The organism is Acinetobacter sp. S-1 (assembly GCF_059579785.1).
In genome coordinates this window covers 3,630,321-3,822,199 of record NZ_CM184207.1, presented here as the reverse complement: position 1 = coordinate 3,822,199, position 191,879 = coordinate 3,630,321, and the positions used below count along the sequence as shown (strand labels likewise).

175 protein-coding genes, 4 tRNA genes, 3 rRNA genes and 3 pseudogenes (1 of these 185 only partly in view) are annotated in these 191,879 nt (G+C 39.1%); 116 read left to right on the top strand and 69 right to left on the bottom strand.

Features of this window, described 5'->3' with window-relative positions; all coding sequences use genetic code 11:
- Positions 1 to 682: 682 nt before the first annotated feature.
- The 5 genes from rpmH to mnmE all read left to right on the top strand — a co-directional run bounded on the left by rpmH (position 683) and on the right by mnmE (position 4,782).
- Positions 683 to 817 (top strand): 50S ribosomal protein L34, encoded by a 135-nt coding sequence (gene rpmH, locus AC52J8_RS18340; protein ID WP_000831329.1) that lies wholly within the window; start codon positions 683 to 685, stop codon positions 815 to 817.
- A 29-nt stretch (positions 818 to 846) separates the two neighbouring features.
- Positions 847 to 1,239 carry a ribonuclease P protein component gene (rnpA, locus tag AC52J8_RS18335; protein WP_005063921.1) on the top strand — a complete coding sequence of 131 codons (393 nt, stop codon included), beginning with the start codon at positions 847 to 849 and terminating at the stop codon, positions 1,237 to 1,239.
- Positions 1,240 to 1,249: 10 nt separating this feature from the next.
- Complete coding sequence (gene yidD / locus AC52J8_RS18330; RefSeq protein WP_003656027.1) at positions 1,250 to 1,570, top strand: membrane protein insertion efficiency factor YidD; 321 nt, start codon at positions 1,250 to 1,252, stop codon at positions 1,568 to 1,570.
- Between the two features lie 5 nt (positions 1,571 to 1,575).
- Positions 1,576 to 3,336 (top strand): membrane protein insertase YidC, encoded by a 1,761-nt coding sequence (gene yidC / locus AC52J8_RS18325; protein ID WP_086400372.1) that lies wholly within the window; start codon positions 1,576 to 1,578, stop codon positions 3,334 to 3,336.
- A gap of 90 nt (positions 3,337 to 3,426) precedes the next feature.
- Positions 3,427 to 4,782, top strand: coding sequence for a tRNA uridine-5-carboxymethylaminomethyl(34) synthesis GTPase MnmE (gene mnmE / locus AC52J8_RS18320; RefSeq protein WP_086400371.1), 1,356 nt, complete (start codon positions 3,427 to 3,429; stop codon positions 4,780 to 4,782).
- A 48-nt stretch (positions 4,783 to 4,830) separates the two neighbouring features.
- Here mnmE and AC52J8_RS18315 read toward each other — a convergent pair whose 3' ends face one another.
- Complete coding sequence (locus AC52J8_RS18315) at positions 4,831 to 5,094, bottom strand: metal/formaldehyde-sensitive transcriptional repressor (RefSeq protein ID WP_002115414.1); 264 nt, start codon at positions 5,092 to 5,094, stop codon at positions 4,831 to 4,833.
- Between the two features lie 57 nt (positions 5,095 to 5,151).
- Between AC52J8_RS18315 and dmeF the strand changes: the two genes are divergently transcribed.
- Together dmeF and AC52J8_RS18305 are read left to right on the top strand one after the other, a co-directional pair.
- Positions 5,152 to 6,132, top strand: a complete 981-nt coding sequence (gene dmeF / locus AC52J8_RS18310) for a CDF family Co(II)/Ni(II) efflux transporter DmeF (RefSeq protein WP_213034659.1) — start codon at positions 5,152 to 5,154, stop codon at positions 6,130 to 6,132.
- A gap of 95 nt (positions 6,133 to 6,227) precedes the next feature.
- Positions 6,228 to 6,926, top strand: a complete 699-nt coding sequence (locus AC52J8_RS18305) for a DsbC family protein (RefSeq protein WP_208753409.1) — start codon at positions 6,228 to 6,230, stop codon at positions 6,924 to 6,926.
- Positions 6,927 to 6,979: 53 nt separating this feature from the next.
- Here the strand turns inward: AC52J8_RS18305 and AC52J8_RS18300 are convergent, their stop codons facing one another.
- The 8 genes from AC52J8_RS18300 to AC52J8_RS18265 form a co-directional block, all read right to left on the bottom strand.
- Positions 6,980 to 7,231 carry a GlsB/YeaQ/YmgE family stress response membrane protein gene (locus tag AC52J8_RS18300; RefSeq protein ID WP_000269732.1) on the bottom strand — a complete coding sequence of 84 codons (252 nt, stop codon included), beginning with the start codon at positions 7,229 to 7,231 and terminating at the stop codon, positions 6,980 to 6,982.
- Positions 7,232 to 7,403: 172 nt separating this feature from the next.
- The gene (gene hpt, locus AC52J8_RS18295) at positions 7,404 to 7,931 is read right to left on the bottom strand and encodes a hypoxanthine phosphoribosyltransferase (protein WP_004795560.1); all 528 of its coding nucleotides are present in this window, start codon (positions 7,929 to 7,931) and stop codon (positions 7,404 to 7,406) included.
- 214 nt (positions 7,932 to 8,145) lie between these two features.
- A complete protein-coding gene (gene guaD / locus AC52J8_RS18290; RefSeq protein WP_208753408.1) occupies positions 8,146 to 9,471 on the bottom strand; it encodes a guanine deaminase in 1,326 nt (441 codons plus the stop codon).
- Positions 9,472 to 9,527: 56 nt separating this feature from the next.
- Positions 9,528 to 10,583 (bottom strand): Rieske 2Fe-2S domain-containing protein, encoded by a 1,056-nt coding sequence (locus tag AC52J8_RS18285; RefSeq protein WP_208753407.1) that lies wholly within the window; start codon positions 10,581 to 10,583, stop codon positions 9,528 to 9,530.
- Positions 10,584 to 10,873: 290 nt separating this feature from the next.
- Positions 10,874 to 12,034 carry a glutathionylspermidine synthase family protein gene (locus tag AC52J8_RS18280; RefSeq protein ID WP_086400367.1) on the bottom strand — a complete coding sequence of 387 codons (1,161 nt, stop codon included), beginning with the start codon at positions 12,032 to 12,034 and terminating at the stop codon, positions 10,874 to 10,876.
- 21 nt (positions 12,035 to 12,055) lie between these two features.
- Complete coding sequence (locus AC52J8_RS18275; protein ID WP_086400366.1) at positions 12,056 to 12,421, bottom strand: hypothetical protein; 366 nt, start codon at positions 12,419 to 12,421, stop codon at positions 12,056 to 12,058.
- A gap of 188 nt (positions 12,422 to 12,609) precedes the next feature.
- On the bottom strand, positions 12,610 to 13,566 hold the full coding sequence (locus AC52J8_RS18270) for a TerC family protein (protein WP_000447689.1): 957 nt from the start codon (positions 13,564 to 13,566) through the stop codon (positions 12,610 to 12,612).
- A 319-nt stretch (positions 13,567 to 13,885) separates the two neighbouring features.
- Positions 13,886 to 14,482 carry an undecaprenyl-diphosphatase gene (locus tag AC52J8_RS18265; protein ID WP_032053124.1) on the bottom strand — a complete coding sequence of 199 codons (597 nt, stop codon included), beginning with the start codon at positions 14,480 to 14,482 and terminating at the stop codon, positions 13,886 to 13,888.
- 135 nt (positions 14,483 to 14,617) lie between these two features.
- On the opposite strand from AC52J8_RS18265, the gene AC52J8_RS18260 reads away from it, so the two are divergent.
- Positions 14,618 to 15,868 carry a low temperature requirement protein A gene (locus AC52J8_RS18260; protein ID WP_086400365.1) on the top strand — a complete coding sequence of 417 codons (1,251 nt, stop codon included), beginning with the start codon at positions 14,618 to 14,620 and terminating at the stop codon, positions 15,866 to 15,868.
- Between the two features lie 68 nt (positions 15,869 to 15,936).
- Here AC52J8_RS18260 and mpl read toward each other — a convergent pair whose 3' ends face one another.
- Positions 15,937 to 17,310: a UDP-N-acetylmuramate:L-alanyl-gamma-D-glutamyl-meso-diaminopimelate ligase gene (mpl, locus tag AC52J8_RS18255; protein ID WP_086400364.1), complete on the bottom strand. Its 1,374-nt coding sequence runs from the start codon at positions 17,308 to 17,310 to the stop codon at positions 15,937 to 15,939.
- A 239-nt stretch (positions 17,311 to 17,549) separates the two neighbouring features.
- Between mpl and AC52J8_RS18250 the strand changes: the two genes are divergently transcribed.
- From AC52J8_RS18250 to AC52J8_RS18235, 4 genes are all read left to right on the top strand, one after another.
- The gene (locus AC52J8_RS18250) at positions 17,550 to 17,912 is read left to right on the top strand and encodes a DMT family protein (RefSeq protein WP_075384089.1); all 363 of its coding nucleotides are present in this window, start codon (positions 17,550 to 17,552) and stop codon (positions 17,910 to 17,912) included.
- Positions 17,913 to 18,195: 283 nt separating this feature from the next.
- Complete coding sequence (purE, locus tag AC52J8_RS18245) at positions 18,196 to 18,711, top strand: 5-(carboxyamino)imidazole ribonucleotide mutase (protein ID WP_002115451.1); 516 nt, start codon at positions 18,196 to 18,198, stop codon at positions 18,709 to 18,711.
- 9 nt (positions 18,712 to 18,720) lie between these two features.
- On the top strand, positions 18,721 to 19,842 hold the full coding sequence (locus tag AC52J8_RS18240; RefSeq protein ID WP_086400363.1) for a 5-(carboxyamino)imidazole ribonucleotide synthase: 1,122 nt from the start codon (positions 18,721 to 18,723) through the stop codon (positions 19,840 to 19,842).
- A gap of 688 nt (positions 19,843 to 20,530) precedes the next feature.
- Positions 20,531 to 21,823, top strand: a complete 1,293-nt coding sequence (locus AC52J8_RS18235) for a lytic murein transglycosylase (RefSeq protein WP_017402671.1) — start codon at positions 20,531 to 20,533, stop codon at positions 21,821 to 21,823.
- Positions 21,824 to 21,885: 62 nt separating this feature from the next.
- Here the strand turns inward: AC52J8_RS18235 and AC52J8_RS18230 are convergent, their stop codons facing one another.
- From AC52J8_RS18230 to AC52J8_RS18205, 6 genes and pseudogenes are all read right to left on the bottom strand, one after another.
- Complete coding sequence (locus tag AC52J8_RS18230) at positions 21,886 to 22,260, bottom strand: hypothetical protein (protein WP_014207668.1); 375 nt, start codon at positions 22,258 to 22,260, stop codon at positions 21,886 to 21,888.
- A gap of 101 nt (positions 22,261 to 22,361) precedes the next feature.
- Positions 22,362 to 23,330, bottom strand: a pseudogene (locus AC52J8_RS18225) (M57 family metalloprotease).
- 137 nt (positions 23,331 to 23,467) lie between these two features.
- On the bottom strand, positions 23,468 to 24,373 hold the full coding sequence (locus AC52J8_RS18220) for a matrixin family metalloprotease (RefSeq protein ID WP_140157927.1): 906 nt from the start codon (positions 24,371 to 24,373) through the stop codon (positions 23,468 to 23,470).
- Positions 24,374 to 24,702: 329 nt separating this feature from the next.
- Positions 24,703 to 26,640, bottom strand: a complete 1,938-nt coding sequence (gene dnaK / locus AC52J8_RS18215) for a molecular chaperone DnaK (protein WP_086400361.1) — start codon at positions 26,638 to 26,640, stop codon at positions 24,703 to 24,705.
- 118 nt (positions 26,641 to 26,758) lie between these two features.
- A complete protein-coding gene (gene grpE, locus AC52J8_RS18210; protein WP_002115470.1) occupies positions 26,759 to 27,313 on the bottom strand; it encodes a nucleotide exchange factor GrpE in 555 nt (184 codons plus the stop codon).
- A 162-nt stretch (positions 27,314 to 27,475) separates the two neighbouring features.
- Positions 27,476 to 28,369 (bottom strand): LysR family transcriptional regulator, encoded by an 894-nt coding sequence (locus AC52J8_RS18205; RefSeq protein ID WP_005804902.1) that lies wholly within the window; start codon positions 28,367 to 28,369, stop codon positions 27,476 to 27,478.
- 106 nt (positions 28,370 to 28,475) lie between these two features.
- Here AC52J8_RS18205 and AC52J8_RS18200 point away from each other — a divergent pair, with 106 nt between their 5' ends.
- Together AC52J8_RS18200 and AC52J8_RS18195 are read left to right on the top strand one after the other, a co-directional pair.
- Complete coding sequence (locus AC52J8_RS18200; protein WP_086400360.1) at positions 28,476 to 29,342, top strand: MBL fold metallo-hydrolase; 867 nt, start codon at positions 28,476 to 28,478, stop codon at positions 29,340 to 29,342.
- A 391-nt stretch (positions 29,343 to 29,733) separates the two neighbouring features.
- On the top strand, positions 29,734 to 29,964 hold the full coding sequence (locus AC52J8_RS18195; RefSeq protein ID WP_000733015.1) for a hypothetical protein: 231 nt from the start codon (positions 29,734 to 29,736) through the stop codon (positions 29,962 to 29,964).
- Between the two features lie 169 nt (positions 29,965 to 30,133).
- Here the strand turns inward: AC52J8_RS18195 and AC52J8_RS18190 are convergent, their stop codons facing one another.
- Positions 30,134 to 30,466: a hypothetical protein gene (locus tag AC52J8_RS18190; protein ID WP_208753406.1), complete on the bottom strand. Its 333-nt coding sequence runs from the start codon at positions 30,464 to 30,466 to the stop codon at positions 30,134 to 30,136.
- 210 nt (positions 30,467 to 30,676) lie between these two features.
- Between AC52J8_RS18190 and AC52J8_RS18185 the strand changes: the two genes are divergently transcribed.
- The 8 genes from AC52J8_RS18185 to AC52J8_RS18150 all read left to right on the top strand — a co-directional run bounded on the left by AC52J8_RS18185 (position 30,677) and on the right by AC52J8_RS18150 (position 38,665).
- The gene (locus AC52J8_RS18185; protein WP_197738954.1) at positions 30,677 to 31,747 is read left to right on the top strand and encodes an alpha/beta hydrolase; all 1,071 of its coding nucleotides are present in this window, start codon (positions 30,677 to 30,679) and stop codon (positions 31,745 to 31,747) included.
- Between the two features lie 157 nt (positions 31,748 to 31,904).
- A complete protein-coding gene (locus AC52J8_RS18180; RefSeq protein WP_063099633.1) occupies positions 31,905 to 32,462 on the top strand; it encodes a peptidylprolyl isomerase in 558 nt (185 codons plus the stop codon).
- Positions 32,463 to 32,853: 391 nt separating this feature from the next.
- Positions 32,854 to 34,391: ribosomal RNA gene (locus tag AC52J8_RS18175) — 16S ribosomal RNA — on the top strand.
- Positions 34,392 to 34,450: 59 nt separating this feature from the next.
- A tRNA-Ile gene (locus tag AC52J8_RS18170) sits at positions 34,451 to 34,527 on the top strand.
- A gap of 55 nt (positions 34,528 to 34,582) precedes the next feature.
- Positions 34,583 to 34,658 (top strand) — tRNA-Ala (locus AC52J8_RS18165).
- A 352-nt stretch (positions 34,659 to 35,010) separates the two neighbouring features.
- Positions 35,011 to 37,901, top strand: a 23S ribosomal RNA gene (locus AC52J8_RS18160).
- A 186-nt stretch (positions 37,902 to 38,087) separates the two neighbouring features.
- Positions 38,088 to 38,202 (top strand): 5S ribosomal RNA (gene rrf, locus AC52J8_RS18155).
- Together the 16S, 23S and 5S rRNA genes with 2 tRNA genes alongside form the textbook arrangement of a ribosomal RNA operon.
- 151 nt (positions 38,203 to 38,353) lie before the next feature.
- Positions 38,354 to 38,665: an ankyrin repeat domain-containing protein gene (locus AC52J8_RS18150; protein ID WP_002120691.1), complete on the top strand. Its 312-nt coding sequence runs from the start codon at positions 38,354 to 38,356 to the stop codon at positions 38,663 to 38,665.
- A 43-nt stretch (positions 38,666 to 38,708) separates the two neighbouring features.
- Here the strand turns inward: AC52J8_RS18150 and AC52J8_RS18145 are convergent, their stop codons facing one another.
- From AC52J8_RS18145 to ribF, 5 genes are all read right to left on the bottom strand, one after another.
- Positions 38,709 to 39,251, bottom strand: coding sequence for an NADPH-dependent FMN reductase (locus AC52J8_RS18145; protein ID WP_009387643.1), 543 nt, complete (start codon positions 39,249 to 39,251; stop codon positions 38,709 to 38,711).
- Between the two features lie 137 nt (positions 39,252 to 39,388).
- Positions 39,389 to 39,871: an FKBP-type peptidyl-prolyl cis-trans isomerase gene (locus AC52J8_RS18140; protein WP_014208021.1), complete on the bottom strand. Its 483-nt coding sequence runs from the start codon at positions 39,869 to 39,871 to the stop codon at positions 39,389 to 39,391.
- A 1-nt stretch (position 39,872) separates the two neighbouring features.
- Positions 39,873 to 40,403 carry a signal peptidase II gene (gene lspA, locus AC52J8_RS18135; RefSeq protein ID WP_086398858.1) on the bottom strand — a complete coding sequence of 177 codons (531 nt, stop codon included), beginning with the start codon at positions 40,401 to 40,403 and terminating at the stop codon, positions 39,873 to 39,875.
- A complete protein-coding gene (ileS, locus tag AC52J8_RS18130) occupies positions 40,396 to 43,233 on the bottom strand; it encodes an isoleucine--tRNA ligase (RefSeq protein ID WP_086398857.1) in 2,838 nt (945 codons plus the stop codon). Before ileS ends, lspA begins: the two co-directional genes overlap by 8 nt.
- 61 nt (positions 43,234 to 43,294) lie before the next feature.
- Positions 43,295 to 44,296 carry a bifunctional riboflavin kinase/FAD synthetase gene (ribF, locus tag AC52J8_RS18125; RefSeq protein WP_086398856.1) on the bottom strand — a complete coding sequence of 334 codons (1,002 nt, stop codon included), beginning with the start codon at positions 44,294 to 44,296 and terminating at the stop codon, positions 43,295 to 43,297.
- A gap of 207 nt (positions 44,297 to 44,503) precedes the next feature.
- Here ribF and AC52J8_RS18120 point away from each other — a divergent pair, with 207 nt between their 5' ends.
- Complete coding sequence (locus AC52J8_RS18120) at positions 44,504 to 45,637, top strand: TDT family transporter (RefSeq protein ID WP_086398855.1); 1,134 nt, start codon at positions 44,504 to 44,506, stop codon at positions 45,635 to 45,637.
- Between the two features lie 80 nt (positions 45,638 to 45,717).
- Positions 45,718 to 46,284 carry a 5'-methylthioadenosine/S-adenosylhomocysteine nucleosidase family protein gene (locus AC52J8_RS18115; protein WP_002120771.1) on the top strand — a complete coding sequence of 189 codons (567 nt, stop codon included), beginning with the start codon at positions 45,718 to 45,720 and terminating at the stop codon, positions 46,282 to 46,284.
- 36 nt (positions 46,285 to 46,320) lie between these two features.
- On the opposite strand, the gene AC52J8_RS18110 is transcribed toward AC52J8_RS18115, so the two are convergent.
- The 12 genes from AC52J8_RS18110 to ubiG form a co-directional block, all read right to left on the bottom strand.
- Positions 46,321 to 46,941 carry a TetR/AcrR family transcriptional regulator gene (locus tag AC52J8_RS18110; RefSeq protein WP_005071782.1) on the bottom strand — a complete coding sequence of 207 codons (621 nt, stop codon included), beginning with the start codon at positions 46,939 to 46,941 and terminating at the stop codon, positions 46,321 to 46,323.
- Between the two features lie 259 nt (positions 46,942 to 47,200).
- Positions 47,201 to 48,001 carry an ABC transporter ATP-binding protein gene (locus AC52J8_RS18105; RefSeq protein WP_046812444.1) on the bottom strand — a complete coding sequence of 267 codons (801 nt, stop codon included), beginning with the start codon at positions 47,999 to 48,001 and terminating at the stop codon, positions 47,201 to 47,203.
- Positions 48,002 to 48,014: 13 nt separating this feature from the next.
- Positions 48,015 to 48,812, bottom strand: coding sequence for an aliphatic sulfonate ABC transporter permease SsuC (ssuC, locus tag AC52J8_RS18100; protein WP_002120785.1), 798 nt, complete (start codon positions 48,810 to 48,812; stop codon positions 48,015 to 48,017).
- Positions 48,809 to 49,984: an FMNH2-dependent alkanesulfonate monooxygenase gene (ssuD, locus tag AC52J8_RS18095; RefSeq protein WP_086398854.1), complete on the bottom strand. Its 1,176-nt coding sequence runs from the start codon at positions 49,982 to 49,984 to the stop codon at positions 48,809 to 48,811. Before ssuD ends, ssuC begins: the two co-directional genes overlap by 4 nt.
- A gap of 26 nt (positions 49,985 to 50,010) precedes the next feature.
- Positions 50,011 to 50,994, bottom strand: coding sequence for a sulfonate ABC transporter substrate-binding protein (locus AC52J8_RS18090; protein ID WP_086398853.1), 984 nt, complete (start codon positions 50,992 to 50,994; stop codon positions 50,011 to 50,013).
- A gap of 72 nt (positions 50,995 to 51,066) precedes the next feature.
- Positions 51,067 to 52,035 (bottom strand): sulfonate ABC transporter substrate-binding protein, encoded by a 969-nt coding sequence (locus AC52J8_RS18085; RefSeq protein WP_086398852.1) that lies wholly within the window; start codon positions 52,033 to 52,035, stop codon positions 51,067 to 51,069.
- Between the two features lie 334 nt (positions 52,036 to 52,369).
- Positions 52,370 to 53,725, bottom strand: a complete 1,356-nt coding sequence (gene argA, locus AC52J8_RS18080; RefSeq protein ID WP_086398851.1) for an amino-acid N-acetyltransferase — start codon at positions 53,723 to 53,725, stop codon at positions 52,370 to 52,372.
- A 120-nt stretch (positions 53,726 to 53,845) separates the two neighbouring features.
- Positions 53,846 to 54,175: an RcnB family protein gene (locus AC52J8_RS18075; RefSeq protein ID WP_002120775.1), complete on the bottom strand. Its 330-nt coding sequence runs from the start codon at positions 54,173 to 54,175 to the stop codon at positions 53,846 to 53,848.
- A gap of 238 nt (positions 54,176 to 54,413) precedes the next feature.
- Positions 54,414 to 54,827: an RcnB family protein gene (locus AC52J8_RS18070; RefSeq protein ID WP_005071792.1), complete on the bottom strand. Its 414-nt coding sequence runs from the start codon at positions 54,825 to 54,827 to the stop codon at positions 54,414 to 54,416.
- A gap of 215 nt (positions 54,828 to 55,042) precedes the next feature.
- Positions 55,043 to 55,789: a YciK family oxidoreductase gene (locus AC52J8_RS18065; protein WP_002120710.1), complete on the bottom strand. Its 747-nt coding sequence runs from the start codon at positions 55,787 to 55,789 to the stop codon at positions 55,043 to 55,045.
- A gap of 68 nt (positions 55,790 to 55,857) precedes the next feature.
- Positions 55,858 to 56,559 carry an HAD family hydrolase gene (locus AC52J8_RS18060; RefSeq protein WP_086398850.1) on the bottom strand — a complete coding sequence of 234 codons (702 nt, stop codon included), beginning with the start codon at positions 56,557 to 56,559 and terminating at the stop codon, positions 55,858 to 55,860.
- Positions 56,556 to 57,269, bottom strand: coding sequence for a bifunctional 2-polyprenyl-6-hydroxyphenol methylase/3-demethylubiquinol 3-O-methyltransferase UbiG (gene ubiG / locus AC52J8_RS18055; protein WP_005804826.1), 714 nt, complete (start codon positions 57,267 to 57,269; stop codon positions 56,556 to 56,558). The genes AC52J8_RS18060 and ubiG overlap by 4 nt, the downstream gene beginning before the upstream one ends.
- Before the next feature lie 180 nt (positions 57,270 to 57,449).
- On the opposite strand from ubiG, the gene AC52J8_RS18050 reads away from it, so the two are divergent.
- On the top strand, positions 57,450 to 58,067 hold the full coding sequence (locus tag AC52J8_RS18050; protein WP_005804825.1) for a thiol:disulfide interchange protein DsbA/DsbL: 618 nt from the start codon (positions 57,450 to 57,452) through the stop codon (positions 58,065 to 58,067).
- Positions 58,068 to 58,154: 87 nt separating this feature from the next.
- Here AC52J8_RS18050 and AC52J8_RS18045 read toward each other — a convergent pair whose 3' ends face one another.
- Both AC52J8_RS18045 and AC52J8_RS18040 read right to left on the bottom strand, forming a co-directional pair.
- Positions 58,155 to 58,802, bottom strand: coding sequence for a TetR/AcrR family transcriptional regulator (locus AC52J8_RS18045; protein ID WP_025464204.1), 648 nt, complete (start codon positions 58,800 to 58,802; stop codon positions 58,155 to 58,157).
- 138 nt (positions 58,803 to 58,940) lie between these two features.
- On the bottom strand, positions 58,941 to 59,579 hold the full coding sequence (locus AC52J8_RS18040) for a TetR family transcriptional regulator (RefSeq protein ID WP_086611706.1): 639 nt from the start codon (positions 59,577 to 59,579) through the stop codon (positions 58,941 to 58,943).
- A 173-nt stretch (positions 59,580 to 59,752) separates the two neighbouring features.
- Here AC52J8_RS18040 and AC52J8_RS18035 point away from each other — a divergent pair, with 173 nt between their 5' ends.
- The 3 genes from AC52J8_RS18035 (at position 59,753) to rph (ending at position 62,827) form a co-directional block, all read left to right on the top strand.
- Positions 59,753 to 60,778 (top strand): ferredoxin reductase, encoded by a 1,026-nt coding sequence (locus AC52J8_RS18035; RefSeq protein WP_086398848.1) that lies wholly within the window; start codon positions 59,753 to 59,755, stop codon positions 60,776 to 60,778.
- A gap of 30 nt (positions 60,779 to 60,808) precedes the next feature.
- Positions 60,809 to 61,951, top strand: a complete 1,143-nt coding sequence (locus AC52J8_RS18030; protein ID WP_081309560.1) for a fatty acid desaturase family protein — start codon at positions 60,809 to 60,811, stop codon at positions 61,949 to 61,951.
- 159 nt (positions 61,952 to 62,110) lie between these two features.
- Positions 62,111 to 62,827, top strand: coding sequence for a ribonuclease PH (gene rph, locus AC52J8_RS18025; RefSeq protein ID WP_002120794.1), 717 nt, complete (start codon positions 62,111 to 62,113; stop codon positions 62,825 to 62,827).
- 110 nt (positions 62,828 to 62,937) lie between these two features.
- Here the strand turns inward: rph and AC52J8_RS18020 are convergent, their stop codons facing one another.
- Positions 62,938 to 63,075: a hypothetical protein gene (locus AC52J8_RS18020; RefSeq protein WP_017387462.1), complete on the bottom strand. Its 138-nt coding sequence runs from the start codon at positions 63,073 to 63,075 to the stop codon at positions 62,938 to 62,940.
- 40 nt (positions 63,076 to 63,115) lie between these two features.
- On the opposite strand from AC52J8_RS18020, the gene AC52J8_RS18015 reads away from it, so the two are divergent.
- Complete coding sequence (locus tag AC52J8_RS18015; RefSeq protein ID WP_086398847.1) at positions 63,116 to 65,284, top strand: phosphocholine-specific phospholipase C; 2,169 nt, start codon at positions 63,116 to 63,118, stop codon at positions 65,282 to 65,284.
- A 434-nt stretch (positions 65,285 to 65,718) separates the two neighbouring features.
- On the top strand, positions 65,719 to 65,886 hold the full coding sequence (locus AC52J8_RS18010) for an ABZJ_00068 family colistin stress protein (protein WP_000938939.1): 168 nt from the start codon (positions 65,719 to 65,721) through the stop codon (positions 65,884 to 65,886).
- Here AC52J8_RS18010 and nadC read toward each other — a convergent pair.
- Entirely contained in the window at positions 65,883 to 66,728 is an 846-nt protein-coding gene (gene nadC / locus AC52J8_RS18005) for a carboxylating nicotinate-nucleotide diphosphorylase (RefSeq protein WP_005804819.1), read from the bottom strand. The two genes, AC52J8_RS18010 and nadC, sit on opposite strands and share 4 nt — an antisense overlap.
- Before the next feature lie 171 nt (positions 66,729 to 66,899).
- On the opposite strand from nadC, the gene ampD reads away from it, so the two are divergent.
- Both ampD and murJ read left to right on the top strand, forming a co-directional pair.
- Positions 66,900 to 67,469, top strand: coding sequence for a 1,6-anhydro-N-acetylmuramyl-L-alanine amidase AmpD (gene ampD / locus AC52J8_RS18000; protein ID WP_086398846.1), 570 nt, complete (start codon positions 66,900 to 66,902; stop codon positions 67,467 to 67,469).
- A 72-nt stretch (positions 67,470 to 67,541) separates the two neighbouring features.
- Positions 67,542 to 69,092 carry a murein biosynthesis integral membrane protein MurJ gene (murJ, locus tag AC52J8_RS17995; RefSeq protein WP_005804817.1) on the top strand — a complete coding sequence of 517 codons (1,551 nt, stop codon included), beginning with the start codon at positions 67,542 to 67,544 and terminating at the stop codon, positions 69,090 to 69,092.
- 49 nt (positions 69,093 to 69,141) lie between these two features.
- Here the strand turns inward: murJ and bamJ (AC52J8_RS17990) are convergent, their stop codons facing one another.
- The 5 genes from bamJ (AC52J8_RS17990) to AC52J8_RS17970 form a co-directional block, all read right to left on the bottom strand.
- A complete protein-coding gene (gene bamJ / locus AC52J8_RS17990; protein ID WP_017387459.1) occupies positions 69,142 to 69,837 on the bottom strand; it encodes a BamJ family beta-barrel-assembly machinery protein in 696 nt (231 codons plus the stop codon).
- A 49-nt stretch (positions 69,838 to 69,886) separates the two neighbouring features.
- Complete coding sequence (gene bamJ, locus AC52J8_RS17985; RefSeq protein WP_086398845.1) at positions 69,887 to 70,612, bottom strand: BamJ family beta-barrel-assembly machinery protein; 726 nt, start codon at positions 70,610 to 70,612, stop codon at positions 69,887 to 69,889.
- A 195-nt stretch (positions 70,613 to 70,807) separates the two neighbouring features.
- Entirely contained in the window at positions 70,808 to 73,003 is a 2,196-nt protein-coding gene (locus AC52J8_RS17980) for a polysaccharide biosynthesis tyrosine autokinase (protein WP_141316567.1), read from the bottom strand.
- Between the two features lie 21 nt (positions 73,004 to 73,024).
- Complete coding sequence (locus tag AC52J8_RS17975) at positions 73,025 to 73,453, bottom strand: low molecular weight protein-tyrosine-phosphatase (protein WP_130119780.1); 429 nt, start codon at positions 73,451 to 73,453, stop codon at positions 73,025 to 73,027.
- 2 nt (positions 73,454 to 73,455) lie between these two features.
- A complete protein-coding gene (locus AC52J8_RS17970; RefSeq protein WP_141316565.1) occupies positions 73,456 to 74,550 on the bottom strand; it encodes a polysaccharide biosynthesis/export family protein in 1,095 nt (364 codons plus the stop codon).
- A gap of 204 nt (positions 74,551 to 74,754) precedes the next feature.
- Between AC52J8_RS17970 and tviB the strand changes: the two genes are divergently transcribed.
- The 17 genes from tviB (at position 74,755) to AC52J8_RS17885 (ending at position 94,066) form a co-directional block, all read left to right on the top strand.
- Positions 74,755 to 76,032: a Vi polysaccharide biosynthesis UDP-N-acetylglucosamine C-6 dehydrogenase TviB gene (gene tviB, locus AC52J8_RS17965; protein WP_141316563.1), complete on the top strand. Its 1,278-nt coding sequence runs from the start codon at positions 74,755 to 74,757 to the stop codon at positions 76,030 to 76,032.
- Between the two features lie 29 nt (positions 76,033 to 76,061).
- Positions 76,062 to 77,120 (top strand): dTDP-glucose 4,6-dehydratase, encoded by a 1,059-nt coding sequence (gene rfbB / locus AC52J8_RS17960; RefSeq protein WP_100192177.1) that lies wholly within the window; start codon positions 76,062 to 76,064, stop codon positions 77,118 to 77,120.
- Positions 77,120 to 77,992 (top strand): glucose-1-phosphate thymidylyltransferase RfbA, encoded by an 873-nt coding sequence (gene rfbA, locus AC52J8_RS17955; protein ID WP_086398840.1) that lies wholly within the window; start codon positions 77,120 to 77,122, stop codon positions 77,990 to 77,992. The genes rfbB and rfbA overlap by 1 nt, the downstream gene beginning before the upstream one ends.
- Before the next feature lies 1 nt (position 77,993).
- Positions 77,994 to 78,848, top strand: a complete 855-nt coding sequence (locus tag AC52J8_RS17950; protein ID WP_125523461.1) for a WxcM-like domain-containing protein — start codon at positions 77,994 to 77,996, stop codon at positions 78,846 to 78,848.
- Positions 78,848 to 79,963: a DegT/DnrJ/EryC1/StrS family aminotransferase gene (locus tag AC52J8_RS17945; RefSeq protein ID WP_100192176.1), complete on the top strand. Its 1,116-nt coding sequence runs from the start codon at positions 78,848 to 78,850 to the stop codon at positions 79,961 to 79,963. The genes AC52J8_RS17950 and AC52J8_RS17945 overlap by 1 nt, the downstream gene beginning before the upstream one ends.
- A 1-nt stretch (position 79,964) precedes the next feature.
- Positions 79,965 to 81,224 (top strand): O-antigen translocase, encoded by a 1,260-nt coding sequence (locus AC52J8_RS17940; RefSeq protein WP_208753423.1) that lies wholly within the window; start codon positions 79,965 to 79,967, stop codon positions 81,222 to 81,224.
- Entirely contained in the window at positions 81,221 to 82,102 is an 882-nt protein-coding gene (locus AC52J8_RS17935) for a glycosyltransferase family 2 protein (protein WP_208753424.1), read from the top strand. The genes AC52J8_RS17940 and AC52J8_RS17935 overlap by 4 nt, the downstream gene beginning before the upstream one ends.
- Positions 82,099 to 83,178: a glycosyltransferase family 4 protein gene (locus tag AC52J8_RS17930; protein WP_208753425.1), complete on the top strand. Its 1,080-nt coding sequence runs from the start codon at positions 82,099 to 82,101 to the stop codon at positions 83,176 to 83,178. The genes AC52J8_RS17935 and AC52J8_RS17930 overlap by 4 nt, the downstream gene beginning before the upstream one ends.
- Positions 83,179 to 83,196: 18 nt before the next feature.
- A complete protein-coding gene (locus AC52J8_RS17925; RefSeq protein WP_208753426.1) occupies positions 83,197 to 84,267 on the top strand; it encodes an EpsG family protein in 1,071 nt (356 codons plus the stop codon).
- Complete coding sequence (locus AC52J8_RS17920; RefSeq protein ID WP_141316553.1) at positions 84,267 to 85,373, top strand: glycosyltransferase; 1,107 nt, start codon at positions 84,267 to 84,269, stop codon at positions 85,371 to 85,373. Before AC52J8_RS17925 ends, AC52J8_RS17920 begins: the two co-directional genes overlap by 1 nt.
- Entirely contained in the window at positions 85,360 to 86,532 is a 1,173-nt protein-coding gene (locus AC52J8_RS17915) for a glycosyltransferase family 4 protein (protein ID WP_141316551.1), read from the top strand. The genes AC52J8_RS17920 and AC52J8_RS17915 overlap by 14 nt, the downstream gene beginning before the upstream one ends.
- The gene (locus AC52J8_RS17910; protein WP_100192169.1) at positions 86,516 to 87,130 is read left to right on the top strand and encodes a sugar transferase; all 615 of its coding nucleotides are present in this window, start codon (positions 86,516 to 86,518) and stop codon (positions 87,128 to 87,130) included. Before AC52J8_RS17915 ends, AC52J8_RS17910 begins: the two co-directional genes overlap by 17 nt.
- 25 nt (positions 87,131 to 87,155) lie before the next feature.
- Positions 87,156 to 88,031, top strand: coding sequence for a UTP--glucose-1-phosphate uridylyltransferase GalU (gene galU, locus AC52J8_RS17905; RefSeq protein ID WP_110981680.1), 876 nt, complete (start codon positions 87,156 to 87,158; stop codon positions 88,029 to 88,031).
- A gap of 114 nt (positions 88,032 to 88,145) precedes the next feature.
- Positions 88,146 to 89,408: a nucleotide sugar dehydrogenase gene (locus AC52J8_RS17900; protein ID WP_086398830.1), complete on the top strand. Its 1,263-nt coding sequence runs from the start codon at positions 88,146 to 88,148 to the stop codon at positions 89,406 to 89,408.
- Positions 89,405 to 91,075, top strand: a complete 1,671-nt coding sequence (pgi, locus tag AC52J8_RS17895) for a glucose-6-phosphate isomerase (RefSeq protein ID WP_044102385.1) — start codon at positions 89,405 to 89,407, stop codon at positions 91,073 to 91,075. Before AC52J8_RS17900 ends, pgi begins: the two co-directional genes overlap by 4 nt.
- Complete coding sequence (gene galE / locus AC52J8_RS17890; RefSeq protein ID WP_044102384.1) at positions 91,068 to 92,087, top strand: UDP-glucose 4-epimerase GalE; 1,020 nt, start codon at positions 91,068 to 91,070, stop codon at positions 92,085 to 92,087. Before pgi ends, galE begins: the two co-directional genes overlap by 8 nt.
- A 317-nt stretch (positions 92,088 to 92,404) precedes the next feature.
- The gene (locus AC52J8_RS17885) at positions 92,405 to 94,066 is read left to right on the top strand and encodes an LTA synthase family protein (RefSeq protein ID WP_086398865.1); all 1,662 of its coding nucleotides are present in this window, start codon (positions 92,405 to 92,407) and stop codon (positions 94,064 to 94,066) included.
- Positions 94,067 to 94,094: 28 nt separating this feature from the next.
- Here AC52J8_RS17885 and AC52J8_RS17880 read toward each other — a convergent pair whose 3' ends face one another.
- Positions 94,095 to 95,465, bottom strand: coding sequence for a phosphohexomutase domain-containing protein (locus AC52J8_RS17880; RefSeq protein WP_086398829.1), 1,371 nt, complete (start codon positions 95,463 to 95,465; stop codon positions 94,095 to 94,097).
- Positions 95,466 to 95,838: 373 nt separating this feature from the next.
- Here AC52J8_RS17880 and lldP point away from each other — a divergent pair, with 373 nt between their 5' ends.
- From lldP to dld, 4 genes are all read left to right on the top strand, one after another.
- Entirely contained in the window at positions 95,839 to 97,506 is a 1,668-nt protein-coding gene (gene lldP / locus AC52J8_RS17875) for an L-lactate permease (protein WP_171293757.1), read from the top strand.
- 37 nt (positions 97,507 to 97,543) lie between these two features.
- Positions 97,544 to 98,278, top strand: a complete 735-nt coding sequence (gene lldR / locus AC52J8_RS17870) for a transcriptional regulator LldR (protein ID WP_014208064.1) — start codon at positions 97,544 to 97,546, stop codon at positions 98,276 to 98,278.
- The gene (gene lldD, locus AC52J8_RS17865) at positions 98,275 to 99,420 is read left to right on the top strand and encodes an FMN-dependent L-lactate dehydrogenase LldD (protein ID WP_002050500.1); all 1,146 of its coding nucleotides are present in this window, start codon (positions 98,275 to 98,277) and stop codon (positions 99,418 to 99,420) included. Before lldR ends, lldD begins: the two co-directional genes overlap by 4 nt.
- Positions 99,421 to 99,712: 292 nt before the next feature.
- Positions 99,713 to 101,419: a D-lactate dehydrogenase gene (gene dld / locus AC52J8_RS17860; RefSeq protein ID WP_197738953.1), complete on the top strand. Its 1,707-nt coding sequence runs from the start codon at positions 99,713 to 99,715 to the stop codon at positions 101,417 to 101,419.
- A 47-nt stretch (positions 101,420 to 101,466) separates the two neighbouring features.
- On the opposite strand, the gene AC52J8_RS17855 is transcribed toward dld, so the two are convergent.
- Together AC52J8_RS17855 and AC52J8_RS17850 are read right to left on the bottom strand one after the other, a co-directional pair.
- Positions 101,467 to 102,681, bottom strand: a complete 1,215-nt coding sequence (locus AC52J8_RS17855) for an amino acid aminotransferase (RefSeq protein WP_005309021.1) — start codon at positions 102,679 to 102,681, stop codon at positions 101,467 to 101,469.
- Positions 102,682 to 103,016: 335 nt separating this feature from the next.
- Positions 103,017 to 103,151 (bottom strand): annotated as a pseudogene (locus AC52J8_RS17850) (hypothetical protein).
- Between the two features lie 45 nt (positions 103,152 to 103,196).
- On the opposite strand from AC52J8_RS17850, the gene AC52J8_RS17845 reads away from it, so the two are divergent.
- The 9 genes from AC52J8_RS17845 to AC52J8_RS17805 all read left to right on the top strand — a co-directional run bounded on the left by AC52J8_RS17845 (position 103,197) and on the right by AC52J8_RS17805 (position 112,552).
- Positions 103,197 to 103,907 carry a GntR family transcriptional regulator gene (locus AC52J8_RS17845; RefSeq protein WP_001153627.1) on the top strand — a complete coding sequence of 237 codons (711 nt, stop codon included), beginning with the start codon at positions 103,197 to 103,199 and terminating at the stop codon, positions 103,905 to 103,907.
- Positions 103,900 to 104,784 (top strand): methylisocitrate lyase, encoded by an 885-nt coding sequence (gene prpB, locus AC52J8_RS17840; protein ID WP_004706036.1) that lies wholly within the window; start codon positions 103,900 to 103,902, stop codon positions 104,782 to 104,784. The genes AC52J8_RS17845 and prpB overlap by 8 nt, the downstream gene beginning before the upstream one ends.
- Positions 104,785 to 105,053: 269 nt before the next feature.
- The gene (gene prpC / locus AC52J8_RS17835; protein WP_002120737.1) at positions 105,054 to 106,211 is read left to right on the top strand and encodes a bifunctional 2-methylcitrate synthase/citrate synthase; all 1,158 of its coding nucleotides are present in this window, start codon (positions 105,054 to 105,056) and stop codon (positions 106,209 to 106,211) included.
- Complete coding sequence (gene acnD / locus AC52J8_RS17830; protein ID WP_086611699.1) at positions 106,211 to 108,817, top strand: Fe/S-dependent 2-methylisocitrate dehydratase AcnD; 2,607 nt, start codon at positions 106,211 to 106,213, stop codon at positions 108,815 to 108,817. The genes prpC and acnD overlap by 1 nt, the downstream gene beginning before the upstream one ends.
- 114 nt (positions 108,818 to 108,931) lie before the next feature.
- The gene (locus AC52J8_RS17825; RefSeq protein WP_086611697.1) at positions 108,932 to 109,528 is read left to right on the top strand and encodes a hypothetical protein; all 597 of its coding nucleotides are present in this window, start codon (positions 108,932 to 108,934) and stop codon (positions 109,526 to 109,528) included.
- On the top strand, positions 109,515 to 110,597 hold the full coding sequence (locus AC52J8_RS17820; RefSeq protein ID WP_086611695.1) for a DUF262 domain-containing protein: 1,083 nt from the start codon (positions 109,515 to 109,517) through the stop codon (positions 110,595 to 110,597). The genes AC52J8_RS17825 and AC52J8_RS17820 overlap by 14 nt, the downstream gene beginning before the upstream one ends.
- Before the next feature lie 347 nt (positions 110,598 to 110,944).
- Positions 110,945 to 111,079, top strand: a complete 135-nt coding sequence (locus tag AC52J8_RS17815; protein WP_001983336.1) for a zinc ribbon-containing protein — start codon at positions 110,945 to 110,947, stop codon at positions 111,077 to 111,079.
- A 122-nt stretch (positions 111,080 to 111,201) separates the two neighbouring features.
- Positions 111,202 to 111,777, top strand: coding sequence for a DUF4126 domain-containing protein (locus AC52J8_RS17810; RefSeq protein WP_005079585.1), 576 nt, complete (start codon positions 111,202 to 111,204; stop codon positions 111,775 to 111,777).
- Between the two features lie 265 nt (positions 111,778 to 112,042).
- On the top strand, positions 112,043 to 112,552 hold the full coding sequence (locus tag AC52J8_RS17805; protein ID WP_086611694.1) for an NUDIX hydrolase: 510 nt from the start codon (positions 112,043 to 112,045) through the stop codon (positions 112,550 to 112,552).
- A 1,158-nt stretch (positions 112,553 to 113,710) separates the two neighbouring features.
- Here the strand turns inward: AC52J8_RS17805 and AC52J8_RS17800 are convergent.
- Positions 113,711 to 114,403: a tetratricopeptide repeat protein gene (locus tag AC52J8_RS17800; RefSeq protein WP_086611692.1), complete on the bottom strand. Its 693-nt coding sequence runs from the start codon at positions 114,401 to 114,403 to the stop codon at positions 113,711 to 113,713.
- A gap of 262 nt (positions 114,404 to 114,665) precedes the next feature.
- On the opposite strand from AC52J8_RS17800, the gene AC52J8_RS17795 reads away from it, so the two are divergent.
- The 3 genes from AC52J8_RS17795 to AC52J8_RS17785 are packed head-to-tail and all read left to right on the top strand — an operon-like array spanning position 114,666 to position 118,760.
- The gene (locus AC52J8_RS17795) at positions 114,666 to 117,440 is read left to right on the top strand and encodes a type VI secretion system Vgr family protein (protein ID WP_086611690.1); all 2,775 of its coding nucleotides are present in this window, start codon (positions 114,666 to 114,668) and stop codon (positions 117,438 to 117,440) included.
- On the top strand, positions 117,430 to 118,320 hold the full coding sequence (locus AC52J8_RS17790) for a triacylglycerol lipase (protein ID WP_228149127.1): 891 nt from the start codon (positions 117,430 to 117,432) through the stop codon (positions 118,318 to 118,320). Before AC52J8_RS17795 ends, AC52J8_RS17790 begins: the two co-directional genes overlap by 11 nt.
- Positions 118,317 to 118,760 carry a hypothetical protein gene (locus AC52J8_RS17785; RefSeq protein WP_086398818.1) on the top strand — a complete coding sequence of 148 codons (444 nt, stop codon included), beginning with the start codon at positions 118,317 to 118,319 and terminating at the stop codon, positions 118,758 to 118,760. The genes AC52J8_RS17790 and AC52J8_RS17785 overlap by 4 nt, the downstream gene beginning before the upstream one ends.
- 88 nt (positions 118,761 to 118,848) lie before the next feature.
- Here AC52J8_RS17785 and AC52J8_RS17780 read toward each other — a convergent pair.
- Positions 118,849 to 118,968, bottom strand: a pseudogene (locus tag AC52J8_RS17780) (4Fe-4S dicluster domain-containing protein); the annotation flags it as partial.
- Between the two features lie 15 nt (positions 118,969 to 118,983).
- On the opposite strand from AC52J8_RS17780, the gene AC52J8_RS17775 reads away from it, so the two are divergent.
- From AC52J8_RS17775 to AC52J8_RS17750, 6 genes are read left to right on the top strand one after another with little or no spacing between them, the layout of a single operon-like run.
- Entirely contained in the window at positions 118,984 to 119,346 is a 363-nt protein-coding gene (locus AC52J8_RS17775; RefSeq protein ID WP_086398817.1) for a hypothetical protein, read from the top strand.
- 6 nt (positions 119,347 to 119,352) lie between these two features.
- A complete protein-coding gene (locus AC52J8_RS17770) occupies positions 119,353 to 119,694 on the top strand; it encodes a hypothetical protein (protein ID WP_032005690.1) in 342 nt (113 codons plus the stop codon).
- A gap of 4 nt (positions 119,695 to 119,698) precedes the next feature.
- The gene (locus tag AC52J8_RS17765) at positions 119,699 to 120,187 is read left to right on the top strand and encodes a hypothetical protein (RefSeq protein WP_086398816.1); all 489 of its coding nucleotides are present in this window, start codon (positions 119,699 to 119,701) and stop codon (positions 120,185 to 120,187) included.
- Between the two features lie 8 nt (positions 120,188 to 120,195).
- Positions 120,196 to 120,606, top strand: coding sequence for a hypothetical protein (locus tag AC52J8_RS17760; RefSeq protein ID WP_086398815.1), 411 nt, complete (start codon positions 120,196 to 120,198; stop codon positions 120,604 to 120,606).
- Positions 120,560 to 120,979 (top strand): hypothetical protein, encoded by a 420-nt coding sequence (locus AC52J8_RS17755; RefSeq protein WP_086398814.1) that lies wholly within the window; start codon positions 120,560 to 120,562, stop codon positions 120,977 to 120,979. Before AC52J8_RS17760 ends, AC52J8_RS17755 begins: the two co-directional genes overlap by 47 nt.
- 28 nt (positions 120,980 to 121,007) lie before the next feature.
- A complete protein-coding gene (locus tag AC52J8_RS17750) occupies positions 121,008 to 121,469 on the top strand; it encodes a hypothetical protein (RefSeq protein WP_017387422.1) in 462 nt (153 codons plus the stop codon).
- A 74-nt stretch (positions 121,470 to 121,543) separates the two neighbouring features.
- Here the strand turns inward: AC52J8_RS17750 and AC52J8_RS17745 are convergent, their stop codons facing one another.
- The 5 genes from AC52J8_RS17745 to AC52J8_RS17725 form a co-directional block, all read right to left on the bottom strand.
- Entirely contained in the window at positions 121,544 to 122,611 is a 1,068-nt protein-coding gene (locus AC52J8_RS17745) for a zinc-binding alcohol dehydrogenase family protein (RefSeq protein ID WP_086398813.1), read from the bottom strand.
- A 5-nt stretch (positions 122,612 to 122,616) separates the two neighbouring features.
- Entirely contained in the window at positions 122,617 to 123,510 is an 894-nt protein-coding gene (locus AC52J8_RS17740) for an AvrD family protein (protein WP_086398812.1), read from the bottom strand.
- A gap of 54 nt (positions 123,511 to 123,564) precedes the next feature.
- Complete coding sequence (locus AC52J8_RS17735; RefSeq protein WP_017387419.1) at positions 123,565 to 124,242, bottom strand: AAA family ATPase; 678 nt, start codon at positions 124,240 to 124,242, stop codon at positions 123,565 to 123,567.
- Positions 124,243 to 124,325: 83 nt separating this feature from the next.
- Positions 124,326 to 124,943 carry an FMN-dependent NADH-azoreductase gene (locus AC52J8_RS17730; protein ID WP_496538854.1) on the bottom strand — a complete coding sequence of 206 codons (618 nt, stop codon included), beginning with the start codon at positions 124,941 to 124,943 and terminating at the stop codon, positions 124,326 to 124,328.
- Positions 124,944 to 125,034: 91 nt separating this feature from the next.
- Positions 125,035 to 125,736, bottom strand: a complete 702-nt coding sequence (locus AC52J8_RS17725; protein WP_086398811.1) for an SDR family NAD(P)-dependent oxidoreductase — start codon at positions 125,734 to 125,736, stop codon at positions 125,035 to 125,037.
- 81 nt (positions 125,737 to 125,817) lie between these two features.
- On the opposite strand from AC52J8_RS17725, the gene AC52J8_RS17720 reads away from it, so the two are divergent.
- From AC52J8_RS17720 to AC52J8_RS17685, 8 genes are all read left to right on the top strand, one after another.
- On the top strand, positions 125,818 to 126,405 hold the full coding sequence (locus tag AC52J8_RS17720) for a TetR family transcriptional regulator (protein ID WP_017387416.1): 588 nt from the start codon (positions 125,818 to 125,820) through the stop codon (positions 126,403 to 126,405).
- Positions 126,406 to 126,531: 126 nt separating this feature from the next.
- Complete coding sequence (locus tag AC52J8_RS17715) at positions 126,532 to 127,116, top strand: TetR/AcrR family transcriptional regulator (RefSeq protein WP_086398810.1); 585 nt, start codon at positions 126,532 to 126,534, stop codon at positions 127,114 to 127,116.
- Positions 127,117 to 127,313: 197 nt separating this feature from the next.
- Positions 127,314 to 128,513, top strand: a complete 1,200-nt coding sequence (locus tag AC52J8_RS17710; protein ID WP_208753427.1) for an MFS transporter — start codon at positions 127,314 to 127,316, stop codon at positions 128,511 to 128,513.
- Positions 128,514 to 128,996: 483 nt separating this feature from the next.
- Positions 128,997 to 129,500 (top strand): DUF2867 domain-containing protein, encoded by a 504-nt coding sequence (locus tag AC52J8_RS17705; RefSeq protein ID WP_032005678.1) that lies wholly within the window; start codon positions 128,997 to 128,999, stop codon positions 129,498 to 129,500.
- Positions 129,501 to 129,580: 80 nt separating this feature from the next.
- Complete coding sequence (locus AC52J8_RS17700) at positions 129,581 to 130,282, top strand: DUF1003 domain-containing protein (protein WP_032005675.1); 702 nt, start codon at positions 129,581 to 129,583, stop codon at positions 130,280 to 130,282.
- A 111-nt stretch (positions 130,283 to 130,393) separates the two neighbouring features.
- On the top strand, positions 130,394 to 131,059 hold the full coding sequence (locus AC52J8_RS17695; protein WP_086398808.1) for an RluA family pseudouridine synthase: 666 nt from the start codon (positions 130,394 to 130,396) through the stop codon (positions 131,057 to 131,059).
- Between the two features lie 128 nt (positions 131,060 to 131,187).
- Complete coding sequence (locus tag AC52J8_RS17690; RefSeq protein ID WP_069035888.1) at positions 131,188 to 131,565, top strand: ribonuclease E inhibitor RraB; 378 nt, start codon at positions 131,188 to 131,190, stop codon at positions 131,563 to 131,565.
- Positions 131,566 to 131,593: 28 nt separating this feature from the next.
- Positions 131,594 to 131,971: a nuclear transport factor 2 family protein gene (locus AC52J8_RS17685; protein ID WP_086398807.1), complete on the top strand. Its 378-nt coding sequence runs from the start codon at positions 131,594 to 131,596 to the stop codon at positions 131,969 to 131,971.
- A 43-nt stretch (positions 131,972 to 132,014) separates the two neighbouring features.
- Here AC52J8_RS17685 and AC52J8_RS17680 read toward each other — a convergent pair whose 3' ends face one another.
- Positions 132,015 to 134,105, bottom strand: coding sequence for a TonB-dependent receptor (locus AC52J8_RS17680; RefSeq protein ID WP_198912079.1), 2,091 nt, complete (start codon positions 134,103 to 134,105; stop codon positions 132,015 to 132,017).
- A gap of 74 nt (positions 134,106 to 134,179) precedes the next feature.
- Here AC52J8_RS17680 and AC52J8_RS17675 point away from each other — a divergent pair, with 74 nt between their 5' ends.
- Positions 134,180 to 135,325 carry an acetyltransferase domain-containing protein gene (locus AC52J8_RS17675; protein WP_031966913.1) on the top strand — a complete coding sequence of 382 codons (1,146 nt, stop codon included), beginning with the start codon at positions 134,180 to 134,182 and terminating at the stop codon, positions 135,323 to 135,325.
- A gap of 41 nt (positions 135,326 to 135,366) precedes the next feature.
- Here the strand turns inward: AC52J8_RS17675 and AC52J8_RS17670 are convergent, their stop codons facing one another.
- A complete protein-coding gene (locus tag AC52J8_RS17670; RefSeq protein WP_005804788.1) occupies positions 135,367 to 135,834 on the bottom strand; it encodes an Lrp/AsnC ligand binding domain-containing protein in 468 nt (155 codons plus the stop codon).
- A gap of 136 nt (positions 135,835 to 135,970) precedes the next feature.
- On the opposite strand from AC52J8_RS17670, the gene AC52J8_RS17665 reads away from it, so the two are divergent.
- From AC52J8_RS17665 to AC52J8_RS17645, 5 genes are all read left to right on the top strand, one after another.
- Positions 135,971 to 137,236 (top strand): D-amino acid dehydrogenase, encoded by a 1,266-nt coding sequence (locus AC52J8_RS17665; RefSeq protein WP_002118025.1) that lies wholly within the window; start codon positions 135,971 to 135,973, stop codon positions 137,234 to 137,236.
- A 20-nt stretch (positions 137,237 to 137,256) separates the two neighbouring features.
- Positions 137,257 to 138,360, top strand: a complete 1,104-nt coding sequence (gene alr, locus AC52J8_RS17660) for an alanine racemase (RefSeq protein ID WP_086398806.1) — start codon at positions 137,257 to 137,259, stop codon at positions 138,358 to 138,360.
- Between the two features lie 10 nt (positions 138,361 to 138,370).
- Positions 138,371 to 138,730, top strand: a complete 360-nt coding sequence (locus AC52J8_RS17655) for a RidA family protein (RefSeq protein ID WP_000071347.1) — start codon at positions 138,371 to 138,373, stop codon at positions 138,728 to 138,730.
- A gap of 161 nt (positions 138,731 to 138,891) precedes the next feature.
- Positions 138,892 to 140,331 (top strand): amino acid permease, encoded by a 1,440-nt coding sequence (locus AC52J8_RS17650; RefSeq protein WP_086398805.1) that lies wholly within the window; start codon positions 138,892 to 138,894, stop codon positions 140,329 to 140,331.
- A 370-nt stretch (positions 140,332 to 140,701) separates the two neighbouring features.
- Positions 140,702 to 142,132 (top strand): amino acid permease, encoded by a 1,431-nt coding sequence (locus AC52J8_RS17645; protein ID WP_171293755.1) that lies wholly within the window; start codon positions 140,702 to 140,704, stop codon positions 142,130 to 142,132.
- Positions 142,133 to 142,193: 61 nt separating this feature from the next.
- Here AC52J8_RS17645 and AC52J8_RS17640 read toward each other — a convergent pair whose 3' ends face one another.
- Positions 142,194 to 143,075, bottom strand: a complete 882-nt coding sequence (locus tag AC52J8_RS17640; RefSeq protein WP_005071920.1) for a LysR family transcriptional regulator — start codon at positions 143,073 to 143,075, stop codon at positions 142,194 to 142,196.
- 165 nt (positions 143,076 to 143,240) lie between these two features.
- Here AC52J8_RS17640 and AC52J8_RS17635 point away from each other — a divergent pair, with 165 nt between their 5' ends.
- From AC52J8_RS17635 to AC52J8_RS17605, 7 genes are all read left to right on the top strand, one after another.
- On the top strand, positions 143,241 to 144,758 hold the full coding sequence (locus AC52J8_RS17635; RefSeq protein WP_032063986.1) for a CoA-acylating methylmalonate-semialdehyde dehydrogenase: 1,518 nt from the start codon (positions 143,241 to 143,243) through the stop codon (positions 144,756 to 144,758).
- 11 nt (positions 144,759 to 144,769) lie between these two features.
- Complete coding sequence (gene mmsB / locus AC52J8_RS17630; protein WP_086398804.1) at positions 144,770 to 145,660, top strand: 3-hydroxyisobutyrate dehydrogenase; 891 nt, start codon at positions 144,770 to 144,772, stop codon at positions 145,658 to 145,660.
- A gap of 77 nt (positions 145,661 to 145,737) precedes the next feature.
- The gene (locus tag AC52J8_RS17625) at positions 145,738 to 147,387 is read left to right on the top strand and encodes an AMP-binding protein (RefSeq protein WP_086398803.1); all 1,650 of its coding nucleotides are present in this window, start codon (positions 145,738 to 145,740) and stop codon (positions 147,385 to 147,387) included.
- Between the two features lie 11 nt (positions 147,388 to 147,398).
- Positions 147,399 to 148,526: an acyl-CoA dehydrogenase family protein gene (locus tag AC52J8_RS17620; RefSeq protein ID WP_001160774.1), complete on the top strand. Its 1,128-nt coding sequence runs from the start codon at positions 147,399 to 147,401 to the stop codon at positions 148,524 to 148,526.
- Between the two features lie 21 nt (positions 148,527 to 148,547).
- Entirely contained in the window at positions 148,548 to 149,321 is a 774-nt protein-coding gene (locus AC52J8_RS17615) for an enoyl-CoA hydratase (protein ID WP_086398802.1), read from the top strand.
- Positions 149,322 to 149,333: 12 nt separating this feature from the next.
- The gene (locus AC52J8_RS17610) at positions 149,334 to 150,359 is read left to right on the top strand and encodes an enoyl-CoA hydratase/isomerase family protein (protein WP_086398801.1); all 1,026 of its coding nucleotides are present in this window, start codon (positions 149,334 to 149,336) and stop codon (positions 150,357 to 150,359) included.
- 120 nt (positions 150,360 to 150,479) lie between these two features.
- Complete coding sequence (locus tag AC52J8_RS17605; protein ID WP_086398862.1) at positions 150,480 to 151,832, top strand: MFS transporter; 1,353 nt, start codon at positions 150,480 to 150,482, stop codon at positions 151,830 to 151,832.
- An 89-nt stretch (positions 151,833 to 151,921) separates the two neighbouring features.
- Here the strand turns inward: AC52J8_RS17605 and abaI are convergent, their stop codons facing one another.
- A complete protein-coding gene (gene abaI, locus AC52J8_RS17600; RefSeq protein ID WP_086398800.1) occupies positions 151,922 to 152,488 on the bottom strand; it encodes an acyl-homoserine-lactone synthase AbaI in 567 nt (188 codons plus the stop codon).
- A gap of 84 nt (positions 152,489 to 152,572) precedes the next feature.
- Positions 152,573 to 152,968, bottom strand: coding sequence for a DUF4902 domain-containing protein (locus AC52J8_RS17595; protein WP_086376399.1), 396 nt, complete (start codon positions 152,966 to 152,968; stop codon positions 152,573 to 152,575).
- Positions 152,969 to 153,727: 759 nt separating this feature from the next.
- Between AC52J8_RS17595 and abaR the strand changes: the two genes are divergently transcribed.
- The 9 genes from abaR (at position 153,728) to AC52J8_RS17550 (ending at position 170,786) form a co-directional block, all read left to right on the top strand.
- Positions 153,728 to 154,444, top strand: a complete 717-nt coding sequence (gene abaR / locus AC52J8_RS17590) for a LuxR family transcriptional regulator AbaR (RefSeq protein WP_086398799.1) — start codon at positions 153,728 to 153,730, stop codon at positions 154,442 to 154,444.
- A gap of 697 nt (positions 154,445 to 155,141) precedes the next feature.
- Complete coding sequence (locus tag AC52J8_RS17585; RefSeq protein WP_496538853.1) at positions 155,142 to 157,031, top strand: fatty acyl-AMP ligase; 1,890 nt, start codon at positions 155,142 to 155,144, stop codon at positions 157,029 to 157,031.
- Positions 157,032 to 157,081: 50 nt separating this feature from the next.
- Entirely contained in the window at positions 157,082 to 158,857 is a 1,776-nt protein-coding gene (locus tag AC52J8_RS17580; RefSeq protein ID WP_086398861.1) for an acyl-CoA dehydrogenase family protein, read from the top strand.
- Positions 158,854 to 159,114, top strand: a complete 261-nt coding sequence (locus AC52J8_RS17575; RefSeq protein WP_002118032.1) for an acyl carrier protein — start codon at positions 158,854 to 158,856, stop codon at positions 159,112 to 159,114. The genes AC52J8_RS17580 and AC52J8_RS17575 overlap by 4 nt, the downstream gene beginning before the upstream one ends.
- The gene (locus AC52J8_RS17570; RefSeq protein ID WP_208753428.1) at positions 159,111 to 163,070 is read left to right on the top strand and encodes a non-ribosomal peptide synthetase; all 3,960 of its coding nucleotides are present in this window, start codon (positions 159,111 to 159,113) and stop codon (positions 163,068 to 163,070) included. Before AC52J8_RS17575 ends, AC52J8_RS17570 begins: the two co-directional genes overlap by 4 nt.
- 24 nt (positions 163,071 to 163,094) lie before the next feature.
- Positions 163,095 to 166,841, top strand: a complete 3,747-nt coding sequence (locus AC52J8_RS17565) for an outer membrane lipoprotein-sorting protein (protein WP_086398796.1) — start codon at positions 163,095 to 163,097, stop codon at positions 166,839 to 166,841.
- Positions 166,838 to 168,112 carry a porin gene (locus tag AC52J8_RS17560; RefSeq protein WP_086398795.1) on the top strand — a complete coding sequence of 425 codons (1,275 nt, stop codon included), beginning with the start codon at positions 166,838 to 166,840 and terminating at the stop codon, positions 168,110 to 168,112. Before AC52J8_RS17565 ends, AC52J8_RS17560 begins: the two co-directional genes overlap by 4 nt.
- Before the next feature lie 54 nt (positions 168,113 to 168,166).
- Complete coding sequence (locus AC52J8_RS17555; protein ID WP_086398794.1) at positions 168,167 to 170,032, top strand: alpha/beta fold hydrolase; 1,866 nt, start codon at positions 168,167 to 168,169, stop codon at positions 170,030 to 170,032.
- On the top strand, positions 170,025 to 170,786 hold the full coding sequence (locus AC52J8_RS17550; protein WP_197738952.1) for a 4'-phosphopantetheinyl transferase family protein: 762 nt from the start codon (positions 170,025 to 170,027) through the stop codon (positions 170,784 to 170,786). The genes AC52J8_RS17555 and AC52J8_RS17550 overlap by 8 nt, the downstream gene beginning before the upstream one ends.
- A 163-nt stretch (positions 170,787 to 170,949) precedes the next feature.
- Here AC52J8_RS17550 and AC52J8_RS17545 read toward each other — a convergent pair.
- A tRNA-Gly gene (locus tag AC52J8_RS17545) sits at positions 170,950 to 171,025 on the bottom strand.
- 45 nt (positions 171,026 to 171,070) lie between these two features.
- A tRNA-Gly gene (locus AC52J8_RS17540) sits at positions 171,071 to 171,146 on the bottom strand.
- A 230-nt stretch (positions 171,147 to 171,376) separates the two neighbouring features.
- Between AC52J8_RS17540 and AC52J8_RS17535 the strand changes: the two genes are divergently transcribed.
- The 5 genes from AC52J8_RS17535 to AC52J8_RS17515 all read left to right on the top strand — a co-directional run bounded on the left by AC52J8_RS17535 (position 171,377) and on the right by AC52J8_RS17515 (position 174,210).
- On the top strand, positions 171,377 to 171,685 hold the full coding sequence (locus tag AC52J8_RS17535; RefSeq protein WP_002114074.1) for a BolA family protein: 309 nt from the start codon (positions 171,377 to 171,379) through the stop codon (positions 171,683 to 171,685).
- An 11-nt stretch (positions 171,686 to 171,696) separates the two neighbouring features.
- Complete coding sequence (locus tag AC52J8_RS17530; protein ID WP_005071964.1) at positions 171,697 to 172,089, top strand: SirB2 family protein; 393 nt, start codon at positions 171,697 to 171,699, stop codon at positions 172,087 to 172,089.
- 76 nt (positions 172,090 to 172,165) lie between these two features.
- Positions 172,166 to 173,008, top strand: a complete 843-nt coding sequence (locus tag AC52J8_RS17525) for a ParA family protein (RefSeq protein ID WP_005071966.1) — start codon at positions 172,166 to 172,168, stop codon at positions 173,006 to 173,008.
- 10 nt (positions 173,009 to 173,018) lie between these two features.
- Positions 173,019 to 173,405 carry a hypothetical protein gene (locus AC52J8_RS17520; protein ID WP_002114091.1) on the top strand — a complete coding sequence of 129 codons (387 nt, stop codon included), beginning with the start codon at positions 173,019 to 173,021 and terminating at the stop codon, positions 173,403 to 173,405.
- A 214-nt stretch (positions 173,406 to 173,619) separates the two neighbouring features.
- Positions 173,620 to 174,210, top strand: coding sequence for a LysE family translocator (locus tag AC52J8_RS17515; protein ID WP_086398793.1), 591 nt, complete (start codon positions 173,620 to 173,622; stop codon positions 174,208 to 174,210).
- Between the two features lie 8 nt (positions 174,211 to 174,218).
- On the opposite strand, the gene AC52J8_RS17510 is transcribed toward AC52J8_RS17515, so the two are convergent.
- On the bottom strand, positions 174,219 to 174,860 hold the full coding sequence (locus AC52J8_RS17510) for a DedA family protein (RefSeq protein ID WP_033851005.1): 642 nt from the start codon (positions 174,858 to 174,860) through the stop codon (positions 174,219 to 174,221).
- Positions 174,861 to 175,054: 194 nt separating this feature from the next.
- Between AC52J8_RS17510 and AC52J8_RS17505 the strand changes: the two genes are divergently transcribed.
- Complete coding sequence (locus AC52J8_RS17505) at positions 175,055 to 175,492, top strand: DoxX family protein (RefSeq protein ID WP_002114126.1); 438 nt, start codon at positions 175,055 to 175,057, stop codon at positions 175,490 to 175,492.
- A 64-nt stretch (positions 175,493 to 175,556) separates the two neighbouring features.
- Here AC52J8_RS17505 and AC52J8_RS17500 read toward each other — a convergent pair whose 3' ends face one another.
- The gene (locus AC52J8_RS17500) at positions 175,557 to 176,774 is read right to left on the bottom strand and encodes a DUF445 domain-containing protein (RefSeq protein WP_014208114.1); all 1,218 of its coding nucleotides are present in this window, start codon (positions 176,772 to 176,774) and stop codon (positions 175,557 to 175,559) included.
- Between the two features lie 385 nt (positions 176,775 to 177,159).
- Between AC52J8_RS17500 and guaA the strand changes: the two genes are divergently transcribed.
- A complete protein-coding gene (guaA, locus tag AC52J8_RS17495; RefSeq protein ID WP_031947095.1) occupies positions 177,160 to 178,728 on the top strand; it encodes a glutamine-hydrolyzing GMP synthase in 1,569 nt (522 codons plus the stop codon).
- A gap of 18 nt (positions 178,729 to 178,746) precedes the next feature.
- Here the strand turns inward: guaA and AC52J8_RS17490 are convergent, their stop codons facing one another.
- Positions 178,747 to 179,256: a GNAT family N-acetyltransferase gene (locus AC52J8_RS17490; RefSeq protein ID WP_033851009.1), complete on the bottom strand. Its 510-nt coding sequence runs from the start codon at positions 179,254 to 179,256 to the stop codon at positions 178,747 to 178,749.
- A gap of 276 nt (positions 179,257 to 179,532) precedes the next feature.
- Here AC52J8_RS17490 and AC52J8_RS17485 point away from each other — a divergent pair, with 276 nt between their 5' ends.
- From AC52J8_RS17485 to AC52J8_RS17465, 5 genes are all read left to right on the top strand, one after another.
- On the top strand, positions 179,533 to 180,048 hold the full coding sequence (locus tag AC52J8_RS17485; protein ID WP_086398791.1) for a PadR family transcriptional regulator: 516 nt from the start codon (positions 179,533 to 179,535) through the stop codon (positions 180,046 to 180,048).
- A 60-nt stretch (positions 180,049 to 180,108) separates the two neighbouring features.
- Positions 180,109 to 180,414 carry a DUF3861 domain-containing protein gene (locus AC52J8_RS17480; RefSeq protein ID WP_002114086.1) on the top strand — a complete coding sequence of 102 codons (306 nt, stop codon included), beginning with the start codon at positions 180,109 to 180,111 and terminating at the stop codon, positions 180,412 to 180,414.
- 158 nt (positions 180,415 to 180,572) lie between these two features.
- A complete protein-coding gene (locus AC52J8_RS17475; protein WP_086398790.1) occupies positions 180,573 to 181,520 on the top strand; it encodes a pirin family protein in 948 nt (315 codons plus the stop codon).
- The gene (locus AC52J8_RS17470; protein ID WP_014208118.1) at positions 181,517 to 181,924 is read left to right on the top strand and encodes an OsmC family protein; all 408 of its coding nucleotides are present in this window, start codon (positions 181,517 to 181,519) and stop codon (positions 181,922 to 181,924) included. Before AC52J8_RS17475 ends, AC52J8_RS17470 begins: the two co-directional genes overlap by 4 nt.
- A gap of 113 nt (positions 181,925 to 182,037) precedes the next feature.
- Positions 182,038 to 182,706 (top strand): glutathione S-transferase, encoded by a 669-nt coding sequence (locus AC52J8_RS17465; protein WP_086398789.1) that lies wholly within the window; start codon positions 182,038 to 182,040, stop codon positions 182,704 to 182,706.
- A 40-nt stretch (positions 182,707 to 182,746) separates the two neighbouring features.
- Here the strand turns inward: AC52J8_RS17465 and AC52J8_RS17460 are convergent, their stop codons facing one another.
- A complete protein-coding gene (locus AC52J8_RS17460; protein WP_086398788.1) occupies positions 182,747 to 183,361 on the bottom strand; it encodes an SPOR domain-containing protein in 615 nt (204 codons plus the stop codon).
- 157 nt (positions 183,362 to 183,518) lie between these two features.
- Positions 183,519 to 185,309, bottom strand: a complete 1,791-nt coding sequence (gene argS, locus AC52J8_RS17455) for an arginine--tRNA ligase (RefSeq protein WP_086398787.1) — start codon at positions 185,307 to 185,309, stop codon at positions 183,519 to 183,521.
- Between the two features lie 494 nt (positions 185,310 to 185,803).
- On the opposite strand from argS, the gene AC52J8_RS17450 reads away from it, so the two are divergent.
- Positions 185,804 to 187,501, top strand: coding sequence for an NAD-dependent malic enzyme (locus AC52J8_RS17450; RefSeq protein WP_005079543.1), 1,698 nt, complete (start codon positions 185,804 to 185,806; stop codon positions 187,499 to 187,501).
- A 44-nt stretch (positions 187,502 to 187,545) separates the two neighbouring features.
- On the opposite strand, the gene AC52J8_RS17445 is transcribed toward AC52J8_RS17450, so the two are convergent.
- Positions 187,546 to 188,466: a Dyp-type peroxidase gene (locus AC52J8_RS17445; protein WP_014208122.1), complete on the bottom strand. Its 921-nt coding sequence runs from the start codon at positions 188,464 to 188,466 to the stop codon at positions 187,546 to 187,548.
- 158 nt (positions 188,467 to 188,624) lie between these two features.
- Between AC52J8_RS17445 and AC52J8_RS17440 the strand changes: the two genes are divergently transcribed.
- A complete protein-coding gene (locus AC52J8_RS17440; protein WP_005804759.1) occupies positions 188,625 to 189,251 on the top strand; it encodes a LysE family transporter in 627 nt (208 codons plus the stop codon).
- 1 nt (position 189,252) lies between these two features.
- Here AC52J8_RS17440 and znuB read toward each other — a convergent pair whose 3' ends face one another.
- Genes znuB through AC52J8_RS17425 form a run of 3 tightly spaced genes read right to left on the bottom strand, consistent with a single transcriptional unit; the run spans position 189,253 to position 191,324 of the window.
- Positions 189,253 to 190,062, bottom strand: coding sequence for a zinc ABC transporter permease subunit ZnuB (gene znuB / locus AC52J8_RS17435; protein WP_086398785.1), 810 nt, complete (start codon positions 190,060 to 190,062; stop codon positions 189,253 to 189,255).
- Positions 190,063 to 190,065: 3 nt separating this feature from the next.
- Positions 190,066 to 190,854 (bottom strand): zinc ABC transporter ATP-binding protein ZnuC, encoded by a 789-nt coding sequence (gene znuC, locus AC52J8_RS17430; protein WP_086398784.1) that lies wholly within the window; start codon positions 190,852 to 190,854, stop codon positions 190,066 to 190,068.
- Positions 190,827 to 191,324 carry a transcriptional repressor gene (locus tag AC52J8_RS17425; protein ID WP_002114130.1) on the bottom strand — a complete coding sequence of 166 codons (498 nt, stop codon included), beginning with the start codon at positions 191,322 to 191,324 and terminating at the stop codon, positions 190,827 to 190,829. The genes znuC and AC52J8_RS17425 overlap by 28 nt, the downstream gene beginning before the upstream one ends.
- 127 nt (positions 191,325 to 191,451) lie before the next feature.
- Here AC52J8_RS17425 and AC52J8_RS17420 point away from each other — a divergent pair, with 127 nt between their 5' ends.
- Positions 191,452 to 191,879 carry the 5' portion of a metal ABC transporter solute-binding protein, Zn/Mn family gene (locus tag AC52J8_RS17420; RefSeq protein ID WP_002114115.1) on the top strand. It continues 412 nt past the right edge of the window, so only the first 428 of its 840 coding nucleotides appear in the window; it begins with the start codon at positions 191,452 to 191,454; the stop codon falls past the right edge of the window.

The window sequence follows — 191,879 nt, the reverse complement described above, 5'->3', positions numbered from 1 at the left end:
GTGTATCCCCTATTTCTGCGTTTTTAAATTCAAATAATCTAAAGATTAACCCTTCCTGATGAGAAGGGGTCGCCATTCTAACCAAGTTATCCACATCTGTCATGACGATTTCAGTTGATTTTGTCTAAAAAGAAATCTCTTGTGAATAAATTTAAATTCAAAATGGCTTGTGTATAACTTTTTGCACAACCTGTGGATAAATTAACACATAAACTTATCCACAATCCATAAATATAGTAAAAACAGAGTTATCAACAACCCAAATATATGTTTTTTAAATTTAAAAGTGCGAAATCCACAGAAAAAGTTATCCCTAATAAGAATAAATTTAAATTTCTAACTTTGAATTTATTTAATAGGGCGGTGATCTTTTGTGGATAACTGCAAAATATGAATTTAAATTTAAATACAGCAAATCCAAACCAAGATGGTATCTTGTTTTGTTGATAAATATGTATATAAGGTGTGTATATATTAAAATTTCTAATAAAAATAGACAATTACTTTGTGTATAACTTTTAAAGCTATATATTGCACTGAATTATGACCGTGATAAAAAAGAAGAGAAGAGATTAAAAATTTGGGTTAAATACAAAACTTTCTTGGTTTTTCATTGACAGCGTAAACATTGCACAATAAAATCGCGGACCTTTATAGAAAGATCATTTTTGGGAGTTTCAATATGAAACGTACTTTCCAACCATCTGAATTAAAGCGTAAACGCGTTCATGGTTTCCGTGCTCGTATGGCAACTAAAGCTGGTCGTCAAGTATTAGCTCGTCGTCGTGCAAAAGGTCGTCATAGCTTAACTGTTTAATACTGTTACGCTGACCAGACTTGGGTGTGATGACACTTTACAGTTTTAGCACAGACGTGCGAATACGCTGTGCTGCAGATTATAAAAGTGTATTTGATGGTGCGCTTTTTAAAGTGCATCAACCCCATTTTTTATTTCTTGCAAAATTAACCGAACAGCCTAAAAGCCGTTTGGGTATTGTTGTTGCTAAGAAAAAAGTGCGCCGAGCGCATGAAAGAAATCGAATAAAACGTCTTGCTCGTGAGAGCTTTCGTCTACATCAGCCGAATTTTGGATCAGACATAGATGTTGTGGTGATGCCGAAAGTTGGTATAGAAACGATTACGAATGCTGAGCTATATCAACAATTAGACTTTGCTTGGCAAAAATTACAGCGCTTAGCAAAAAAACATTCTAAAGTTGGCACAACCTCGCAGAATTAAGAGATAGCCAATGGTCCGTTTTCTACGTTGGTTGATTCGACTGTATCAAATTGCGATTAGTCCGCTTCTTGGACCCCGTTGTCGTTATATCCCGACTTGTTCCCAATATGCGATAGAAGCATTGCAAACTCATGGTGCGATAAAAGGCGTTTGGTTATCTTCTAAACGGATATGTCGTTGTCATCCATGGGGAGGATCTGGATATGATCCGGTACCGCCAAAAGCAATTCGTTTTATTTCGTTTCATCAAATAGATTCTCAAACGCATCATGTTGCTGTACCCTTTCGTGATCGTTTACTGAAGCAAAATCTCTCTAACCATTTGGGGTAATAGATATGCAACAATGGGCCAGGTTTGCAATTCTCGGGGCCATGTTTGTCACCGCATATTTGCTCATTTTGGCTTGGCAAAAAGATTATGGAAATGCTGCAACTGCTCCGCAACAACAAGCGGCAGCTGTAAGTTCGCATGAAATATCTGCTGATTTGCCAAATGCTAAAAATGCAACAGTGGCTTCCGATGTGCCACAAGCAAATATTGCGCAGTCACAAACCACAGATGCAACTGCACCTGTGAATCAACAGCTTATTTCAGTACAAACTGACCTTTACCATATTTGGATCAATCCAAAAGGTGGTGATATTGTTCGTATTGAATTACTCTCACACGACAAAAGCAAAGACAGCGATCAACCTTTTGTTATGCTTGAAAATGATGCCAAGCGTACATATGTTGCTCAATCTGGCTTAATTGGTTTGAATGGACCAGATAGTAGTCGTGGTGGTCGTCCATTATATGCTGTTGAAAAGACATCATATACTTTGGCTGATGCTAAAGGTGTACAGGACCAAAAGGGTCAATCTGAAAAAGTTTTAAACGTTCCGATGGTATTTAAAACACCTGAAGGCGTTGAAATTATTAAAACTTTTACCTTTACTCAAGGTCAATATCCAATTGTTGTAAAACATCAAGTCATTAACCGTAGCCAACAAAGCTGGCAAGGTCAGATGTTTGGACAATTAAAGCGCGATAATTCTGAAGATCCAGGTAAATCTTCTCAAGGTATTTTCACTCTAGGAACTTTCTTAGGTGGAGCTTGGGGAACGCCTGATGCACATTACAACAAGCTTAAATTTGCTAATTTCTCAGAAGAAAAAGTAAATACTGAAGCGAAAGGTGGATGGGTTGCGATTGTTCAGCATTATTTTGTAAGTGCTTGGATTCCTGGAAACCTTAAGCTGACTCAAGCTAATGGTCAGCCTTATGTAGCTAAGCTTGAATCTCGTCAATCTGCTGATCACATGAATATCATTGGTTTTACCTCACCAGTGATTAATGTTCCGGCAGGCACTTCAATGGAAGTGGATGCAAAACTTTATTCAGGTCCGAAAGTACAATCTGAACTAAAAGATTTAGCAGTTGGTTTAAATCAGACTGTTGATTATGGTTGGTTATGGCCGATTGCTAAACTCTTGTTCTTAGGTCTTCAATTCTTCCATAGCATTGTGGGTAACTGGGGATGGTCAATCATCTTGCTTACCATTATGGTGAAGATGATCTTGTGGCCTTTATCTTCAAAAAGTTATCGTTCTATGGCGAAAATGCGTGTGATTGCACCAGAAATGCAACGCATGAAAGAAGAGTTCGGTGAAGACCGTATGCGCTTCTCGCAGGAAATGATGGCTTTATACAAGCGTGAACAAGTAAATCCACTTTCAGGTTGTTTACCATTGTTGCTACAAATGCCAATTTTCCTTGCTTTGTACTGGGTACTCATGGAAAGTGTGGAATTACGTCACGCACCATGGCTAGGTTGGATTCAAGACTTGTCAGCAATGGATCCTTGGTTCATCTTGCCGTTAATCATGGGTGCTACCATGTTTGCACAGCAAATGTTGAACCCGCAACCGGCTGATCCAATGCAGGCAAAAGTGTTCCGCATTATGCCGATTATGTTCACGGTATTTATGTTGTTCTTCCCTGCCGGTCTCGTACTGTACTGGATTGTGAACAACAGTATTACTATTTTACAGCAGTCGTTTATTAATAAGAGCGTTGAGAAAAGTCGTATCAATAAGACTGAATCAGTTTCTTAATCGTTGAACTTTTGCTGAATAAATCCGCTTAAGATGGTAATCTTAGGCGGATTTTTCTTTGGCTGGATTTTAGGTTTTTAGGTGAATAATATGCAAAGTCAAACCACGATTGCCGCAATTGCAACGCCACCTGGGCGTGGTGGTGTGGGCGTGATTCGCCTATCTGGACCTAAGGCTTATGAAATTGCTCAAAACCTGACACGAAAAAACTTGCCAGAAGCGCGTATGGCGGGTTTCCGTAAATTTTATGATGCTGATGGCATTATTATGGATGAAGGGATTGTTCTATGCTTTCCCAATCCTCACTCGTTTACAGGTGAAGATGTTGTAGAGCTACAAGGTCACGGCGGTCCAGTCATCCAAAATGCCTTGCTTGGACGTCTATTTGAGCTTGGTGCAATTGCTGCAAAAGCCGGCGAATTTTCCATGCGTGCTTTTGAAAATGGCAAGATGGACTTGGTACAAGCGGAAGCGATTGCCGACTTGATTGATGCGACTTCGCAAGCTGCGGCACGCTCTGCGGTTCGCTCTTTACAAGGCGCATTTTCAACAAAAATTAATACCGTTTTAGAAAAACTGATTCATTTACGCTTGCATGTTGAAGCAGCAATTGATTTTCCTGAAGAAGAAATCGATTTCTTGGCAGATGGCAAAATTTTAGCTTTACTTGAAGATGTTCAGCAGTCGGTACATGCCGTTCAAACCTCTGCACGACAAGGGCAATTACTCCGTGAAGGTTTGCAAGTCGTTATTGCGGGTAAACCAAATGCGGGTAAGTCGAGCTTGTTAAATGCACTTGCTGGTGTTGAGCGTGCAATTGTGACCGATATTGCAGGTACAACTCGAGATGTTTTACATGAAAAAATTAGCTTAAATGGTTTACCAATCACCTTAACAGATACTGCGGGTCTTCGTGAAACAGGTGACATCGTTGAAAAAGAAGGGATTCGTCGTGCAATCAAAGAAATTGAACAAGCTGATTTGTTATTGCTGGTTTATGATTTAAACCAAGGTGATGACCCATTAAAACTCGCTCAAGAGTATTTTGCGGAACATATTGAACCGCGTCGTTTAATGTTAATTGGTAATAAATGCGATTTAACTGGACAATTAGCTGAAATAAGCGATTTTCAAGGTTTCCGTCATATAACCGTTTCTGCAAAACAAGAGATGGGCGTACAAGGCCTCGTAGACGCGATTACAGCGCATGCAGGCTTCCACCCTGAGGAAGACACCTTCATTGCAAGAACACGTCATTTAGACGCAATGAAGCGCACACAGCTCTATCTTTCAGAAGCACGCGAGCAACTTGTTGTGTTTAACGCAGGTGAACTGGTTGCTGAGTCACTACGTCTTGCCCAAAATGCTTTAGGTGAAATTACTGGTGACTTTAGTGCCGATGACTTATTAGGCAAGATTTTTGGTTCATTCTGTATTGGAAAATAATTACAAAATTCTGAATGATGCACATCGCTGTGTCATTCAGTCACCTCGTTAACCGTATCTTTTTAGAACCTTTAAAAACTCATCTAGCTCATTTTGATCAACTTGTGCATCTTTGAGCACGTGATGATGTAAATGCTGTTCCATTAATTCACTCATCAAACCGTTTATTGCCCCTTTAATTGCAGCAACTTGTTGTAGTATTTCTATGCATGAAATATCTGGCTGTTCAACAGCATGCTCAATGCTGTTGATTTGTCCTTTTAGTCGTTTTACACGATTAAGTATTTTTTTATCCTGACCAATGTGACTCATCTGTGTTCTCTTGTATAATTCAATATACTGGTAGGGAGTATATTGGGTTTAAATATTATGCAGGATCATAGTGTATCACGTCATCATCAACATCAGTTTGATGAAGGAAATCCACTTGCACAAAAACGTATTTTGATTGCAACGATTTTAACGGCATCAATGATGGTATTAGAAATATTCGGTGGATGGTTTTTCAATTCAATGGCACTTTTGGCTGATGGTTGGCATATGAGTTCCCATATGTTGGCTCTCGGTTTAGCCTATTTTGCCTATCGTGCGGCTCGTCATTATTCCAAAGATCGTCGGTTTAGTTTCGGAACGTGGAAAATCGAGATTTTAGCGGGTTATAGCAGTGCAATTTTGTTGATGGTTGTCGCCATTTTTATGGCGTTTCAGTCGATACAACGTTTATTTAATCCAGTTGAAATTTTTTATAATGAAGCGATTCCGATTGCAATTTTAGGTTTGGTCATTAACTTGATTTGCGCATGGTTACTTCACGATGATGGGCACCATCACCATCACCATCACCATCACCATCACCATCACCATCACGAGCATGACCATGGGCATCATCACCACGATTTAAACCAAAAAGCTGCATTTTTACATGTAGTTGCAGATGCAGTAACTTCTGTTTTTGCAATTATTGCGCTTTTCGCAGGTAAGTATTTCGGATGGGATTTTTTAGATGCACTTTTAGGAATTTTAGGTGCTATTTTGGTTGCAAAATGGTCTCTGGGATTAATGAAAGAGACAGGAAAAACCCTTTTAGACGCAGAAATGGATCATCCTGTGGTTGAAGAGATCCGTGAAGTCATTGCTGAGTTTCCTAAACATATTGAAATTACGGATATTCATGTCTGGAAAGTCGCGAAAGGTAAGTTTTCTTGTATTCTGGCACTCGAAACTGATGATATTTCTTTAACCGCAGATCAGATTCGTCATGCTTTGTCCATTCATGATGAAATCGTGCATATATCTGTAGAAATTAATACTCTAAAACCTATTTATGTTCCACGTGAAACATTGGCATAAATGAGTGGAAGTTTGGTTATAACTCGGTAATCAGTTCTGTTTTAAAAAGCTGAACTGATTAAAATGATCTCCTCTCCTACCTATGAGTCAGTTTTATGCTTAAAAAATTAGGAATATTGGCGTTATTTAGCCTAACTACAAGTGTGAGTTTCGCTAATGTAGATACTGTTAGGGAAAATATTAAAAAACAATATCCTAATTTGAAAATTAGCAATATTCAGAAAACTGAAATGCCCGGGCTATATAGCGCTAATCTTGATCAGCAAATCATTTATGTTGGTGAAGATGGGCAACATATGTTTGTAGGCTCTATGATTCGGTTAAAAGACCAAAAGAACTTAACCAAAGATCTAGTTTTAGGACAGAACTCAATTGATTGGAAACAACTGCCTTTAAAAGATGCGATTAAAACAGTCAAAGGTAATGGCCAGCATGTTTTAGCAGTATTTTCTGATCCAAATTGTCCTTATTGTAAGCAGCTTGAACCTGAACTCGATAAGCTTAAAGACGTGACTATTTACACGTTCATCTATCCTTTAAAACCACAGTCTATTGTTGTTTCTAGACAAGTTTGGTGTGCACCAAATCAATCTTACTCATGGAAAAAACTGATTCAGCAAGGCGTTAAACCAACGGTTACGAACTGTCCAAACCCCATTGACCGTAATTTGGAACTAGGAAAAAAACTAGGCTTTAATGGGACTCCTACCCTGATTTTTGCAAATGGCTTTAAACTGGTGGGTGCACGATCTGCTGAAGAAATTCAGGCCGTATGGAAAGAGTTAGGTCTTTAAAATAAATTTAAAAAAAGCACCATAAGGTGCTTTTTTTATAAATGAATTAAAGTTTAGCTTTTTCGTGCAATCAAGTTGTAGATAAAAAGAATAATGACTGCACCAATCACGGATGCGATAAAGCCAGCAGCTGAGTTTTCGCCGTAAAGTCCAAGTAAGCGACCACCATAAGTGGCTAAAAGTGAACCTGCAATACCAATCAAGGTTGTTACGATGAAACCTGCTTTATCATCCCCAGGATGCAAAGCACGAGCGATTAAGCCAGCAAAGAAACCAACTACAATAGCGACAATAAGTGACCACATATTTGTTCTCCAGTTGTTTTTTTGATGAAGTTAATGATTTTGCTTCATATTCTATCGTGCGGTAGAGCTGTCTATTTTGTCTGTAGCAGATTGCGACTTTTTGTGTCCTTTTTGTTCAAATCTAAAGTTTTATATAAAAAAATAGCACCTTACGGTGCTATTTCTCTGAAATTTATAAACCAATTTCACCAATAAACGGTAAATGGCGATATTTCTGGTCATAGTCTAAACCGTAACCTACAATAAACTTGTCTTCAACTTCAAAACCTAAAAATTTCACTTCTAGATCAATTTCACGGCGAGATGGTTTACTCACCAATGTGCAGAGTTGAATTGAATTTGGCTCGCGAGTTTGCAACATTTCCATCACTTTGCTTAAGGTATTACCTGAGTCGATAATATCTTCAACAACCAATACATCTTTACCGCGAATTTCACCATCAAGATCTTTCAAGATTTTAACATCTCGACTTGAAGTCGTACCGCCGCCGTAACTAGACACTGTCATGAAGTCGAGTTCATGCGGTTTGGTAATTGTACGGCACAAGTCTGCCATGAAAATAACAGAACCACGAAGTAGTCCAATAAGGACCAATTCTTTATCACTATTTGCATAGTGAGCGTTAATTTGCTCGCCGAGCTCTTTGACTTTTGCTTGAATTTCTTCGGTTGAAATCATGATGCTCATTGCAACAGTCATGGCAGATTCCTACAAGATATAAAAGAAAAAATAAAAAAGGTGTTGACCTGCAACACCTCGAAAATCTGAGTTAATGGTAAAATTTTAAAGCAAAATGACGTTTCATGCACCCTTTGATGGCGGTGAAATTTTATCATTTTGCGGATTATGTCGATCATGCTTTAATGCAAGAGCACATATTCCAAATAATAACAAAAACTTAACAATGCCTTTTTTATTTGGCTGTTTCTTTTTGATAAGCACGGTTTCCATAAATATAAGTCGCCTCAATATTACGGTCATCACCTAAAGTGAATAATGCAAACAGTGAATCTTCAACAGATTTGGATTTAGACTGGCGAAGTTCCTGTAATGCTGTTGGCTTAAGATTCAGTACCACAAAGTCTGCTTCTTTACCGACGTTGAAGTTGCCTAACTGATCTTGCAAATCAAGCGCTTTTGCTCCGCCTAGGGTTGCATGATAAAGCGCTTCATAAGCTGAAAGTTTATCACCTTGTAACTGCTGAACCTTATAAGCTTCGTTAACGGTTTGCAGTAAACTAAGTGATGTACCAGCACCGATATCTGTACCCAAGCCCACTTTCACTTGTTTTTCCCATGTTTTTTTCAATGGGAAGAAACCACTGCCTAAGAACAGGTTTGATGTTGGACAAAATGCGATAGCCGATTGTGTATCATGCATACATTGCCATTCTTGATCTTCTAAGTGAACGCAATGAGCAAATACAGAACGTTTACCAGTCAGGCCATAATGTTGATAAACATCTAAATAACCAGCTTGTTCTGGAAATAAAGATTTCACCCAAGCGATTTCATCTTTGTTTTCACTTAAATGGGTATGGACATACACATCTGGAAATTCTTGTTTTAACTGCCCTGCTCTTTCTAGCTGTTCAGGTGTAGACGTTGGTGCAAAACGTGGAGTAATCGCATAGAGCGCACGGCCTTTACCATGCCATTTTTCAATGAGTGCTTTGGTGTCGCTGTAAGCCGTTTCTGGCGTGTCACAAAGCGCTTCAGGGGCATTGCGGTCCATGAGTACCTTACCGGCAATTAAACGCATCTGAACGCGTTCTGCGGCTTCAAATAAGGCATCAACAGACTCGGGATGAACTGTACAGAAAACGAGGGCTGTAGTTGTACCGTGTTTCAGTAGCTCTTGAACAAAGAACTGGGCAATTTCACTTGCATATGCTTTGTCATGAAACTGGATTTCAGTTGGGAAAGTATAAGTATTAAGCCAACTTAAAAGTTGTTCACCATATGCTCCAACCATTTCTGTTTGCGGGAAATGAATATGGGTATCAATAAAGCCGGGTACAATCAATTGTTCTGGGTAATGTTGAACCTCAACTCCAGTAGGAAGATGCTGTTGAGCTTCTTCCCATGCACCAAACCATTTGATTTTTCCATGTTCACTAATCAGTACACCATCTTCTAAATAACGCACTTGATTTGGAATATCAGTTGACTCAGAGACAGTTTGCTGGATATCTAAAAAACGACCACGCACAACGGTGGTATTTGCGATCAATGACATGGAAAGCCTTTATATTTTCACTTTTTTCGATTGATTGTACCCCAGTTAGCCAATATTTAAATGGTATAACGTTTACTTAGTCCCCATTCAGCCAAAATCCGTCGATAAGTTGTTGATGAACGGTCTGCTTCAAAATGTGCTTCCATTATTAAATCAAGCGGCAGTTCTTCTGGTTTTTGTGATTCGACCATCTCTTGGTCTTCGGCAAAAATTTGCGCATTAAATGCATATACTTTTTCTAAATCGCCTGTTTGGTCAAAGTTACGGGTGAGTGGAACAAATAAACGGGTTTTATTGCTTGAAATAGGGCAACAGGCATTCAAGATTTTTAAGACCCCGCCTTCTGGAAAATCGACCATGAGCACGGCTGAAAAAGGTGGATAAACCTCAAAAGTACGCTTCCATAAAAAACCTTCTGGTTCGAGATGTTTTAGTTCATGCGGATAATTACTGACATTGCTGATATAGACCGTTTTTAAACCATAGTCGGTACGTTCAGTGTGATATTTAGGGACGATGGGATTATCGCGATTTGCAAAGGCATTGTGATGTACCCACGCAAAATGAGCGACATCGATAAATCCTTCGAGTTGACGTCCGCTAGACCCCCCAATATCGACAAAAGGCGGTAAAATTGATTGATGCTCTGCATAGTCCCAAGTATCTAATACAGGAATATTGGCTTGAGTAACATCACGACCATGAATACTGGTCCAAATCAGACCATATCGTTCAACAACAGGAAATTTGGTCAGAGAAAAACGATCCGAAATTTTAGTTAACTCGGGTTGAGCTGGTATTTGGGTACATTTCCCTTCGGTGTTATAGCGTAGACCATGATAAGGACACACAATTTCTTCACCATCGACCCAACCTTTGGTTAAAGGCACGCCACGATGCGGGCAAATATCTCGAACTAGATGAATTTCGCCACTTTCTGTTTTATATAACGCCATATTGACGTCTAGTAGCGTGACGCGTTGAGGCGCTGTAGAGACATCTTGAATGCGCGCAACCGGATACCAGTAACTTGATAAAATTTCCCAATCTTTTGCTTCAAAACTGCTGTTACACGGCATGGCAAGTGGTGTTAAAGTTGGAATAGCATTCATGGCATCACTCCTTAAAAAAATCAGGGCTCTCGCGAGCCCTTAAAATCTAGGCTTTTTTCTTTTTAGGAGATGCAAAGAGCTTGCCAATATTGATTTTTAATAAAGAAATTAATGAAAAATTATTAAAATACATAAATTTATATTATTGTGTTTTTGAATTTTTGTTCTAATTTAACTTTAAAAATGAAAGCTCATTATTGGCTGTTTACTTAAAATGCACTAATTGATCGCAAGTAAGACCCCAATAAAAAAGCACTTAAAAAGTGCTTTTTTATATATCGATGCGCTTATCACTCGACAAAATAATGTGCTGCAAAGTGAGCATCATTACCAATAATATCGTAGCAATCTTCACGAATAGACATGCCTGCACATTGAGGTCCAACCATCCATAAACCGAGTGTAGGCAGTTGCCCTGAAAATAATGGGGTATCTACCCATTTCTGTACGACATAACCATATTTGTCATAGTCATCAAAATGAAAGCTACCAGAAGCCGCGCCTTGGTCATGGCCGTCTTGTAAAACTCGAATATTGGCCCCTTCCCTTGCCAAAATCGGCTTTTTCACCCATTTGCCAGACAAAGCTTGTTGCGGGTCATAGGTATGGGTTTCAATCAACAATGGATGGTTTGGGTAACGCTTCCAAAGCTCAACCAAAATCGCTTTATTTGAAAGTAACATTTTCCAGCAGGGTTCAATCCACTGTGTTTGTGGGTGGATATATTGAGAAAATGCTTCTTCCCAGATCCATTCCCATGGGTAGAGCTTAAATATGTTTTGAATGGGCTGATTATGAAGATCGACAAAATCTTGCCCGTTCCAGCCTATATTCTCCATAGAAAGCTCGGAAACTTGTAGATGAGCTTGATAAGCGGTATCCATTAAGTACTCTAAATTACCCCAGTCTTCCCTTCCGGCTTCCTGACAGGCAGCAAAATGTACATGGCTACCACGCGGTAAAATTGTTTTCCAGCGTTTAATCAGGTCTTCATGAATGCTATTGAATTGATCTCGGTTTGCAATGCCTGAGACTTGTTCTATCCACAGCCACTGCGCGACAGAGGCTTCGAGTAAGCCAGTCGGCGTATCGGCGTTATATTCCAGCATTTTGATATTTCGCCCATCGTAAGCGAAATCAAAACGGCCATACAGCATAGGGGCATTTTGTTTCCATGAATGTTCAATATGGTTTATGGCAACTTCAGGAATTTGAAAACAAGCAGGATAGTTTCCCCGTTGAATGAGGTCTTCTACTACTGCTAAACACATCTGATGCAGTTCATTTGCTGCATCTTCAAGTTGTTCAATCTCCTTAAGGGTAAACTCATAAGCAACTCCTTCAGACCAGTAAATTGAGCCATCAAGAGAAGGTAAATTAAAATAATCAAAACCAATATTTTGATGCTCCACTTGCCAGTCTGGTCGTGGAGTAAATATTTTTCTTTTCATATTAAGTGAATGCCTAAAGACTTAGCCGCCGAAAGAAAAACCGCTACGGCCAAAACCACCACGAATTGGGGATGAAAAAGACGAACTTTTCGCTGTGCTTGAAATAATTGGTCGGCCTACACTCAAATTGCTGTAAGGATGTAAGGTATTGCCGCGAAAAGAAACTTCCCGATTATTTCGATAATACGCAGGACCTAAATAGCGGCTACCAGCATAGCTAGAACCATGTCCACTTGAACTATTTTCTTGTTTACAAGTTTCATTATTCCAGTCGCGAGCACAGTCATATTGGTTGTTATATACATCTTGTACTAAAGGACCATCATTATGGCTACATGCCGTGAGTAATAGAGGGACCACGACAAGATTAATTTTTTTAGAACGCATGAGACTCCACACATTTTAATAAGTATGTTCGGCATAAAATACCGAATAGCTATTATCTATTATGTTTCTGATTAGGAAAGATAAATTTTAAGTTGGCATATAATATTAATCTGTTTTTTTAAAGTACAGTCTATTTTGAAAATTTAGATAACAAGGCATCTCACGTGTAGATGCCTTGTTGTGATGAATTAAGACTGCAATTGCTTTTTGTTGTGTCGTAAAGAGAGGTAAGCAGTGATTGCTAACACTATTACGATAAAGCTTAACGAGATCCAGATTGGCATGTGGAATACATCAAGTAACAACATTTTCGCACCAATGAACAATAAAATGATGCCTAAGCCGTATGGCAAGTAATGCAATTTAGTTGCAGCGCCAGCAAGTAAGAAGAACATTGCGCGTAAACCTAAAATTGCCATTAAGTTCGCCGTTAAAACAATAAACGGGTCGCTAGTTACCGCGAAAATAGCAGGAATAGAGTCTACTGCGAAAATCACGTCTGAAGCTTCAACCAAAATCAAAACTAGAAATAACGGCGTTGCCCACAATAAACCGTTTTGACGTACAAAGAATTTGTCACCTTCAAGCTGTGGTGTAATACGCATATGGTTACGTAACCATTTTAAGAGCTTGATATCTTCAATATTGGTTTCTTCATCTTGGCCTTTTAAGAACTTAAAGCCTGTATATACCAAGAACGCACCGAAGATATAAAGTACCCAAGAAAACTCTTGAACGAACCATGCACCAATAAAAATAAAGAGGGTACGCAGTACGATGGCACCTAATACGCCGTAGAGCAAAATTTTACGTTGTAGTGCAGCTGGAATAGCAAACGCTGCGAAAATCATTAACCAGACGAAAACGTTGTCAATTGCGAGGGACTTTTCGAGTAAGTAACCCGCAAAGTATTCCATGGTTTTTTGGTTTGCTAAGGTCACCCCAACTGTTTGTTGTAGGTAAAGCCATAAACCACCACCAAATAAGGCTGCGACGCTTACCCACGCCACACTCCAGTAAGCAGCTTGCTTAATTGAGACATCCTGACCTTGCTTTTGCTTAAAACCTAAAAAGTCAATCAGGAGCATGACAATGACTATGCCAAAGAATGCTATGTACAGCCATAAATTGCCGATTGTTTCCATAAATCCTCCATACATCCGGCAATTGGGCATAAAAAAACCTCGACCAGTTGCCAGATGAATTAAACATCTGTATCAACATGATCAAGGTCTTGCCTACATCATGAATTTCACGATGCTCAGATACCGACTTTTTAATAAAAGCGTATTGACGATATCTGACACATAACACTGCTGTTATGTTTGGAGGAGGCTACTCCCCTTGTCAAACTAAATTCTGTTTTGGATAAAACATATCCAAGTCGACATAGAATGGCAGATTTTTTTGTATTACGCAACTGAACTTAATGTCGTGGTTTGAATGCAAAAAAAGATCTATAGGTTATTTAATCAAACCGCGGTCTAAAAGTGGTTTGCAGATAATCTGATAAATATGAATACAGAATGCCGTCAAACTTGTACCGTAAGCATTCCAGAAGTAATAACCTGCTGTATTGACTAGTAGTGCGACAATAAAAGCCCCTAACATGTCTAAAGGGAAATGCACACCTAAATAAATACGTGACCACGCCACTACAAATGATAAAAATAAAAGAATAATTCCAATTATTTTGCGCTGAGCAAACAAATAAGATAAAGCAATGGTGCTAAAAATCAGCATATGATTACTTGGAAAAGATGCCGTTGGTGCATGTTCAATAAAAGTCGTACCCACACCCATGACAAACGGTCTTGCGTGATGGTAAAACAAAGAAATAACGTAACCGACTAAAAGTGATACGCAGGTTAAAAAGACAGATTTAATGACCCTATTTTTTAAATCTTGATCGCCATAAAACCATAAAAATGTAAGGATGAATAAGAGAATATAGAGGAGATCATTAGCAAAAAAGATAGCAAGACGAATGATAAATTGACTCGCATCCTGAGCCCCATTAATCACATGGAATAAGCTAAGGTTGAGTGTTTCTAAAGACATTCATATTCCAAACAAGAACAAAAACGTGAGCTATGATAAAGAATTAAGCTTAAGGTCTTGATAAAGAATTGTCACAAAAATGAAATATAGTTTGTTTGTGAGTAAAGATTAAACAGCAGGTCTAGATAATTTTTAATGCGTGTTCTGGACGTTAATATTAAAGTGTTAACGTGTTGGCACTTTATTCGAGAACGTTATTTTATGACTACTCAAGAAAAACAGAAAAAATTAAGCTTGAGGCCCCTATCCCCAAGAGATCCTGATCAGCAGCATAGAGCAGCGACTCCACTTGAATTATTGTTCGATTTAATTTTTGTGGTCGCGATTGCAACAGCGGGTCAGCAGTTACATCATGCAATTATTGAAAATCACCTCTGGCATGCATTACCAAGCTACTTGATGGTATTTTTTGCGCTGTGGTGGGCATGGATGAATTTTTCATGGTTTGCTTCGGCTTACGATAACGATGATGCATTGTATCGATGCCTTACCTTTGTACAGATTGTAGGGTCATTGGTGATGGCAGCGGGTATCCCTGATGTATTTCGTAGTCAGGATTTTGATGTAATCATTATCGGTTATGTGATCATGCGCATGGCCTTAGTGACTCAGTGGCTCAGAGCAGCAAAACATGATCCTGAACGGCGAGTTACGGCTTATCGCTATGCAATAGGTATAGTCTTAGTACAAATTGGCTGGCTTGTCGCTAACTTTGCTCATGTACTTTCAATAACTCTATTTTTATTTCTGGTTGTAGTGGAATTATTTGTTCCAATCTATGCAGAAAAATATTCACCAACGCCGTGGCATCCTCATCATATTGTAGAACGTTATGCCCTACTCACAATTATTGTGTTGGGTGAGTCGATTGTCGGTAGTTTTAATGCCATACGTGATGCTTTAGCCGCTCAGTCAATGAATATCCCTGCTATTTTCTTAATGGTCGGTGGATTGATGTTAATGTTTGCGATGTGGTGGGCTTATTTTGACCGTAGCGAACAACACCATCATGTGAAAGGTGTACGCCCATTTGTTTGGGGATACGGTCATTATTTTGTTTTTGTCAGTATTGCTGCGGTAGGTGCTGCGCTTGCTGCTGCCGTGGATGTTACAACCCATCATGCGCATATTTCTGATTTATATATGGGAATAGTTGTTGCGGTGAGTGTAGTGCTTTATACCACCTGTATTTGGGTACTTTATGAGTTCCAATGCTTATCTGGAATCACGAAATGGTTTTACCCAATCACAGCGCTCATTATTTTATGTATTCCCTTTATTTGTAATAACGTGGGATATAGCGTTTTTGCGATGGGCATTGTCTATAGTTTACGTTTAATGGTTTCTAATAAATTTATGGCCAATATAGAGCCAGAAAAGCTTTAAAAGTCACTGATAAAAAAAATGGGTTTCAATTTGAAACCCATTTTTTATTGAATCATCTAAAGCGAAATTTAAGCAGCTTTTGCTTTTAATGCGCTCATTAATTTTTGATGTAAGCCACCGAAGCCACCATTAGACATAATCACAACGGCATCGCCCTCACCTGCTTCATTGACAATACGCTCAATAATTTCATCAAGTGAACGGCTCACTTGAGCATGGTTAGAAGCAGCTTTAATCACAGGTTGTAAATCCCAATCTAAGCCTTCTGGCTGATACCAGATCACTTCGTCTGCTAAGCGTGCTGAATGTGCCAAGCCATCTTTGTGACTGCCCATACGCATCGTGTTTGAACGTGGTTCAATAATGGCCCATAAACGGCGTTCACCTAAGCGTTTGCGTGCGCCATCTAAAGTTGTGTCAATTGCTGTTGGATGGTGCGCGAAGTCGTCATAAACCTCAATGCCATTGACTGTGCCGAGTAACTCCATACGACGTTTCACACCGCCAAAGTTAGACAAAGCTTCACAAGCTTGTTCAAGCGTAACACCTACATGTTGAGCAGCTGCAATTGTTGCCAAAGCATTCGCTACACTATGTTGCCCTGTCATGCTCCATTTCACTTCGCCAACGACATTGCCATTTTCGAGTACTTTAAAATGGCTGCCATCAATTGAAATGAGTTCGGCAGAGAGAGCAGCTTTTTCATTCGCTTCTAGACTTGTACGAATTACTGGTGTCCAGCAACCCATTTCAAGCACTTCATCAATATGCGTTTCAGTAATTGGCGCAATAATACGGCCTTCACTTGGAATGGTACGCACAAGATGATGGAACTGCTTTTGAATCGCTGCTAGGTCATCAAAAATATCGGCATGGTCAAATTCAAGATTATTTAAAATCGCCGTTTTTGGGTGATAGTGAACAAACTTAGAACGTTTATCAAAGAAAGCTGAGTCATATTCGTCGGCTTCAACGCAGAAGTATTTTCCACCGCCTAAACGAGCACTTTCACTAAAACCAAGTGGAACACCACCAATTAAAAAGCCCGGATTTAAACCAGCCTGATCAAGTACCCAAGCTAACATGGTTGTGGTTGTTGTTTTCCCGTGAGTACCTGCTACGCCAAGTACATGTTTACCTTGTAAAACATGATCGGCAAGGAACTGTGGCCCAGAAATATATGGTAGGCCTTCGTTTAGCATGTATTCGACAGCATCAATACCACGTTTCATGGCATTGCCGACAATGACTAAATCTGGATGAGGCTGTAAATGACTACGGTCATAGCCTTGCATGAGTGTAATGCCTGCATTTTCTAACTGGGTAGACATCGGTGGGTAAACGTTTAAATCGGAACCAGTTACCTTATGTCCTAAATCACGAGCCAAAAGTGCTAAAGAGCCCATAAAAGTGCCACAAATACCCAAGATATGCAGATGCATTGCTCGCCTTCTCCACTGCTTTTGTACACAACATTAAAATGAATTGCTGTGTGTGCATTATTGATAAATTTGCCAGCAACGATAGCAAGGCTAAACTCGAAAAGATAGTCAAAAATCGTTGTTGTTCTATGTGTTTGAGACCCTATAAAACTACAGCTTTATTTTTTAGATTTAAGCTGAATTACAGTTTTATCTTTTATAATGTTTTGTATCGTTAAAATACTTAAATCATCGTGATGATGAAGGATGTGCCTTTGAGCCCAACGGTTTTAGCTTTTACGCTATTAATTATTTCTAACTGCTTTATGACACTTGCATGGTATGGGCATCTTAAATTTTTGCACCATGCTCCACTTTGGCAAGCGATTCTATTCGGTTGGATTATTGCCTTACTTGAATATAGTTTTATGATTCCAGCCACTCGTATGCTAAGTGCACAAGGCTGGTTACTCGGTGAAATGAAGATCACTCAGGAAGTGGTTACATTGGTCGTGTTTGTACCTTTTATGATTTTCTTGTTTAAGCAACCCTTTAAACTCGATTACTTATGGGCGATGTTATGCCTATTTGGTTGTGTTTATTTTGTATTTAGAAGCCAATAATCTATGATAGCTTGTATTGAATAATTGGTTTTATACAAGCTATTAATTTTTCAAATACCTGCTTATCTTTCAGATATCTAATTAATTAATATTAATAAAAATTGAGAATGTGTCACTGTTAAACCATGACATTTTTCTATCAAATTAAAAATATTCACAGAGCTGGTCAGTTAAATTTTCGTGAGATGAAAAATCAGTCTATAATAATGGGCTTCCGAACCATTTAAAACTTGGCTCTCGTCGAGATTTATCTTTTTTTACTTTTGTCTCTGGAACATTAGCAATGAATGCGGCCGCAGCACAAGACGCTCAACCTCTCGTTGGAATTATTATGGGTTCTCAATCTGATTGGGCAACTCTCGAAAACACAGCCAATATGCTTAAACAGCTTGGTGTCCCATTTGAAGCGGAAGTGGTATCTGCTCATCGTACTCCAGATCGTTTATTTGAATATGCAGAAACTGCACGTGATCGCGGTATTCAAGTGATTATTGCCGGTGCAGGCGGTGCAGCGCATTTACCTGGAATGTGTGCCGCAAAAACTGATTTACCTGTTTTAGGTGTGCCAGTTAAATCATCAATTTTAAATGGCGTAGACTCTTTGCTTTCAATTGTACAAATGCCAGCAGGTATTGCAGTTGGTACTTTAGCGATTGGTCCAGCTGGTGCAACGAATGCGGCAATTATGGCTGCACAAATCTTAGGTTTAACTCGTCCTGAAATCGCAAAAAATGTTGCTGATTTCCGTGCTGCGCAAACTGATAAAGTTGCAAGCAAAAATATTCCGGGTCAGGTGTAAGAGGCTGAGATGGATAAAACTATCGGTATTTTTGGCGGTGGGCAACTGGGCCGTATGATGGCTCAAGCAGCGTTACCATTAAATATTCAATGTACTTTTTTTGAAACAAATACAGATTGTCCAGCAGGTGTTTTAGGCCAGGTTTTTTCTAGCCAAGATGAGCAAGGCTTAAAGCACTTTATTGAAAGTGCTGATGTTTTCAGTCTTGAGTTTGAAAATACGCCAGTTGAAGATGTTGATGTTTTGACACAAACCAAAACATTGCATCCTCCCCGTGTTGCTTTAGCGACTGCGCAAAATCGTTTGTCAGAAAAAGCATTGTTTGATGAGCTTACTATTCCTGTTGCGCCGTATCGTGCTGTAGATAGCTTAGAAAGCTTGAAAAAGGCTGTTGTTGAGCTTGGTTTGCCGATCGTGCTTAAGACTGCAACTGGTGGATATGATGGCAAAGGTCAGTTTGTACTTCGTTCAGAAGACCAGATTGATACTGCTTGGGCTGAACTTGGTCGTGCAAAAAGTCTAGTTGCCGAAAGCTTTGTTAAATTCTCTCGCGAAGTTTCAATCATTGCGGTGCGTGGCCAAAATGGTGAAGTAAAAACTTGGCCATTGGCTGAAAACCATCATCACAATGGTATTTTATCGCATTCAATTGTTCCTGCACCGAATAGTGAAGCTTTGCAACCCGTTGCTCAAGACTACATTACTCGTTTGTTGAATCACCTTAACTATGTTGGTGTGCTGACTCTAGAGCTATTTGTGACAGAACAAGGCTTGTGCGCAAATGAGATGGCACCACGTGTGCATAACTCAGGTCACTGGTCAATTGAAGGCGCCGTATGTTCACAGTTTGAAAACCATATTCGAGCTGTTGCAGGATTACCATTAGGCTCAACAGAAGTTATTCGCCCAACGGTTATGATCAATATTATTGGTCAACATCCTAAAACAGAGGATGTACTTGCCTTAAATGGTGCTCATCTGCATCTTTATAACAAGTCAGAACGTGCAGGCCGCAAATTAGGTCATATCACTTTAATGCCTGTGGATAGTAATGAATTGACGAATTTATGCCGTCAATTGGCAGAAATTTTGCCAGAACCACTTGCTTTAACAGCAGATATGACCCTCTAAAAGTATTTTTAATTCTCTAAAAAGCGATCTTCGGATCGCTTTTTTTATCTTTTAAATTTAAAAAATAATAGAACATACATATTTTAGGGTTGTGGATAACTTTAATTGGAACTTTTGAATTTAAAAAAAGCTACTGTAATTTGAATTTAAAACCACAAAAGGCAGCCTTGGTTGTTTTTGAATTTAAAATCAGTTATCCACAAAAGTATTTTTAAATTTAAATGAGAGAGTTGGATGTACCTTTTTAAATTCAAAAATAGAAGTCTATTGGTATGGGGTTTGAATTTAAAAATTTTGGCTGATCTTTAAATTTAAAAAATACGGATTTCTGTGGTGGTAGGCTCTAGCCTGTAATAAATAATAAGGAGATATAGAATAGGATTAAGAAATAGAAGTGTTTTTTGCTGTGCTGTGGATAAAGTTATCCACAACAAAGAGAGGTATATAGTTTAAATTTAAAGAAGTACTTTTGAATTTAAACTCGAGTATCGGTTTTGAATTCAAAAACAATAATTTTGATTTAGAGAATTTTAAATTCAAAAATAAAGTAGAAAATTTGAATTTAAAACATGGGAAATGAATTTAAAGTAGAGATTATGAATTCAAATTTACGTTTTCTCTCTGAAATTTTGGACTCATAATGGTATGGTACTTACAAATTTAAATTTAAAAATCGAACTAGGATAATATGCGACGTTTTTCTTGTATTGTTGGCTCTGTATTTTTAGCGATGACTCAGGCTCAAGCAGAGCTCGTAATTAATGGTTCTACAATATCTAGCAGTGCTACTGTTCCAGTAGTGACGAGTGAAGATTATACGCCTAATAATAATTTCCAAAGCTGTTTGGCAAATTTACGTTCTCAAGCAATTGCTGCTGGAGTATCTGGTACAACTTATGATCGTTATACCCAAAACTTGACCCCAGATTATTCAGTTATTGATAAATTAAACTATCAACCAGAATTTTCGACACCAATTTGGGATTATCTTTCTGGTCTAGTTGATGAAGAGCGCGTTGAGCTTGGTAAACAAAAACTGGCGCAACATCGAGATGTTTTAAACCGTGCTTCTCAAACCTACGGTGTGCCGCCGGAAACAATTGTAGCAGTGTGGGGTGTTGAAAGTAATTTTGGTGATATTTCTGGAAAATATCCTTTATTACAAGCACTCGGGACTTTAAGTTGTGAAGGGCGTCGACAAAGTTATTTCCGCACTGAGTTTTTTGCCACTATGCGTATTTTACAACGTGGTGATTTAACCGAAGGCCAACTGAAAGGTTCATGGGCTGGGGCATTTGGTCATACTCAATTTATGCCATCTACCTATGAACGTTTAGCTGTTGATTTTGATGGTGATGGCCGTCGAGATTTAGTGTCGAGTACAGCTGATGCACTGGCTTCAACGGCTAATTTCTTAAATAAAGCAGGTTGGCAAACCGGAATGCCATGGGGTTTTGAAGTAAAAGTGCCTCAAGGTATGTCAATTGAGGGAGAAGGGCGACGTTCAAAGAAATCTTTAAATAGTTGGAGTGCACGAGGCGTTACTCGAATTGATGGTTCTCCACTTGTTCGAGGAGCTTTATCTGGTAATACTTCAGCGGGTTTAATGGCACCTGCAGGTGTAAATGGTCCAGTATTTTTAGTATTTAAGAATTTTGATGCTATCTACAGCTATAACGCTGCGGAAAGCTATGGACTTGCGATTGCACATTTATCTGATCGTTTAAAAGGTGCTGGTCCATTTGTTGCGTCTTGGCCAACTGATGATCCGGGAACTTCACGTGCAGAACGTCGTGAAATCCAACAGTTTTTGATTAATCGTGGCTATGATATTGGTGCAGTTGACGGCCTTATTGGAGATAAAACCCGCGTAGCTATTCGTCAAGAACAAACTCGTTTAGGTTTAAATCCAACAGGACGGGCAGGGCAGCAAATTTTACGTGCATTCCGTCAAGAACAAGCTCAAAAAATGATGCAATAAACTGAAAATAATAAAAAGGTCTGCTCATGCAGACCTTTTTTATAGGTACTTATATAAGATGATTACTCTAATTTAACCGCTTCCAAAATATCAAAAATAACTGACGTAACATCTTGGCTTAAATCACGATCATTAAAGATTTCATACGCAGTGATCGTGACATCAGTATCACTTGGTAATTGCTTTTGCTCTTCTTCAATTAAATGTTCAATCGGTAACAGAGTCTGTTTTACTTCAAGATGGAGAATATCTTTATATTCGATATTTTCATCCTCAAGCTCGATTTCATGCTCATTGAAAAAGGGAATTAAAATAGAATGGAGGTATGGCTTAATTTCAATAATATCAAACAGTTCAATGTCGCGAGTCTGTTCAATTGTGCTGATATGATCATTTACTTCAATCAGGATATGATAATAGCTCATCTTGATCTCCATTCTATTTTCGTTAGCTCTTATGACCACAATAACATGACTTTGATATCTATTTCGATGTATCTACATAGAAATAGATACATCATTTTATATCAAGCTCTTAATTATTGAGGTAAAGCACTTAATAGATCACGGTCAGCATCCGTAAGTCCAGTGATTTTTTTGTCACCATCTTTACGTACTGAGTACATCAATGCATTTGGTTGATCACTATGTTTTAAACCAAGTGCATGTCCTAACTCATGAGCAATGGTTAAACGTAAGTCATCAATAGATTTAAACTCATAAATCACAATTTGTTTGCCGTTATAGATACCTTTTTTAAAGACATCCGCTTGAGCATTTTGCTTAAATTGGTTCAATGAATTATTAAACTCATTATTAATCTGATTAAAATGAGTCACTTTGACATTTAAGTCTTTAGCTTGCTGATTATATGCAGCAATTTCTTTCTTTAAAGCAACAGTTTGTTTTTGCAAATCTTTCTGAGTTTTAGCCAAAGATTTAGCGCTGTATTCAGGTGCTAATTTGCCTTGGTTAAGCTGCATCATTAGTTGGTCAAGATTTTTCAATTTGCCATTCAAAATCTGCTTCTTATTTTCAAGCTCAGACTGAGTTTGACCAAGAGTTTGCTTCAGTTGCTTAATTTGTTGCTGTTCATCAATTACACGTTGCTGTTCTTGTTGGAACTGAGCTGCAATTTTTTGACGCTGTTCAGAACGGCTTTGACTATTATCGTAAACTAAACGAATTTCTAACTTTGCATTTGGATCATAAGTAAAATAATCCTGTCCAGTACCTTGTTTCCAAATGTCCGCAGCTTGTTGACTAATTTGAATTAATTGGTCTTGGCTTAAACCAAAACGTGGATCAATATCAGCAATTTTATAAGTCAAATGTTGACCTGTTTTTTGCTGGATTTGAGTATGTGCTGGAGTTGCAAGATTAGCATTAGCCTGAAAATTAGAAAAAGCAAAGGCTACGCCTAATAACAAAGATGTTAAACGCATAATCGAAGGGGGGAGATTTTAAAAAAAACGTATTATAAGAATATAAAATGAAAAATCAATCAAAAAACGTACAAATCAGAAAAATAAATGAGACTTTAGTCTCATTATTTTTTACCAAATGCCAAATTATTTTTTAGAAAAAATTTAATATATTTGGTTTTATTTAGTTTTTTTAATTATTTAACTTTAACGATTTTTCCTTAATTTGGTCTATAAATTGAACTTAATAAATCTAAATCTGAATCTGTTAGTTTAAAGTTATGAATATCTTGCTCTTTTAACCGTGGATACATTAATGATTTAGGATCAGTAGTATGTTTTAGTCCTAATGCATGGCCGAACTCATGAGCAAGGGTCAAACGTAAGTCATTTAAAGAAGCATAGCCGTAAATCTGGATTTGGTTTTGACTGAATAAACCTTTATGGAAGGGTTGAATACTATTTTTCTGCTCTAGTTTGAATTGTGTTTTTAAAGCGCTTAAATCACTTTGCTCTCGATTTAGCTCTTTAATTTTTAAGTTAAGTGATTGAATCTTAAGATTTAGAGTGTTGGATTCATTTTGTAAATCTTCCGATTTTTGCTTTAGTTGTTTTTGCCATTCTTTTAAATTATTGGCACTAGAGTACTGCTGTTCTCCTTGATTAAAGCGCGTTACCTCTTGTTGATATTGTTCAAACTCCGCTTTTAGATTGGCCTTTTTCTTGTTCAAATCAGTTGATAGTTGAGCAACCTCTTGTTTATTTGAAACAATTTCTTCATTTTTAATGTGCCAAGCTTCCTGCTTTTGCAAAAGTGCATCCAAATTGTTTTGCTGTTCATCTTTAACCAGTTGATGATCATCATAGATTAAGTTAATTGACAATTGAGCCTGTGAATCATAAATAAAATAGGTCTTCCCAGTTTCTTTTTGCCAGATTTCAGCAGCTTGCTGACTTACCTCGACTAATTGTTCTTTAGTAAGTTGAAATCGTGGATCAATAAAAGCAATTCGGTATTTTAAAGGCTGATGAGATGAATTAATTGGCAGATTGCTTTGAGCAAAAAGTGTTGTTTGTAAGCCCATGCATAAGCATAAGCTCAATCCCCACCATAGAAATTTTTTCATGGCAAAATAAAAAATATAAATAAATCTTATTGTTAGCTACTTAATTTAATTCGTCAAAACGATAAAAATCTCAATAGATTAGGTGAGGTTTGTGATATTGGTCGAAAAATTAAAAAAGATGTTCTTAGACTTGGCAATAATCAAATAATTAATGTAGTAAATAACAGTGATTTTTTAGCAAAAAAATATTATTTAAAATTAAATATTTAGTTTTTATCATTGATCTTTCTGACAGAAACATTTGAATAATATCATTAAAAAACTTATTGTTACTTTTTGTAAACAATAAAAAACCGCGCCTAAGCACGGTTTTTTATTAAAGAAACAAATTATTTTTTGTCATCTTTAACTTCAGTGAACTCAGCGTCTACAACACCATCATCTGCTTTTTGTTGACCCGCATCGCCTTGGAATGCATTTGGATCAAAGCCTTCAGCACCACCAGCTTGTTGCGCTTGTTCATAAGCACGTTGAGTGATAGGCATCAAGATGTTTTGTAAAGCTTCAGTTTTTGCTTTGATATCTTCTACATCATTTTCTTTTGTTGCTGCTTCAAGTTCAGAAACGGCAGTGCTTACAGCTGTTTTTTCATCTTCAGTAACTTTATCACCAAGATCTTTAACAGCTTTGTTCGAGCTTGAAATTAATGCATCAGCTTCGTTACGCGCTTTTGCAAGTTCTTCAAACTTACGATCTTCTTCAGCATTCGCTTCAGCATCTTTAATCATTGCTTCGATTTCAGCATCAGACAAACCTGAGTTCGCTTTAATCTGGATCGATTGCTCTTTACCAGTGCTCTTATCTTTAGCAGATACTTTCAAGATACCATCAGCATTGATGTCGAAAGATACTTCAATTTGTGGCACACCACGTGGAGCAGGTGGAATATCGCCTAATTGGAAGTTACCCAACAATTTGTTTTGTTGAGCCATCTTACGTTCACCTTGGTAAACTGAAATGTCTACAGCAGGCTGGTTGTCAGCAGCAGTAGAGAACACTTGTGATTTCTTCGCAGGAATCGTCGTGTTTTTCTCAATGATTGGTGTTAATACACCCCCCATTGTTTCAATACCTAAAGTTAATGGCGTTACGTCTAATAAAAGAACGTCAGTTTTGTCACCAGACAATACCGCACCTTGAATCGCAGCACCGATTGCAACTGCTTCGTCAGGGTTCACGTCTTTACGTGGCTCTTTACCAAAGAATTCTTGTACTTTTTGTTGTACAAGTGGCATACGAGACTGACCACCAACCAAGATCACGTCAGAGATGTCTGAAGTCGAAAGACCAGCATCTTTAAGTGCGATTTTACAAGGCTCAATTGTACGAGCAACTAAATCAGCAACTAAACCTTCAAGTTTCGCACGTGTTACATTGATCACTAAGTGTTTAGGACCAGTTGCATCAGCAGTGATGTATGGAAGGTTGATTTCAGTTGCATTTGATGAAGAAAGCTCGATTTTTGCTTTTTCAGCAGCTTCTTTCAAACGTTGTAACGCAAGTGGATCATTTTTCAAGTTCACACTTTGTTCTTTCTTAAATTCTTCAACTAAGAATTCAATTAATGCGTTATCAAAGTCTTCACCACCAAGGAAAGTATCACCGTTTGTTGATAACACTTCGATTTGTTGGTCGCCATCAAGGTCTGCGATTTCGATGATTGATACGTCAAAAGTACCACCACCTAAGTCGTAAACTGCAACTTTACGGTCGCCTTCTTTTTTGTCCATACCGAACGCAAGTGCAGCAGCAGTTGGTTCGTTAATGATACGTTTAACGTCTAAACCAGCGATTTTACCCGCATCTTTAGTTGCTTGACGTTGAGCATCGTTAAAGTAAGCAGGAACAGTAATAACTGCTTCAGTAACTGTTTCACCTAAATAGTCTTCTGCAGTTTTCTTCATCTTTTTCAAGATTTCAGCAGAAACCTGTTGAGGCGCTAATTTTTTATCGTTTACTTCAACCCAAGCATCGCCATTGTCTGCTTTGATGATTTTATAAGGTACAAGACCGATATCTTTTTGTACCGCTTGATCTTCATAACGACGACCAATTAAACGCTTGATAGCGAATAATGTATTTTTCGGGTTAGTTACTGCCTGACGCTTAGCACTTTGACCAACTAAGATCTCGCCATCTTTATAAGCAATGATCGATGGAGTTGTACGTGCGCCTTCAGCGTTTTCGATTACTTTTACTTTATCGCCTTCAAGTACAGCAACGCATGAGTTGGTAGTACCTAAGTCAATACCAATAATTTTTGCCATGTGACGTTTTCCTCAAAAATTCTTTTGCAATGTTTTTGCTTGTTATCCGATATGAGAGTGAATCTATTTTTTTCAAGCGTTTTAGCGAAAAAAAATCTAAAAACTCTCAAAAAATTATTTATTGACCAACCATAACCATAGCAGGGCGCAATAAGCGACCATTTAATGTATAGCCCTTTTGTAAAACGCTACCGATTTCATTTGCTTTAGCATTTGGGTCAATACCGACAGCTTGATGTAAATCCGCATTGAAGCCATTTTTCGTATCAGCTTCTACAACACCAAATTTTTCAAGTGTGGTTAACAGCGACTTCAAGGTCAGTTTAATACCTTCAAGTACTGGCGTTTCTTCATCGCCAGCCGCTTGAATTGCACGCTCTAAATTATCAACAGAATCTAGTAATTCTTTTGCAAATTTTTCAAGCACAGTCTCTTTATGCTTGTCAGACTCACGTTGAATACGCTCTACACTTTTTTGTGCTTCGTAAACTGCATTCGCAGTACGTGCTTTTTCAAGTTTTAGGCTTTCTTCTAATTTGGTGATTTGCGCTTGTAAAGATTCAACGGTAACGTCGTTTGCTTGCTCTACACCTTCAGCCTGAGTTTGCTCATTAGATTGCTCTGCTTGCTCGTGTTGAATGTCTTGAGCTTGCTCATTTTGCTCATTAGCCATTGATGATCTCCGTTTAAATGGGTTTTTAAACATGTACAGTCCTTTTGGCATCAGCATTTACTGGGTAAAACCTGAACTGCCATGCATATGCTGTAATTCATTAATAGGGATGAAGTATGGGCATTGCCTAAAAATTCAAGCGTACACGGCAATTTAAAACTTTTAATTTTGCGGTTTTAAGTAAAAATCTAAATTTTCGATCATAAAAGCAATAAATTCCTGAGTTATTTTGGGCAAATGTTGTCTTGAAGCATATACCACCGACAAACTTAATTCGGGAGCCGAAAAGTTTTTAAATAAAGGAACTAATCGTTTTTCTTTTAAATCTTTTTTAACTAATAAAGTCGGTAACATTGCCACACCTTGAGCATGTACACACATGTCATAAACAGCATTTACATCATTACTTTTAAAGGTGACGTTTAAAGGATAATTCTGCGGTTGCTGTTCAGTATCAAAAAGTGTCCAAAATTGATGTTGGCTATGGTGAGCTAAACATTCATGTTGAATAAGTTGCCTTGGATGGGAGAGGGGGCTGTGTTGCTTTAAATAATCAGGATGAGCACAGAATACAGACTCGATTTGACAAACAGGTCGTGCAATTAAACCATCGGCAACTTTTTGCGTTATACGTAAGGCTAAATCGACCTGAGCATCAATTAAGTCCATTGTATTTTCGGTCAGATATACATCAAATTGAATATGTGGATGTTGCTGTTTAAATTGGCGAATACATTCCCCAACCCCTAATTGAAATAAAAATAAACCACAAGTAAAGCGAATCGTACCGTTATGTTGTTCGGGTGCGGCTAACTCTTGTAAAAGTTGCTGTTGTTGTAAAATATTCTCGCAGTAGAGTAGGGCTTTTTCACCTGCTGGAGTGAGAGATATTTTTCGGGTATTTCTTTGAAATAGTCGAGTTGAGAAGGTGTGCTCTAGGTGCTCAAGATAGCGAGAAACCATCGCACGGGAATAATTTAGATGTTCGGCGGCTTTGGTTAAATTGCCATGTTGAGCAATAGAAACAAAGACGTGTATGGCTTTTAATGTGTCCATATGCTTTATCATTATTACAATATATGCAACAGTTTATCTTAATTTAGTGCATTTATCTTACAAGAATTGCAATTTAAAGTATTTCTCATGAAATTGGAGATACATAATGAAATTTTTTAAATTAACTGCTTCAGCCCTAGCAACTGCCACTGCTTTAACGGTAGCTTCCTCAGCTTTTGCGCAAGATTTGAAGATCCAAAGTTTTCTGGCTAAACCCGAACATTTCGGCGTGACTTCTACTTTAATTGAAGGCGATAAAGAAGTTCTGTTGGTGAATGCACAATTCTCAAAATCTGAAGCATTACGTATTGCTGCCGATATTCTCGATAGCGGTAAAACACTAAAGACAATTTTCGTAAGTTATGGCGATCCGGACTATTACTTTGGTTTAGATGTATTTAAACAATACTTCCCAAATGTACAAATCATCGCTACGCCGGAAACTGTTAAACATATCCAAGATACTCAAGCGCTTAAGGTGAAATATTGGGGCCCACAAATGGGTGCAAATGCGCCTAGCCAAATTATTGTGCCTCAAGCTTATACCGCTAAAACTTTAAAGCTAGAGAATGAGTCAATCGAAATTAAAGGTAAGAAAGAACTTACTTATTTATGGATTCCTTCTTCAAAAGCAGTCGTAGGCGGTATCCCAGTATCTTCAGGTATTCATTTATGGATGGCAGATACACCAAAAGTTAAAGATCGCAATAAAGTGATTCAAGCTTTAGAAAGTATTAAATCACTCCAACCTCAAACAGTTGTCCCAGCTCATATGGTTGAGGGAGCTCCACAAGGTTTGGATGCGGTTAACTTCTCTATCGACTATCTCAAGAGCTATGAGAAAGCGGTCAAAGTAAGTAAAAATGCGAGTGAGCTAAGTCAGCTCATGCAGAAACAATATCCAACATTGAAGAGTGTGGATAGCCTAGAACTAGGTGCAAAAGTTGTAAAAGGTGAGATGCAATGGCCATAATTAAAATCGAAACACTATAAATTTTCTAAAAAGCCGTGGTCTATCCCCGGCTTTTTTTATGAAATAAGGCATTTTCAAGTAAAAAGTCTCTGTAACATTCTACGCACCTTATATAGCGTTTCTATAAAGAGAAAATTTTTAACGAGAGTAAAAGGCTAAGATAAAAATTAGAAATTGATAAAAATAAACAAAAGCTTAAGTTATAGCTTCTATATAAAAGGTAGAGGTGAGGCTTAGGAAGAGGTTTTAATAAAAAATTGCACAATTTGTACTTCTATTACTACAAAAGACAACCAATGATACGCACGCCAGAAAAAAAAATTGTGAATTATAGGCAGCGCGAAGATGAACTTTGCATTTAAATGTTTGTCGTAATGAAAGGAAAGTGATTATGAAAAAATTAGGTCTTATCTCTGTAGTACTTGCTGGTGTTGCTTTTACAGCTGTTGGTTGTGCATCTGAAGCTGGCTTAAATGCATCAGGTTCAGCTCAAACTAGCGCTAGCCCATCTGGCGTACAAGCTGGTGTTGGTGTAGATGCAGGTGTTTCTGGTCAAGCACAACCAGGTCAAGTTGATGCTGGTGCTTCTGGTTCTGTTTCAGGTTCTGCAACTGCTCAGTAATTCTTAGCGATAAGAACAGTTAAAAGATTATAGAGTACATATATTCAAGATGCCGATTTATATATGAAATGAGCTGCTACTCATTATTCTATAGTCAAGAGAATGTGGATTTCTCAACAAAAAAGCCCCAAGAGATTTTTTCTTTGGGGCTTCCATATTTCAATAGATTTTAGTCATCATTATGATAATCTCTATGATTGTGATCACGATCTTCTAATCTTTTCTTCTCCCATTCACGGTGTCTTTTTTCCCACTCACGACGATTTCTATCCTGTTCGCGAGCATCTTTACGTTGTTGTTCGTATATTCTCTTACGCTCTTCCCAACGTTTTCGTTCCCAGTCACTATAGCGACGTCCATCATTGCGGTCATAGCGATCATCATCATGATCATGATCATGGTAACCATAACCACCGCGGTAATAAGGATCATCTGTATAAGCAACACAACCTACAGTTAAAAGACTGGTTGCTAATAAAGTAACAACTAGTTTTGCTGACATAGCACAATCTCCTTTTGTCTGTTAACAATAATTGGCAAAAAAGTCCTGTTTTAAACGACAGATTTGTTAATGACATTTGCTATAAATCAGATTAGCGTAGATTGGTTTTTACCTTTGTATCTTGATTACATGAGTTGTATGCGAATATAGTCAAACAACAAAGAATTCTGTAGAAAATATGAAGGATAAGAGGAATTCATGGAGATAGGCATGACAGCATTTAATCAAAAAATTCAAACATTGCTAGATAAGGGCCAAGGGCCTGCTGCTCGAGCTCTTGATAAGTTACCTCGATTAGCTCAAGAATCACTTGCCAAAATCCTTGGATATGCCTACCAATACCCAGAGCTCGACTCGTTTACTAAATGTATGATGGCCGTACAAATTAAACAGGGACGTATTGGTTTCATTGGTTCAGATCCTATTGAGTCTAGACGGCAATTCGATACACAAATGTTGGCTATCCGTCAGAAATCAACAGAAGTTGATTCTGTAGAAGATATTCGCTTACCTCTTCAAAGCGGAACTATCTTCGCAAGACACTATCACCCGGCACCTAATAAAAAATTACCTCTACTAGTTTTCTATCATGGAGGAGGTTTTGTCGTGGGTGGATTAGATACTCATGATGAGGTGTGCCGCATATTGGCGAAATACGCAAAAGTACAAGTACTCAGCATTGATTATCCTCTTGCACCAGAAGTCTCACCTCAACATTTAATTCAATCATGCGAAGATGCATTGGCTTGGGTCTATCAAAATCGTAGACAGCTAAAAATATTAAAAAATCGTATTGCTGTAGCAGGGGATAGTGCAGGCGGAAATATCAGTACGGTTGTAGCTCAACGATCAGTAAACAAACCTTATGCTCCACAAGCACAGCTTCTCATTTATCCTACAGTTGATTTTAAAAGCCGACATCCTTCTTTTTATGCTTATAACGAAGGATTAGTTTTGACGGATAGCGATATCAATTATGTTACCCAATATTATGCAACTCAGCATAATGTAGAATTAGATGATCCGATTATTTCTCCAACCTATGGTAATTTGAAAAAGAACCCGCCAGCTTTCGTGATTACGGCTGGTCATGACGTATTGCATGATGAAGCGAAAATTTATAGCTATAAGCTAAGACAAAATGGCGTCAAAATGCATTATGAAGAATATCCAGATCAAACCCATGGTTTTATAAATTTGACACCTATTTCGAAAAAGGCAAAAAGATATACTATCGAGATCAGTAAGAACTTCAGAAAGTTCTGGGATAAAAATAGTTAAACAAAAGCTTAGTCCATGTTTCACGTGGAACGTGGACTAATACTCAAATCTAAAATATAAAGCACTAAATAAAAGATAATAAATACTCACTAGAATTCTTTTATATAGATGATTAAATTTATCCTTCATTAAGTTTGGCATTTTGTTGTAGGAAGATATGAAAAAATTATTAATGTTATGTTGTTTGGGTATAAGCAGTCATTCAGTCTGGGCTGACACTCTAGTTGAAATGCAAACAAATTTAGGCAATATTGAAATACAACTTTATGATGATAAAGCACCAAACAGTGTGAAGAATTTTAAAGACTATATAAAGTCAGGCTTTTATAAAGATACGATATTTCACCGTGTAATTCCTGGTTTTATGGTGCAGGGCGGTGGACTTACTGCAAATATGCAGGAAAAGACTACGCGAGCACCTATCAAAAATGAAGCTGGAAATGGAATTGCTAACACACGCGGAACGTTGGCGATGGCTCGTACTGCAAATCCTGACTCAGCTACTAGTCAGTTTTTCATAAACGTTGCAGATAATAATTTTTTAAATCGTTCTGCGGGTAATGCGGGTTACGCAGTTTTTGGAAAAGTAATTAAAGGAATGGAAGTGGTTGACCGTATTGTTCAGGTCCCTACATCAAACTATGGCATGCATCAAAACGTACCAAAACAGTCTATAAAGATAGTAGATATAAAGTTTAAAACTCTCCAAAAATAAATTAACTATATAAATCATATATTTGTGTATTTTTGAGATTTTTTTTGGCTGAAAAAGAACCGGTCGAACGTGCATATTTATAAAAGTGCTTGCGTACCAATTTTTTTTCCCTATAATGCACTCATCCCGACGCGATACACGAGAATATCTTAGCTTACAGGGTTAAGATGAAAGCTTAGTATTGCGTTGAATTCTGTCTCTGACGAAGAGCGGAAAAATCATTAAGAGAATTGAAGAACAACTTGTGTGGATTTTTACTGATTGATTAATCGAAATAATTTTCATTGATTGATTGGTTTAAATTACTCGAAGTTTATTTGAGCGAAATTTAAGTCAGTAATTGATGAGCCAGAATTGGTACCTTGTCTTTAAATAAGGTACAAAATGATTTTAACTGAAGAGTTTGATCATGGCTCAGATTGAACGCTGGCGGCAGGCTTAACACATGCAAGTCGAGCGGAGAGAGGTAGCTTGCTACTGATCTTAGCGGCGGACGGGTGAGTAATGCTTAGGAATCTGCCTATTAGTGGGGGACAACATTTCGAAAGGAATGCTAATACCGCATACGTCCTACGGGAGAAAGCAGGGGATCTTCGGACCTTGCGCTAATAGATGAGCCTAAGTCGGATTAGCTAGTTGGTGGGGTAAAGGCCTACCAAGGCGACGATCTGTAGCGGGTCTGAGAGGATGATCCGCCACACTGGGACTGAGACACGGCCCAGACTCCTACGGGAGGCAGCAGTGGGGAATATTGGACAATGGGCGCAAGCCTGATCCAGCCATGCCGCGTGTGTGAAGAAGGCCTTATGGTTGTAAAGCACTTTAAGCGAGGAGGAGGCTACTTTAGTTAATACCTAGAGATAGTGGACGTTACTCGCAGAATAAGCACCGGCTAACTCTGTGCCAGCAGCCGCGGTAATACAGAGGGTGCAAGCGTTAATCGGATTTACTGGGCGTAAAGCGCGCGTAGGCGGCTAATTAAGTCAAATGTGAAATCCCCGAGCTTAACTTGGGAATTGCATTCGATACTGGTTAGCTAGAGTGTGGGAGAGGATGGTAGAATTCCAGGTGTAGCGGTGAAATGCGTAGAGATCTGGAGGAATACCGATGGCGAAGGCAGCCATCTGGCCTAACACTGACGCTGAGGTGCGAAAGCATGGGGAGCAAACAGGATTAGATACCCTGGTAGTCCATGCCGTAAACGATGTCTACTAGCCGTTGGGGCCTTTGAGGCTTTAGTGGCGCAGCTAACGCGATAAGTAGACCGCCTGGGGAGTACGGTCGCAAGACTAAAACTCAAATGAATTGACGGGGGCCCGCACAAGCGGTGGAGCATGTGGTTTAATTCGATGCAACGCGAAGAACCTTACCTGGCCTTGACATAGTAAGAACTTTCCAGAGATGGATTGGTGCCTTCGGGAACTTACATACAGGTGCTGCATGGCTGTCGTCAGCTCGTGTCGTGAGATGTTGGGTTAAGTCCCGCAACGAGCGCAACCCTTTTCCTTATTTGCCAGCGAGTAATGTCGGGAACTTTAAGGATACTGCCAGTGACAAACTGGAGGAAGGCGGGGACGACGTCAAGTCATCATGGCCCTTACGGCCAGGGCTACACACGTGCTACAATGGTCGGTACAAAGGGTTGCTACCTAGCGATAGGATGCTAATCTCAAAAAGCCGATCGTAGTCCGGATTGGAGTCTGCAACTCGACTCCATGAAGTCGGAATCGCTAGTAATCGCGGATCAGAATGCCGCGGTGAATACGTTCCCGGGCCTTGTACACACCGCCCGTCACACCATGGGAGTTTGTTGCACCAGAAGTAGCTAGCCTAACTGCAAAGAGGGCGGTTACCACGGTGTGGCCGATGACTGGGGTGAAGTCGTAACAAGGTAGCCGTAGGGGAACCTGCGGCTGGATCACCTCCTTAACGAAAGATTGACGATTGGTAAGAATCCACAACAAGTTGTTCTTCATAGATGTATCTGAGGGTCTGTAGCTCAGTTGGTTAGAGCACACGCTTGATAAGCGTGGGGTCACAAGTTCAAGTCTTGTCAGACCCACCATGACTTTGACTGGTTGAAGTTATAGATAAAAGATACATGACTGATGATGTAAGCTGGGGACTTAGCTTAGTTGGTAGAGCGCCTGCTTTGCACGCAGGAGGTCAGGAGTTCGACTCTCCTAGTCTCCACCAGAACTTAAGATAAGTTCGGATTACAGAAATTAGTAAATAGAGATTTCGGTCTTGGTTTATTAACTTCTGTGATTTAAGTATCACGGTATTAAGCATGACCTGACGAAGGCGTGTTTATTCATTAACAGATTGGCAAAATTGAGTCTGAAATAAATTGTTCACTCAAGAGTTTAGATTAAGCAATTAATCTAGATGAATTGAGAACTAGCAAATTAACTGAATCAAGCGTTTTGGTATATGAATTTAGATTGAAGCTGTACAGTGTTTAAGTACACAGACAACAGATAGTAGCGATGAAGAATCGCACGGACAACACTCACTTGTAGGTGTTGACGACTGTTTGGGGTTGTATAGTCAAGTAATTAAGTGCATGTGGTGGATGCCTTGGCAGTCAGAGGCGATGAAAGACGTGATAGCCTGCGAAAAGCTCCGGGGAGGCGGCAAATATCCTTTGATCCGGAGATTTCTGAATGGGGGAACCCACCTACTTTAAGGTAGGTATTGCAACATGAATACATAGTGTTGCAAGGCGAACGAGGGGAAGTGAAACATCTCAGTACCCTTAGGAAAAGAAATCAATTGAGATTCCCTCAGTAGCGGCGAGCGAACGGGGATCAGCCCATTAAGTTATGTGTGTTTTAGTGGAACGCTCTGGGAAGTGCGAACGTAGAGGGTGATATTCCCGTACACGAAAGGGCACACATAATGATGACGAGTAGGGCGAGGCACGTGAAACCTTGTCTGAATATGGGGGGACCATCCTCCAAGGCTAAATACTCCTGACTGACCGATAGTGAACCAGTACCGTGAGGGAAAGGCGAAAAGAACCCCTGTGAGGGGAGTGAAATAGATCCTGAAACCGCATGCATACAAGCAGTGGGAGCACCTTCGTGGTGTGACTGCGTACCTTTTGTATAATGGGTCAGCGACTTATATTCAGTAGCGAGGTTAACCGTATAGGGGAGCCGTAGAGAAATCGAGTCTTAATAGGGCGTTTAGTTGCTGGGTATAGACCCGAAACCAGGCGATCTATCCATGAGCAGGTTGAAGGTTGGGTAACACTAACTGGAGGACCGAACCCACTGTCGTTGAAAAGCCAGGGGATGACTTGTGGATAGGGGTGAAAGGCTAATCAAGCCTGGTGATAGCTGGTTCTCCCCGAAAGCTATTTAGGTAGCGCCTCGGACGAATACCATAGGGGGTAGAGCACTGTTTCGGCTAGGGGGTCATCCCGACTTACCAAACCGATGCAAACTCCGAATACCTATGAGTACTATCCGGGAGACAGACTGCGGGTGCTAACGTCCGTAGTCAAGAGGAAAACAATCCAGACCGCCAGCTAAGGCCCCAAAATCATAGTTAAGTGGGAAACGATGTGGGAAGGCATAGACAGCTAGGAGGTTGGCTTAGAAGCAGCCACCCTTTAAAGAAAGCGTAATAGCTCACTAGTCGAGTCGGCCTGCGCGGAAGATGTAACGGGGCTAAAACTATGTGCCGAAGCTGCGGATTTGACATTAGTCAAGTGGTAGGGGAGCGTTCTGTAAGCCGATGAAGGTGTATTGAGAAGTATGCTGGAGGTATCAGAAGTGCGAATGCTGACGTGAGTAACGACAAAACGGGTGAAAAACCCGTTCGCCGAAAGACCAAGGGTTCCAGTCCAACGTTAATCGGGGCTGGGTGAGTCGACCCCTAAGGCGAGGCCGAAAGGCGTAGTCGATGGGAAATTGGTTAATATTCCAATACTTCTGTGTAATGCGATGAGAGGACGGAGAAGGTTAAGTCAGCCTGGCGTTGGTTGTCCAGGTGGAAGGATGTAGGTATGTATCTTAGGCAAATCCGGGGTACTCTATACTGAGATCCGATAGCAAGCTGTACTTGTACAGTGAAGTGGCTGATACCATGCTTCCAGGAAAAGTCTCTAAGCTTCAGTTACACAGGAATCGTACCCGAAACCGACACAGGTGGTCAGGTCGAGTAGACCAAGGCGCTTGAGAGAACTCTGCTGAAGGAACTAGGCAAAATGGTACCGTAACTTCGGGAGAAGGTACGCTGTTGTTGGTGATGGAACTTGCTTCCTGAGCTGACGACAGCCGCAGAAACCAGGCCGCTGCAACTGTTTATTAAAAACATAGCACTCTGCAAACACGAAAGTGGACGTATAGGGTGTGATGCCTGCCCGGTGCTGGAAGGTTAATTGATGGGGTTAGCGTAAGCGAAGCTCTTGATCGAAGCCCCAGTAAACGGCGGCCGTAACTATAACGGTCCTAAGGTAGCGAAATTCCTTGTCGGGTAAGTTCCGACCTGCACGAATGGCATAATGATGGCGGCGCTGTCTCCAGCAGAGGCTCAGTGAAATCGAAATCGCTGTGAAGATGCAGTGTACCCGCGGCTAGACGGAAAGACCCCGTGAACCTTTACTGCAGCTTGACACTGAACTTTGACCTTACTTGTGTAGGATAGGTGGGAGGCTTTGAAGTTGGAACGCTAGTTCCAATGGAGCCGTCCTTGAAATACCACCCTGGTAATGTTGAGGTTCTAACTCTGTCCCGTTATCCGGGACGAGGACCGTGTCTGGTGGGTAGTTTGACTGGGGCGGTCTCCTCCTAAAGAGTAACGGAGGAGTACGAAGGTGCGCTCAGCGTGGTCGGAAATCACGCGTAGAGTATAAAGGCAAAAGCGCGCTTAACTGCGAGACCCACAAGTCGAGCAGGTACGAAAGTAGGTCTTAGTGATCCGGTGGTTCTGTATGGAAGGGCCATCGCTCAACGGATAAAAGGTACTCTGGGGATAACAGGCTGATACCGCCCAAGAGTTCATATCGACGGCGGTGTTTGGCACCTCGATGTCGGCTCATCTCATCCTGGGGCTGAAGCAGGTCCCAAGGGTATGGCTGTTCGCCATTTAAAGAGGTACGCGAGCTGGGTTTAGAACGTCGTGAGACAGTTCGGTCCCTATCTACCGTGGGCGCTGGAAATTTGAGAGGATCTGCTCCTAGTACGAGAGGACCAGAGTGGACGAACCTCTGGTGTACCGGTTGTGACGCCAGTCGCATCGCCGGGTAGCTATGTTCGGAAGGGATAACCGCTGAAAGCATCTAAGCGGGAAGCCTACCTCAAGATAAGATTTCCCTAGGAATTTATTCCTCTAAAGAGCCGTTCGAGACTAGGACGTTGATAGGTTGGATGTGGAAGCATAGTGATATGTGAAGCTGACCAATACTAATTGCTCGTGAGGCTTGACTATACAACACCCAAGCAGTTGTATATGAAGCATCAATCGATTCATAAACATGCAAAGCAACTTGATTTAGTTATACTACTAGCTAAAATGAACAACGAAAAATCAGACCAATCAGCCCATCTGTAAAGATTTGGAAAACGCAACGTATCACACAGTGAATAAAACGAAGCAAGTATCCATACCAGTTGTGCTGGCGACCATAGCAAGAGTGAACCACCTGATCCCTTCCCGAACTCAGAAGTGAAACCTCTTAGCGCTGATGGTAGTGTGGGGTTACCCATGTGAGAGTAAGTCATCGCCAGCTCATTATTCCAAACACCCCCGTTCTAATGAATGGGGGTGTTTTTTTATGTGCGGAATTTAATTTTTAATAAAAGATAGATCCAAAATTAGATTTGTATTCTGGCTGTATTCTATGAATATAATAATGAACTCTATTATTTTTGAGTACGTCCATGAAAATCAATTCTTTCTCTCCAATACCTGAAGATGATGAAGAGCTATCTTTGCCTGCATTGATTTATTGGGCATCTCTAGGTGATATCGATCAAGTAAAAGAATTACTGATAGAGGGAGAAAATCCTAATCAAATAGATGATGAGGGATATAGTGCTCTACAAGCAGCTGCTGAAAATGATCATTTAGAGATAGTTCAACTCTTAATTGAAAAAGGTGCGCATGTCGCTTACAAAAGTGAATACACAGCATTAGAGCTTGCAGAAATGGCTGGTAATACTAATGTAGTGGAGTATTTAAAGAGTTTATAAAATTAAAAGCCTCTTTTGTTTAGAAAAGAGGCCTTTTGTTCAATTAAGACAAATGATATTTCTGTAGTTTCTCAACAATGGATTGAAGACCTTTTACTTCAAACTCATTAGCTTCGAATTTTTCATCTTTATTACGTTTAAATATATCTCTTATCTCTATTACAGCATTCGGGTCAATAATACTTAAACTTGAGGTGACTTGACGTATTTGACTAATAGAACGAGAGCCATTTGTTGAACCATAGCCAATAAATGCAGCAGGTTTACCACCCCACTCCTTGCCGACATAATCAAGTGCATTTTTTAAAGCTGGGCTGTAACCATGGTTGTATTCTGGGCTAATAAAGATAAATGCGTCTGCTTGAGCAATTTTGTCTGCCCATTCTTGTTGTTTAGGTTGATCATAAATCCCGGTAGCAGGTGGGTGAGAGCCTGAAAATAACGGTAAATTCCACTCTTTTAAATCAATTACTTCTGTCTGAAAATCTTCTAGATTAAATGATGGAATTGTGGATTCTAGCCAATTGGCAACTTTAATTGCTGTACGTCCTTCACGAACACTTCCTACGATAATATAGACCAGCATGTATTTTTCCTAAGAATTTTTATCTTTATAACTTAATTCATTATATAGGTAGGAGAGAATATAGAATTTGTAAGGATTCTTATGTCACTAATAAAAATTGAATCATAAAAAAGCCCTCATTTAGAGGGCTTTTTTATTTACATTAGCTTAATGCCTTGTTGGCCTTCAGGAGTAACCTTAAATATTTCTACTTCAAAGGTAATATTTTTCCCAGCTAATGGGTGATTAAAATCAATTTCTGTAATGTCATCATTAACTGATTTTACTACACCGAATAAGGTGGTTTTTGCCTTATCTTCAAATTCGATCATGTGACCAGGAATAGGGCGTTGTTCAAACTTAACTGTATCGAAAGTTTGAACATTTTCTGGATTCCACGGACCAAAAGCCTCTTCTGGTGGAAGGTGTACTGTACGGCGGTCACCTGCACGTAAACCGAATAATGCTTTTTCGAAACCTGGTAAAAGGTTTCCGTCACCAATAGTCAGACTAACTGGCTCTTCACGGCTACGTGTATTGTCAATTTCTACACCATTTTCGATAGCTACAGAAAAGTGTAGGTCGACTTTAGAGCCTTCTTGAATACGAATTTCTTCGTTAGGTTGAATAATTTCGGTCATATTATGCATCCGAATTTTGGTTACGTTGCTTCTCAAGGAAGAATGTATCAATGAGTAGCAAAATCGTACCTAGAGTGATGGCACTGTCCGCAATATTAAAAGCTGGAAAGTGATGATTTTGGTAATAAACATGAATGAAATCGACCACATAACCTAGGGTAATACGGTCAATTAAATTGCCTAAAGCTCCGCCTAAAATTAAAGCGATGGCTACAGGTAGCACCACCATTTTTTTAGGCATACGCATTAACCAAAATACAAAAAGTACTGAAACTAAGCCCGCCAAAGATGTGAAGAAATAGCGCTGCCATCCTCCTGCATCAGATAAAAAGCTAAAAGCTGCACCATAATTATGCAATAGTGTCCAGTTTAAAAATGGAAGTACAGGTACAGGATCTGCATAGTTTAGATGTGTACTCGCAATCCATTTCGTCCATTGATCCAATATAATGGCAAGGACTGAAAGTCCAAGCCAAATCAGATTATGTGGATAAAACTGGAATAAGCCTTTTTTAGCTTGTGAATTAGGCATATTTTCTCACTTCGCCACGACCAGTGACGTTCACAATACAACGACCACATAAACCAGGATGATCGGCATGTGTATTTACATCTGGAAGGACATGCCAGCAACGTGCACATTTTTCACCTTCAGCCGCAGATATTTGTACACGTAAGCCTTCCATTTCAGTTGCTTCACCTTGCTCAGCAAATGGATGTACTACTACTTGTGAAGTAATAAGAACAAAACGGAGTTCATCAGCCAGTTGGTTTAAAACTGTTTGTAATGATTCACTTGCCCAAAGTTCAACTTTGGCTGAAAGATTACTGCCGACAAGTTTAGCGTTACGCGCTGCTTCAATCTGTTTATTTACTGCAGATTTTACGCTAATCAATGTTTGCCAATCTTCTTCGGAAAGCAAGTTTGCTTTTGATGAAACAGGCAAGTCATACCATTCTGATGTAAATACATACTTTTCAGTTTGTTCTGGAATCAGTGGCCAAGCTTCTTGAGCGGTAAAGCTTAAGATTGGGCTCATCCAGCGGATAAATGCTTGGACAATATGATAAAGCGCTGTTTGAGCAGAACGACGTGCCTGAGAATCCGCTTTAGTGGTGTATTGACGGTCTTTGATAATATCTAGGTAGAAACCACCTAAGTCATTAATACAGAAGCTTGTTAACGAACTACACACCACATGGAAGTTCATTTCTTCGTAAGCAGTGATAATGGTTTGTTGTACTTCATTCGCACGTTGTAAGATGTATTGATCTAGAGCGATAAGGTCATCTACCTCCAGAGCATCAGTACTTGGTTTGAAACCATTTAGGTTCGCAAGCAAGAAGCGTAGGGTATTACGAATACGGCGATAGCTATCACTTACACGGCTAAAGATTTCTTTCGATGCTGCGATTTCATAACGGTAGTCGCTAGACGCTACGTATAGTCGTAAACCATCTGCACCAAGCTGTTTGATGATTTCTTCAAGCGGGATATAGTTGCCTAAAGATTTCGACAATTTACGACCGTTTTCGTCCACTGTAAAACCATGAGTTAACAAGGCTTTATATGGCGCACGATTATGAATTGCCATAGATGTTAATAAAGAAGATTGGAACCAGCCACGGTGTTGGTCTGAACCCTCTAAATATAAGTCAGCAGGGCTTTCTAATTCATCACGTTGCTCAAGTACAGCGTAATGCGTTGTACCAGAGTCGAACCATACATCGAGTGTATCGCGAACAGCATTGTATTGTTCAGCATCTTCACCGATGAAATCTTTTGCTTCACGTTTGAACCATGCTTCGATACCTTCTTCTTCGATCAGTTGAGCAACTTCTTCGATGAGTTCAGGTGTACGAGGGTGTAATTCGTTCGTATCTTTATGAACGAAGAATGGAATTGGAACACCCCAAGTACGTTGACGTGAAATACACCAGTCCGGACGACCTTCGATCATTGATTCAATGCGGTTTTTACCCCAGTTCGGTACAAACTCGATATCATTTTCAATGGCATTAAGCGCACCTTCACGTAACCCTTTTTGATCCATGCTAATGAACCATTGTGGTGTAGCACGGAAAATAATAGGAGTCTTATGGCGCCAGCAGTGTGGGTAGCTGTGTTTAATTGGCTGATGAGCCCATAAACGGCCTACAGCGCCCAAAGCTTCGATAATCTTTGGATTAGCTTTATAGATGTGTTCACCAGCGTAGATTGGAGCAGTTGGTAAATAAACACCGTTACCACCGACTGGATTGTCTACTTTAAGGTTATATTGAAGACCTACTTTATAGTCGTCTGCACCGTGGCCAGGCGCTGTATGTACGGCACCTGTACCGCTTGTTGCAATAACGTGTTCACCCAAAATTACTGGAACTTGACGGTCAGTAAGTAAAGGGTGTTGCAGGGTAAGGTTTTCAAGAGCTGAACCTGTAAAGTCAGCTAAAACAACTGGGTTTTCAAGCTTATAGCGTTCGATTGCTGAAGCAACTAAGTCTTTAGCAAGAATGAAGTTTTGCTTACCGCGCTCAGTAGACACTTGCACCAATTGATATTCAATTTCGGCATGCAACGCAACGGCTTGGTTAGCTGGTAATGTCCAAGGTGTAGTGGTCCAGATCACGATATCTGTCGGATCTTGAACTTCTACGTTTAAGCGAGCACTTAAATCTTTTAGATCGACAACGCCAAATCCAACGTCAATTGCGTCAGATTTTTTATCTTCGTATTCAACCTCTGCTTCAGCAAGAGCTGAACCGCAGTCCATACACCAGTTCACTGGCTTTAAGCCTGGTTGGATATGGCCATTTTTCTGAATGAGACCTAAAGCACGAACGATATCGGCTTCTTGTTTGTAATTCATGGTGAGATAAGGATTATCCCAATCACCTAAAATACCAAGACGTTTAAAGTCAGTACGTTGTAAATCAATTTGTTTTAGCGCGTATTCACGGCAAAGTTTACGGAAAGTTGCTGCGTCAACTTTTTCGCCCACTTTACCTACTTTCTCTTCGACTTTTAGTTCGATTGGCAAGCCATGACAGTCCCAACCTGGAACATATGGTGCATCAAAACCTGAAAGCGTACGGCTTTTTACAATAACGTCTTTGAGTACTTTATTGACCGCGTGACCCAAGTGAATTGTACCGTTTGCATATGGAGGGCCATCATGCAAAATATATTTTTTCTTGCCAATACGCGATGCACGAATCTGCTGATAAATGTTGTCGGTATACCACTCTTCTAACCATTTCACTTCACGTACTGCCAAATTTGCTTTCATTGCAAATTGAGTATCCGGCAGGTTTAGCGTGGCTTTGTAGTCCACTGCATTCTCAGGAGTTTGCTTATCGCTCATGCAAGTTTTCTTCCAGTTTAATCAGCTTGGGAGCTGACATGTTTTACAATCAAAATTCGAATTAAAAAGGAAATTGTGTCGTGTCGTTACGGTATTGTCGTAACTGTTGCACGTCATTATCAATTCCAGCCTTAAGTGCTTCAAGCGAAGGGTAGTTCAATTCACCATGAAGATAGTGAAGAAAAGTCACCCGCATAAATAAGCCATACAGATTAGCAGAAACATCAGGGAAATGTACTTCTAATCTCCATTCTGGATGTTCTTGCTGAATGGCGGGACGTGTACCGACATGACCAGCGCCATAGAGGCTATTTTCATGATATCCAGCAATTCCCGGTTTCTCTGGTGTTTCTTGGCGCACTTTTTCAGTGAGAGAAGTCGTTTCGCAAATGACTTCAACGCCATAAATACCGTTTAAACAAGGTTTGTGGCGATTGAGACGAACATTAATGGTTGGAAAATCAAGAGTTCGTCCAATTTGGTCGCCATATTGGACACGACCAGTAATACTGTATGGACGGCCTAATAATTTAGCTGCTAAAGCAAGATTACCCACTTGAAGTACTTGGCGAATACGGGTTGAACTTACGCGTTCACCTTCAAGTTCAATGGTATGTAAATTTGTGACTTGGAAGCCATAATCTTTTAAAAATTCACTGTTGCCTTGGCGGTCTTTACCGAAATGAAAGTCATCCCCCAAAACTAATGACTGGGCATTTAATTTGTTTTTTAATAAATCTGCGAAGGCAGATGCGCTCATGCTACGGAAATGTTCATCAAATTTAGCAACCGCAATATAGTCAACGCCAAGCTCAGCTAGGTATTCAACTTTTTCCCGTAATGAATTAATACGAGGAGGTGCATCGTAACCTTTGAAGAACTCAAGCGGTTGTGGCTCAAAAATCATGACCAGTGTTTTTAAGCCTTGTGCTGCAGCAATGTTTTTGAGTTGAGCAATCATCGCTTGGTGGCCTAAATGGACACCATCAAAATTACCAATAGTTACCGCTGTTGGAGGTAACTGAAAATTGAGCGATAACGCATTAAGACGAAGCAGTTTCATGAACTTAAAATATGGCTATTTTTGCAAGGGCTATATATTGCCATAATCTCACAGATTCGTCTTGTTGTTGTGTTTTTACTCAGTTATTTTTCAATATGAATATCTGCATATCTAAAATATTGATGATTTAAATAAAAATAAATCAATTTTTCTTATTAGTGGTTTGCTCTACTATGTCTTTATCCACTCTTTGATTAGAGAACTAAGATGAAAAAACCCTTTTACCAATTAAATCATAGCAAAGATGTTATACGACATTTTACCCCAAATTGGTTTACAGCGACTATGGGTACTGGCGTGGTGAGTATGATTTTAATTCAGCTGCCATTTGCTCAATCATTTTTATTCGCGCTAGCAACTTGGTTATGGCAATTTAATATTGTCTTATTCAGCGTTTTTTCAGTTCTTTATTTATTGCGGTGGTTTCTTTTCCCTCATGAGGCGAAGCAAATATTTAACCATCCCAATATGAGCTTGTTTTTAGGGGCTATCCCAATGGGGCTTGCAACGATATTAAATGGTTTTTTAAGCTTCGGTGTCGGGCTTTACGGTGAAGTGGCAATACATATTGCTCAAGCTTTATGGTACATCGATGTCTTTTTCGCACTGGCCATTGCGTGGATCGTGCCATTTTGTATGTTTAGTCGTCAGAACCATCAGCTACATACCATGACTGCAATCTGGCTTTTACCTGTGGTTGCCTGTGAAGTAGCCGCAAGTTCTGCGGGTATGTTGGTTGCACATTTACCAGCAGATGTACACAGCTTTCATTTATTAATGGCTGGCTATGTACTTTGGGGAATCTCTGTTTTACCAGCATTCGCTATTCTGACAATTTTAATGCTGCGTATGGCTTTGCATCAGTTACCAGAAAAAGAAGTCGCAATTTCTAGCTGGTTGTCTTTAGGCCCGATTGGTACAGGTACATTAGGTTTATTGTTATTAGGGCAGCAGGCACAAAGAGTGGCGCCAAACGTAGGATTTCACCAATTTGCGGATGTCTTTCAAGCTTTAGGAGTTGTAGGCAGTCTTGTACTTTTAGGCTTTGGGTTATGGTGGCTTGGTCTTGCGATTTTAACAACGCTCCGTCACGCAAAGACAGGTATTCCATTTAACTTGGGCTGGTGGGGCTTAACCTTTCCATTAGGTGTATTTATTCTTGCACTGTTTAATTTAGGACATCAGGTTGAAGTTGTATTTTTACAATACGTTGCTGTGGCGTTGAGTCTTTTATTATTGGCAATGTGGGGCGTAGTAATGAAGAAAACGCTTGCAGGAGCATATAGCGGTCAACTGTTCTTCTCACCATGTTTAATCGCTTTACAACAAAAAGTACAGTAATGATGAAAAGGTGTAAAAAGCTTTTGCACCTGATTTATACTTATTTTCTAACTTATTTAATTTTGATTTGAGCTTTTTGAATGAACACTGATATTGCTTTGATTATGGCACTTCCTAATGAATCTAAGGGTTTATTTGAACAAGCAGGTGTTGAAGTCCATTACAGTGGTATTGGTAAGATTAATGCTGCCTTTAAAGCATTTGAAGTTATTCAAAAAACAGGATGCAAAACTCTAATTAATTTAGGTACAGCGGGAAGCTCTGCATTTAATCGACATGATTTAGTCGAAGTAAAAACTTTTGTACAACGAGACATGGACGTTTCACCCCTAGGTTTTGAAGTAGGTGTAACGCCGTTAGATGATCATTTGGCGGCAGAGATTCATCTTCAACCACATTTTATTGATTTGCCAAAAGCAGTATGTGGAACAGGTGATTCATTTGAAACAGGTCAGCCAAAAGTAGCTTGTGATGTGGTTGATATGGAAGGCTATGCTTTAGCTAAAGTGTGCCATAAGTTAGGTGTACGATTAATTTCTGTGAAGTATATTACTGATGGGGCAGATGACACTGCACATTTGGATTGGGAAGAAAATTTATTGTTAGGCGCTCAGAAACTCCTAGCCCTTTATCAAAATCATTTCTAAAAAAAGATCGGCAAATTTGCCGATCTTTTTTTGGTTTTAACGAGGCAATACGCCGTATAGCATCATATGTACCGTATGCTCAATCGAACGCTGGAACATACTGCGGTTACGAAGCGTTTTACCGGTCACCATTTCCATTTGAGTTGCAAAATCTGCATAGTTTTGCGTAAGGCCCCAAATATTTAAGATTAATAATTCTGGGTCGATATCTGGGGAAATCTTTCCTTCTTCTTGCCAAGTCTGAATGACTTTAGCTTTGCGTTTAAATAGCTTTTTCAAAGGCCCTTTCAGTATAGGCAAAATATGTGGAGCGCCTTGAATAATTTCTAGTGCAAACAATCTAGATGCTTTCGGTTGGCTACGAGACAGTTCGATTTTTTGAATTAAATAGTGAGATAAGGCTTCGGCTGGTTCTAATTCAGCTTCTAAAGTTTGTAAGGGGGCCAACCATTTTTGTAAAACGGTTGTGAGCACTTCTACATATAAAGACTCTTTATTTTCATAGTAATAGAAAATATTCGACTTATGCATGTCGGCGAGTTGGGCAATTTCATCCAGACTTGCGCCACTAAACCCATAGACTGAAAATACGTCAAGGGCCGCAGCAAGAAGCTGATTGCGCTTTTGGGTACTCTTTTTTTGTTCCATCTGCTGCATAATTAAAAAAATAATATTCCCATTGTAAGGGAAATTGTTTGATTTGTGCACAGGTGTCTTGCTTTTTTAATCAAAAAACAGCTAGTTATTTGCGTAATAGATATACTATTGTGCAAAAAATAGAGAGATTCCCTAGTTTATTGTTATTCTTAAAAATATTTTTTAACTTTCGCCCTAAAAAAGAGCAATAAAACAGCAGTTTTATTGCTCGTAAATTGGGCATTTTTCGGCTGAGATACTCTCATTACTCATCGCAATCTTAAGTTGCCAAAACTGCATCGAGTACTTGTTGTTCAAGTTGGGCAAAAGTAATGCTCTTTTTACGCGGGCGTGGAAGATTAACTTGGAAACTTTGAGCAATCTGGCCCTTATCTAATAAGATAATACGGTCAGCTAATTGCACTGCTTCACTTACATCGTGTGTGACTAAAATGGCAGTAAAACCTTGTTCTTTCCACAAGCGTTCGATCAAGCTTTGCATCTCAAGCCGAGTTAGAGCATCTAATGCACCTAACGGCTCATCTAGCAATAATATGCGCGGCGTATGTGATAGTGCACGGGCTAGAGCAGTGCGCTGACGTTGACCACCTGAAAGCTGGGAAGGCCATTGTCCCGCTTTTTCTTTTAAACCTACTTTTTCTAGTAATTCTTCTGCTAAAGCATGTTGCGATTTTGGTAGCCCAAGTTGAACATTTTGAAGAATATTTCTCCAAGGAAGTAAACGAGGATCTTGGAACATTACTCGAATATCATCGTTCGTAATGCCTTCACGTAAATGTCGGGCAGATTTAAATTTGATTTCCCCAAAGCTGGCTTTTTCAAGTTGAGCAATTAAACGGAGTAACGTACTTTTGCCACAACCACTTCGGCCAACAATTGCTAAAAACTCACCCGGCTGGATGTGTAGGTCAAGATCTTCGAGGACCTTTACCTCGCCATAGAATTTATAAAGTTGCTCAATCAGAATCTCTGCACCTAATACAGGTTCTTGAGATTCTGTTGGTTCTTCCGGAATGAGCTGCACTTCATTCTGATTAATATTTAAATTCAGATTTGTCATGTTCTAAGCTCCCTTATTTCTGATATCCAGAGTGCCAACGTAGTAAATAGCGTTCTAAAAGCTGTGCTAAAACATCTGCTAGTTTGCCTAGTAAGGCGTACAGAAGAATACCGACCAGAACTACATCAGTTTGTAAGAACTCACGTGCATTCATGGTCATATAACCAATACCTGCTTGAGCTGAAATGGTTTCAGCAACAATGAGCAATACCCAAACCAAACCCAAAGCAAAGCGTAGACCTACTAAAATAGAAGGCATTGCACCTGGCAAAATAATTTCTTTGTAAAGCTGCCAGCGAGAAAGCCCATAGCTTTTGCCCATCTCAATCAATTGAGGGTCAACTGATCGAATACCGTGATAGGTATTAATATAAATGGGGAAGAAAACACCTACGGCGACTAAAAATAATTTTGCTGTTTCATCAATCCCGAACCACAAGATGACGAGTGGGATAAGTGCTAAGGCTGGGATGTTACGAATCATTTGTAAGGTCGTATCGAGCAGGGTAGAGGCGAAACGCGAAGACCCGTTGAGTAGACCTAATAACAAACCTAAACCGCCACCAATCAACAACCCCAGTAAAGCACGCCCTGCACTGACTTTAACGTGCTGCCAAAGTTCTCCACTCACCAGTAGATGCCAAAAAGCGGAAACTACAGCAGTAGGTGCAGGTAAAATACGGCTTTCTAAAAGACCCGAACTTGAGGCAATTTGCCAAACAACCAATAGAAGAATAGGGAAAATCCAAGGCAGCAAACGCTGCCCGATTTGTTTTGTTCCACGTGAAACAACACTTTCAGCTTTGCTCATGCAGGCTCCTTGACGGGACTATTTTGCTTCTTCTCGTCTGGAACATAATTGTTGGCAATAATTTCACCGAATGGACCGGTTAAATTTGGCTGAGCAAGTTTAGCGCGAGTTTCAATTGGTAATAACGGGAATACTAACTCTGCAAAACGAATTGATTCTTCAAGGTGTGGATAGCCTGAGAAAATGAAAGTATCAATACCTAAATCAGCATATTCCTGAATACGAGTAGCAACTGTTTCAGGATCGCCTACAAGTGCTGTACCTGCACCACCACGAACTAAACCAATACCAGCCCAAAGGTTTGGAGATACTTCTAGTTTGTCTCGATTACCGCCGTGGAGAGCCGCCATACGTTGTTGGCCTACAGAGTCCATTTGTGCAAATTTTTTCTGTGCAGCAGCAATAGTTGCATCATCTAGATATTGAATCAGTTCGTTTGCCGCTGCCCAAGCTTGTTCGTTGGTTTCACGAACAATCACATGCAAGCGAATACCATAAGTTAATTTACGGCCTTTAGCCTCAGCTTTGGCACGAACATGTTCGATCTTTTGTTTTACGGCTTCAGGTGGTTCACCCCACGTAAGGTAAGTATCGACTTGCTCAGCAGCAAGATCGACAGCGACGTCTGAAGAGCCACCGAACCAAAGTGGTGGGTAAGGCTTTTGAACAGGTGGGTAAAGTAGTTTTGCATCATCCACTTGTAAACGTTCACCGTGGAATGTAAAAGCTTCACCTGTATGTGAGCGTGTCAAAATCTCACGCCAGATTTTTACGTATTCATTGGCAGTTTGATAACGCGTTGAGTGATCTTCATATAAGCCATCACCGCGTAATTCAGCCTCATCACCACCAGTCACTAAGTTGAGTAACACACGGCCATTCGACAAACGGTCAAACGTTGCAGCCATACGTGCTGCCAAAGCTGGTGTGGTTACCCCTGGTCGTAATGCAACTAAAAATTTAAGGTGTTGAGTTGCATCAATTAGGCTAGCCGCCGTAATCCACGGGTCTTCACATGAACGACCTGTTGGAATAAGTACACCTTCATAACCTAAATTATCTACTGCCACAGCAATTTGCTTCATATAGGCATGGTCAACCTGACGAGCGCCTTTACTTGTACCTAAATAGCGACTATCACCGTGGGTAGGAATAAACCAGAAAATTTTCATGTGCATTACCTATATGTCTATTGAAATTACTTGGCAATCCAAACAGCTTGTTTAATGCTGATTGGTTTTGGAATGATGCCTTGTTGAGTAAAAATGTCTGCGAGTTGCTGCTGCTCAGCAATCACTTTACTGCTGAGTGGAGCTGCTGATGAAGGACGAGGACGGCGTTTAATAAATAAGTCACTTGTCGCAGGCTTCAGTCCTGTGCTTTGGCCAATGGCTGTTGCCGTTTCTACTTGATGGCTTTGAACCCATTTGTCAGCTTGATTGATTTGTTTGATGAGCCCTGAAACAGATTTAGGATGTTGTTTAACAAAATTTGGAGCTGCTAAATAAAATGTATAGTTCGGGCTTAAGCCTTTACCCGATGCAAGAACACGAGCTTGATCTTCTAGTTGTGCTGAAGCGAAGTAAGGGTCCCAAATGGCCCATGCATCAACGGCACCTTTTTGAAATGCTGCGCGAGCATCGGCAGGGGTAAGCCAGATGGGAGTAATATCGCTCCAGTTTAGGCCTGCTTTACGTACGGCTTGTACCAGTAAGTAATGTGAACTCGAACCTTTTTGCAGCGCAATACGTTTGCCTTTAAGGTCTTTAAGCTGTTTGAGTTGCGAGTTTTTTGGAACTAAAATTGCCGATGCCAAGGGCTTAGCCGCTTCATAAGCAATATAATATAAAGGCTTGCCAGCCGCTTGAGCATAGACAGGAGGTGTATCTCCAGTAACGCCTACATCAAGCGAACCGACAGCTAAAGCTTCTAAAATTTGTGGACCGGCAGGGAACTCATTCCAAGTAATTTTTGCATTTGGGAATTCTTGCTCAAATAGCTTTTGCTGTTTGGCAATTGCAAAGTTAATCGAGCTTTTTTGAAAACCAATACGAAGTTCTTTCACAGTTGGGTCAATTGCCCAAGCTGGCGCTGCGATTGTTAAGCCTAATACAGTGACTGCACTGAGGCGCTTAATTAATTGTGTCCACTGACTCTTAATAAATAATGACTGATGTTGCATATTGATATCCTTGTTCCCCTTGAGGTCAGGCACAGCATTTATATGATTATTTAAGCCGTGCCCAAGCTGGGTTTATTTCAGTTTTAAAATGGCATCTTGAATGGTGAGCTTGTTAGGAATGAGCTTTTGCGCATAAAAAGCATTAGCTACTTGTTGTTGTTCTTGTGCCACCTTGTCAGAGATTGGCTGAACTCCAAAACCCATACGTGAAATGGAAGTTTTGAGTACATCAAACTCAAGTGCGGTAGGTTTTTCGAGTAATTTGGCAGCTTCATCCTGATGTGAACTTACCCACTCAGTGGTCTGGTTAAGTGTCTGTACAACAGTGTTGAGTACTTTCGGATTATTTTCTGCAAATTTACGGTCAGCTAAATAGAACTGATGATTACTCACCAAGTTTTCGCCTGTTGCTAAAACTCGGGCCTGAATTTGATGTTCAGCTGCTGCAAAGAACGGGTCCCAAATCACCCATGCATCGACAGCACCTTTTTCAAAGGCAGCACGAGCGTCTGATGGCGGTAAATAAACTGGTTGAATATCACTTAAGCTTAAGTTGTTGGCTTCTAAAACTTTTAACAATAGGTAATGAACATTCGAGCCTTTGTTAAGAGCAACACGTTTGCCTTTTAAATCTTTAATAGATTGGATTGGAGAGTCTTTTTGTACCAATAGTGCTTCAGCTTTTGGCGCAGCAGGTTGGTTTGCAACATACACTAAATTTGGATTGGCAGCCTGAGCAAAGATCGGTGGTGCTTCACCTGCTTCACCGATTGAAACACTTCCTACGTTTAAACCTTCAAGCAATTGAGGGCCAGCAGGGAACTCAACCCATTTCACTTGCACGCCTTGTTCTTTTAATGCTTTTTCTAAGTCACCACGAGCCTTTAAAATAGGAAGAATCCCATATTTTTGATAGCCGATATTTAAGGTTGTGGTGGCTTGTTCCTCTTTTTTGGCACAACCACTTAACATCATCACTCCTGCAAGGCTGGCCGCGATGACTGAATATTTTGCCCATGAAGTGGTGTTGAAAAGTGCCATGAGATTTCGTACTCCCCGAAAGAGAAAAAGAAAAAATAATTGGATGAGCAGATACCCTAAATGGATTTTTATTTCAGAAAAAATAAGTATTCGGTCTTTATTTATGCAAAAAAAAGCTAAACACAATAGGCTATAAACTTATGCGAAAAAATGATTTATCTATTAGAAATATATTTAAAGAATTTTGATTAAGTTGATGTAAATAAAATAAAAAATATTAAAACCTTAAAAAATTTAGATTTAAAAAAAGTACAACCATAAATTAATCGCGTTTACGGTTGTACTTTTTGAACTAAGCTTATCTGAAATAAGAATATCTTAAAAATAGCAAAGGCTAGGGAAGCAGTTTCTTAAAGACTAAAGAGTTTCTCTGATAGTTATAGAGTGCTTGACGAGCATTTGGTAAGTCATCAACACTCACCTGATGGAAACCGTGCTCTAAGAACCAGTGAGCTGTCCGAGTCGTTAAAACAAATAATTGACGAATACCTTGTTCTTTTGCCTTTTCTTCAAGGAATTGCAAAATCTGGCTGCCACGGTTCGATTTACGATAACTTGGGTGTACTGCGACGCAGGCAATTTCTGCTGAACGTGTTTCATTAAATTCGGTTGGAATTGGATAAAGTGCAGCACACGCTAGAATCGTACCATCGCGCTCAATAACAGCGAACTGGCTAATCTCTTGCTCTAAACGTTCACGCGAACGATAAACTAAGATACCTTCTTCTTCTAATGGACGTAATAAATTCATTAAACCGCCCACATCTTGAATGTTGGCCATGCGAACTTCTTCATAATGCGCATCGGTAATCATGGTACCGATACCATCTCGAGTAAATAACTCTTCGAGAAGTGCGCCATCATAGGCATAAGAAATAAGATGAACGCGGTGTACGCCTGATAAAGATGCTTTTTTTGCCTGTTGCAAATGCAAAGTGAGTGTTGGGCTAATGGTTTGGTATTGTTGAATATAGTAGTCCAGTTGATGTGGGCTTAATTCACGTAATATTTGCTCATCTTCATTCAGCAATCCTTGTTGCTCACCTAGAAAAATGAGTTTATCTGCTTTTAAATAAGTTGCAGTTTTGGTCGCAACTTCTTCTGCTCGCAAGTTAAACACCTCACCTGTAGTGGAGTAACCTGTTGGCCCTAGCAGTACAATATTATAGTTGTCGAGGTGTCGATCAATCGCATCTGTATCGATAGAACGAACTTCACCTGTAAGCTGGAAATCCATGCCATCACGAATACCATAAGGTTTAGCAGTCACAAAATTACCTGATACCACATCTATGCGAGCGCCGTACATTGGCGAGTTTGCTAAGCCCATAGAAAGCAATGCTTCGATTTCTAGGCGGATAGAACCTACAGCACTCATGACACAGCTTAAAGATTCACGTGTGGTAATACGGCTGTTGTCATAAAAAGGAGTTTCGATTCCTTTTTCTTTAAGATTTTGATTAATTTGCGGACGTGCGCCGTACACGAGAATTAAGCGAATACCAAGAGAATGCAATAAAGCAATATCGTGAATGATATGTTCGAAATTAGGATGACGGACTGCTTCACCACCAAACATCAACACAAATGTTTTATCGCGGTGAGCATTAATGTAGGGCGCTGAGTGTCGAAACCAGTGTACATAATGCTGAGTGTTATTATGCGACTTACTTACAGGCTTACTTGACATACCGATCTCGAATCAACAGCAAAAAGATATAAAGATGATTCTAAACAAAAAAGATTAAAGCCGCATGTTTTAGATAAAAAAACACCCAAATTGAAATTTGGGTGCTTAAAAAGTTTTAAATTAGTAAACCACTCTAATGATTTTATGACTTTGTTCATTCACCAGTACATAATTTCCATTCACTTTATACCATTTTTGGTAACGACCTGGTTTAGTCAATTTTTGATGTTGACGATAGTCGATCACGTAACGTGAATGTCGATACTCATGCGGTACAACCTGACCTACTCGCCAAGCATTGCGATGATCATCTTTTTTAATCACTTTAACTGTTTTTACTTCATGGTTTTGGTAATTGCCATGATGATTATGATCGTTTGGTGCTGCCATGGCTGTTGTTGCAACTAAACCACTAAGAGAAAGAACAATCGCTGTTGTTAATTTTTTCATTGTAAACCTCGAATGATGAGTTAAATTTCAATAATTAAAGATTAGTGAACAATTGCAGATAAATCGTGGAGGCCAAGAAGAATAAATGTGAAAACTCCCTATGAAATAAGAAGAAATTAAGAAAATTCATCATTTAAGAATATAAAAATCTTTTATTTTTAAGTTAGATAAGCAATAAAAAAGGATAAAACCCAGAGGCTTTATCCTTTTTATTCAGCGATAGCGAGGGTCTATCGCCTTAAAAACCACGAATACTCACAATGCTATTAGAATCTGTGTCGACTAAAATATAGTCATTATTGATTTTGTACCATTGCTGATTACGGCCTGGTTTTGGCAAGTTACTGTCTTTATAGTCGACTTTATAGCCATTACCACGATAGTGCTGTGGCATAACATAGCCAGGCTGCCAGCGATGTTGTTTTAAGCGTTCAAAGCCACGCTCTTCGCGCATACGGCGTTCGTCACGGATACGATCATCATCATGATCACGTCCAAATCCTGGCCCACGATCATTCCACTCACCACGTGGACCTCCACCTTTAGGACCTTTGGGGCCATGGCCTCGGTCAAAAGGAGGGTCAGCAAAGCTCGCCATACTTGTGGTTAGTACGGTTATGCATAGGGCTAAGATGGTGAACAACTTTTTCATGATGCATCCTCGTTTACATCTGATGTCTCTCATGTTGAATACTCTACGCGCAAAATGCAGAGAAACTGTGAAGATCATTTAATGGTTCAATTAAAATTACGGATAGATCAAGGGTTTTTATCAATAATAAAAAAGGCTTGTATATCTTTTCAGGTATAGGCAAGCCAGATTTGATGATTGGCCGTAATTTAATTTAGCTTTTCATCTTTAACTTTTTAATCCTGTGCATCAATACTTTGACCATTGAGTGCCAAGCTGTCTTCACCCATTAAATAGAGGTAAGCAGGCAAGATTGACTCAGGTGTAGGTAGTGTCTTCGGATCTTCTTGTGGGTAGGCTTTCGCACGCATTGCAGTACGTGTTGCGCCTGGGTTAATGCAATTAAAGCGAATATTTGGATAAGTATTTTCCGCTGCAAAAATTTTACTCACTGCTTCAATTGCAATTTTGGAGACAGAATATGCGCCCCATAAAGCTCGTGCTTCACGGCCTACACCAGAACTAGTAAATACAACAGAGGCGTTTTCTGACTTTTGCAAAAGTGGTAATAAGGCTTGAGTGAGGGCAAAAGGAGCACGTAAGTTAACTGCCATCACGTCATCCCATACTTCTGTAGGGTAATGTGCTAGCTCTACACGTTCACCTAAAATACCCGCATTATGCAAAATACCGTCTAGACGTCCAAACTGCTTTTCGAGCGTATCGACTAAAAAGTCATAATCACGGTCAGATGCACTTGAAAGCTGTAGCGGTAAAATCGCGGGTTGAGGTGCACCTAGACTCTCAATTTCATCATAAATAACTTCAAGTTTATTTAAGGTTCTACCATGTAGGACAACGGTTGCACCATGTAGGGCATAACTTAGAGCCGCAGCTCGCCCAATTCCATCACCAGCACCGGTAATTAAAATAATTCGATCTTTGAGTAGATCCGGACGAGGTTGGTATTCTGAATATTTCATTGGTAAACCTCCTTCTTTTTATATTGATAAAACGAATAGCCGTTAAAAAAGTCTATAAAACTCTGATGTTAACTTATCATACGCTGATTTTCCTGTAGAGCAGGAAGCTTTTGACGTAACATATCGTGTAATTCTGTCACTGTATTTACAATCGAATCGGCCTGCCATGATGCTAAATCATCACGGTGTTCGATAGGTAAATAGCCATAAGCTGCCAAGATGGTATACATATCGGCATTGCGACCAGCATCAATATCACGTGGGTGGTCGCCCACATAAATAATTTGATCTGCTGGGATATTTAACTGTTTTGCAGCCAAATACATCGGTTCAGGGTCTGGTTTGGTTTTGCTGACATCTTCAGGGCATACCAAAACCGCACAGCGTTCTGTCAGATTTAACTTTTCTAAAAGAGATTCACTTAAACCACGTGGTTTATTGGTCACAATACCCCATGGGATTTGTGCAGCTTCTAACTCTTCTAGAAGTGGATACATGCCTTCAAACAGATCTGTATCAACCACAATATTATTGCCGTAAATATCTAAAAAGTTTTGACGATGGGCCAAGAAAATTGGGTTGGCCACATCCAGCTCTGGATAGACCAATTTCACCATCGCACGCGCACCTTCAGACACCTGAGTGCGAATAAGATCGGCTTCTACAACAGGGCGTCTTGTATCACGGCACATTTGCTGAATAATACGAATGAAATCCGCAGCTGTATCGATAAGTGTACCGTCTAAATCAAATAAAACAGCTTTCATCATGCACCTGTATTAATCGTATGAACCATATAGTTAACGTCAACATTTGGCGCTAACCAGTAATGCTTGGTCAGTGGGTTGTAATGTAGTCCAGTCATTTCTTTTAACGTAAGACCTGCATTACGAATATCATGTGCCATTTCAGATGGTCGAATAAATTTATGATAATCATGCGTACCTTTTGGCAACATGCGTAGGACGTACTCTGCACCAATAATGGCAAATAAATAAGATTTTGGGTTACGGTTAATGGTCGAGAAGAACACATGGCCGCCCGGTTTAACCAGAGCCTGACAAGCTTTTACAATAGATGCTGGATCTGGAACGTGTTCCATCATTTCCATACAAGTCACCACGTCATATTGACCAGCCTGTTCTTGTGCTAATTCCTCTACAGGAATTTGACGATATTCAATATTTTGAACATTTTCTTGCTGAGCATGTAAACGGCCGACAGCTAGAGGTGCTTCACCCATATCGATACCTAATACATCTGCGCCACGACGTGCCATGCTTTCGGCCAAGATACCGCCACCACAGCCGACATCAAGTACTTTTTTACCAGCGAGACCGCCTGCACGTTCATCAATCCAGTTAAGACGTAGTGGATTGATCTGGTGAAGTGGGCGAAATTCAGAATGTTGATCCCACCATTTGGCAGCAAGTGCTTCAAACTTTGCGATTTCTTGTAAATCAACATTCAATTGCGACATGGTGCTACCTCTAAACTTGAGTTATCTTTTTGGATGTAGTTCGCCGTTAGTGTAGCGATTATTGGGAAAAAAGCGATAAACCCAATAAAAAACTTCACAGAAGCAAAACGAATTTAGCATATTTGTTTTATATTTAGGGCATAAGCTAATGCATAACAACTTAGAGGAAAAGCTGTAGCAATGAAAAAATTGGTTTTGGGTGGTTTGAGTGCAGCAATTATGGCCGTATCGGGTGGTGCAATGGCAGCAGATTTTGTTGCTGGTAAAGACTACACCGTGATTGCCAATCCAGGCAAAGTGGAAGTTCCGGGGAAAATCGAAGTTCGAGAGTTCTTTTGGTATGGATGCCCACACTGTTTTAAACTTGAACCGCATATGCAAACGTGGTTAAAACAGATTCCTAAAGATGTACGTTTTGTACGTACACCTGCTGCAATGAATAAAATGTGGGAACAAGGGGCACGTACGTACTATACATCTGAGGCATTAGGTGTACGTAAACGCACGCATTTACCACTATTCCATGCGATTCAGGTGAACGGTCAACAAATTTTTGATCAGGCTTCTGCTGCGAAATTCTTTACTCGTTATGGCGTACCTGAGCAGAAATTTAATAGTACTTATAACTCGTTTGCTGTGACGGCAAAAGTTGCTGAGTCAAATAAACTTGCTCAACAATACCAATTAACAGGCGTACCTGCAGTGGTCGTGAATGGTAAATATGTTGTGCAGGGTGAAGATGGTAAAGTTACTCAAGTTCTTAATTATTTAATTGAGAAAGAACGTAAAGCAAAATAAGTTGTTTAGGCTTTACTTCAAAAATGGGCTTCATACGAAGCCCATTTTTATATTTAATTTATCGTTAATTATCACGAAATAATTCAATTAATTTTTCTGGTTTTCATCTTCAATTTGAAAATTTAAAACGTCAAAATTAGCGGTTTGAGTCGGCAGTGATAATGCTTGATTAATATATAAATTAATTAATTTTTGGCGAGAACCAATCGAACGCTGATAATAAGTAGAATTTAAAAGTAGTGATGCACCATAAGTCAGTGACCAGATATAAGACAAATAATCACGAATCGACATGTCATAATTTAATGATTTTAAATACTTTTCGGTAATATCTTTAATTGCCAAAATACGCTGCTGTCGAATTTCATACAGCTCTTCGAAAAGATGCTTCAACTTAGACTCTGTCATCGTCAGATTTTCTTCAAGTTGATGCAATAGAATCGTTTTACCTGGTGCAAGTAAATGATGAAGCATGTAATGAGGAGCATATTCTTTGAAATCTGTATTATATTTTTTAGAAATTTCTAAAATTTGCTTTTCATTTTGAATAATGAGCTCAAGTAGAAGCTCATTTTTACTTCTAAAATGCTTATAAAGTGTGCCTTTAGCAATATCTAGCTCGGCCACTAACTCATCTAGAGTAATTTCCTGATTGTTTTCTAATAACAACTTTTCTGCCACGCTCAGAATTTTTTCTTTACGCATCAAAAACTGTGTATGACGATCAAGATTCATAGGTATTCCCACACCAGTTTGGCCTAACTAATAGTTTACTTCCTGTAAAAAAGAAAAAGACTTTTCTCGAAATTTTTAGCCTTTTTCTTTCTCTCTTTACGTATTACCACATAACCTGTTTTTTGTCATTTGCTGCTTCTATCGTTCCCAGTTTGCAATCCCTCTAAAGAGTAAACGAACTTGTGTAGAGGCATTTTCAATAAAGGCAGTTTGTTGCAGCTTGAGCTGTTCATCTTGATATTGTTTCGATAGGTTGAGCCACGTCATTGCCCATGTAAATGACATATTAGTCAAAATGGTAGATAAGACATTTAAGTCTTGAGGATTTTGAATATGTTTAAAATTTTCGAGTTTAGTAAGATCAGTTGTTAGATCTTCAATCAGAAATTCAATTTCTCTGGCAATTGCTGTACGTACTGTTTCTGAGCCTCCCCAACGTTCAGCAATCATAAATTGCCATTGCTTAGGGCTATGATTTACCGCCTGCACAAATAGCTCAATACTGGTTTGGGTTTTAGCAGATTTATGTTGTAAATAACTTTGACCTAGTTGATGTAAAACGCTTTTTAAATGTAGGGCAACTTGGTCAACCAGTTCTTTGCCGAGTTCATCCATGTCCTGAAAATGACGGTAGAACGCTGTCGGTACTAAACCTACTTCACGTGCAACTTCACGCAAACTGATACTACTGAACGAACGCCCAGACGTGCTTAGATGCAAGGCTGCATCGAGAAGTGCCTGACGACTTTGCTGTTTTCGTTCATCCCGTATCGACATTAAAAGAACCTATTTAAACCGTGAGCCAAAGTCTAACAAAAAAGAGCAAACTTTCATAAAAAAAATAGTGAACAAGTGTTGACTGAGTGAACAGTTATAAATATAGTGTACATATGTTCACTATACGAACATGTGTTCACTCAAATAAATAGCCAGATACAAAAGAGGAACGTATGAACGCAACACTTAGTTATCAGCCACATTGGGTTCGAGAAGATTTCGTTGATTTTGTCTTGCAGAAAATTAACGTGACTTGGGCGTGGAAAAGGGTACTTGCAGAAGTTACTGCAGTTCAGCCACTTCATACCGATATGGTGCTCATTAGACTTAAACCGAATCGTAATTTTAATTTCGATCAGGTTCGAGCGGGTCAAAGTATCCTGCTGACTTTACTCATCGATGGCGTTTACCAACAACGTAGTTACTCGATTATTGAAGTGACCCCTCAAGGTGAAATTGCTTTAGGCATTAAAGTACAAGGTTTGGTGTCTCGTGCAGCTCAACTATTACATGTGGGCGAGTGTGTTGAGATTTCACAGCCACAAGGTGATTTTATTTTGCACCAAGGTCGGCATCCTGCAATTTTGATTGCGTCAGGAAGTGGCATTACTGCAATTTATTCACTCTTGCAGCAAGCTTTGAAACAGCAGCTTGAACAAATTCATGTCATTTATTTTAATCGTGCGGAAATTTTTCATGCTGAATTAAAGGCTTTGGCAGAACAGCACCCACAGCTTCAATATCACTTTTTTAATACCACCGAGCAAAAACAGCATTTAACTGAAAGCTTACTGCAAAAGCTGGTTCCAGATTTTGACCAGACAGCAACTTATGTTTGTGGTCATCATGGCATGATGCAGAAAGCCAATGAAATTTATGCACAAAAAGGTGCTCAGTCGCAGCTTCATCAAGAGTATTTTCAGCCACTTCAAGTGACTGGTACACATGTAGCACAGCCTGTTATTTTCCGCCGTGCTCAACACGAGTTTTTAGCTGAAACAAATTTACTGAGCAGTGCAGAGCAAGCCGGTTTACGCCCACAACATGGTTGCCGTATGGGTGTTTGCAATAAATGCAGCTGTACCAAGGTAAGCGGAGTTACTCAAAACCTGTTAACTGGTGAAATTGAAGATCAACCGAACCGTCCAATTAAACTATGCGTGAGCCAGGCATTAAGCCCAGTCACGATTGATCTATAAAAAGAATTAAAGAGGATTAACCCTATGAATATGGCATTAGAATTTTCTACTGTTTCTAAATCTGCTCATTTAACACCTGAACAGACTGAAGAGTTTGGTCGCCGTGTTGAGCAGATTCGTCAAGACGTTATGCAAAGTCTTGGTGAGCAAGATGCAAAATATATCTACAAAGTACGTAATTTTGTTCGATATACCGAAATCGCATCGCGTGGCATGTTGATGTTTGGTGGTTGGATTCCGCCAGTCTGGCTACTAGGCACAGGCTTATTAGGTATTTCTAAAATTGTAGAAAACATGGAACTTGGTCATAACGTCATGCACGGTCAGTTTGACTGGTTAAATGAACCAAGTCTGAATGGTAATACTTACGATTGGGATACCATTGCATCGGGTGATGACTGGCGTGAAACACATAACTATGTGCACCACACCTATACCAATATTGTCGGTAAAGATCATGATGTTGGTTATGGTATTTTGCGAGTAAGTGATCAACAGAAGTGGGAACCCCGCCACCTGTTTAATATTCCTCTAGGTCTACAGTTAATGTTTTTCTTTGAGTGGTATGTAGGCGTGCAAAACTTACATCTTGAAGATGCATTAGTTTATAAAACCAAGAGCTGGAAACAGGTTTGGAAAGATTCGGCTAAAGTCCGTAAAAAAGCCACACGCCAAGTTTTAAAAGACTATGTGTTTTTCCCTGTGATCTCTGGCCCTATGTTTTTACCGGTTTTTGCAGGAAATGTAGTTGCGAATATTATTCGTAACTTGTGGTCATCTGCGGTGATTTTTAATGGTCACTTTACTGAAGATGCAGAAACGTTTGAGCCTGATAATACAGACACTGAAACTAAGGCAGAGTGGTACTTACGCCAGATTCGTGGTTCAAGTAATTTTAGTGGTACAGAATGGCTGCATTTTATGAGTGGTAACTTAAGCCATCAGATTGAGCATCATTTATTTCCAGATATGCCAGCTAACCGCTATAAAGATGTAGCCCCGAAAATTAAGGCACTTTGCGCTGAATATGGCATTAATTACAACGAAGCGAACTTTATGCGTCAGTTCTGGAGTGTATGGGTACGTTTAGCGAAATGTTCACTGCCAAACCATACCACTGGAAAAGTGATGCAGACATTAGAAAAGTTAAAAGCAAAATTTAAATTTGCATAATCTCCGTTAATTCAAAATAGCTCCTTTTTAGGGGCTATTTTTATTTTTGAGTTATGAAACTTGTAGACTTACATTTGAAAGTAGGGAATAAACTCAACCTGTCAAAATCCTTTGCTATACTATGCCCAAGTTTGTATTTAAGAGAAGTTAGGAAGGATTATGCGTATTGACCAACGTGCATTAGACCAATTACGTGAAGTGAAAATTACACGAAACTACACCCGTTATGCTGAAGGTTCTGTGCTGGTCGAATTTGGTCACACCAAAGTCCTTTGTACTGCAAGCATTGATAACTCAGTGCCACGCTTTTTAAAAGGCCAAGGCCAAGGCTGGGTAACGGCAGAATATGGCATGTTACCGCGTTCAACCCATTCACGTTGTGACCGTGAAGCGGCTCGTGGTAAACAAACTGGTCGTACTCAAGAAATCCAACGTTTGATTGGCCGTAGCTTACGTGCGATGGTTGATTTGAAAAAGCTTGGTGAAAACACGATTACCATCGACTGTGACGTGATTCAGGCTGATGGTGGTACGCGTACTGCTTCAATCACTGGTGCTGCTGTAGCATTGGTTGATGCGATGAATGTTTTATTGTCTCAAAAGAAAATTAAGCATGATCCGCTTAAAGGGTTGGTTGCTGCAATTTCTGTTGGTATGTATCAAGACGAAGTGTTGCTTGATCTTTGCTATGAAGAAGACTCGAACTGTCAAACTGACTTAAATGTAGTAATGACACAAGCTGGCGAGTTTATTGAAATTCAAGGTACTGCCGAAGACAAACCGTTTACCCGCGCTCAAAGCAATGCCATGTTAGAAATGGCTGAAAAAGGGATTGCCGAGCTCATTAAAAAGCAACAAGAAGCTTTAGGCTGGTAATTTTACGCTTTCTGAAAAACGCATCTTTGGATGCGTTTTTTATGCCTTCATCAAACCGACATAAAAACATCACTTGCTTGTCACTTTTACGCTTTATTAGTAGTTCGCATTTAAACCGTTTGGAAAAAACCAATGCGAAAACTTTCACTTTTATTAATTACCTCTTTAGCACTCATGCTCAGTGCTTGTAACGATGATAATGACTCAGATAATTCATCGCCAACAACACCGCCCACCAGTAATTGCAAAATGCACTGTGCACCATAATAAGAACTCAGGATAGAACTAATGAATCGTCGCGAATTTCTTTTAAACTCTACAAAAACCATGTTTGGGACAGCTGCTTTAGCGAGTTTCCCGCTGAGTATTCAAAAAGCCTTAGCTATTGATGCCAAAGTTGAAAGTGGAACTATTCAAGATGTTAAACACATCGTGATTTTGACTCAGGAAAACCGTTCTTTCGATAATTATTTCGGAACATTAAAAGGTGTACGTGGTTTTGGTGATCGTTTTACGATTCCAATGACGGAAAGCCGAAAGGTTTGGGAACAATATGATGCGAATAAAAAGAAGGTATTGCCTTACCATTTAGATAGTCGTTTAGGAAATGCTCAGCGTGTTTCAGGTACACCTCACTCATGGTCTGATGGCCAAGCAGCTTGGGACAATGGCCGTATGAGTGATTGGGTCGCTTATAAAAAACCACAGTCGATGGGCTATTATAAAAAACAAGAAGTCGAATATCAGTTTGCTTTAGCGAATGCTTTTACCATTTGTGATGCTTACCACTGTGCTATGCATGCTGGGACCAACCCAAACCGTAAGTTTATTTGGACTGGAACTAATGGTCCTACAGGTGCAGGTGTTGCGAGTGTTGTAAATGAATTTGATGGGATTGGGGCATCAACAGAAGGTTATGAATGGACGACTTATCCTGAGCGCTTACAGCAGGCTGGCGTAACATGGAAAGTCTATCAAAATATGCCAGATAACTTTACCGATAACCCGTTAGCTGGTTTCAAACAGTATCGCCGTGCAAATGAGCAATCTGGTCAACCTGTCAGTAACGACACACTAACGTGTCCAGCATACGATGAAAAGATTGATGCGACTCAACCACTTTACAAAGGTATTGCCAATACCATGCCGGACGGTGGTTTTTTAGGAACTTTTAAAGCTGATATCGCACAAGGTAAATTACCGCAGGTGAGTTGGTTGGTCGCTCCTGCAACTTACAGTGAACATCCGGGGCCATCTAGTCCTGTACAAGGTGCCTGGTATATTCAAGAAGTATTAAATGCTTTAACTGAAAACCCTGAGCTGTGGAGCCAAACTGTTTTATTGGTGAACTTCGATGAAAATGACGGTTTCTTTGACCATGTTCCTTCACCAAGTGCACCGTCTAAAGATGTAAATGGTGTTGTATATGGAAAAACGACTTTAAACGATCAGCAAGTGTCTTATGAGTACTTTAACCATCCAGCAGTAGCGACTTCAAAATCTCAACCTAAGCCAGATGGTCGAGTGTATGGACCAGGCGTACGCGTTCCCATGTATGTGATTTCGCCGTGGAGCCGTGGAGGATGGGTAAATTCTCAAGTCTTTGACCATACCTCTATTTTACAGTTCTTGGAAAAACGCTTTGGTGTGCAAGAACCTAACATTAGCCCTTACCGCCGTGCTGTATGTGGTGATTTAACGACGGCATTTAATTTTAAAACACCGAATGTTCTGCCTGTTGCTGAACTAGATGGGAAGAAAACCAAAGCCGAAGCCGATGCGATTCGTGTTGCTCAAGCTTTATTGCCACAAGTTCCTGTTCCGAGCCAGCAGCAATTTCCTCAGCAGGAAATGGGAATTAGGCCATCACGTGCTTTGCCATATATTTTACACACCAGTGCCAAAGTCGATATTACTCAAAAAACGGTTAAGCTGATGTTCTCTAATACAGGTAAACAGGCAGCCGTTTTCCATGTCTATAACCGACTAGATCTAACAGCAATTCCACGTCGTTATATGGTTGAGGCAGGTAAACAGCTCGATGATGTGTGGAATACTACAAATGGGCAGTATGATTTGTGGGTACTTGGACCAAATGGTTTCCACCGTGCGTTTAAAGGTAATTTGAGTCAAGCTAACCAGACTCAAGCATTACCAGAAATTAGAGTATGTGTAGAAGAATGTGATGCGAATTTGTATTTAAAAGTGCGTCATGATGGTAATAAGTCAGTCAAGCTCAACGTCAAAGCAAATGCTTATCTTCCAAACAAGACATGGACGATAGAAACCAATAGTTCTGAAAAAGAATTAGTTTGGGATATGTCTGAATTTGGTGGCTGGTATGACTTTACTGTGACATTAGCTGATGATGCTACGTTTAGCCGTCGTTTTGCAGGACGCATTGAAACTCAAGAAGATTCAATTTCTGATCCTTATATGGGTTATCTAGAGTCTTAGGTTGGTAAGTTATTTCCCTTAATGTAGGTATTGAAATTTATTCCTCATTAACTGGTGCTAAAAGTCATCTGCAACCTGTCTATAATCTATAAGGATCTTATTTTTGCAACAAAATAGGATAGAGGATGAAAGTGGGCAGGTTTTGCAGATGACAATGCCTTTGGTTACTTTGGGCAAAACCAAAGTAACAGAATGGGCTGTTGGCAAAAAATTCTAAGCGATAAGACTCTGTCGCGTAGGAAAAGAGATATCCATGTCACGATAGTAAATAAAGGGAGTTATGCTGTTGATATAAAATATTATGTGGGAATATGCTGTCGTATAGATGAATAATAAAAATAAAGACTTACCTTTTGTAACAGAATCTCCTAAGCCTGGTCATATTTATCTTTTACCTTGAAACCCTGAATTTTTTAAAGTAATGGGGAAAATTTATGCTACAAGGTTTTATTGTATTATTAGCAGTAGTTACATTTGTTCTAATGGCTGCCGATCCACGTGATAGTGGGGCACAAGCGACTCAGTCAGCCTGGCAAAAAACACAAGCTGCAGACATGACCAAGTCGCAAAAAAATACCAATAATGACGCAGATTTTATCTAAGCATTAAAACGCATAGATAAATCAACAGCTCTAACGTCTTTAGTTAGGACACCCATAGAAATATAGTCAACGCCAGTGGTGGCAACTTCACGCAAGTTTTCAATGGTGATATTGCCAGAGGCTTCGAGTTTACAGCGGCCCGCCACATGTTTTACAGCATCAATCATTTGTTGTTGACTGAAGTTATCGAGCATGACAATGTCAGCACCAGCTTCAAGCGCTTGATTTAGTTCATCCCAAGTTTCAACTTCGACTTCAACAGGTTTGCCTGGCGCAATTTGATGTGCTTTGGCAATCGCTTGGGCAATACCACCCGCTGCCATAATATGGTTTTCTTTAATTAAGAACGCATCAAATAAACCAAGACGATGGTTTTGTCCACCCCCGATAGCAACCGCATATTTTTGTGCAATACGTAAGCCTGGTAGGGTTTTACGTGTATCGAGAAGTTTTGTATTTAAACCTTCAAGATGTTGAACATATTCAGCAGTTTTTGTTGCAACAGCAGACAAAGTTTGAATAAAGTTTAAAGCAGGGCGCTCTACAGTCAGTAAGCTACGTGCAGAACCAGCAAGCTTTAAAAAGGCTTCGTTTGCAGCAACACGTTCACCTTCTTGTTTTAGCCAAGTCACCTGAACAGTATTGTCATAAGCTGAGATGAGCGCATTAACCCACGGTTGTCCAGCTAAGACCATATCTTCGCGGCTAATAATGGTTGCCGTGGCTTGCTCATCTTCAGGTGTGAGCATAGCGGTAATGTCACCGTCCCCAATATCTTCTTGTAATGCTTGTTGAATATTGATTTGAATTGATTGTTCAAGCAAAGACTGAGGTATGCTCATACGGTTTCCATTTTGTCGATGACCCTAAAACTTGCGATATATTAGCACCGTCGACCTGAAAAATAAGCTGTTTTATGAGATTAATCGCGATAAACAATCGTATTTACTACTTTGAAAAGCACATAACTGTTTTAAACTAAAACAATTGGCAAGCAATTTATTGGCGTCTCAATGAAGCAAATCAAAGCGTATGAAGTTATAGATGGACAATTAAAAGGGGCGAGACAAATCCCTTCTCCAAATTTTAACCAGCGTCCGACTGGCACCGAAATTCAAATGATTGTGGTTCATAATATTAGTTTGCCACCGTCTCAATTTGGAGGCGGCTATATTGAGCAGTTTTTTCAAAATAAATTAGATTGGTCAGTTCATCCTTATTTTCAGACTATTGAAGGCATGCAGGTTTCTACACATCTGTTAATTTTACGAACAGGTGAAGTCCTACAGTTTGTTAACTTTAACGAGAGAGCATGGCATGCAGGGCGTTCAAGTTATTTAGCTAAAGTAGAATGCAATGATTATTCAATTGGTATAGAACTTGAAGGAAGTGATGATTTAGCTTTTGAAGACGTACAATATGAAGTGCTAACTGACGTTGTTACCGCTATCCGTCAGGCTTATCCTGAAATTAAAAACCATATTGCAGGGCATTCAGACATTGCACCGGGCCGAAAAACCGATCCGGGGCCTTATTTTAAATGGCAACACTTTAGACAACTGTTAGCACAGAAAAAAACTTGAGTTCATTCATCATTTCACAACGAAAAGATTTTCTAGTTTCATTACAATAGCGTCTTTCGAATATAGCTGTAGGTGAGTGCGATGGCATTGTGGCGATCGACTTTTATTGTCAGTGCAATGACGATGTTGTCACGAGTGTTAGGGCTCGTGCGTGACGTCGTATTGCTCAACGTGTTTGGTGCAGGTAAAGATTTTGATACCTTCGTCGTCGCTTTTCGTATTCCCAACTTCTTTCGACGACTATTTGCCGAAGGCGCCTTTTCTCAGGCCTTTATCCCAGTCTTAACTGAATATAAAACGGGTCGAGCACACGCTGAAGTACAGATCTTAATTAGTCGGGTATTTGGCTGTTTGCTAACAGTTATGACCTTACTGACTTTTGTGGCTATGGTTTTAGCACCTGCAATCATCTATATGTACGCACCGGGCTTCCACAGTGATCCGGAAAAGTTCGATTTAGCTGTCAGTATGTTCCGTTTGACCATTCCGTATTTAATGTTTATGTCGCTCACGGCTTTTGCCAGCAGCATCTTAAATAGTTATGGTTCGTTTGCCTCACCAGCTTTTTCGCCAGTTTTACTAAATGTAGCGATGATTGCAGGAGCATGGTGGCTTACGCCGTATATGGCTGAGCCAATCAAAGCATTAGGCTGGTCAGTTGTTGCGGCTGGGGTATTACAGTTAGCGATACAAATCCCTGAATTGTGGCGTAAAAACCTACTGATTCCACCTAAAGTTGATTTTAAACATGAAGGCGTAGAACGTATTTTAAAATTAATGCTTCCAGCATTATTTGGTGTATCGGTGACTCAGATTAACCTGCTGTTAAATACGATTTGGGCATCTTTTATGCAAGATGGTTCAGTGTCTTGGCTATATAGTGCTGAACGCATGACTGAGCTACCTTTAGGTTTAATTGGGGTTGCGATTGGCACAGTAATTTTACCTTCGCTTTCTGCCCGTCATGCAGAGCAGGATCAAGCAAAGTTCCGCGGTATGATCGACTGGGCTGCAAAAGTCATTGTATTGGTAGGATTGCCAGCAAGTATTGCTTTATTTATGCTTTCAACACCGATTATTCAAGCATTATTCCAGCGTGGTGAGTTTGATTTACGTGATACACAAATGACAGCTCTAGCATTGCAATGTATGAGTGCAGGTGTAATTTCTTTCATGCTTATTAAAGTATTTGCACCTGGTTTCTATGCACAACAAGACACAAAAACACCAGTGCGCGTAGGCTTAATGTCGGTCGCAGCTAATGCAATTTTAAACGTTGTATTTATTGGTTTCTTTAAGCTTATTGATTGGCATGCAGAACATATGGCACTTGCACTAGCATCTTCAGGTTCAGCGTTAGTAAATGCCGGTTTACTCTACTTCTATTTGCATAAGCGTAATATTTTCCGATTTGGTCCGCATTGGAAGAAATTAGGACTTCAATATGGTTTAGCGAACCTTGCTATGATTGCAGCGCTTTGGTTTGGGCTCAATTGGTATAACGGAGAGCTTTCACAGTGGTTACGTGTTGCCGAAGTCGTAGGACTATGCGTAGTTGGGATAATTGCTTACCTGATCGGTTTAATCCTTACAGGTTTTCGACCTAGAGATTTAAAACACTAAAAATAAAAAAAGCGATCTTAAATGATCGCTTTTTTTATATCTAATATATTTATTTTGGCAAAACTTGCAGCAATTCAATATCGAAAATTAAAGTGCTATTCGGCCCAATCGTGTCACCTGCACCAACTTCACCGTAAGCGAGATTAGCAGGGATAAAGAAACGGGTTTTACCGCCTTCTCTCATGGTTTGGAGACCTTCTGTCCAGCCTGCAATCACTTGGCTGAGCTGAAACTCAACTGGATGATTACGTGCGATTGAGCTGTCAAATACAGTTCCGTCGAGTAAACGACCTTCATAATTTACTTTAACACGTGATACAGCTTTCGGTTTTTTACCTGTACCTTCTTTTAATACTTGGTATTGGAGACCTGATTTAGTCGTGATTACGCCCGATTTTTTTGCATTATCAGCAAGAAATGCAGCACCTGCTTGAGCATTTTGTTGGCCTACTTTTTGAAATTCAACAAGCTGCTTAGCTTCTAAAGTTTTTTTATAATCATTAATCGCTTTCGCCATTTCTTCGTCAGTTAAGCGTGCGGTTTTGTTCTGAGCACCTTCTTGTAAACCCTGATAAAAAATATCAAGATTTAGATCTGTTAGAGCATCAGTATTATTACGGCCCATTAAATAGCCATAGCTATAGCTAAACTGTTCTTTCGCCGGGCTTTTATTTGTAATAGGTGTAGCAGCAAAAACAGATAAACTCATTGTTGATGTTGCAATAATTAAACCAATTTTTTTCATGCCGTTTTCCAAAAAAAAGGAGAGTACTGTTTTACTCTCCTAAATGTTTTTATTTCACTGAAATGAGTTCTACATCAAAAATCAGCGTACTGTTTGCTGGAATACCAGGAAGTTCCTGAGGACCATAAGCAAGATTAGATGGAATAAAGAACGTCGCTTTGCCGCCTTCTTTCATGAGCTGAAGCCCTTCGGTCCAGCCTGGAATAACCTGATTGAGAGGAAACTCAACTGGTTCACCGCGCTTATAAGAACTATCAAATACTTGACCATTAATTAATCGGCCTTCGTAATGTACTTTAACCATAGACTGCGCAGTTGGTTGTTTACCTGTGCCTTCTTTAGTGATGATATATTGCAAGCCAGATGCTGTAGTTTTTACACCAGCTTTTGTTTTATTTTCTGCAAGGAATTGAACATCTGCAGATTCAGACGCTGCTCCAGCAGCTTGCTCTGGTTTATCTTGTTGTTGCATTTTTTGCTGCAATTCTTTTTCATAAGCAGCAACAGCAGCTTTTAACTCTTCTTGAGTATAAGCACTTGGCTGCTTGCTACGAGCATCATGGATCCCTTGAACAAAGGCCTTAGTATCCAATTCTGGAGGAGTTTGTTGTGCAACTTCATAACCAAGAACATAACTGATTTTTTGAATTGGAGAAGCATTTTTGTCTGCTTTACGTCCGACTTCTGTGGTCGGATGTTGAGTTGCATAATATACAGGTACAAGTGCAGCACCGCCTAAAACTACAGCGACAGCAATGGGTAAGGCTTTACTCATAAAAGGTTCCAAAAATAATCATTTGAGTCTAAAAGGCTGCTTCGATCTTAGCATGCTTCGACTTAAGCATAGAATGTTTAACAAAAAAAACGAGTGGTTTTTTTATATATTTTAGTTAGTTTTAATTTGGCGAAACTTAAAAAATCAAATAAAAAAACCGGATCATTTGATCCGGCTTTTTAAGAAAACTCTTAATTAATCTTCTTTTTGTGCTTTATATGCATAGGCATAGTTATAGCCATATCCACCGCCACTAGAGCGTTGAATATCGTTAAGGATAAAGCCATTCACCTTAACACCTGCTTGTTCAAAACGGTTAACGGTTAATTCAAGCTCTTTCATATGTGACTTAGCATAACGGGCAACGATCAAGTTTACACCAGTGTACTGAGAAATAATAATGCCATCAGTTACCGCAAGCACTGGTGGAGTATCAATAATGATATGGTCATATTGAGCCTGGAACTTTTCTAGTAAGTCTTTGAACCGCGTAGAGCTCAACATTTCTGACGGATTGGTTGGGCTCTTACCACGGGTAATCACATCAAGATTCGCAACTTGTGTTTTATGTAATACTTGTGACAAATCGGCCTGTCCACTTAGTAATTCAGAAAGACCTGGTTTGACATCAATATCAAAATATTTATGCATATAACCACGGCGCATATCGGCATCAATTAGTAATACACGCTTGTTGCCTTGCGCAAAAATTGTTGCAAGATTTGTCGAAATAAATGATTTACCCACTTCTGGAGCTGGGCCGGCAATCATAATGATATTATTTTTTGCATTTGCTAATGCAAAGTGAATAGTTGTACGAATACTACGTAAACTCTCAATTGCAATATCATCACTATTTTTAACCGCAAGAATAGGAATATTCTTCTTCTTCTTTAAAATCTTGATACGACTTTCTTGAATTGGAGAACGAGGTACGGTTGCATAAACAGGTAAATCCAATTCACTCTCAATTTGAGCAGAATCTTTAATACCTGTACGTAATATATTACGTAATAAAGCAATAATTACGCCGATAAATCCGCCCATAAATATAGCGAGCGCTAAGAGAATCAGTTTTTTAGGCTTAATTGGTTTAACTGGTTCTACTGCAGTATCAATAATACGTACATTACCAATTTCACCAGCATTGGCGATCTTGAGTTGTTGATAAGAATTAAGTAAAGATGTATATAGTTCGGTATTGACCTTTACATCACGATAAAGTTGTAAATATAAACGTTGTGTTTCCGGAAGTTGCGTTAAACGATTGTTAAGATCACCAATCTTTTTATTAATCTCTGCAATTTGTGCATCAATTTGCAAGATTAGTGGATGGTCATTGGTGTATTTAGCAGAAAGTTCAGCTTGCTTTTGTTGTAACTCAATCTTAAGCTTTTCTAGATCAATATTTTGTTTAAGTAACAGTTCCGATTCGGCATTCACATCTACTGTTCTATACTTCTCACGGAACTGGTTAAATTTGATCTCGGAATCTTCTAGCTGTTTTCTAAGCTCTGGTAACTGTTTTTCAAGAAAAGCTAAAGTTTGTTTGGATTCTAAAGACTTTCGTTCAATATTTTGTTCATGATAAACATTTAAAACATTATTGAGTACTTGGGTAATGTGTTCAGGGTCTTGTCCTAAATAACTTAAACCAATAACACCCGTTAATTTACCTTTCTCGGCAATTTTATAAATAGCATTAAATTGATTTACAGCTGTTAAAAGAGCGAGTTTAGTTAAAGTATAATTGTGATCTTTTAAATTACCTTGTGTAGTAATTTGAACTTGCCATAGTCCTTTGTTTGTAGTTTGTCTATTTTTTTGATTTAGTAAGCCACTAAATACAATTTGCTTATTATAAATTAAATTAAATCGATTTGTATCTTTAAATTCTAATTTTAGAGGTTTATCTAAATAATATTCAGGAACTTCGAGTTGTCGAACAATCAATTTATTATTTTGATTATTGTAAATTACAGCATCATTGCGATACTCAAATCTACTTTTATCTTGCGAAACAAGTTTACCAATGAAGCTGGATTGATTATCTTTGATTTTAATATCAAGGTTAAGATTATGGATAACCTGCCCCAAAACCATACGAGATTTCAAAATCTCAATTTCTGCATCAGTTGGAGACTTTTGACCTAAACCACCAGTTACTTTAGATAAATCACCAAGTAAGGCGGCCGAGGCTGCGCCTTTACTATCTTCTACCTGTACAATTGCATCTACTGCGTAAGTATCGGGTGTTATACGTAAATATAGCAATGCACAAATTAAACTTAAGATCACACAACATGCAATAATTTTCCACTGTGCAATTAACGAAAAGAATAACTCTTTTAAATCAATGCTATCTTCGTTGGTTTTAGAGTTTTGATTCATAAATTTACAACTAATACAGAATTATAATTGAGTACGCCAATCTTGCACATAGCTTTGAATGTTCTGGCAAGTTTGATCAAAAAAAGCTTGGTCATGCTGATAAGGATCAGGTACATTTTGTCCTTGCCAATGGCCAAGTCTAAAAATTTTACCCTTAGCAAATGGCCAAGTTTGTTCAATATGCTTTTGTTGATTATTGCTCATGACCAAAATTAAATCATTTTGTTTAATTAATTCGGCACTGAGCTGACGAGCAATATGGGGGCGCATATCGATACTCAGCTGATCCATACAATAAATGGCCTTATCATCTGCAGTATGACCTACTAATGCAGAAATACCTGCAGAAGAAATATTTAAAGTGGGGTGCTGGGCTTTTAAAAAGTACTCTGCCATTGGACTGCGGCAAATATTGCCTACACAGACCACTAAAATATTTTCAATATTCATTTCTAGTTATTTCCTAATAGCTGGAATGAATAAATTGCACTAGCAAATGGTACGATTTGCCCAATAACTCGTTGCCAGCGTGTTAAGCCTGTTGCATCAATATACACGATATCATTTTTTTGCATTTTAAATTGATTAGATAGGGCGAGATTACCGATACTACTCAAGTTGAGTTGATAAATGGTCGATTGTTTAGTTTGTAAATTGGTACGCATCACGTAAATACGAGCAGCACTTGCAGAGTATGGATTGACACCTTCACTCTCTCCCAGTACATCACTGAGAGTCATACCATCATCACGCAAATTAATAGCTTCATTTTTGTTAGATTCACCCATGACATAAAGTTTTTGATCTTGTTTTGTGTTAACAAAGATTGTGTCATTAGGTTGTACCAATAGTTTATGTAAGGAATAACCTTGTTTCTCTAAATTTATCGCATTTAGATTATAAGTTTGGCCATTTCGTATAAGCTGAATATTAGTATTATCACCTGTCTGTGGATTAATTCCTCCAGCCATACTAAGAGCAGAATAAATACTGATAGGTTGATCATCTAAAGTATATTGCCCGCTTTTTTGTACTTGCCCATTTACGTAAAATCGGCGTCCCTCATAAGAAAGTACTCGAACAATGACGTCAGGTGTTTTTAAATATTTAGCAAATTGATTTCTTAATAATCGTGTTGCCTCTGGCACAGTTTTACCAGCGATATGGATTTGTCCAATTAATGGAAGTTGTATATTTCCATCTATATCAATTGGATAACCTGTATTTACGCCCTCTTTGTCTTGTGTCGGAGGGGTAATTTCTGGATAGGCCCAGAGCTGAATAGATAATACATCATAAGGACTCAAGCGATATTGATAATGTGAGCTATTAAAAAGAGCACTAATATTATTATTTGGATGTATGATTTCAGAGTTCAGTTTAGCAATGTTGTCTTGATTAAGTGGTACTACAGAAACTTCTGCCCCCTGAGCAGTTTTGAAAGTTCCTTGTTCAGGCAAGTCATAAGTTTGAAATCCTGAGGTGACTGCACATCCTGTAAACGAAAGTGAAATGGTTAAAAATAATAATGTGCTCTGATATTTCACATTCAAACCCTTTATTGTTTGTAATCCAATGATACTTAGCATGAAGATACTGGATTGTAGTCTATAATTAACCCAAATCATACTTTATTTGCTAAGTGCAGATTGTATATTTCAAGAAATTTTTGTTTAAAGTCTGCTATATTATCGTAGTAGGTCGTATCCATGATGTTTGTCCATTTAGATCTAAATGGTTAGGTTTTATATATGTTTCAACTTGAACAATTAAAAATATCAATTATCGGCTTGGGGTATGTTGGGCTGCCTTTAGCAATTGAATTTGGTAAACATAAACCTACAATAGGCTTTGACATAAACCCGCAACGGATACAAGAACTACAAAGTGGTCATGACCATACATTAGAAGTTACATCAGATGAGCTAAAACAAGTAGAACATCTCTCATACACTTCAGATATCAATGATTTAAAAAAATCAAATTTCTTTATAGTTACTGTACCTACACCAATCGATGACTTTAAACAGCCAGACCTGACTCCGCTTATAAAAGCATCCCAAAGCATTGCTAAAGTTCTAAAAAAGGGCGATATCGTTGTTTATGAGTCAACGGTTTATCCTGGTGCGACAGAAGAGGTATGTATTCCTGAATTAGAAAAACATTCGGGTTTAAATTTTAATAAAGATTTCTTTGTTGGTTATAGTCCGGAACGTATTAATCCTGGCGATAAACAACGACGTGTCACTAATATTTTAAAAATTACCTCAGGTTCGACTCCAGAGGTCACTGACTATGTTGATCAAGTATATAACTTAATTATTGAGGCGGGCACACATAAAGCCCCGAGTATCAAAGTCGCTGAGGCTGCTAAAGTCATTGAAAATACACAAAGAGATGTGAATATCGCTTTAATCAATGAGTTGGCTCTGATTTTTAATAAAATGGGTATCGATACAGAAGATGTACTCAAGGCAGCAGGTACAAAATGGAATTTTTTAAACTTTAGACCTGGTTTAGTTGGTGGTCATTGTATTGGTGTTGACCCGTATTATTTAACGCATAAAGCAGAGTCAATTGGTTTACATCCAGAAATTATTTTGGCAGCTCGTCGTTTAAATGATCGTATGGGTGAATATGTTGCAACCCAATTGATCAAAGAAATGGTAAAGCAGCGCATACAAGTGGTAGGTGCTCGTATATTAATTTTAGGTTTGAGTTTTAAAGAAAACTGCCCTGATATCCGTAACACCAAAATTGTAGATATGGTGAAAGCACTAAAGGAATACGATTTAGATCTTGATATTTACGATCCTTGGGTAGATAGTGCCGAAGTTGAAGGCGAGTATGGCTTAGCTCCGGTTACGGAATTAAAGCAAGATCATTATGATGCAATAGTTATTGCTGTTGCCCATGATCAGTTTAAAGCAATGTCGAGCCAGGAGCTCATTGCACTAGGCAAAGAGAAACATGTTTTATATGACTTAAAATATGTTTTGGATAAAGAACAAAGTGATATTCGACTGTAAAAATTACTAGTTATTAGCATAGGAATTTTATGAAAATTTTAGTCACTGGTGGTGCAGGTTTTATTGGTTCTGCTGTCATTAGAAATATTATAAAAAATACTCAAGATGAAGTATTAAATATAGATAAATTAACATATGCAGGCAATTTAGAATCATTGTCTGAAATTGATATGGATCCACGATATCAATTTGCACAAGTTGATATTTGTGATAGTGAGCGTTTAACAGAAATTTTTAAAATTTTCCAACCAGATGCTGTGATGCATCTGGCAGCCGAGTCACATGTTGATCGCTCTATTGATGGTCCTGCTGAGTTTATTACAACAAATATTGTGGGCACTTATACATTATTAGAGGTTGCACGTAAGTACTGGCTACAATTAAATGAGGAAAAGAAAGCCTCTTTTAAATTTCATCATATTTCAACAGATGAGGTTTATGGTGATTTAGAAGGTACAACAGATCTATTCACTGAAACAACATCTTATGCGCCAAGTTCGCCGTATTCAGCAAGTAAGGCAAGTTCTGATCATTTAGTTCGTGCTTGGCATAGAACATATGGTTTACCAACGGTAGTAACGAATTGTTCAAACAATTACGGTCCATACCACTTTCCAGAAAAGCTCATTCCATTGGTGATCTTAAATGCGCTGGATGGTAAGGCTTTACCGATTTATGGTAAAGGTGATCAGATCCGTGATTGGTTGTATGTCGAAGATCATGCCAAAGCTTTATATAAAGTTGTGACCGAAGGTAAAGTTGGAGAAACTTATAATATCGGTGGCCATAATGAAAAACAAAATATAGAAGTTGTGAAAACAATTTGTAAAATTTTAGATGAATTAAAACCACAAAATAATCATCAACCTTATGAGACATTAATCACTTTCGTAAAAGATCGTCCAGGACATGATTTACGTTATGCAATTGATGCCTCAAAAATTGCAAAAGATTTAGGCTGGAAGCCTGAGGAAACATTTGAAACAGGTATTAGAAAGACTGTTGAGTGGTATTTAAATAATTTAGAGTGGTGCCGCCGGGTACAAGATGGCAGTTACCAAAGAGAAAGATTAGGTGTAAGTGCATAATGAGTACAAAAGGTATAATTTTAGCAGGTGGTTCTGGGACACGTTTGTATCCGATCACAAAAGGCGTTTCAAAACAGCTGTTACCAATTTATGATAAGCCAATGGTTTACTATCCATTGTCTGTTTTGATGTTGGCTGGTATTCGTGAAGTTCTTATTATCAGTACGCCAGACGACATAGATGGCTTTAAGCGATTATTGGGCGATGGTTCACAATTCGGTGTTGAATTAAGTTATGCGATTCAACCAAGTCCGGACGGTTTAGCTCAAGCATTTATTATTGGCGAAGAGTTTATTGGCGAAAGTAATGTCTGTTTAGTACTTGGCGACAATATTTTCTATGGTCAAGGTTTTACACCAATGCTACGCCAAGCTGTGGCCCGTCAAAAGGGTGCAACCGTATTTGGTTATCAAGTCAAAGATCCTGAACGTTTTGGTGTTGTTGAGTTTGATGAGGAAAAACGAGCAGTTTCATTAGAAGAAAAACCAAAACATCCAAAATCGAATTTTGCGGTTACGGGACTATATTTTTACGATAATGATGTAGTGAAAATTGCAAAACACGTAAAACCATCAGATCGTGGTGAACTTGAAATTACGACAGTGAACCAGATGTACCTAGACCGTGGTGATCTCAATGTTGAGTTACTTGGACGCGGTTTTGCCTGGTTAGATACAGGAACACATGCAAGCTTACTTGAAGCAGCACAGTTTGTTGAAACTATTGAAAAACGTCAAGGTTATAAAGTGGCTTGTCTTGAAGAAATAGCACTTCATAATGGTTGGTTGACGAAAGCTCAAGTGTTAGAAATCGGCCAAAGCATGAGTAAGAATGATTATGGTCAATATTTGATTTCTTTGGTAACTGAATAACATGAGCCTTGTAAAATTAATCGATTTGCCGAGTTTTGGTGATGAACGAGGTGGTTTAGTTGCGATTGAGTCTAATCAGTCAATTCCTTTTGATGTAAAACGTTTGTATTACATCTTTAATACGTCACAAAAACCGCGTGGCTTTCATGCTCATATTGATTTAAAACAAGTTGCAATATGTTTGAAAGGTAGCTGTAGATTTATTCTGGATAATGGTTCTACTAAAGAAGAAGTTGTTTTAGATAACCCGACCCAAGGTTTGGTTATTGAAGGATTGATCTGGCGTGAAATGCATGATTTTTCGGAAGATTGTGTATTACTAGTTTTAGCAAGTGAACACTTTACAGAGCAAGATTATATTCGAAATTACGATGAGTTTCTGCGTGTAGTAAATCAGCCTTATATTCATCCATTATCCGATGTTAAATCTAAAAATATTGGTCAAAAAACAAAAGTTTGGCAATATAGTGTGATTTTCCCACAAGCGGTTATTGGAGAAAATTGTAATATTTGTGCGCACACTATGATTGAAAATGATGTGCAAATTGGTAATAACGTCACAATTAAATCAGGTGTATATATATGGGATGGGATTACATTAGAAGATAACGTTTTTGTTGGCCCTAGCGTTACTTTTACAAATGATAAGACTCCCCGTTCAAAGCAATATCCCGATGAGTTTCTAAAAACTATAGTTGAACAAGGTGCAAGTATTGGTGGTAATGCTACCATTTTACCAGGCATAAGAATTGGTCGAAATGCATTGGTTGGTGCAGGCGCAGTAGTAACTAAAGATGTTCCGGAAAATGCAATTGTAGTAGGAAATCCTGCAATTATTAAAGGCTATGTGAAATAATGATTCCTTTCTTAGATTTAAAAAGTATAAATAGTCAATATCGTGCAGAACTCATTGAGGCTTGTACTCGTGTCATAGACTCTGGCTGGTACATAGGCGGAAATGAGTTAGCACAATTTGAAAAAAACTTTGCGGAATATTGTGGCGTAAAATTTGCAATTGGAGTTGCAAATGGTTTAGACGCCTTGATTCTTACGCTTCGAGCATGGAAAGAGTTGGGGAAACTAAATGATGGTGATGAAGTAATCGTTCCATCAAATACATACATTGCAAGTATTTTAGCAATCACTGCAAATAACCTAACTCCAGTTTTAGTTGAACCGGATATTAATACTTATAATATCGATCCAAGCAAGATTGAAGCTGCAATTACTCCAAAAACGAAAGTAATCTTACCTGTTCATTTATATGGGCAATTAGCAGAAATGCCTGCAATCATGGCAATTGCTAATAAATATAATCTACTTGTTTTAGAAGATTCAGCTCAATCACATAGTGCTGAAATTAATGGAATAAAAGCTGGAAACTGGGGAGATGCTTCTGGTTTTAGTTTTTATCCTGGTAAAAATTTAGGTGCATTAGGGGATGCTGGTGCTGTAACCACTAATAATGAAGAACTTGCACAAATGTTACGTGCTCTTCGTAATTATGGTTCTCATGAAAAATATAAAAATTTAGTACCTGGCGTAAATAGTCGTCTTGATGAAATTCAAGCTGCCATGCTAGATATTAAATTAAAATATTTAGATCAAGAAATAGCTCATCGCCGTAAAATTGCGCAATTATATTTGCAGCATATAGTTAATCCTTTAATCCAATTACCCTTAGCTCAGAAAAATGCTGAAGAGTATCAGCAACACGTTTGGCATTTATTTGTGATTCGTACTGAGCATCGCGAGGCTTTACAAAAGTACTTGGCTGAACAAGGTGTACAAACTTTAATTCATTATCCTATCCCACCTCATAAGCAACAGGCTTATAAAGAATGGAATGACTTAAGTTATCCTGTATCTGAACAAATTCATGCTGAAGTGATGAGTTTACCTATTGGTCCTACACTAAGCGTGGAAGAGGCTGAGAAAGTAATTCAGATTTGTAATAATTTTAAAGTCTAAAATGAATTTACTAAAAACAAGTGTACTAAATGGCGTGGCTGTTTTAATTAAAACGGCCACGATGTTTATTTTAAACAAGATTTTAGCTATTTATGTCGGTCCAGCTGGTTATGCGGCTATTGGGCAGTTCCAAAATTTTATACAAATGGTGACAACTTTCGCCGGTAGTGCAATTAATACTGCAGTTATTAAATATACGGCTGAGTATTATGAAGATGAAACCAAACAACGAAATATATGGAAAACAGCGGGAAGTATTGTCTTACTTTTTAGCTTAATTTTTTCATTAATTATTCTAATTTTTCAAAAACAACTTTCAATTTATATTTTTCATACTGATCTTTATCAAACGGTTTTTGTTTGGTTTGCCGTATTCCTAACATTATTTACCTTTAATGCACTTTTTTTAGCCATTTTAAATGGAAAAAAAGAAGTTTTAAGATTAGTTATTGCAAATATTGTAGGCAGTATTTTTTCTTTAGCCGTTACCAGTCTTCTAGCGATAAAATATGGTTTATATGGTGCTTTAGTTGCTCTTTCAATTTATCAGTCTTTAGCGTTCTTAATAACTTTATTTTTATGTTACAAAGCCGATTGGTTTAAATTGTCTTATCTATTTGGGAAAATAGATAAAACTATTGCTAAAAAATTTGTAGCTTTTGCTTTTATGGCTTTGGTTAGTGCTATCTGTGTTCCACTTTCTCAGATAGTTATTCGAAGCTACCTAACACACGAGTATGGGGTAACATACGCTGGTTATTGGGAAGCGATGATACGTCTAAGTGCAGCATATTTAATGTTAGTGACCACAACATTGGGCGTATATTATTTACCTAGACTTTCAGAATTATCAAGACTTGAGGAAATCAAGTCAGAAGTTTACTTAGGATATAAATATATATTTCCTTTGGCTGCTATAGGTAGTCTAGCTGTATATTTTCTTAGAGACTGGATTATAGCTATTCTATTTACTAAAACTTTTTTACCTATGCGTGATCTGTTTTTTTGGCAGATGATAGGTGACTCCTTAAAAATTGGTAGCTGGATACTTGCATATTTAATGTTAAGTAAGGCTATGACCAAATTATTTGTAACAACTGAAATTTTATTTGCATTGACTTCAATATTACTAACTTATCTGTGTACTCATGTGTTTGGATTTAAAGGGGTTTCTATAGCTCACTTAATTAATTATGGCGTATATTGGATAGTTATGAGTATTTGTGTTTTTAAAAGTTTAAAAGAAAGGGACACAGTATGAATGGTGAAAATCAACCTTTAGTTTCTGTTGTTATACCTTGTTATAACCACGAGAATTTTGTTCAGGACTGTATTCAGAGTGTAATAAGTCAAACTTATCAGAATATTGAATTAATTATTATTGATGATGGTTCAAAAGATAATTCTATTTCAAAAATAGAAGAAATGGTTGAAAAATGTGAAAAACGATTTGTTCGTTTTGAATTTAGGCATAGAGCAAATAAAGGTTTAAGTGCAACGTTAAATGAAGCCTTAGAGTGGTGTAAAGGTGAGTATTATTCAGCGATTGCTTCAGATGATATTTTATTGGAAGATAAAATAGAAAACCAAATTCAATTATTTGGAGATAAAAATAGAGAAAATATTATAGCTGTTTTAGGGAATGTATATTTTATTAATGAAAAAAATGAAAGATTAGCAAGCTCGGGAATTAAAGAAAATACAATTTATAATTTTGATCAAATTTTTATGCATCAACACTTATTATATGCACCTACTCAATTGATTAAAACTAAAGTGATAAAAGAGGTAGGTGGTTATAAACCAGGAATGCTAATAGAAGATTGGTATATGTGGTTAAAATTGTCAAAAATTGGAAATATATTGGTTGTACCAAACTTATTTGTAAAATACCGACAACATGATAGCAATACAGTAAAGCAATTAGAAAAAATGCACAGAGGTAGATTCGAGGTTTTATCTTATTTTAAAGAGGAAAAACTGTATAAAGATGCCTTATTTAAAGTGCATTGGATAAACAGTATGGAGAATTTAAGATTTACATCTAAGAATAAGTTTTTAGTTGTTATGAATTTATTTTTTCAGTCTCCAATCCGATTTTTTAAATTTTTTACAGAGAAAGTTATAGAAAAAAAATGAAAAATATCTTATTTTTAATTGAAAATTTAAGCAATACAGGTGGTACAGAGCGTGTTACTACTTTAGTTGCCAATGAACTTGCTAAAAATGGATTTAATATTTCAATATTAAGTCTAGTAGATGGTATAACGCCTTTCTTTAGACTTAATGATAAAATTAGTTATTTTTCTCTTTATTCTGAAAAGATATCTTTTAAAAAAAATTTTATAAATGCTGTATTAAAGATCCGAAAATTTGTTAAGCAAAAAAATATAAATACTATTATAGTTGTTGATAGTATCTCTTGTATATTTACAATACCCGCACTATTTGGCTTGGATATTAAACATATATGCTGGGAACACTTTAATTTTAATAATAATAATGGAACTAACCTCAGAAATTATGGAAGATTTTTTGCAGCAAAGTTTTGTGATGATATTGTTACCTTAACTTCAAGAGATGTTGAGTTATGGCAAAATGGGATAAAGAATATAAAAGCTAAAATTGTTGCTATACCTAATCCTTCTCCATATTCTGTATCACACCAACATTCACAAAAAAAAGAAAAGATTGTATTAGCAGTTGGAAGATTAACAAAAGTAAAAGGTTTTGACCTGTTATTAGAGGCTTGGAGTTTAGTCTGTAATGTAAATAAGAACTGGTATTTAAATATAGTTGGTGGAGGAGAGGAAGAAGATAGCTTAAAAGAGTTAGCGAACTCATTGAATATCACAGATAGAGTAAATTTCATTGGTCCATCAAATGAAGTCGAGCGCTACTATAAAGAAAGTTCCTTTTACTGTTTAAGTTCTCGAAATGAAGGATTCCCAATGGTATTGTTGGAAGCACAGAGCTTTGGTTTACCTATTGTTTCATTTGATTGTGATACAGGCCCTAGTGAAGTTATTGAGCATAATCAGAATGGCTTTCTTGTAGAACATATGAATGTTCAGAAACTTGCAGAGAACATATTAACTATGATTGATTTAGAGTCAGAGAAATACGAAAGAATGGTTCAAAGTTCAATCATACTATCTGAACGATTTACAATTGATAAAATTATCCTGAAATGGATAGATATTGTTAATAATTAATTATTTTGAGATTAAGTAATGATTTTCTATCTTTCCTTATGGACTATTATCGCAATCTTTAATTTTATATCCCCTAAAAATCCTCAGGCAAAAATTTTCTATATTATTTTTATCTGCTTTTTGATTGTTATTACTGGTTTAAGATATGAAATTGGTGGAGATTGGACTAATTACTTAAAAATTTATGATTATTTTAAAGGATTAAGTCTTTCTGAAGCCTTAATGGTAACAGATCCAGGATATGGTATCTTAAATTATATAAGCCAAGATGTTGGTTTTAAAGATACAGTTTTTGTAAATTTTTCATGTGCTTTATTGTTTTTTATTTGTATATATAAAGTTTCAGTAACATTTAAAAACTATTGGTTAACTTTATTAATATGTTATTCGTATTTAATTGTTGTTGTTTCAATGGGCTATACTCGTCAGTCTGTTGCTATAGCATTTGGCTTACTTGCATTTAAATATCTATTAAATAAGCAATATTCTCGATACTTTTTTTCTATTTTGATTGCTTTTTTATTTCATAAATCAGCAATTATACTTCTAGCATTTTCTCCATTGATTATATTGAGTAACTATTTTAGTAAAAAGATTAATTTTTATATTTATACGTTGTTGTCTTTTTTAATAATGACAGTTCTTATATATTACTCTTCTGTTTCTGGGGAAAATATTTATACAGATACTAGTAATGATATGTCATCTGCAGGAGCTATTTTTAGAATAGTTGTACATTTTTTACCATTAGGTTACTACTTTCTTTATAAGAAAGATATTAAACAAGTTTTGAATGATAAAATAGTAATATTTGATTATTTGTCAATAATGATTTTTTATATATTGGGCGTTAGTTTAATTTTTTCTACACTAGCTGATAGATTTAACTTGTATCTTATTATTTATGATGTTTTTGTTTTAAATATTCTTTATAGCTTATTTAATTCTTCACATAAAAAAATATTGGTTTCTACAGTTTTTGTTTTTCATTCCTTGGTATTAACAATTTGGTTAGTATTTGGAGCTTGGGCTCAAGCTTGGCTTCCATACCAGAATTATTTATTTAGCTTTATTTGGGAGGTATTCTAATGAAGATCCTTTATGTAATAACTGGGCTTGGTGGTGGTGGGGCTGAAAAAGTAGTAGCAGATTTAGCAGATAAAATGTATGAAAGAGGACATGAGGTTAAAATAGCCTTTTTAAAAGGAAATATTATTGTAAAACCAAATAATAAAGATATTGAGCTTATATCTTTAGGATTGGAAAATATATCAAGAATTTTTACAACTTTAAAAAAGTTTAAATCTTTAGTTTATAGCTTTAAGCCAGATGTTGTACATGCACATATGGTACATGCGAATATTTTTACTAGATTAGCACGTAAATATATATATATTCCTCGTCTAATTTGTACTGCTCATAGCAATAACGAAGGTGGGCGCTTAAGGATGCTCGCATATCGTCTTACTCATAATTTAGCTGATTTGACTACTAATGTAAGTCAAAAAGCATGTATGAGCTTTGAAAGTTTAGGTGCTGTTCCCAAAGGTAAAATTTTTAATATTTATAATGGAATCGATTTACAGAAATTTAAATATTCTGAGCAAATTCGTATTAAAACACGGCATATATTGCAAATTGATGATAAAACATTAATGTTTTTGGCTGTAGGACGTTTGCATGAGGCTAAAGATTACCCTCTATTGATTAATGCTTTTGCAGAGTTCTTAAATGAAATTTCAGAGAATGATAGTGATATTTCTGCTAAATTATTTATCGTAGGAGATGGAGAGCTTCGTCCTACTATTGAGGCATTGATTGCTCAACACCAACTTAAAGAAAATATTATTTTATTAGGTCGTCGCGATAATATTTCTGAATTAATGTGTGCATCCGATTATTTTGTTTTATCTTCCTCTTATGAAGGTTTTGCTTTAGTTGTTGCGGAAGCTATGGCATGTGAAACATTAGTTATTGCAACTGATTGTGGTGGTGTTAAAGAGGTATTAGGTGGAAATGGAATATTAGTTCCTGTACAAAACAATCAAGCATTATGTAAGGCCTTCTATAAAGTTGTTTCTATGCCTGAGTTCGAAAAACAGAAATATCAAAAATCTGCCCTCAAGCATATACGGGATAATTTTGATCTGGACCAAATTGTTGAGAAATGGGAAGATTTGTATGTTTCAAAGTAAAAAAATTATTTTAATAGGAAATACTTCCTCAACTATGTTAGGTTTTCGTTCAGATCTAATTAAGGAATTAATAGAAAATCATTATGAAGTATATGCTTTTGTTTGTGAATATAGTGAAGAACATTTAAAAAAGATTAGTCAGTTAGGAGCAAAGCCTGTTATTTATAAGATGAATCGTGGAGGATTAAATCCTTTTGCTGATCTCAAAACTATTATTGAACTAAAAAGAAAAATTATTGATATTAAGCCAGATGTAATCTTTTCGTATTTCACTAAGCCAGTGGTATATGGTTCTTTAGCAGCAAGGTTAAGCCATACACCGAAAATTATAGGAATGATTGAAGGATTAGGTACACCTTTTACAATACATAAAAATGGACAAAGTTTAAAAGTTAAATTAATACGTTTTATTCAGGTTAGTTTATATAAAATTGTTTTTCCATTTTTGGATAAAATTATTTTTTTAAATCCTGATGACCCTATCGATTTAATCCAAAAAAATAATATTAAAGCCAAAAAAAATGCTGTGCAAATGTTAGGTCCTATAGGGCTAAATCTTGAAGAGTATGAATATAAAAAGTGGGATGAAACTCAACAGGTCTCATTTATTTTTATCGCTCGTCTTTTAGCCGAAAAAGGTATTTTTGAATATCTCGAGGCTGCAAAGATAGTGAAACATAAATATCCTAATGTTACATTTAAGATTATAGGTGGACTTGATACAGAGAATCCTTATGGACTAACGAAACAACAGTTAGATGAGGTAATTGCTACAGGTGTTATTGAATATCCAGGCTTTGTAACAGATGTTGCAAAGCGTATACAAGATAGCGCTGTGTTTGTATTACCATCCTATTATCGTGAGGGAGTACCACGTAGTACCCAAGAAGCGATGGCTATAGGTCGTCCGGTAATTACAACTGATGTGCCAGGTTGTAGAGAAACTGTGGTAGATGGTCTAAATGGTTTTTTGGTTCCGAAATGGGATCCAAAAGCTTTAGCAGAGAAAATGTGTTATTTTATAGAAAATCCAGAACAGATAAATATCATGGGTTTAGAAGGTTATAGAATAGCGCAAGAAAACTTTGATGTTTCTAAGGTAAATAAAAAGCTATTTGAAATTATGGGTTTAGAAGAAACAAATGAAAAGACTTACTGATATTATCATTGCTTCTATAGCGCTTTCATTGCTATTTCCAGTGTTTCTTTTAGTCGCTCTAAAAGTACGTAAAAACTTAGGTTCACCTATTTTCTTTCTTCAAGAAAGACCAGGCAAAGACGGCAAAATTTTTAAAATGATTAAGTTCCGTTCAATGAAAGATGCTTTAGATAAGAATGGAAATCTTTTGCCTGATGAGGAAAGAATCACGCCATTTGGGCAGAAATTGCGCTCTACTACTCTAGATGAAATGCCCCAGCTTATTAATGTTTTAAAAGGTGACATGAGTATTGTTGGACCACGACCTCAACTTGCTGATTTTATGAAACATTATACTCCAAGACAGATGCGTCGTCATGAGGTTAGACCGGGGATGACAGGCTTGGCTCAAGTAAGTGGACGAAATAATTTAAGCTGGGAAGAGAAATTCGAATTGGATGTTGAATATGTTGAGAATCATAATATCTGGTTAGATTTTAAGATTATGGTAAAAACAGTTCTGGTTATGTTGAAAAAAGAAGGTATTAACGCACCAGATCAGTTAGTGGGGGCAAGTCGTTTTTCTGGTTCTCCAAAAAAAGATGAAGTACAGTATTAATTGTTAGTTAAATAAAGTTAGCCGCATGATTAAAAAAGCAGTTCTACCAGTGGCCGGTTTAGGTACACGTTTTTTACCCGCAAGTAAGTCTATTCCGAAAGAAATGGTTACTGTTGTTGATCGTCCTGCTATTGAGTATGTGGTGCGTGAAGCGGTTGAAGCAGGAATTGAACAAATTATTTTGGTGACCCATTCTTCTAAGTCTTCTATCGAAAATTATTTTGATCGAAACTTTGAGTTAGAGACAATTTTAGAACAAAAGAAAAAAGTAGACTTACTTGCAGAGATTATCAATATTGTTCCAGCTCATGTGAGTGTTGTGAGTGTACGACAACCTCAACCTCTAGGCTTAGGGCATGCTGTTTTATGTGCGAAAAGTGTAGTAGGACAAGATGATTTTGCTGTGCTATTACCAGATGTATTGGTGAAAGATAGTTCGGGGCACAATGATTTATCGCGTATGATTTCTCGTTATGATGAAAGTAACGCGGCACAGATAATGGTAGAAGCTGTGCCTGATCACTTGGTAGATCAATATGGTATTGTTGATGTTGCACAGAGCCCAAATGAAGGCGAAAGCATTGCTATGCAGGGTATTGTTGAAAAACCTGCTGTAGGTTCTGCACCGTCTAATTTATCTGTTGTTGGTCGCTACGTTTTACCCGCAAGAATTATGCAACTACTCGAAAATACACCAAAAGGTGCGGGTAATGAAATTCAACTAACAGATGCAATTGCGATGCTGCAACAAACTGATGTAGTTGAAGCCTATCGTATGCAGGGACAAACCTTTGACTGTGGTAGTAAGCTTGGTTATTTAAAAGCTGTTCTACACTATGGTGTTGAGCATCCTAAATTAGGAAATGATTTTAAACAGTTGATTCAAGAACTTAAATTATAAATTTTGTAGCTCAACTTAAGTATTTGTAAAAAATAATGAATATGTGAGCTGTTCAATATATTCTCTTCCCATAATGGGAAGAGAATTCTATAGAATATTAAAATCAGGTGTACAATGAAAATCGCGGTATTTGGAACCACCTTGCACGCTGGTGTAATGGCAGCGTTACTAGCTGAATATGGTAATCAGATCTATTGGTGTACAAGTGTCACCTGTGAAGAAAATATATCTGTACTTTCATATCAAGATCAAGAAGTTAATCATTATTTAAATAAACAAAGAAAGGCAGGTTTTTTAACAGAAAGTCCTTTTTCTCAAATTCCTTTAGATATTGAAGTTTATTTATTTTGTTTTAGCCCAACACAAATAGAACTTGCCTTAAAAACGGTTGAGAAGTTAAGTGAACGTCCAATTGTTCATCCAAGATTAATGGTTAATGGCTCAACTTTTGGTTTACATGGTACAGAAAAATTAAAGCAACATTTACCTAAAGACGAGTGGGTCTATTTCCCTGACGTGATTCAAGAGGGTAATGCGATTAATAGTGTACTCAATGTAAAACATGTCATTGTTGGTGTTGAATCAAGCTATGCTCAAGACATAATGCAAGAATTGCTACGACCATTCTTCCGTTTTAGTTATCAATATTTATTTATGCCGATTTTAGATGCCGAATTTACTAAGCTCAGCATTTCAGGCATGTTGGCGACTAGAATTAGTTATATGAATGATCTTGCTCTAGTTGCGGAAAAGTTAGGTATTGATATTGCCAATGTAAAGCATGGCATTGCTGCAGATACACGTATTGGCGCAGCTTATTTATCAGCAGGTGTTGGATTTGGCGGTGAAAATTTTTCACATGATATTTTAACACTCTCCAGTACGGTTTCTGAAACAGGTGCGAAAAGCCGTCTTCTAGAACAAGTATGGGCGATTAATGAACAACAAAAAGAAATTTTATTCCGTAAATTATGGAACTATTATCATTGTGATTTGAGTGGAAAAACTGTTGCAATTTGGGGGGCTTCATTTAAAGAGAACACTCCAAGTACACATAACTCACCTATTCATATTTTATTGGCTGCTTTATGGGCCCAAGGTGTAAAAGTACGGTTACATGATCCGCAAGCTCTTGATGAAATTTCAGTTTTATATGGAAGTCAAGAAGACCTGATTTTATGCGCTGATCAATATGAAGCAGCACAAGGAGCACATGCTTTATGCCTAGTCACGGCATGGAAGCAGTATTGGAGTCCTGACTTTAAACAGTTACAACAATTGATGCAGCATCCTCTTATTTTGGATGGGCGTAATATTTATGATCCAGCATATGTGAAATCTAAAGGTTTTGCTTATGAAGGAGTAGGTCGATTATGAGTAAATCTATCGAGAAGTTTCCTAAAGAGCTAGTTTCCCCTATCGCACAGCTTCATTCTTTGGTTGAGAAAAATTCAAATTTACATATAAAAGAATTATTTGCATCAGAGCTCGATCGATTTCAGCAATATTCTGTAAAGTTCGATCAACTGGTTTTTGATTATAGTAAGCACCGTGTGACTAAAAGTGTGTTAGAGCAATTGGTGGCTTTAGCAAAAACTAAACAATTGACTCACTGGATTGAACGATTATTTTCTCAAGATAAAGTCAACTGTACCGAACAGCGTGCTGCAATGCATTGGGCTTTACGTTTACCATTAGAATATTCTAAATTTCCGGAATTAACTGAAAAGGTCCATAGCCAATTGCAGCGTATGTATGCGTTGGTTGAAAAAATCCATGCTGGACAATACCGTGGCGCCACAGGTGAAGTCATTCAAGATGTCGTTAATATTGGGGTAGGGGGATCTGATTTAGGGCCTCAAATGGTGACCCATGCATTATCGGATTTTAAAGTAAAAACAGCTAAACCACTCAATGTTCATTTCGTATCAACAATGGATGGTAGCCAGTTGTCGGAATTGCTTCATCAACTGCGTCCAGAAACAACGTTATTTATTATTTCTTCGAAGTCATTTGGCACTATTGATACTTTATCCAATGCACAAACTGTTCGACAGTGGCTTGAGAAAGCATTAGGAAAGCACGAACGGGTAGTTAAAAGCCATTTTATTGGTGTTTCTACAAAAGCTGACAAAATGTCAGAGTGGGGAATTGCTCCTGAAAATCAATTATTACTTTGGGATTGGGTTGGTGGACGTTATTCCCTCTGGTCGTGTATTGGGTTACCTATTGCATTGTCAGTTGGGGTTGAAGGTTTCCAACAGCTTTTAGCTGGTGCCCATGCTGTTGATGAGCATTTCCAAAATACAAGTTTTGAGCAGAACATACCTGTGCTTATGGCATTATTAGGCGTCTGGAATAATAACTTTTTAAATATTCAGACCCATGCTGTATTACCTTATGATGGCCGTTTGAAATATTTTGCAGCTTATTTGCAACAGCTCGAAATGGAGTCTAATGGTAAATCGGTACAACGTGGTGGACAAAAAGTTGAATTAGATACTTGCCCAATTGTATGGGGTGAAGTTGGGCCAAATGCTCAACATGCCTTTTATCAGTTACTCCATCAAGGAACTCAGGCAGTAAGTTGTGATTTTATTGCCCCTATACAACGTTACAATGCAGATCATTTTACTTATGTAGAAAATGCTGAGGCATTAGTTGAGCAACATCATCTTGCGCTTTCAAACTGTTTAGCACAATCACGTTTATTGGCTTTTGGTAACGAAGCTCTAGATACAAAAGAACTGGAGAGTTTACCTATTTATAAGCAATATGAAGGAAACCAGCCAAGTTCAACATTACTTTTAAAAGAGCTTAATCCTTATAGTTTAGGGATGTTGATTGCTTTATATGAGCATAAAGTATTTGTTCAGTCTGTAATCTGGAACATTAATCCCTTTGATCAGTGGGGAGTGGAAAAAGGTAAGCAGATTGCTGATCAGTTACTCCCGATTTTAAATGGTGTTCAAAACGATCTTTCAACACTCGATGCTTCAACGCGTGGATTAATTAAAATTTTATTAGGAAAAATAGATGGCTAAAATTCTGGTGACTGGCGGTGCTGGCTATATTGGTTCACATACCTGTGTAGAGCTTTTGAATGCTGGCCATGAAGTTATTGTTTATGACAACCTTTCAAATAGTTCAGAAGAGTCTTTAAATAGAGTTCAAGAACTCACCCAAAAAAGTTTAACTTTTGTAGAAGGCGATATCCGTAATGCAGATGAGCTTGATCAGGTATTTCAAAATCATACCATCGATGCAGTTATTCATTTTGCAGGTCTAAAAGCGGTTGGTGAAAGCCAGGAAAAACCCCTTATTTATTTTGATAATAATATTGCAGGTAGTATCCAACTGGTTAAGTCAATGGAGAAAGCAGGTGTTTATACACTTGTGTTTAGCTCATCTGCAACAGTATATGATGAAGCGAATACGTCTCCTTTAAATGAAGAAATGCCAACTGGTATGCCAAGTAATAATTATGGTTATACCAAATTGATTGTTGAGCAATTATTACAAAAATTGTCTGTTTCAAACTCTAAATGGTCGATTGCTTTACTTCGTTATTTTAACCCAGTAGGTGCACATAAAAGTGGGCGTATTGGCGAAGATCCACAAGGTATTCCAAATAATTTAATGCCTTACGTTACACAGGTTGCTGTTGGCCGCCGTGAAAAATTATCTATTTATGGTAGTGACTATGACACAGTAGATGGTACTGGTGTACGTGATTATATTCATGTCGTTGACTTAGCCAATGCACATTTATGTGCTCTAAATAACCGATTACAAGCAACAGGTTGCCGTGCCTGGAATATTGGAACGGGTAATGGCTCATCAGTATTACAGGTTAAAAATACCTTTGAACAGGTAAATGGCGTAGCTATTGCTTTTGAATTTGCACCGCGTAGAGCGGGTGATGTAGCAACTTCTTTTGCAGATAATAATCGTGCTGTTGCTGAGTTGGGTTGGAAACCACAATATAGTTTAGAGGATATGTTGCAAGACAGCTGGAAATGGCAAAAACAGAATCCAACGGGTTATAAAAATTGATTATTTAATTTTTCTAAATATCAATTACCTACCTTTCGTGAATTGAGATAAAGCTCTTTTCTAAAAAGAGGCTGCAGTTGTAGTGATTACTTTCATGCTAGTATTCGCCACAATCCTGTTAGCCTCTTTTTGTCATCATGGTTTTTCTACGTCAACAGCTGTTATTTATCTTTATTGCCTTTTTATCCACCTGCGTAGGTGTATATATTGCATGGGATATGAATCTGACATGGAATAAGTTTTATAGCTATTTGATTTCAGAAAAAGCTATTTTTTCAATTCTTTTTAACTATGCAGTCATTCAGCTATTTTTTATTATTTTTAGTCGTAAGTATACAGCACTCTTCTTAAGTCAATTATTCGTTATATTTTTAAATTTTATTAATAAAAAGAAGCAACAATATTTATTTAGTAATTTAAGCCCTGAAGATATTTTTCTTGTACCTGAGGCAATGAAAGCAACGCCATGGCATTTACAACTTATCTTTTTTACTCTCATTATTTTCTTTCTTATCATACTCCTCATTGCTGTACGTAAAGAGAGTAAAGCGACTTTTCATACTTATGTCCCTAATATTATTATTTTTGGACTAATCAGTAGTGGTTTAATTTACTTAAATTTTATTAGGAACCCTACAGGTGCTTGTTTTTCCGAAAATAAACCTATGATTTGTGCCAGCTTGCAGGAATTCCCGAATACCAGAAATGACTGGATCGGTGATTACCGAAAAATTCAAGATTATGGGTTTGTGACTTTTTACGTTTCTAAAGTATTGGATAATGTAACCAGCGTATTGTTACCTAGTCGTAAAGTATCTGAGCAAGACATACAGCAAATTTTGCAGCAACATCACTTGGTTCAACCCTTAGAAAAGAATGAGAGAGAATATCCGAATATTATTATTGTTATGGAGGAGTCTTTTTGGGACTCTCATCATTTAGAAAGTGGATTACCTAAAGATTTATTATCTTTTGTTCACCAAAATCAAGTTTCTAATTTATTGTCGCCTTCCTTTGGTGGAGGTACGGCGAATGTAGAATTTGAAGTGCTTACGAGCCTGAATACGACTTTTTTCCCAAATGAATTGTTATATGTCTCTAAACTAAAAAAGCCAATTTATGCTCTACCTTATTATTTAAATTCAATTGGTTACGAGACTGTAGCCATGCATAATAACTATAGATATTACTATAATCGGAACAAGGTATATCCAGATATAGGATTTAAGAAGTTTATATCGCTTGAAAATATGATTGCTCAAAAAGACCGGACAAAAGTATTTAACGCAGGTGGTTGGGCTACAGATGATCTTATTTTTGATTCAATTAAGTCTACTTTAAAAGACAGTGAGCAACAGCCGAAGTTTATTTATGCGATTACAGTTGAGAATCATCCGATGTATAATGATGATCGATTTGGTCTGCAAAATTATAAATTTAATAAAAAGCTGTCTGAAACTGAAAAACAAAAATTAAGTACTTATACCGCTGGAACTGAGCGTGCTAACCAAAAGTTGCAAGAGCTTACTGAATATTTAAAGACCGTAGATCGCCCAACAATTTTGGTGGCATTTGGTGATCACTTGCCTAATTTACAAGAAGTTTATGAGAGTTATGGATTTTTTAAAGATGATCCTGAGCGAACTCATCTCAAAAACTATGAGACACCATTTGTGGTATGGAGTAATTATAAATTAGATAAGAAGCCTTTAAAGCAACCTTATATTGCTGCAAGTTTTGTGGCTCCAAAGCTATTAAAGCTCGCAGGGCTACCTTTGTCAGATTACTATCAATTTGTTGATAATATTTCGAGTTGTTATGGTGCCATACATCAAAAATTTGTAACAGAAGCTCCAACTTGTAACTTTAACAATAAAGCTTTGTTAAAGGATTATGAAAACTTAAACAGAGATGTATTAGACGGACATAATCATACTTATAAAATTATGCAGAATACCCAAGAAGAGATAGAACAATAATGTTCCTATCTCTTTGATATAAACTCTATTAAGACTGAATCAACCTAGTCAACTCATCTACATAATGCTGCATTGGCTGAGCTTGACGGTCTGCACGGCTTTCAATATTGAGACGTAATAACGGTTCAGTATTTGAAGCACGGACGTTAAAGCGCCATGCACCAAAGTCTAGACTTACACCATCAGTGCGGTCAATTTCTGGGTTTTGCTCAGCATAGAAATCGAAAATCTTTTGAATAGTGATTTGTGTATCAGCTACTTTAAAGTTGATTTCACCACTACAAGGAAACTTGGTAATCATATTTTCAACAAGTGTTGAGAGAGATTGTCCTGTTTCAGAGAGTAGGGCAACGGTGAGTAACCAAGGAATCATGCCGCTGTCACAGTAAGCAAAATCACGGAAATAGTGATGAGCACTCATTTCGCCGCCGTATACAGCATTGTGTTCACGCATCACATCTTTAATAAAGGCATGACCAGATTTTGACTGTACGGCAACACCTTTATATTCATCTACGATATCAAATGTATTCCACACTAAACGTGGATCATGCACAATTTTCTCACCTGATTGCTTAATCAAGAAAGCTTGAGCCAATAGACCAACAATATAGTAACCTTCAATGAACTGACCTTTTTCATCAAACAAGAAACAGCGGTCGAAGTCGCCGTCCCAAGCAATTCCCATATCCGCTTTATGCTCAATTACAGCATTACGGGTACTGTCACGGTTTTCAATTAAAATTGGGTTAGGAATTCCGTTTGGGAAAGTACCATCTGCTTCATGATGAATTTTAATAAATTCAACTGGTACGTTAAGCGCCTTAAATTTTTCTTCAATGGCATCAATCACGTGACCAGCTGCACCATTACCCGCGTTTACCACTAACTTCAGTGGGTGAATTTTTGCAGGTTCAATATAAGTTATTAGGTGGTCAACGAACTCAGGCAAAATGTTATAGCTTTGCGTTGTACCTTTTTGGCTAACTTCTTCAAAGTTATTGGTTTCTGCTAAAGCCTGAATTTCTTTTAAACCAGTATCTGCACTAATTGGACGAGCATTTTCTCGAACTAATTTCATGCCGTTATAGTCCATTGGGTTATGGCTAGCAGTAACTTCGATACCACCTTGTACATCTAAATGGAAAGCGGCGAAGTAAACTTCTTCAGTACCCGTCATGCCTAAGTCAAGCACATTCACACCCGCATCATTTAACCCGCGGATAGTCGCTTGTTTTAAACCCTCACTGCTTAGACGAATATCACAACCTACAACTACAGTCTTTGGTTTATAGATTTGTCCGTAAGCGCGGCCAATTTTATAGGCGATTTCTTCATTCAATTCAGTGCCGAGTTTGCCTCGGATATCATAAGCTTTAAAACACGTTAAAGTAGTCATTATTCAATTCAATACATGTGGTTTGAGTTGTGTGCACATTATACATAGATCATGAAACAGGTATGTTTATAGTTTTTATATTCAAATTTTCCACTTCATTTCTGTAGTTCATATCTAAATTTATAAGAAAGATTTTTACGACTTTAGTCTAATAAATAAAGTTATAAATTAAAAATTGCTTGATTTTACTTAGTACTATTGGTCTTACCAATTATGATGGTTATTTAATGATTGATCTTGCTAATATCTACATTTATGATGTCTCCTGTGGTTTAAGGAACAACATTTGCACTTAATTTTTAATTGGTCATACCAATTGTGTTGAATGTTTAAGAATTTAAGGTACAAAAATTCGCCCCGGCATTTCAAGGAGATGACAATGCTCAATATGTGGCAACAACTTTATGACCCTTTAAATAATATTTGGCTGTCCAGTGCGGTTGCATTAATCCCGATTATTTTCTTCTTTTTGGCGTTGGCTGTTTTTCGTTTAAAAGGCAGTATCGCGGGTACGGGCACAGTCATTATTGCATTATTGATTGCACTATTTTTCTATCAAATGCCGGGTCAAATGGCCTTTGCGTCAATCATTTACGGTTTCTTCTACGGTCTATGGCCAATTTCATGGATCATTATTGGGGCAGTTTTTCTATACAAAATTTCGGTAAAAACAGGCCAGTTTGAGATTATTCGCTCAAGCATTTTGTCGATTACCGAAGACCAACGTCTGCAAATGTTATTGGTTGGTTTTGCATTTGGTACTTTCCTTGAAGGGGCGGCTGGCTTTGGTGCTCCAGTTGCGATTACCGCTGCACTCCTTGTTGGTTTAGGCTTTAAGCCACTTTACGCTGCTGGTTTATGTTTAATTGTAAATACGGCGCCAGTGGCATTTGGTGCAATGGGTATTCCAATTATTGTGGCGGGGCAGGTTTCTGGTGTAGACACCATGGAAATTAGCCAGATGGTTGGTCGTCAGTTACCATTTTTAGTCATTATTGTGCTGTTCTGGATCATGGCGATTATGGATGGCTGGCGTGGTGTTAAAGAAACTTGGCCTGCAGTGTTAGTCGGTGGTGGTGCTTTTGCGATTGCCCAGTATCTTACATCTAACTTTATTGGCCCTGAGTTACCAGACATTACCGCAGCAATTGCATCATTGGTGAGCTTAACTTTACTGTTCCGTGTTTGGAAACCAAAACATATTTTCCGTTTTGAACCTGAAGCGGGTCAGACTTTGACTCAGCAACCTACCACGGTTCAATGTTATAGCATTGGCAAAATTGTGAAGGCATGGTCTCCATTTGCAATCTTAACCGTGATGGTGACGATCTGGAGTGTTAAGCCATTTAAAGCATTATTTGCAAAAGATGGTGCTCTTGAACATTGGATTTTTAAACTTGAAGTACCGTATTTGCATAAATTGGTCGAAAAAATGCCGCCAATTGTGGCAGAGATGAAACCATATGAAGCGATTTATAAGTTTGACTGGTTCTCTGCAACAGGTACTGCAATTTTTATTGCCGCAATCATCACTGCTATTTTCTTAAAAATGAAAGCAAGTGAGGCAGTTACAACCTTTGGTGAAACACTCAATGAGTTAAAAACACCGATTTATTCAATTGGTATGGTTTTGGCTTTTGCTTTTATTGCGAACTATTCAGGTTTATCTGCAACTTTGGCTTTGGCTCTATCGCATACGGGTCATGCGTTTACTTTCTTCTCGCCATTTTTGGGTTGGCTTGGTGTATTCCTTACGGGTTCAGATACCTCTTCAAACGCTTTGTTCTCGGCTCTACAGGCAACTACAGCGCAGCAAATTGGTATTCCGGAAGTGTTATTGGTGGCTGCTAATACCAGCGGTGGCGTAACAGGGAAGATGATTTCTCCGCAGTCGATTGCCATTGCTTGTGCCGCAGTAGGGTTAGTTGGAAAAGAGTCTGACTTGTTCCGTTTCACGGTAAAACATAGCATCATATTCACTGTCTTTGTTGGCATCATTATTACGGTTCAGGCTTATCTTGTTCCGTGGATGATTCCATAACTCCAGTGAAGGAAACGCGATGAGAATCTCCGATCAAGTGGTCATGAAATTGCAGGCATTAATTGAAGAGCGTCACATGAAAAAAGGTGATCGTTTGCCTGCCGAGCGCCAGCTTGCAACTAGCTTAGGAGTTTCTCGTCCGTCTTTGCGCGAAGCAATTCAACAGCTCAATAGTCAAGGGGTACTCAGTAGCCGCCGTGGCGATGGGACTTATATTCAGCAGTTACCTGAACAGTGGCCACAGCAACTGATTGTGAACCCGATTAGCAACCTGATTGAAGAAGATCCGCTGTACCGTTTTGATGTGCAAGAGGCGCGGTTATTGCTTGAGGGTGGCACTGCTTGGTATGCCGCATTACGCTCAACGCCTGAAGATCGCGCCAAAATCCATCATTATTTTAATGAAATTAGTCGCCATCAAAATGCAGGTGACTCAGCACAGGCTGCGGTGGCCGATGCTGAATTCCATTTAGCGATTGCTGAAGCATCTCACAATGTAGTGCTAATCCAAATGATGCGTAGCTTGTTTGATTTGTTGCAATACAACGTCTTGTTGGGACGTAAGAAAGTTTATAACGACCCCGTAAATGGTGACTTGCTGAGCGAGCAGCATTTTCAGGTAATGGATGCTATTGATCGTAAAGATCCCGAGGCCGCACGCCAAGCTGTCTGCGGTCATATTGAATTTGTGATTAATCATGTGCGTTCTCTGGATGAAGATGAAGCTCGCCAGAAACGTGCAAATCGTTTAAATAGAGTTGATTCAAAATGATTATTTCTTCTGGCAATGATTATCGTGCTGCGGCACAACGTCGCTTACCTCCATTTTTATTTCATTACATTGATGGTGGAGCGTATTCGGAATATACCTTAAAGCGTAACGTACAAGATTTGTCAGAAATTGCATTGCGTCAACGTGTGCTCAATGACATGTCAGCGTTAAGTTTAGAGACAAAACTGTTTAATGAAACATTGTCGATGCCAGTTGCTTTGGCACCTGTAGGCTTAACAGGTATGTATGCGCGCCGTGGCGAAGTTCAAGCGGCGATGGCAGCCGACAAAAAGGGCATTCCATTTACGCTTTCAACGGTTTCTGTTTGTCCGATTGAAGAAGTTGCACCTGCAATTAATCGCCCGATGTGGTTCCAGCTTTATGTATTACGCGACCGTGGTTTTATGCGTAATGCTTTGGAACGTGCAAAAGCGGCAGGCTGCTCAACACTTGTGTTTACCGTAGATATGCCTGTGCCGGGTGCACGTTACCGTGATGCCCATTCGGGTATGAGTGGGCCAAATGCTGCGATGCGCCGTTATATGCAGTCTATGTTCCACCCACATTGGTCATGGAATGTCGGCTTAATGGGTCGTCCGCACGACTTGGGCAATATCTCTAAATATTTAGGTAAACCGACTGGGCTTGAAGACTATATTGGTTGGTTAGGCTCGAACTTTGACCCATCCATTTCATGGAAAGACCTTGAGTGGATTCGTGAATTTTGGGATGGCCCAATGGTGATTAAGGGCATTTTAGATCCTGAAGATGCGAAAGATGCTGTGCGTTTTGGTGCAGATGGGATTGTGGTATCAAATCACGGTGGTCGTCAGTTAGATGGCGTGATGTCATCTGCTCGCGCATTGCCTGCAATTGCCGATGCCGTCAAAGGTGATTTAGCGATTTTGGCTGACTCAGGCATTCGTAATGGTTTAGATGTGGTGCGTATGTTAGCGCTCGGTGCCGATACGGTTTTACTTGGCCGTGCATTTGTTTATGCCTTGGCGGCAGCAGGTGGGCAAGGGGTTTCGAACTTGCTTGATTTGATTGATAAAGAAATGCGTGTTGCGATGACGCTCACGGGAGCTAAATCGATTTCGGATATTAATGCGGATTGTTTAGTACAGGCGATGAAGCTCTAACATTTTTTTATTAACTTTGATGATATTGGCACGACAGAGTCTTATCGGAAAAAGTTCAATGTAAGTAGCTAATTGACGTTACTTTTTTAAAAAAGTAACCAAAAACTTTAGTTTCGATGACGGTACGTCCTTGCTACCGCATCGAAACGGCGGCATCCATGCCGCCAACCACGATAGTAAATACAGGGCTGATTCACATTAGGGAATGAGCTAATTAAATTATAAATTACAAACGGTAAGATCCCGTCGTGTTGGTCTAATTTGATAAATGGATGACCAAAAGGAAACCATCATGCAAACATTTTCTCCTCAAGCAGTGATCGAACGTTTACAGAATATTGTAGGGCGTTCTTATGTTTTGACCGATGATCAAAGTACGCGTCAGTACCGCCAAGGTCGTCGTTTTGGTGAGGGGAAAGTACTTGCAGTGGTTGTACCAGGGACCTTGCTAGAGCAATGGCAATTGTTGCAGACTGCAATTGAGGCAGACTGTATTGTGATTATGCAGGCGGCCAATACAGGACTCACTGGTGGTTCAACCCCATATGGCGATGATTATGACCGTCCTGTTTTAGTCATGAGTACTCGCCGATTAAAGGGTATTCAAGTCATCCATGACGGCAAGCAAGTCATTTGTTTACCAGGTGCAACCTTAGATAATTTAGAGCAAATTTTAAAAGGTTATGACCGTGAGCCACATTCAGTAATTGGTTCATCTTGTATAGGTGCATCGGTACTTGGCGGTGTCTGTAATAACTCTGGCGGTGCATTGGTACGCCGTGGTCCTGCGTATACTGAACTGGCGTTATATGCTCAGGTAAACGCTACTGGTCAGTTAGAACTGGTAAATCATTTAGGCGTAAATTTAGGCTCGACTCCCGAAGAAATCTTAACTCGTTTAGAGAAGAAACAATACCAAGCCGTAGATATTTTAGATGATAGCGAAAAACAGGCATCGGACCATCGTTATGCCCACGATGTGACTCAAGTCGATGAAGATACACCTGCACGTTTTAATGCAGACCCGTCACGTTTGTTTGAGGCTTCGGGTTCGGCAGGTAAAGTCTGCGTGTTCGCTGTACGTCTTGATACTTATGAAAAAGTAGAGAGTAATGTCTTTTATATTGGTACTAATGATGCCGATGATTTAACAGCCATTCGCCGTTATTTACTGACCTCACTGCCAAGCCTACCGATTGCAGGCGAATATATTCACCGAGATGCTTATTTGATTGGTGAAAAGTACGGAAAAGACACGTTCTTATTTATTGAGAAATTTGGCACAGCCAATGTTCCAAAAGCTTTTGCGATGAAAGATAAAGTCGATGGCTTTTTGGAAAGATTTAAAATTAAAGGTTTAACAGACCATATTTTACAAGCGATTACCTTCTTTTTACCGAGTCATTTGCCGAAGCGTATGACCGAATATCGAGATCGTTATGAGCATCATTTAGTTTTACGCGTCGAAAATAATTCAAAAGCACAGACCGAGCAGTTTTTAAAAGAATATTTTGCAGTGCATCAGTCAGGTCACTATTTCGTATGTAGTGAAGAAGAAGGTCGAAAGGCGTTCTTGCACCGTTTTGCGATTGCGGGGGCAGCAATTCGTTATCGTGATACGCATCGTAGTGAAGTTGAAGATATTGTGGCGCTTGATATTGCGTTACGTCGTAATGACCGCGAGTGGGTAGAGCAACTACCAGCCGAGATGGAAAAGAAAATTATCCATAAACTCTATTATGGGCATTTCTTTTGTCATGTGTTCCATCAGGACTATATTCTTAAAAAGGGCAATGACCCGTTAGAAATGGAACATCAAATGTGGAAGTTGTTGGATGCGCGTCGTGCTGAATATCCAGCAGAGCATAATGTTGGGCACCTTTACATTGCCAAACCTGCATTAGCCAATTTCTATCAAAAACTCGACCCAACCAACAGCTTTAACGTAGGTATTGGTCATACCTCAAAACTGAAATATTGGGGCAAAACCAAATCTTAATATCGAGAAATAAAAAAGGCGCCGAAGCGCCTTTTTTTATAGATGTATTATGCCGCTTCTACAGATTTAGCAAGTACTTCTGCAACTGCTTTAGCAACAGTGTAAACATTGTTCATGTTTAAACCTGCTACACAAATACGACCACTACGTACTAAGTAGATTGCATATTCTTCACGCAAGATATCAACTTGCTCAGCAGTTAAACCTGTGTAGCTGAACATACCTTTTTGGTTTACAAGGTAGCTAAAGTCACGGTCTGGTAATGCTTTAGTAAGTTCATCTTTCAAGATGCTACGCATTTTAATAATACGCTCACGCATCTCTTTCACTTCACCTTGCCATTGTTGGTTAAGTTCAGCGTCATTTAACACTTCATCAACTAACCAAGCGCCTGTTGTAGGAGGGCTAGAGTAAATACGACGTACAGTCGCTTTTAACTGACCAAATGTGCACTGAGCAGCTTCTGCATCGTCACATACGAAAGTTAAGCCGCCAACGCGCTCGCCATATAAAGAGAAGATTTTAGAGAACGAGTTGCTCACAATGAAGTTTAGACCCGCTTGGTCTAAAGCACGGATTGCATACGCATCTTCTTCCATACCATCGCCAAAACCTTGGTAAGCGATGTCTAGGAATGGAATAAGGTTACGGTCTTTTAATACTGCAATCACTTGATCCCACTGCGCTGGGTTTAAGTCAGCACCAGTTGGGTTATGGCAGCATGGGTGCAATAACACAATGCTTTGCTCAGGCAAAGTTTTAAGTGTAGACAACATACCGTCAAAATCTACACCACGAGTTTCGTTGTCGAAATATGGGTAGAAATGAGTTTTGATACCAGCGCCATTGAAAATCGCAACGTGGTTGTCCCAAGTTGGTTGGCTTACCCAAACGTCTGAATTTGGGAAATAAGTTTTTAAGAAATCTGCACCAACTTTCAATGCACCTGAACCACCAAGTGTTTGGATGGTTACAGCACGGCCAGCTTTAACTGCTGGGCTGTTTGCACCAAATAAAAGTGCTTGAATTGCTTCACGGTAAGGTTTGAAGCCTTCCATTGGCAAATAAAGTTTGGTTTTACCGTTCTTAGGCTCAATACGCTTTTGCGCCTCGATAATGGTCTCTAACTGAGGAACAATACTGTCTTCGTTATAATAAAGACCAATACTCAAGTTCACTTTTCCAGAACGAGTATCAGCATTGAACTGTTCCATTAAAGAGAGAATTGGATCGCCTGCGTATGGGGGGATATGTTGAAACATCAAAAAAGTCCTTTCATTCAACAATATGCATAGTGCTCGGTTTTTTCTGTCTCGAAAAATACGCCACAACTATGTCGATGCTCAATAATGTATCAATAAAGCTACCGTGAAGCACCTGATAATTTCACTAATATCGATATTTTCTGGATGAAAATGATAAAAAGATTTAAAAGAAATTACGGTAAATAGATACTAATTTATAACTCATGCTTTCATTCAAGCAGATTGTCTACAATCTTGCTGTAATACATTGGTTGTAGACTAAAGTTTGAAACAAAAGTTTAATGACTAAAACGTAACTAAGAAAGAGTCATAAAACTATAGACAAATAGACACTAAATTATTGTTTTATAAATATTAACTGGCAAGTGGTTTAATGCTTTAAATATAAGGTGATATAAGCGGTCAGGCTATAAAAATTGACCTGATGCGTTCTGTAAAGTGTCAACAATCACCTTGATTTTTTTTATTCATACCGCTATAAAACTCATAATTGATTAAAAATTGTCGACAATATGCAAGATTTGACCTTCGCACCAGAGCCTCTACAAAGTCAGGGAAGAACACTGACCGAGAATGTATTTAAACAAATACAGACGGCGATTGTTTTGGGTCAAATTCCGGCAGGTAGCAAGATTTCCGAGCCTGAACTGGCACGCACTTATGGCATCAGCCGCGGGCCTTTACGTGAGGCGATTCATCGCCTTGAAGGGCAACGTTTGGTTGAGCGTACTGCACATGTGGGCGCGCGCGTGGTTTCGCTGTCACTGCAACAATTTAAAGAGCTTTACCAGATTCGTGCGTCTTTAGAAGGTTTGGCTTGCAAACTTGCGGCACAGCATATTGATAAAAAGCAAATCTTGGCGTTACGTGATGTATTGCGTATGCATGCCGAAGATGAAAACTTTAAAGCAGGTAAAGGATATTACTTGCAAGAAGGGCAGGACGATTTTCACTATTGCATTATCAAAAGTAGTGGCAATAAAACCCTAGAAAAAATGCTATGCGATGAGCTTTATCACCTCATCCGCATGTATCGAATTCAGTTTTCAAACACACCCGATCGACCTAGCAAAGCTTGGGACGAACACATCCGTATTTTAGATGCAATTGCAGAAGGCGATGGTGAACTTGCCGAGCTGCTCATGCATCGACATATCAATGCTTCTTACAAAATTATTGAGCAAACACTGCTACAAGCACAAGGAGAACATAACAATGGCTAAACAATCCGCAGGTCAGCTATTTCGCGATGCAGTAGCCCAAGAAAAGCCATTACAAGTGGTTGGAACTATCAATGCCAATCATGCACTTTTGGCAAAACGTGCAGGTTATAAAGCGATTTACTTATCAGGTGGTGGTGTAGCAGCTGGTTCTTTAGGCTTACCTGATTTGGGAATCAGTAACCTTGATGATGTGTTGACAGACGTACGCCGTATTACTGATGTATGTGATCTTCCGTTATTGGTCGATGCGGACACAGGTTTTGGTGCTTCTGCATTTAACATTGCCCGTACGACAAAAGCACTCATCAAGTTTGGTGCTGCGGCAATGCACATTGAAGACCAAGTGGGCGCAAAACGTTGTGGTCACCGTCCGAACAAAGCCATTGTGACTCAAGAAGAAATGGTTGACCGTATTAAAGCTGCGGTTGATGCGCGTGGTGATGACAGCTTCGTGATTATGGCACGTACCGACGCATTGGCAGTAGATGGCTTACAAGCTGCAATTGACCGTGCGGGTGCCTACATCGAAGCGGGCGCAGACATGTTGTTCCCTGAAGCAATTACTGAGCTTGATATGTACAAGCAATTTGCTCAGAAGACTGGCGCACCGATTTTAGCAAACATCACAGAGTTTGGTTCTACACCACTGTTTACCACTGAAGAGTTAGCATCTGCCGATGTAAGCCTTGCGCTTTATCCGCTTTCTGCTTTCCGTGCCATGAACAAAGCAGCCGAAACTGTGTATGAAACCTTGCGTAAAGAAGGTACTCAAAAGAACGTGGTTGATATTATGCAAACGCGTAAAGAGTTATATGAACGCATTAACTACTATGCATTTGAAGACTACTTAGACAACGCATTTGCTAAAAAGAAGTAATAAATTAAAAAGTTGATTAATTGGAATCTGATACTCGGAGGCGTCATCTGCAACTGTTTGAGACAGGACTACATTTTTTAAAAATGGTTCTGCGATAGATAGGATATTCGATGGTTGTGGACGAGTTTTGCAGATGACAATGGTTTTGCCTACTTTTCCCGAAAGAAAAGTAGGTCGAACCGAAGGTTAATCCTGAAATAAGAAGTGAAAATGGTACGACTCCGTCGTGCTTAATAAATAAATTCAGATAGATAGGAAAGGACAATCTTATGAGCTCAAATGAAACAACAACAGGCTTCAAACCAAAAAAATCAGTTGCACTTAGCGGACAAGTTGCAGGCAACACAGCACTTTGTACCGTAGGACGTAGCGGTAACGACTTGCACTATCGTGGCTATGACATTCTTGACCTTGCAGCGGGTAGCCAGTTTGAAGAAGTTGCTCACTTGCTCGTACATGGCAAATTACCAAACAAAGCTGAACTCAAAGCCTATAAAGCAAAATTAAAAGCACTTCGTGGCTTACCAGCAGCACTTAAAACTGCACTTGAACAATTACCACCTTCTGCACACCCAATGGATGTGATGCGTACAGGTGTTTCAGTGCTTGGTTGCTTAACGCCAGAACACGAAGACCATAACGAAGCTGGTGCAAAAGACATTGCTGACAAATTAATGGCAAGCCTAGGTTCAATGCTGCTTTATTGGTACCACTTCAGCAATAACGGTCGTCGTATTGAAGTTGAAACAGATGACGACTCAATTGCAGCGCATTTCTTACATTTGCTTCATGGCGAAAAACCATCTGAAGAATGGATTCAAGCAATGCATACCTCTCTGATTTTGTATGCTGAGCACGAATTTAACGCATCTACATTTACCTCACGTGTGGTTGCAGGTACAGGTTCTGACATGTACTCGGCAATTACAGGTGGTATTGGTGCACTTCGCGGACCTAAGCACGGTGGTGCAAACGAAGTTGCATTCGTGATTCAACAACGTTACGACAACGCAGACGAAGCAGAAGCTGACATCCGTAAGCGTGTTGAAAATAAAGAAGTTGTGATTGGTTTTGGTCACCCTGTATATACAGTTTCTGACCCACGTAACGAAGTGATCAAGAAAGTGGCGCATGACTTAGCGCAAGCACAAGAGAACACCAAAATGTACCTCATCGCTGAGCGTTTAGAAGCAGTGATGAAAGAAGTGAAAAACATGTTCCCGAACCTCGACTGGTTCAGTGCGGTGAGCTATCACTTGATGGGCGTTCCAACTGCCATGTTCACACCGTTATTTGTGATTGCACGTACAGCAGGCTGGTCAGCACACGTGATTGAACAACGCCAAGACGGCAAAATCATTCGTCCAAGCGCGAACTACACAGGCCCTGAAAACCTCGAATTTAAACCATTGGCGGAGCGTGGTTAATGAACACAAAATACCGTAAACCGCTGGCAGGAACCCAGCTTGAATATTACGACGTGCGTCAAGCCGTTGAAGATATTCAGCCAGGCGCATACGAAAAACTGCCTTACACCTCTAAAGTACTCGCTGAGCAATTGGTACGCCGTGCCGATGCCGAGAACTTAACTGCTTATTTAACGCAGCTAATTGAACGCCGTCAGGACTTGGACTTTCCTTGGTATCCTGCGCGCGTGGTGTGTCATGACATTTTGGGTCAAACTGCTTTGGTTGACCTTGCAGGTTTACGTGATGCGATTGCTGACAAAGGCGGTGACCCATCTAAAGTCAACCCAGTTGTGCCGACTCAGCTCATTGTTGACCACTCTTTAGCAGTGGAATACGGTGGTGCTGACCCAGACGCTTTTGCAAAAAACCGTGCTGTTGAAGACCGTCGTAACGAAGACCGTTTCCACTTTATTGAGTGGACTAAAACAGCATTTAAAAATGTCGATGTGATCCCTGCGGGGAACGGCATTATGCACCAGATTAACCTAGAAAAAATGTCTCCGGTTATTCAGGCGCGTGATGGTGTAGCATTCCCTGACACATGCGTCGGTACAGACTCGCACACGCCACATACAGACGCTCTGGGCGTAATTTCTGTGGGCGTGGGTGGCTTAGAAGCTGAAAACGTAATGTTAGGCCGTGCATCTTGGATGCGTCTGCCAGACATTATTGGTGTTGAGTTTGTAGGTCAGCGTCAGGCAGGCATTACTGCAACAGATATCGTACTTGCCTTAACTGAGTTCTTGCGTAAAGAGCGCGTAGTCGGTGCATACCTTGAGTTCTTTGGTGAAGGTGCTGACAGCATGTCTGTGGGCGACCGTGCAACCATTTCGAACATGACACCAGAATATGGCGCTACGGCTGCAATGTTCTACATCGACCAAAACACAATCGACTACTTACGCTTAACAGGCCGTGAAGATGCTCAAGTCGCATTGGTTGAACAGTACGCAAAAGAAATTGGCCTTTGGGCATTTGACATGACCAAAGCAGAGTACCCACGTGTACTTCGTTTTGACCTATCAAAAGTGACACGTAACATTGCTGGCCCATCAAACCCACATGCACGTGTATCAACTGCCGACCTAAAAGAAAAAGGCATTGCGGGTGTTGTTGAAAACCGTTCTGATGGCTTAATGCCAGATGGCGCAATCATTATTGCTGCAATTACTTCATGTACCAACACTTCTAACCCACGTAACACCGTAGCGGCAGGTTTGTTGGCGCGTAAAGCAAATGAGCTAGGTTTGGTTCGTAAACCTTGGGTGAAATCATCATTTGCACCGGGTTCAAAAGCGGCTGCACTTTACCTTGAAGAAGCGGGTGTTCTAAAAGACTTAGAACAACTTGGTTTTGGTATTGTGGCTTATGCTTGTACGACCTGTAACGGTATGTCGGGCGCTTTAGATCCGGTCATTCAACAAGAAATTATTGACCGTGACCTGTACGCAACAGCAGTACTCTCTGGTAACCGTAACTTCGATGGCCGTATCCATCCTTATGCAAAACAAGCGTTCTTGGCATCTCCACCACTTGTTGTGGCATATGCAATTGCGGGTACGATTCGTTTTGACATCGAAAAAGATGCGTTAGGTCATGACAAAGACGGTAACCCGATTTACCTCAAAGACATCTGGCCATCTGACGCTGAAATTGATGCATTAGTTAAGGAAGCCGTGAAGCCTGAACAGTTCCGTAAAGTCTACATTCCAATGTTTGACTTGGGCGAAGTTGAACAAGCGAAAAGCCCACTTTATGACTGGCGTCCACAAAGTACTTACATCCGCCGTCCGCCATATTGGGAAGGGGCGTTAGCTGCACCACGTACTTTAGCGAACATGCGTCCACTTGCGATTTTGGGTGACAACATCACCACCGACCACTTGTCGCCTTCAAATGCGATTTTGATGGACTCGGCTGCGGGTGAATACCTTCACAAAATGGGCGTACCAGAAGAAGACTTCAACTCATATGCAACGCACCGTGGTGACCACTTGACTGCACAACGTGCAACATTTGCCAACCCGAAACTCTATAACGAAATGGTGGTTCGTTCAGACGGTACCATTAAGCAAGGTTCAAAAGCGCGTGTAGAGCCAGAAGGCGAAGTGATGCGTATGTGGGAAGCGATTGAAACCTACATGAACCGTAAGCAGCCGTTAATTATTATCGCGGGTGCTGACTATGGTCAGGGGTCAAGCCGTGACTGGGCTGCGAAAGGTGTCCGCCTTGCTGGTGTTGAAGCGATTGTGGCAGAAGGTTTTGAGCGTATTCACCGTACCAACTTGGTGGGTATGGGTGTGTTACCACTTGAGTTTAAACCGGGTGTAAACCGTAAGACTTTAAAACTAGATGGTACAGAGCTTTATAGCGTGATTGGTAATATTGCGCCGCGTTCGACTTTAACTTTAGTGATTGAACGTGCCACAGCAGATGGTAAAGAAGAGATTCTTGAAGTACCTGTGACTTGCCGTTTAGATACAGAAGAAGAAGTTTCTGTATATGAAGCGGGCGGTGTATTACAACGTTTTGCACAAGACTTTTTAGAAGGCCAAGTGGCTTGATACTTTAGTTAAAAATCATTGATATTGTTTAAAAAAAGCCCTATTTTGATGATAGGGTTTTTTAATTTTTTATAGGGTTGTTTTTAGTTTATAAGAGGTGAGGTATTTGAAAAAATGCTGAAAGTCGATTTAATTGATTTTATAAAAAAACATGATGTCATGGAAATATATTACAAATATCTTATTGGGCAAGAGGTATGGTATTTTAAAGATCAAGGGGAGGGCCACAGTGAAAAATATGATGAATTTAAAAAATTTATTTCTAAAAACTTAGATATTCCATTTAATAATATTGCAATTGTAGGAAGTGCGAAAACTAAGTTTAGTTTTTCACCTCGAAAGGAGTTTAAAGAGTTTTGTGAGGATTCTGATCTGGATTTAATTATTGTATCGAAATATTACTACAAAAAAATTTGGAATGCTTATAGAAAAATCTCACAGGAAACTAATTTGAACGGTTTTCATTATAAAGCAAACAATATTTTTAATGGTTTTATTGGAATCAAAGATACAGATGAAACATATGGTAATGAAGATTTAAAAGAGTGGCAAAGGTTAGTAAGAACTTTTAAGGCTGAATTACAATTGAAATTCTCTGTTAACCATGAAGTGAACTATAGAATATATGCTGATTGGGAATCGGTTCAAGATTATCATATACGTGGCATTAATAAATTAAAAGAAGGGTTAGTGAAAAGTGAAGTTAATTGATTTGATTGATATTCAACCGCAGAATATTAAGTGGTTATATGATTTAAATGCAAAGGGGTTATTGATTGTTGATGATTCATTTCAAAGAAACTATGTTTGGAATCAGAAAAATCAAATTCAATTGATAGAGTCAGTAATAATGGGTTATCCCATTCCTGAAATTTATGTTTGGAATGTGGGAACTGACGAAAATACAGGCGATACAAAATATTCTATTGTTGATGGTCAGCAAAGAACTGGGGCAATTTTTCAATTTGTTGCAAATCATTATAAGCTTACCGATTCTGTTCTTAATAAAGAAACAGATTGTTATGAAAGAATTAGAAATAAATTTTTTAAAGATTTAGATGCGGAAGATAAAAAAGCAATTTGGGCATATATTTTTTCAATACGATTAGTTAGAAACAATGTTGCTAGAGATAATATTGTTAAGATGTTTCTCCGATTAAATAGTAATAATTTGACATTAAACCCACAAGAATTACGTAATGCAGAATTTGAAGGGGAGTTTATGAAGGTCGTATCAAATCTTTCTGAATTAGAATTCTGGAACAATAATAAAATATTTGGAATAGCTGATAGAAGGAGAATGCATGATATATCATTTATAAGTACACTTTTAGTTTTTATGAAACAAGGGATTCAAGAAGATGTAACTCAAAAAAATCTTAATAGAATTTATGACCTTTATAATGATTTATATCCTGATAAAGAAAATGATATTGCTAAGTTTAATCAGCTGATAAATGAAATTGATCAAATTATTGAGGAAAATGAAGGTAGAAGAAAAGTTCTTAAAAGAAATGTTCATTTTTATAGTTTATTTACATCTCTTTATGAATTAATAAGTGATGGTACAAAACTAAGCTCACAACAATTAAGTAATTATAGAAAATTTCTAGATAATTATGATAATGAAGAGTTTTTGAAAAATTATTTTTCTAGAATTATTAGTGAAATTTATCAATATAAATCTTTGTCAAAAGAAGGTACTAGAGATAAAAATAATCGCCTACAGCGACATAATATTGTGAAAAGTATAATTAATTATGATAATTCAACTGATTGATTATATTAAATTTCATATATCTGTGATAAATAAAAAAAGCCCGACATCCTGTCGGGCTTTTTCGTATTTGGTTGCTAGATATGACTCCTGTCGTATCTCACGATCCTGATGCATGAACCTATTATTGTTGTTTTATGTTCCGGAACATCCTGTTCCTGTATGAGTTCATATTAGAAAAAAAGCAGGGGACAGCCAATCCGCTAAATCCCTAAATCTGTGTAAGATAAATCGTACAAATAACATTTTTTGCATTTATGCCATCATCATTGGGCGAAATGGACAATTGACATTCACTTTAAGTGGGTTATATTCCTGTTTAATATATATACGATTATAGGAATGTAATCATGGTAACAGCTGGCGAAAAACCCGGAACAGGCTTCTATTTCTGTGCTCAGTGCGGACATAGAGTGTTTTTAGAAATTAATACCGACCCTTTACCACCTTGCACGAAATGCTACTGCACGCAATTTAAACGTTAAGAATGAAATAATATTTGCGTTCGCATTTAACAAAAAGCCCTGTCACCTGATGGGGCTTTTTGTTAATTTAAAAATAAGACTTACATAACAAGACCCGTGATGGGCATGAAAAGGAAACCGTTATGGAAACAATATTGGGTTTATGTATTGGCTTGGGGCTGAGCGCTGCCTGCGGTTTTCGCGTGTTTGTGCCGCTACTGGTCATGAGCATTGCCACCATGATGGGATGGTTTGAGCCATCGAAGGGCTTTGAGTGGTTAGCTCTACCATCGGTGTGTTTAGCTTTAGGTGTGGCAACGGTGTGTGAAGTTGCAGCTTACTATATTCCGTGGGTCGATAATGCCTTAGACACAGTCGCAACTCCTGCGGCGATGATTGCGGGTACATTAGCTACAATGGCGGTTAGCAGCGGAGAAATGTCTCAGTTTGCCAGTTGGGCGGCAGCGATTATTGTGGGCGGTGGTACGGCAGGTGTGGTGCAAATGAGTACCGTTGCTGCACGCGGTGTTTCAACTGCAACTACGGGTGGTTTGGGTAATTTTGTTGTTGCGACAGGTGAGTGGATTGGAGCAATCTTACTTTCAGTTTCAGCAATGTTAGTGCCTGCGCTTGTTGCGGTAGTGGTGCTGATAGCGATTATTTTAGCGGTACGTTGGATCCGCCATAAAAAGCAAGAACAGGCGCATAGTCCTCTATAGGTTTAGCCTAAACATATTTTTAAACAGCAATAAAAAAAGCCCAACATCCTGTTGGGCTTTTTCGTATTTGGGTACTAGATATGACTCCTGTCGTATCTCACGTCCTGATGCATGAACCTATTATTGTTGTTTTGTGTTCCGGAACATCCTGTTCCTGTATGAGTTCATAATAGTAAACAAGTAGGATGTCGCCAATCCGCAAAATCCCTAAAAGTTTGTAGGTTAAAACGTACATTCAGAAATAATTTAACTTTTTAAAGTGAATATGAATAATAGCCACCTTGTTACTTTAAGAAAAAATCAAATGCGTATTAGAAAATCTTCAAGACTATTAGTTCTTAATGAAAATTATCAAATCCTGTTATTTCAGTTTACTCATACAAATGATGCTTTGGCTGGACAATCACATTGGGCAACCGTAGGTGGCGGGCTTGAAGAAGGGGAAACCTTCGAGCAAGCAGCTTGCCGAGAGCTTTATGAAGAGTTGGGCGTAGTACGACAAAATGTAGGCACTCATGTTGCAACACGCAATTTTGAAATGATGTTACCAAGTGCAGAAATTGTGAGTTCTGATGAAAGACTTTTTATTGTTTTTATTAAAAATGAAGAAGTGAATACAGCAAACTGGACTGAACAAGAAAAACTTGTGATTAGTAAAAGTCGTTGGTGGACATTTGATGAACTAAGTCAAACTGACGAGATTGTTTATCCAAACAACATTCCTAATATTCTTATAGATAGCCTCCCAGAAATTTTTAAACCTTTAAATATTTAGATATAAAAAAAGCCCGACATCCTGTCGAGCTTTTTCGTATTTGGTTGCTAGATATGACTCCTGTCGTATCTCACGCTCCTGGTGCATGAACCTATTATTGTTGTTTTGTGTTCCGGAACATCCTGTTCCTGTATGAGTTCATATTAGGAAAAAAGTAGGGTGTCGCCAATCCGCAAAATCCCTAAAAGCTTGTAGGTTAAAACGTACAAGATCGCTTTCGATATATTATTTTGCATTCAACTTTAGGCCCCTGTGCCACAATAGACTTTAATCTTTTGCGCTGATTTAAAGTAAGAAACCATTGCAACACAGAGATAGAGGAGCTAAGCCAAACGCTTAGCCAGACTACTTTTGTCACACCGCTACATGGTGCTCAGAAAAGTAGGGACAAAGTCCTGTGGGAGAACAAGACTTTGCAAACTGAAAAACCGTAGCTGCTTAGAACCAAATTTAAAGCCAAAATAGGTTTATAAATTGTCATATTATTCTCATAATAATTTATATCTATGAGTAGAATAAAAATATAATTAGTTTTAAGATTTAAAATAATTTTAGGTAATAATTAATCCTCCCATAATTATAGGGAAATAAAATAATTAAATTTTTAAAATAAAAAATAGTTTATGAATTTAAAAAATCAGGCAATAGAAAACCTAAATTTTAAATAAATAAAATGATTAAGCAGGAGAGGGAATAAGTTTGAAAAGTGTCATGGTCAACTCCTTATAATTTATGGAGTCCTACCACCAGATTACCGCGAATTAATTTATGGTGGTAGAACGGAAAGGGGTTGACAGACTGGGATCCATAGAACCAGCACGCACGGGGCGTCCCCCAACCGTCCTACCGCAAAGAAGGGGGACGCAAGGGTCCAGCGAATTATAGCAGAACTATAATCCGTGGTGGATCAGCGGTCTGTCAAAACCGACTGGCAATGTAGGCCAGCAACGAAATAATAATCGGTGATTTTAATTGCGTCAATTTAATATTTAAAATATTTTTGATTTAATAATAAATCTAAATGTATTTTTAAAATAATAGAATTAATATTTAAATTTAATTAGAAAAAATAAATAATAAAATGGTTTGATCGTGTAATTTTATTAATAATATAAATTTATCACTTTATAAGTAAAAATATTATAGGGGTGTCTATCTTTATTCTAAACTTTTAAGAACTTCTTTGGCATCTACATCGCCTGCATTGGCAGCTTGCTGAAACCATTTCTTTGCCAGTTGCAGGTTTTTCGGAGTGCCTTCACCATTTAAATACATCTGGGCCAAGTTGTATTGGGCATCACTTTCGCCATGCTCAGCCGCTTTGGTGTACCACTTAAGCGCTTGCTCATCACTTTGGGTGACGCCGTGACCTTTTTTATATAGCTGAGCTAAATTATATTCTGCGGGTGGGTAGCCTTGCTCGGCAGCACGACTAAACCATTCAAACGCCTTTCCATAGTCTTGCGCAGTTCCTTCACCTCTGTCGTATAACACCCCTAAGTTATATTGCGCTTTAGCATGATCCTTGGCCGCAGCTTTGGTGAAATAATCAAAAGCGCGCTTGGGATCTTTTTCTACACCCGTGCCTGTGTAATACAGCATTCCTAAACTATATTTTGCCCCCACGCTTCCATTTTGGTCAGCCGCAGTTAGCCATTTAAACGCTTGCTCAAAATTTTTAACAACGCCTTGTTCACCGCTTAAAAGCATCATGCCCAGATGATATTGAGCAACAGCTTGCCCTTGTTCTGCACGATATTGAATATCGGCCACACTCGGTTCAGCAAATGCTGAAGAATGAATTGAAAAAATCATCGTAAATATATAAAAAGCAGACTTTTTTATTTTCATATCCCGTCCTGAATTTTATTAATTTTAATATTTATTTTTCTTTAATATCTATTTGAATATAAAAGAAAAATATTAAATATGTTTGGGTGGTTTATAGCACTTTAAAATGAGTAAATTTTACGGATTAAATACCCATTTAATAACAAATTAACGTAAAACCGCATATTTAGACTAGTTACATTTTGAAAATGAGTATAGATAGACAGATTAGTCTTTTTTTAATTAAAATGCGGCCTAAATATAAGTTTGATTGATAATAAAAATGCAGATGAGTGTGTCGAGTATATTGGAGCGTTTAGGCGTTGTTTCACAAAATCGCGCTGTTCATATCCAATTCTCAAATCAGTCTTTAAATCAGCAAGTCTTCTTGCAACGCATCGAGGGCGAACATACGCTCAACCAAGGTAGCGTTGCTGAGTTGCTGTGCCTATCGACAAACGCGCATATTGCATTAAAACAATTTATTGGCTGTCAGGTTGCCGTCGATCAGGTCACCGATACAGGCCAGTTTTTTAGAACTACGGGTATTATTACAGAAGCCAGCCAAGGGCAAAGCGACGGCTCACTCACTATTTATAACCTCACCTTAAAAGACCCAACTGCACTCTGGCATAAACGCCGTAATAGCCGCGTATTTATGAACAAAAGCGTGCGCGATATTAGCGAAATTCTGTTTAAAGAATGGCAGGGTAAAAGCCCGTTATTTGCCGCAAGCTTAACCCTCGACACATCTGGGTTAACCAAAGACTACGATGTGCGTCCATTTGTGATGCAGTCTAACGAAAGCGATTATGACTTTTTAACCCGTTTGTGGCGTAGTGAAGGCATTAACTGGTTGGTCGATGAGTCACAGCTTTTTGTCGCTGACCCGAATGCTTCTATCCAGCCACAAGTACTGCGTTTAATTGACGATAACCAAAATTATCAGGCACTTGAACGTCGTAGCCTACGTTACCAACGCAGCAGTGCCACAGAACAGTTCGATACCATTACTCAAGTCAAGGCAGAGCGCCGCTTACAACCAACCTCGGTTCATGTGCAACGCTGGCAAGCCGATGCGCTACAACAAGAAGAAGGCAGCGGTAGCGTACAAGGTAAACAGCAGCACAGCGAACACTATGACAATGCAAGCCTAAATCTTGAAGACGCATGGCATGTCAGCCCAGCGTGGATGCAAGATTTAAACGGTGAAGACCAAGCCACAGCTTCAGGCAATAACCAGATTGAACAACTGAACCAGCACATGAATGCTTACCATCATCTAAATTCTAAACAATTTACCGTTTCAGGTAACGTCCGTGATGCACAGGTCGGTTACTGGTTTGAACTCAATGACCATCCTGAACTCGACCAGCATGACAGTGCCGATAAAGAGTTTTTAATCTTAAGCAAACACTACTATAACCAGAATAATTTACCCAAAGAATTACAACAGCAACTTGAGCGACTATTACCAAAAGACAAGCTTAAGGCAGCCCAACTCGACAGCCAAAACCCTGAGCAACGCCACTTTGCTGAGCTGAATGTCGTTCGTCGCAATATTAAAGCGGTGCCTGAATATAACCCGCTACAGCACCGACCAGCTGCTCATCCGCAGCGCGCTAGAGTGGTGGGGTTGGAAGGTGAAAGTATTCATGTTGACCAGTGGGGACGTATTAAGGTCCGTTTCCTGTTTACTCGAACTGACGACCATAGCCATGATGGGGGAGCAGGCAGTAACGACAATGACACCGACTCGGCTTGGGTGGATGTGCTGACCCCGTGGGCAGGTGCAGGTTATGGCGCACGCTTCTTGCCACGTGTGGGTGAGATCGTGGTGATCGATTTCTTTGACGGCAACATTGACCGTCCATTTGTGGTGGGACGTATTCACGAAGCTGAACGGCATCCAACCCAGTTCGACCAGAAAGGCCAACTACCTGATACCAAGAAACTCAGTGGTATCCGCTCCGAAGAAGTCGACGGTAAGGGCTTTAACCAGCTACGTTTTGATGACACCACAGGCCAGATCAGTGCCCAACTACAAAGCAGCCATGCCGCAAGCCAATTAAACCTCGGTAACTTAAGCCATCCAAAAGACAAGGCGGAAAGTGATGGCCGTGGTGAAGGCTTCGAACTCAGAACAGACCAGTGGGGTGCAGTCAGAGCAGGCAGTGGCTTACTCGTTAGTACCCACAAACAGGATCAGGCTCAAGGTGTACACCTTGATGCAAGCGAGGCCAAGCAACAAATCGAAGGCGGCCTCAACAATGCCAAGGCACTCAGTGAAGTTGCTAAAAATCAGCAAACTGACCCGTTAGAAAATTTAGAAAACCTAAAATCTTTTATTGAAAAACTTGAGCAGCAAGACAACGCAAAAGCTAAAACCTTTAAAGAGGCAATTATGCTGCTAGCGAGTCCAAATAGCATCGCGCTGAGCAGTAACGAAGACATTCACTTAAGTGCAGATGGGCAGCTCAACCAAACTGCTGGTGATAGCATTAATCTGTCTACCCAAAAGAATTTAATCGCGCATGCCCAAAATAAAATTAGCCTTTTTGCGGCTCAAGAAGGGGCAAGACTTTATGCAGGCAAAGGCAAAGTTGAGATACAGGCTCAAGGTGACGGAGCAGATTTAATTGCCCGTAAAGCTGTGCAGGTGATTTCGACCGAAGACAAAATTGAGGCCACAGCAGCCAAAGAAATTGTACTCACCGCAGGCGGTTCTCAAGTCAAAATTACCGGTTCAGGTATTTTCATGACTACAAGCGGTAAGTTTGAGGTGAAGGCTGGGCAGCATTTGTTTATGGGAGGCGGGAGTGTGAATAGTTCATTACCGTATCTACCCGAACAAGGAAAACAAAAATATGGTTTATGGTTCGATGTAATGGATAAACAAGGAAATAAACTGAAACCGGGCACGGGATATATTATTTTTGATGAAAATGATAAAGAAATTGAGCGGGGTAAGTTAGATAGAACAGGCTTGGTTAAGTTGGAAACTGAAGAGCCGAATAAGCAATATAAAATACATGTGGTGATAAACGATGGGCACTGAAGCACAAGCTTATGCTAATTTGGTTAAGACAACAATGGGAACGGTTAATCCTGTGCCAGCGATTGTACCAGTTAAACTTAAAGTTTATACCCAAAGTTTTACAGCCTTTGTTGGCGGGGCTGCTGATAAATATCCTTTTATATATGGAGATGTTAAACCACCAGGTGTGGGAGATTCTTTAGGGCCTACAGAAATTGTTGGAAATTATGCAAAAAACTTTAATACGGGGAATGCAAAAAATTTAAAACAATATTATGGCTATGAAGAGGCTTATAATAATAGAAAAGTAGCTGTTCCTGCAGCCTCAGGTAAAAGAAATGCTTTTAAAGATATTCTTGATGTTTATACAAAGAATCCACAAACTCAAATTAATATTATAGGTCATAGTCTAGGTGGTTGGAATTCATCGGGTTTAGTTGCAGAACTACACAAAGCAGGGGTACCAGTCAATTTATTAATTACTATTGACCCTGTTGGAGTTTTATTATCAAAAGCGACTCCAAATATATTAGCTACTCCAGCAGTAAGAGCCCAAATTTATTTACTAGCGCCACGACCTGTTGCAGATAATTGGATAAATATTTTTTGTAAACCAAATAATAATGTTGTCACTGATCTAAAGAATACGGTGCAATGGGAGGGCTATAAACCCAAATGGAAAGGATATAATCCTAGCCCTACTAGTTATACAACAGATGATGTAATTGCTGATGCTGGAGGGCAATGGGATAGTTATCCAAAAGAACACAGCAATACATTTCATGAAACTAAATTTAGTCATGCTTGGTTTAGCAAAATGATGCGTGAAACAATACCTAGTATATCTAAATCACCAGAGCAAATATTGCAAGCCGAATTAAAAAAGGTTCAAATAAAATGAAGTTTTTATCATGTGTATGGATATTTTTATTATTTGGTTGTACTTCTAAAAACATAGATTCTCAATCTACCGATATTAATTTTGGAAAATTTAAATATTTCCAATCTATGTATAGTGGAGAAAAAACATACCAAGGTTCTGTTACAAGCTCTTCTTCTTTAAAAGAAATTTCTGAAAAAAATGCATTTCCTATTTCTAAGCTAAATTGTTTGGAAAATCAGTTTATGGTAAGAGGTGGAGTAGACTTAGATTCAGAAGAAATTAATAATCAATTATATAAATATATAGCACATGTCGAAATATGTAAAAATGATGATTGTTCAGTCGATATTAAAAAAGCAAAAATTGATACTGAATGCAGAATTGAATTAAGGAAAAATTACTCAAATGATGCTTATCAATCAAATAAAGCAAAGTTGACGAATGCTAATTTTGAATAAAATCAAGTTGTTGTTGCTGAAGTTGATCTTTAATTTATTAAGTTGAGAACTAGAAATGTAATAAACCCGCTAAAGCGGGTTTATTTATTTACATGTTCGAGTAGTTTAGACCACCGCTGCCTTTAGGTGTTACCCATGTTATGTTTTGAGATGGGTCTCTAATATCACAGGTCTTACAGTGAACACAGTTCGCTGCGTTAATATTAAAAAGGGAGTTTTTCTAATGAAATTTAATAAATTGGCTGTAATATTTTTAACTTTGAGTCTTTGTGGCTGTAGTAAGGATTATAATATTGAACCAAATAAGCTTCCGATAGCATATATTGGCAAAGAATATAATCAGACATTAAAAATTACTGGTGGAAGAGTGATACCACAGTCTTTTGAGGTAAAAGATAATTTTCCAAGTGATATGAATATCTCTATTGAGCCAATAGACCAAAATGAAGCGGATGCTTATAATAATTTAAAAATTTCTGGAGTTCCAAAACATAAGGGAACTTTTACGATTCATATATATGCCAGTTTTTATGCTGGTGTTGATGATAAGTTAAATAAAACCTATGAATTTGTAGTTAAAGAATAAAAAGACATGTTTCGATATATTCTATTGGCAATGACCCTTAATAGTTGTAGCAACTATGATGTACAACCAAAGGAACTCGCTGTAGCTCATGTCAATGAAGCATATTCCCAGAATATAAAAATTAGTGGCGGCAAAGTAGTGGATAAGTATTTTGAAATAGATACTGATATGCCTGATGATTTAGGATTAAAAATTCAACCAAACAATGACACTAGCGGTTTTAATAACTTTTCGATTAAAGGTATTCCCAAACATAAAGGTGAATATATAATAAATATTTCAACAGGGTTTTATGGCCGTGGTAGTGATGAGCTAAATAAGAAATATAAATTAATTATTGTAGAATGAATAGATGCATAAATATTTTTTAATTATTTTATCCATTTTATTGTCGGGTTATAATCCTTTAGCCAAAAATGAGAAAGAAAATTTTAAGGATATAGCCCTTAAGAATTTAACTTATTCTCATATGGATGGTATGAGTGGTGATATTTTTAAATTTAATTTAGAAATAACTGATGATTTAAAGAATGTTTATCAAAACGGGAATTATAAATATTCACATTTTAAGTGCGATAATATTAAAAATTATCTTATTGTAGGTGCTATCTCAGTTGAAGGAGAAAAGTTAAAGAATGGAAAATATACTTTGTCTGGATACTTCAAAGTTTGCGAAGATGAATCAATGAATGTATGTATCGCTAAGAATCAATTGGAAAAATTGTTAACTAGTAATATGTCTTGTAGAGTAGTTTTTGGAGGCTTATTACAAAGTAGTAAAGTTGTAGCAGATAATATTTTAATATCAAAAGAAGCTATAAGAAAATCCAATTTCCAATAGAGTTTTAAATGAAAAAATTTCTTTATCTATTAGGGCTAATTTTTTTAAGTGGATGTAGTGAAAAAATTTCAAATTTCACAATAGAACATACTAAGAAAAGCAATGAAAAATTAAATTTTGCTATGAAAATTGAAGGTAAGGAAGTTTTAAACAAAATAAAAAAATCATCATCAAAAAAGTTTATTTGTGAAAGTATGATTGATCCTCAGCAAACATTAGATGTGGATATCGATAGATTTGAGAATAACCAAATTGATGTATCTGTAGAATTTTGTTCAAATAATGATAATAGAAGCTGTGAGCCTATAGATATAAGTTCAGTTAAAAAAATTAATTTAGAATGCCAAGCAGTTTTCTCTGCAATGATTAGTAATATCTCTAAATCAGAAAAATTTCCAATTGTATGGGAAGAAAAATAATTTGTTTAAAAATCTGAAACTTGACTTGATAACTTTAGGTATTCCCTTGTTACTTATGGCAGGGTGTGGTCACGAATATACAATTGAGCCTGAAAGGCTTCCAGTAGCCTATGTAGGAAAGGCATATAATCAGCAATTAAACATATCAGGTGGTAGAGTGATACCATATTCTTTTGAAGTTGAAACTAATTTCCCTAGTGATATGAATATCTCTATTAGCCCAATAGATAAAAATGAAGCGGATGCTTATAACAATTTAAAAATTTCTGGAGTTCCAAAATATAAAGGAACTTTTACGATTCATGTATATGCAGGTTTTTATGCTAGTGGTGATGGGAATTTAGATAACACCTATGAATTTGTAGTTAAATAATAAAAGATATTTTTAATAAGAAGAGGATATGAAAAAGAATTTATTAATTACCGTACTGATTTCAATTTTCATCATACAGTCTTTATTAAATTATTACTTCTGGAACCGTACAAAGACTCCAGAAATTCATGTTCTAGAGAAACCTCTACGAATAGCATCAAATTTCGATAACTATTCACCATATACAATCCTCCCAGCAGGAACAGTTTTATATGATGATAGTGACTCTCTAAATCGAAGAGTTATGGTCTATTTTAACTTACAAGGTGTAGATTTTAAGTTTGAAAAACAAGATCAAAATATCTTGAAACAACCTAGTGAAGTCAGTGCTATCAGGTCAGCAGATTTGCCAGATTTATTAAAAGAAATTCCTCTGACTAAAAAAGATATTTATTTAATCATTAAACATGATGAAAGTATAAAAGACTCCGTGCGTTCAATTTTATTTAAAAAATATAAAATTGATCCTTCAGAGTATGAAAAAAATTAAAGAATTCTGAAACATACAAACATAAATTTAAAAACGAGAAGAAGCCTAATTGATTACGCTTCTTCTATGTTGCTTTAACTTTGCTTTTCATTAACCACTACAATTTTGCCAATTGTCTTATTAGATTCAACCAACTGGTGTGCTTGCTTAATTTTTTCAGCATTAATAGGAGCTAGAGATGTAAGTCTTGGTGAAATAATAATATTTTGATCAATTAGCTTTGCAATATGATATAAAATTTCAGATTGTTTTGCCATATCTGTAGTTTGAAAACTAGAGCGTGTAAACATAAGTTCCCAATGGAATGAGAGGCTTTTTTTCATCAATAGATTGAAATCATGCAAATGAGAAAAAGGCACAATATTACAAATTTTTCCAAATGGCTTTGTAATACTTGGCAGAATATTAAAATATGAATCTGGTGAGTTACAGATCAAGACATAGTCGACCTCAGAGTAACCCAATTTGGCTAATTGAGTTGGAATGTCTTGAGTATGATCTACGATATGATCAGCACCTAATTTTCGACACCAATTACTCGTTTCTTGTCGTGAAGCTGTAGCGATAACTGTTAACTGTGGTACAAGTTTAGCAAGTTGAATTGCCATTGAGCCTACACCACCAGCACCTCCAATCACTAATAAAGATCTTGATTTATTGGTATTTTGAAGCTGGTTGTTTGAATGAGCAGAGCTAATCTGAAGTGATAGTCTTTCAGCTAATGCTTCCCATGCAGTTAATGATACTAAGGGAAGAGCTGCCGCATCTTCTATAGAAATAGTGGTAGGCGCATGAGCAATTAATCTTGAGTCAATTGCATGATAAGTACAATTACCTCCGGAACGGCTAATATCACCTGCATAATAGACCGTATCTCCAATTTTAAATTTTTCAGAAACATGTGAACCCATTTCAGTAATAGTTCCAACAACATCCCATCCTAAAACTGTAGTTTGGTTATCTTTAGTTTTTCTACGTCGCGCACGCGTATCGGCAGGGTTAATTGAAATTGCTTGAACTTTTACAATAACATCGTGAGGCAGTGCTTGTGGGTAAGGAACTTGAACATCCAGAAATGAATCTGGATGTTCAAGTTCTAATGGCTCACAAATAGCAACTGCATAATTTATTTTGCTATTCATAGGAATTAAGAAATATGAGGGAGTTGATGAGTAACACTACAAATAATTTTTGTATTACCAAGAATTGAATAGATATCGGCTTTTCGCCAATCATGGTCGCCCGCTTTATAGCGTCGAACATTATCTAAACGAGTAAAGATAGGGTGAGAAGCGTCCATATTTGGTCGATCAGATAGAAAGTGAATTTCTGTCTTTTTCATCCACAAGGTATTACTTTCAGCCCGGCTAATTGAATCTAACTGGTAAAGCAAAATTTGCCCAAGCTGTAACCCAACTGAAAATAAACAAGATGTTGACCAAGGTTCAACATTCTCATTTAAAATTCGTTTGTTATTTACCAATGCAGAAGCCTTAAGTTCATCTACATTAATCATGACATCGTTAATTTCCAGTGGAGTTTTGAGATATTCCTCAAATTCACTGGGTTCTATTTTACTTACGTCATTTTTATAAAGAATCTCAATACTCATATTTGAAATATTTAGATTCATTACATTATTATCACGATCTTCTTTAGACACGCTTCCACTAATCACAATCTTATCAAACTCAGATTCAATCGGGCTTTTACCTGCACGAATCACCATCTTATGGATTAGCTTTTTATAACAAATTGTGCGGTTGTGGATCGCCTGAATCAGTTGATCAAATGTGAGCAAAGCAAGCTCAATAATATCGATTGTACTTAAATGGGGTTTTTGGCTTCCATTGTTTTTGATAGACCATGTTTGAGGCAAAACGACCTTGCCTAAACAACTGAATTTATTAGTTTCTATATCATCGGATTCATACTGAAAATTATAGATGTCATGAGAACTATTAATATACCCTGCGCCAAAATAACGCGTATTTTTATCACCTAAAAATTCATCAACTTCTTTGAAAAATGATAGGTTCACTTCACACCTCTATGATGTTTGGATGTTGAATGGCTGTTTTATTTAAAATGAAATTTACATAATTAATGTTTTGTATTTTGCATTAGCCGAAGCGATTGATTCCTCAATTGTTTTCACAGGTTTAATATTTAAAATTTCTGAAATAGTATTTGCACGTTGTTCCAACGTACCCCCGACAATGTGGTATTTGATTCCCAACTCATCAAATGTTTCTTTTAAAAGATCATCTGATGCTGAACGGAATAGTTCATTGACTGGTCGATGCCCATCTTTTGCTAAAGGAAGTTCATTCGGTAAATGAATGAATGCATCAAATGATTCTTTTACATGGCGTTTAAATACTTTGCCTAATTCGCTCATGATACTTTCGAAATAAGCGAGTTCAGCGGTTTTAGAGACTGTTTCACCCTGTTTTAAATCGATTGATTGATTTGGATTCATGCCATATTTGACTCGAACACTTCCATAAATCCACTCTTGTAAAGAACAACCATCAGAAATAAAGCGCTCTTTATGCTTATATTCATGAATCACACGATCCATGTGCCTAGTGATAATCATTTGAATTAGTTCGGGAGAGCTGACTTCTTCAAGTGTTTTACCTGGTGCCGCATGAGGCAAGATTTCACGCATGGTTCTTGCTTCTGTACGAGGGAGATTTAGATAATCACTGATGATTAATGAAGTTAAAGTTTTACCAGATGAATAGGTGCCTGTTAAGCCAATCCGCATTATTATTACCTTCTTCTTAGAATTTATTATTAAGCTAAGTTGTCGAGGTTTATTAGAAAGTTAATAAACCTCTTTATCTATTATTAAGCGATTAATTTCTCAATATCACTTATCACTTCTATCTTTGTTTTTTCATAATCTGTATTAAGTACAGTTGGTGAAATACGGATATTTTCAATATCGTTTACACCAATAAACTTTAACCAGTCATTGAGGTAAGGCGTTGCAAAGTCAGAGCCAAAGTTATTAGAAATACCTTCGTAGTAAACACCACTCGCAACTACTAAATAAGCTTTTTTACCATTTAACAAGCCTGTGTAACCTGTAGATGGATCAAAACCAAAAGACCAACCAGGTTGAGTTACAACGTCGATAAGCTGTTTTAGGATGTAAGGAATGTTGTTGTTCCAAAGAGGAACATTAAATACATAGATATCGGCAGATGCAAAACGATCATAAACCTCTTTGATTTTTGTCCATGCTTCTTTTTCTTTAGAGTTTGAATCTTGTCCAGTAAATAAAGCCATTTTTGCACCAACAGCATTTTTATCGAACGCAGGTAGATCATCTTCAAAAAGATTGAACTCATCGATAACTAAATCACTATGCTTAGCTTTAAGTTTAGCAATTACTTGTTCAGCAATAAGTAGTGATTGGCTATTCTCACCACGAGTTGATGAGTTGATATGAAGTACTTTCATAAATTCCTCTATATTAGAGATGTTGTTAAGATATTGTTATTTAATAAATATTTTATCTATTAAGTGGATTGTTGATAATGAATTCTAAAATTTAAGCGACTTTAATCGTTTTACCGCACAATACAGAGGTTTCTTTCTTATGTTGTTGTAAGGACCAAAACTGCTCTGCAATAGTTTCTGGATGTACTGTATAAGCTTTATCTTCTGATCCTGGGGTTCCATCTACAAAGCCATTCACAATTACTTGACTCACGTAAACATTTGAGTCAGCGAGACTATGAGCAAGTAAATTAGTTGTTTTATATTGGGCTGCGGCAGCAATTGCCAAAGATGAGTATTCTTTGGCAACTAAGTCTACACCGACTAGATCGAGCGCAAAGATTCCATTTGTCGACAAGATACTTCCTTGATTTCTTTTTAGATCATTTAAACTAGCTTGTACGGTTGCAATATAGCTTGAAACCCGAATGTGAAAACTTTTAGTCAGATCGAGTGGATTGGCTTCTAATAAATTTCCTTCAATTTCATGGAAAGCATTCCAGTGAATATTTTTAATCTCTCCAAATTGATTTTTAATTTTTTTGATGAGTTCAGGGATATTTTCAATATCACTTAGATCACTTGAAAATGCATAAGCTTCAATATTATGTGCATTGAGTTCTGAAATAGCATGTTTAAGTTTTTCTGCATTTCGTGCAACTAAACCAACTGAGTAACCCTCTCTACCAAAGCGGTATGCAAGAGCTCTAGAAATTCCTGTTCCATAACCAAAAATTATAATATTGTTGCGCATTATGAAGTTCCAAAAAAATCCAACCAATTGGTTGGATACACCTTATAATATTTTTTTATAATATATGCAAGAGGAAAAATTATGTCTTGGGATACGGAAGGGACGAAACAAAAGATTCTGGATGCGGCAGTTGGTGAATTTGCTCGGCAAGGTCCTGATGGCACAACTATTGATAAAATTGCAAAGATTGCAGGTGTTAATAAAGAGCGTGTCTACAATTATTTTGGTCCTAAAAAAGAGCTTTTTGCTGTTGTTTTAAGTAATGAGTTAATTAAAGTTGCAAAAGCTGTACCGCTTAAATCTTTTGAAGAAGAAGATATTGCTGAGTACGCAGGCCGTGCTTATGACTATCATCGCGCTCATCCTGAACTTAGCCGCTTATTACTTTGGGAAGGTTTGATTTATTCTTCACAAGAAGTACCAAATGAAAGTAGCCGTCGTGAAAACTATAATTATAAAATTCAAGCAATTAAAAAAGAGCAAGAGGAAGGCAGGGTAACCGATGAAATTGAAGCGAGCTATTTGGCCTTCCTGATTTTAGCTCTTGCGAATAGTTGGTTTATGTTGCCTCAGGTCGCCAGAATGTTAACTCCTTTAGAAGATGTTGATAATCATGAAAAACGTAGAGCGATTATTATTGAATCGGCTAAACGGTTGCTAGTGAAGTAGTTTTTATAATTAAAATTGATCCTAATTAAAACATTCTAAATAAATTATCTAAATTAATTTTTAGTTTGACTTCTCTATCTTCCTGTCATAAATTAATTGGAACGATCGTTCCTGTTAAGTGTATGTATGCGTACAAAAGAATTTGAAACTGATGAAATTGCTGATGCTGCAATGCAAGTTTTTTGGCGCCGTGGTTATGCTGCAACTTCAGTTCAAGACTTGGTTGACGGTACGGGGCTATCTAGAAGTAGCCTTTACAGTACCTTTCAAAACAAACAGGGTCTTTATCAAAAAGCGTTACAGCGCTATGAACTTTTAACCACACTTAACAATGTGAAACTATTGTCTAGTTCAGGCTCACCAAAAGCACTGATTCGGCAATTACTGATAAATGTGGTTGAAGATGAGCTGAATGATTCAGAACACAAAGGCTGCCTCGTTGCAAATGCTTGTTTGGAACTGGTTGGACATGATGAAGATGTCTCACAATTCGTTGCAAGTAACCTACAGAAACTTCAACATACTTTAGAGAGTTTATTAATTAAAGCTCAACAATCTGGTGAAATTACTTCTACCCAAAACCCACGTGCATTAGCAAGTTTCTTTCTAAACACTATGCAAGGTTTACGTGTTTTAGGAAAAGGCAGCCCACTTGAACAAAGAAAGCAATGTTTAATGGATGTAGTCGAGGTTGCTTTAAACGTTTTATAAAACTCATTTAAACCTTAACTATGGTTGAGCTGAATAGTTAAGGTTTTTATTTAACTTAAACTGGAATGATCATTCCAAAATAATGATTTTAGTTCACATGAAGAACAAATGCTTTCCCATCTTAACCTGATAAAACAAACATATAGCGATACAGAGCAGAGTAAGTACGCTGTAAAAGAATTTGAGAGTAAAGCTTTATGAATATTAAGAGTAATGAAACATCTCATCAGGTAACTGATGAATTCTCTACTCAATTACCAATTTGGAAACTGTTGGCTTTTACAATTGCAGGCTTTCTGACCATTATGACAGAAACTATGCCAGCAGGGCTTTTGCCCCAAATCAGTCAAGGCTTACATATTTCAGAAGCTTATGCAGGGCAGCTTATTGCAGTATATGCCTTAGGTTCGGTTTTGGCGGCAATACCGCTGATTAGCCTTACCCGTAGTTGGAATCGGAGACCCTTATTACTCAGTGCGATTGCAGGGTTACTTTTATTTAACGCGATTACTGCCTTATCAAATGACTATACTCTGACTTTGATTGCTCGTTTTATTGCAGGGATGGCAGCGGGTGTTATTTGGGGGCTTCTAGCGGGTTATGTAAGACGTATGGTCTCTGCATCGTATCAAGGACGAGCTTTAGCAATTGCTGGGGTTGGGCAGCCTATTGCTTTATCAATAGGAGTTCCTTTGGGTGCGTGGTTGGGAACATTGTTTGAATGGCGTGGCGTGTTTTGGATCATGTCTTTATTGGCATTGATTTTATTTGTCTGGATTCGTTTTAGCATTCCTGATTTTGCAGGGCAGTCAGCGCAAAAAAGGTTACCCATTTTAAAAGTTCTTTTAATGCCGGGCATTAGAGCTGTTTTAGCAGTTGTCTTTCTTTGGATATTGGCACATAGCATTCTCTATACTTATATTTCACCATTTTTGGCCTCGACAGGGCAGACATACAAAGTTGAGACTATCCTGTTTATATTTGGTATTTCTTCAATTGTCGGCATTCTCATTACAGGCATGTTTATCGATCGTTCATTAAGAAAAATAACGCTTTTGAGCTTATTTATCTTTGCAATCGCGACCGCGCTCTTGGGTGTTTATAGTTCTTCAAGTTTTGTTGTCTTGGTGGGTGTCGTGTTATGGGGCGTCACTTTTGGTGGGGCTCCAACACTATTACAAACAGCCTTGGCAAATACTGCGGAACATGAAGCAGATGTGGCACAGTCGATGTTAGTCACGGTATTTAACCTTGCTATCGCATTCGGTGGGATGATTGGCGGAGGACTGCTTGAAAGTTTTGGGGCGGCTTCTTTTCCGTGGTTTATGCTAGTTTTTGCCCTTATTGCGTTATGTACTGTTTACTATGCCCGTAAACATGGTTTTATTTCTTCATAAAAGATTTTTGCCCTTCATGGTTAAAAAGTGAAGGGTGACTTAATTTTCTTGATGTACTGTCACTCAAAATAATTAATGACTTGGTAAAATAAACCGAAAAACACAAATAAAGTGGAATTTAAATTTAACTAATTATGGTTAAATGGTAATAAATTCTTTTAAATTTGCTTAATTGCGTAAAAATTCCCAAAAATATTAAAAATTCGCTTTTCTTAGAAAAACAATCCCGCAGGGTGCTCGCTAAACTATATCTCAAGGGTGTGATAGGGATCGAAAAGAGTAGCATGCACCAAAACGTATAACGTTAGTGTGTACTCACCCAAAAGGTCTCGATTCGGCTTAGGACGCTATAGATCAAAAGTTTATAGGCACAAGGTTATAACTTACAAAGTTATGATTGTTGAAGTAAACCATAGATGTTTTCCCTTGACACCCTAAAAAATTCTCTATAATAAAAATGATACTTTACAAGAATATAATTTAATGAATAAGCCTTATCTTTCTGCTTTACCTAGCGACAGCCAAATCTCATCTCAATTGAACAATGCTTACTTCCACGACTCGTGGAGTATTGAGCTTGGTCAGCCCGACCTGAATGTATTTCAACAACTTATTAAGCTATTTCAACACACTCCGCAGTGGGTAGAGTGGAGCATGAATATGCGTAATAAAATTACTTCAAAGATTGGGCTTAAAGATTTAGGAAGTTTCAAACAGATTGATTCAAATAAAAAAGAAAATGAGTATGTCGCAGGTGACCGAATTGGAATTTTTACTTTTTTGCAGCGTACCGAAAATGAATTAGTGATTGGAGACGATGACAAGCACTTAAATGTGACTTTATCTATTTATAAAAATGAAGATACCCAAGTGCTTACCGTAACTACAATAGTGCATATTAAAAATTGGCTTGGGCGATTGTATATGCTACCTGTAATTCCTGCCCATCGAAAAATCGTACCAGCGACTTTACAGATTTTAGGTTAGATTACTATTTTTATTTACGATGTGATCAGCCAAAATTGTTTATATAATAATCTTAATATCATAATAAAGAGCTGAATAATATGGAGAATAAAAATCAGTGTCGGCAGTGCGCCGTTTGTGGGAAAAATTTTCCTTTAAAAGATCTAGTGTCTGGTGAAGTCATTCGTAATGTGATTAGTGATGAAATTTTAAAAGACTATCCAGATTGGAATTACTCAAGCTTTATTTGTCGGGCCGATCTGGCAGATTATCGAGTTAAATATGTGCAGTCCCTATTACGCTCGGAAAAGGGTGAGTTATCTAATTTAGAAAATGAAGTGATCGGCAGTATGCAACGCCATGAGCTGATTAGCCGAAATACAGAGTCGGATTTTGATCAGAATTGGACATTTGGAGAAAAGTTAGCAGATAAGATCGCGACATTTGGTGGTAGCTGGGCTTTTCTCATTTGCTTTGCTCTATTTTTGACAGGCTGGATTATTCTAAATACGGTAGTGATGGTAGTCCGTCCCGTCGATCCTTATCCATTTATTCTGCTTAATCTGGTTTTGTCTTGTTTAGCGGCAATTCAGGCGCCGATTATTATGATGAGTCAAAACCGCCAAGAAGCCAAAGACCGCTTACGTTCTCAACATGATTATCAAATTAATCTAAAAGCAGAACTTGAGATTCGTCATTTACATGAAAAAATGGACCATCTTTTATCGCATCAATGGGAAAGGCTTGCACACATTCAAGAAATTCAGCTCGATCTTTTAGCAGAAATGAATAAAAAACGATAAAGATTTTCTGAGTTTCACGTGGAACATGAGTAGAGCGTTATAGATTATTTTGCGGTAGGTCTGAAATTTCTTTATGATCTGCCGCCATGCTCCATTGCTGTTTCTACGACCATGCCTTTAAACGATAATTTTGTTTACGCTCCGCCACAAGATCCGCTTTCAATTTTATTTGAAGACGATGATCTGATTGTGGTTGATAAACCTGCTGGCTTGTTGTCGGTGATGGGGCGTTTACCTGAGCATCATGACAGTGCTTATTTACGGGTGCTGGAAAAATTCCCTTTAGCTAAGGTTACGCATCGTTTAGATATGGCGACTTCGGGCCTACTTATGTTTGCCAAACATCGCGATGCAGAAGTTGCGGTAAGTAAAATGTTTCAGGCCAGAACAGTCAAAAAATATTATATTGCTTTGGTACAAGGCCAAGTCGCACAAGAGGGAAGTGTTGAAGTTCCGCTCATTACCGACTGGGAAAATCGCCCAAGACAAATTGTACATTTTGAACTAGGTAAACATGCTAAAACGTTGTTTCAACCGTTGGTTTATGATGAAACAACAGATCAAAGTCGAGTATTACTTGAACCAGTAACAGGGCGTTCGCATCAGTTACGTGTGCACATGATGCATATAGGACATCCGATTATGGGGGACAAGTTATATCACCCTGAGCCTAAACGTTTTCACTTAAACCGCATGGCCTTACATGCCGCATATTTGGCTTTTCAGCATCCAATAAATGGAACGGATGTGGTGATTGAGTCGCAAGTGCCTTTTTAAAATTTATATACAATTAAAAATTCAATTTGGTGCAATTCGGAACTGAATATATACCCAAACTGCAATAAAAGTCGGGTATTCTTGAGGTCGAATAATATTAATACTGCGACAACAACAAGGATCATTTTATGACTCGTGACTACGAACAATTTCCAGATGACGATAACGGCAATGTACTTTGGCAAATGGCTGAAGACGGGGATGATTTAACCGAGCTGCATGAAATTGAATTTTCTATTGCTTTTCATGATCAGAAAAATGCAGAGCAATGTGCACTCTATTTGCTTTACCAAGAACAAAAAGTTTCACTTTTTCAAGATGACTCTGTTGAGCCAAATGAATGGGTGATAACCATCTTCGTTAACATGGAACCTGAGTATTCAGATATTGTTGACTTGGAACAATGGTTTGCCAGCATAGCTGAGAAATTTCAGGGCGAATATGATGGATGGGGCTGTATGGCTTATGTCTTCGAGGAAGACGACGAAGAAGATCTGTTGCAGTAAGGTCTAAAATAAAAAGTAGGAGATAAATATGAACTTATCTCAAAAACAAATTGCAGTACGGTTTTTAGAGCTTGCCGCAGCTGGTGAAGTTGATGAAGCCTATAGCAATTACACCGCGCCAAACTTCAAGCATCACAATCCTTATTATGCGGGTGATGCAATTTCTTTGAAGGAAGGGATGCGTGAAAGTGTAATTGAAACGCCTAACAAAGTCTTTGATGTTCAACATGTCATTGAAGAGGGCGATTTGGTTGCTGTGCATTCAAAACTTGAAATGCAAATGAATGGGTTAACCACCTTGGCCGTGGTTCATATTTGCCGTTTTGAAAAGGGTAAAATTGCTGAGTTTTGGGATATTGGACAAGTACAGCCCGACCCACTCGTCAATGAAAATGGTATGTTCTAATGAAAAGCCCGAAAGTTTTCGGGCTTTTTTATTTATAGAAGAATTAAAATTTCCACTGTGCCGAGATTGAGGCATTCAGTGGTTCACCTGGTTGAACCCATAAATCGCTATAGCTTGAGACATAGTAGGTTTTATCAAACAGATTATTTACATTGAGCTGATAACGTAAACGATCAGATGGGGCATAGTAACCATTTAAATTGACCAGTGTATAGCTTGGTAAATTAAAGCCATTGTCTAGGTTATGTCCGCTACGCTCACCCACATAAGTGAGATTGGCACCTACGCCTGCTTTTCTTGCACCTTCTTGTAGAAATTCATAATTGGTACTTACAGCGCCTTGGTGTTTTGGAACATTGCTTAGACGAGCGCCTTTTGCCAAGTCTTGGTCTTTTTCAATTTGAGCATCGGTATAGCTATAGTTGGCATTGACGAACCAGCGATCAGTGATCTGGCTATTTAAGTCAAACTCAACTCCTTTACTACTCACTTCACCTGCTGCGGTTTGAAAATTACTGTCGATTGGATCGGTTGTCAGTACATTCTGTTTTTTCATTTTAAACAGAGCGAGACTCAGCACACTTTGGTCGTTTATTTTATATTTGGTGCCGATTTCATAACTTTCGCCTTTTTCAGGGGCAAAAGTCTGACCATTTCGATTCATACCACTATTCATGGCAAATGAGCGGCCATAATTGCTATAAAAAGCCCATTGCTCAGAGGCTTTAAAATTTACTCCGAAACGCGGACTATTTTGATGAAGGGTCTGGTTGCTTTCAGTCTGAGTCAGGTGATTTTTAAAGTCTTGTTCGACCTGATCAAAACGGTTGCCGAATAGCACACTCCACTGATCATTAAAAAAGATCTGGTCTTGTACATTAAGTGCAAAGTAACGCTGCTGTTCTTTGGTGTTGGTAAACGGAGTGAGGTTCGGTAAATATTTGCCGTATTCAGGTTGGTAAATATCAATTGTGTTTGGCATACCAGCACTGTGATTACGACGAAGCTGGTTTTGTTTGTAGTCGAGTTGACCAAGCTCGGTTGAAAGTAAAATTTCATGGCGAGCCCAAGAGGTATCAAGCTTGCCAAGTAACTCTGTCTGAGCTAGGACATCTTCACTTGTATAGTCACGATAGCGACGTTGACGTTCTAAAGTACGTCCATCGGCTTGCATACGCCGAGGTTCGGTTGCAAAGCCGACCATTTTGGCATCTTTATAGCTGACCGCACTATTTAGTTTCCAGTCAGGATTAAACTCGTGACTAAGACGTAATTGGTAAAAGTAATCTTTTATTTTTAAATCGCCGTCGTCAGGTTCACCTGTAAAGGTTTTCGGGTCCATCACAAACTGGTGATTGACTGTGCTTACCCCACGGTCAAAGGTTCCTTTGTGCTCTGTAAATTCACTGTCAAAGTCGAGTTGCGTTTGGTCTGAAATTTTCCATGTAAACTGTGGTGAAAAGAACCAGCGTTCACTGCTGACATGATCACGGAAGCTTTGATTATCTTCATGAGCCACTGCTACACGATAGGCCAGTTCATCATTTATAGGCGCGGTATGTTCCAGACTAATTCGGTATTGTTCTTGGGTATTAGCGCGTAAGTTAACTTCACTTTCACTTTCCCATTGTGGTTTTTTACTGTTGAGGTTAAGCAAGCCTCCTGTTTCGCCGCGGCCATATAGCGCCGCCATTGGACCTTTTAAAAACTCTAAAGATTCAATATTTACTACATCTTTTGGAGCACTAATCCCTCGGTTGACACTCAAGCCGTTGCGGATCATTGAGGCACCTAAATTGGGATCGGTACTAAAACCGCGGAAAGAGTAATTATCCCAAAAACCGCCCCCATAATTGTTTTGATGAAAAACTCCGCTCACTAAAGTTAATGCATCATCAATCCGTTGAACGTCTTGTTGTTCTATCATTTGTTTAGAGAGAAAAGCACGATTAAACGGTACATCTAAAACATCGTGAGAAAACTTGGTTGCCGAGCTATTTTGGCTCACATTTTCCCGGGCGCTTTCAGCCTGAACACGTATGGTCTCAAGTACCGTTGACGTTTCTTCTGCCCAAGTGAGAGTCGATATAAACGAGAGTCCTAACGAAGACAACAAACCTAATTTGTGTTGCATAAATGAACAGCCATAAAAGACAAAAGGAATTAAATGTAATAGTATAACGTTACATTATTTTGTTGATTATCGCTATGCCTTTAGAAAAAAATATTGAGCGTTTACAGTCGATTGATGCCTTACGCGGTTTAGTTATCTTGATTATGCTACTTGACCATGTAAGAGAAACTTTCTATCTGCATAAGCAGGTCATAGATCCAATGGATGTGACCGTGACTGAACCCGCCTTATTTGGTAGTCGGTTATTGGCACATATCTGTGCTCCGGTTTTTGTACTTTTAACCGGTATTTCTGCATTTTTATTTCAATCAAAAAAACAAGACTTACAGCAAACTCGAGCTTTTTTATTAAAGCGTGGCTTATTTTTGATTGGGCTTGAGCTCACGCTGGTGAACTTTGCTTGGACAGCTACCTTTCCACCCGAAGTCATTTATTTACAGGTAATTTGGGCAATCGGCATTAGCATGGTGGTTTTGGCTTGCTGTGTAAGTTTGCCTTTGCCTGTTCTTGCGGGTGCAGGTTTGGTTATTGTTTTTGGGCACAATTTATTAGATTCAGTACATTTCTCTCAAGGCATCTTACAAAATATATGGTTTGTTTTACATGACCGTGGTTGGCTTGAGTTTGCAGGCATCAAGCTTCGCACAAGCTATCCTGTTTTACCTTGGATTGGCGTGATTTTATTGGGCTATGCGCTAGGTCAGTTCTTTAGTTCAAAATATTCAGCAAAGCAAAGAAGCCGCACTTTACTTAGCCTTGGTTTAGTAAGTATTGGATTGTTTGTTTTACTGCGTTTTATCAATGTCTATGGCGACCAGCCGTGGCAACATTTTGAGTCATTACAACTTAGCCTTATGAGCTTTTTTAACCTCACTAAGTATCCACCGTCTTTATTATTTATTTTGCTGAATGTTGGAATTGGCTTGCTTGCGCTTGTTGCTTTTGAGCGTATGCAGCAATATTCATTCCTAAAACCCTTGGTGGTGTTTGGCTCGGTGCCTATGTTCTTTTACTTACTGCATTTATATGTGTTGAAACTCATGTATGTGTTTGCACTCAGTGTGTGGGGAGCTAACTACGGAAACTATTTGTCGGTCAATCATGTGTGGATGCTATGGTTAATCACGATTGTGTTGTCTTTTGCACTCTACCCAGCGGTTAAATGGTTCTCGAAGTTCAAACATCAAAACAAACATATTTCGATTTTAAAATATTTCTAATTTTCAAAACGTGAGTAAAGCGAATTCAATGAAGCTTCGCTTTACTTGCTTACATCGAGATATAGAGTTTCTTTGACTTCTTCCATAACCACATAACTGTGTGACGATGCCGAAGCAGGGAGTTTCTTTAGCAGATCTCCTAATAAGCGGCGGTATGCACTCATTTCTTTTAAACGCGCTTTTACAAGGTAGTCAAATTCGCCAGAAATAAGGTGACATTCGAGCACTTCAGGAATTTCGACTAAATCTCTAGCCACCTGATCAAACACATCGCCAGATTTGGCAGATAACTTAATTTCTAAAAAGACAAGCAGGTTACGGTCCACAAAGGCTGGGTTTAGCCGAGCGTAATAACCCATGATAATGCCATCGCGTTCTAGGCGTTTTACACGCTCTGAACAAGGGGTGGTCGACAGGTTAACTCTCGATGCCAATTCACTAATCGCAATTCGTCCTTCACGCTGCAAAATGTCCAGAATCATGCGATCTATACGATCTAAGGGGCGCATAGATATTTCCTCTTTTTTTTAAATTCTCGCGAGAAAAACATAAATTTACCTAGATTATAGCCTGAAAAACAGTGAAATAAACTATTGAAGCAGAAATATACTAGTTAAATAAACTGGTGTGCGTGAGGGAATGGAAATGCGCGTAATTGTTTTAGGTAGCGGCGTTATTGGAGTGGCAAGTGCCTATTATCTAGCTCAACAAGGAGCTGAGGTTACTGTTCTCGATCGCCAGTCAGGTCCTGCTGAAGAAACAAGCTTTGGTAATGCAGGTCAAATTTCGCCTGGGTATTCTACTCCTTGGGCAGCACCAGGAATCCCTTTTAAAGCTGTGAAATGGATGTTCCAACACCATGCACCGCTTGCGATTAATTTAGATGGCAGCATGTGGCAATTACAGTGGATGGCTCAAATGCTAAAAAACTGTAATCCGCAAAGTTATGCTGTGAACAAAGAACGTATGATGCGTGTGGCTGAATACAGCCGTGATTGCTTACGTGAACTTAGAAAAGATACAGGCATTAATTACGAAAACCGTGCTAAAGGTACTTTGCAGTTATTCCGTAAAGAAGCTCAAATGGAAGCGGTTCAACGCGACATTAGCGTGCTACAAGAATGCGGCGTAAGCTACGAATTATTAAATGGCAACGAACTTGGTCGTGTAGAACCAGCTTTGGCAAATGCGCAAGATAAACTGGTTGGTGGTTTACACTTACCAAATGACGAGACAGGTGACTGTTATTTATTTACCAATGCTTTGGCTCAAATTGCTAAGGAGTTGGGTGTTAACTTCCAGTTCAACCAGAACGTAGAAAAATTGATTGTTGAAGGCGATGAAATTAAGGGCGTTCAGGTCAATGGTAAGGTCTTAACCGCAGATCGTTATGTACTAGCGTTTGGTAGTTATTCACGTGATTTCTTGAAACCACTTGATCTACAGTTGCCTGTATATCCTGTGAAAGGTTATTCGTTGACGATTCCAATTGTTGACCCTGCTTTTGCTCCGCAATCTACCGTGCTTGATGAAACCTACAAAATTGCGATTACTCGTTTTGACCAACGTATTCGCGTAGGTGGTATGGCTGAGTTAAGTGGCTTTAACTTAGGCCTGAATGAAGACCGCCGTGCAACATTGCAAATGGTGACTCAGGACTTGTTCCCGGGCGGCGATATGGCACAGGCGTCTTTTTGGACTGGTTTACGTCCAATGACACCAGACAGTACACCGATTATTGGCGCAACTCGCTTTAAAAATCTGTTCTTGAATACAGGTCACGGTACTCTAGGCTGGACGATGGCGTGTGGTTCAGGAAAATTAATCAGTGACATCGTATTGAATCACAAGACTGATATCAGTACCGATGGCCTTTCAATTCAGCGTTATTCACACGCGCATGCTGCATAACGGACGTTAGGAAAGTAATCATGCCTCGTCCTATTACCGCAGTCATCCACCGTCAAGCCTTACAAAATAACTTGGCGGTGGTACGCAAGGCTATGCCAAACAGTAAGGTCTTTGCCGTTGTAAAAGCCAATGCTTATGGACACGGAATTGAACGTGTTTATGAAGCGTTTAAAGCAGCAGATGGCTTTGCCTTACTTGATCTTGATGAAGCAAAACGTATTCGTGCTTTAGGTTGGACAGGTCCAATTTTATTGCTCGAAGGAATTTTCTCTCCTCAAGATTTATTTGATTGTGTGCAATATCAACTCAGTTTCACCATTCATAGTGAAGCGCAAATTGAGTGGGTAGAAAAGCATCCTTATCCTGCTCAATTTGATGTTTGCCTAAAAATGAACAGTGGTATGAACCGTCTTGGTTTTAAACCACAGCACTATGTTCAGGCTTGGGAACGTTTAAATAACTTGGCGAACGTGTCCAAGATTACCCACATGATGCATTTTTCAGATGCAGATGGCGAGCGTTTTGGCCAGCAAGGTATTGATTATCAAATCAATGCTTTTGAAGAAATTGTTAAGGATTTACCGGGTGAAAGATCGGTAAGTAATAGTGCGGCTATTTTGCGTTATCAAGACCAGCTCAAATCAGATTATGCCCGTAGCGGCATCATGCTGTATGGCAGCTCGCCAGACTACCCGACGCATAGTATTGCTGATTGGGGCTTGCAACCCACCATGAGCTTACGCAGTGAAATTATTTCCGTTCAGTATTTAGAGCCGAATGAAAGCGTAGGTTATGGCTCAAACTTTGTCGCAGAGCAGCCCATGACGATTGGGATTGTTGCTTGCGGCTATGCCGATGGTTATCAACGTATTTCACCAACAGGTACGCCTGTTTTAGTGGACTCAGTCCGCACTCGCACAATTGGTCGTGTCAGCATGGATATGTTGGCAGTCGATTTAACAGGTATTGAAAGTGCCAAAGTCGGCAGTGAAGTCGTGCTTTGGGGCCAATCAAGTACAGGCGTCGTTTTACCTATTGATGATGTCGCTGTTTCTTCCGGTACGGTGGGCTATGAACTGATGTGTGCTGTCACCGCCCGTGTTCAATTTATTAATCAGGTATAAGGAAATCCGAATGTCGAATTCAGATATACAAAAGATCAATACTAACGAAGTCATGAGTGCCGTGACTGTTTTTAACAAAGTGGTTTATCTGTCAGGTCAGGTACCTAAAAATACCGAGCAAGACGTGGCAGGCCAAACTCGTGAAATTCTTGCAACGATTGATGAACTTTTGGCATTAGCCAATACCGACAAATCTCGCTTGCTCTCTGCACAGCTCTATTTAAAAAATCTTTCTGACTTTTCAACCGTAAATGCAATTTGGGTTGACTGGTTAAAAGGGTGTGTTGCTCCATCGCGTGCCACAATTCAGGCCGATTTGGTTAATCCAGATTGGTTAATTGAAATTGCCGTGACGGCAGCACAAAAGTAATTCGTTTTTACTCCAAAAATGATGATGTATCTAACAGAAGGAAGATAGATACGGTTTAACCAGTCATTTTTGGTGAACAGATTCAGTGACCTATGGCATACGGTTCGATTTTCGCCGTAGGTTGCTGATCTTAACAAAGGAATTCAAAAAGGAATTTTAATATGACAACGGCTCGTCATTCAGATACAGAAAATTCTCCTGATCATCTGCAACGAAAACTGTCTAACCGTCATTTACAACTGATTGCTATTGGCGGTGCAATTGGAACCGGCCTATTTATGGGTTCGGGCAAAACCATCTCCCTCGCAGGTCCTTCAATCCTTTTGATCTATATGATTATTGGAGGAATGTTCTTTTTCTTAATGCGTGCAATGGGCGAGTTGCTCCTTGCAAATCTGCATTACAAATCTTTTGTTGATATGGCTCATGACCTGATTGGTCCTTGGGCTGGTTATTATTTGGGCTGGACTTATTGGTTAGGTTGGGTGCTGGTGGGTATTGCGGACCTTTCAGCAGTCATTAACTATTTAGGTTTCTGGCTACCCGATGGTGCAAGTTTCTCACCAATACAGCAAGCCATGATTAGCGCAGGTTGTGTGTTGTTTGTGATGGGTCTTAACCTCTTAACAGTACGCCTATTTGGTGAAATTGAATTCTGGTTTGCTCTCATTAAGATCTTGGCGATTATTGGTCTGATCGGAGTGGGCGGCTACATGATTTTCAGCCATTTCCAAGCTCCGCAAGGCGCTGTTGCAAGCATTAGTAATGTTTGGTCACATGGCGGTTTATTCCCGAAAGGTACAGAAGGCTTCTTGGCAGGATTCCAGATTGCTGTATTTGCTTTTGTCGGGGTGGAACTTGTAGGTACGACGGCTGCTGAAACGAAAGACCCGCAGAAGAATTTACCGAAAGCAATTAATGCGATTCCAGTACGTATTATTTTGTTCTATGTGTTGGCACTGTTTATTGTGATGTCAGTAACCCCTTGGGATCACATTCGTGCAGATAAAAGTCCGTTTGTTGAGTTGTTCTTAAATGCGGGTATTCCGGTTTCTGCAATCATCATGAACTTGGTGGTGCTATCTTCGGTCATGTCTTCAATGAACAGCGGTGTGTTTTCAACCAGTCGTATGTTGTTTGGATTATCAAAAGATGGTCAGGCACCGGGTGCATTTGGTCGTTTATCAAAACGCGCAGTCCCTTCAAATGGTTTGATTTTCTCTTGTACGTTTATCATGGGCGGGGCAGTACTTCAGTACTTTGTTCCAAACACAATGGAAGCATTTACTTTGGCAAGTTCACTTTGTGTGATTCTATTCATTAGTGTCTGGAGTCTCATCATGGTGTGCTATTTACGCTACCGTAAATTACGTCCTGAATTACATGAAAAATCAAAATTCAAAATGCCAGGTGGCGTTTGGATGAGTTATGTTGTTTTGGCATTTATGCTTTTCACTTTGGTGATCTTGGCATTAGAGCCAGATACATTGAAAGCTTTATATGTCAGTCCATTGTGGCTGGTCATTTTAGGTGTTACCTATCATGTGCTCTATAAACCACGTATGAAAAAACTAGGACGTGAACTCGTCAACGATCATTAAGTTTTATTAAAAAGCCAATCAATTATGATTGGCTTTTTTTATTTTTATTAGATTTTTTATCGGAATAATATTGTTTATTTTTGAATCGATAGAGCAGTTTGGAGGGTATTGGAAAAGTACATATAGCAGGATCACATGCTACACTTCGGCTAATCTGGAAACCCAGATTGATTAATTAAAATTGCCGTGAAGGCAGTACATAAATAATGTGACTTAAAAAAATCAGGACAAACGATTTATCAATTAAGGAAAAAATATACTTGAACATCTTGTCCTGAGGTATAGACTCAGCAACCCACGATATACGGTTCGTTTTTCTCCCTATAGGTTGCTGATTTAAGTTAAGCAAAATATAAAAAGGACTTCTAATATGACAATGGTTCATCATTCTGATGAGGCAAGCTCCCCTGATCATTTACAACGGAAATTAAATAATCGCCATCTACAAATGATTGCAATTGGCGGTGCAATTGGAACTGGTCTATTTATGGGCTCGGGCAAAACCATCTCCCTCGCAGGTCCTTCAATCCTCGTGATTTACATGATAATTGGTGGCATGTTCTTTTTTCTGATGCGTGCATTGGGTGAACTACTGCTTGCCAACTTACATTACAAATCATTTGTCGATATGGCTTATGATTTGATCGGACCATGGGCTGGCTATTATATAGGCTGGACTTATTGGTTAGGCTGGGTACTGGTCGGTATTGCTGATTTGTCTGCGGTCATTAACTATTTAAGTTTCTGGCTGCCCGAAGGCACCAGTTTCTCACCCATGCAACAAGCCATGATTAGTTCAGGCTGTGTACTATTCATTTTAGGGCTTAACCTTCTTACCGTTAAGCTATTTGGTGAAGTTGAATTCTGGTTCGCACTCATTAAGATTTTGGCCATTATTGGCCTGATCGGAGTCGGTGGTTACATGCTTCTCACTCATTTTCAAGCTCCGCATGGCGAGGTTGTGAGTGTAAGTAATGTGTGGTCGCATGGCGGCATATTTCCAAAAGGCGTAAGCGGATTTTTGGCAGGTTTCCAGATTGCCGTGTTTGCCTTTATTGGCGTTGAATTGATTGGTACAACTGCTGCTGAAACGAAAGATCCACAAACGAATCTGCCTAAAGCGATTAATGCTATTCCGTTACGTATTATCCTTTTCTATGTGTTGGCACTCTTTGTGGTGATGTCAGTGACACCTTGGAATCATATTCGTGCAGATAAGAGCCCGTTTGTTGAGTTGTTCTTAAATGCGGGTATTCCGATTTCAGCAATCATCATGAATTTGGTTGTACTGTCTTCGGTGATGTCTTCAATGAACAGCGGCGTATTTTCAACCAGTCGTATGCTGTTCGGTTTATCAAAAGATGGTCAGGCGCCAAGTGCATTGGGCCGTTTATCAAAACGTGCAGTGCCATCGAACGGCTTAATCTTCTCATGTATTTTCATTATGGGTGGGGCAGTGCTTCAGTACTTTGTTCCAAACACCATGGAAGCATTTACTTTGGCAAGTTCACTCTGTGTCATTTTATTCATTAGCGTGTGGATTTTAATCATGGCGTGCTATTTACGTTACCGTAAGTTGAGTCCAGAGTTACATGCTGCATCAACATTTAAAATGCCGGGTGGCGTGTTAATGGCTTATGTCGTTATTGCATTCTTCTTGTTTACTTTAGTGATTTTGGCACTCGAGCCAGATACATTAAAAGCGGTATACGTGAGTCCACTATGGTTGGTGGTTTTAAGCGTGACATATTTTGTGTTCTATAAGCCACGTATCAAAAAATTAGACCAAGAACTTGTTTAATGAACTATAAATGATTTTAAAAAAGCCAATCGATCATGATTGGCTTTTTTATTTAGGTTCTTTAATCAACCAACAAATGCTGATATTTGTCAGCTTGTTTGCGTAGATAATCCCAAACCAATTTAATGCGCGGTTCATGTTGTAAATCAACAAAGGTCAGCATCCAAAACGTGTGGGTAAAGCGAACTTGTTGTTCTAACACCTCTTCAAGTTCCGGTTTATCATCTGCCAAAAACTTGGGTAAAATCGCAAGTCCTGCACCAGCACTCACCGCAATTTGTTGGGCCAAAATACTACTGCTACGGAAGTTGGCATTCAGCTTTAGAGGTAACCGTTCTAAACAGTACAACTCAGGGCTATATACCAGATCGTCAATATAGTTCACAAAGCGATGTTGGGTTAAATCTTCTAAGGCTCGGATAGGTGGGTTTTGGGCCAGATAGTTTTTGCTACCATAAATTTTTAAACAATAATCTGATAATCGCGTAATGATGTAAGGGCCAGACGTAGGACGATCAATTGATACCACAATATCTGCCTCACGGTGTGAAAGCTTAATCATTTTTGGCACTGGAATTAGGTCGATGGTGAGCAGTGGGTATTGAATCGAGAACTCAGCCAATAACCGAGCTAAAAACGCAGTACCAAAACCTTCAGGTGTGCCAATTCGCACACGACCTTGCAAAGGTTGATGTGGTTTTTCAATTTGTAAGAAGGCTTGTTCCATTTGCTCAACTCGAGGAACCAGTGCCATCCCTTCGAGTGTCAGCTCATAACCCGTCGCTTCACGCTTAAACAGCGTTGTACCCAAAGCAAGTTCTAGGGCCTGAATCCGTCTAGCCACTGTACTGTGCTCAACACCAATAATCCGCGCAGCATTGGTCAAAGTTTTAGTCCGAGCTAAAACCAGAAAAAAATGTAGATGATCCCAATCCACTTTCATTTTTGTTGTCATCCTTGTGCATATTTGCACAACAATCGTGCATGAATTTCTGTTGGTGGTCAAAGTTTTCTTTGCTAGTCTCAATTGAAACTGGAATAAAGAAAATACATAGATAAGTATTTTCTAATAATTGAACACAATAAAAATATGGCCTACGGAGAGGTTATGAACACAATCCAAAAAATCGAATTGGAAACCGCTAAATTACTCATTAACGGAAACTTTATCGAATCTGAAACACAGGAATGGCAAGACATTGTTAATCCTGCGACTCAGGAAGTGATTGGTCGCGTACCATTTGCAACGGTTAAAGAAGTTGACGCTGCTATTCAAGCTGCACAAGATGCTTTTGCTTCTTGGCGTCAGACTCCAATTCAGGCACGTATGCGCATCATGCTCAAGCTACAAGACTTGATTCGTGCCAACATGAAAGAAATTGCGCAAGTACTAACTGCTGAACAGGGTAAAACCTTGGCAGACGCTGAAGGCGATATTCAACGTGGTCTAGAAGTGGTTGAACATGCCTGTTCAGTTGGTACTTTGCAAATGGGTGAATATGTTGAAGGTGTAGCGCGTGGTGTAGACACTTATACCTTGCAGCAACCTTTGGGTGTCTGTGCGGGTATTACGCCGTTTAACTTTCCTGCCATGATTCCACTTTGGATGTTCCCAATGGCAATCGTGTGTGGCAATACATTTGTTTTAAAACCATCAGAACAAGATCCGTTATCAACCATGATGCTGGTTGAGCTTGCGATTCAAGCAGGTGTTCCAGCAGGTGTGCTTAACGTTGTACATGGCGGTAAAGAAGTGGTTGACCGTTTGTGTACACATAAAGACATTAAAGCGATTTCATTTGTAGGTTCAACTGCAGTTGGAACACATGTTTATAACCTTGCAGGGCAACATGGTAAACGCGTCCAATCGATGATGGGTGCAAAAAACCATGTTGTGGTCATGCCTGATGCCAATAAAGAACAAACCTTAAATGCTCTAGTCGGCGCAGCGTTTGGTGCAGCAGGGCAACGTTGTATGGCATTGTCGGTTGCAGTGATGGTGGGTGACAGCAAACAATGGATTCAAGAGTTAGTCGAAAAAGCGAAAACCTTAAAAGTAAACGCAGGCCATGAGCCAAATACTGATATTGGCCCTGTCATTTCAAAACGTGCTAAAGCGCGAGTGCTAGACTTAATTAATAGCGGTGTTGAGCAAGGTGCAGAGTTGCTACTCGATGGTCGTGATGTTCAAGTACAAGGCTATGAAGCGGGTAACTTTGTCGGCGCGACGATTTTTAGTGGCGTAAATACCGACATGCGTATTTATAAAGAAGAAATCTTTGGTCCAGTTCTTTCAATTATTTGTGTAGACACACTTGATGAAGCGATTGCGCTTATCAACGCCAACCCATTTGGTAACGGTGTAGGTCTATTTACACAAAGCGGTGCGATTGCACGTACTTTCCAAAACTTAATTGATATTGGTCAAGTTGGTATCAATATTCCAATTCCTGTGCCAGTGCCTTTCTTTAGTTTTACGGGTTCAAGAGGTTCAAAACTGGGTGATTTGGGGCCGTACGGCAAACAAGCTGTGCAGTTCTACACTCAAACTAAAACCATTACCAGTCGTTGGTTTGAAGATAGCCATGAAGTTGGCGGTGTAAATACAACCATTAGTTTACGTTAAGGGGATCACGGATGAATATCGCCTTTATCGGTCTAGGCAATATGGGCGGCAGAATGGCTCATAACCTACTGAAAGCCGGAATCAAAGTTTATGGATATGACCTCAGTGAAGTTGCTATTCAGCACTTCGCCGAGGCAGGTGGTGTGGTCTACGACAGCCCGCAGGCAGCAGCAAAACAAGCTGATGTGGTCATTAGCATGCTGCCTGCGGCAAAGCATGTTAAGGAAGTTTACTTAGGTGAAAATGGTGTTTTAGAAGTACTAAAAGCAGGTAGCTTATGCATTGATAGCAGTACCATTGACCCACAAACCGTTAAAGACATTGCCACTGTTGCACATAGCAAAAATATTAAAATCTGCGATGCACCCGTCTCTGGTGGAACCATTGGTGCTCAAGCAGGAACCTTAACCTTTATGGTGGGTGCCGATGATCAAACCTTTAACGAAGTAAAACCTGTACTTAGCCACATGGGCAAAAACATAGTTCATTGTGGTGATGTTGGAGCAGGCCAAATTGCCAAAATCTGCAATAACCTGATTTTGGGTATTTCAATGGCAGCGGTGGCCGAAGGTATGGCACTTGGTGTGAAACTCGGCATCGACCCACAAGCATTGGCCGGCGTCATTAACACCTCAAGCGGTCGTTGCTGGAGCTCAGATGTGTGTAACCCATGGCCGCATATTAATGAAAATGCCCCAGCATCTCGAGGCTATCAAGACGGCTTTGCAACTCAGCTGATGCTAAAAGATTTGGGTCTTGCAGTAGAAGCGGCAGGCCAGGTCAAACAACCAGTTGTATTAGGTGGCATGGTGCAACAGCTGTATCAGCAAATGTGCATGCGCGGTAATGCCAATCTCGATTTTTCGAGCATTATTCAGCAATACCTGCCACAAGAGGCATAACGGTAAAGCCAAAGGATGGCTTTAAACACATTAAACCCTGTCGTGAATAACAACAAATCCGGACTGAGGGAAAAGATATGATGGATTATCAAAATGCTGCACAGACTTTCGATTTGGAAAGCACTGCAAAACAGATGTTATCAGGTTCATTTGATGCCTTAAATGCTTGTTATGAATGCTGTGATCGACACGCAGATGGCGACAAAATTGCACTGTATTGGCAAGGAAAAGATGGACGAAAAGAGCAATATACCTTCCGTGAATTAAAAGAATGGTCGAGTCAGTTTGCTAACTTTTTAAAATCACAAGGTGTGAAAGCGGGAGACCGTATTTCAGGCTTATTGCCAAGAACACCTGAACTGATCGTGACCATTTTGGCAGCTTGGCGAATTGGTGCGGTGTACCAACCCCTATTTACTGCCTTTGGTCCCAAAGCGATTGAGCACCGTATTCAACTTGCTCAAAGTAAGCTGGTGGTGACCGATATGGGCAACCGTAGCAAGCTCGACGAAATTGAAAAGTGCCCTGCAATTATGACAGTGGCCGACGCACAAGGTACTCCGCTTAAAGCAGGTGATTTTAATTTCTGGAATGAAGTGAAGCAGCAGTCCGATCAATGTGATCTGGTGATGCGTAGCATCCAAGATCCTTTCTTGCTTATGTTTACTTCAGGCACTACAGGACCAGCGAAACCATTGGAAGTGCCACTAAAAGCATTGATTGCTTTTGGTCGATATATGCAAGATGCCATTGGTTTAACCGAAGAGGATTCATTCTGGAATATTGCCGATCCGGGTTGGGCGTATGGTCTGTACTATGCGATTACTGGACCGTTATTTTTAGGCCATGCCACTTTGTTCTATGAAGGTGGTTTTAGTACCGATAGCCTATGCCAAATTGTGAAAGATTATAAAGTTAACAACTTGGCAGGTGCACCAACCGCTTACCGCATGATGATGGCAGCTGATCCGGCACAAATGGCGCCGTTAAAAGGACAATTCCGTGTGGTGAGTAGTGCAGGAGAGCCGCTGAATCCAGAAGTGATTCGCTGGTTTAAACAAGTCCTTGATGCTCCAATTTATGACCACTACGGGCAAACTGAAGTAGGCATGGTGGTGTGTAATCATCATGGTTTAAAACATGAAATTCATGCTGGTTCAGCAGGTTTTCCAAGTTCGGGCTATCGTGTTGCGATTGTTAATGAACAAGGTGAAGAACTTCCGCCAGACACACCGGGAATTTTAGCAGTCGACATTAGCCAGTCTCCAATGATGTGGTTTGGTGGCTATAAAGAAAGTCGTAAATCACCTTTCATCGGTCATTACTACTTAACGGGTGATACTGCCGAACTCCATGCCGATGGCAGTATGAGCTTTGTCGGCCGTAGCGATGATGTGATCACCACATCGGGTTATCGTATTGGACCTTTCGATGTAGAAAGCGCACTACTTGAACACGACGCTGTGATTGAAGCCGCAGTAATAGGCGTGCCTGATCCGGATCGCACTGAAGTGGTTAAGGCTTTTGTAATTTTAGCTGCGGGCGTACAACCTTCAGATGCGCTTGCTGAAGAACTCAGCCAGTTTGTTAAAAGACGACTTTCTGCTCATGCTTACCCACGTTTAGTTGAATTTGTGAGTGAATTACCTAAAACTCCAAGTGGCAAAATTCAGCGCTTTTTATTGCGTAATCAAGAAATTGCTAAACAACAAGCTAAAGCAGGGTAAAGGAAATAATAATGCAATTTACCGAAGAACAATTACTCATTCGTGATATGGCGAAAAGTTTCGCCCAAGAACAAATTAAGCCTAATGCCAGTGATTGGGACCGAGACGGAACTTTCCCAAAAGAAACTCTGACTCAAATGGGGCAACTCGGTTTTATGGGTATGCTTGTTTCAGAGCAATGGGGCGGTTCAGACACGGGTAACTTGGCATATGTACTGGCGCTTGAAGAAGTTGCGGCAGCAGATGGCGCAACCTCAACCATCATGAGTGTACATAACTCGGTTGGCTGTGTGCCTATTTTAAAGTTTGGTACTGACGAGCAAAAAGAGCGCTTTTTAAAACCTTTAGCACAAGGTGAAATGATCGGCGCTTTCGCCTTAACTGAACCACATACTGGCTCAGATGCGGGAGCCATTAAAACCCGAGCAGTGAAAGATGGTGACGATTACATCTTAAATGGTGCCAAGCAGTTTATTACCTCTGGTGATAATGCTGGTGTCATTATTGTGTTTGCCGTGACCGATCCGAGCGCGGGCAAAAAAGGTATTAGTGCCTTTTTAGTCCCACGCGAAACACCGGGCTATGAAGTGATTCGTGTTGAAGAAAAACTCGGTCTGCATGCTTCAGATACGTGTCAGATTGCACTAACCGATGTGCGCATTCATAAAAGCCTCATGCTTGGCAAAGAAGGTGAGGGTTTGAAAATCGCCCTTGCCAATTTAGAAGGTGGACGTATTGGTATTGCTGCACAAGCAGTCGGTCTAGCACGTGCGGCGCTCGAAGAAGCGACTCGCTATGCCAAAGAGCGTATTACTTTTGGAAAACCAATTTTTGAGCATCAAACCATCGCTTTTCGCCTTGCCAGTATGGCAACTGAAATTGAAGCAGCGAGACAACTGGTTCACTACGCTGCGCGTTTAAAAGAAGCAGGTCAACCGTGTCTCAACGAAGCTTCAATGGCCAAGTTATTTGCTTCAGAAATGACTGAACGCGTGTGTTCGAGCGCACTACAAGTGTTTGGTGGCTATGGTTACCTCAGAGATTTCCCAATTGAGCGTATTTATCGTGATGCGCGTATTTGTCAAATTTACGAAGGTACGAGTGATATCCAGCGTTTAGTGATTGCACGTAGTCTATAAAATCAGAACAAGGAATAAGTAATGCAGTGGCAAAGTATTTTATTAGAAAAGCGTAATGGGGTTGGACTGATTACATTAAATCGCCCTCAAGCGCTCAATGCCTTAAACAGTGAATTAATTAGTGAAATTAATCAGGCATTAGATCAGCTCGAAAAAGATCGTGAAATTGGCTGCATCGTATTGGCAGGCTCAGAAAAAGCTTTTGCCGCAGGAGCTGACATTAAAGAAATGGCTGATTTGGCATTTCCTGATATTTATTTAGATGACTTTTTTCATCTTGCAGACCGTATTGCACAGCGCCGTAAACCTCTAATTGCAGCGGTGAGTGGCTATGCATTGGGTGGTGGCTGTGAGTTGGCGCTGATGTGTGACTTTATTTATTGTGCTGATAACGCCAAGTTTGGTTTACCCGAAGTCACTTTAGGTGTAATTCCGGGTATTGGTGGCACACAACGCTTAACTCATGCGATTGGTAAAGCCAAAGCAATGGAAATGTGCCTTACCGCTCGTCAAATGGGCGCTGTAGAAGCAGAACAAAGTGGTTTAGTCGCACGTGTATTTAGTAAAGAAGAATTACTTGAACAAACCTTGCAAGCCGCTGAAAAAATCGCAGCACGATCTTTAACTGCAAATATAATGCTTAAAGAAACCATTAACCGCGCTTTTGAGGTGAATCTGACTGAAGGCTTACGTTTTGAAAGACGCATGTTTCATTCAATATTTGCAACATTTGACCAAAAAGAAGGAATGCAGGCATTCGTTGAAAAACGAAAGGCAAATTTTAAAAATCAATAAGAGATCAATAAAATGAATACAGAAAATCACTTAATGATTGAGCAACAAGGTAAGTTGGGCATGATTACCTTAGACCGTGTGACTCATCTCAATGCATTGTCGCTAGATATGATTAAAAGTATTGGTGCCCAATTGGAACTGTGGCGAAATGATGCGGCTGTTCAGGCAGTATTAATTAAGTCAAATAGCCCAAAAGCCTTCTGTGCAGGTGGAGATATCCGCTATCTCTATGACAGTTATAAAAATGGTACAGCCGATTACAAAGGCTACTTTAGTGCCGAATATAAAATGCTAAATATACTGCGTGAATATGAAAAGCCAATCATTGTTGTGCTCGATGGCTATGTATTAGGTGGCGGTTTTGGCTTGGCTCAGGCTTGTCACATTGTGGTGAGCAGCGAAAAGTCCAGATTTGCTATGCCTGAAACAGCGATTGGCTTTTTCCCAGACGTTGGTGCAACTCATTTCCTGTCTCGCCTTGATGATATTGGTGTTTATATGGCAATTACGGGTGAGCAGATCAGCAGTAGCGATGCGCTTTACCTCGATTTAATTGACTACCATGTGCCAAGCGAGCAGTTACAAGCGTTGCAAGATGCTCTCGTTGAAGCGCCAACTTTAAGCAAAGAGGGAATTGAACGCATCATTACCCGATTTATTACTCGTCCTGCTGAAAGTGAACTCAAACAGTTGGCAGAAGGTATTCGTAAACACTTCGGATATCAGCATTTAGATGAAATCGAACAAAGTCTTGAAAATGAACAAGATGAAAGCTTAAAAACTTGGGCAAGTAAGATGCTTAGTATTTTGCAACAGCGCTCATTTATTGCCAAACAAACCAGTTTGAAACTGCAACATTTAGGCCGTGGGCTTTCTTTACCACAGTGTATGCAGCTTGAACGTGATTTACAGGATATTTGGTTTGAGCATGGTGACTTTATTGAAGGTGTCCGCGCTCTCATTGTCGATAAAGACAAACAACCACAGTGGCAAGAACGTAATTCGAAATTTGAGCCAATTTTAGAAAAATTGAGCTAAACCGAATTACAAAAATATAAAAAGCTTAAGGAGATAAAGCGAGACCTGAAAATGCTTATGGTCAGGGCTGGTCATAAGCATAAAAAAGATAAAACAAGAAAATCTAAAAAGGATATTACGATGCAATCAATACATGGAAACGGTTCAAATACTAAAAAGTCGTCACATCGATTAGCAGGCATCTCTAGCATGGTCGGCACCACCATTGAGTGGTATGACTTTTTTATTTACGGTGCGGCAGCAGCGCTCATTTTTAATAAATTATTTTTCCCTAACTTAGATCCACTTACGGGTGTGCTTGCTGCATTTGCAACCTATGCAGTTGGGTTTATTGGAAGACCATTAGGCGGCTTAGTCTTTGGTCACTTTGGTGACAAGATTGGCCGTAAATCGATGTTGCTACTAACCTTGATGCTCATGGGGATCCCAACCGTACTGATTGGCTTATTACCGACTTATGAATCAATTGGATATTGGGCTGCGATTGGTTTGGTTGTCTTGCGATTCATTCAAGGTATGGCAATGGGCGGGGAATGGGGCGGTGCTGTACTGATGGCCGTTGAACATGCTCCCGAAGGTGGTAAAGGGTTTTGGGGAAGCTTGCCTCAAGCTAGTACAGGTGGTGGCTTAATGCTAGCCTCAATCGCGTTGGGTCTGGTGTCGTTATTACCTGAAGAAGCACTGTTTAGCTGGGGTTGGCGTTTACCATTTCTTGCTAGCATTATTTTACTGGTAGTGGGTTGGTATATTCGAGTAAAAGTGCCTGAGTCACCAGATTTCGAAAAAGTAAAACAACAGTCTGAAGAAGTCAAAGTTCCTGCTTTAAAGGTTTTTAAAAACCATCCAAAGCAACTTATTACCATTATTTTAGCTCGTGCTGCCGAAAATGCATGGTTCTATATTGCTTCAACATTTACTTTGGCTTATACCACCGCACAACTTGGTATTCCACGCCAAGACATTTTATTTGCCACCATTTGCGGCGCAGCCGTCATTTTATTTATGACGCCGTTATGTGGACATTTGTCGGATAAAGTCGGCCAACGCAATATGTTTATGTTTGGCCTATGCATACTGGCGCTTTACTGCTATCCATTTTTTACCATGCTCAATACAAAAGATCCGGTATTAGTGTGGACAGCAATTGTTTTGGCAATTGGCGTTGTGTTCCCAATTATGTATGCGCCGCAAGCTCAGCTTTTTGCATGTCAATTTCCAGCGGAAATTCGTTATAGCGGAATTTCAATTTCGGTGCAGTTGGCTGGCGTATTAGGTGGTGGTTTAGCACCAATGATTGCTACTAAATTATTGAGCGTCGGGCAGGGTAATCCATATTTAATTATGCTTTATATTGGAAGTATGGCTGTGGTTGCAATTATATCGACGACATTTATGCCACGCGATTGGAGTCCTAAAACTGATGAAGCTTATTATAAAAAGTCGAATTTAAATTTAAAAACCAAGATTGATTGATAGTCCTTAAGATTCTTGGTCATATTGCTACGTGACTATATAAAAATTGGGACTCATGCAGAAAATATGTAGGAGTCCCAAATAAGCAATTAAACATCAATCAGGCATGCAAACATCGCATATCCATCAATAACCATGGGTGGGCCTGCGCGATGGGCTCGAAAACCCGCAGCACGTAATAAACGTTCTACACCAAGAGGAGAGGTCGTAATAAGTTGTTTTGCGCCTTGTTCTCTTGCAAAGTTAATAGCTTCTTGCAGAATGGCAATAGAAACTGGCGATGACACTGCTTGACTCGCTGTGGTAGGTGGATTCGAGAAATCTACAGCTGAAAACCTTGAGAGTTCCCAAATTTCTGGCGAGCAGGGAATAGGCATTCCATTGAGTAATTGGGGAAATATTTCACCCAGTAAATAGGGTTGAGTCGTGGGTAGTAATCTTGCACAGCCAATAATATTGGATTCTCTATCTTGAGCGACGACATAAGCTGTGTCGACTTTATCAAATTGATCTAGTTCTTCATTGTTTGGACAGTTCAACTCCCATCCCAAATGCTCAACAAATACCCTGTAACGGTAACTTTTAAATTTGGTATACAAGCCTTCTGAAAAATTGTTTTGAAATCCAGCAATAATATTCATTACAAGTGCTTCCACTTATTTTTCAAGCGACTTTACTGAACAGCTGGAAAGGCGGTAACTGTAAGAATTTACAGGTTTCTAAGAGATGGTTTGACTTAATTAAGACTGGATTAATGACGTATTGATTTGGGCATAAATAAACGGTTCCCAGAATAAAGTATCTATTTTTTTCTTGAGGAATGTTTCATTAGTATCAAACCCGATATCTATACCAGATATATCAACAATCATGATATTGCTTCGAGGCAAACCTACTCGTTTTACGGTAGTGATGCCATTGTACTCAATAAATTCCCAATCCCATCCGGTACTTAAAGCTGGAGTTTTTAACGTTGCCCATTCGGTAAAACCATAATAGAGAATTTTAGAATCTTCAATTTGTGTTGATTCAACAATAGAGATGATGTGTTGGAGAGGATAACTCATGAGTTGGTTTTCGTTCATTCGAATAAAACCATCTGTTGAGATAGAGAAATGAGGGAGTATGCTAACCATGCTACCTGCTTAAGTACCCTAAATTAAGATTTAGTGAATAAATAACATAAATTTTTGCCAATAAAATACTGTTATATTTAACAGGTTAACTATAATTTGATGGTGCACCTTTAAGCTATTCTTATCAGAGATGTTTTTGGATAAAAACTCTTTTTTTAAAGGGACTAGCTCGATAGAATCTATTAGATAGTCAATAATTTTAATACTAAAATAATAATTACAAGTATGGGGAGTTTTGCTGTAATTGTTTGGTTTTTAAAATATTATAATTATTTTTAGTTTTTTTATATAAAAAACAGGGGAATTGGAGGTATTGAATAATTGAAAGGCAATATTATTTAATTAAATTAATAAAAACATGCTCTCAAGATTAAGTGATCGAGTTCTCTATAAATTAAAAAAATATATATTTTGGAATAAAATGCATCCTGTAAATTTTAATTTTTAAAGCATAATCTGCGCATGAAATATAACAACCTTGAAAGCGTTCAGATATATAGTTTATCTGAATAATTTGCAATCATTCCGGGCTTAAAAGTGTTGTTAATTGGATAATGAATTCAAAATCTGTAATTGAGGGCTCTAATAGAAGAGCAGGTGCCGAAAATATATTTAGTAACCTAAGAGTGTTTTAGATTATTGATGATCTTTATTGAAATTACAGTAAAAGATTAGGCTTACACTTCAATTTGATTACTTTGGATTCACAATATGCAACCGAACAAAAAATAGTTTGTGAATGGAGTCTAATGAGAGCAAATGGAAAGTTGGCAAGAGGATTTATTATCAGCATTTTTGGTGGTAAAAAATGAATACCAGTTGTTTGAGATCGTTAAATCTACAGCATTAAAGCTCGGATTTGACTATTGCGCTTATGGTATGCAATCACCCTTATCTATTGCTGAACCAAAAACGATTATGTTGAATAATTATCCAGAAGCATGGCAGAAACGTTATGTGGAACGGCAATATGTGAAGATAGATCCGACAGTGCAGCATTGTATGGTATCACTTCAACCTCTTGTTTGGTCGAGTCAATCTGCAAAGACACAGGCCGAAAAAGATTTTTGGGAGGAAGCGCGTTCTTATGGTTTAAATGTCGGTTGGGCTCAGTCAAGCCGTGATTTTATTGGGACCAGAGGAATGCTAACACTCGCAAGATCCAATGACCAATTGTCGGAAAAAGAGCAAAAGGCACAATATACAAATATGTATTGGTTGTCTCAAACAGTACATTCTAGCATTGCTAAAGTTGTAAATGAGGTGGAATTCGCTCAGTTTAATCTTTATTTAACGAACCGAGAAAAAGAGGCACTGCGTTGGACTGCTGAGGGTAAAACGTCTGCAGAAATTGCCCAGATTCTAGGGGTGACTGAAAGAACAGTAAATTTTCACCTCGGAAATTCAATGCAGAAGTTAAATGTGAATAATAAAATTTCAGCAGCTATCCGAGCTGTGATGTTAGGACTTTTATAAAGTATACCTATAAATAATACATCTGAATAAAGTAAATGCTTGTAATATTTATATTTTAAATCAATCATTGCTATAGTTTATTATAAAAGCTATTTATCTGAGTTTTATTTTAAAATTAAACCAACTGGAAAAATTTAATTTCATATTATTTTAGTATTCATGATCTTATGCGAAAGTCAAAATTAATTATATTGATTTATAAAAGTATATATTGGTTGTGAGAAATTATAATGTTGAAATATGATTTATTTTTAAATGAATAATATGGGTGGATTGTTAAACTATACTTAAATAGCTTATTGCTATAAGAAATTAAATCTCAAAAATCAAAAACTAAAATATCAATAAAAGAGTTATACGAGCTAAGAATTCGCTTATGGATTGAAAGCTTTTATATACTTGTTTAATACTAAAAAAGTAAAGATAAAAATGAATTTAACTTTTAATCTAATTGCAAAAATAAAAAATAGAAATGAGTAAGACAATTTATAAAAGGTGTCCAGTTTCTCGATTTTTATAAATATAGACCAACCTGTAAGCACTTACAGGTGTAATAAATGGCACCCACACATAAAATATAATGTGAATTTATATTTTAAACAAAAAGTATATTCATTTTTATTAAAAGCCCCGACGAGAAATGTAATTTCTAAATTAGCGAATTTTAAGGGTGAATTATAATTAATCGGAGTAAGTTATGGCTGTAATGGATACGGATAATATCATTGCAACATTGGAATCCCACGCAAATTTAAATGGAAGTAAGGTTGCTTTCGAGTATTTAGGGCGTCAATCGGGTGGTATTCAGTCTCTTACGTATAAAGATTTGAACGCACGAGTTCAGCATCAAGCTCAGGTATTAATGAATCTTGTAGACAGTGGTGATCGCGCTGTGTTGCTGTTTGAGCCTGGGTTGGACTTTATCGTATCGTTCTTTGCCTGTCTAAAAGCTAAAATTATCGCGGTACCAGTCAGCCTACCTTTTAATCGTAATGGTTTTTCTAATATTTTGAATATTATGAATGACTGTGAGCCAAAAATAGTACTCACCACCAAAAAGATTCTTGAGCTATCAGGTCTGATCACACTAAAAGCTCAAAATGAAAGCTTAATATTACATGCCGTTGATGCTGAGCTACAGCGTGATTTGGTACAAAAAGATTTCCCGCTCATTACAGAAGAAGATATCTGCTTCCTGCAATACACTTCGGGATCAACAGGTTGGCCTAAAGGGGTAATTGTTACCCATAAGAATATTATGGCAAATGAAGTCATGATTGCTGAAGCTTTTGGCACGCAACCTGAAGATATTGGCCTTACATGGCTACCTGTTTATCACGATATGGGGTTGATTGGCTCAGTTTTGCAAACTGTGTATGTGGGCCTGACTTGCTATGTCATGTCACCGCTGGACTTCATTCGTAAGCCTCTAAAATGGTTGCAATTTATCAGTGAAAAAGGTGTAACAATTACTGGTGGACCAAACTTTGCTTATGAATTATGTCTGCACCGCATCTCTGATAAGCAGGCTGCATCGCTTGATCTGAGTCGTTTACGGGTGCTGTTTAATGGCGCTGAGCCGATTAAGGCTCACGTCATGCAACGCTTCATGGAAAAGTTCAATACCCAGTCGGAACTGAAACTAGATACTTTCTTGCCATGCTATGGACTGGCAGAAGTTACGCTTTTAGTTAGTGGTGTGACTGGTCCTCTCAATGCAATTTCAATCGATCGTGACAAGTTAAATGCCAATCTGATACAGGCCAGTCAAGATCAGACCGCCGTGCAAGTGGTGAGCTGTGGCAAGATCTCGGCACATATTGATTGCCGTATTGTCAATCCGCATACCCGTAAAGAAGTAGCGGCTCATGAAGTTGGTGAAATCTGGCTAGCAGGTGAGAGCGTTACAGCAGGTTACTGGCAGAAGCCAGAGGTCAATCAGGAAACTTTTGCGGCGACTATCATTGATGACGAGGGTCAGCCGAGTCAAGTGCACTACTTGAGAACGGGTGATATGGGCTTTGTCAAAGACGGAGACCTATATGTAACTGGCCGCCTTAAGGATGTGATTATCATCCGTGGCAAGAACTATTACCCGCAAGATATCGAGTGCTCTGTTGAAATGGCGCATCCTGCTGTTCGTAAAGGTTGTGTTGCAGCAGTGAATGTTGCTGATTCTGAGGGTGTTACGGTTGTACTTGAGATCAAGAAGAAATCACTAGACAAGACTCTCAATTTTGAAGCCATTAGAACTCAGGTCAAGGAACAAGTGACAGCTGATATTGGCTTACCTGTAGAAGGCGTCTATTTACTACATCAAGGCCGAATTAACAAAACTACTAGCGGCAAAATTAGAAGAAGAAAAATTAAAGAGCAGATCGAACGCGGTCAATTGGTCTGTTTAACCCATCCAAACCGTAGAACGGTGATTGCTCGAAACTATGTCAAAAACGGCTTAGAAGTCATCCGTGATCGTGAGCAGCGGGGGCAGCTGATTCGTTATAGCTCCAATCTTCTCAACTCAATGATCAAGGAACGTGAAGTACGCACGCTGATTTTTAATCGTCTGAAAAGTGCTTTGTTTTAACCCTTACCCTTTAATCATTTGAGTGAAAATCCATGTCACTGACATCCAATTTGCGGCAGTTTCAGTCTGCTGCTCGTCTGGAGCAAATTTTAGGCTCCGTACATGATAACAACAACGATTTTTCTTGGTCCGCTGCCATCGAGCGTGATGAGAAGGAGCAATATCCTCAGCGTGCTGTTGATTTTCTGAATGCGGTGGGTATGAACCGTTTCTACGTACCTTCAGAGCTCGGAGGTCGTATGGAAATTGGTGAAGAGTTGCTATATCTGCATCGTGTGTTGGCACGACGTGATCTAACCATTAATTCGACCTATAGCACGAATGCTTGGTCTGTGATCGTATGGATCGGCGGTAATGCGAATCAATGCCAAAATATTGCTAGTCGAATTTTAAGTGGTGCTGCTCCAGCACTGGCTTATAGCGAGAAAGCGCATGGTGCTGACTTATTATCTAGTGAAGTGACAGCTCAGTCTGCCGAGAGTAAATACATCTTAAATGGCGAAAAATGGTCAATCAACCGCGCCACTTTAGGAGACTCTTTAAGCCTGATCGCTAAAACATCCAATGATCGTGGACCACGTAGTTTGAGCGCATTCTGGCTTGATAAGCGTCATATGGCTTCTAAAGGAACCTATAGTCTGAACCGCCTGCCAACAGTGGGTATGCGTGGTTTAGATATTAGTGGTATTGGCTTTAACAACGCTGAAATTCACAAAGATGCTTTGATCGGTGAAGAGGGCCAAGGGTTGGAACTTGGACTCAAAACCCTACAGGTAACGCGTGCATATTGCAGTAGTTTCTCGCTGGGGGCTGGCGATACGATGCTACGCATCGCGACTGAGTTTGCCATTGAACGTGAGTTATATAACAAAAAAGTAATCAGTATTCCGTTGGTACGTGAGCAGCTCGCTACAGCCTATGCCTACCTTTTAGCAGCGGAGGTGTTATCACTCGTTGGCGCGCGCGGATTACACGTTTGTATTAATCAGTTTAGTACATGGTCGCCAATCGTCAAGGTACTGGTGCCTGAGTATGTAGAGTCACTTGCCAAGATCACTTCTTCAGTGCTTGGGTCACGTTTCTTCTTAAGAAATGCATATGCAGATGGAATGTACCAGAAAGCATTCAGAGACCATCTGATTGTTAGTGTGTTTGACGGAAGTAGCACCGTTTGTCTAGACAGTCTGAGTTTTCAGCTCAAATCAGCCAATAAAGGTCGTAGCAAAAAAGCCGACCATCTCAACCAAGCCGAAGCCAAAGCACGTTATCGCCAGTTGTATGACTTACAAGTGGAGACAGACGCTATTGATTTCCGTGGGCTTGAGATTTTCAACCGAGATGGCGATTTGGTGATGGAGTCGCTGGGGACAATCATTGAAATGCTCAACGATGCCGAAGCCACAGTAGGGTTGTCTACTGAAATGCTATCTACGCTACGTGAGCATGCAGACCGGCTTCTGGTTGAACAGCGTTCATTGGATCAAAAAATTCAGAATTACTTTTCAAACTCTGAGGAAAGCAAAGAGTTTGAAACTTTGCGTTTTAGTCTCGCTCGAGGCTACGCAGAACTGTTTGCCCGAATTGCTGTGCTGAGTTTCTGGGTTTTTAACCGTCATGGCTTAAGGACTGCTTTAAAGGATGGAGCATGGTTGATCATTTTCCTAAATGCTGCGGAAGGGCAGACATCTCCCCCTATTACGTCATTACGTGAAAGCACATTAGCAGATTTGCTAGACCGAATTTCAACCAACCACATGTTATCTGTTATCGATTTCGCATTGGCACCGCGTGATGCCAAACCAGTTAAAGAGGAGATTACCCCATGAATAAGGATAAAGTTTACTGGAGCGCGATCATTCGTACGCTAGTAGCTAAAGAGATGCGTGTAGAGCCTGAGACGATTGATCCAGAGCAAAAATTTACCAGTTATGGTCTTGATTCGATCGTTGCTTTGTCTGTGTCTGGGGACCTAGAAGATCTGACAAAACTGGAACTTGAGCCGACACTGCTATGGGATTATCCAACAATCAATGCATTGGCTGAATATCTGGTTTCTGAGTTGCAACAGGGAGTTGCTTCATGAATAACATTGCGAGCCTAGAACCAAAAATTCTGTCGCGTCATGCGATTTCTGCAGAACAGCTTGGTATTTGGTATATCCAGCGTCTTGAGCCAACTTGCAGTGCCTACAATATGGTGGTGGCTTTTGATGTGAAGGTCAACCAGCCATTAGGCAACAAGCCGATGGAGATTTTGGAAGCAGTGTTACATGATTATCCGTTACTACGTGTAAGCATGCCTGCCAATGATCAGGGTATCGAGCAAATCATATGGGATCGTGTATATCCTAATATCATTCTCTCTGATGCTCGTCATGTTGAAGCTTCTGATTTTACGAAATTAGTCGAACAGGATACCAAGCAACCATTTGACCTAGCTCAGCCACCGTTGTGGCGTATCCATTGTTATGAGCGTGGTCAGAATCACTATGTGATTGCAGTTGTGATTCATCATGCCTTAATGGATTTCTGGTCGATTGGTCTATTGCTGCGTGATGTCTGCAAGCGTTTTGGACTGGTAACAGACTCAAATCTAGTGAACGGAATCGAGTTCGCTCAATATGCAGATAAGCAGAAGAGCAACGTGATCGGTGATGCTGATGAAAGCTTACTGTTTTGGAAAAATGCGTTAAAGCATGCTTCACATGTGCATAGCATTCCACTTGATTATCCACGTCCAGCTGTGCAACAACATAAAGGTAGCTCGGTAATTTTCCGTGTACCTGAGTCAGTATCGTCTGGTCTTGTAAACTTAGCGAAAGATTATGAAATTACCTTGTTCGGTCTTGTATTATCGGGCTTCTATATCCTGCTAAACAAACTATCGAATGAAAATAATCTAGTCGTTGCCACAGCAGTAGCAGGTCGACTTGAACGCTCTTTGCGCAATGCACTAGGACAGTTTGTCAATACAATTGCTCTTAACATAGACATCGATGCTGATCAGACTTTACGTCAATTTACACAGCAGGTGCAGGAACAATTAAAACAGAGTCTTAAACATCAAAAAGTTGCTTTTTCCAGAGTGGTTGAAGCTGTTTCACCAAAGCGTGATGGCAGTATAAACCCATTGGCTCAAGTTGGAATGTTTTGGGAGCGTCTAGGTGGTTTGGATGAGTTTAAAGAATTACTCTTACCAATCCAGAATCCAGCTACTTTAGTCGGTCAAGATCTTACGCTAGGAAGCTTTCCGGTTCGCCAACAAGAAGGCCAACTAGATATTATGCTAGAAATGGGCGGTGAATATCAGGGTGAACTGGTTGGTGTACTGAAATACAACTCTGAAATATTTTCTGCGGAGTCTGCCGAGAATATGGTGCAACTACTGCAAGTTGTATTATCGGAAATGGTGGCTCATCCTGAACGTAAGATCGTTGAGTTAGATATCGCACCTGATTATGCGAATGGCATTCAGCTAGGCTATCTACGTGGTCAGGTGACCGACTATCCTCGACATGATCTACTGGGAATGATTCTAAAGCAGATCGATGAGCGTGGTCACAATCATGCTATGACTTCTAGAGATCATGCTGTCAGCTATCATGAGTTAGGCCAGCATATTGCTGGGATTGCTGAATATTTACGTGCACATGGTATTACCAATGGGGATCGTGTAGGTCTAATGGTAGACCGCACTGTGCTATTGCCCGCGGCAGTCCTCGGAATCTGGGCGGCAGGAGCAGCATATGTACCGTTGGATCCTAGTTTCCCAAGAGAACGTTTGCATAACATCGTAGAAGATGCTGAACCTAAAGTCATTTTGACCCAAACTGACTTGATGGATGCTCTTACAGTCTCTTTACCACGTCTAGATATCAATCAAGCTGGTGTTGTTCCCCTTGAGCAAGTACGTGAGACGCTTGCCTTTGGTGATACCGCTTATGTGATGTACACCTCAGGTTCGACAGGTAAGCCTAAAGGCGTGCGTATTGGGCATCCTTCAATAGCTAATTTCTTGTTGTCTGTGAACGATAGGCTTCACGCAACTGCGGATATGCAGTTATTAGCGATCACTACTTATGCGTTTGATATTTCTGTTGTTGAACTATTGATTCCACTGATGTACGGCGGTGTGGTGCATGTGTGCCCACGTGAGATATCTCTAGATGGTAACCTGCTGGTTGAGTATATGCAGGCGAAGTCGATCAATGTTATGCAGGCAACGCCGTCCTCTTGGAAAATGCTCTTGGACAGTGAGTGGAAAGGTATCCCACATCTAACTGCACTTAGCGGAGGCGAAGCGCTAGATCCTGTACTCGCAGAAAAACTACTGAGCAAAGTCAGCTGCCTTTGGAATGTCTATGGCCCGACCGAGACGACTGTATGGTCCAGTGCAGCCCACATCAACGATGCCAAATATATTGATTTAGGCGAACCAATGGCGAACACCCAGCTTTATGTTCTTGACGAACAGCAGCGATTGGTTCCACGAGGCGTTATGGGAGAGCTCTGGATTGGAGGCGATGGTCTTGCAGTCGATTACTGGCATCGACCTGAGTTGACAGATGCACAATTTAGAACTTTACCATCCCTACCAAATGCTGGTCGACTCTATCGCACCGGAGATAAAGTCTGTCTGCGAATGGATGGGCGTTTGACTCATCATGGACGTCTGGATTTTCAGGTCAAAATCCGTGGATTCCGTATTGAGCTAGGCGAAATCGAGAATGTCCTCAAACAGATCGATGGTATTACAGATGCAGTAGTCTTGGTTAAGACCACAGCCGACAATGATCAGAAGCTGGTGGCTTATGTGACCGGACATGACATTGAAATGGCTGGTCTAAAAAAGACTCTGCAAATCCATCTTCCGGCTTATATGGTGCCAAGTACGTTTATCCGATTGGATGAGTTTCCAATGACGGCTAACAATAAGTTAGATCGTAAAGCATTCCCTGAGCCAGTGTTTGAGCAGAGCAATGATTATGTTGCTCCACGCGATTCGATCGAAATCGAGTTATGTACTACCTTTGAGCAGATTTTGTCAGTCAAGCGAGTTGGTATACATGATGATTTCTTTGAATTAGGTGGGCATTCATTACTGGCTGTGAAACTTGTCAATCATCTCAAGAAGGTATTTGGTACCGAATTATCAGTTGCTTTACTTGCACAGTACTCAACTGTTGAGAGTTTGGGAGAGATCATCCGTGAAAATAAAGAAATCAAACCTTCAATCGTAATTGAACTGCGCCGCGGAACTTATGAACAACCGCTGTGGCTCTTCCATCCGATTGGTGGCAGTACCTTCTGTTATATGGAACTCTCGCGTCATCTCAACCCGAACCGTACTTTACGTGCTATTCAGTCTCCGGGTCTGATTGAAGCAGACGCTGCTGAAGTGGCGATTGAAGAAATGGCGACACTCTATATTGCTGAAATGCAAAAAATGCAGCCTCAAGGGCCTTATTTCCTCGGTGGTTGGTGTTTTGGCGGTGCGATTGCATACGAGATCAGTCGTCAGTTGCGTCAAATGGGGCAGCAGGTCACAGGGATTGTCATGATCGATACACGTGCTCCAATTCCAGAGAATGTGCCTGAAGATGCTGATGATGCCATGCTTTTGTCTTGGTTTGCTCGTGATTTGGCTGTGCCTTATGGCAAAAAGCTGACGATATCAGCGCAATACTTGCGTGAATTGAGTCCAGATCACATGTTTGATCATGTGCTTAAAGAAGCTAAGGCCATCAATGTCATACCTCTGGATGCTAACCCATCAGATTTCCGACTTTACTTTGATACCTATTTGGCGAATGGCGTCGCACTTCAGACCTATTTCCCTGAGCCTGAAGATTTTCCGATCCTCTTGGTTAAAGCCAAAGATGAGTCTGAAGATTTTGGGGAAAGTCTCGGCTGGGATCATTTGATCAAAGATACGCTTACACAAGTGGATCTACCTGGTGACCATTCATCGATTATGTTCGCTGAGAACGTTGCGGCTGTGGCCAAGGCAATTGATCAGATGTATCCAATTCCTGCATAAGAAATACAAGAAGGTAGAACCACTATGGTGACCATAGAACATGCTTTCCTTATACCGGCCGAGATTGATAAGGTTTTTAAATATCTTGCAAACCCGGGCAATGATGCAAGCTGGCAATTGTCATGTAAGCATTCAGAGCTACTAGACACTACTCCGCGTGTGGGCAGCAAGTATGAACTCAATTTGAGCTTTGCTAGTCGTGAGTTGGCCTTTAAAGGTGAAATTACACATCTGGTACCGAACGAATTGTATGCCTTCCAAGTGTTAGAAGGACCGTTTTATTACAAAGGTACTTATCGCTTCAAACCGCATCCAGAAGGTACATGGATTGAGTGGTTGTTTGAGGCAGAGCCGGGCGGCTTTTTTGGTGTATTTCCTAATGCACTGCTAAAAAAAATGGTTCTTGCCCAGTTCAAGAAAGATCTTGCTAATCTTCAGGCGCTGGCTCAGAAGGGCGGAACCTATGAGGCAGTGAGTACGCAAACGCAAGAGATTGAAGAGCCATCGGTAGAGGTCGAAAAAACATCGGAGAAGATTGAAGAACCATCGCCAGAGATCAAAAAACCATTGCAGGAGATCAAAGAATCATCGCAAGAGATCGAAAAACCACTTCAAAAGACTCATCTAGTGATGGAGCAATATGCGCGATGGATTCTCAGACATCGCCGTATTGTACTGACGGTGGTCATGCTTTTGACGATTGCTTTGGCATATCTTGCATCTGGTGTAAAAATTATTATTGATCCAGGCGCACTTGCACCGAATGGGCATCCCTATATCACCTCGACCAAGCTGATCGAAAAAAAATTCGGCTCCAAGTATATGGTCGTGATCGGTATTACACCGAAGCAAGGTGATATTTATCAGCCGCAAGTGTTGGAAAAAGTCAAACGTATTACCGAAGAAGTGGACAACGCCCCCGGCGTTGTTCGATCAACTATGATGAGTTTGGCTGCACGTCAAGCGAAAGGGATCATGGCTAATTCGGAAGGGTTTGATGCCAAAAAATTATTGCCGACCAGTTCTGTAACTCAGGATGATATCGATCAACTGAAAAAAGTGTTGGCAATGAATCCAACTTATATGAATTCAGTGGTGTCTAAAGATCAAAGAACTGCTGCAATTTTGCTTGAGCTTGAGGAAAGTCCAGAGGGCTTCCAGAAGATGATGGCTCCGATCAACAAAATTGTAGAAAGCGAACAATCTAAAGATATGACGCTCAGTGTCGGCGGTAATCCTGTCTATCTAGATAAAGCTGAAGATTACTCTAAGCGTATCAATATCTTGTTTCCGATTGCCGTATTGGTGATTGGTTTATTGCACTTTGAAGCATTCCGCAGCAAGCAAGGTTTTATTCTGCCACTCGTTACAGCTTTGTTGGCTGTGGCATGGGGTATGGGCATGATGGGCCTGTTCAAACAGCCGATGGATATCTTTAACTCGCCTACACCAATTTTGATTCTGGCTATTGCAGCAGGGCATGCCGTGCAGTTGCTCAAACGCTACTATGAAGATTTTGATCGTCTGATTGCTCAAGGGATGGAACCTAAAGCTGCCAATAGCGAAGCTGTGGTGCAGTCTTTAGTTCGTGTTGGTCCAGTTATGGTGCTGGCTGGCGGAATTGCGGCGGCTGGATTCTTCTCTCTGTTGACCTTCAATATTCCGACTATTCGTTCATTCGGTATTTTTACTGGAATCGGGATCATCAGTACGCTGATCATTGAGATGACTTTTATTCCAGCACTACGCTCAATGTTGCCACCGCCTTCGGTTACGAAGGTCAAACGCAAAGGGCTACCGATCTGGGATTGGATTCCAAATCGTATTGGCGATGCCATTTTGTCAGTTCGTCCACGAATGATATTAATGACTGCGATTGCGGGAATTGGTGTCTTTCTTGCGATCGGCACGAGTCGTATTGTGGTAGATAACGATAGTCGGAATTTCTTCTCTCGTGACCTAACGATGCAGCAGGATGACAGGTTCTTGAATCAGTCACTTGGTGGCACAAACAGCCTTTATATTATGGTCGATACGAAGGTCCGTGACGGTATTGAAAACCCAGAGATCCTAAAAGCGATTGATAATACAGAGAAGTTCGCGAATTCAATTCCAGAGGTTGGTAAAACAATCTCTATCGTGGACTATATCAAAAGGATGAATCAGGCAATGAATGCCGATCAGCCACAGGCATTTCAGGTTCCTGCAACCAAAGATGTTGTTGCTCAATATCTGCTGTTGTATTCAATGTCTGGTGAACCGACTGATTTTGAATCCTACATTGATACTACTCAGCGCTATGCCAAGATCACGATTCTTATGAAAACGGGCAGCAACCACCGTATCAAAGAAATCCTTGAGTCGCTAAAAACGTATATGGCGGCTCAATTGGGTGACAAGGCTGTAGTGAGTTTTGGTGGTGACGTGACGCAAACCATTGCTTTGACTGAGACAATGGTTCACGGCAAGCTTATGAATATTCTACAAATTTCATTTGCCGTATTCTTTATTTCAGCACTGGTCTTCCGTTCGATTTCAGCTGGACTGATTGTTCTGACACCACTTTTGTTCTCAATTCTTGCCATCTTTGGTGTGATGGGCTGGCTCGACATTCCGCTTAATATTCCAAATTCCCTTATCTCGGCCATGGCTGTAGGTATTGGTGCGGATTACGCAATTTATTTCCTCTATCGTTTGCGTGAAATCTTGCGCGAAGAAGGTGGAGATATCAAAGATGCTATTCGTAAAACATTAAGTACTGCTGGTAAAGCTTCTCTTTTTGTCGCGACTGCGGTCGCTGGCGGGTATGGCGTATTGTCGTTGTCGCAAGGCTTCCACGTACATCAATGGCTGGCGATGTTTATTGTGATTGCGATGCTATTCAGTGTGTTTGCAACCTTAATTATGGTACCTACAATGATTCTAATATTAAAACCTCGTTTCATCTTTTCCTCAAATAAGAAAAGTATCCCCGTTGCACAAACTGTTGTGACAAGCCTTTTGTTAGGTACTGCGCTCACCTTTTCATTACCTAAAACATCTCATGCAGATGAAGTTCAAGATATTGTTAATCGTAGTGATGATGCCTCTAAATTCCTGACCTCAAGTGCTAGTGCCAAATTTATTTTGACTTCTAAAAATGGTGAGCAACGTGTGCGCTTGACTAAAAATATGACCAAGCTTGCTGGAAATACTCAGAACAATATGCGTTTGACCGAGTTCATCTCGCCTGCAGATGTACAGGGAACCACGACGCTATTGATTGAGAACTCAAAAGGCAGTGATAGCATGTTTGTCTATTTGCCTGCATTGAAAAAAGTACGCCGTCTTTCATCAGCGAATAAGGGTGATGCTTTTATTGGTACGGACTTTAGTTATGGTGATGTACTTGGCTATAAGTTAAGTGACTGGAAGTACACCAAACTTGCAGATGGCAAATTTAATGGCAAAGATTGCTATATGATCGAAGCAACGCCAATCAATAATACGGTGAAGAGTGACTTTGGTTATAGCAAACGTCGCATGTGCATTCTCAAAGACAACTTTGTTACAGCAACCATCGATATATGGGACACAGCAGGCAAACCGTTAAAGCATATTGAGTTCACGGATATCCGTCCTTACGGCAAAGTAAAACCAAGATGGCAAGCCATGAAATCTATGGCGAAGAATCTGCAAACTCAGCATATGACACAAGTGATCGTCAATGATTTTGTCGCAGAAAAAACCTTATCGGATAAGCTTTTCTCACCTCAGAGTCTTGAAAAATGACGCAAGGTGCCTATTGGGTATTTGCATGCTGCAGTAGCTTTATGCTACTGCAGCATGCTTATGCAGATGACAGCGAAATGAGTTTTGTGAGCCAGAACTCAGCCAGACTCGATGTCTGGTCATCAGATCGTGATTTAAGTTCGTTAAAAAACATTGGGCAAGCAAGTTTCTGGTCCAATGGTACGCTCAAGTTTAACCCTGAGTTTAAGATCCATTACGACATAAATATTGGAGACGAAACGGACCATACTGTAAACCCAGATCAGGTGAGTAAGGTGAATCGCAACTTACGTGAGTTGTACGCCTCTTACAACTGGGATCAGACGTTCTATCTTGATGTTGGCCGCCAGATTGTCGTCTGGGGGAGAGCTGATGGGATTAATCCAACAGATAATCTATCACCCCGTGATTATACGCGCCTAGTACCAGATGAGACAGATCAACGTCTTGGAAATGATGCACTCAAATTGACGTATATACCTGAATCTGGAACCAATAAATGGACAGCGTTGTGGTATCCGCGTAGTCGTTCAGATGTAATTCCATTGCGTCAGATTGCTGGTGTTCAATATGACATAGACCGTAAGAGCCGACCTGCATTTACAATGCGCTGGGATTATTCTGTAGATGGTCTAGATGTGGGTGCATCGTATTTCTCAGGTTTGGACCACATGCCCGATCTGTCAATTATTTCTGCATCTCCAACAGGGGAGGCAACATTGCAGCTGAAAAATAATTCTATGTCCGTCTATGGATTTGATTTCAGTTATAACCATAACGATATCGTATGGCGCGGTGAAGCTGCCTATACAAAAACTGACTCGAATGGTAGTGAAGATCTTACGCACAAAAAAAATAATCTGACCGTGGTCATGGGTCCAGAATTAGCATTGAAGAATTCCACCGTGAGTTTAGTAGGTGTCTATAAACATACGGAGGACTTAAGATCTGCCGATAGTCTAACAAATCCATTATTGAGAGAAGTTTACCGTTATCAGCAAACCATCAGTAACCAATATGAGCGTGATCAATATGGAGCTATGCTGCGCTATGCACTTAACCTCCTGAATGACAATCTAAAGTTAGAAGTAACAGGTTTCTATTTTGCACCAGAGCCCAATGAGATGCTGAGAGTTCGTATTAATTACAACCTTAATGATCACTGGCAATTGAATGCAGGTGGTGATCGGTTCTGGGGCAGAAATGATACGGTGTTAGGACAATTTAGAGATAACAGTCTGGTGTATGCCCAGGTTCGATATAACTTTTAAGATAATTCGCTCCAAAACAATGCTGGAGTTTGCAGTCCCTAATTAAGGTGATTTATGAATAATTTAAATAATGCAAAAAAAGATAATTTTTCACGGAAGACCATATTAGTAACAGGTGCAGCAGGTTTTATTGGCAGCAGATTGATCGTTGAACTTCTACGAGAAGGTCATCAGGTGATTGCTGCACTACGCAATGCGGCAACTAAGAAAGACAAGCTATTAGGTTTCATTGCAACACAAGGGCTGACAGATCCATCTATTTCTTTTGTTGAATATGATTTAAGTCATGACTTTAAGTTGGACTCTCTACTAACGGATGCTCAAACAAAGATCCATGTTGTTTATCATCTTGCAGCATCATTTAATTGGGGCATTAGCAAAGCTGAAGCTCAGCGTACGAATGTTAAATCAGGACTTGCTCTGATTGAATGGGCTGCGACATTGAAGCAGCTTGAGCGATTTATCTGGATTGGTGGATATCGTGTCGCTACCCCGCCGCAAGAGTCTGCTGATGATTTGTATTATAAATATGGTGGTTACGAAGCTTCGAAAATTTTAGGGCATCAAGCTTTTATTGAGACATGTAAGCGTTTAAATGTGCCATGGACCGCAATAAATCCGGCGACAGTCATTGATGGTTTTTATACTTATGGTGATATGCAATATATTGGTATTGCCGAAATGATTGATAAGTTATATCAAGGACGTCTGCTGGCGCTGCCTGGTGGGAGTGATACATTCCTGCCACTGTGCAATATGCAATATATCGTGAGCTTTCTCATCCGAACGATATCTTTTCCTGAGACTATTGCTCAGGAGTATGTATTACTTGATCCTGCGACACCTAAATGTCATCGTCTAGTTAACCTAGCTGCCGAGCACTTAGGGGTTAGCGCACCACATTTGCAAATACCTAAAGTTCTGCTCGAGAAATTACCTGAGGTATTGCTTGGTGGCTCAAAAGAGCAGCTCGCTTTTATTTCTAATGAAAACTATCATGTCGCTGAGACAGAAAAGATAGCTGTTAAGATGGGTATCGCAGACCTAATAAATACCAGTCCTTATTTTTCTCGTTGGATTGATCGTCTGGTACTTACACGTTTTGGTCGTATGCAAGCTCCAACGCCTAGCTGTTTCAGCTATCAGAATCGATATTGGACAGAAATCTATACTAAACAACCAGTTGGTTCAGAAAAATCTTCTGCATTATTTTTACACGGTATTCCATTCGATAGCACATGTTGGCTCCCAATAATTAATAAAATCACCTATGATCAGGTCGCTATGATGGACCTACCTGGACTTGGGCGTTCAGGTAGTTATGAGGTGATGGAAGATAACAATCATCAGTTTATTGATAATGCTGCAAAGCTTTTAGCACCAAATAGTGTTGTTATTGCTCACTCGTTAGGATGTTTATTTGCATTGAGTCTTGCACAGAAATATCCAAATAAAGTTGCACGTCTTATCCTTATATCGCCTTATTTCGTGCAGGCACAGGCCGCAAAAATATTTCAAATACAAACGATCTCTAATCTAATTTTCCGTTTTGTATCGAAAGATAAAATTGCTAAAAATCTGCATCCAGATGGACAAAAAAATCTATCTGTTGGTTATGCGATGGATTCATTACGCCGAGTGTCGGTAGCCAAGCATATTAGTGAGTATATGCATCGTATTAGTTTGCCTCAGCAGAGAGTATCTCAAACAGCTTTGTTAAACGACCTTGGCTCTAAAGTTGAAATCATTGTTGGAGAGAAGGATCCAATTGTTACTACAATAAGTCCTAATATTCCTGTACATATCATTGCTGGCGCAGGCCATAATCCGCACGTTACCCATGTAGAAGCGGTTTATGATTATCTCACACCAGTTCTAACCAAATACATCAGCACCACAGTACAGCTCAGTGATGTCTGATATTTCCAAAGTACAGGTTTATGTCTGCCCGGTTTCACGCGTGCCACAAAACCATCTCATATTGAGTCATTATCTCAGCTTTCTCAATGCGGCAGAAAAGTTGAGATATGATCAATATCATCCTCATGCTGCACGACTTTTCTTAATTTCTCGTGTGTTAACGAAGTCTGTTTTAACAGATAAGTTGGGTATTTCACCCCATGAGGTCAACATTCAATTACAACCTAACGGCAAACCTTTTATACAAGGCAATAAAGCTGTTTATTTCAATCTTAGTCATTCAGCAGACGTTATTGTTCTTGCGGTGACTGAAGAAGGAGAAATAGGAGTCGATGTTGAACGGGTGGACCGTGAGTTCGATTGGATGCGTGTCGATAGTGTGTTAGCGCCAAGTGAAATTGAATGGATTCAGGAAAATGAAAGGATTGATCCATCCAGTGTATATCAACGGTTTTTTCAAATATGGACCTTAAAAGAATCCTATATTAAATGTACTGGCGAAGGAATGAGTCGTCATTTAAAGAAGCTCAACTTTCATGTGTTAACTGAACATATAGATTTTCTCGATTCAACACGTGATATCCAAAAGACAGAAGAATATTATTTCCAAAGCTATGTCTATGATCATAACTTCATCTTTTCTATCTGTTTACAACAAAGATGTAGTCTAGAGCGCTTTAACTTGGACTGTTTTCAATCATTACCCTTTATATCTACGCATCGAATAACTCCAACACCTTGTACATATAGCTAGATTGAATCGTTATAACTGACGATTTAAAAATCTGAGTCTATTAATGAAACACTCGGGCTTGAGTCGAGCTATTCTCAAAATATGCTGTGAATCGATAGAACGTAAAATCATGGGTCGGTAAAAAGAAAAAAGCCCCAGTCTTTCGACTAGGGCCTTTTAAATTTGGAGCGGGAAACGAGACTCGAACTCGCGACCCCAACCTTGGCAAGGTTATGCTCTACCAACTGAGCTATTCCCGCATATATAAGCAGTTTTTACTAAAACTTTCTCAAAAAAAACCAATTTGGAGCGGGAAACGAGACTCGAACTCGCGACCCCAACCTTGGCAAGGTTATGCTCTACCAACTGAGCTATTCCCGCGTGCCGCTTATAATACATTAAGCAAAACAAGGGTCAACAACTTTATGCAAATAATTATGCTGATTGCATAAAATAAAAACAGAAATGAGCATTTAGCAGTATTTTTATTGTTAAGTTGCCGAATAAATAGACATTTTGTTTGAAGTCAAAGCATACAAGAGCAACTTTTGTTTGTGTGTAGACAAGGTATACTAGGTTCAAATATACGAATAATCGTAAAAGGAAAAGCTATGAGTCTTGAACAACAGTTGATTGAACGGTTACAAACACTTGCACCTAGTCATTTGGAAGTGATCAATGAGTCTGCCGGGCACGGTGGTTATTTTCCAGGTAAGGAATCTCATTTTAAGGTGATTATAGTGAGCGACGAATTTAATGGATTGCGTTTAGTTCAACGTCATCAAAAAGTATACGCGTTAGCTTCTGATTTGATGAATCCGGGCCAAATTCATGCTTTAGCAATTCATGCTTATTTGCCAAGTGAGTGGCAAGGTCAAGCACCTGCTAGCCCAGAATGTGCACATGCACCTAAAAGCTAAGGGTTAATTTCATGGATGCACATTTACTCACTAAAATTATTCATATGACTGCGGTAGCTGCCGCACTTATGGTCTTTGTTTTACGCGCTTCAACTCTGTTTATAGGTGTTCAAGGTGAACAACCCAATCCAGCAGGGCGTAAAGTATTAGTTGCCTTACAACATTTGTCATTTACCGTGGTTTTCATTACGGGTGCAATTTTGTTAGTCATGAAAGACTTTCAAGTACAACCGTGGTTTTACGCTAAAATTATTCTATTTTTAGTGTTGTTATCTTCCCTGATGAAAGCCTTTAAAAAAGATGACACTCTTTTGTTGGCACAGCGTCGTGCAGGTTTGGTCATTAGTGCGATTGCATTTATTGCTATTATTATCTTAGTGATTGTGAAACCTGTTTTTGCTTAATTGTTCTACATTCTTTGCCTTTTTGATTAAGCTCTAGGTTAAACTGCGTACAGTAAAATAATATGCAGAGGGAAATATGTTAACTCGTGTGGTGTTTAACCAAAAAGGCGGTGTAGGGAAATCAAGTATTACTGTAAATTTGGCTGCAATTAGTGCCAAACATGGCTTAAGAACATTGGTGATCGATCTTGATCCTCAAGCCAATTCTAGTCAGTATCTTTTAGGTGACGAAGCAACCTATTCTGCTGAAAAATCAATTTTAGAACCAAATATCGAAAATTTCTTTGATGATGTGTTGGGCAACAATCAACAAAAGGGTTTAATCGGTAACGCATTAGGTTCAATTTTAAAAGCTCCAAGAAATAAAGATCTCGACAGTTTTGTTCATTCAACTCCTTTTGCAAAATTAGATGTGCTTCCAGCAAGTCCTACACTTGGCGCGCTTGAACATGCGCTTGAAAGTAAACATAAAATTTATAAATTACGTGATTCGATTCAAAACTTAGTTGGGCGATATGACCGTATCTATATAGACACACCACCAGCATTTAACTTTTTTACTCTCTCTGCTCTGATTGCGGCAGATAAAGTACTCATTCCTTTCGACTGTGATGTTTTTTCAAAGCGTGCGTTACAAACATTGATTGAAAATGTTCTCGAAACGCAAGATGATCATAATGATCGCTTGGAAATTGAAGGAATTGTGGTGAATCAATTCCAATCCCAAGCAAAATTACCTCGGGAAGTGGTTCAGCAGTTAAAAGATGAAGGGTTGCCTGTACTCAATAGCATGTTACCGCCTTCGATTTTGATGAAAGAATCGCATCAGAAAAATTTACCTTTGGCCCATTTGGCACCCGAACATAAATTGACTCAAGCTTATGAGACATTGTTTGGTGAGATTGAGCCAAAACGATAAGAGAAAAATGATGAAAGGCTTATATATTGCGCCTTTGGTGGCAGCCACTTTACTCCTTGGCGCTTGTGCTACAACGGTAAAACCGACTTATGTGTCTCCGACACAATATCAATCTTTGAGCTGCCAACAGCTACAAAGTGAATATAACCGTATTCAGCAATATATCGACAATGGCGTGCAAACTCCAAAAAGTACAGGTATGGGTGTTGGTCTTGGACTCGGTGGTGGCTGGGGACGAGGTGGTTGGGGATTCGGTCCATCTATTTCTGTAAACATGGGACAGTCTTCTTCAACGAAAAATACCGAACTTTCACGTGTTTTAGGCCAACAAGAAGCAATTGTTCAGGCTGCCCAGTTCAAGAATTGTCCAATTATTGTCCGCAAAAAGACCAATTAATAGTCAACTTTACATCACAATATGCTAACTAAGGCATGTTGTGATGAATAAAGTTTAGCAAAATGTTTCATAATAAAATTAATATAAATAAGTGGTTTATCAATTTTTAAGCTTCCAAAATTCTGTATTTTCTGTAATCAAAAAGCCTTATAAACTTGCTATATTTTGCCTGTTTCGTTTAAGGTGGCCCCATCTTGGATATTATGGAAACTTTATGATTGAGAGTTGGTTTTTTGTATTGGCAATGTTGGCTGTTTTGCTCATTCCTGGGCCGACAAATGCTTTACTTGCAACCGCTGCTCATTCTCAAGGTTTATCTAAAGCATTTTGGCTTATTCCTATGGAATGGTTAGGCTATGCCTACGGTATTAGCTTTTGGGCTGTGTTTATTCATTTGGCAGCACCAGTTTGGCCGGCGTTATTGCTCATTTTACATATTATAAGTGTGGCGTATGTGTTCTCGATGGCATTCCGATTATGGAAAACCACCCATTTACAACAATTTAGTCAAACTCACCGTAACATCCGCCCACGTCAATTATTCTTCTCAACCTTAAAAAATCCGAAATCTTTACTTTTTGCTGCAGGTATTTTCCCTGCCGAAACATGGAATTCGCCTGAAAATTGTCTAATGGTATTTGGTGTTTTTACATTGACGCTCATTCCAGCTGCGAGTTTCTGGATGATTTTTGGACGTGCACTATTAACGGGCCCAGTACAAAAAATAAAAGCCGATCATTTATATAAAGGATCGGCTATGTTGCTTATTTTATGTATGCTTCCAGTGGTATTCCGTTTCTTCTAAATTAAGTCTTAAGCATTGGTTTTCCGGCTTTTTAGCTTTTCACGTATAAAGCCGATGATGCCCGGTAAAACACTAATAATAATGATGCCAAAAATAAGATGAGTGAAGTTGTCTTTAACGATTGGCATATTTCCAAATAGATAGCCTAACGCCACAAAAGAAGCGACCCAACAAAATGCGCCAATCACATTATAAGTTAAGAAAAACTTATAGTTCATGCTACCAGCACCCGCAACAAAAGGGGCAAAAGTACGGGCAAATGGAACAAAGCGAGCAAAAATAATTGTTTTGCCACCATGACGAGCAAAGAATTCTTGGGTTTTAATTAAATGCTGCTTATTAATGAATCGTGAATTCATTTCAAATACACGTGGACCGATAAAACGACCAATATGGTAGTTCACTGTATCGCCTAAAACGGCAGCAATGAAGAGTAGAGCACCCAATAACCATGGATCCATCGCACCTGTAGATGCTGCTAAAGCACCAGCTGCAAATAGTAAACTATCTCCCGGTAAAAACGGCATAACCACTAAACCGGTTTCGACAAAGATAATTAAAAATAAAATGCCATAAATCCACGTCCCGTAATTTGTAATAAACTCGGCGAGATGCTGATCAACGTGTAGAATAAAATCAATAAGTTCCATGAGATGATTAAGTGGTAAACCGTGCTCAAATCCTAGCAGTGACCCTATAGAAAGTCAGTATAAAACATCAAAAATATACAAATTGATCATCCTGTTTGTGCAACGATATATATGGATTTTGAGTATTTAATTATCAATGTCCCAAACCTAGAATGAGCTCATCAATAAATAAGCATTTAAATAAAGGTGGCAAAATGTTTAATCCAAATGTAGTGGTCAAAAATATCGTAACGCAATCAGGCGCGGACAGTTTTATTAGCCTTATTGCTCGTCTTCTTATGGCTTATATCTTCCTTGTTGCTGGTTGGGGAAAAATTACCGGTTATGCAGCAACTGCAGGATATATGGAAGCAATGGGTGTACCAGGTGGAATTCTTCCTTTAGTTATCTTGGTTGAGTTTGGTGGTGGTTTAGCCTTGTTATTTGGTTTCCAAGCACGCTTTGCAGCTTTTGGTCTTGGTATCTTCAGTATTTTAACTGCATTCTTGTTCCACCAAGGTGGGGCTGATGCAGCGGCACAATACAATAATGGCATCCATTTTATGAAAAACTTAGCAATGGCAGGTGGTTTATTCTTCCTAATGCTTCATGGTGCTGGCCGTATTAGTCTGGATCATGCAATCGAAAAATAAGATATAAGACAAAAGAAAACCGGATGAGCAAGTCATCCGGTTTTTTTATTTCTTTATTTTAAAATTAAAGCATAAATTGGATTTGTAATTCCCCAACCACGAAACCAAGAACTGCGCCGACTGCAATCAAGGCCCACTCATCTTCTTTAAATGCAGGACGTAACATCCCTTCAAATTCAGAAGGTGTTAATTTTTGCATACGTTCAATGAGTGTGCTACGAATATTCATTGCATCTTCTGCATAAGACTCTACATATTTCATCGTCTCTGGAAGCTGTTGCATAATACGTTCAGCAACTTGTGATTTCATATTCTGATATTTTTCTCCGCCAATTGCATATACAACTAACGGACGAATAACCCCAGCTTGCATATCAATTTCTTGTTTGACATGGCGGTTAACCAGATCAATAACACGCGCAGAATGTGTACCCGAAAATAACTCTTCCATCATGTGACGTGAAGTTAAAAGCTGTTTAGAAATTAAAGCTGCATAGTCAGCAGCAACTTCATTTTGACGTTTAATAAACAGACCTTGCCATGTGTAACCCAATATCTTTTTAGGATAAAGTGGTCTAAACATCATTTGCAGTGCAATCCAGTCACTAAAGAAACCCACAAAGCCACCAAACAAAGGTAGCATCCAAGGATATTTTCCTTGAGTGACAATCCAGCACAGCATCTGAATCACACCAATACCGAAGCCAAATACAAAGCCTACATTACTGAAAAATTTAAATTCTTGTTTCCCTACACGTTTAAAAATATTGTTGAGCAAACGTTTATCTTTAAGCAAGTTGCTGATCACAAGATGTTTAATATCAAAGTATCGATTCACATCACGTTGTACTTCGCTCATGATGTGTTCAACAATTTCTGGTGCTTTGGATTGCACACGACGGATGAGTCTTTGGCGAGCAAATTCTGGCATGCCTTCCCATAAACCAGGCTGATACTCTTGAGCAACGTCACGGGTAATATCTTCAGCCGCTGCAAGTAGAGGTTTTTCTATTTCTTTGGCAATACGTTTAGGATCTAGGCGTGCAAAAATTTCTTCAGGTTTAATCAGCTTTGCTGTCATGAGCTCAACAGCAATGGTTGCCATTTTCTCGGCTTTGCGAGGCACAATGCCTTGCCAACCCAAAAATGGTTTAATACCTTTAAATTCAAGTGGTGAAAACATCATCTGGATGGCAACCACCTTGGTGATATAGCCAATTAAACCACTCATAAAAGGAATAGAGACATACAACCAAAAATGTTGCTGGAAATCTGCAATCATAGTTTGAAGCATTGTTGTTCCTTAGATTTCTATTGATTTTGATAGGGGGCAACAAGCCATAAAAATGGATAATTGTTTAAGCACAGACAAATATCGCTTATGGTATTTACCTTTCCATGGTAATGCCTGTTTTATCGGCTCATCTTAACATCAAATTCAAGGCGATGTTGCATAGAATGTGATGAATTTATCAATACCCATGGAGTTTTTAAGCGTAACCCATACATTTGATAAATATAAGTAAATTTTGATTTATATCAAACAATCCAATTATAGAAATGATTCTGATATGAAAAAAATAAGATATATGATGATTTGCGGTGCGCCGAAGCGCGAAAAATGTTAAAATGGCGCGCTTAATTCTTTTGCCATTTAGTGGTTTGTCATGACTACCAATACTCAAATTACTGAAGATCGTATCCTGATTCTGGATTTCGGCTCTCAATATAGTCAGCTCATTGCACGTCGTGTACGTGAAGCTGGTGTTTACTCTGAAATGTATGCTTTTGATATGTCTGAAGAAGACATACGTGCTTTTAAGCCAAATGGCATTATTTTGTCAGGTGGACCTGAGAGTGTGCATGAAGAAGGCAGCCCTCGCGCACCACAAGTAGTGTTTGAGTTAGGCGTTCCAGTATTGGGTATTTGCTATGGCTTGCAAACCATGTCTGAACAGTTAGGCGGTAAAGTTGAGCCAGGTACTGTACATGAGTTTGGTTATGCCGAAGTTGATATCGTTAAACGCGACCAACTGATTGGTAACTTACAAGACCGTGAAAACCAACTTCATGTTTGGATGAGTCATGGTGACAAAGTTAGCCAGATTCCAGAAGGCTTTACCATTACTGCAAGCACACCAAGCTGTCCAGTTGCTGCTGTAAGTGATGAAGCGCGTCGTTTCTATGGCGTGCAATTCCACCCAGAAGTAACACACACGGCAAAAGGTGAAGAGTTACTTGCAAACTTCGTTCATAAAATTTGTGGATGTGGCGGTCTTTGGACGCCTGAACACATCATTGATTTACGTGTAGAACAATTACGTGAACAAATTGGTAATGAAAAAGTTCTTTTAGGTCTTTCTGGTGGTGTTGACTCATCTGTCGTTGCTGCGCTTTTACACAAAGCAATTGGCGACCAGTTAACATGTGTATTTGTTGATAATGGTTTACTTCGTTTAAACGAAGGTGACCAAGTGATGCAAATGTTTGCTGAAAACATGGGTATCCGTGTTATTCGTGCAGATGCTGAACAACGTTTCTTAACTGCATTGGCTGGTGAAGTTGATCCAGAGAAAAAACGTAAAATCATTGGCCGTGAATTCATCGAAGTATTTGCTGAAGAAGCACGTAAACTTGATGGCGTGAAATTCTTGGCACAAGGTACGATTTACCCAGACGTAATCGAATCTGCTGCAAGCAAACAAGGTAAAGCACACGTAATTAAATCACACCACAATGTGGGTGGTTTACCAGACGATTTAGAATTTGAATTAGTAGAACCTTTACGTGACTTGTTCAAAGATGAAGTACGTAAACTAGGTACTACACTTGGCTTGCCACACAGTATGATTTACCGTCATCCATTCCCGGGCCCTGGTTTAGGTGTTCGTATTCTGGGTGAGGTGAAGAAAGAATATGCTGATATTCTTCGTCTTGCTGATGACATCTTCATGCAAGAGCTTCGTGACAGCGGTTGGTATGATAAAACTGCTCAAGCATTTGCTGTGTTCCAACCAGTTAAGTCAGTTGGCGTAGTAGGTGATGGTCGTCGTTATGCATGGGTAATCGCACTTCGTGCAGTTGAAACTGTTGACTTTATGACAGCTCGTTTTGCACATTTACCATACGAATTAGTTGATAAAATCTCAACGCGTATTATGAATGAAATTAAAGATGTATCACGTGTTGTATATGACGTGTCATCTAAACCACCAGCAACAATTGAGTGGGAATAATCAAATGAAAAGGCAGGATTAAATCCTGCCTTTTTTATGTTTATTGATATACTGGTGACTAGTAATAAAAAAAATACTTTGATTTGAACCAAAACGTTCTACTGATTTGCCAAAAATCATTCCAACACGTTCTAGCAATTTGATAGATGCTTTGTTCTGTGTTTGAGTCTCGGCTATTACTTTCTTAAGATTTAACTCATTAAATGAATAATTTAAAACAAATTCAAGTGCTTGAGTTGCATATCCATATCCCATATATTCCGGCAGCAATTCATATGATACTTCGATATCTGAGCCGTCATGATGGGTATCCAGAGATATAATTCCTAAAAAATTATGATTAGTAGAAGATCGAATTGCCCAAATAGGTAATTTACTTGGATTATTAATATCAGCATGTGCTCGTGTTTGAGCTAAAGATACTTCCAATGGGCCACCTAAATACTTTCTAGTCGTATCATTTGTATAAAGTCTAACTAAATTAGAGGCATCTGCTAATGTTAAATCGCTTAAATAACACAAGTGCATATTATTTATGATTAAAGAGAAAAATTAACATATTACATTTTATAAGAAATTCATCCTAAATATTATTTTCTTACGTTAGCTTAAACTTTTTCTCAGAAAACTAGCTATTAAGATGCTTAAGCACTCTTTTTTTATTACTTAGTGTTTAAAGAAAATAAAATTAATTTTAATAATTATCAAAGCAATAGTTTGGATTTTATTATTTTTTCTTGATAAAAGATATATTAAGATATATCTTAATAAGCATAAATTAAACAGATTCGAGAATCTTTAAAGATGAAACAACAATCAGAACATCATCATATTGAACACAATGAACATCATCGTTCGGGTCGCCGTGGAAGACTTTTTGAAGCGGGACGTATGAAACTTTTGGTACTTCATCTTATTCAGCAAAGTCCTAAGCATGGTTATGAAATCATTAAAGAAATAAGTGATTTGGTAGGCGATGGTTATACACCAAGTGCGGGAACAATCTATCCAACATTAACCAGTCTTGAAGAAATGAATTTGATTAATTTGCTGAATGTAGAGCGTAAGCAATATCAAATCACGGAATTTGGGAAAGCTTACTTAGCTGAAAAACAAGACAATTTGAAAGAGTTATTAGAAAAACTACGTTTAAGACGAGAAATCCACAGTAATGATGAATTAATCGAAATTCATCGTGCCATGGAAAACCTAAAAACAGCCTTGCGTTTGAAGTTGAACTCTGCTGGTTTCCAACAAGAGCAGATTTATCAAATTGCCGAAAAAATTGATCAGTCTGCTGTTGCGATTGGGCGGCTATAAATCGACCTTAAACAAGTTGAAATTTTTTCAAAGTTATTAATTTTAAGAGAGAATTTATATATGAAACAACATCAATATCATGTCACGGTACAACACTTAAAAAATGCAAAGGGAGAAGCCTCTACTTATACTGAACGCCTTGAGTTCTATGCGGGAAATCATGACGATATTTTTGAAATTGTTGAACGCTTAAAAAAAGCAGATTTTTTTGATGATGAAACAACAAAATCTTTTGGAGTTGGGCTAAAACTTTTTAGTGAGGTTATGCTTGAAAACCGTGACCACCCACTATTTCAAGAGTTTCTCCCACAATTTGGTCAATTTATGAAAAACCTAAAACAGCTCGTTAAAACTCAATCATCTTAAGCTGCTCAATGCAGCTTTTATTTTTCTATAATTAAAAAATGGATTGTCTCATTCATAGCACCCTGTGTATTACTAAAAGACTATATTGAATAATGAGTGTATTGTTAAGATCATTACAACGACTCATTGCAAAAGCATAGGTAAAAGAGAGTAATATCATGAGCAATAATAATGATTACGATATTTCTGATTCAAAGGATTGCGAAAAATTTGCCAATCAGTTTATTCAGGAATTTCCAATTCGCTCTGCTGAAATTGGACAGGGGACAGTCATTAAGCGGGCTTTACCTAGCCGACAAAAACGAATGATTGGTGCGTGGTGTTTCCTAGATCATGCGGGCCCAGTAACTTTTCCGGCGGGTGATGGTTTAGATGTTGGTCCTCATCCTCATATTGGTTTGCAAACCTTCACGTGGATGATTGAAGGCACCATGATGCATACCGATAGCTTAGGTTCAAAACAACTGATTCGACCTAAACAAGTTAATTTAATGACGGCAGGTCACGGAATTTCACATACAGAAGTTGCACCTGATACAGAAACTCAAATGCACGCTGCTCAGCTCTGGATTGCCTTACCAGATGCTAAGCGCAACATGGATCCGAAATTTGAACATTATCCTGAACTGCCTGTTGTTGAGAAAGACGGTCTAGAGTTTACCGTGCTTGTGGGTGAATATTTGGCAACTACTTCTCCAGTCTTGGTACATACGCCGTTAGTGGGTGTTGACCTCATTGCTACCGAAGATACGAAAACCCGCATTCCATTAAATCCTAATTATGAATATGGTTTTATGGCGCTTGAGGGTAGTGCTCGTGTAAATGGCCATGAGTTAACTGCTGACAACATGGTGGTATTAGATACGGGTCTTAGTGAAATTGAGATTGAAGTAAAAAAAGGCAATCGTATCCTTTTGATTGGCGGTGAACCGTTTGAAACACCAATTTTGCTATGGTGGAACTTTGTTGCACGTACAATGGATGATTTAAAAGAAGCCCGTGAGCAATGGATTAACCATGATGCACGTTTTGGTGAAATTCCAGATTATGTAGGTGCACGTTTAGAAGCCCCTGTTCTTCCAGATAAAATGAGAGCATCAAAATGACAGCAGTAATTGCAAGCAGTAAAGCAAAGCCCCTTGCTGAACAATGGAAGGGCGAAATCACCAGTGGTCGTCACCAATATTTTTGTGATGAGCCAGAAAAGTTAGAAGGGCAAGATCAAGGCCCAGCGCCATATGATTTGCTCACTGGAAGTTTAGCCGCGTGTACGCTCATTACTTTAAGAATGTACGCAAAGCATAAGGGTTATGATTTTGGTGAGTTTTCGGTTGAAATCGATTTTCATACCAATAGAGAACATGAAGAACATATAGAACGTCGTATTGTTTTTAAAGACTTGCCAAACGAAGAGCTTCAACAAAAAATCTTAGCGGTATGCGGTAAAACCCCAGTCACTAAAACTTTGTTACGTAGTTTAGACATTCATACTGTGCTTGTTACAGTGTAAAAATGCTATTTTGTTGAGGTGGATGATTTTATATCCATCCCACAAATGGAATAAAACAGCATGTTCACATGCTGTTTTTTATGTAAAAAAGAAAAATAAAAGCAGGCAATAACATGATTAGTGTACACCACCTGGAATGTTCGCGATCGTTTCGAATTCTATGGGCTTTAGAAGAATTAGGCTTAGATTATGATATTCATTATTATCAACGCTTACCTAACTATTCCGCTCCAGAAACATTGAAATGTATTCATCCTTTAGGTAAAGCTCCGATTTTGACTGATGATGAACAAGTCATCGCAGAATCAGCTGTGATTTTAGAATATTTACAGCAGCGTTATGATCAGAAGCAACAATTTAAACCTAAAGAGCCACAAGATTTACAGCAGTATATTTACTGGATGCACTATGCAGAAGGTTCACTTATGCCGTTATTAGTCATGACTTTGGTCATGAATAGTGTAAACAAGCATGTGCCATGGTTAATTCAACCAGTAGCTAGAAAAATCACGGAAGGGGTGAAGGCAAATTTTGTTCGCCCACGTATGAAAGATCATATTAGTTTTTTAGAAAACTATTTGGCAGAGCATGAATATTTCGCAGGTGACTTTTCCTTTGCTGATATTCAAATGAGCTTTCCTTTGGAAGCTTTACAATCTCGCTTACAGGGTAAATACCCTCATATTCAAGCTTTTTTACACCGTATTCAGCAAAGACCTGCGTTTCAAAAAGCGAGACAAAAGGGAATTGGTTCTAATGAAAGGAATTGTGCTGATATTTAAAAGAAAAGGAACAAATATTTGTTCCTTCTTTATTTTCACTTTACTTGCGTTTGATCACGATAGAATCAATGCCACTGTGTTGTAAGGTCTGCTGAGCAGCCAAGGCAGCGTCTTGAGTATCATACGGTCCGGAAATAACGCGATACCATGTTTGTCCGTTTTCAGTACTTTTGACTACGTCCGCAGATAAGCCATTTAAAATGATTTCTGCACGGCGGGCATCAGCCTGATCAGGATCGTTATAACTACGAACTTGTAAAATATATGTAGGTTGCGGAGGAGTTGTAGCCGACTGATTCGAGTCAATTCCTACACTTTCAGAGGCAGCTGGTTGAGTGGTACTTGGTGCCTCAACGATCATAGCAGTGCCTTGATTTTTACTTTCAGGGATCGCTTGTTCAGGAATAGGGGTAACCTGTTGTTGAGGCAATAGGTCGTAGAAGCGATAGTCTTTATTAGTATCTTCTTCTTGATAATGTTCAGAAGTAATCTGATTTTTCGCAGGAACAGGTTGCCAAGGTTTCCAAAGCATAAGCATTACAGCGATACATAAGACCGCCAAAATAGCGACAAGTGTCCCTAACCATTTGGGAATTAGGGGCTTTTTAGGCTTATTAGGTCTTTCAGATACACCGCGTTGCGTTTTGCCAAACACGTGGATTATTCCTCTGTATTTTGATTGTTTTTTAATTCGAGTTTGAGTCTCGTCTTACGATGCTAAAAACAGTGGTTTGTATTGATATTTTAACTATACAAACCACCGCTTACTATATATTGCATGACCTTTAATTTGCTGTCATGCAATATATTTATTACATAGATTCTGGTGCAGATACACCAAGTAATTCTAAACCATTACGAAGTACTTGTTGTACATTGATTGAAAGCAATAAACGGGCTTGTGTAAGCTCTGCATCATCGCTTAATACTTTATGTTCATTGTACCAACCGTGGAACAGGGCAGCTAACTCTTTTAAGTAGTTACCAACCTGATGAGGTTCATATGCATTTGCAGCACGTAATACCGCGTCTGGGTATGCAGCCAGTTTAGCAAGAATCTCAGTTTCTGCATCAAGAGACAAGCGAGCTGCATGTGGACGAGCAGCGTTTACATCGAATTGTAAATCTGTGCTTACTGCTTTTTCTAACATACGACAAATACGTGCGTGTGCATATTGAATATAGTACACAGCATTGTCTTTACTTTGTGAAACAGCAAGGTCAAGGTCAAAGTCGATGTGTTGTTCACTCTTACGCATTACGTAGTAGAAACGAGCTGCGTCATTGCCTACTTCTTTACGTAAGTCACGTAAAGTCACGAATTGACCTGAACGAGAAGACATTTGAACCATCTCGCCGCCACGCCATAAACTTACGAACTGAACTAAAAGAACAGTCAATTTCTTAGAGTCGTAACCCATTGCATCAATCGCCGCTTTTACGCGAGAAATATAGCCATGGTGGTCAGAACCCCAAATATCGATTAGGTCAGTATAACCACGTTGTAGTTTATTTAAGTGGTATGCAATGTCAGATGCAAAGTAAGTCGTTTGGCCATTACGACGCTTAACAACACGGTCTTTTTCATCACCAAATTCAGTCGACTTGAACCAGATGTTGCCATCTTTTTCATAAAGGAAGCCACGTTGATCTAACGTTTGTAAAGCTTCATCAATTTTTGCACTAAGTGATGCTTCACTGAACCATTGATTGAACGTTACACCAAAATCAGCAAGGTCATCTTTAATATCATCTAAAATGGCATGAAGAGCAGCTTGGTGGAATACGCGGTAACCTTCACCTAACAATTGTTGTGAGTTGGCAATAAGGCCATCAATATGCTTTTCTTTATCACCAGATAACACAACTTTGTTGCCTTCGCTATCTAGCTCTTCAGCATATTGCACATCTTCTGGTACATCTTTATAAACATTCGCAACTTCACGAACGTAAGCATCGCCATCTTTATCAATAATGCCTTGTGCGATTTCTTTAACGTAATCGCCTTGATATGCATTTTTAGGGAATACAAGGTTTTGTCCAAGTAGTTCTAAATAACGTAAATAAGTAGAAGTCGCCAAAATATCCATTTGACGACCAGCATCATTCACGTAGTACTCACGGTCAACTTTAGCACCCGTTGCTTCAAGTAAATTAGCAACAGTCATACCGTATGCTGCACCACGTCCATGACCTACGTGTAGGCTAGACGTTGGGTTTGCAGAAACAAATTCGACTTGAATCTTTTTCGCTGCATTTGCTTGGCTACGACCAAAAATTTCTTTTTGTGCTTGAATTTGATCAAGAATAGCAAAACGCTGGTCTGCATTTAAAAAGAAGTTAATAAATCCGGGCCCTGCGATTTCAGCTTTACTGATATCTGCCACTTCTGGTAATGCAGCTAGAACTTTCTCAGCTAAATCACGTGGTTTCATACCAGCAGCTTTCGAGCCGATCATGGCAATATTAGAAGCAAAGTCGCCATGGCTTCGGTCTTTGGTGCGTGTTAAGTTGCTTGTGTTTTTCCAGTCGGAAGGAAGCACCCCTTCTTGTTGAAGAGTTTGCACTGCATGGTCGAGAGCTGCTTGTATTGCCGTATTCATATCAATCGAAAATAGATGTCGCAGAAAAACGTCAAATATAGCAAATTTCCGATGACTTAGGGGAGGGGATTTAATATTCCAATAATTCTTTATGCAAATTACTGATGATTATTTTTTAAATGAATGTTGGTTGATGAATCGCCTTATTATTCTGAGAATAAATAATTACAAGCCTTCTGGGCAGTTTTTGTGAGTAAATTACGTGTTTAATTTAATATTATTTCCTGAGGAAATACCTATTGCCACTAACTCATATAATTATGGCTTTTAAAATTGAGAAAATAAAAGAGGTTTTTAAAATTATAAAAATATTAAGATACTGATTTATATTAATTATTTTTAAACATGTTGTAACTAAATAGTGTTTAATTTTAACATCACGGTTTAAAATATCTATTTTGATCGAATTAGGCTTAAGCTTATACGCACAAAGAGTTTTAGAGACCATACAAAACGTGTTTTTCTCTACTCTAAGCTGGAAAATGAGATAGGCAATGATATCAGGACACCCAAGTAAACATCCCCTTTATATTCCATATGCAGGTTTTACACTTTTAGAGTTACCACTCTTAAATAAAGGTTCGGCTTTCACTGAAGAAGAAAGAAGTAACTTTAACTTACACGGTTTACTCCCCCATATTATTGAAACTATTGAAGAGCAGAGCCAGCGCTCTTATCAACAATATTGCGCTTTTACTGATGATATCAATCGACATATCTATTTGCGTAATATCCAAGATACCAACGAAACCTTGTTCTATCATTTAATCGAAAATCATCTTGAAGAAATGATGCCGATTATTTATACCCCAACAGTGGGTGAGGCATGTCAGCGTTTCTCTGATATCTATCGTCGTCATCGTGGTGTTTTTATTTCATATCCAGATCGTGATGTGATTGATGATATTTTGCAGAACGTAAATAAAAATAATGTAAAAGTCATCGTGATTACTGATGGTGAACGTATCCTAGGTCTTGGTGACCAAGGTATTGGCGGAATGGGGATTCCTATTGGAAAACTTTCACTTTACACCGCTTGTGGTGGGATTAGTCCAGCTTATACATTACCAATCACAATTGATGTAGGGACGAATAATCCACAATTGTTAAATGATCCGATCTATATGGGTTGGCGTCAGCCACGTATTAGTGGCGATGAATATTACGCATTTGTCGATATGGTGATTGAGGCTGTGAAGCGTCGTTGGCCAAAAGCGTTAATTCAGTTTGAAGATTTCGCACAAAAAAATGCGATGCCGCTTTTAGAAAAGTATCGAGATAAAATTTGTTGTTTTAACGATGATATTCAAGGAACAGCAGCGGTATCTGTAGGTAGTTTGATTGCTGCAAGTCGTGCAGCAGGCAAGCAATTAAAAGATCAAACAATTGCTTTCTTAGGCGCGGGTTCTGCGGGATGCGGTATTGCGGAACAAATTATTGCTCAAATGGTTGCTGAAGGTCTGACTGATTCTGAAGCGCGTGCTCGCGTTTATATGGTAGACCGTTTTGGTTTGATCACTGAGAATCAGCCAAACTTGCTCGACTTCCAACGTAAGTTAGCACAAAAAGCTGAGGTGGTTGATCAGTGGGGCAATATTGAAGAAGTGATTTCACTACTTGATGTTGTTAAAAATGCGAAGCCTACAGTGTTAATTGGCGTTTCTGGTCAGCCAGGCTTGTTCACAGAAGAAATCATTAAGACCATGGCGGCGAATTGTGAACGCCCAATTGTCATGCCATTGTCTAACCCAACTTCACGTGTTGAGGCTGTGCCAGCAGATATTGTAGAGTGGACTGAAGGTAGAGCGTTAATTGCAACAGGTAGCCCGTTTGCTCCTGTGAATCATCACGGCAAGCTTTATAATATTTCTCAGTGTAATAACTCGTACATTTTCCCGGGCATTGGGCTGGGTGTGGTGGCATCGGGTGCTAAACGCGTTACTGAAAATATGTTAATGGCTTCAAGTAGTGCTTTAGCGAATTGCTCGCCATTACTAAAAGATCCGCAAGCTGATTTATTGCCACCTTTGGGTGAAATTCAGCAAGTCTCTAAAGTGATTGCATTTGAAGTTGCCAAAGCTGCAATGGCAGATGGCGTGGCAGTAACGATTAGTGATGATTTGCTACAGCAAAAAATAGATCAATCATTCTGGAAGCCAGAATACCGTAAATATAAGCGTATTCCTTTCTAAGATTAAGAACGTAAAAAGAGGAGCTTAAGCTCCTCTTTTTTATTTTAGTCTTCTAAAACTTCTTCTAGTAACTCTTCACTTGGTGCAAAGTAATATGCGCCGTCTAGTGGTGTCACGAAATGCAATAAGCGGTCATGGATACCATCTCCACTTGTACCAAACATACGCTTTAACATGGCATCAATAATGCTCAGGTCTTTAGTATAAGCAATGAAGAATAAGCCTTGATCGCCTCGGCCGTCGCCATAAGGCAGACTATGACGCAAGATTTCCATTTCTTCGCCTTCGTCATCTTCAACGACAGTACGGGCAACATGGGCATTTTCTGGTTTAACGTCATCATCAAGTTCAATTGACTCAAGCTTAGTACGACCCATGACATTTTCTTGAGCATCAACTTTTAGTTTTTTCCATTTTTCTAAGTCGTGTGCATAGCGCTGTGCAAATATGAAACTGCCATCAGCAAAAACTCCAGCACTTTCTGGGAGTAGGGCTGTTTCCGCGCGGTCATCTGGAAATTGAGGGTTTTCAGTACCATCTATAAAGCCAGTAATATCGCGACCATCGAAATAACGGAAGCAAACACGCTCATCAAGAACTTCAACTTTATCTTTAATACCTTCAAAAAATGCTTGGCTTAATGCAAAACAAATATCAGAACGCATACTAGCAATATGGATGAGGACATCAGCGGGAACGGCTGGCATGTTGAATGCGCCGTTTTCTGGTTCAAGTTGTTTAAAGCCAGCAGGAGATTGACTGTAAAGTTGCTTCCAAAGTTCTGGACCAAAAGCGACTGCTGTTTTAATTTGCGCGTCTGAATGCTGAGTAATGAGACGGTCGCGTGTTTCAAACAACGCTTCGAGTTGTTCTTTTAATTCATCAATTGATAAGTCTTTTAAACGAAGAACAATAAATCGGGCATGATCTGATGGCAACGGCAAAATGACAGATTGAGCAGTCATTGGAAGGTATCTCCTCAATTATAATTTAGTATGAGCTTTAATTATTGTGCCTGATGCGAAGAGCGGTTAGTAGTCTATTTCTTGATTTTATTGTTTGAATTCTCATCAATATAGTTTTATAAAACAGTATAATTCCACTTTTATTGTCTATTTTTACTATGTCTTTGCAAGTTTGGTTTGCTTATATGTTGGCCTGTTGGGTCATTAGTATCTCTCCGGGTGCGGGAGCTATTGCCTCAATGTCGAGTGGTCTAAACTATGGTTTTAGACATGGTTACTGGAATGCAATCGGTTTGCAAGTTGCCTTAGTGCTTCAAATTATGGTGGTGGCAGCAGGTGTCGGGGTCTTATTTGCAACGACTCCTTTAGCTTTTCAGGCTGTTAAATGGTTCGGGGTAGCCTATTTATTGTATTTGGCCTATCTGCAGTGGACAGCACCTGTAAAAGATATAGAAATTCAACAAGAAAAAAGAGATAAGTCTGCTTTAGCTCTGCTATTAAATGGTTTTGTGGTCAATATTAGTAATCCTAAAGCGATCGTATTTTTATTGGCGGTTTTACCGCAGTTCTTAGATTTAAGTAAGCCTCAATGGATACAATATCTAATTATGGCGGCTACTATGATTACGATCGATTTGATTGTAATGGCTGGATATACGGGGCTGGCATCCAAGGTTTTAAGATTACTTCGATCCCCTAGACAACAAAAATATTTAAATCGGGGCTTTGCTGTGATGTTTAGCTGTGCGGCTTTATTATTGAGCACAGTTCATCAGGCGTCCTAACTCAGGCCGCCTGTGTCTGATTTTTTAGTTTTTGAGTTATAAAAATAACAGCAAAACTTAATGCCATACATAAAACAATACTAAGACCTGTAGAGATATTAAGTGCTGCACTTGACCATAAACCGACACTAACACCGAGCTGGGCTAACACGAATGCCCAAATAACCATTTGCTTTGGTGAGTTTGCTAGTAGGCGAGCGCTTAAAGCTGGTATTACGAGTAATGCACCCATTAGCAAAGAACCTACAGCACGTAAAGCTAAAACTGTAAATAAAGCCAATAACAGCATAAAAATAAGGCGTTGCCAGTTTGCATTCACCCCTTCACTAATTGCGATATCCGGATCAATTGCAAACTGTATTTGTGGCTGCCAAAAATGGTAAAGAATTACGAGTGATATCGCAATAATTAGAGTGAAAACAGGAAGATCTGGCCAATCAATACTAAGTAAATCACCAAACAAATAACTTAAAAGCTCTGGTCTTAAACTTGGAACATGTTGAATAAATAGTAAACCGCTACAGAGTAAAGTCGCTGAACATAAGGCTAGTAGAGCATCATTGGGTAAACGGTTGTCATGTAAAGCCCATAAAACGCCTACCAGTAAAACCGCTGTACCTGCAACACCAAGCCATAATGGAAGACTTAAAGCTCCCGCAATAGCTACCCCAAGTAGTGTTCCGTGCGCCATCGTGTCAGCAAAAAAAGACATGCGTCTCCAAAGCATTAAACAACCCAGGGGTGCGGTTAAAAATACTAGCAGAGTTCCCATAATCCATGCGGGTAACAATAATTGTAACCATTCCATCATGGCTTAAGCTTCCGGTTCTGGGTGAATGTGAGGACGGTCATTATGAGGGCAGGGGTGTGCAGCATCACCGTGAGCACAATGGTCATGATGATGTTGATAGAGAACCCTTTGAGTTCCAAATATTGCCTGATATTCAGGGTGTTGTTGGATATTTTCGGGTAGTCCACTACAGCAAATATGTTTATTTAAACACACTACACGGTGTGTTCCTTGCATCACCCATTGTAAGTCATGAGAAACAATTAAGATCGCGCAACCATATCGTTCTGGCAGACTGCGAACATAATCATAAAGTTCTGCTTCTGACTGAATATCTAAGCCTTGCATGGGTTCATCAAGAACTAAAATATCTGGTTGGCGAAGTAGAGCGCGAGCCAATAGTACTCGTTGGCGCTCTCCACCAGAAAGTTGTTGTACTTTTGATTGTTGTAACTTTGAAATACCTGTGTCTTGAATAATTTCCTGACGCAGGGCAGGGTTGCATTTTTCTAAATCAAGAAGGTCCTGAACACGTAAAGGAAGGCTGTGTGAAGGATTAAACTTTTGTGGCACATAAGCCATTTTAAGTTTTTTATGATTGATAACACGCCCGCTACTCGGCTGGAGAATACCGAGTAGAACTTTAATCAGTGTTGATTTGCCTGCACCATTGGGTCCAATTAAAGACACAATTTCATTTTGATGTAGGGCAAAATCAACTTTCTTTAATATATCCCGATCATCACGATGAACAGAAACCTGCTCAAGCTGAATTAATACAGGATTTAAGGAGTTGTGCGGCACTGTTGGCATTTCCCCGAAATTTCAATAATGCTGTGTTGAGCCACGAAGTCATCTGAAGCTGCAAGCTGGTCAAGCTGGTGTGTGAGGCCTTGAGAAGAAGCTTCTTTAACCATATGACATTCGGTGCAAATCAGGAATGCTGCTTGATGGCCTTCACGCGGGTGGCAGCAAGGAATATACGCATTAATAGAAGTTAGGCGGTGAATGAGGCCTTTTTCTAATAAAAAATCTAAAGTCCTATATACAGTTGGAGGCGCAGCAGGGCGATCAGTTTGACTTTTTATACGTGCCAATAAGTCATAGGCACCCATTGGACCCGATGCATTTAAAATGAGTTCCAGAACTTCTTTGCGCAAAGGTGTAAGGCGTGCGCCAGTCGCAGAACATAAACTTTCTGCTTCAGCTAAACGGCTTGCGACATTATGGTGATCATGCACACCATGCAAAGAATCATGATGTTCATGCGAGCAGGAACTCATAGGGATAACCTCGAATTTTTAACGGAATATTAGCATGAAGCGATGCTTCATTCGATTAATCTTAGGTATTTTTGTAACTTTGTTATATTATAACATGCTTCGAGCTAATTTAAATTGATGGTCTGTCATGTTCCGTTTTTTTGTTTTCAGTATGTTCTCACTTTTGAGTACGTTAGGGTGGAGTCAGGGTTTGGTGGTTTCTACACACCCGATTTATCTGATTGCAAAAGAAGTCACTCAAGGGGTCGAAGAACCTCAACTCTTATTAAAGGGACAAACTGGGCATGACGTACAATTAACTCCAGCGCATCGTAAAGCAATTAATGATGCGTCTTTGGTGATTTGGTTGGGTAAAGCGCATGAAGCGCCCTTAAATAAATTATTAGGTAATAATAAGAAGGCGATTGCACTATTAGATAGTGGCATTGTTTCTGTTTTACCTCAGCGAAGTACACGCGGTGCAGCTTTACCTAATACAGTAGATACACATGTGTGGTTAGAGCCCAACAATGCAGTTCGAATTGGTTTCTTTATTGCTGCTTTGCGCTCTCAGCA

What these genes read in the sequence shown, in the direction of transcription:
- rpmH (WP_000831329.1), top strand. Translation starts at nt 683, where the DNA reads ATGAAACGTACTTTCCAACCATCTGAATTAAAGCGTAAACGCGTTCAT.
- rnpA (WP_005063921.1), top strand. Translation starts at nt 847, where the DNA reads ATGACACTTTACAGTTTTAGCACAGACGTGCGAATACGCTGTGCTGCA.
- yidD (WP_003656027.1), top strand. Translation starts at nt 1,250, where the DNA reads ATGGTCCGTTTTCTACGTTGGTTGATTCGACTGTATCAAATTGCGATT.
- yidC (WP_086400372.1), top strand. Translation starts at nt 1,576, where the DNA reads ATGCAACAATGGGCCAGGTTTGCAATTCTCGGGGCCATGTTTGTCACC.
- mnmE (WP_086400371.1), top strand. Translation starts at nt 3,427, where the DNA reads ATGCAAAGTCAAACCACGATTGCCGCAATTGCAACGCCACCTGGGCGT.
- AC52J8_RS18315 (WP_002115414.1), bottom strand. Translation starts at nt 5,094, where the DNA reads ATGAGTCACATTGGTCAGGATAAAAAAATACTTAATCGTGTAAAACGA.
- dmeF (WP_213034659.1), top strand. Translation starts at nt 5,152, where the DNA reads ATGCAGGATCATAGTGTATCACGTCATCATCAACATCAGTTTGATGAA.
- AC52J8_RS18305 (WP_208753409.1), top strand. Translation starts at nt 6,228, where the DNA reads ATGCTTAAAAAATTAGGAATATTGGCGTTATTTAGCCTAACTACAAGT.
- AC52J8_RS18300 (WP_000269732.1), bottom strand. Translation starts at nt 7,231, where the DNA reads ATGTGGTCACTTATTGTCGCTATTGTAGTTGGTTTCTTTGCTGGCTTA.
- hpt (WP_004795560.1), bottom strand. Translation starts at nt 7,931, where the DNA reads ATGACTGTTGCAATGAGCATCATGATTTCAACCGAAGAAATTCAAGCA.
- guaD (WP_208753408.1), bottom strand. Translation starts at nt 9,471, where the DNA reads ATGTCATTGATCGCAAATACCACCGTTGTGCGTGGTCGTTTTTTAGAT.
- AC52J8_RS18285 (WP_208753407.1), bottom strand. Translation starts at nt 10,583, where the DNA reads ATGAATGCTATTCCAACTTTAACACCACTTGCCATGCCGTGTAACAGC.
- AC52J8_RS18280 (WP_086400367.1), bottom strand. Translation starts at nt 12,034, where the DNA reads ATGAAAAGAAAAATATTTACTCCACGACCAGACTGGCAAGTGGAGCAT.
- AC52J8_RS18275 (WP_086400366.1), bottom strand. Translation starts at nt 12,421, where the DNA reads ATGCGTTCTAAAAAAATTAATCTTGTCGTGGTCCCTCTATTACTCACG.
- AC52J8_RS18270 (WP_000447689.1), bottom strand. Translation starts at nt 13,566, where the DNA reads ATGGAAACAATCGGCAATTTATGGCTGTACATAGCATTCTTTGGCATA.
- AC52J8_RS18265 (WP_032053124.1), bottom strand. Translation starts at nt 14,482, where the DNA reads ATGTCTTTAGAAACACTCAACCTTAGCTTATTCCATGTGATTAATGGG.
- AC52J8_RS18260 (WP_086400365.1), top strand. Translation starts at nt 14,618, where the DNA reads ATGCGTGTTCTGGACGTTAATATTAAAGTGTTAACGTGTTGGCACTTT.
- mpl (WP_086400364.1), bottom strand. Translation starts at nt 17,310, where the DNA reads ATGCATCTGCATATCTTGGGTATTTGTGGCACTTTTATGGGCTCTTTA.
- AC52J8_RS18250 (WP_075384089.1), top strand. Translation starts at nt 17,550, where the DNA reads ATGAAGGATGTGCCTTTGAGCCCAACGGTTTTAGCTTTTACGCTATTA.
- purE (WP_002115451.1), top strand. Translation starts at nt 18,196, where the DNA reads ATGAATGCGGCCGCAGCACAAGACGCTCAACCTCTCGTTGGAATTATT.
- AC52J8_RS18240 (WP_086400363.1), top strand. Translation starts at nt 18,721, where the DNA reads ATGGATAAAACTATCGGTATTTTTGGCGGTGGGCAACTGGGCCGTATG.
- AC52J8_RS18235 (WP_017402671.1), top strand. Translation starts at nt 20,531, where the DNA reads ATGCGACGTTTTTCTTGTATTGTTGGCTCTGTATTTTTAGCGATGACT.
- AC52J8_RS18230 (WP_014207668.1), bottom strand. Translation starts at nt 22,260, where the DNA reads ATGGAGATCAAGATGAGCTATTATCATATCCTGATTGAAGTAAATGAT.
- AC52J8_RS18220 (WP_140157927.1), bottom strand. Translation starts at nt 24,373, where the DNA reads ATGAAAAAATTTCTATGGTGGGGATTGAGCTTATGCTTATGCATGGGC.
- dnaK (WP_086400361.1), bottom strand. Translation starts at nt 26,640, where the DNA reads ATGGCAAAAATTATTGGTATTGACTTAGGTACTACCAACTCATGCGTT.
- grpE (WP_002115470.1), bottom strand. Translation starts at nt 27,313, where the DNA reads ATGGCTAATGAGCAAAATGAGCAAGCTCAAGACATTCAACACGAGCAA.
- AC52J8_RS18205 (WP_005804902.1), bottom strand. Translation starts at nt 28,369, where the DNA reads ATGGACACATTAAAAGCCATACACGTCTTTGTTTCTATTGCTCAACAT.
- AC52J8_RS18200 (WP_086400360.1), top strand. Translation starts at nt 28,476, where the DNA reads ATGAAATTTTTTAAATTAACTGCTTCAGCCCTAGCAACTGCCACTGCT.
- AC52J8_RS18195 (WP_000733015.1), top strand. Translation starts at nt 29,734, where the DNA reads ATGAAAAAATTAGGTCTTATCTCTGTAGTACTTGCTGGTGTTGCTTTT.
- AC52J8_RS18190 (WP_208753406.1), bottom strand. Translation starts at nt 30,466, where the DNA reads ATGTCAGCAAAACTAGTTGTTACTTTATTAGCAACCAGTCTTTTAACT.
- AC52J8_RS18185 (WP_197738954.1), top strand. Translation starts at nt 30,677, where the DNA reads ATGACAGCATTTAATCAAAAAATTCAAACATTGCTAGATAAGGGCCAA.
- AC52J8_RS18180 (WP_063099633.1), top strand. Translation starts at nt 31,905, where the DNA reads ATGAAAAAATTATTAATGTTATGTTGTTTGGGTATAAGCAGTCATTCA.
- AC52J8_RS18150 (WP_002120691.1), top strand. Translation starts at nt 38,354, where the DNA reads ATGAAAATCAATTCTTTCTCTCCAATACCTGAAGATGATGAAGAGCTA.
- AC52J8_RS18145 (WP_009387643.1), bottom strand. Translation starts at nt 39,251, where the DNA reads ATGCTGGTCTATATTATCGTAGGAAGTGTTCGTGAAGGACGTACAGCA.
- AC52J8_RS18140 (WP_014208021.1), bottom strand. Translation starts at nt 39,871, where the DNA reads ATGACCGAAATTATTCAACCTAACGAAGAAATTCGTATTCAAGAAGGC.
- lspA (WP_086398858.1), bottom strand. Translation starts at nt 40,403, where the DNA reads ATGCCTAATTCACAAGCTAAAAAAGGCTTATTCCAGTTTTATCCACAT.
- ileS (WP_086398857.1), bottom strand. Translation starts at nt 43,233, where the DNA reads ATGAGCGATAAGCAAACTCCTGAGAATGCAGTGGACTACAAAGCCACG.
- ribF (WP_086398856.1), bottom strand. Translation starts at nt 44,296, where the DNA reads ATGAAACTGCTTCGTCTTAATGCGTTATCGCTCAATTTTCAGTTACCT.
- AC52J8_RS18120 (WP_086398855.1), top strand. Translation starts at nt 44,504, where the DNA reads ATGAAAAAACCCTTTTACCAATTAAATCATAGCAAAGATGTTATACGA.
- AC52J8_RS18115 (WP_002120771.1), top strand. Translation starts at nt 45,718, where the DNA reads ATGAACACTGATATTGCTTTGATTATGGCACTTCCTAATGAATCTAAG.
- AC52J8_RS18110 (WP_005071782.1), bottom strand. Translation starts at nt 46,941, where the DNA reads ATGCAGCAGATGGAACAAAAAAAGAGTACCCAAAAGCGCAATCAGCTT.
- AC52J8_RS18105 (WP_046812444.1), bottom strand. Translation starts at nt 48,001, where the DNA reads ATGACAAATCTGAATTTAAATATTAATCAGAATGAAGTGCAGCTCATT.
- ssuC (WP_002120785.1), bottom strand. Translation starts at nt 48,812, where the DNA reads ATGAGCAAAGCTGAAAGTGTTGTTTCACGTGGAACAAAACAAATCGGG.
- ssuD (WP_086398854.1), bottom strand. Translation starts at nt 49,984, where the DNA reads ATGAAAATTTTCTGGTTTATTCCTACCCACGGTGATAGTCGCTATTTA.
- AC52J8_RS18090 (WP_086398853.1), bottom strand. Translation starts at nt 50,994, where the DNA reads ATGCAACATCAGTCATTATTTATTAAGAGTCAGTGGACACAATTAATT.
- AC52J8_RS18085 (WP_086398852.1), bottom strand. Translation starts at nt 52,035, where the DNA reads ATGGCACTTTTCAACACCACTTCATGGGCAAAATATTCAGTCATCGCG.
- argA (WP_086398851.1), bottom strand. Translation starts at nt 53,725, where the DNA reads ATGTCAAGTAAGCCTGTAAGTAAGTCGCATAATAACACTCAGCATTAT.
- AC52J8_RS18075 (WP_002120775.1), bottom strand. Translation starts at nt 54,175, where the DNA reads ATGAAAAAATTAACAACAGCGATTGTTCTTTCTCTTAGTGGTTTAGTT.
- AC52J8_RS18070 (WP_005071792.1), bottom strand. Translation starts at nt 54,827, where the DNA reads ATGAAAAAGTTGTTCACCATCTTAGCCCTATGCATAACCGTACTAACC.
- AC52J8_RS18065 (WP_002120710.1), bottom strand. Translation starts at nt 55,789, where the DNA reads ATGAAATATTCAGAATACCAACCTCGTCCGGATCTACTCAAAGATCGA.
- AC52J8_RS18060 (WP_086398850.1), bottom strand. Translation starts at nt 56,559, where the DNA reads ATGATGAAAGCTGTTTTATTTGATTTAGACGGTACACTTATCGATACA.
- ubiG (WP_005804826.1), bottom strand. Translation starts at nt 57,269, where the DNA reads ATGTCGCAATTGAATGTTGATTTACAAGAAATCGCAAAGTTTGAAGCA.
- AC52J8_RS18050 (WP_005804825.1), top strand. Translation starts at nt 57,450, where the DNA reads ATGAAAAAATTGGTTTTGGGTGGTTTGAGTGCAGCAATTATGGCCGTA.
- AC52J8_RS18045 (WP_025464204.1), bottom strand. Translation starts at nt 58,802, where the DNA reads ATGAATCTTGATCGTCATACACAGTTTTTGATGCGTAAAGAAAAAATT.
- AC52J8_RS18040 (WP_086611706.1), bottom strand. Translation starts at nt 59,579, where the DNA reads ATGTCGATACGGGATGAACGAAAACAGCAAAGTCGTCAGGCACTTCTC.
- AC52J8_RS18035 (WP_086398848.1), top strand. Translation starts at nt 59,753, where the DNA reads ATGAACGCAACACTTAGTTATCAGCCACATTGGGTTCGAGAAGATTTC.
- AC52J8_RS18030 (WP_081309560.1), top strand. Translation starts at nt 60,809, where the DNA reads ATGGCATTAGAATTTTCTACTGTTTCTAAATCTGCTCATTTAACACCT.
- rph (WP_002120794.1), top strand. Translation starts at nt 62,111, where the DNA reads ATGCGTATTGACCAACGTGCATTAGACCAATTACGTGAAGTGAAAATT.
- AC52J8_RS18015 (WP_086398847.1), top strand. Translation starts at nt 63,116, where the DNA reads ATGAATCGTCGCGAATTTCTTTTAAACTCTACAAAAACCATGTTTGGG.
- AC52J8_RS18010 (WP_000938939.1), top strand. Translation starts at nt 65,719, where the DNA reads ATGCTACAAGGTTTTATTGTATTATTAGCAGTAGTTACATTTGTTCTA.
- nadC (WP_005804819.1), bottom strand. Translation starts at nt 66,728, where the DNA reads ATGAGCATACCTCAGTCTTTGCTTGAACAATCAATTCAAATCAATATT.
- ampD (WP_086398846.1), top strand. Translation starts at nt 66,900, where the DNA reads ATGAAGCAAATCAAAGCGTATGAAGTTATAGATGGACAATTAAAAGGG.
- bamJ (WP_017387459.1), bottom strand. Translation starts at nt 69,837, where the DNA reads ATGAAAAAAATTGGTTTAATTATTGCAACATCAACAATGAGTTTATCT.
- bamJ (WP_086398845.1), bottom strand. Translation starts at nt 70,612, where the DNA reads ATGAGTAAAGCCTTACCCATTGCTGTCGCTGTAGTTTTAGGCGGTGCT.
- AC52J8_RS17980 (WP_141316567.1), bottom strand. Translation starts at nt 73,003, where the DNA reads ATGAATCAAAACTCTAAAACCAACGAAGATAGCATTGATTTAAAAGAG.
- AC52J8_RS17975 (WP_130119780.1), bottom strand. Translation starts at nt 73,453, where the DNA reads ATGAATATTGAAAATATTTTAGTGGTCTGTGTAGGCAATATTTGCCGC.
- tviB (WP_141316563.1), top strand. Translation starts at nt 74,755, where the DNA reads ATGTTTCAACTTGAACAATTAAAAATATCAATTATCGGCTTGGGGTAT.
- rfbB (WP_100192177.1), top strand. Translation starts at nt 76,062, where the DNA reads ATGAAAATTTTAGTCACTGGTGGTGCAGGTTTTATTGGTTCTGCTGTC.
- rfbA (WP_086398840.1), top strand. Translation starts at nt 77,120, where the DNA reads ATGAGTACAAAAGGTATAATTTTAGCAGGTGGTTCTGGGACACGTTTG.
- AC52J8_RS17950 (WP_125523461.1), top strand. Translation starts at nt 77,994, where the DNA reads ATGAGCCTTGTAAAATTAATCGATTTGCCGAGTTTTGGTGATGAACGA.
- AC52J8_RS17945 (WP_100192176.1), top strand. Translation starts at nt 78,848, where the DNA reads ATGATTCCTTTCTTAGATTTAAAAAGTATAAATAGTCAATATCGTGCA.
- AC52J8_RS17940 (WP_208753423.1), top strand. Translation starts at nt 79,965, where the DNA reads ATGAATTTACTAAAAACAAGTGTACTAAATGGCGTGGCTGTTTTAATT.
- AC52J8_RS17935 (WP_208753424.1), top strand. Translation starts at nt 81,221, where the DNA reads ATGAATGGTGAAAATCAACCTTTAGTTTCTGTTGTTATACCTTGTTAT.
- AC52J8_RS17930 (WP_208753425.1), top strand. Translation starts at nt 82,099, where the DNA reads ATGAAAAATATCTTATTTTTAATTGAAAATTTAAGCAATACAGGTGGT.
- AC52J8_RS17925 (WP_208753426.1), top strand. Translation starts at nt 83,197, where the DNA reads ATGATTTTCTATCTTTCCTTATGGACTATTATCGCAATCTTTAATTTT.
- AC52J8_RS17920 (WP_141316553.1), top strand. Translation starts at nt 84,267, where the DNA reads ATGAAGATCCTTTATGTAATAACTGGGCTTGGTGGTGGTGGGGCTGAA.
- AC52J8_RS17915 (WP_141316551.1), top strand. Translation starts at nt 85,360, where the DNA reads ATGTTTCAAAGTAAAAAAATTATTTTAATAGGAAATACTTCCTCAACT.
- AC52J8_RS17910 (WP_100192169.1), top strand. Translation starts at nt 86,516, where the DNA reads ATGAAAAGACTTACTGATATTATCATTGCTTCTATAGCGCTTTCATTG.
- galU (WP_110981680.1), top strand. Translation starts at nt 87,156, where the DNA reads ATGATTAAAAAAGCAGTTCTACCAGTGGCCGGTTTAGGTACACGTTTT.
- AC52J8_RS17900 (WP_086398830.1), top strand. Translation starts at nt 88,146, where the DNA reads ATGAAAATCGCGGTATTTGGAACCACCTTGCACGCTGGTGTAATGGCA.
- pgi (WP_044102385.1), top strand. Translation starts at nt 89,405, where the DNA reads ATGAGTAAATCTATCGAGAAGTTTCCTAAAGAGCTAGTTTCCCCTATC.
- galE (WP_044102384.1), top strand. Translation starts at nt 91,068, where the DNA reads ATGGCTAAAATTCTGGTGACTGGCGGTGCTGGCTATATTGGTTCACAT.
- AC52J8_RS17880 (WP_086398829.1), bottom strand. Translation starts at nt 95,465, where the DNA reads ATGACTACTTTAACGTGTTTTAAAGCTTATGATATCCGAGGCAAACTC.
- lldP (WP_171293757.1), top strand. Translation starts at nt 95,839, where the DNA reads ATGACAATGCTCAATATGTGGCAACAACTTTATGACCCTTTAAATAAT.
- lldD (WP_002050500.1), top strand. Translation starts at nt 98,275, where the DNA reads ATGATTATTTCTTCTGGCAATGATTATCGTGCTGCGGCACAACGTCGC.
- dld (WP_197738953.1), top strand. Translation starts at nt 99,713, where the DNA reads ATGCAAACATTTTCTCCTCAAGCAGTGATCGAACGTTTACAGAATATT.
- AC52J8_RS17855 (WP_005309021.1), bottom strand. Translation starts at nt 102,681, where the DNA reads ATGTTTCAACATATCCCCCCATACGCAGGCGATCCAATTCTCTCTTTA.
- AC52J8_RS17845 (WP_001153627.1), top strand. Translation starts at nt 103,197, where the DNA reads ATGCAAGATTTGACCTTCGCACCAGAGCCTCTACAAAGTCAGGGAAGA.
- prpB (WP_004706036.1), top strand. Translation starts at nt 103,900, where the DNA reads ATGGCTAAACAATCCGCAGGTCAGCTATTTCGCGATGCAGTAGCCCAA.
- prpC (WP_002120737.1), top strand. Translation starts at nt 105,054, where the DNA reads ATGAGCTCAAATGAAACAACAACAGGCTTCAAACCAAAAAAATCAGTT.
- acnD (WP_086611699.1), top strand. Translation starts at nt 106,211, where the DNA reads ATGAACACAAAATACCGTAAACCGCTGGCAGGAACCCAGCTTGAATAT.
- AC52J8_RS17825 (WP_086611697.1), top strand. Translation starts at nt 108,932, where the DNA reads ATGCTGAAAGTCGATTTAATTGATTTTATAAAAAAACATGATGTCATG.
- AC52J8_RS17815 (WP_001983336.1), top strand. Translation starts at nt 110,945, where the DNA reads ATGGTAACAGCTGGCGAAAAACCCGGAACAGGCTTCTATTTCTGTGCT.
- AC52J8_RS17810 (WP_005079585.1), top strand. Translation starts at nt 111,202, where the DNA reads ATGGAAACAATATTGGGTTTATGTATTGGCTTGGGGCTGAGCGCTGCC.
- AC52J8_RS17805 (WP_086611694.1), top strand. Translation starts at nt 112,043, where the DNA reads ATGAATAATAGCCACCTTGTTACTTTAAGAAAAAATCAAATGCGTATT.
- AC52J8_RS17800 (WP_086611692.1), bottom strand. Translation starts at nt 114,403, where the DNA reads ATGAAAATAAAAAAGTCTGCTTTTTATATATTTACGATGATTTTTTCA.
- AC52J8_RS17795 (WP_086611690.1), top strand. Translation starts at nt 114,666, where the DNA reads ATGCAGATGAGTGTGTCGAGTATATTGGAGCGTTTAGGCGTTGTTTCA.
- AC52J8_RS17790 (WP_228149127.1), top strand. Translation starts at nt 117,430, where the DNA reads ATGGGCACTGAAGCACAAGCTTATGCTAATTTGGTTAAGACAACAATG.
- AC52J8_RS17785 (WP_086398818.1), top strand. Translation starts at nt 118,317, where the DNA reads ATGAAGTTTTTATCATGTGTATGGATATTTTTATTATTTGGTTGTACT.
- AC52J8_RS17775 (WP_086398817.1), top strand. Translation starts at nt 118,984, where the DNA reads ATGAAATTTAATAAATTGGCTGTAATATTTTTAACTTTGAGTCTTTGT.
- AC52J8_RS17770 (WP_032005690.1), top strand. Translation starts at nt 119,353, where the DNA reads ATGTTTCGATATATTCTATTGGCAATGACCCTTAATAGTTGTAGCAAC.
- AC52J8_RS17765 (WP_086398816.1), top strand. Translation starts at nt 119,699, where the DNA reads ATGCATAAATATTTTTTAATTATTTTATCCATTTTATTGTCGGGTTAT.
- AC52J8_RS17760 (WP_086398815.1), top strand. Translation starts at nt 120,196, where the DNA reads ATGAAAAAATTTCTTTATCTATTAGGGCTAATTTTTTTAAGTGGATGT.
- AC52J8_RS17750 (WP_017387422.1), top strand. Translation starts at nt 121,008, where the DNA reads ATGAAAAAGAATTTATTAATTACCGTACTGATTTCAATTTTCATCATA.
- AC52J8_RS17745 (WP_086398813.1), bottom strand. Translation starts at nt 122,611, where the DNA reads ATGAATAGCAAAATAAATTATGCAGTTGCTATTTGTGAGCCATTAGAA.
- AC52J8_RS17735 (WP_017387419.1), bottom strand. Translation starts at nt 124,242, where the DNA reads ATGCGGATTGGCTTAACAGGCACCTATTCATCTGGTAAAACTTTAACT.
- AC52J8_RS17730 (WP_496538854.1), bottom strand. Translation starts at nt 124,943, where the DNA reads ATGAAAGTACTTCATATCAACTCATCAACTCGTGGTGAGAATAGCCAA.
- AC52J8_RS17725 (WP_086398811.1), bottom strand. Translation starts at nt 125,736, where the DNA reads ATGCGCAACAATATTATAATTTTTGGTTATGGAACAGGAATTTCTAGA.
- AC52J8_RS17720 (WP_017387416.1), top strand. Translation starts at nt 125,818, where the DNA reads ATGTCTTGGGATACGGAAGGGACGAAACAAAAGATTCTGGATGCGGCA.
- AC52J8_RS17715 (WP_086398810.1), top strand. Translation starts at nt 126,532, where the DNA reads ATGCGTACAAAAGAATTTGAAACTGATGAAATTGCTGATGCTGCAATG.
- AC52J8_RS17710 (WP_208753427.1), top strand. Translation starts at nt 127,314, where the DNA reads ATGAATATTAAGAGTAATGAAACATCTCATCAGGTAACTGATGAATTC.
- AC52J8_RS17705 (WP_032005678.1), top strand. Translation starts at nt 128,997, where the DNA reads ATGAATAAGCCTTATCTTTCTGCTTTACCTAGCGACAGCCAAATCTCA.
- AC52J8_RS17700 (WP_032005675.1), top strand. Translation starts at nt 129,581, where the DNA reads ATGGAGAATAAAAATCAGTGTCGGCAGTGCGCCGTTTGTGGGAAAAAT.
- AC52J8_RS17695 (WP_086398808.1), top strand. Translation starts at nt 130,394, where the DNA reads ATGCCTTTAAACGATAATTTTGTTTACGCTCCGCCACAAGATCCGCTT.
- AC52J8_RS17690 (WP_069035888.1), top strand. Translation starts at nt 131,188, where the DNA reads ATGACTCGTGACTACGAACAATTTCCAGATGACGATAACGGCAATGTA.
- AC52J8_RS17685 (WP_086398807.1), top strand. Translation starts at nt 131,594, where the DNA reads ATGAACTTATCTCAAAAACAAATTGCAGTACGGTTTTTAGAGCTTGCC.
- AC52J8_RS17680 (WP_198912079.1), bottom strand. Translation starts at nt 134,105, where the DNA reads ATGCAACACAAATTAGGTTTGTTGTCTTCGTTAGGACTCTCGTTTATA.
- AC52J8_RS17675 (WP_031966913.1), top strand. Translation starts at nt 134,180, where the DNA reads ATGCCTTTAGAAAAAAATATTGAGCGTTTACAGTCGATTGATGCCTTA.
- AC52J8_RS17670 (WP_005804788.1), bottom strand. Translation starts at nt 135,834, where the DNA reads ATGCGCCCCTTAGATCGTATAGATCGCATGATTCTGGACATTTTGCAG.
- AC52J8_RS17665 (WP_002118025.1), top strand. Translation starts at nt 135,971, where the DNA reads ATGCGCGTAATTGTTTTAGGTAGCGGCGTTATTGGAGTGGCAAGTGCC.
- alr (WP_086398806.1), top strand. Translation starts at nt 137,257, where the DNA reads ATGCCTCGTCCTATTACCGCAGTCATCCACCGTCAAGCCTTACAAAAT.
- AC52J8_RS17655 (WP_000071347.1), top strand. Translation starts at nt 138,371, where the DNA reads ATGTCGAATTCAGATATACAAAAGATCAATACTAACGAAGTCATGAGT.
- AC52J8_RS17650 (WP_086398805.1), top strand. Translation starts at nt 138,892, where the DNA reads ATGACAACGGCTCGTCATTCAGATACAGAAAATTCTCCTGATCATCTG.
- AC52J8_RS17645 (WP_171293755.1), top strand. Translation starts at nt 140,702, where the DNA reads ATGACAATGGTTCATCATTCTGATGAGGCAAGCTCCCCTGATCATTTA.
- AC52J8_RS17640 (WP_005071920.1), bottom strand. Translation starts at nt 143,075, where the DNA reads ATGAAAGTGGATTGGGATCATCTACATTTTTTTCTGGTTTTAGCTCGG.
- AC52J8_RS17635 (WP_032063986.1), top strand. Translation starts at nt 143,241, where the DNA reads ATGAACACAATCCAAAAAATCGAATTGGAAACCGCTAAATTACTCATT.
- mmsB (WP_086398804.1), top strand. Translation starts at nt 144,770, where the DNA reads ATGAATATCGCCTTTATCGGTCTAGGCAATATGGGCGGCAGAATGGCT.
- AC52J8_RS17625 (WP_086398803.1), top strand. Translation starts at nt 145,738, where the DNA reads ATGATGGATTATCAAAATGCTGCACAGACTTTCGATTTGGAAAGCACT.
- AC52J8_RS17620 (WP_001160774.1), top strand. Translation starts at nt 147,399, where the DNA reads ATGCAATTTACCGAAGAACAATTACTCATTCGTGATATGGCGAAAAGT.
- AC52J8_RS17615 (WP_086398802.1), top strand. Translation starts at nt 148,548, where the DNA reads ATGCAGTGGCAAAGTATTTTATTAGAAAAGCGTAATGGGGTTGGACTG.
- AC52J8_RS17610 (WP_086398801.1), top strand. Translation starts at nt 149,334, where the DNA reads ATGAATACAGAAAATCACTTAATGATTGAGCAACAAGGTAAGTTGGGC.
- AC52J8_RS17605 (WP_086398862.1), top strand. Translation starts at nt 150,480, where the DNA reads ATGCAATCAATACATGGAAACGGTTCAAATACTAAAAAGTCGTCACAT.
- AC52J8_RS17595 (WP_086376399.1), bottom strand. Translation starts at nt 152,968, where the DNA reads ATGGTTAGCATACTCCCTCATTTCTCTATCTCAACAGATGGTTTTATT.
- abaR (WP_086398799.1), top strand. Translation starts at nt 153,728, where the DNA reads ATGGAAAGTTGGCAAGAGGATTTATTATCAGCATTTTTGGTGGTAAAA.
- AC52J8_RS17585 (WP_496538853.1), top strand. Translation starts at nt 155,142, where the DNA reads ATGGCTGTAATGGATACGGATAATATCATTGCAACATTGGAATCCCAC.
- AC52J8_RS17575 (WP_002118032.1), top strand. Translation starts at nt 158,854, where the DNA reads ATGAATAAGGATAAAGTTTACTGGAGCGCGATCATTCGTACGCTAGTA.
- AC52J8_RS17570 (WP_208753428.1), top strand. Translation starts at nt 159,111, where the DNA reads ATGAATAACATTGCGAGCCTAGAACCAAAAATTCTGTCGCGTCATGCG.
- AC52J8_RS17565 (WP_086398796.1), top strand. Translation starts at nt 163,095, where the DNA reads ATGGTGACCATAGAACATGCTTTCCTTATACCGGCCGAGATTGATAAG.
- AC52J8_RS17560 (WP_086398795.1), top strand. Translation starts at nt 166,838, where the DNA reads ATGACGCAAGGTGCCTATTGGGTATTTGCATGCTGCAGTAGCTTTATG.
- AC52J8_RS17555 (WP_086398794.1), top strand. Translation starts at nt 168,167, where the DNA reads ATGAATAATTTAAATAATGCAAAAAAAGATAATTTTTCACGGAAGACC.
- AC52J8_RS17550 (WP_197738952.1), top strand. Translation starts at nt 170,025, where the DNA reads ATGTCTGATATTTCCAAAGTACAGGTTTATGTCTGCCCGGTTTCACGC.
- AC52J8_RS17535 (WP_002114074.1), top strand. Translation starts at nt 171,377, where the DNA reads ATGAGTCTTGAACAACAGTTGATTGAACGGTTACAAACACTTGCACCT.
- AC52J8_RS17530 (WP_005071964.1), top strand. Translation starts at nt 171,697, where the DNA reads ATGGATGCACATTTACTCACTAAAATTATTCATATGACTGCGGTAGCT.
- AC52J8_RS17525 (WP_005071966.1), top strand. Translation starts at nt 172,166, where the DNA reads ATGTTAACTCGTGTGGTGTTTAACCAAAAAGGCGGTGTAGGGAAATCA.
- AC52J8_RS17520 (WP_002114091.1), top strand. Translation starts at nt 173,019, where the DNA reads ATGAAAGGCTTATATATTGCGCCTTTGGTGGCAGCCACTTTACTCCTT.
- AC52J8_RS17515 (WP_086398793.1), top strand. Translation starts at nt 173,620, where the DNA reads ATGATTGAGAGTTGGTTTTTTGTATTGGCAATGTTGGCTGTTTTGCTC.
- AC52J8_RS17510 (WP_033851005.1), bottom strand. Translation starts at nt 174,860, where the DNA reads ATGGAACTTATTGATTTTATTCTACACGTTGATCAGCATCTCGCCGAG.
- AC52J8_RS17505 (WP_002114126.1), top strand. Translation starts at nt 175,055, where the DNA reads ATGTTTAATCCAAATGTAGTGGTCAAAAATATCGTAACGCAATCAGGC.
- AC52J8_RS17500 (WP_014208114.1), bottom strand. Translation starts at nt 176,774, where the DNA reads ATGATTGCAGATTTCCAGCAACATTTTTGGTTGTATGTCTCTATTCCT.
- guaA (WP_031947095.1), top strand. Translation starts at nt 177,160, where the DNA reads ATGACTACCAATACTCAAATTACTGAAGATCGTATCCTGATTCTGGAT.
- AC52J8_RS17490 (WP_033851009.1), bottom strand. Translation starts at nt 179,256, where the DNA reads ATGCACTTGTGTTATTTAAGCGATTTAACATTAGCAGATGCCTCTAAT.
- AC52J8_RS17485 (WP_086398791.1), top strand. Translation starts at nt 179,533, where the DNA reads ATGAAACAACAATCAGAACATCATCATATTGAACACAATGAACATCAT.
- AC52J8_RS17480 (WP_002114086.1), top strand. Translation starts at nt 180,109, where the DNA reads ATGAAACAACATCAATATCATGTCACGGTACAACACTTAAAAAATGCA.
- AC52J8_RS17475 (WP_086398790.1), top strand. Translation starts at nt 180,573, where the DNA reads ATGAGCAATAATAATGATTACGATATTTCTGATTCAAAGGATTGCGAA.
- AC52J8_RS17470 (WP_014208118.1), top strand. Translation starts at nt 181,517, where the DNA reads ATGACAGCAGTAATTGCAAGCAGTAAAGCAAAGCCCCTTGCTGAACAA.
- AC52J8_RS17465 (WP_086398789.1), top strand. Translation starts at nt 182,038, where the DNA reads ATGATTAGTGTACACCACCTGGAATGTTCGCGATCGTTTCGAATTCTA.
- argS (WP_086398787.1), bottom strand. Translation starts at nt 185,309, where the DNA reads ATGAATACGGCAATACAAGCAGCTCTCGACCATGCAGTGCAAACTCTT.
- AC52J8_RS17450 (WP_005079543.1), top strand. Translation starts at nt 185,804, where the DNA reads ATGATATCAGGACACCCAAGTAAACATCCCCTTTATATTCCATATGCA.
- AC52J8_RS17445 (WP_014208122.1), bottom strand. Translation starts at nt 188,466, where the DNA reads ATGACTGCTCAATCTGTCATTTTGCCGTTGCCATCAGATCATGCCCGA.
- AC52J8_RS17440 (WP_005804759.1), top strand. Translation starts at nt 188,625, where the DNA reads ATGTCTTTGCAAGTTTGGTTTGCTTATATGTTGGCCTGTTGGGTCATT.
- znuB (WP_086398785.1), bottom strand. Translation starts at nt 190,062, where the DNA reads ATGATGGAATGGTTACAATTATTGTTACCCGCATGGATTATGGGAACT.
- znuC (WP_086398784.1), bottom strand. Translation starts at nt 190,854, where the DNA reads ATGCCAACAGTGCCGCACAACTCCTTAAATCCTGTATTAATTCAGCTT.
- AC52J8_RS17425 (WP_002114130.1), bottom strand. Translation starts at nt 191,324, where the DNA reads ATGAGTTCCTGCTCGCATGAACATCATGATTCTTTGCATGGTGTGCAT.